200 protein-coding genes and 4 tRNA genes (1 of these 204 only partly in view) are annotated in these 230,686 nt (G+C 59.7%); 101 read left to right on the top strand and 103 right to left on the bottom strand.

The genetic code is table 11. The features are described 5' to 3' along the window. Positions 1–310, top strand: partial view of a DUF2489 domain-containing protein gene (locus tag LVD12_RS01600; RefSeq protein WP_237065137.1) — the 3' portion only. Its footprint begins 155 nt before the window's first position; the window shows 310 of its 465 coding nt (coding positions 156–465); its start codon lies off the left edge, out of view; the stop codon is at positions 308–310. A 57-nt stretch (positions 311–367) separates the two neighbouring features. Here the strand turns inward: LVD12_RS01600 and trmA are convergent, their stop codons facing one another. Beyond that, complete coding sequence (trmA, locus tag LVD12_RS01595; protein ID WP_237065135.1) at positions 368–1,456, bottom strand: tRNA (uridine(54)-C5)-methyltransferase TrmA; 1,089 nt, start codon at positions 1,454–1,456, stop codon at positions 368–370. A gap of 116 nt (positions 1,457–1,572) precedes the next feature. Between trmA and LVD12_RS01590 the strand changes: the two genes are divergently transcribed. After that, positions 1,573–1,980 carry a secondary thiamine-phosphate synthase enzyme YjbQ gene (locus LVD12_RS01590; protein ID WP_237065133.1) on the top strand — a complete coding sequence of 136 codons (408 nt, stop codon included), beginning with the start codon at positions 1,573–1,575 and terminating at the stop codon, positions 1,978–1,980. A gap of 9 nt (positions 1,981–1,989) precedes the next feature. On the opposite strand, the gene LVD12_RS01585 is transcribed toward LVD12_RS01590, so the two are convergent. The 11 genes from LVD12_RS01585 to rne all read right to left on the bottom strand — a co-directional run bounded on the left by LVD12_RS01585 (position 1,990) and on the right by rne (position 14,658). Beyond that, positions 1,990–2,328: a TusE/DsrC/DsvC family sulfur relay protein gene (locus tag LVD12_RS01585; protein ID WP_237065131.1), complete on the bottom strand. Its 339-nt coding sequence runs from the start codon at positions 2,326–2,328 to the stop codon at positions 1,990–1,992. 2 nt (positions 2,329–2,330) lie between these two features. Continuing rightward, positions 2,331–2,609, bottom strand: a complete 279-nt coding sequence (gene tusB / locus LVD12_RS01580) for a sulfurtransferase complex subunit TusB (protein WP_237065129.1) — start codon at positions 2,607–2,609, stop codon at positions 2,331–2,333. 2 nt (positions 2,610–2,611) lie between these two features. Then, positions 2,612–2,974: a sulfurtransferase complex subunit TusC gene (gene tusC / locus LVD12_RS01575; RefSeq protein ID WP_237065127.1), complete on the bottom strand. Its 363-nt coding sequence runs from the start codon at positions 2,972–2,974 to the stop codon at positions 2,612–2,614. Continuing rightward, positions 2,971–3,369, bottom strand: a complete 399-nt coding sequence (gene tusD, locus LVD12_RS01570) for a sulfurtransferase complex subunit TusD (RefSeq protein WP_237065124.1) — start codon at positions 3,367–3,369, stop codon at positions 2,971–2,973. Before tusD ends, tusC begins: the two co-directional genes overlap by 4 nt. A 64-nt stretch (positions 3,370–3,433) precedes the next feature. Then, complete coding sequence (locus LVD12_RS01565; RefSeq protein ID WP_237065122.1) at positions 3,434–4,114, bottom strand: Bax inhibitor-1/YccA family protein; 681 nt, start codon at positions 4,112–4,114, stop codon at positions 3,434–3,436. A 94-nt stretch (positions 4,115–4,208) separates the two neighbouring features. Beyond that, complete coding sequence (locus LVD12_RS01560; RefSeq protein ID WP_237065119.1) at positions 4,209–6,674, bottom strand: endonuclease/exonuclease/phosphatase family protein; 2,466 nt, start codon at positions 6,672–6,674, stop codon at positions 4,209–4,211. Between the two features lie 2 nt (positions 6,675–6,676). Beyond that, a complete protein-coding gene (locus tag LVD12_RS01555; protein ID WP_237065118.1) occupies positions 6,677–7,957 on the bottom strand; it encodes a glycosyltransferase in 1,281 nt (426 codons plus the stop codon). Beyond that, the gene (locus LVD12_RS01550) at positions 7,954–10,200 is read right to left on the bottom strand and encodes a hypothetical protein (protein WP_237065117.1); all 2,247 of its coding nucleotides are present in this window, start codon (positions 10,198–10,200) and stop codon (positions 7,954–7,956) included. Before LVD12_RS01550 ends, LVD12_RS01555 begins: the two co-directional genes overlap by 4 nt. Continuing rightward, a complete protein-coding gene (locus tag LVD12_RS01545) occupies positions 10,200–10,910 on the bottom strand; it encodes a TVP38/TMEM64 family protein (protein WP_237065116.1) in 711 nt (236 codons plus the stop codon). The genes LVD12_RS01550 and LVD12_RS01545 overlap by 1 nt, the downstream gene beginning before the upstream one ends. A 498-nt stretch (positions 10,911–11,408) precedes the next feature. Beyond that, positions 11,409–11,496: transfer RNA gene (locus LVD12_RS01540), tRNA-Ser, on the bottom strand. A gap of 117 nt (positions 11,497–11,613) precedes the next feature. After that, positions 11,614–14,658, bottom strand: coding sequence for a ribonuclease E (gene rne / locus LVD12_RS01535; RefSeq protein WP_237065115.1), 3,045 nt, complete (start codon positions 14,656–14,658; stop codon positions 11,614–11,616). Between the two features lie 751 nt (positions 14,659–15,409). On the opposite strand from rne, the gene rluC reads away from it, so the two are divergent. Both rluC and LVD12_RS01525 read left to right on the top strand, forming a co-directional pair. Next, entirely contained in the window at positions 15,410–16,432 is a 1,023-nt protein-coding gene (gene rluC, locus LVD12_RS01530) for a 23S rRNA pseudouridine(955/2504/2580) synthase RluC (RefSeq protein WP_237065114.1), read from the top strand. 29 nt (positions 16,433–16,461) lie between these two features. Continuing rightward, on the top strand, positions 16,462–17,106 hold the full coding sequence (locus LVD12_RS01525; protein ID WP_237065113.1) for an HAD-IA family hydrolase: 645 nt from the start codon (positions 16,462–16,464) through the stop codon (positions 17,104–17,106). Between the two features lie 19 nt (positions 17,107–17,125). On the opposite strand, the gene LVD12_RS01520 is transcribed toward LVD12_RS01525, so the two are convergent. Continuing rightward, the gene (locus tag LVD12_RS01520) at positions 17,126–17,716 is read right to left on the bottom strand and encodes a Maf family protein (protein ID WP_237065112.1); all 591 of its coding nucleotides are present in this window, start codon (positions 17,714–17,716) and stop codon (positions 17,126–17,128) included. A 201-nt stretch (positions 17,717–17,917) separates the two neighbouring features. Between LVD12_RS01520 and LVD12_RS01515 the strand changes: the two genes are divergently transcribed. From LVD12_RS01515 to LVD12_RS01415, 21 genes are all read left to right on the top strand, one after another. Continuing rightward, complete coding sequence (locus LVD12_RS01515; RefSeq protein ID WP_237065111.1) at positions 17,918–18,466, top strand: YceD family protein; 549 nt, start codon at positions 17,918–17,920, stop codon at positions 18,464–18,466. A 73-nt stretch (positions 18,467–18,539) separates the two neighbouring features. Further along, entirely contained in the window at positions 18,540–18,731 is a 192-nt protein-coding gene (gene rpmF / locus LVD12_RS01510) for a 50S ribosomal protein L32 (protein ID WP_237065110.1), read from the top strand. Positions 18,732–18,734: 3 nt separating this feature from the next. Further along, a complete protein-coding gene (gene plsX, locus LVD12_RS01505) occupies positions 18,735–19,745 on the top strand; it encodes a phosphate acyltransferase PlsX (protein WP_237065108.1) in 1,011 nt (336 codons plus the stop codon). Positions 19,746–19,789: 44 nt separating this feature from the next. Next, positions 19,790–20,734 (top strand): ACP S-malonyltransferase, encoded by a 945-nt coding sequence (fabD, locus tag LVD12_RS01500; RefSeq protein ID WP_237065107.1) that lies wholly within the window; start codon positions 19,790–19,792, stop codon positions 20,732–20,734. Between the two features lie 27 nt (positions 20,735–20,761). Further along, the gene (gene fabG / locus LVD12_RS01495) at positions 20,762–21,517 is read left to right on the top strand and encodes a 3-oxoacyl-ACP reductase FabG (protein WP_237065105.1); all 756 of its coding nucleotides are present in this window, start codon (positions 20,762–20,764) and stop codon (positions 21,515–21,517) included. Positions 21,518–21,741: 224 nt separating this feature from the next. Further along, positions 21,742–21,978 carry an acyl carrier protein gene (gene acpP / locus LVD12_RS01490; RefSeq protein WP_067080870.1) on the top strand — a complete coding sequence of 79 codons (237 nt, stop codon included), beginning with the start codon at positions 21,742–21,744 and terminating at the stop codon, positions 21,976–21,978. 192 nt (positions 21,979–22,170) lie between these two features. Next, entirely contained in the window at positions 22,171–23,412 is a 1,242-nt protein-coding gene (gene fabF / locus LVD12_RS01485; protein ID WP_237065104.1) for a beta-ketoacyl-ACP synthase II, read from the top strand. A 51-nt stretch (positions 23,413–23,463) separates the two neighbouring features. Further along, positions 23,464–24,231: an aminotransferase class IV gene (locus tag LVD12_RS01480; RefSeq protein ID WP_237065103.1), complete on the top strand. Its 768-nt coding sequence runs from the start codon at positions 23,464–23,466 to the stop codon at positions 24,229–24,231. Positions 24,232–24,263: 32 nt separating this feature from the next. Further along, positions 24,264–25,289 (top strand): endolytic transglycosylase MltG, encoded by a 1,026-nt coding sequence (mltG, locus tag LVD12_RS01475; protein WP_237065102.1) that lies wholly within the window; start codon positions 24,264–24,266, stop codon positions 25,287–25,289. 2 nt (positions 25,290–25,291) lie between these two features. Continuing rightward, complete coding sequence (gene tmk, locus LVD12_RS01470; protein ID WP_237065101.1) at positions 25,292–25,921, top strand: dTMP kinase; 630 nt, start codon at positions 25,292–25,294, stop codon at positions 25,919–25,921. A 26-nt stretch (positions 25,922–25,947) separates the two neighbouring features. Then, positions 25,948–26,973, top strand: coding sequence for a DNA polymerase III subunit delta' (locus LVD12_RS01465; RefSeq protein WP_237065100.1), 1,026 nt, complete (start codon positions 25,948–25,950; stop codon positions 26,971–26,973). Positions 26,974–27,053: 80 nt separating this feature from the next. After that, positions 27,054–27,407 (top strand): PilZ domain-containing protein, encoded by a 354-nt coding sequence (locus LVD12_RS01460; RefSeq protein WP_237065099.1) that lies wholly within the window; start codon positions 27,054–27,056, stop codon positions 27,405–27,407. Between the two features lie 89 nt (positions 27,408–27,496). After that, positions 27,497–28,273: a TatD family hydrolase gene (locus tag LVD12_RS01455; protein ID WP_237065879.1), complete on the top strand. Its 777-nt coding sequence runs from the start codon at positions 27,497–27,499 to the stop codon at positions 28,271–28,273. A gap of 19 nt (positions 28,274–28,292) precedes the next feature. Next, entirely contained in the window at positions 28,293–28,919 is a 627-nt protein-coding gene (locus tag LVD12_RS01450) for a dUTP diphosphatase (protein WP_237065097.1), read from the top strand. A 120-nt stretch (positions 28,920–29,039) separates the two neighbouring features. Then, positions 29,040–30,020: a malate dehydrogenase gene (locus LVD12_RS01445; RefSeq protein WP_237065095.1), complete on the top strand. Its 981-nt coding sequence runs from the start codon at positions 29,040–29,042 to the stop codon at positions 30,018–30,020. A gap of 228 nt (positions 30,021–30,248) precedes the next feature. Then, positions 30,249–30,770: a DUF2244 domain-containing protein gene (locus LVD12_RS01440; protein ID WP_237065092.1), complete on the top strand. Its 522-nt coding sequence runs from the start codon at positions 30,249–30,251 to the stop codon at positions 30,768–30,770. Positions 30,771–30,885: 115 nt separating this feature from the next. Continuing rightward, positions 30,886–31,362 (top strand): thioredoxin-dependent thiol peroxidase, encoded by a 477-nt coding sequence (gene bcp / locus LVD12_RS01435; protein ID WP_237065090.1) that lies wholly within the window; start codon positions 30,886–30,888, stop codon positions 31,360–31,362. Between the two features lie 394 nt (positions 31,363–31,756). Next, the gene (locus tag LVD12_RS01430) at positions 31,757–32,203 is read left to right on the top strand and encodes a helix-turn-helix domain-containing protein (protein ID WP_237065088.1); all 447 of its coding nucleotides are present in this window, start codon (positions 31,757–31,759) and stop codon (positions 32,201–32,203) included. Between the two features lie 106 nt (positions 32,204–32,309). Further along, positions 32,310–32,642 carry a preprotein translocase subunit YajC gene (yajC, locus tag LVD12_RS01425; protein ID WP_069947947.1) on the top strand — a complete coding sequence of 111 codons (333 nt, stop codon included), beginning with the start codon at positions 32,310–32,312 and terminating at the stop codon, positions 32,640–32,642. A gap of 92 nt (positions 32,643–32,734) precedes the next feature. Next, a complete protein-coding gene (locus tag LVD12_RS01420) occupies positions 32,735–33,760 on the top strand; it encodes a D-cysteine desulfhydrase family protein (protein WP_237065086.1) in 1,026 nt (341 codons plus the stop codon). A gap of 110 nt (positions 33,761–33,870) precedes the next feature. After that, complete coding sequence (locus LVD12_RS01415; protein WP_237065085.1) at positions 33,871–35,529, top strand: alanine/glycine:cation symporter family protein; 1,659 nt, start codon at positions 33,871–33,873, stop codon at positions 35,527–35,529. A gap of 114 nt (positions 35,530–35,643) precedes the next feature. Here LVD12_RS01415 and LVD12_RS01410 read toward each other — a convergent pair whose 3' ends face one another. Continuing rightward, positions 35,644–36,978 carry a glutamine synthetase family protein gene (locus LVD12_RS01410; protein WP_237065084.1) on the bottom strand — a complete coding sequence of 445 codons (1,335 nt, stop codon included), beginning with the start codon at positions 36,976–36,978 and terminating at the stop codon, positions 35,644–35,646. Positions 36,979–37,238: 260 nt separating this feature from the next. On the opposite strand from LVD12_RS01410, the gene LVD12_RS01405 reads away from it, so the two are divergent. The 5 genes from LVD12_RS01405 (at position 37,239) to cysB (ending at position 43,916) form a co-directional block, all read left to right on the top strand. Beyond that, entirely contained in the window at positions 37,239–38,546 is a 1,308-nt protein-coding gene (locus tag LVD12_RS01405; RefSeq protein WP_237065083.1) for an NAD(P)/FAD-dependent oxidoreductase, read from the top strand. A 188-nt stretch (positions 38,547–38,734) separates the two neighbouring features. Continuing rightward, positions 38,735–41,074: a TonB-dependent receptor gene (locus tag LVD12_RS01400; RefSeq protein WP_237065082.1), complete on the top strand. Its 2,340-nt coding sequence runs from the start codon at positions 38,735–38,737 to the stop codon at positions 41,072–41,074. A gap of 128 nt (positions 41,075–41,202) precedes the next feature. Next, complete coding sequence (locus LVD12_RS01395; protein WP_237065081.1) at positions 41,203–41,883, top strand: TetR/AcrR family transcriptional regulator; 681 nt, start codon at positions 41,203–41,205, stop codon at positions 41,881–41,883. Position 41,884: 1 nt separating this feature from the next. After that, positions 41,885–42,787: a 5'-nucleotidase gene (locus LVD12_RS01390; RefSeq protein ID WP_237065080.1), complete on the top strand. Its 903-nt coding sequence runs from the start codon at positions 41,885–41,887 to the stop codon at positions 42,785–42,787. Between the two features lie 157 nt (positions 42,788–42,944). Then, complete coding sequence (gene cysB / locus LVD12_RS01385) at positions 42,945–43,916, top strand: HTH-type transcriptional regulator CysB (protein WP_237065079.1); 972 nt, start codon at positions 42,945–42,947, stop codon at positions 43,914–43,916. A 59-nt stretch (positions 43,917–43,975) separates the two neighbouring features. On the opposite strand, the gene LVD12_RS01380 is transcribed toward cysB, so the two are convergent. From LVD12_RS01380 to ppsR, 3 genes are all read right to left on the bottom strand, one after another. After that, on the bottom strand, positions 43,976–44,257 hold the full coding sequence (locus LVD12_RS01380; protein WP_237065077.1) for a hypothetical protein: 282 nt from the start codon (positions 44,255–44,257) through the stop codon (positions 43,976–43,978). A gap of 170 nt (positions 44,258–44,427) precedes the next feature. Beyond that, the gene (gene pabB, locus LVD12_RS01375) at positions 44,428–45,768 is read right to left on the bottom strand and encodes an aminodeoxychorismate synthase component I (protein WP_237065075.1); all 1,341 of its coding nucleotides are present in this window, start codon (positions 45,766–45,768) and stop codon (positions 44,428–44,430) included. Between the two features lie 75 nt (positions 45,769–45,843). Next, positions 45,844–46,671, bottom strand: a complete 828-nt coding sequence (ppsR, locus tag LVD12_RS01370) for a posphoenolpyruvate synthetase regulatory kinase/phosphorylase PpsR (protein WP_237065074.1) — start codon at positions 46,669–46,671, stop codon at positions 45,844–45,846. A 162-nt stretch (positions 46,672–46,833) separates the two neighbouring features. On the opposite strand from ppsR, the gene ppsA (LVD12_RS01365) reads away from it, so the two are divergent. The 5 genes from ppsA (LVD12_RS01365) (at position 46,834) to LVD12_RS01345 (ending at position 55,522) form a co-directional block, all read left to right on the top strand. After that, on the top strand, positions 46,834–49,197 hold the full coding sequence (ppsA, locus tag LVD12_RS01365) for a phosphoenolpyruvate synthase (protein ID WP_237065073.1): 2,364 nt from the start codon (positions 46,834–46,836) through the stop codon (positions 49,195–49,197). 367 nt (positions 49,198–49,564) lie between these two features. Next, positions 49,565–50,137: a L,D-transpeptidase family protein gene (locus LVD12_RS01360; RefSeq protein ID WP_237065072.1), complete on the top strand. Its 573-nt coding sequence runs from the start codon at positions 49,565–49,567 to the stop codon at positions 50,135–50,137. A gap of 193 nt (positions 50,138–50,330) precedes the next feature. Next, positions 50,331–50,807, top strand: a complete 477-nt coding sequence (gene rraA / locus LVD12_RS01355) for a ribonuclease E activity regulator RraA (RefSeq protein WP_237065071.1) — start codon at positions 50,331–50,333, stop codon at positions 50,805–50,807. Between the two features lie 261 nt (positions 50,808–51,068). Further along, on the top strand, positions 51,069–53,294 hold the full coding sequence (locus tag LVD12_RS01350; protein ID WP_237065070.1) for an acyl-CoA dehydrogenase: 2,226 nt from the start codon (positions 51,069–51,071) through the stop codon (positions 53,292–53,294). A 20-nt stretch (positions 53,295–53,314) separates the two neighbouring features. Beyond that, positions 53,315–55,522, top strand: a complete 2,208-nt coding sequence (locus tag LVD12_RS01345; RefSeq protein ID WP_237065069.1) for an acetyl-CoA hydrolase/transferase C-terminal domain-containing protein — start codon at positions 53,315–53,317, stop codon at positions 55,520–55,522. Between the two features lie 306 nt (positions 55,523–55,828). On the opposite strand, the gene LVD12_RS01340 is transcribed toward LVD12_RS01345, so the two are convergent. Next, positions 55,829–57,427 carry an isocitrate lyase gene (locus tag LVD12_RS01340; protein WP_237065068.1) on the bottom strand — a complete coding sequence of 533 codons (1,599 nt, stop codon included), beginning with the start codon at positions 57,425–57,427 and terminating at the stop codon, positions 55,829–55,831. Between the two features lie 110 nt (positions 57,428–57,537). Here LVD12_RS01340 and LVD12_RS01335 point away from each other — a divergent pair, with 110 nt between their 5' ends. After that, complete coding sequence (locus tag LVD12_RS01335; protein WP_237065067.1) at positions 57,538–58,473, top strand: LysR family transcriptional regulator; 936 nt, start codon at positions 57,538–57,540, stop codon at positions 58,471–58,473. Positions 58,474–58,590: 117 nt separating this feature from the next. Here LVD12_RS01335 and LVD12_RS01330 read toward each other — a convergent pair whose 3' ends face one another. Next, on the bottom strand, positions 58,591–59,709 hold the full coding sequence (locus tag LVD12_RS01330) for a cyanophycinase (RefSeq protein WP_237065066.1): 1,119 nt from the start codon (positions 59,707–59,709) through the stop codon (positions 58,591–58,593). Between the two features lie 357 nt (positions 59,710–60,066). Between LVD12_RS01330 and LVD12_RS01325 the strand changes: the two genes are divergently transcribed. Further along, positions 60,067–62,244, top strand: a complete 2,178-nt coding sequence (locus tag LVD12_RS01325) for a malate synthase G (RefSeq protein WP_237065065.1) — start codon at positions 60,067–60,069, stop codon at positions 62,242–62,244. A 3-nt stretch (positions 62,245–62,247) separates the two neighbouring features. Here the strand turns inward: LVD12_RS01325 and LVD12_RS01320 are convergent, their stop codons facing one another. The 7 genes from LVD12_RS01320 to LVD12_RS01290 form a co-directional block, all read right to left on the bottom strand. Then, positions 62,248–62,769, bottom strand: a complete 522-nt coding sequence (locus LVD12_RS01320) for a DUF7931 domain-containing protein (RefSeq protein ID WP_237065064.1) — start codon at positions 62,767–62,769, stop codon at positions 62,248–62,250. Beyond that, positions 62,766–63,188, bottom strand: a complete 423-nt coding sequence (locus LVD12_RS01315) for a GNAT family N-acetyltransferase (protein ID WP_237065063.1) — start codon at positions 63,186–63,188, stop codon at positions 62,766–62,768. Before LVD12_RS01315 ends, LVD12_RS01320 begins: the two co-directional genes overlap by 4 nt. Beyond that, on the bottom strand, positions 63,189–64,346 hold the full coding sequence (locus tag LVD12_RS01310; protein WP_237065062.1) for a cupin domain-containing protein: 1,158 nt from the start codon (positions 64,344–64,346) through the stop codon (positions 63,189–63,191). A 184-nt stretch (positions 64,347–64,530) separates the two neighbouring features. After that, positions 64,531–65,904 carry an adenylosuccinate lyase gene (purB, locus tag LVD12_RS01305; protein WP_237065061.1) on the bottom strand — a complete coding sequence of 458 codons (1,374 nt, stop codon included), beginning with the start codon at positions 65,902–65,904 and terminating at the stop codon, positions 64,531–64,533. A gap of 16 nt (positions 65,905–65,920) precedes the next feature. Further along, entirely contained in the window at positions 65,921–66,556 is a 636-nt protein-coding gene (gene hflD, locus LVD12_RS01300; RefSeq protein WP_237065059.1) for a high frequency lysogenization protein HflD, read from the bottom strand. A gap of 40 nt (positions 66,557–66,596) precedes the next feature. Further along, positions 66,597–67,727 carry a tRNA 2-thiouridine(34) synthase MnmA gene (gene mnmA, locus LVD12_RS01295; RefSeq protein ID WP_237065057.1) on the bottom strand — a complete coding sequence of 377 codons (1,131 nt, stop codon included), beginning with the start codon at positions 67,725–67,727 and terminating at the stop codon, positions 66,597–66,599. 117 nt (positions 67,728–67,844) lie between these two features. Continuing rightward, positions 67,845–68,441: a pseudouridine synthase gene (locus LVD12_RS01290; protein ID WP_237065055.1), complete on the bottom strand. Its 597-nt coding sequence runs from the start codon at positions 68,439–68,441 to the stop codon at positions 67,845–67,847. Between the two features lie 217 nt (positions 68,442–68,658). Here LVD12_RS01290 and icd point away from each other — a divergent pair, with 217 nt between their 5' ends. Continuing rightward, positions 68,659–69,909 carry an NADP-dependent isocitrate dehydrogenase gene (gene icd / locus LVD12_RS01285; protein ID WP_237065053.1) on the top strand — a complete coding sequence of 417 codons (1,251 nt, stop codon included), beginning with the start codon at positions 68,659–68,661 and terminating at the stop codon, positions 69,907–69,909. A gap of 272 nt (positions 69,910–70,181) precedes the next feature. Here the strand turns inward: icd and cspD are convergent, their stop codons facing one another. Next, on the bottom strand, positions 70,182–70,469 hold the full coding sequence (gene cspD, locus LVD12_RS01280; protein WP_305080500.1) for a cold shock domain-containing protein CspD: 288 nt from the start codon (positions 70,467–70,469) through the stop codon (positions 70,182–70,184). A 364-nt stretch (positions 70,470–70,833) separates the two neighbouring features. Between cspD and clpS the strand changes: the two genes are divergently transcribed. Further along, the gene (clpS, locus tag LVD12_RS01275) at positions 70,834–71,145 is read left to right on the top strand and encodes an ATP-dependent Clp protease adapter ClpS (RefSeq protein WP_305080499.1); all 312 of its coding nucleotides are present in this window, start codon (positions 70,834–70,836) and stop codon (positions 71,143–71,145) included. A 111-nt stretch (positions 71,146–71,256) separates the two neighbouring features. Continuing rightward, positions 71,257–73,542: an ATP-dependent Clp protease ATP-binding subunit ClpA gene (gene clpA, locus LVD12_RS01270; RefSeq protein WP_237065048.1), complete on the top strand. Its 2,286-nt coding sequence runs from the start codon at positions 71,257–71,259 to the stop codon at positions 73,540–73,542. Between the two features lie 109 nt (positions 73,543–73,651). Here the strand turns inward: clpA and infA are convergent, their stop codons facing one another. The 4 genes from infA to trxB form a co-directional block, all read right to left on the bottom strand. After that, positions 73,652–73,870, bottom strand: coding sequence for a translation initiation factor IF-1 (gene infA / locus LVD12_RS01265; RefSeq protein ID WP_067081888.1), 219 nt, complete (start codon positions 73,868–73,870; stop codon positions 73,652–73,654). 112 nt (positions 73,871–73,982) lie between these two features. After that, on the bottom strand, positions 73,983–74,702 hold the full coding sequence (locus LVD12_RS01260) for an arginyltransferase (protein ID WP_237065046.1): 720 nt from the start codon (positions 74,700–74,702) through the stop codon (positions 73,983–73,985). Beyond that, entirely contained in the window at positions 74,695–75,414 is a 720-nt protein-coding gene (gene aat / locus LVD12_RS01255) for a leucyl/phenylalanyl-tRNA--protein transferase (RefSeq protein ID WP_237065044.1), read from the bottom strand. The genes LVD12_RS01260 and aat overlap by 8 nt, the downstream gene beginning before the upstream one ends. Positions 75,415–75,509: 95 nt before the next feature. Then, positions 75,510–76,460 (bottom strand): thioredoxin-disulfide reductase, encoded by a 951-nt coding sequence (trxB, locus tag LVD12_RS01250; protein WP_237065042.1) that lies wholly within the window; start codon positions 76,458–76,460, stop codon positions 75,510–75,512. A 437-nt stretch (positions 76,461–76,897) separates the two neighbouring features. Here trxB and LVD12_RS01245 point away from each other — a divergent pair, with 437 nt between their 5' ends. From LVD12_RS01245 to LVD12_RS01215, 7 genes are all read left to right on the top strand, one after another. Beyond that, positions 76,898–79,258, top strand: coding sequence for a DNA translocase FtsK (locus LVD12_RS01245; protein WP_237065040.1), 2,361 nt, complete (start codon positions 76,898–76,900; stop codon positions 79,256–79,258). Positions 79,259–79,336: 78 nt separating this feature from the next. Then, positions 79,337–79,948 (top strand): outer membrane lipoprotein periplasmic chaperone LolA, encoded by a 612-nt coding sequence (lolA, locus tag LVD12_RS01240; protein WP_237065038.1) that lies wholly within the window; start codon positions 79,337–79,339, stop codon positions 79,946–79,948. Then, entirely contained in the window at positions 79,941–81,290 is a 1,350-nt protein-coding gene (locus LVD12_RS01235; protein WP_237065037.1) for a replication-associated recombination protein A, read from the top strand. Before lolA ends, LVD12_RS01235 begins: the two co-directional genes overlap by 8 nt. A gap of 52 nt (positions 81,291–81,342) precedes the next feature. After that, positions 81,343–81,717 (top strand): fluoride efflux transporter CrcB, encoded by a 375-nt coding sequence (gene crcB, locus LVD12_RS01230; RefSeq protein WP_237065036.1) that lies wholly within the window; start codon positions 81,343–81,345, stop codon positions 81,715–81,717. Between the two features lie 52 nt (positions 81,718–81,769). Then, positions 81,770–83,056: a serine--tRNA ligase gene (serS, locus tag LVD12_RS01225; protein ID WP_237065035.1), complete on the top strand. Its 1,287-nt coding sequence runs from the start codon at positions 81,770–81,772 to the stop codon at positions 83,054–83,056. Between the two features lie 101 nt (positions 83,057–83,157). Further along, positions 83,158–84,540: a siroheme synthase CysG gene (cysG, locus tag LVD12_RS01220; RefSeq protein ID WP_237065034.1), complete on the top strand. Its 1,383-nt coding sequence runs from the start codon at positions 83,158–83,160 to the stop codon at positions 84,538–84,540. A gap of 139 nt (positions 84,541–84,679) precedes the next feature. Next, entirely contained in the window at positions 84,680–84,868 is a 189-nt protein-coding gene (locus LVD12_RS01215; RefSeq protein ID WP_237065033.1) for a hypothetical protein, read from the top strand. Between the two features lie 46 nt (positions 84,869–84,914). Here the strand turns inward: LVD12_RS01215 and LVD12_RS01210 are convergent, their stop codons facing one another. Further along, on the bottom strand, positions 84,915–87,272 hold the full coding sequence (locus tag LVD12_RS01210) for a penicillin acylase family protein (RefSeq protein WP_237065032.1): 2,358 nt from the start codon (positions 87,270–87,272) through the stop codon (positions 84,915–84,917). Positions 87,273–87,581: 309 nt separating this feature from the next. Between LVD12_RS01210 and LVD12_RS01205 the strand changes: the two genes are divergently transcribed. The 16 genes from LVD12_RS01205 (at position 87,582) to LVD12_RS01130 (ending at position 105,005) form a co-directional block, all read left to right on the top strand. Beyond that, positions 87,582–90,182, top strand: a complete 2,601-nt coding sequence (locus LVD12_RS01205) for a TonB-dependent receptor (RefSeq protein WP_237065031.1) — start codon at positions 87,582–87,584, stop codon at positions 90,180–90,182. A 170-nt stretch (positions 90,183–90,352) separates the two neighbouring features. Continuing rightward, positions 90,353–91,639: an ergothioneine biosynthesis protein EgtB gene (egtB, locus tag LVD12_RS01200; protein ID WP_237065029.1), complete on the top strand. Its 1,287-nt coding sequence runs from the start codon at positions 90,353–90,355 to the stop codon at positions 91,637–91,639. A 2-nt stretch (positions 91,640–91,641) separates the two neighbouring features. Continuing rightward, positions 91,642–92,607: an L-histidine N(alpha)-methyltransferase gene (egtD, locus tag LVD12_RS01195; RefSeq protein ID WP_237065877.1), complete on the top strand. Its 966-nt coding sequence runs from the start codon at positions 91,642–91,644 to the stop codon at positions 92,605–92,607. After that, positions 92,579–93,154: a DUF411 domain-containing protein gene (locus LVD12_RS01190; protein WP_237065027.1), complete on the top strand. Its 576-nt coding sequence runs from the start codon at positions 92,579–92,581 to the stop codon at positions 93,152–93,154. Before egtD ends, LVD12_RS01190 begins: the two co-directional genes overlap by 29 nt. A 105-nt stretch (positions 93,155–93,259) precedes the next feature. Next, positions 93,260–94,237: a hydrolase gene (locus tag LVD12_RS01185; protein WP_237065026.1), complete on the top strand. Its 978-nt coding sequence runs from the start codon at positions 93,260–93,262 to the stop codon at positions 94,235–94,237. Positions 94,238–94,278: 41 nt separating this feature from the next. Continuing rightward, complete coding sequence (locus LVD12_RS01180; protein WP_237065025.1) at positions 94,279–95,202, top strand: pirin family protein; 924 nt, start codon at positions 94,279–94,281, stop codon at positions 95,200–95,202. A 10-nt stretch (positions 95,203–95,212) separates the two neighbouring features. After that, positions 95,213–96,646, top strand: coding sequence for a F0F1 ATP synthase subunit beta (gene atpD, locus LVD12_RS01175; RefSeq protein WP_237065024.1), 1,434 nt, complete (start codon positions 95,213–95,215; stop codon positions 96,644–96,646). 42 nt (positions 96,647–96,688) lie between these two features. Beyond that, positions 96,689–97,114, top strand: coding sequence for a F0F1 ATP synthase subunit delta/epsilon (locus LVD12_RS01170; RefSeq protein WP_237065023.1), 426 nt, complete (start codon positions 96,689–96,691; stop codon positions 97,112–97,114). After that, positions 97,111–97,386 carry an AtpZ/AtpI family protein gene (locus LVD12_RS01165; protein ID WP_237065022.1) on the top strand — a complete coding sequence of 92 codons (276 nt, stop codon included), beginning with the start codon at positions 97,111–97,113 and terminating at the stop codon, positions 97,384–97,386. The genes LVD12_RS01170 and LVD12_RS01165 overlap by 4 nt, the downstream gene beginning before the upstream one ends. A 3-nt stretch (positions 97,387–97,389) precedes the next feature. Then, positions 97,390–98,088, top strand: coding sequence for a F0F1 ATP synthase subunit A (locus LVD12_RS01160; RefSeq protein ID WP_237065020.1), 699 nt, complete (start codon positions 97,390–97,392; stop codon positions 98,086–98,088). Beyond that, complete coding sequence (gene atpE / locus LVD12_RS01155) at positions 98,081–98,350, top strand: ATP synthase F0 subunit C (protein ID WP_237065017.1); 270 nt, start codon at positions 98,081–98,083, stop codon at positions 98,348–98,350. The genes LVD12_RS01160 and atpE overlap by 8 nt, the downstream gene beginning before the upstream one ends. 16 nt (positions 98,351–98,366) lie before the next feature. Then, entirely contained in the window at positions 98,367–99,134 is a 768-nt protein-coding gene (locus LVD12_RS01150; protein ID WP_237065015.1) for a F0F1 ATP synthase subunit delta, read from the top strand. Continuing rightward, on the top strand, positions 99,082–100,599 hold the full coding sequence (locus LVD12_RS01145; protein WP_237065013.1) for a F0F1 ATP synthase subunit alpha: 1,518 nt from the start codon (positions 99,082–99,084) through the stop codon (positions 100,597–100,599). The genes LVD12_RS01150 and LVD12_RS01145 overlap by 53 nt, the downstream gene beginning before the upstream one ends. Continuing rightward, entirely contained in the window at positions 100,596–101,441 is an 846-nt protein-coding gene (locus LVD12_RS01140; RefSeq protein WP_237065011.1) for a F0F1 ATP synthase subunit gamma, read from the top strand. The genes LVD12_RS01145 and LVD12_RS01140 overlap by 4 nt, the downstream gene beginning before the upstream one ends. A 41-nt stretch (positions 101,442–101,482) precedes the next feature. Next, entirely contained in the window at positions 101,483–101,755 is a 273-nt protein-coding gene (locus LVD12_RS01135) for a ZIP family metal transporter (protein ID WP_237065009.1), read from the top strand. Between the two features lie 508 nt (positions 101,756–102,263). Then, positions 102,264–105,005, top strand: a complete 2,742-nt coding sequence (locus LVD12_RS01130) for a cation-translocating P-type ATPase (protein ID WP_237065007.1) — start codon at positions 102,264–102,266, stop codon at positions 105,003–105,005. Positions 105,006–105,042: 37 nt separating this feature from the next. Here the strand turns inward: LVD12_RS01130 and ppsA (LVD12_RS01125) are convergent, their stop codons facing one another. Together ppsA (LVD12_RS01125) and LVD12_RS01120 are read right to left on the bottom strand one after the other, a co-directional pair. Continuing rightward, positions 105,043–107,457 (bottom strand): phosphoenolpyruvate synthase, encoded by a 2,415-nt coding sequence (ppsA, locus tag LVD12_RS01125; protein ID WP_237065005.1) that lies wholly within the window; start codon positions 107,455–107,457, stop codon positions 105,043–105,045. Positions 107,458–107,642: 185 nt separating this feature from the next. Next, a complete protein-coding gene (locus LVD12_RS01120) occupies positions 107,643–108,191 on the bottom strand; it encodes a GNAT family N-acetyltransferase (protein WP_237065003.1) in 549 nt (182 codons plus the stop codon). 131 nt (positions 108,192–108,322) lie between these two features. Here LVD12_RS01120 and LVD12_RS01115 point away from each other — a divergent pair, with 131 nt between their 5' ends. From LVD12_RS01115 to hypE, 11 genes are read left to right on the top strand one after another with little or no spacing between them, the layout of a single operon-like run. After that, entirely contained in the window at positions 108,323–109,447 is a 1,125-nt protein-coding gene (locus LVD12_RS01115) for a 4Fe-4S dicluster domain-containing protein (protein ID WP_237065002.1), read from the top strand. Then, a complete protein-coding gene (locus LVD12_RS01110; protein WP_237065001.1) occupies positions 109,444–109,926 on the top strand; it encodes a cyclic nucleotide-binding domain-containing protein in 483 nt (160 codons plus the stop codon). Before LVD12_RS01115 ends, LVD12_RS01110 begins: the two co-directional genes overlap by 4 nt. Further along, positions 109,923–110,738 (top strand): FAD/NAD(P)-binding protein, encoded by an 816-nt coding sequence (locus tag LVD12_RS01105; protein ID WP_237065000.1) that lies wholly within the window; start codon positions 109,923–109,925, stop codon positions 110,736–110,738. Before LVD12_RS01110 ends, LVD12_RS01105 begins: the two co-directional genes overlap by 4 nt. Positions 110,739–110,764: 26 nt before the next feature. Next, positions 110,765–111,571 carry an NADH-quinone oxidoreductase subunit B family protein gene (locus LVD12_RS01100; protein WP_237064999.1) on the top strand — a complete coding sequence of 269 codons (807 nt, stop codon included), beginning with the start codon at positions 110,765–110,767 and terminating at the stop codon, positions 111,569–111,571. Continuing rightward, positions 111,558–112,877 carry a Ni/Fe hydrogenase subunit alpha gene (locus LVD12_RS01095; RefSeq protein ID WP_237064998.1) on the top strand — a complete coding sequence of 440 codons (1,320 nt, stop codon included), beginning with the start codon at positions 111,558–111,560 and terminating at the stop codon, positions 112,875–112,877. Before LVD12_RS01100 ends, LVD12_RS01095 begins: the two co-directional genes overlap by 14 nt. Then, positions 112,874–113,383, top strand: a complete 510-nt coding sequence (locus tag LVD12_RS01090; RefSeq protein WP_237064997.1) for a hydrogenase maturation protease — start codon at positions 112,874–112,876, stop codon at positions 113,381–113,383. The genes LVD12_RS01095 and LVD12_RS01090 overlap by 4 nt, the downstream gene beginning before the upstream one ends. After that, positions 113,337–113,609 carry a hydrogenase/urease maturation nickel metallochaperone HypA gene (locus LVD12_RS01085; RefSeq protein ID WP_237064995.1) on the top strand — a complete coding sequence of 91 codons (273 nt, stop codon included), beginning with the start codon at positions 113,337–113,339 and terminating at the stop codon, positions 113,607–113,609. Before LVD12_RS01090 ends, LVD12_RS01085 begins: the two co-directional genes overlap by 47 nt. After that, positions 113,596–115,932, top strand: coding sequence for a carbamoyltransferase HypF (gene hypF / locus LVD12_RS01080; RefSeq protein WP_237064993.1), 2,337 nt, complete (start codon positions 113,596–113,598; stop codon positions 115,930–115,932). Before LVD12_RS01085 ends, hypF begins: the two co-directional genes overlap by 14 nt. A gap of 2 nt (positions 115,933–115,934) precedes the next feature. Next, positions 115,935–116,177, top strand: a complete 243-nt coding sequence (locus tag LVD12_RS01075) for a HypC/HybG/HupF family hydrogenase formation chaperone (protein WP_237064991.1) — start codon at positions 115,935–115,937, stop codon at positions 116,175–116,177. After that, on the top strand, positions 116,174–117,277 hold the full coding sequence (gene hypD, locus LVD12_RS01070) for a hydrogenase formation protein HypD (RefSeq protein WP_237064989.1): 1,104 nt from the start codon (positions 116,174–116,176) through the stop codon (positions 117,275–117,277). The genes LVD12_RS01075 and hypD overlap by 4 nt, the downstream gene beginning before the upstream one ends. Continuing rightward, complete coding sequence (hypE, locus tag LVD12_RS01065; RefSeq protein WP_237064987.1) at positions 117,267–118,313, top strand: hydrogenase expression/formation protein HypE; 1,047 nt, start codon at positions 117,267–117,269, stop codon at positions 118,311–118,313. The genes hypD and hypE overlap by 11 nt, the downstream gene beginning before the upstream one ends. A gap of 58 nt (positions 118,314–118,371) precedes the next feature. On the opposite strand, the gene LVD12_RS01060 is transcribed toward hypE, so the two are convergent. Together LVD12_RS01060 and LVD12_RS01055 are read right to left on the bottom strand one after the other, a co-directional pair. Further along, the gene (locus LVD12_RS01060; RefSeq protein ID WP_237064984.1) at positions 118,372–118,692 is read right to left on the bottom strand and encodes a YidH family protein; all 321 of its coding nucleotides are present in this window, start codon (positions 118,690–118,692) and stop codon (positions 118,372–118,374) included. A 226-nt stretch (positions 118,693–118,918) separates the two neighbouring features. Continuing rightward, on the bottom strand, positions 118,919–119,221 hold the full coding sequence (locus LVD12_RS01055; protein ID WP_237064982.1) for a hypothetical protein: 303 nt from the start codon (positions 119,219–119,221) through the stop codon (positions 118,919–118,921). Positions 119,222–119,429: 208 nt separating this feature from the next. Here LVD12_RS01055 and LVD12_RS01050 point away from each other — a divergent pair, with 208 nt between their 5' ends. Continuing rightward, positions 119,430–120,443 (top strand): zinc-dependent alcohol dehydrogenase family protein, encoded by a 1,014-nt coding sequence (locus LVD12_RS01050; protein WP_237064980.1) that lies wholly within the window; start codon positions 119,430–119,432, stop codon positions 120,441–120,443. Positions 120,444–120,464: 21 nt separating this feature from the next. Here the strand turns inward: LVD12_RS01050 and LVD12_RS01045 are convergent, their stop codons facing one another. Further along, a complete protein-coding gene (locus tag LVD12_RS01045) occupies positions 120,465–122,105 on the bottom strand; it encodes an acetolactate synthase large subunit (RefSeq protein ID WP_237064979.1) in 1,641 nt (546 codons plus the stop codon). Between the two features lie 439 nt (positions 122,106–122,544). Here LVD12_RS01045 and LVD12_RS01040 point away from each other — a divergent pair, with 439 nt between their 5' ends. The 3 genes from LVD12_RS01040 (at position 122,545) to LVD12_RS01030 (ending at position 124,738) form a co-directional block, all read left to right on the top strand. Beyond that, positions 122,545–123,408, top strand: a complete 864-nt coding sequence (locus tag LVD12_RS01040) for a mechanosensitive ion channel family protein (RefSeq protein WP_237064977.1) — start codon at positions 122,545–122,547, stop codon at positions 123,406–123,408. A gap of 98 nt (positions 123,409–123,506) precedes the next feature. Next, the gene (locus tag LVD12_RS01035; protein WP_237064975.1) at positions 123,507–124,109 is read left to right on the top strand and encodes an FMN-dependent NADH-azoreductase; all 603 of its coding nucleotides are present in this window, start codon (positions 123,507–123,509) and stop codon (positions 124,107–124,109) included. 143 nt (positions 124,110–124,252) lie between these two features. After that, positions 124,253–124,738, top strand: a complete 486-nt coding sequence (locus LVD12_RS01030; protein ID WP_237065875.1) for a nucleoside deaminase — start codon at positions 124,253–124,255, stop codon at positions 124,736–124,738. 7 nt (positions 124,739–124,745) lie between these two features. Here LVD12_RS01030 and LVD12_RS01025 read toward each other — a convergent pair whose 3' ends face one another. The 4 genes from LVD12_RS01025 to LVD12_RS01010 all read right to left on the bottom strand — a co-directional run bounded on the left by LVD12_RS01025 (position 124,746) and on the right by LVD12_RS01010 (position 134,124). After that, on the bottom strand, positions 124,746–127,112 hold the full coding sequence (locus LVD12_RS01025; protein ID WP_237064973.1) for a TonB-dependent receptor: 2,367 nt from the start codon (positions 127,110–127,112) through the stop codon (positions 124,746–124,748). 415 nt (positions 127,113–127,527) lie between these two features. Then, positions 127,528–129,642, bottom strand: a complete 2,115-nt coding sequence (locus tag LVD12_RS01020) for a TonB-dependent receptor (RefSeq protein ID WP_237064971.1) — start codon at positions 129,640–129,642, stop codon at positions 127,528–127,530. 121 nt (positions 129,643–129,763) lie between these two features. Further along, entirely contained in the window at positions 129,764–132,943 is a 3,180-nt protein-coding gene (locus tag LVD12_RS01015; RefSeq protein ID WP_237064969.1) for an efflux RND transporter permease subunit, read from the bottom strand. A gap of 8 nt (positions 132,944–132,951) precedes the next feature. Next, entirely contained in the window at positions 132,952–134,124 is a 1,173-nt protein-coding gene (locus LVD12_RS01010; protein WP_305080498.1) for an efflux RND transporter periplasmic adaptor subunit, read from the bottom strand. Positions 134,125–134,352: 228 nt separating this feature from the next. Here LVD12_RS01010 and LVD12_RS01005 point away from each other — a divergent pair, with 228 nt between their 5' ends. Beyond that, positions 134,353–135,006: a TetR family transcriptional regulator gene (locus tag LVD12_RS01005; protein ID WP_237064967.1), complete on the top strand. Its 654-nt coding sequence runs from the start codon at positions 134,353–134,355 to the stop codon at positions 135,004–135,006. A gap of 1 nt (position 135,007) precedes the next feature. On the opposite strand, the gene LVD12_RS01000 is transcribed toward LVD12_RS01005, so the two are convergent. The 9 genes from LVD12_RS01000 to LVD12_RS00960 are packed head-to-tail and all read right to left on the bottom strand — an operon-like array spanning position 135,008 to position 142,485. After that, positions 135,008–136,702 carry a Na(+)/H(+) antiporter subunit D gene (locus LVD12_RS01000; RefSeq protein WP_237064965.1) on the bottom strand — a complete coding sequence of 565 codons (1,695 nt, stop codon included), beginning with the start codon at positions 136,700–136,702 and terminating at the stop codon, positions 135,008–135,010. Continuing rightward, positions 136,699–137,010, bottom strand: coding sequence for a hypothetical protein (locus LVD12_RS00995; RefSeq protein ID WP_237064963.1), 312 nt, complete (start codon positions 137,008–137,010; stop codon positions 136,699–136,701). Before LVD12_RS00995 ends, LVD12_RS01000 begins: the two co-directional genes overlap by 4 nt. Positions 137,011–137,017: 7 nt before the next feature. Then, positions 137,018–138,478 (bottom strand): proton-conducting transporter transmembrane domain-containing protein, encoded by a 1,461-nt coding sequence (locus LVD12_RS00990; RefSeq protein WP_237064961.1) that lies wholly within the window; start codon positions 138,476–138,478, stop codon positions 137,018–137,020. After that, the gene (locus tag LVD12_RS00985) at positions 138,478–139,962 is read right to left on the bottom strand and encodes a monovalent cation/H+ antiporter subunit D family protein (protein WP_237064959.1); all 1,485 of its coding nucleotides are present in this window, start codon (positions 139,960–139,962) and stop codon (positions 138,478–138,480) included. Before LVD12_RS00985 ends, LVD12_RS00990 begins: the two co-directional genes overlap by 1 nt. Beyond that, positions 139,956–140,309: a cation:proton antiporter subunit C gene (locus LVD12_RS00980; RefSeq protein ID WP_237064958.1), complete on the bottom strand. Its 354-nt coding sequence runs from the start codon at positions 140,307–140,309 to the stop codon at positions 139,956–139,958. Before LVD12_RS00980 ends, LVD12_RS00985 begins: the two co-directional genes overlap by 7 nt. Further along, positions 140,299–141,297, bottom strand: coding sequence for a DUF4040 domain-containing protein (locus LVD12_RS00975; RefSeq protein WP_237064957.1), 999 nt, complete (start codon positions 141,295–141,297; stop codon positions 140,299–140,301). The genes LVD12_RS00980 and LVD12_RS00975 overlap by 11 nt, the downstream gene beginning before the upstream one ends. A 17-nt stretch (positions 141,298–141,314) precedes the next feature. Beyond that, positions 141,315–141,707, bottom strand: a complete 393-nt coding sequence (gene mnhG / locus LVD12_RS00970; protein WP_237064956.1) for a monovalent cation/H(+) antiporter subunit G — start codon at positions 141,705–141,707, stop codon at positions 141,315–141,317. After that, a complete protein-coding gene (locus LVD12_RS00965; RefSeq protein ID WP_237064955.1) occupies positions 141,704–141,976 on the bottom strand; it encodes an MrpF/PhaF family protein in 273 nt (90 codons plus the stop codon). Before LVD12_RS00965 ends, mnhG begins: the two co-directional genes overlap by 4 nt. Beyond that, the gene (locus tag LVD12_RS00960; RefSeq protein ID WP_237064954.1) at positions 141,973–142,485 is read right to left on the bottom strand and encodes a Na+/H+ antiporter subunit E; all 513 of its coding nucleotides are present in this window, start codon (positions 142,483–142,485) and stop codon (positions 141,973–141,975) included. Before LVD12_RS00960 ends, LVD12_RS00965 begins: the two co-directional genes overlap by 4 nt. Before the next feature lie 711 nt (positions 142,486–143,196). Between LVD12_RS00960 and LVD12_RS00955 the strand changes: the two genes are divergently transcribed. The 6 genes from LVD12_RS00955 (at position 143,197) to arsJ (ending at position 150,244) form a co-directional block, all read left to right on the top strand. Next, positions 143,197–143,910: a winged helix-turn-helix domain-containing protein gene (locus LVD12_RS00955; protein ID WP_237064953.1), complete on the top strand. Its 714-nt coding sequence runs from the start codon at positions 143,197–143,199 to the stop codon at positions 143,908–143,910. A 350-nt stretch (positions 143,911–144,260) separates the two neighbouring features. Beyond that, positions 144,261–146,366: a carboxy terminal-processing peptidase gene (locus LVD12_RS00950; protein ID WP_237064952.1), complete on the top strand. Its 2,106-nt coding sequence runs from the start codon at positions 144,261–144,263 to the stop codon at positions 146,364–146,366. Between the two features lie 122 nt (positions 146,367–146,488). Then, on the top strand, positions 146,489–147,304 hold the full coding sequence (gene xthA, locus LVD12_RS00945) for an exodeoxyribonuclease III (RefSeq protein ID WP_237064950.1): 816 nt from the start codon (positions 146,489–146,491) through the stop codon (positions 147,302–147,304). A gap of 248 nt (positions 147,305–147,552) precedes the next feature. Further along, positions 147,553–147,900: a metalloregulator ArsR/SmtB family transcription factor gene (locus tag LVD12_RS00940; RefSeq protein WP_237064948.1), complete on the top strand. Its 348-nt coding sequence runs from the start codon at positions 147,553–147,555 to the stop codon at positions 147,898–147,900. 60 nt (positions 147,901–147,960) lie between these two features. After that, positions 147,961–148,962 (top strand): ArsJ-associated glyceraldehyde-3-phosphate dehydrogenase, encoded by a 1,002-nt coding sequence (locus tag LVD12_RS00935; RefSeq protein ID WP_237064946.1) that lies wholly within the window; start codon positions 147,961–147,963, stop codon positions 148,960–148,962. A gap of 64 nt (positions 148,963–149,026) precedes the next feature. Further along, the gene (arsJ, locus tag LVD12_RS00930) at positions 149,027–150,244 is read left to right on the top strand and encodes an organoarsenical effux MFS transporter ArsJ (protein WP_237064944.1); all 1,218 of its coding nucleotides are present in this window, start codon (positions 149,027–149,029) and stop codon (positions 150,242–150,244) included. A gap of 33 nt (positions 150,245–150,277) precedes the next feature. Here arsJ and LVD12_RS00925 read toward each other — a convergent pair whose 3' ends face one another. The 16 genes from LVD12_RS00925 to LVD12_RS00850 form a co-directional block, all read right to left on the bottom strand. Then, positions 150,278–152,488 carry a hybrid sensor histidine kinase/response regulator gene (locus LVD12_RS00925; protein ID WP_237064942.1) on the bottom strand — a complete coding sequence of 737 codons (2,211 nt, stop codon included), beginning with the start codon at positions 152,486–152,488 and terminating at the stop codon, positions 150,278–150,280. A 124-nt stretch (positions 152,489–152,612) separates the two neighbouring features. Continuing rightward, on the bottom strand, positions 152,613–152,816 hold the full coding sequence (locus LVD12_RS00920) for a DUF2788 domain-containing protein (RefSeq protein WP_237064940.1): 204 nt from the start codon (positions 152,814–152,816) through the stop codon (positions 152,613–152,615). A 241-nt stretch (positions 152,817–153,057) separates the two neighbouring features. Continuing rightward, positions 153,058–153,330 carry an acetyltransferase gene (locus LVD12_RS00915; RefSeq protein WP_237064939.1) on the bottom strand — a complete coding sequence of 91 codons (273 nt, stop codon included), beginning with the start codon at positions 153,328–153,330 and terminating at the stop codon, positions 153,058–153,060. Positions 153,331–153,535: 205 nt separating this feature from the next. Beyond that, on the bottom strand, positions 153,536–154,021 hold the full coding sequence (locus tag LVD12_RS00910) for a type II secretion system protein M (RefSeq protein WP_237064937.1): 486 nt from the start codon (positions 154,019–154,021) through the stop codon (positions 153,536–153,538). Between the two features lie 39 nt (positions 154,022–154,060). Then, positions 154,061–155,383 carry a type II secretion system protein GspL gene (gene gspL, locus LVD12_RS00905; RefSeq protein ID WP_237064935.1) on the bottom strand — a complete coding sequence of 441 codons (1,323 nt, stop codon included), beginning with the start codon at positions 155,381–155,383 and terminating at the stop codon, positions 154,061–154,063. Positions 155,384–155,394: 11 nt separating this feature from the next. After that, on the bottom strand, positions 155,395–156,408 hold the full coding sequence (gspK, locus tag LVD12_RS00900; RefSeq protein WP_237064933.1) for a type II secretion system minor pseudopilin GspK: 1,014 nt from the start codon (positions 156,406–156,408) through the stop codon (positions 155,395–155,397). After that, positions 156,405–157,184 carry a type II secretion system minor pseudopilin GspJ gene (gene gspJ / locus LVD12_RS00895; RefSeq protein WP_237064931.1) on the bottom strand — a complete coding sequence of 260 codons (780 nt, stop codon included), beginning with the start codon at positions 157,182–157,184 and terminating at the stop codon, positions 156,405–156,407. Before gspJ ends, gspK begins: the two co-directional genes overlap by 4 nt. Further along, positions 157,184–157,588 carry a type II secretion system minor pseudopilin GspI gene (gene gspI / locus LVD12_RS00890; protein ID WP_237064929.1) on the bottom strand — a complete coding sequence of 135 codons (405 nt, stop codon included), beginning with the start codon at positions 157,586–157,588 and terminating at the stop codon, positions 157,184–157,186. The genes gspJ and gspI overlap by 1 nt, the downstream gene beginning before the upstream one ends. Then, positions 157,581–158,153: a type II secretion system protein gene (locus tag LVD12_RS00885; RefSeq protein WP_237064927.1), complete on the bottom strand. Its 573-nt coding sequence runs from the start codon at positions 158,151–158,153 to the stop codon at positions 157,581–157,583. The genes gspI and LVD12_RS00885 overlap by 8 nt, the downstream gene beginning before the upstream one ends. Positions 158,154–158,173: 20 nt before the next feature. Next, positions 158,174–158,602: a type II secretion system major pseudopilin GspG gene (gene gspG, locus LVD12_RS00880; protein ID WP_237064926.1), complete on the bottom strand. Its 429-nt coding sequence runs from the start codon at positions 158,600–158,602 to the stop codon at positions 158,174–158,176. Positions 158,603–158,692: 90 nt separating this feature from the next. Continuing rightward, positions 158,693–159,910 (bottom strand): type II secretion system inner membrane protein GspF, encoded by a 1,218-nt coding sequence (gene gspF / locus LVD12_RS00875; protein WP_237064924.1) that lies wholly within the window; start codon positions 159,908–159,910, stop codon positions 158,693–158,695. 2 nt (positions 159,911–159,912) lie between these two features. Continuing rightward, the gene (gspE, locus tag LVD12_RS00870) at positions 159,913–161,409 is read right to left on the bottom strand and encodes a type II secretion system ATPase GspE (RefSeq protein ID WP_237064922.1); all 1,497 of its coding nucleotides are present in this window, start codon (positions 161,407–161,409) and stop codon (positions 159,913–159,915) included. After that, entirely contained in the window at positions 161,406–163,373 is a 1,968-nt protein-coding gene (gene gspD / locus LVD12_RS00865; protein WP_237064919.1) for a type II secretion system secretin GspD, read from the bottom strand. The genes gspE and gspD overlap by 4 nt, the downstream gene beginning before the upstream one ends. A gap of 64 nt (positions 163,374–163,437) precedes the next feature. Beyond that, a complete protein-coding gene (locus tag LVD12_RS00860) occupies positions 163,438–164,106 on the bottom strand; it encodes a type II secretion system protein N (RefSeq protein ID WP_237064917.1) in 669 nt (222 codons plus the stop codon). Positions 164,107–164,345: 239 nt separating this feature from the next. Next, on the bottom strand, positions 164,346–165,275 hold the full coding sequence (locus LVD12_RS00855; protein WP_237064915.1) for an electron transfer flavoprotein subunit alpha/FixB family protein: 930 nt from the start codon (positions 165,273–165,275) through the stop codon (positions 164,346–164,348). Further along, positions 165,275–166,024: an electron transfer flavoprotein subunit beta/FixA family protein gene (locus LVD12_RS00850; protein ID WP_237064913.1), complete on the bottom strand. Its 750-nt coding sequence runs from the start codon at positions 166,022–166,024 to the stop codon at positions 165,275–165,277. Before LVD12_RS00850 ends, LVD12_RS00855 begins: the two co-directional genes overlap by 1 nt. Before the next feature lie 352 nt (positions 166,025–166,376). Between LVD12_RS00850 and LVD12_RS00845 the strand changes: the two genes are divergently transcribed. Together LVD12_RS00845 and LVD12_RS00840 are read left to right on the top strand one after the other, a co-directional pair. Then, complete coding sequence (locus LVD12_RS00845; protein ID WP_439651310.1) at positions 166,377–168,014, top strand: electron transfer flavoprotein-ubiquinone oxidoreductase; 1,638 nt, start codon at positions 166,377–166,379, stop codon at positions 168,012–168,014. Between the two features lie 167 nt (positions 168,015–168,181). Then, positions 168,182–168,811 (top strand): cysteine hydrolase family protein, encoded by a 630-nt coding sequence (locus LVD12_RS00840; RefSeq protein WP_237064911.1) that lies wholly within the window; start codon positions 168,182–168,184, stop codon positions 168,809–168,811. 78 nt (positions 168,812–168,889) lie between these two features. Here LVD12_RS00840 and LVD12_RS00835 read toward each other — a convergent pair whose 3' ends face one another. From LVD12_RS00835 to LVD12_RS00820, 4 genes are all read right to left on the bottom strand, one after another. Further along, entirely contained in the window at positions 168,890–171,625 is a 2,736-nt protein-coding gene (locus LVD12_RS00835; RefSeq protein WP_237064909.1) for a TonB-dependent receptor domain-containing protein, read from the bottom strand. Between the two features lie 116 nt (positions 171,626–171,741). Continuing rightward, on the bottom strand, positions 171,742–173,400 hold the full coding sequence (locus LVD12_RS00830; RefSeq protein ID WP_237064907.1) for a beta-helix domain-containing protein: 1,659 nt from the start codon (positions 173,398–173,400) through the stop codon (positions 171,742–171,744). A 498-nt stretch (positions 173,401–173,898) separates the two neighbouring features. Continuing rightward, on the bottom strand, positions 173,899–174,468 hold the full coding sequence (locus LVD12_RS00825) for a DUF1285 domain-containing protein (protein ID WP_237064905.1): 570 nt from the start codon (positions 174,466–174,468) through the stop codon (positions 173,899–173,901). Beyond that, positions 174,461–175,141 (bottom strand): TetR/AcrR family transcriptional regulator, encoded by a 681-nt coding sequence (locus LVD12_RS00820; RefSeq protein WP_237064903.1) that lies wholly within the window; start codon positions 175,139–175,141, stop codon positions 174,461–174,463. The genes LVD12_RS00825 and LVD12_RS00820 overlap by 8 nt, the downstream gene beginning before the upstream one ends. Positions 175,142–175,350: 209 nt before the next feature. Here LVD12_RS00820 and LVD12_RS00815 point away from each other — a divergent pair, with 209 nt between their 5' ends. The 3 genes from LVD12_RS00815 to LVD12_RS00805 all read left to right on the top strand — a co-directional run bounded on the left by LVD12_RS00815 (position 175,351) and on the right by LVD12_RS00805 (position 177,419). Continuing rightward, complete coding sequence (locus LVD12_RS00815; RefSeq protein ID WP_237064901.1) at positions 175,351–176,280, top strand: peptidylprolyl isomerase; 930 nt, start codon at positions 175,351–175,353, stop codon at positions 176,278–176,280. Between the two features lie 128 nt (positions 176,281–176,408). After that, a complete protein-coding gene (locus LVD12_RS00810; protein ID WP_237064899.1) occupies positions 176,409–177,263 on the top strand; it encodes an acyl-CoA thioesterase in 855 nt (284 codons plus the stop codon). Between the two features lie 79 nt (positions 177,264–177,342). After that, a tRNA-Pro gene (locus tag LVD12_RS00805) sits at positions 177,343–177,419 on the top strand. A gap of 582 nt (positions 177,420–178,001) precedes the next feature. Here the strand turns inward: LVD12_RS00805 and LVD12_RS00800 are convergent. Together LVD12_RS00800 and LVD12_RS00795 are read right to left on the bottom strand one after the other, a co-directional pair. Continuing rightward, complete coding sequence (locus LVD12_RS00800) at positions 178,002–179,594, bottom strand: DUF1254 domain-containing protein (protein WP_237064897.1); 1,593 nt, start codon at positions 179,592–179,594, stop codon at positions 178,002–178,004. 39 nt (positions 179,595–179,633) lie between these two features. Beyond that, positions 179,634–181,004 carry a DUF1254 domain-containing protein gene (locus LVD12_RS00795; protein ID WP_237064895.1) on the bottom strand — a complete coding sequence of 457 codons (1,371 nt, stop codon included), beginning with the start codon at positions 181,002–181,004 and terminating at the stop codon, positions 179,634–179,636. Positions 181,005–181,188: 184 nt separating this feature from the next. Here LVD12_RS00795 and LVD12_RS00790 point away from each other — a divergent pair, with 184 nt between their 5' ends. The 4 genes from LVD12_RS00790 (at position 181,189) to LVD12_RS00775 (ending at position 184,724) form a co-directional block, all read left to right on the top strand. Further along, entirely contained in the window at positions 181,189–182,106 is a 918-nt protein-coding gene (locus LVD12_RS00790; protein ID WP_237064893.1) for an HAD family hydrolase, read from the top strand. 619 nt (positions 182,107–182,725) lie between these two features. After that, complete coding sequence (locus LVD12_RS00785) at positions 182,726–183,961, top strand: hypothetical protein (RefSeq protein WP_237064891.1); 1,236 nt, start codon at positions 182,726–182,728, stop codon at positions 183,959–183,961. A 512-nt stretch (positions 183,962–184,473) separates the two neighbouring features. Beyond that, positions 184,474–184,547: transfer RNA gene (locus tag LVD12_RS00780), tRNA-Cys, on the top strand. A gap of 90 nt (positions 184,548–184,637) precedes the next feature. Further along, positions 184,638–184,724: transfer RNA gene (locus LVD12_RS00775), tRNA-Leu, on the top strand. A gap of 147 nt (positions 184,725–184,871) precedes the next feature. Here LVD12_RS00775 and pgsA read toward each other — a convergent pair. From pgsA to LVD12_RS00710, 13 genes are all read right to left on the bottom strand, one after another. Further along, a complete protein-coding gene (pgsA, locus tag LVD12_RS00770; RefSeq protein WP_237064889.1) occupies positions 184,872–185,438 on the bottom strand; it encodes a CDP-diacylglycerol--glycerol-3-phosphate 3-phosphatidyltransferase in 567 nt (188 codons plus the stop codon). Positions 185,439–185,536: 98 nt separating this feature from the next. Continuing rightward, positions 185,537–187,384 (bottom strand): excinuclease ABC subunit UvrC, encoded by a 1,848-nt coding sequence (gene uvrC / locus LVD12_RS00765; RefSeq protein WP_237064887.1) that lies wholly within the window; start codon positions 187,382–187,384, stop codon positions 185,537–185,539. A 67-nt stretch (positions 187,385–187,451) separates the two neighbouring features. Continuing rightward, complete coding sequence (locus LVD12_RS00760; RefSeq protein ID WP_439651309.1) at positions 187,452–188,090, bottom strand: response regulator; 639 nt, start codon at positions 188,088–188,090, stop codon at positions 187,452–187,454. A 212-nt stretch (positions 188,091–188,302) separates the two neighbouring features. Then, entirely contained in the window at positions 188,303–188,941 is a 639-nt protein-coding gene (locus LVD12_RS00755; protein ID WP_237064884.1) for an alpha-ketoglutarate-dependent dioxygenase AlkB family protein, read from the bottom strand. A gap of 83 nt (positions 188,942–189,024) precedes the next feature. Next, on the bottom strand, positions 189,025–190,041 hold the full coding sequence (gene murB / locus LVD12_RS00750; RefSeq protein ID WP_237064883.1) for a UDP-N-acetylmuramate dehydrogenase: 1,017 nt from the start codon (positions 190,039–190,041) through the stop codon (positions 189,025–189,027). Further along, positions 190,038–190,808, bottom strand: a complete 771-nt coding sequence (gene kdsB / locus LVD12_RS00745) for a 3-deoxy-manno-octulosonate cytidylyltransferase (RefSeq protein WP_237064882.1) — start codon at positions 190,806–190,808, stop codon at positions 190,038–190,040. The genes murB and kdsB overlap by 4 nt, the downstream gene beginning before the upstream one ends. Beyond that, positions 190,801–191,835: a tetraacyldisaccharide 4'-kinase gene (gene lpxK / locus LVD12_RS00740; protein WP_237064881.1), complete on the bottom strand. Its 1,035-nt coding sequence runs from the start codon at positions 191,833–191,835 to the stop codon at positions 190,801–190,803. The genes kdsB and lpxK overlap by 8 nt, the downstream gene beginning before the upstream one ends. A 2-nt stretch (positions 191,836–191,837) precedes the next feature. Further along, positions 191,838–193,667, bottom strand: coding sequence for a lipid A export permease/ATP-binding protein MsbA (gene msbA, locus LVD12_RS00735; RefSeq protein WP_237064880.1), 1,830 nt, complete (start codon positions 193,665–193,667; stop codon positions 191,838–191,840). 131 nt (positions 193,668–193,798) lie between these two features. Continuing rightward, positions 193,799–194,218, bottom strand: a complete 420-nt coding sequence (locus tag LVD12_RS00730; RefSeq protein ID WP_237064878.1) for an ExbD/TolR family protein — start codon at positions 194,216–194,218, stop codon at positions 193,799–193,801. A gap of 14 nt (positions 194,219–194,232) precedes the next feature. Further along, the gene (locus LVD12_RS00725; protein ID WP_237064876.1) at positions 194,233–194,853 is read right to left on the bottom strand and encodes a MotA/TolQ/ExbB proton channel family protein; all 621 of its coding nucleotides are present in this window, start codon (positions 194,851–194,853) and stop codon (positions 194,233–194,235) included. A gap of 215 nt (positions 194,854–195,068) precedes the next feature. Next, the gene (locus LVD12_RS00720; protein ID WP_237064874.1) at positions 195,069–195,923 is read right to left on the bottom strand and encodes a hypothetical protein; all 855 of its coding nucleotides are present in this window, start codon (positions 195,921–195,923) and stop codon (positions 195,069–195,071) included. 25 nt (positions 195,924–195,948) lie between these two features. Further along, a complete protein-coding gene (locus LVD12_RS00715; protein WP_237064872.1) occupies positions 195,949–196,788 on the bottom strand; it encodes a hypothetical protein in 840 nt (279 codons plus the stop codon). Positions 196,789–196,958: 170 nt separating this feature from the next. Then, positions 196,959–199,304: a DNA internalization-related competence protein ComEC/Rec2 gene (locus LVD12_RS00710; protein ID WP_237064870.1), complete on the bottom strand. Its 2,346-nt coding sequence runs from the start codon at positions 199,302–199,304 to the stop codon at positions 196,959–196,961. 579 nt (positions 199,305–199,883) lie between these two features. Here LVD12_RS00710 and LVD12_RS00705 point away from each other — a divergent pair. Together LVD12_RS00705 and LVD12_RS00700 are read left to right on the top strand one after the other, a co-directional pair. Beyond that, positions 199,884–200,849, top strand: a complete 966-nt coding sequence (locus tag LVD12_RS00705) for a porin (RefSeq protein WP_237064868.1) — start codon at positions 199,884–199,886, stop codon at positions 200,847–200,849. Positions 200,850–201,109: 260 nt separating this feature from the next. Then, a complete protein-coding gene (locus tag LVD12_RS00700; protein WP_237064865.1) occupies positions 201,110–202,537 on the top strand; it encodes an amidohydrolase family protein in 1,428 nt (475 codons plus the stop codon). Between the two features lie 13 nt (positions 202,538–202,550). On the opposite strand, the gene LVD12_RS00695 is transcribed toward LVD12_RS00700, so the two are convergent. The 5 genes from LVD12_RS00695 to LVD12_RS00675 all read right to left on the bottom strand — a co-directional run bounded on the left by LVD12_RS00695 (position 202,551) and on the right by LVD12_RS00675 (position 209,053). Then, entirely contained in the window at positions 202,551–204,035 is a 1,485-nt protein-coding gene (locus tag LVD12_RS00695; RefSeq protein WP_237064863.1) for a bifunctional 2-methylcitrate dehydratase/aconitate hydratase, read from the bottom strand. A 267-nt stretch (positions 204,036–204,302) separates the two neighbouring features. Beyond that, positions 204,303–205,706, bottom strand: coding sequence for an ATP-dependent RNA helicase DbpA (dbpA, locus tag LVD12_RS00690; RefSeq protein ID WP_237064861.1), 1,404 nt, complete (start codon positions 205,704–205,706; stop codon positions 204,303–204,305). A 145-nt stretch (positions 205,707–205,851) separates the two neighbouring features. Then, a complete protein-coding gene (gene purT, locus LVD12_RS00685) occupies positions 205,852–207,048 on the bottom strand; it encodes a formate-dependent phosphoribosylglycinamide formyltransferase (RefSeq protein ID WP_237064859.1) in 1,197 nt (398 codons plus the stop codon). A gap of 55 nt (positions 207,049–207,103) precedes the next feature. Further along, on the bottom strand, positions 207,104–207,952 hold the full coding sequence (locus LVD12_RS00680) for a PA4780 family RIO1-like protein kinase (RefSeq protein WP_237064856.1): 849 nt from the start codon (positions 207,950–207,952) through the stop codon (positions 207,104–207,106). 273 nt (positions 207,953–208,225) lie between these two features. Further along, a complete protein-coding gene (locus tag LVD12_RS00675) occupies positions 208,226–209,053 on the bottom strand; it encodes a DUF2306 domain-containing protein (RefSeq protein ID WP_237064854.1) in 828 nt (275 codons plus the stop codon). A 234-nt stretch (positions 209,054–209,287) separates the two neighbouring features. Here LVD12_RS00675 and LVD12_RS00670 point away from each other — a divergent pair, with 234 nt between their 5' ends. From LVD12_RS00670 to LVD12_RS00655, 4 genes are all read left to right on the top strand, one after another. Then, complete coding sequence (locus tag LVD12_RS00670; RefSeq protein WP_237064852.1) at positions 209,288–210,550, top strand: sensor histidine kinase; 1,263 nt, start codon at positions 209,288–209,290, stop codon at positions 210,548–210,550. After that, complete coding sequence (locus tag LVD12_RS00665; RefSeq protein ID WP_237064850.1) at positions 210,547–211,239, top strand: response regulator; 693 nt, start codon at positions 210,547–210,549, stop codon at positions 211,237–211,239. Before LVD12_RS00670 ends, LVD12_RS00665 begins: the two co-directional genes overlap by 4 nt. Further along, the gene (locus tag LVD12_RS00660; protein ID WP_237064848.1) at positions 211,226–211,669 is read left to right on the top strand and encodes a hypothetical protein; all 444 of its coding nucleotides are present in this window, start codon (positions 211,226–211,228) and stop codon (positions 211,667–211,669) included. Before LVD12_RS00665 ends, LVD12_RS00660 begins: the two co-directional genes overlap by 14 nt. 195 nt (positions 211,670–211,864) lie before the next feature. After that, the gene (locus LVD12_RS00655; protein WP_237064846.1) at positions 211,865–212,578 is read left to right on the top strand and encodes a YrhK family protein; all 714 of its coding nucleotides are present in this window, start codon (positions 211,865–211,867) and stop codon (positions 212,576–212,578) included. A gap of 79 nt (positions 212,579–212,657) precedes the next feature. Here LVD12_RS00655 and LVD12_RS00650 read toward each other — a convergent pair whose 3' ends face one another. From LVD12_RS00650 to LVD12_RS00635, 4 genes are all read right to left on the bottom strand, one after another. Continuing rightward, a complete protein-coding gene (locus tag LVD12_RS00650) occupies positions 212,658–213,224 on the bottom strand; it encodes an SRPBCC family protein (protein ID WP_237064843.1) in 567 nt (188 codons plus the stop codon). Positions 213,225–213,331: 107 nt separating this feature from the next. Then, complete coding sequence (locus tag LVD12_RS00645) at positions 213,332–214,255, bottom strand: M14 family metallopeptidase (RefSeq protein ID WP_237064841.1); 924 nt, start codon at positions 214,253–214,255, stop codon at positions 213,332–213,334. 73 nt (positions 214,256–214,328) lie between these two features. Next, entirely contained in the window at positions 214,329–214,901 is a 573-nt protein-coding gene (locus LVD12_RS00640; RefSeq protein WP_237064839.1) for a cation efflux transmembrane domain-containing protein, read from the bottom strand. A 14-nt stretch (positions 214,902–214,915) separates the two neighbouring features. Continuing rightward, the gene (locus LVD12_RS00635; RefSeq protein ID WP_237064837.1) at positions 214,916–217,261 is read right to left on the bottom strand and encodes a DNA polymerase II; all 2,346 of its coding nucleotides are present in this window, start codon (positions 217,259–217,261) and stop codon (positions 214,916–214,918) included. A 358-nt stretch (positions 217,262–217,619) separates the two neighbouring features. Here LVD12_RS00635 and LVD12_RS00630 point away from each other — a divergent pair, with 358 nt between their 5' ends. Continuing rightward, the gene (locus LVD12_RS00630) at positions 217,620–218,429 is read left to right on the top strand and encodes an OmpW/AlkL family protein (RefSeq protein WP_237064835.1); all 810 of its coding nucleotides are present in this window, start codon (positions 217,620–217,622) and stop codon (positions 218,427–218,429) included. 530 nt (positions 218,430–218,959) lie between these two features. On the opposite strand, the gene LVD12_RS00625 is transcribed toward LVD12_RS00630, so the two are convergent. The 9 genes from LVD12_RS00625 to prpC form a co-directional block, all read right to left on the bottom strand. Continuing rightward, positions 218,960–219,958: a hypothetical protein gene (locus LVD12_RS00625; RefSeq protein ID WP_237064832.1), complete on the bottom strand. Its 999-nt coding sequence runs from the start codon at positions 219,956–219,958 to the stop codon at positions 218,960–218,962. A 228-nt stretch (positions 219,959–220,186) separates the two neighbouring features. Beyond that, positions 220,187–220,471, bottom strand: a complete 285-nt coding sequence (locus tag LVD12_RS00620) for a hypothetical protein (protein ID WP_237064830.1) — start codon at positions 220,469–220,471, stop codon at positions 220,187–220,189. Between the two features lie 80 nt (positions 220,472–220,551). Then, entirely contained in the window at positions 220,552–220,764 is a 213-nt protein-coding gene (locus LVD12_RS16155; RefSeq protein ID WP_305080503.1) for a GDCCVxC domain-containing (seleno)protein, read from the bottom strand. 268 nt (positions 220,765–221,032) lie between these two features. Next, positions 221,033–221,719 (bottom strand): hypothetical protein, encoded by a 687-nt coding sequence (locus LVD12_RS00615; protein WP_237064828.1) that lies wholly within the window; start codon positions 221,717–221,719, stop codon positions 221,033–221,035. A gap of 39 nt (positions 221,720–221,758) precedes the next feature. Further along, on the bottom strand, positions 221,759–222,283 hold the full coding sequence (locus LVD12_RS00610) for a hypothetical protein (RefSeq protein WP_237064827.1): 525 nt from the start codon (positions 222,281–222,283) through the stop codon (positions 221,759–221,761). Positions 222,284–222,427: 144 nt separating this feature from the next. Continuing rightward, positions 222,428–223,054, bottom strand: a complete 627-nt coding sequence (locus tag LVD12_RS00605; RefSeq protein ID WP_237064826.1) for a hypothetical protein — start codon at positions 223,052–223,054, stop codon at positions 222,428–222,430. 1,332 nt (positions 223,055–224,386) lie between these two features. Then, positions 224,387–225,565 carry a 2-methylaconitate cis-trans isomerase PrpF gene (gene prpF, locus LVD12_RS00600; protein ID WP_237064825.1) on the bottom strand — a complete coding sequence of 393 codons (1,179 nt, stop codon included), beginning with the start codon at positions 225,563–225,565 and terminating at the stop codon, positions 224,387–224,389. A gap of 204 nt (positions 225,566–225,769) precedes the next feature. After that, entirely contained in the window at positions 225,770–228,382 is a 2,613-nt protein-coding gene (gene acnD / locus LVD12_RS00595; RefSeq protein WP_237064824.1) for a Fe/S-dependent 2-methylisocitrate dehydratase AcnD, read from the bottom strand. 743 nt (positions 228,383–229,125) lie between these two features. Further along, positions 229,126–230,253 carry a bifunctional 2-methylcitrate synthase/citrate synthase gene (gene prpC / locus LVD12_RS00590; RefSeq protein WP_237064823.1) on the bottom strand — a complete coding sequence of 376 codons (1,128 nt, stop codon included), beginning with the start codon at positions 230,251–230,253 and terminating at the stop codon, positions 229,126–229,128. Between the last annotated feature and the right edge of the window lie 433 nt (positions 230,254–230,686).

The following is a 230,686-nucleotide window of genomic DNA, read 5'->3' as shown; positions in this document are numbered from 1 at the left end:
GCAGCGGGTCAACGACAGTATCCAGATTATCGCCCGCACCCTGCTGGACGAGGGCGTCGGCCTGACAGAGGCGTCCATCCGACTCCGGGTGCTGCTGGATGCGCTGCAGGTTGGGGACAGTGTGCGGGAGGAGTTTGTGGTGTTCTACACCGTGGCCGACAAGGCCAGTCACATTCCAATTCTGAAAGACTGGAAGGCCCTTTCACGTAAGGAGCAGTTTCAGTTTGAGAAGGAAATGGCGAACCTCGAGCGGGAGTATCGGGATTTCGCCCTGGACGCCGCGCGCCGCATTCTGGGCCGCAGTTTCTAGACGAAACCTGCTGGGGTCACGAGGCAGGCCGGGCGGCCTGCAGCGAAAGAGTCCGCGCTATTTTCTGACCAGCAGCAGCCCCGATTCGGTATGTTCCGTATAGGGGAACTGGTCAAACAGCGCAAAGCGTTCAATCCGATGCGTCTTACTGAGCTCGGCCAGGTTTTCCAGCTGGGTTTCCGGATTGCAGGAGATGTAGAGAATCCGCGGGAAACGGGCGACCATGGCGCAGGTGTCCGGATCCAGGCCCGCCCGGGGCGGGTCCACCAGTACGGTGGAAAACTCATAACTATCCAGGTCCACATCCCTGAGGCGGCGGAACGGCCGAACTTTGTCGATGGCCTGGGTGAATTCCTCGCTCGACAGCCGCACGATCTCCAGGTTGTCGATGTGGTTTGCGCGGATATTCTCCTGCGCCGAAGCCACAGAAACCTTGGAAATCTCCGTGGCGAGTACCTTGCGGAATAGTCCCGCGAGCGGAATGGTGAAATTGCCATTGCCGCAGTAGAGCTCCAACAGGTCACCCTGTGAGTTCCGGCACACGTCGCGGGCCCAACCGATCATGGCCCGGCAGATCTCGCCGTTAGGCTGGGTGAAACTGCCCTCTACCTGCTTGTACTGGTAGGTACTGCCGTCGATCTCCAGCTGCTCGGTCACATAATCCCGTTCCAGCACCACTTTCTGTTTCCGAGAGCGCCCGAGTATCGGGAAGCCGAGTTTCTCCTGTAGAGCCCGTGTCTCCGCCTGCCACTGATCATCGAGTTTTTTATGGTAAATCAGCGTGATCAGTGCGTCTCCGCTGAGGGTGGTGAGGAATTCTGCAGAAAACAGTCGCTTTTTCAGCGTTCCGCTCTCGTTGACAGCCGCCAGCACCTGCGGCATCAGCTGGTTGATCAGCTCTGAGCCGACAGTAAACTCATCGATGATAAAGGGTTTTTTGTATTCACCCTGGCGATACATGGCATAGTGGGCGCGACCCTGTTCGTGCCATATCTTGAACTCGGCACGCAGGCGATAGTGGATTGGTGGTGAGGGAAACACCTCCGGCTCGAGATCCGTATAAGGTTCGTAGGCCTCACGTAGTCGCTCTGCCTTTTCGGCGAGCTGTGCGCGGTAGTCGTCGGTGTTTACTTGGTGCAGGGCCATACAAGCGTCCAGTCTCGGTTAGCGGGCGGGCGCGGATTATAGCGACCCGCGCCGTTCCCGTATAACGCAGTTGCGAGCCGCTCAGCCTTGGTCGAGCGGGCGCGCAGGAGGAAGCGATGCCGGTCGGGCAAATCGAAATACTAGTGCGCGGGCAGGGCCTGCACGAATTCACCGAGGAAGCGGCCGGATGGCTGGCTACTCAGGGGGTCAGCGAGGGGCTCTGCACGCTTTTCATCCAGCATACCTCCGCCAGCCTGCTGGTGCAGGAAAATGCCGATCCATCGGCGCGGCATGACCTGGAGAACTGGCTCAACCGCCTGGTACCCGAAAACGATCCCTTCTATACCCACACCATGGAAGGTCCGGACGATATGCCGGCCCATATCAAGGCCGCACTGACCGCCACCAGTCTATCGATTCCGGTACAGAATGGGCGCATGCTCCTCGGGACCTGGCAGGGCCTTTACCTGTGGGAACACCGCCACCACGCCGGCAGGCGTCGCGTGGTCATGCACGTGGCATGAGCGACGCCGTTAAAGGCAGTTGGTAGGCTTGGGCAGGCCCGCAATCTTGCTGGCCACCCTGGCGGGACTCGGGGGAAACAGTTGCATCAGGTAGATACTGCGACCCTTGTCGGGGCCAAGCTGCTGGCCGACGTACTTCACCAGCGGCCGCATGGCGGGTGACAGTTCGAATTGCCGATAGAAGTCCTGCAACAGGTTCAGTACTTCCCAGTGGGCCTCGGTCAGGTCGATGCCCTCGGAGGCGGCCATGTACTCGGCTACCGCCGGGCTCCAGTCCTGCAAATGGCGGAGATAACCCTCCTTGTCCAGTGGGATCTCCCGGCCCTCGATGGTGACTGACTGACTCATCCCTAAAACCAGCTGACGATGGGTGTGTGCTCGACACAGAGCGCTATCCAGCGCTCATCGTCGATCAGGGTGATGGATTTCGCAGGTGTGATGCCGCGGGCTACGGCATCTGCCTGCAGGCAGTAGGTGCCGGCGGGAATTGGTGCGATGCCAGTGGGGGCGCCGGCTGCGTAGACCCCGTCCTCAATCAACAGCAGGGCATCGCCATCGGCCATGGCATCGAGACAATCCCGCAGAGCACTGGTGCGGTAGGGCGACTGGTTGACGATATGCAGTGTCATTCTCAGAAGCTCAGAACGTGCTGGTAGCGGGAGATCAGGCCGCCGGTGTCCTGGACCAAAACGAGGTTGATACCCGCAATGGCTAGACGGTTGCTGGATACCGCGCGTTCCTCGAGGCTGCGCTGGCAGACATAAATCTGTTCGACCCCGAACATGGGCAATGCCTGCAGATTGCGGTGCAGGCTTTTCTGATCGATTTCCCCTGCTGCCTGGTCAGGTAACAGCTGGAAGATACCGTCGCCGGTAAACAGGACATCGGGTGTCTGGTCCATTGCGGCCGCAGCGAGAACGGCCTCCAGGCCCTCGCGTGCCAAAGCGTTCCCGTAGGGAGCGTGGCGGCAAATGGCGAGAGTGATCTGGCTCATGCGCTGCCCCCGAAAGTGACGATCCGGTCAGAGTGCGCAGTGGCGTCTGCCAGTTGGCCCAGTCCGCCCAGCTCAAAGCCCTCGGCCAGATTGGCTGCCGGGCGCTCCAGCCGCTGCGCCTCACTCTGGCTCAGCACACCCCGCCGTTGGGCGGCGGCAATGCAGACCACCAGGTCCACGCCGTGCTCCCTGTACAGTGCCTGCCACTGGCCAAGGAGGTCCTGCTCGTCCTGCGGCGGGGCTGCCAGCGCGCTGCCACTGTGTACCCCGTCGCCATAGAAGAACACCCGGTAGAGCCGGTGTCCCTGATCCACCAGGGCGCGGGCGAAGCGCACCGCAGTGGCAGCAGATTCGCCGGCGTGGGGTGCTGAATACACGACGAGGGAAAAGATCATCGGGGCCTGCAAACTAAAATGCCCCGCAGTGCGGGGCATTGAGGGTTCAGGTCACTGCGGGCAATCAGTCATCGGAAGCAAAACCGAAGATGTGCAGCAGGGAGGTGAACAGGTTCAGGATGTTCAGGTACAGGGAAGTGGTTGCCATCAGGTAGTTCGTCTCGCCGCCGTTCACGATACGGCTGGTGTCATACAGGATGAAACCGGAGAACAGCAGGGCGATGACGCCACTCAGGGCCACCTGGGCGATGGGCATGTAAACGCCAAAGAAACCGGCGATCATCATGCCGATGGCGCACACCAGTACGGCGATCAGGCCGACGAACAGGAAGCCGCCCATGAAGCTGAAGTCCTTGCGCGTGGTCAGCACATAGGCGGACAGGGCGAAGAAGATCAGGGCAGTGGTGCCGAGGGCCTGCATCACGACCTGGCCGCCGCTGGCCATACCCAGGTAGTGGTTGAGCAGCGGGCCAATGGAGGCGCCGAGGAGGCCGGTAAAGGCGAAGACCACACCGACGCCAGCAGCGGAGTTTGCGGTGCGCGGCAGAACGAACCATACCAGCGCGATGGCGGCGATGGAGCAGATGATGCCCATGCCGCGGCCCATGCCCACAGCCATGGCGATGCCGGCGGTGAAAGCACTGAACAGCACTGTCATGGCCAACAGGGCGTAGGTGTTGCGCAGTACCTTCGCCGATTCCGAGCGATCCAGTGCACGGGTCTGGGTATAAACTTGCGGCTGCATTGTTAGCGACTCCTGCTATTTAACGATTGAGACGAATCATATAGCTGGTTGGTTGGACCATCAAGTCAGCGGAAGGTTCTCCCGACCGAAAAGGCTATGGAGCAGGGCTTTCCTTGCTTTCTCCCTGATTTTTCTGTGGTTTTTGCCGCGTGGGCAGCTCGATATCGGTGATGAGCGGCAGGTGATCAGACGCCAGCCGGGTCAGTTCGGTGCTCGGCACCTGGATCTTCTTGACCCGCAGGTGGCGGTCCACGAACACATAGTCAATCCGTGCCTTGGGCATGCGGCTGAAGTAGGTGCCCTGGGGCTTGTAGCGGGGTGAGTGGAGCTGGGCATCGCGTAGTTGGGTGCACAGTAGTCTGTGTTCTGCAGAGTTGGGCAGGGCATTGAAGTCGCCGACCAGAATCTTTGCACCGCGGCAGTCCGGGTGGCCCAGCCACTCAGGGCCGAGTAATGCCTCTACCTGCGCCAGTCGCTCAGCCTTCTGCAGTCCGAGATGGGTGTTGAGGAGCTGGACTTTTGCGCCGTTCAGCTCGATCTCGACCCACAGCGCACCTCGGGGTTCATCCACTGTTGGCAGGAACCGGTTGCCGGAGCCCTCTGGCGGCCCCGGCAGGATGTCCCGTTTTACCAGATGCATGGGCAGGCGGGAGAGGATGGCATCTCCGTAGCGCTCCTCCTCCAGGTGGATGGCCGGGTGGAAATGGAATTCCATTTCGAGGAAATGCGCGATCTGCTGGGCCTGATCGACACTGCCGCTGCGCGGCCGGCTGACGTCCAGCTCCTGCAGGGCAACCACGTCCGGCTGGTAACGTGCGATGACCCGGGCAATCCGCTCTGGCGCGTAGCGACCGTCTACGCCCCGGCAGCTGTGCACGTTGTAAGTCATGACGCGGATGGTCCGGTCCGCCACCGGGCGGGGGATGGGAGACGGGGGCTGGGCCCGCTCGAGGAACGCCTGGGCGGTCTGGCGGAGGTCCTCGGCCCGCCAGTGGCCCTTGCGGGGGGCGCGGATGTCAGCCGGCAGCAGGCAGAAACCATGGGTCTCGTTCGGGCCGGGCCCGCCATGGCTGCCGTTCTCCACCGCGAACGTCATCGGCTCCTCGCCAGCGCACCAGCCGGACATGAGAAAATCCCCGGCATCCGGGTGCCGACAGAGCTTTTCCAGGTCTGCGGCGGTTTCATCCGGGAAGGGGTGCGCATCACCCATCAGCCAGTGGCCGTCCCGCGGCAGCTCCACAGGACCGCTGCGATGCCAGCCGCGGACCGGGGCGTCAGCACCATCTCCATCCTGGTAAAGGACCAGAGGCACGGAGGCTTTTTCGACGATCAGCTGTGCCACCCTGGCGCGTTGGGCCGGTTCGACGGGCAGGTTGTAGAGCATGGCCATGGGGCCCAGGGCCGCCAGTGCCAGGGGGGATTTCCCCTCCGTTTCACCGCTATCCACATCGGGGATGAGTTTCTCGATCCATTCGCTGCCAAACAGCCGTGCGCGTTGCAGCTGGTGACCGTGCCTGCCGGTGCTGCGGTAGTCATCGGTATCCTTGTGAAGCTCAGCCAGCGCCTCAGTCAGGGCCTCACCAATGCCCCGGCCGTGGCGGCTCTCGTAGGGTTCGGCGTGTTCCTGTCCGTGGTCGGACATAACCCACACATCATACTGACGACGCTCGGAGCGGTGGGCAGCCCGCCAGATTCGGGCAATGGCATCATCGATACCCTTGAGGGTCCAGTGGGCAAAGGCGGAGCTGGGACCACGGCGGTGGGACTGTTCGTCATAACCCAGGAGATTGACGTAGATGATGGGAAGGCCGCGGGCGATATCGATTTTTACACCAAACGTGCAGAGCTCCCGCATCAGGATGGTCACCGCCACCCGCGTGGGGACAAACATCAGTTCGCGCCAGACGTCCTGTCCGCCGATCATGCCGCGAATGGAATCGATCAGCGCGAGGAATGTCTCGACCACCAGAAGGGCCCCGGTGCGCACCAGGCCCCACAAGTTGCTGAGCAACAGCAGCAGTACCGTCCATGGGCTGGCCTCGCGCAGTGCTGGCCCCCATCCGCGGGAAGCCGGGCAGAAGTGGGCCTCGCCGTCACTGGTCCCCGCCCGAAACAGGCTCAGATAGCAACTTCCGTCCCGCAGCAGGGGGCGTTCACCGGAGGCTTCCAGTTTCTCTTCGACCCTCGCGGCGGCAGCAGGCTCATACATCCGCACCAGCTGATTGGTGTCACGCATCATGAAACCGAACGCAGGCACAACGGCGCGGACACCGTAGAAAAGTTCGGCCTGAACAGCAGGGGTGGTAGAGGGCACGCCGGGAAAGAGATGATGCAGCGAATAGTGTTCCTTGCGAATCAATCGCCGCAGAAATGGCATCCTCCGCTTTGCCAATGCCTTTTCCAGTTGTGGATAGGCGAGGCCATCTACCTGGATGATGACCAGCCCATAGTCGTTGGGATGGCTGTCACTGGTCGGCAGCTTGAGCAGCTTTGCCATCCACTCACTGCGGCTGAACTTGCGGCGCCAGCGACGCAGTGCTGTTTCAATCCGCGTCATCATGGTCAGGAGGACCGCGGTTGCGTCGTAGTGAAGGCGGCACCGGCAGCACTGGTGACGCCCTCGAGGATGTCCCACTGGGCACCGATCAGATTGCGCAGGCGCATCCACTGGGCGTAGAGCGAGTCGTCGAAGGCCCATTCCTGCTTGAGCAGTGGCTGGTAGAGGGACAGGGCTCTTTCAGCGCAGTTCTCCATGGAAAAGCTCTCGGCAGTCTCGAGGGCAGCCTTGCGGATAGCCTCCCGCTCAGCGGGCGGTTGTAAGTAGAGCCAGTCAATGGCGCTGGCAAATTCACGGCTGTTTTCACTGGAAACCAGACAACCGTTGATGCCGTTTTTGACCACTTCCCTCGTGCCGTTGGCATCGAGCGCGATCACCGGGGTTCCTGCAGCCATGGCCTCGGTGAGTACCATGCCCTGGGTTTCGCTGGTGGAGGCGAAAATGAAAGCATCCATCGCCCGGTAAGCATTGCGCTGCGGGGCGCCCTGCAGCGTGCCGGGCATATGCAGGCGGTCGCCCAGGCCGCGGGACTGAAACAGGTTTTCAATGGTTCGCGCACTGGGCCCGCTGCCCACCAACAGGAAGTGACTGTCGCTGTGCGCCTGCATGAATTCAGCGGCTGCGGCGGCGAGGAATTCCAGGTTTTTCTCCGGTGCCAACCGGCCCAGATGGCCGAGCAGGAATGCACTCTCCGGTATTCCGTACTGCCGGCGCGCGGCAGCACCATCGGCTGGCTCAAACTGCTCGGCAGCCACGCCGGTAGGAACCTCGGCGATGGGTGTGGTGACACCGCGGCTGCGCAGCAGCTCGGCAATGCTCTGGCTCGGCGCGAACACCAGGCTGGAAAGGTTGGCGTAGCGGGTCGCCAGCTCGATTACAAAGCGCTTCAGTGCCTGGGAATCCGCAGGCACATAGTGGGTGTAGCGCTCATAGAGCGTATGGTGGGTAAAGACCAGCGGAATTTCCCGGGATCGCGCAATGCGGAGAGCGGTCATCCCCAGCAGGAACGGATGGTGGGAGTGCACGATATCCGGCCGGAATTCGTCGAGTCGCTCGGACAGATCTCCGGAGAAGGGCAGCGCCACGGAGAAGTCACTGCCGTTGAAGTTTTGCAGGGCGTGAATCCGCAGGACGTCTTTTTCTGCGGGGTCCGTATCGGCAAAAGTCGGCGCAACCACCAGTACCCGGTGGCCGCGCTTCCGGTATTCCGCGCTGAAGGCGGCAACAGAGCGTGCAACACCGCCGACATGTGGCAGGTAGGTGTTGGTGAGCATGACGATGTTCACTGGGCTGTGAGCTCCACGCTGTTCTGGCCGTGCTGGACTACCACAGGCCTGTAACCGAGGGGCCGCACCTGCATCAGGGGCTCCCCATGGTACCAGTCGGCCTCCCAGGAAACCCGCGGCGTGCTCCCCGGCTGGATCTCCAGCGTGATGACACCGAAGCGCGTCAGGGCCGGGCCGAATCGAATCGTTTGATCGGCACCCTCGTCCGCGAGCCATTCCGGCGGCAGGCCGCTGGCAAGGACAAGCAGGTCACCCTCCTCACGCACGAAACAGTTTCTCTGCATCGCCACCCACTCTGCGGCCGCCCAGGCGTGCTGTCCATCGCCCATGCAGCCGCCAAAGGAGTGGGGATGGATGGCCTCCGGCCACTGCCCGGTCGGGGAGGCCAGTCTTGCCACATTGCGCATCAATTCAACGCAACGTGCGTCCCCGGCCCTGAGGAATACCTGGGCAATGTGCAGGGTCAGGTAGGCATTGATGCCGGAATGGATCATGTCCTGGAAAAAGCCGCCACTGACGAAGCACTTTTCCATCAGGAACTCTGCCAGGTCCAGCAAGCGTGGATCTTTTTCCGGGTAGAGCTGTAGCGGGTAGCCCGCAGCGATGGAACCGATGGCGCCGGCATCGAGGCGCCGGTTGGGGGAGGCGGGCATTGCCGGTCGGCCCAGGCGCTGTTCGCATCCGGCGAGGCTGTCATCGATCGTTTTCTGGAAGTCGTCTGCCTGCCTGGAAAACTCTTTCCCCTCCTCGCTGAGTCCATCGCGATCGCACATGGCCGCGGCCGCGCGCTGCCCGGCAACTCCCCAGAAGTCATCCCAGTAATAGCAATCATTGGGACCAAGGTGTTCGGCACTGAAGCCTGCCGGTAGCAGTCCGCCACAGGGAGAGCCGTCTTTGGGCAGGCGTTTCTTGTCGATCCAACGGGCGCCCCGCAGTACCGGGTCGTGCCAGGCGGTTTTCAGGGGCTTGTTGGTCAGTTGGCAGAAGAGGTCGAAGATCCATAGCGCTTCGCCATTGGAGTCCCATTCCCCATCCTGGGAGTGGAAGAAACCATCGCGTTTCTGCCGTTTGGGGAACTGGTCCAGCGCGCGCTCGGCCCGCTCTACGAGCCCGGCATGCAGCAGCGACTGGATCATGAAGGCCGCGTCGCGAAACCAGAAGCGCTTGTATGTGTAGGGACCCGGATAGACATCGGTGGGAGAATGCAGGATGAGCGTACGGATGGCTGCGTCGTACATGAACTGCAATTGCTGATCGGGTACCTGGAGGCGGCAATGGTTCGCCAGGTTCTCTGGCCAGCTGGGGGATAATCGGGACTGGTGGCGGCCGGCATGCAGCGGGATCCTGACCGAGATATCCAGTGGCTTGTCCGGTTCTAACCTGAACATCGCCGCAGCGGTGGCCATACCCACCTCGCATTCCCCATGGGTGCTGCCGCCCTCCTTATTGAGGTCGAGGTAGACATCTCCATGCCGGTAATCCGAGGCCAGGTGGTGATCCACAGGCCGGTCGAATTCCACCGCAAACTTCTCTTCCACCAGCCACTGCCGGCGGTTATCCCCGAGCCGGACCTTGTGCAGGAAGCTGACCCCCTCGGGGTTATAGGGCCGCAGCGACACAACCAGCCAGCCACCGGACTCGCTCTGTCCCTGCAGATCGAGCCGGCAGACACTGTCACTGGATTCGCGCTCGACCAGGGCGGTATTGCGCAGCCTTAGCCCGCCGGTTTCGCTGTCTGTAATGACGGCGATGTTATCCTCGCTGATATCGAGACGCTGCTGGCAGTCCCTGATCTTGGCCGGTACGAGTATCTGCCCGTCCTCCCCGAGCACCCAGGCATCGACAGACCAACCGTCATAGTGGGGAGTAAGCAGGCCGCGGGGATCGATGATGGGCATCTCCTCACAATCTGGCACTCCAACCGCTGTCCAGTTCCGATGGCTGAGATTGCAGTGGGTAATGGAGAATGCCCGCGGGATGAAAGACTCATCGGCGGGATCAAACTGGCGTTCCACCCAGTAAGGCCATACCCAGTCCAGGTTGTGCTGAATGACCTTGCTGTTCATCAGGGCGCGCGCATGGAATATCACGCCGGCACGCAATAGCTCAATGGGTTCCGCCACTTCCGACGGTTGGGCAAATTGTTGCAACCGCGCCATGACCGAAAGTGGATCCAGGAAACCGTGTGAGGTGGCGAACTTGCGAACAAAGAAACGCCACGGCAGCCATTTCATCCAGGGCATCAGAGATCCTCTTCCTCAATCTTTTCCGCCAGGGCCCGGCGAGCCATCCGGGTAAGCCCGATCAGCGCAACCACCGCCAACACAAAGCCAAGACCATACAGGGCCCATTGCACCGGCGTGCGTTCAGAACCGGTCTGGCCGAGTGTGGCCAGATCGGCAGCAATGGATCCCACATACACATTGTTGACGGTCAACGGGATGATGCCAATGAAGTTACCGATAACGAAGTCTTTCAGGCGGACCGGGGTCAGGCCGAAAAAATAGTTCGATAACTTGAAGGGGAATAGCGGCACCAGCCGTGTGAGCATGATCATCCGCCAGCCCTCCCGGCGCATGACCTCCCCGAGATGCGGGGGGCGGACATGGGACATCAGCCAGCGGGAAGGGCGTTCACCAAACAGGTAGCGCGCGATCAGGAAAGCGATGGTTGCACCCAATACCGTACCGATGACAACAAAAATGGTGCCCTTGACGACACCGAAGACAAAACCCGCTCCCATGGTGAAAATGACGCCTGGTGCCAGCACCACGATGGCCAGGGCCATGATCAATATAAAGAGCAGGCTCGCCTGCCAGCCCCGGCTGTCCAGCCACTGAAGCAGTTCGATCAGCTGGTCATCCAGATCGAAATAGAGCAGCAGTCCAACCGCCCCGGTTACGACCAGCACGCAGCCCGCAAGAAACAGAAGGTATTTATGCTTGGCCTGCATAAGGTGACTCGGACCGGTTTGAGAGTTGCCAACTTATAGCCTAGACAAGTGGTCGGTATGGTGCTGCGATCGCCTGGCCGAGCTGTTTCGGCTCGAACGGGGGCTCATCCGGATCCGCCCCTCCGCCATACGAAAAAGCCCGGCATGTGCCGGGCTGCGGGAGGAGGCGTGATTAAGGCAGGGATTAGCTTCGCTGCGCTCGCTGGTCTCCGCTGGCTGCGCGGGGGACTCGCGAAACACGCTCGGGACTGCGTAAACTCCGGCGCCCTAATTTGCTATGCAAATTGGTCGGCTCGAACGGGGGTTCTTATCCGGATCCGCCCCTTCACCATACGAAAAAGCCCGGCATTTGCCGGGCTCAGTTGTGGGGCAGGGATGAGCTTCGCTGCGCTCGCTGGTCTCCGCTGGCTTTGCCAGCTCCGGCTCGAACGGGGGTTCTTATCCGGATCCGCCCCTTCACCATACGAAAAAGCCCGGCATTTGCCGGGCTTTTTCGTATGGCGGAGGGGCAGGGATTCGAACCCTGGGACCTGTTACAGTCAACGGTTTTCAAGACCGCCGCTTTCGACCACTCAGCCACCCCTCCGAATTGTCTGGCGCATTATACCGGTCGATTTGTTGGGTACAAGTGGGCTGACAATTTTTTTAGGAACTTCAATGGGTTAGCCGCTTTTTTATACAAAGAGCGGCTAACCCGGGCAGGTTAACCTGCCTCGGCGTCGCTGCCGCTGTCGTTGGCCTGTTCGGCCTGCCGGGCGACCCGGGGATCATTGGCCGGTCGCTTCAGGTCGCGTGGTGCGTGCTGGATACCTGCGGGTTGCGCAGTGTCCAGCGGACGCTGCTCGCCAAGGTCGTGGTGCTCGGTCACGATGGCGAGCTCCTGCAGCGGACGCGGGTTTACACGCGGGTCATTGCTGGCACGGCTTCCCGCTGGCCGGGTTTCGGCCGGAGCGGCGGTTTCCTCTCCGCTGGCCGGGAGCGATTCCTCGGCAGCGACTTCCAGGGCGAACTCCTCGGCTTCTGAGGATGCGAAATCCGGCTTTATGTCTGCTGCCTCTGCGGGCTCAGCAGCCAGCTGGGTCTCACCTGCGGTCTCAGGTACGGCTACCTCAGTGACGCGCTCCGCGCGTTTGCTGCTGGCCGGCTCCACCGCCTCGGGTTGCGCAAGGGCAGTTTCTGCCGGGGCAACCTCTGTCGCGCTTTCGCTGGTGACAGCCTTACCGGTCGGTGCACTAGTCTCTGCTTTGGCGGAAACGGGGGCCGGTTCAGAAGCTTCGGCCGGCTCGCCTCCGGTGCGCTCTGTCGGCTGCTTCTCTGCCTCCGGCTGTTCGTCCGCCTTCGGCTGGGCAGCGGGCTTCTCGGCCGGGCTGGCAGCGACGGGCTGTTCCTTCTCCGCCTCCTGGCCTTCATCGGCGCCGGACGGTTGGGGACGCTTGGCGGGCTTTTGTGCTTCAGGCTTTTCGGCGTCTGCCCGCTGCTTGTCAGCGGAGACCTTTGCCTCACCCTCTGCCTCGTCGATCGCTTCGTTCACCTCGCGGTTGAGCTCTTCCTGGCCCTGGGCAACTGCCGCTGCTGCGGCGTTACCGCCCCTGCGGCCACGGCGGCGCGGCTGGGGACGGCCGCGGACATTGCTCGGGCGTCGCGCAGGGCGCTGCTCGTCGCCGGTCTGAGCGGAATCCTGCTCTGCTTCTTCCGCCTTGGCTTCGGCTGCAGTGGCTCCAGCTTGCTGCTCGTCACGACGACGACCCTCGCCACCACGGCGACGGCGACGGCGACGCTGGGGACGTTCGGCGCTGGTTTCACGGGATTCATCACGTTTTTCATCGCGGCGCTCTTCACGCTTGTCCTGCTTGCGTTCCTCGCGCTTGTCGGCACGCTTTTCTTCGCGGGGCTGCTCGCGCTTGTCGCCCTCATCGCGGCGACGCTGGCCGCGGTTGCCACGACCGCCGCGACGCTGGCCGCGGTTGCGCTGCTGGTAGTTCTTACCGCCGCCCTTGGCTTTCTTGTGCTTCTTGGTGGTGTCTTCTTCACCTGAGAACAGGGCGGCGATTGCGGCAATCAGTCGCTTGATCAGACCGGTTTCCGTGCTCTCTTCCTCCTTCTGCTTCTGCTTCTGTTTTTGCTTGGGCTTGGCAGTAGGGGTAGGGGCCGGGGCTGTGTGGGTGATCTGCTGCACAGCGGGCTGGGCGATGGGGCGCAGGGGTTCTTCTTCCGCCCTGGAGGTGTCCTCGATGGTGCCGGAGATCTTGTAGGAAGTCTCCAGGGTGGACGTGTCGTCGTCGCGCAGACGCAGCACCTCGAAATGCGGGGTCTCAAGCTCTGCATTCGGCACTACGACAACGCGAGTCTTGTTGCGGGACTCGATGTTGGTGATCGCACTGCGCTTTTCATTCAGCAGGTAGGTGGCCACATTGACCGGGCAGATTGCACGGATCTCTGCACTGCGCTCCTTCTTGGCCTCCTCTTCAACCAGTCGCAGGATGGAGAGTGCGAGGGACTTGGTTCCGCGAATGGTGCCCTGGCCGCTGCAGCGGGGGCAGACGCGAAAGGTGGTCTCTCCCAGGGATGGGCGCAGGCGCTGGCGGGACATCTCCAGCAGGCCGAAGCGGGAGATGCGGCCGATCTGGACCCGGGCGCGGTCCATGCTGAGGGCCTTCTCCATGCGCTTCTCGACTTCACGCTGGTTGGACTTGTTCTGCATGTCGATGAAATCGATCACTACCAGGCCGCCCATGTCACGCAGGCGCAGCTGGCGGGCGATTTCGTCTGCCGCTTCCAGGTTGATGTTGCGGGCAGTCTCCTCGATATCTCCACCCTTGGTGGCCCGGGAAGAGTTGATGTCGATGGAAACCAGGGCTTCGGTCACATCGATCACGATGGAACCGCCGCTGGGTAACTTCACTTCGCGCTCGAAGGCGGTCTCGATCTGGCTCTCAATCTGGTAACGATTGAAGAGCGGGATCGCATCCTCGTAGTACTTCACCTTGCTGGCATACTGGGGCATGACCTGGCGCGCGAATTCCGCCGCCAGTTGGTAGGCACCCTTGTCATCAACGATGACTTCGCCAATGTCGTCCCGCATGTAATCGCGGATCGCGCGGATGATGACGTTGCTTTCCTGGAACAGGAAGTGGGGGGCCTTGGAGGTGTCCGCCTCAGTCTTGATGGCATCCCACAGTTGCAGCAGGTAGTTGAGGTCCCACTGCAGCTCTTCACCGCTGCGGCCTACGCCTGCGGTCCGCACGATAATGCCCATACCGGAGGGGACTTCCACATCGGAGAGTGCATCGCGAAGCTCGGAGCGCTCATCGCCTTCGATACGGCGTGAGATACCGCCGGCGCGGGGATTGTTCGGCATCAGTACCAGGTAGCGGCCTGCCAGGCTGATGAAAGTGGTCAGCGCCGCCCCCTTGTTGCCGCGCTCTTCCTTGTCCACCTGGACGATGACTTCCATGCCCTCTTTGACCACGTCCTTGATCTTGACGCGACCGTCGATGTCCTTGGGTTGTTTCAGGAAGTATTCGCGGGAAATCTCTTTAAGGGGCAGGAAGCCGTGGCGTTCTTCGCCGTAGTCGACGAAAGCGGCCTCGAGAGAAGGTTCTACACGGGTAATCTTGCCCTTGTAGATGTTCGCCTTTTTCTGCTGGCGAGTGCGGTTTTCGATATCCAGGTCGTAAAGCCACTGGCCGTCAACCAGGGCAACGCGCAACTCCTCGGGCTGAGTTGCATTGATCAGCATTCTCTTCATGCGTGTCGTTAGTCCTTGCATTGCGCAAAGGCATGACACTGAAGTTCGCAGGCTCTTTGTGCCCCCGCACAAGCGGGGCAGGCAGGAACCACCAACCCAATCCACGGCCTGAAATCCACAGGCGGTGGCAGGGGCAGTCTCACTGCTGAAACTCAGGGCATCGCACACTAACGTGATGCCCATCGGTACCTTTAGCACCAGTATGTCAGTACTACCCGGTTTCGCTCCGGCCTCTCTGAGGCGGTACTCCCGGGCGCCGCCCCGATATCTTGGTAACTCGGGCGGCGAGGTTCACGTCTTTTCTAGGCTCTGTCTCCGGCTGGCTTTTGGCCGGGCCCTCTGATCCTGTGTTTTGTGTCTCCGGAAGCCGGGTAACCGATGCTTTCCGGGCTGCCAGTGCGGTCGCTGGCACATTTCAACAGAGCGGGACGCAAGTAATTGAGTCTTCTACTTCAAGCGCTGCGGGCTTCAGCCCGTCTTACCTTCGCATAAACACCCGCCATCAGGCGGGACCTTGTGGCCGACGAGGTGCTCCGGAATTCTGACTTGAGAGCGACCTGGTCGGCGGAGTTTTGTTGATGACGTGCTGTTCACACGCACCGGCCGATTGGCGGTATTTTCTCTGGAACGGTGTCTGTGACTACTTCAAGGTGCCGCACACCGCCGAAAACCAGCCCAATTCAGGCCGGCCGAATATAGCACGGGGGCCGGGACGCTTCAATTGGCAGCCCGGGGTCGTTATCATTCGCCAATGCGAAGTAAACATCCTCCCGCCAGGGCCGCAGAGGCCGGCAACTCCACAACCCGTCAAGGGGCTGCCTCGCCCGGCGTTCAGTTCCTGACCGTCCCCGCTGATCTGGCCGGCCAGCGGATCGACAATTTCCTGCAGTCGCGCCTGAAGGGCGTGCCGCGCTCGCGGATCTACCGGATCCTGCGCAAGGGGGAGGTGCGCGTGAACAAGGGGCGGGTGAAGGCCGAATACAAGCTGCAGCCGGGGGACGTCGTGCGCGTGCCGCCCATACGCACAGCGGAGCAGGCGCCGGCACCGGTCGCCGGGGATCAGCTGCGCCAGCTGGTGGAGGCATCCATACTCTATGATGCAAACGGCCTGCTGGTGATCAACAAGCCTGCCGGATTGGCCGTTCATGGTGGTAGTGGGGTGCGGTTGGGGCTGATCGAGGTGCTGCGCCAGATGTTCCCGGAGAGTCAGTTTCTGGAGCTGGTGCACCGGCTGGACCGGGACACCAGTGGTGCGATCATGGTGGCCCGCAAGCGTGCCGTGTTGACGCACGTGCAGGGCGATTTGCGGGCGGGGCGTCTGGAAAAGTCCTATCTGGCCCTTGCGGTCGGTAAGTGGCCGCGGGGACGGCGCCTGGTCGAGGCGCCCCTGCGCAAGAATACACTCAAGAGTGGCGAGCGCATGGTGTCGGTTGATCCGGAGGGCAAGCCCAGTGAGACCCGCTTCCAGGTGCTCGAGCGCTTTCGCGGTGCTACGCTGCTCGCGGCGGAGCCAGTCACCGGTCGCACCCACCAGATTCGTGTTCACGCCCAGTTTGTGGGCTGCCCCCTGGCGGGAGACAGCAAGTACGCCACCGATGAGGCCAACCGGGCATTCCGCGAAGTCGGCCTGAAGCGACTATTCCTTCATTCCTCCGTGGTCGGTTGTTCGCTGCCCGGCGGGCAGGAAGTGAGGGTGGAGGCGCCCCTGTCCGAAGAGCTGGAGTCGGTGTTGGCCGAACTGCGCTCCGGGACTGGGGTTCCCCTGCAGCCTTGACCCCCTGATAGCTGAGACTGGACTCCAAGATGCTGGTAATTCTCGATTGGGACGGAACCGTATGTAACTCTGAGGCCCGGATCGTGTCCTGCATACAGCGTGCTGCCGACCGGGCAGGACTGCCGGTGCTGCACCCGGAGGCGATCGGAAACATCATCGGGCTTGGCCTGCCGGAGGCAATCAGCAGCCTTTTCCCGGAGGCTTCGATGGGGCAGAGGGACAGCATGCGCCTGTATTATGCCGACGAGTGGATGGCAGCCCGTTCCGAGCCGCTGCCGTTGTTCGACGGAGTCCTGGAGACCCTCGACCGGCTGCAGAGCGACGGCCACAGCCTGGCGGTCGCGACCGGCAAGAGCCGGCGTGGCCTGAATCGCGAATTCGAGGACCACGGCCTGGGCGGGCTCTTTGTGGCCAGTCGCTGTGCCGACGAAACCGCTTCAAAGCCACACCCGCGGATGTTGCAGGAGTTGCTGAAGGCAACCCGGAGCCCTGTTGGCGAGGCAGTCATGGTGGGAGACACCGTGTACGACCTGCAGATGGCGGCTGCCCTCGACATGGCGGCCATCGGTGTCAGTTACGGAGTGCACCACCCGGAGCGGCTGCAAGCCTGCAAGCCCAGGGCCATCATCGACCACTTTTCCGAACTGTTGCACTGGCCGCCACTGGTCCCCTGAGCAGGGGCTGGGCGAGCCTTCAGGGTTCACCTAGTGGGAACACCCCGAAAGTCTGCAACAGGTCGACCAGTCGAATTAATGGAAGTCCGATCAGTGAATTGTGGTCCGAACCTTCCATTTTTTCGAATAAGGCGATCCCCAACCCTTCCACTTTGAATGACCCGGCACAGTCGAAAGGCTGCTCGCGGTCAACATAATTGACGATCTGGCGCTCCGAGAGTTTGCGGAAGTAAACGGCGAAACGATCGACCTCATTGCGCAAGATCCCGCTACCCGTGTCCAGCACCGAGATCCCGGTGTGAAAGATTACCCGCCTGCCGCTGCTTTCCCGTAGCTGTGCCACGGCGGCTTCGCGGTTGCCGGGCTTGCCTAGCGGTTTCCCCTCCAGGTCGGCGACCTGGTCCGAACCGATGATCAGTGCATCACGGAAGGTTCCGGCCAGAGCCCGGGCCTTCTCTGCAGCCAGCCGGGCGGCGAGGGTGGCTGGCGTCTCGCCAGGCAATGCTGCTTCATTTATATGTGGTGAGACCGACTCGAACGGCAGGCCGAGCTGGCCCAGGAGCTGCCGGCGGTAAGGGGAGCTGGAGGCTAGAATCAGAGAGCGGGGCATGATTTCTCCGGAGCTGCTGGGGCCTGCAGGGGCGTTGTTGAGGTCCAATGTAGCGGCGGTTGAATTGTTTTGACAAGGGTATGGTGAGTCCATAGAATTGCGCGCTTATGTCGACCCCCTCCCTGTGTTCGCGGCGCTTTCGCAGCTGTTGAGGAACACCGAGAGGGGCACTTGGCACCAGAGTTCAGGGAGGTTCCGGGAATGGCTGGTGGTACGAAGCAGCACGCGGACGTGATCCCTAAAATTGTGGACGCGCGCAAGCTGGTACAGCGGGAGCAGGTGCTCTCGGGCACCGTGCCTGCTGAAGCCCTGGAGAGACTTCTGGCGGCAGTCGAGTCGGTGGATGGCGATGTGCGCGCCGAACTGAGTTTCAGTCGCGACCTCAACCGCCACCTCGTCGTCGAAGGCGGGGTGAGCTGCAATGTCCAGCTGCTGTGCCAGCGCTGTTTACAGCCCAAGCCCGAGACTGTCGATGCCCCGGTACGGTGGGGAATTGTCTGGTCCGAGGAACAGGGCAAATCATTGCCGAGGGATCTGGACCCGGTGATACAGGAGGGCGAGGAGCTCAACCTGTATCAGGTGTTGGAAGATGAGATTTTGCTCAACCTGCCAATGGTGGCTTACCACGAAGAGGAGTGTGTCGCTCGCGACAGATTCCAGTTCGGGGATGATTCACAGGAGGCGGAGGAGCAGCGGGAAAACCCCTTTAAAGTGCTGGAACAGTTGAAGGGTTCGTCGGGCAAATCCTAGTGGTTGCCGACGGGTTGGGCTCGCCGGTAGGCGCCCCGGTTCCAGTGTAATTTGGTTATTTTAGGAGCAAGCCATGGCTGTTCAGCAAAACAAAAAGACTCGTTCCCGTCGCGGTATGCGTCGTTCCCACGACGCCCTCGGCGCAGGTGCGGCTCTGTCTGTCGACCCGACTACCGGCGAAAAGCATCGTCGCCACCACGTGACCAAAGACGGTTTCTACCGCGGTCGCAAGGTGATCGAAGTCGGCGGCTCTGAAGAAGAGTAAAGCTTGTCCAGCCAATTACGATTGGCCGTGGATGCGATGGGCGGGGACTTAGGTCCCCGCTCTGTCGTTCCGGCCTGCATAAGATTCCTCCGCCGGTTCCCGCTGGCGAGTCTGAAGCTCTATGGTCCTCCCGCGCAGCTTCAGGACCTCCTCAACGAATTCAATTTCTCTCCTGTTGCTGATCGCCTGGAAGTCGTGCCCTGTGAGCAGGTCGTGACTCAGCAGTGCAATCCCGTTCACGCCCTGCGCAGAAAGCGCGAATCCTCCATGGCCTGCGCCCTCCAGGCGGTTGCTGACGGGGAAGCGGATGCGGTGGTGACTTCAGGCAACACCGGCGCCCTGCTGGCACTCAGTCGCAGCATCCTCGGGACTATCGAGGGCGTACGGCGCCCGGCGCTGGGCAAGTCGCTCCCGGCTGAATCCGGTTCCTGCTTCCTGCTCGACCTGGGCGCCAATATCGACTGTTCGGCGGAGGATCTGGTGCAATTTGCGCGCATGGGGATCGAAGCCCAGCGGGTTCATACCGGCAAGCGGGAAATGAAAGTCGCGCTGCTCAACATCGGGGCGGAGGCCCACAAGGGAACTGAAGAGATTCGACGGGCCGCTGAGCTCTTCCAGGCGGACCCGGGGATCGGCTATTTTGGTTTCGTCGAGGGGCACGATATTTTCACCGGTGTTGCTGATGTTGTTGTCTGCGATGGACTCATGGGTAACGTAGCGATGAAATCCGCTGAAGGCGTGATTCGACTCATGGGTCAAAAGGCGTTCACCTTTGAGCGAAAGGGGCCGATTCAGCGTTTTTTTGGCCAATTAGCCATAAAATTGTTGCGAAAATGGCGCACACAGGTGGAACCCGCCCGCTATAATGGCGCCAGCTTTTTGGGGGTAAAAGGCAACGTCATCAAGAGTCACGGTGGTGCCAGTAGTGAGGCGTTTTACCGGGCTATGATCACTGCCAAAGAGTGCGCCGAGGCAGACCTCGCCACCCGACTGAGTCGGGCACTGGCACCGTAAGCCCGCCGCGTCCCCCTACCGCCAACCAGGTTAAAGGATGTTCCATGACCAGTGCACGGCTCGCTTTCGTATTTCCCGGCCAGGGCTCCCAGCAGGTAGGCATGCTGGCCGAAGCTGCAGCGGAATTTCCCCAGGTAAAACAGACCTTTTCTGAGGCCTCCGGTGTGCTTGGCTATGATCTCTGGGATCTGAGCCAGAACGGCGAGCAGGCAGACCTCAACCTCACAGAGAGAACCCAGCCGCTCCTCCTCTCCGCCAGCGTGGCGTTATACCGGGTATGGGTTGCCCGCGGTGGAGCAGTTCCCGCACGCATGGCCGGGCACAGCCTGGGAGAGTGGTCCGCGCTGGTGTGCGCCGGAGTGCTCGACTTCAAGGATGCAGTGCGCCTTGTGCGTGAGCGTGGACGACTGATGCAGGAAGCGGTGCCGGCAGGCGAGGGGGCAATGGCTGCGGTGATTGGCCTCGAGGACAGTGCCGTCGAGGCCGCCTGTGTCGAAGCTGCGCAGGGCGATGTTGTTGCTGCCGTCAACTATAACTCACCGGGCCAGGTGGTAATTGCCGGCGGCAGTGATGCGGTTGCACGTGCGATCGAGGCATGCAAGGCCGCAGGCGCCAAACGCGCCATGCCGCTGCCGGTCAGCGCCCCGTTCCATACCGAGCTGATGCGCCCCGCTGCGGAAAAACTCGCGCCACAGATTGATGCGACAGAGTTCCGCTCACCCGAGGTGCCGGTCGTGCACAATGTGCATGCAAAAACTGAATCCGATCCGGCGCTGATCAAGCGCCTGATGGTAGAGCAGATATACAGCCCGGTGCGCTGGACCTCCTGCGTGCAGGCGATGGCCGCGGATGGTATCGACACTCTGGTAGAGTGCGGGCCCGGTAAAGTTCTGGCGGGCCTGGCCAAGCGAATAGACCGACAGCTCGGCAGCCACAACATTGAGGCGCCGGCTCAGCTGCAGGAAGTACTGCAGGCGACTGCACAGTAATCCCGCTCGGCGGGAACGGGAGAAAGAATGACTTTGAATACCTCTTTGAAAGATCGCGTGGCCCTGGTCACCGGTGCCAGTCGTGGCATTGGTGCAGCGATTGCCGATATGCTCGGGGAGCAGGGTGCAACGGTTATCGGTACCGCGACCAGTGAGGGTGGGGCGGCAAAAATCGCCCAGCGCTTCGCCGAAAAAGGCATTGCCGGCAGCGGCCTGGTGCTGGATGTCACCAGCGCCGACAGTGTTGCGGCCCTGCTCGAAAAGGTAAAGGCAGACTTCGGCGCGCCGACCATTCTGGTCAACAATGCAGGCATCACTAAAGACAACCTGCTGATGCGCATGAAGGATGATGAGTGGGCCTCGGTCCTGGAGACCAACCTGACTGCAGTCTACCGCGTCACCAAGGCATGCCTGCGGGACATGACCAAGGCGCGCTGGGGGCGCATCATCAATATCAGCTCCGTCGTGGGTAGCATGGGTAACGCCGGTCAGGCCAACTATGCCGCTACAAAGGCCGGGGTTGCAGGGTTCGGCCGCTCTCTCGCGGCTGAGGTAGGCTCGCGCGGCATTACCGTCAACACTGTTGCGCCGGGCTTTATCGACACTGATATGACCAAAGTGCTTCCCGAAGCCCAGCGCGAGGTGCTGATGAGCAAGATTCCGCTTGGGCGTCTGGGCGCCCCGGAAGAGATAGCTTCCGTTGTCGCTTTTTTAGCCAGCGAAGCGGGTGGCTATGTGACCGGCGAGACCATTCATGTGAATGGCGGTATGTATATGGCTTGAGTCAGCCTCTAGAAAGCTGATCTAAGTCATTGATCGTAAAAGAGTTTATAGAATTGCAGATGGCCGTGTGAGGCGGTGCATTACATCCCGAAAAAATCAGGGTACAATGCCGCCTCGCATTATCCGGAAGCTGTGTGAGCCGGTCGTTTACTTTTTTGTTAAAAACAGTAAGAAAGCAGTAGCGACCAAAACAGATTTTTATCCACTAGGAGTTAAATTGAATCATGAGCAGCATTGAAGAGCGCGTAAAAAAGATCGTTGCTGAACAGCTGGGCGTTAAGGAAGAAGACGTAAAACCTGAAGCCTCTTTTGTTGAAGATCTGGGCGCTGACTCCCTCGACACAGTTGAGTTGGTAATGGCTCTCGAGGAGGAATTCGAAACCGAGATTCCCGACGAAGAAGCTGAAAAAATTACAACTGTCCAGCTGGCTATCGATTACATCAAGGAAAACCTTGGTTAATCCCAGCTGGGAAGTTTAGGTTACGGGTCGACGCACTGTGCCCGAAACCATGTGTACTGCGAGAGCCGTCCTATGTTGCATAGAACGGCTTTCGTTTTATTAGCGCCAAGGAAAAGTGACTGCACTTCGGCGCAAGGTCCGGCAGTGCTGGGCCAAAGGTGCAGCGCACAGTAGATATTCGGGGGAAGACGAGTGTCGCGTAGAAGAGTAGTCGTTACCGGAATGGGAATGGTGAGCCCGCTGGGGAACACCGTTGATGAAACCTGGTCCGGAATCCTCGCGGGCACCAGCGGTGCCGGACCGATTGACAAGTTTGATGTCTCTGCCTTTTCCACCCGCTTTGCGGCGATGGTAAAAGACTTTGACCCGACGCCGTATATGGCAGCCAAAGACGCACGCAAGATGGATATGTTCCTGCAGTATGGAATGGTCGCGGCCATTCAGGCGGTAGAGAACAGCGGTCTTGACGTGACCGAAGACAATGCGCCCCGTGTCGGAGCCTGCATCGGTTCCGGTATGGGCGGGATTGCGGCGATCGAGGACAATGCGATGCTGATCGCAGAGAAGGGCCCGCGTCGGGTTTCCCCCTTCTTTGTTCCCGGGGCCATCATCAATATGGTTGCCGGCAATATCTCCATCAAATACGGCATGAAAGGCCCGAACCTTTCCACCACCACTGCGTGTACCACCGGTACCCACGCTGTTGGTCTCGGTTTGCGTGCAATCCAATATGGCGATGCCGATGTCATGGTGTGCGGTGGTGCCGAAATGGTCACGACCCCTGTTGGACTCGGCGGTTTCTGTGCTGCACGTGCACTCTCTACCCGCAATGACGACCCGAAGACTGCCAGCCGACCCTGGGATCAGGACCGGGATGGCTTTGTTCTCGGTGAGGGTGCGGGTGTCCTCGTGCTGGAAGAGTATGAACACGCCAAGGCCCGGGGTGCGACGATTCTCGCAGAGCTCGCCGGCTTTGGCATGAGTGGTGACGCCCACCACATGACTTCTCCGCCCGAAGATGGGGCTGGCGCGGCACTGTCCATGCGCAATGCGCTGAATGATGCCCAGCTTGGCCCCGAAGGTGTCCAGTACATCAATGCCCACGGCACCTCGACTCCCCTTGGGGACAAGGCGGAGATTCAGGCTGTGCGAGCCGTATTTGGCGAAATCGCAGGAGGCCTTGCGGTAAGCTCCACCAAGTCGATGACCGGCCACCTGCTCGGTGCTGCAGGCGCGATCGAGGCGATTTTCTCGGTGCTTGCCATCCGTGACCAGGTCGCACCGCCAACGATCAACCTGGAGAATCCGGACGCAGCCTGTGAGGGTATTAATCTGGTGCCCGGAGAGGCCCAGAAAATGCCTATCGATGCGGTGTTGTCGAATTCATTCGGGTTCGGTGGCACCAACGGATCCCTGATCTTCAAGCGCGTCTGATGCGCCCGGGGGCCCGCCATTCCGGGCGGGCGCCCCCTCAGGCACTTCTCAATGCACCTTCCCCTGCGATTCATCAGTGGTCACCCATCTGACATCCTGCCCGATGATGTGCAGATTGAGCGTGGCCTGCTCGAAACCATGCGTGGCAACCGCCGTGGCGTGCCACTCTGGCCCTATCATCGGGCTCGTCTCATGCGCAGTCATCAGGTGTCAAACGCCGTACTGGACGATATCAGCCACTTTCTCACCAGGGTTTCCAGATTCGCTGATGGGGATCTGCGGCTGCGCCTTCGCATCGGGTTTTTCTGTGGCGAACCCCACTGGGACCTTCAGATAGAACCTTTGGTGACACCTCCCGGTCTAGATGATGGCGTGACGCTGCAACTTTGCGAGACCAGGCTCCTGTGTCGAGAAACTGCCAACCCGGGCTGCAAAGAGCTGGCTCGCTCGCGATATAATCGCGCCATGGCCGAACTGCCCCGCCGGGATCTGCTCCACGATGGGTTGATGCTGGATGAACGGGGGCGACTGGTGGAGACACTTCGCTGTAACCTTCTGCTCTGGCTGGGTGACGGCTGGGTTACGCCAGATCTCACAAATTGTGGTGTCCGCGGGGTCATGCGCGACTGGCTCAGCGAGCGAGTGCCGATTCGGGAGGCTGCCCTTGACCGGGCAGATCTGGGGTCTGCAGAGGAGGTTGCGGTCTGTAACAGTGTCCGGGGCGTTCTTCCCGTTCGGGCGCTGGATTGCATGCACAAGTGGGCAGCAGGTCGGCAGACAGCGTATTTACAGAATCTGGTGGTTGAACAGCTGTGGTAGATAAGAAAAAAACCAAAGAGAAAAAGCGTCCTTTGCGTCTGTTGCTAGCGGGCCTGCTCCTGTTCCTGGTCACTGCCGGCATTGCCGCACTGGGGCTCCAGAAGAGCCTGGTGCAGCCGCTGGCAGTGGAAGAGGGCGGACTGCGGTTTCAGGTCGAGTCAGGCAGCAACCTGTCCAGGGTGTTGCGGGACCTGCAGTCGAAGGGAGTGGTGAAGTGGCCCCGACTCGTGTTGCTCTACGCCTACTGGCAGGAAAAAACCGGCATCCACGCAGGCGAGTACCTGCTGCCCAAGGGGACCAACGCCATGGATCTGGTGGAGCGGCTGCATCGCGGTGATGTGACCCGCTACCGTCTGACCCTGGTTGAGGGCTGGACTGCAAGGCAGGCGCTGGAGCAAATCCGCGCTGGCCGTAACGTCGTCAAGACTGAAGCCGGGCGCTCCACAGAGAGTGCCGCTGAAGCACTGCAGCTGGAAGCACCCAGCCTGGAGGGGTGGATCTTTCCTGATACCTACATCTATCGCTCCGGTACCACGGATATCGAGCTGCTGAAGCAGGCCCATGAGCGCATGCGCAGGGTGCTCGCAGATGAGTGGCAGCAGCGGAGCGATGCCCTGCCGTTTGATACGCCGGAAGAAGCGCTGATCCTTGCCTCGCTGATTGAGAAGGAGACCGGGCAACCGTCCGAGCGGGACGAAATTGCCGGTGTCTTTGTTCGCAGGTTGAAGCGGGGGATGCGCCTGCAGACGGATCCCACGGTCATCTACGGTCTGGGAGAAGACTTCGATGGCGACCTGCGTCGCTCCCACCTGCGTGAAGCCACTCCGTATAACACCTATGTGATCAAGGGGCTGCCACCCACTCCCATTGCGCTGCCCGGGCGTGAGGCCATTCGTGCGGCACTGAACCCGAAGGAGGGTGACAGCCTGTTTTTTGTCGCCAAGGGCGATGGCTATCATCACTTCTCCGTAACCCTGGACGAACACAACCGCGCAGTCCGCGAGTACCAGCTGAAGCGACGTGCGGATTACCGCTCGAGCCCGGGAAAAGAGAACTGATTATGCCGCGCGGAAAGTTCATTACTCTCGAGGGCGGGGAAGGGGTCGGGAAATCCACCAATCTACGCTTTATTACCGATTGGATGCGCAGCAGGGATGTCGAGTTCATCCAGACCCGTGAGCCGGGCGGGACTCCTCTCGCCGAACAGCTGCGGGCCCTGCTGCTGGAAAACCGCGATGAAACCGTCGACCCCACGGCAGAGCTGCTGATGGTATTTGCGGCCAGGGCGCAGCATCTTGCTGAAGTGATCAAACCAGCCCTGGAGCGAGGTGCCTGGGTTATCTGTGACCGATTCACGGACGCGACTTACGCTTACCAGGGCGGCGGCCGCGGACTCAACCGTGCGCTGATCGCGCAGCTGGAGCAGACCGTCCAGGGTGAGCTGAGGCCGGACCGGGTACTGCTGCTCGACCTGGATCCCGAGGTCGGCCTGTCACGGGCCGCTGCGACCGGCGCGGCGGACCGGTTCGAGAGCGAGAAGCTGGAATTCTTTCACAAGGTTCGCGATGCCTACCTGGCCCGGGCGAGCGCTGTCCCGGAACGTTACGCCGTGGTGAATGCGGCTTTACCCATCGAAGAGGTTCAGCGACAACTGGCTGCTGAACTGGAAAGGCTGCTCGACCAGCCCTGACCTCATCCCACCAAGGAACAGAGCCCTTGTCCCAAGCAGATGCCCAGAATGCCCCGATACCGTCGCCGCTGCCCTGGCAGAGGGATGCCTGGTCGCGTCTCGGCGGCCAGTGGCACGCCGGACGCTGCCCCCATGCGCTGTTGTTGAGTGGCCAGGCAGGGCTGGGCAAACGCCGTTTCGCCGAGGCGTTCGCAGCCATGGTGCTTTGTGACTCCCCCAGACAGGGCCTTGCCTGTGGCGACTGCCGCGGTTGCCGGCTCTGGCGGGCGGGTTCCCACCCGGATTTCCTGCGCGTTGAACCCGAGAAGGAAGGCGGTCCCATCAAGGTCGAGCAGGTTCGCCAGCTTGGCGGCTTCGTCGGGCAAACCAGCGGCAGGGAGGGGGCGAGGGTTGTTCTGCTGGCCCCGGCCGAGGCGATGAACGTGAATGCGGCAAACGCCTTGCTCAAGAATCTCGAGGAGCCTGCCTCCTCGGTGATCTTGCTGTTGATCAGCGATGCCCCCGCCGGGCTACTTCCCACAATCCGCAGTCGCTGCCAGACGGTCCCTTTCCCGGCCCCCACTGCCGAGTCGGCGTTGCAGTGGCTCAGGGATGGGGGGCTTGAGGGGGCTGCCGCGCGCAGCGCCCTTGCTGTGGCCGGGGGTGCTCCTCTGCGGGCGCTGGCCCTGGCCGAGCCGGAATCGCTGGAATTGCGCGAGCAGTTTCTCACCGACCTTGTCGAATTGTCTGAGGGGCGCAGCTCCCCCGTCAGCCTGGCAGGCCGTTGGGAGTCACCCGGTGAGGGCTGTGAATTGACGGAGCTGCTGCTTTTCTGGCAACAGTGGGTCGTGCAGATGCTGCGGGCCCGCAGTAGCGATAGCGGCGTGGACGAGCAAATCGGGCGTTTTCTGCAAAGTCTGCCGGGAAGCGGTGCCGGGGCGCTGCGGCCGCTATTCTCCTTCTATGATCAGTTGCTCAAGGCGCGACAGGCGTTGGCAGGCGGCTCGAACCCTAATCGACGCCTGCTGATGGAGGAACTGCTGATCCGCTGGGCGCGTCTGTATGGGGTGTAAATCGGACTCTGGGCCGCTGTCTGGACACAGCCGGCACGCTCAGATAAGTTAGCGGCAATAACGAACAACGAGGTCTGGCCATGAAAGGCATGGGGGGCGGTGCCCGCAACGGTATCCTTTCACTGAAGATTCAGGACAAGTCAGTGCTTTACGCGGCCTACATGCCGTTCGTCAAGAATGGCGGCCTGTTTATCAGTACCGACAAGTCCTACAACCTGGGTGACGAGGTGTTTCTGCTGCTCAGCCTGATGGAGGAGCCGGAAAAGGTGCCGGTAGCCGGAAAGGTGGTGTGGATCACACCCGCCGGAGCCCAGGGCAACCGGACTCCGGGTATCGGTGTGCAGTTCAGTGACAAGGACAATATCGCCCAGGGCAAGATCGAGACCTATCTGGCCGGTTCCCTCGAATCCAGCCGCCCAACGCACACACTGTAAACTTCTCCGGAAACCGAGGTGCCCAAGTGTCTTCTGAATCCAGCCACCCGCAAGCTGAAGGCGGTTCCACAGCGGGCGGAGAGACACCGCTGCTGGTGGATTCCCATTGCCACCTGGACCGACTAAAACTCGATCAGTTCGATGGTGATCTCAATGCGGCGCTGGATCTCGCCCGAAGCCGCGGGGTCAGTAAATTTCTCTGCGTCGGTATCAGTCTCGACAACGTTGAAAGGGTGGTTGCCATCGCCGGGGCCCATCCCGATGTTGTCTGCTCCGTCGGTATACATCCGTTGGATGTGGACTCCGGTACAGCGGGTGTCGAGAGGCTGCTCGAGCTGGCAGAAAAGCCCGGGGTAGTGGCCCTGGGGGAGACCGGACTGGATTATTACTACAGCACTGATACCCGTGAAAGCCAGCAGGAGAGCTTTACTGCGCACCTGCAGGCAGCAGGGAAGGCTGGGTTGCCGGTAATCGTCCATACCCGGGATGCCCGCGAAGACACGATTGACCTGATCCGGCAGCATGGCAACCCCGAACATGCGGGCGTCCTGCATTGCTTCACCGAGAGCTGGGAAATGGCCCGCGCAGCTCTCGACTTGAACTACTACATCTCGCTGTCAGGTATCGTGACTTTCCGCAATGCGGAGGAGCTGCGGGATGTAGCGCGAAAGCTACCGCTCGATCGGCTGCTGGTGGAGACCGACTCCCCCTATCTGGCTCCGGTTCCGTACCGCGGCAAACCGAACATCCCCGCCTACGTTCGCGAGGTGGCGGAATTCATTGCCGAGTTGCGCGGGATTCCGTATGCGCAACTCGCAGAGATTACAACCGAAAATTTCTATCGACTTTTCCCCCGTGCGGTCTGAGCACGCAAAAGGTTTCCCCATGATGAAAGAACAATTGCAGGTGATGTTGCGCCTGCAGGACGAGATCAATTCCGTGGTCAACGTAGACTGGCGGGGGCAGAAATTCCCCTGGTATCGCGCGATCTGGGTGGAGAGCGCCGAGCTGCTGGATCACTACGGCTGGAAATGGTGGAAAAAACAGACCCCGGAGATGGATCAGGTGAAGCTGGAGCTGGTTGACATCTGGCATTTTGGGCTGAGCCTCGAGCTACAGCACGGCAGCCCGGAGGTTGTCGCTGAGCGGATGCTTACCGAGCTCAATAGTGCGAAGCCGGCGGCTGGGGACTTTCGTGAACATCTCGAGTCCTTCACTCTGAATACCCTGGCTAGCCGCAGCTTTGACCTGGTTGGCTTTGCCCAGCTGATGGCAGATGTTGACCTGGAGTTCGCCGACCTCTACCGCCGTTATGTCGGCAAGAATGTGCTTAACCGGTTCCGCCAGGACAATGGCTACAAGGATGGCAGCTATGTGAAAACCTGGCAGGGCCGTGAGGATAACGAGCACCTCGCCGAGCTCGCAGCATTGCTGGATACGGCCGCTCCGGATTACAGCGAACAGCTGTATCTGGCGCTGGAGTCCCGCTACCAGGCTGCTGCAGTCGCCTGAACAATCGATCAGCCCTCGGTGCTGTCACCTACGACTTTGGTCTAGGGGAGTCGGTGCCGAGGTGAAATTTGGCCGTAAGTCTCTATAATGCGGGCCGCTCACAAACGAGGGAGAACTAACGTGAAAGCACCTGTACGAGTTGCTGTTACCGGCGCCGCCGGCCAGATCAGCTATTCTCTGCTGTTTAGAATTGCATCCGGCGAGATGCTGGGCAAGGATCAACCGGTGATCCTGCAGTTGCTGGAGATCACTCCGGCCCTGGAAGCCCTGAAAGGCGTAGCGATGGAGCTGGAAGACTGTGCCTTCCCGCTGCTCGCCGGCATTGTCCAGAGTGATGACGCCACCGTGGCGTTCAAGGATGCAGACTACGCGCTGCTCGTCGGTGCGCGCCCCCGCGGCCCGGGTATGGAGCGCAAGGACCTGCTGGAGGCCAACGCGGCCATTTTCTCCGCACAGGGCAAGGCGCTCAATGATGCGGCTTCCCGCAATGTGAAGGTGCTGGTTGTCGGCAACCCGGCCAACACCAATGCGCTGATCGCCCAGCGCAACGCGCCGGATCTCGATCCGCGCAACTTCACTGCCATGACCCGCCTGGATCACAACCGTGCGCTGTCCCAGCTGGCGAACAAAACCGACTCCTCCGTCAATGACATTACCCACATGACCATCTGGGGTAACCACTCCTCCACCCAGTACCCGGACCTTCACCAGGTCAAGGTGGGCGGTGAGGCAGCCATGGATAAAGTCGAGCAGGATTGGTACGAGAGCGACTTCATCCCCACCGTGCAGCAGCGTGGTGCCGCCATCATCAAGGCCCGCGGTGCGTCCTCAGCGGCCTCTGCGGCCAACGCCGCGATCGACCATATGCGCGACTGGGCGCTTGGCACCGCTGAAGGGGACTGGACCAGCATGGCAGTCTTCAGCGACGGTTCCTACGGCATTCAGGAAGGCCTGATCTACTCCTTCCCCTGCACCTGCAAGGATGGTGACTGGACTATCGTTCAGGGCGTGGAGATCAATGATTTCTCCCGTGAGAAGATGTCTGCAACCGAGCAGGAGCTGGCAGAAGAGCGCGATGCAGTAGCCCACCTGCTGCCGTAAGCATCTCTGCTAGTGTGAGAAACCCGCGGCCTCCGCGGGTTTTTTTTGTCCTGCTGGAGGGCGCTGGCACCCGGCTGTCGCAGGACTCCAGGGGATAGGAAATGAGGTAGAGTCAGACAAACCCGGTGGGGTGGGATCGCGCTGCGCCGGGCACCATGAATGGCGCAATTTTTAACTGCGTTCGCCCGTGTCTACACTGAAGGGACTATTGCAACGGGTTCTGTCGCCATGGTCACTGAAGTCGGCCGCGTATCACGCAAGAACGCCTGTATCCTTCTCGCGCCCAACCAGTCACTGTCCCTTTCCGGTAACCTCTGGGTGTTCGTATCCCTTGTGGCGGTCTCCCTGGGGATCAGTCTCGCCTTTGCCCTCGCAGGAGCCTGGATGATCTTGCCGTTCGCCGGCCTGGAGGTCCTGTTGCTGGGTGCGTTGTTTGCCTATGTATACATGGAGGGTACCCGGCGCGAGGTAATCCGTATCAGTGGTGAGCGCGTAGTGCTTGACTGCTGTCGTGGCCACCGCCAGGAAAGTTTTTACCACCGCGAGTTCAATCGGGACAGCCTTTCAGTTCTGGTGCGGATGGGCTGTAGTGCTTCTGAACCTGCTTCAGTGAGCTTCTCCGGACCAGAGGGTTGCCTTGAAATCGGGGAGTTTCTCACTGATGGTGAGAGGGCCGCCCTGGTAGAAAAACTGAGCGATTGTGGCATTTTCGCCCGCAAGGAGTCCCATTACGGTGTAAAGGACTTTTGACCGGGGAGGTGTTCGCGTACTTCGGCCTTTATAATCTGGCAAAGCTTTCCAGTAGAACAACGATGCGGCCGGCATCTTGCCGGCCGTGGTAATCCATTTTTGAATAGGGGTCATCATGTCTTTTCCCAAGATTGGTAATATTGCACCCGCATTTACGCTGAAAAACCAGAATGGTGAAAAAGTCGCCCTCAAGGATTTCCGCGGGAAAAAGAATGTGGTGCTTTATTTTTACCCCAAGGCACTGACCCCTGGGTGTACCACCCAGGCCTGTGGCATCCGTGATGCTGCAAAGGAGTTTTCAGGCCAGGATACGGTCGTGCTCGGGGTGAGCCCGGACCCAGAAGCGAAGCTGCAGAAGTTCATCGACAAACACGAGCTTAACTTTGACCTGCTTTCCGATGAGGATCACAAGATCGCCGACAAGTACGGCTGCTGGGGCCTGAAGAAGTTCATGGGCAAGGAGTACATGGGGCTACTGCGGACGACTTTCATCATCGACAAGGAAGGGCGCCTCCGCCACATCATCGATAAGGTGAAGACCAAGACCCATCATGACGACGTCCTCACCTGGATTCGCGATAATCTCTCCTGATCGCGTTTTCGCCGTCACTCCAGTCCTCCGGCGGCCCGTTCGGGCTGCCATATGACACCCCTTGTGGTCATTTGGCGCAAAACTCCCTCTCCTGACATTAGCCAAAAAAATTCGCTGTCGTCCCTTGCATTCTCAAATCTTGGTCTATACTCGGTGGTGTGAAGGAAAGGTGCGCCGATACAGAGTTGTATCCCTCGGGACTTGGTCGGCGTGGTTTGTTCGAAAAATGTACAGCTCTGTAGCAATGATTCTATGTCGGTCTCAGGTGCATCCCGGCACCCGGGTAGTAGCCCGCTCTAACAAGAAGTAAACGGGGCAGGTTGAGGAAAAGGGGTTCGCAGGAAGCGGACACAGAATAACAACTGCGGCTCACGGAACATAAAAGGAGCAGCTCATGAACCAGATTCAGCCAGATCAGGATTCCCTCTCGGAAGACAAGCCTCTCCAGGAGGCCCGGTTGTCGGGGGATCCCAATATCCTTGATCAACTTCTCGCGCCGCCGGAGGCGACCAGTTTTGGTATTGCAGCGCGGGTAATCGATGTCCTCGAGCAGCGCATCGGTAAAGCATCGCTTGCGATCAGGCCGGTGGCGTCCGACCTCAGCATGTCCACCCGTACCCTGCAGCGCCGGTTGCAGGAGCACAACCTGAGTTTCGCGGCCCTGCGTGACCATGTGCGCTTCCGTCATGCAGTGCATTTCCTCAAGGACACGGCACTCAGTGTGGACGGTATCTCGCGTATCCTCGACTTCTCAGACCGCACCAGCTTTACCAGTGCTTTCAAGCGCTGGACCGGTATGTCACCAACCGGCTACCGCCGCCAGGTGCGCCAGCGGTTTTAAGCTTGATGGGGCCGGTCCTGCTGTTCGCCGGCCCCACAGATTGCCTACGCCCGGCAAACCCGTTAGAGTTGGCTGCAATTTATTGGCTGACTCTTTGAGGTTTTGCATGAGCTTTTTTATCCCCGCCGCAGTAGCACAGGAAGCCGCGCCGGCCCCGCAGGGTAACCCGATGGTTACGCTGATTATGTTTGCCGGTCTGTTTGCCTTCATGTGGTTTTTCATCATTCGCCCGCAGCGCAAGCGCCAGAAAGAGCACCAGGAGCTCGTGGGCGCGCTGAAGAAGGGTGATGAAGTGGTAATGACCAGTGGCATGCTGGGCCGGATTGAAAAGGTCGATGACGACTACATCGTTCTGGAGGTGGCTGACAATACGCAGCTGCGTTTCCAGAAGGTCGCGGTGCACGCGATTCTCCCCAAGGGAACCATCAAGAAGATCTGAAGGTCATCGATGCTGCCGGTTGGTCCGGAAGCTGAAAAACCCGGCGAAAGCCGGGTTTTTTGTTTGGCGATAATGTAAGCAGGAGTTCACGCGTGCAGGGAAGGACAATACCGATCGACTATCCCACCAAAATTGATTTGGCTCGACTGCCAACGCCCCTCCAGCCCCTCAATCGGCTGACCGAGAAATATTCTACCCCCCATGGTGGGCCGCGAATCTGGATCAAGCGGGATGATCTCACCGAGTCCGGCATGTCCGGCAACAAGTTGCGCAAGCTCGAGTTCATCGCCGGTGCCGCCCGTGAGCGCGGCTGCGACACCCTGATTACCTGCGGCGGCATCCAGTCCAATCACTGTCGTACTACGGCGCTGGTTGGGGCCCGGCTGGGCCTGCGGGTGCAATTGATTCTCCGTGGCGAGCACAGCGGTTCGGCAGACGGTAACCTGCTGGTGGACCAGCTGGCAGGTGCCTCCTGTGCTTTCTATCCACCGCGGGAATACTTCTCCCGCCAGGCAGAACTTTTTGAGCACTGGCGGGAGTTCTACGCGCAGCGTGGCCACAAGGCCCTGTGTATTCCTACAGGAGCCAGTGACGGACTGGGTATCTGGGGCTATATCGCCGGTAGCGAAGAGCTCTTGGGTGACTGCCGGCGCGAGGGGTTCGAGCCGGACCAGATCATCTGTGCGTCGGGCAGTGGTGGTACACAGGCCGGCCTGACGCTTGGCTGTCACCTGCTGGGTGCCGATACACGGGTCACCGGCTTTGCTGTCTGTGACAGCGCCGAATACTTTCAGGACAAGGTCCGTGAAGACGTGGCCGAGTGGGCGGCCGAGCACAGTAAGGGCTTCGCTGTCGATGCACTGGATGTTTCCGTCAATGCGGATTACATCGGCCCCGGCTATGCCATGGCCGATGAACCTGTCTACCGAACAATTGCTGAAGTGGCGCAGCTGGAAGGGGTGCTGCTGGATCCGGTCTATACGGGTAAAGCGTTTCACGGGCTTCTGCAGGAGCTTCATCGTGGCCGGTACCAGCACTGTGACAACCTGGTTTTCGTGCACACTGGCGGTCACTTCGGACTGTTTCCCCATCGGGAACACTTCGGATTCCTCCAGTAGTCACTGCCTTACTGTTATAAACAACGTTAAACTGCTAATCTGCGCCGCAAAATCAGCAGATTGATCTGTATATAAAACAAGCAAAATGAAAAAGAGTAGTGGGGGTCAGCTTGGAATCCTTTAACAATATCCTCTTGTCCCTGGACGGGTTGCTCGGCTCTGCGCCCTGGTTTCCCTACGTCCTGCTGGGCGTTGGTGTCTTCTTCACCTTGTTCCTGGGGTTCCCCCAGCTTCGATATTTCGGCCATGCCATCAAGATCGTACGGGGCAAGTACGACAAGCCCGGTGACCCCGGTGATACCTCCCACTTCCAGGCACTTTCCACTGCACTCTCCGGCACAGTGGGCACCGGTAACATTGGCGGTGTAGGACTGGCCATTTTCCTCGGTGGCCCCGCGGCACTGTTCTGGATGTGGGTTACTGCATTCCTCGGCATGACCACCAAATTCGTCGAGGTAACACTCTCCCATAAATATCGGATCAAGGCTGCTGACGGCTATTATGCCGGTGGCCCGATGTTTTATATGGAGAGACGCCTCAATATGAAGTGGCTGGCGGTGCTCTTCGCAATCGCCACTGTCATCAGTTCATTTGGTACCGGCAGCCTGCCGCAGGTGAACAACATTGCCCAGGCTATGTACGATACCTTCGGCCTCAATAAGGCCCTGACCGGCGGTGTGCTGGCCGTGCTGCTCGGTATGGTGATCATCGGCGGTATCACCCGTATCGCCAAGGTGACCTCCACCATCGTACCCGTTATGGCTGTGCTCTATATCATCGGTGCGCTCGCGGTGATCCTGTACAACATCGAGAATATCGTGCCGTCCTTCCTGGCAGTGTTCCGCGATGCGTTCAACGGCTCGGCGGCCGCCGGCGGTTTCCTCGGTGCCAGCTTTGCCTATGCCTTCAACCGCGGCGTCAACCGCGGCCTGTTCTCCAACGAGGCGGGGCAGGGTTCGGCCCCGATTGCGCACGCCTCGGCCCGAGCCGACGAGCCCGTTTCGGAAGGTATGGTCTCGCTGCTGGAACCGTTCATCGACACCATCATCATCTGTACGCTCACCGGTCTGGTGATCCTGTCATCCGGTGTATGGACCGAGAAGCACATGAACCGCTTCGAGCGCGCAGACATGATTGCCGTCGCCGGTAACTACACCGAGGAGAACGCCGGGCATGTCAACGATCTGTTCCACTTCCTGAGTAACGGCGACAGCAAGGTGAAACCATTCAGCGGCTCCGTCGTTGTGGCCGATGGTCGGGCCCTCAACGAGGGAGAATTCACGCTGATTCATGCCCGTTCCATCGCTGAGGATGTGGAGTATCGCGTTGCGGATGACACCTTCAGTGGGGTGCTGACTGTTCGTGAGGGCCGGTTTATCAACGAGAATGTCGACATCTGGGGTAACTCGCTGGTGCACTCGGTTGCACTGACCAATGAGGCGTTCCAGCGCGGTTTCTTTGGTGAATACGGCAAATTCATTGTGACGCTGGGCATTCTCCTGTTCGCGTTCTCCACCGCTATTGCCTGGTCGTACTACGGCGACCGCTCGATGATCTACCTCTTCGGGCCCAAGGCGGTTATGCCTTACCGGCTGGTCTACGTGTTGGCCTTCTTCTGGGCGGCGATCGAGGACACCACCATTATCTGGAACCTGTCCGCGGTAGCGATCGTGATCATGACGTTGCCGAACCTGTTTGGCATTACGATCCTTGCACGTGAAATGAAGGACACCGTGAAGGATTACTGGAAGGATCCCAGCCACAAGTGATAACAGGGAAGGGGGCTGGCGTGACACCGCCGGCCCACCTGCCGGTGCATCGAATGCAAAAAAGAAGGCGGCCATTTGGCCGCCTTTTTTTCTGGTTTTCAGGATGAGAGGTAATCAGACGTTCAGCAGCAGGTACTCACGCTCCCAGGAGCTGATTACCCGGTTGAATTCCTCATACTCGTCACGCTTGATGGCACTCCAGGCGCGTACGAATTTCTCACCGAACATCTCCGCCGCCTCGTCACACTCCAGCAGCAGGCTGAGGGCATGCTCCTGTGTGCGGGGCAGGGTGATTGGCTCTCTCGAGCAGTCACCCTTGTAGGGAGGCGTGGGCTCAATCTCGTTCACCATCCCCAGGTAACCGCAGGCCAGCGAAGTGGCAATTGCCAGGTAGGGGTTACAGTCAGCACCCGGGAAGCGGTTTTCGAGCCGCTTGGCCTGCGGGGAGCTGTCTGGCACCCGCAGCCCGGTGGTGCGGTTGTCATAGCCCCAGTGCAGGCTGGTCGGTGCCGCAATTTCCGGCGTGAAACGGCGGTAGGAGTTCACGTTCGGGGCGAAGAAGCTGATGAAGCCCGGGGTGTACTTCTGCATGCCACCAATAAAGTGCAGGAAGCGCTTGTTCTCGCGGCCCTCTTCATCGACAAAGATGTTCTTGCCGGTTTCCAGGTCGACGATGCTCTGGTGAATGTGCAGGGCACTGCCGGGCTCATGTTCCATGGGCTTTGCCATGAAAGTGGCATAGATGCCATGGCGCAGGGCGGTCTCGCGCACCGTTCGCTTGAACGTGAAAACCTGGTCTGCCAGCCTCAGCGCATCGCCGTGCAGGAAGTTAATCTCCATCTGTGCGGTGCCGGACTCGTGAATCAGCGTGTCCACATCGAGACCCTGGGCCTCCGAGAAGTCATACATGTCCTCAATAATCGGCTCGTATTCATTCGCCGCGTCGATGCTGTAGGACTGACGTGTCTTCTCGGTGCGACCGGATCGGCCTACCGGGGCGGACAGTTTCTCATCAGGGTCCAGGTTGCGCTTGACCAGATAGAACTCTACTTCCGGGGCGATCACAGGCTTCCAGCCCCTGGCTTCATATTTGGCCAGCACGAACTTGAGGATGTTGCGGGTGCTGATCGGGTGCGGTTGGCCATCCCGCGTATAGCAGTCGTGGATGATCTGGGCCGTGGGCTCGTTTGCCCAGGGGTTCAGGCGCACGGAATCCGGGTCGGGCACCAGGAGCATATCGGTATCGGCGGGGTCGACAAGCTCGTTATGCTCATCGACATAGTCGCCGGTGACGGTTTGCACCAGGATACTTTCCGGCAGCCGGCTGTCCTCGGTGAGGAACTTGTCCGTCGGGGTAAATTTGCCCCTGGCATTGCCGGACATGTCGGGCACCAGGCACTCCACCTCAGAGATGTTGTGCTCCGCGAGCCACTTTGTAATTTTGTCCATGTTACACCTTGGTCGAAGGATTCCCCCTGAAGGGGTGGCTTTTAGTATACGCCCGGATCGGCGTGGATCGGTGTGCCCAGATTGGGCCGCGCCGTCTGATCGCAAGAGCGCGCGACAGCCGATTCGGGGGGCGACCCGGCATTCAGCCGGATAGCAGTCTTTGATTATGACAAGAAACCGAATTATTATTCAATTATAAATTGAATTATTGTTCGGTTTTTGGGGTGCCCCGGGAACCATTCTGAGCTGGAGAAGAATGTATGAAAAACGAGGGTACCGTCAGCAAGCTTGTCGGGCACACTGACTCCTACTATGCCGCCAGTGCAAACCCGGCGCCTTTACATCCTTCACTGGAGGGGGCGGTAGAGGCTGATGTCTGTGTTATCGGTGCCGGCTATACCGGTCTTTCATCCGCTCTGCATCTCGCGGAGCGAGGTTACAAAGTCGTGGTTCTGGAAGCCGAGCGTGTTGGCTGGGGGGCATCAGGTCGCAATGGTGGCCATGTGGGCGTTGGACAGCGCAAGGGGCAGGAAGACCTGGAGAAAATGCTGGGCTTCGACACGGCGAAGCAGCTGTGGGATATGGGTATCGAGGCCGTGCAACTGGTGGAATCCCTGATCCAGAAGCACGGTATCCAGTGCGACATGAAGCGCGGGATTATGCACCTCGCGGCGAAGCGCAGCCACAACAGTGACCTGGAGCAGGAGGTGGAAATGCTGCGGGAGCGCTACGGCTATGAGCAGATGCGGTATGTGGGAGAGGAAGAGGCCCGCAGCCTGGTCGGTTCCGAGCGCTACTTTGGGGCTCAGATCGACAGTGGTTCCCTGCACCTGCACCCACTCAACTATGCACTTGGCCTGGCAGAGGCGGCGGCTGCTGCCGGGGTCCAGTTCTTTGAGCACAGCCGGGTAACCAGTTACCGGGGAGGCTCCCCCTGCATCGTAGAGACCGCGAAAGGGGAGGTCAGGGCGAAGAATGTGGTACTGGCCTGTAATGGCTACCTGGGCAATCTGGAGCCGCGCATGGCGGGCAAGATCATGCCCATCAACAATTTCGTGCTGGCTACTGAGCCCCTGTCGGACGACCTGGCCCGGGAACTCATTGCGAACGACCACGCCCTGCAGGACACCCTTTTTGTCATCGACTACTGGAAGCTGTCCGGCGACAACCGGCTGATCTTCGGTGGCGGCGAGAATTATACCTCCCGCTTCCCCCAGGACATCCGCAGCTTCGTGCGGAATTACATGCTGCGGGTCTACCCCCAGCTGGCCGATACCCGCATCGACTATGGCTGGGGCGGGACCCTCGCCATCACACTGAACCGGATGCCCCACCTGGGCCGGCTGGAGCCCAATATCTATTACAGCCAGGGCTATTCCGGTCACGGTGTGCCGACGGCAACCTTCGCTGGCAAGCTGATTGCAGAAGTAATAGCTGGCACCGAGGAACGTTTTGATATACTGGCGCAAATTCCAACACCGAGCTTCCCGGGCGGCACGCTGCTCCGGTGGCCTGGCCTGGTGGCGGGGATGCTCTACTACAGCCTGAAGGACAAGCTGGGCAGCTGAAATCTGCGCCAGACGAGTGCCAAAGACAAAGAATTCGTCATCTCGACTACAAAATTTGAATAATCATTCGGTTTGTGGGATAACGACAATTCAAGTTTTATCACTTGGGTACTGTCATCAGCGGTATCAGATGAGCAGCCCTGCATAAAAACAACACGGGGACGACCATGCCTGTAAATGAGAAGTACTTGTTCACAAGAAAACACGCCCTGGCCTCGGCCGTGGGTGCGGTAGTCATTGCTGTCAGCTCCGGCGCCACAGCCGCCCAGATCGAAGAGGTGACCGTCACCGCGCAGATGCGCGCAGAGTCCCTCAAGGATGTACCCATGGCGGTCAGTGCCTTCACCGGCGAGACCGTCAAGAACAGCAACCTGAGTGACTTCAAGGACCTGTTCGCGCTGACTCCCGGTGTCTCCGGTGAGACGACCGACTCCTACTTTGATTCCGTGTCTGTGCGCGGCGTCAACAACAATAGTTTCGGTAGCGGCAGTGACCCGGCGCTGGGTATCTTCCTGGACGGCGTCTATCAGAGCCGCACCGGTGCCACTCCGAGCATGTATGACCTGGAGCGGGTCGAAGTGGTGAAAGGGCCGCAGGGCACACTGTTCGGTCGCAACACCGCCTCCGGGGCCATCTCCATGGTCTCCCGCAAGCCCGGCGACACCGTCGCGGGTGAGGTTTCCGTCGGCGCCGGCCAGTATGGTCGCACCGAGTTTGAGGGTGGCCTGGATATGCCCCTGGGTGATGACCTCTCCGTGCGTTTCGCTGGCAAGCATGCCAAGGAAGACGGTCACGTTGAAAATCTCGCCGGTGGCCGCGATCTGGGCGCCAGCGAACTGAACGCCATGCGCGTCACTACCGTGTATGACGGCTTCGATAACACCACGGTGACCCTGCTGGCGCAGTACGAAGACCGCATCAGCGACGGCACCATCTACCGCGCCTTCGATAACGGTGCCGGCTACAACTACCCGATCCCGGAAGGGGACTACGACCAGGTCTACAACGACCAGATCGGCAAGGACGAGGCTGAAATCGCCGACGTGATCCTGACTGTGGAACACGAGCTGGCCAGCGGCACCACCCTGTCGTCCATTACCGGTTACAAGACCCACAACTACACCTACATCGAGGACTTCGATGGCACTGCACAGCCCATCGATACTTACGTACGTGACCAGACCGGTGACTTCTTCAGCCAGGAGTTCCGCCTGACCTCCAACAACGCCGGTCCGTTCAACTATGTGCTCGGTGCTTCCTACTACCAGGAAGAGGTCAATGCGTACTTTGCCGGTATCGATAACGAAGACTTCATCTGTGACGGCATTTATGCCGATGAGTGGGAAGAGGGCCTCGACAGCTTCGTGACCTGTGATGCGCTACCCCAGGACGTCCTGGATGAGGCTTTTGGTTTCGAGGGGGAGCCCTGGGAGTATGCCCCGGATAACCTGTCCATCGAGGCGGCGGACACCGTCGGTGAGTACAGTGGCTGGGGTGTGTTTGCCAACACTACCTATGACCTGACTGACTCCACCACCCTGGGTCTGGGTGTTCGCTACACCGAGGACGAGAAGCGTTACAGCGTCGACTCTCCGTGGCCGGATACCTGGACCGGTGGCTGGAACTACCAGGCCATGTACACCAACGCAGCCATCGTTGGCGACAACACCTGGGACAACGTCTCCGGTCGTGTAACCCTGACCCAGGTTCTGAGCGATGAACTGACTGCGTACGCCAGCGTGGCAACCGGTTACAAGTCCGGTGGTTTCGACTACCTGTCTTACAACATCACCGATCCCGCATATGGCACCACCGAGGACAGCCAGTACGAGTGGCTGGATGAGCAGGGCTACGAGGTCGACAGCTCCAACGCTGAGCCGAGCAAGTTTGACGAAGAAAATGTGCTCTCTTACGAGCTCGGCCTGAAAGCGCGCCTGCTGGACAATCGCCTGGCACTGAACGCCGCAGCTTTCCAGTACACCTATGACGACCTGCAGCAGGCCTTCTTTGTGGGCGCGGCCGCAATCACCCGCAATGTGGGTGAGTCCCAGGGCCAGGGTCTGGAACTGGACGCGCGCTGGTTGCTGACCGACAACCTCGACCTGTACCTGGGTATGGCGTGGCTGGATACTGAGTTCACCGGCGCCCCGGCGGAATTCTGTGATTCCTGTGATGGTAACCAGATGGCGTTTTCTCCGGAGTTCTCCTCTGCCGCAGTGCTGACCTACACACGCACTACCGGTCTGGGCGAGTTCTCGGTATCCGGTGAGTACACCTACACCGGCGAGCAGTGGTCCGATCTGGAGAACACTGACGACGTCAGGCTGGATGCCCGCAACGTGGTCAATCTGCGTGTTGCACTGACCGCACCGAGCGACAGCTGGACAGCCGGCATCTACGCCGAAAACCTGACTGGCGAGGAGTACTACCACTGGGGCTATGCAGATGCCCTGTACAACCTGCCGGCAACCAAGACTGACCCGTCCCGCGGACGACTGGTCGGCGTCAACCTGGATTACCGCTTCTAAACAGTGGTATCCGAAGAAAAAAAACCGGCGCTCTGCGCCGGTTTTTTTTGCCACCACGCGCGGGTATATGCCGCCGGCAAACTCAGAAAAAGGTGGTAGACTGGTCCAAATCAGATGGGGGGAGAGCGTTGACAGATACCGAGCAGAAGAGACGCAAGAGCCAGCTGAGCCCGCGCCGCGAGCCGGTGCAGGCCCGCGCCCGTGAGCGCACCCGGCAGATTCTCGACGCCACCGGCCGCTTGCTGGAAGAAGTTGGTCTGGACGATCTCACCACGATTCTTATCGCCAAGGAAATCGGTGTTTCCGTAGGCTCGTTGTATCACTATTTTCCCAACAAGCACGCCATCCTGTACGCCATGGGTGAACAATGGCTGGCCGGTATGACCTCGGCCCTGGAAGAGCTCGCCGAGGCGGAACTTGAAGAAATGTCCCTAGAGGTTTTCACCGGGGAGTTACTGGATCGCTTGCTGGCCGTGTACCGGGAGCAGCGAGGACTGTTACCGCTGGTCCAGGCCATGTGGGGAATACCCGAGCTGCACGAACTGGATGCCCGTCACGATGAACTGCTTATCCGGCACCTTACCGGGATGTTCCGGCGACTGAATTTTCGCTGCCCACCGAACGAGATGAACCGGCTCGCCCGCCTGACACTGGAAACTTTCCACGCAGTGTTCCTGGTCATCGTCAACCAGGAGGGGACAAGGGCGCAACGGACGCGAGATGACCTGCAGCAGATGTTGCTGACCATCCTCGAGCGCAATCGCGACGCGGCACGGCCCGGCGGCCTGGATGACGTGGAGGCTCCCTGACATGCAGCTTGCCAGCAAACTGGTGATTGCCATTTCTTCCCGCGCTCTGTTTGACCTGAGGGAGAGCCACCGGGTTTTCGAAGAGCAGGGCCTCGAGGCTTTTTCCTCACACCAGATCGAACGGGAAAATGAGGTGTTGCCCAAGGGTGATGCCTTCCCGCTGGTGGAGAAATTCCTGCAGATTAATCAGCGTCTCGAGGGAGAGCCCAGGGTCGAGGTGATCCTCCTTTCCCGCAACAGCGCTGATACAGGCCTGCGTGTATTCAACTCCATTGAGCATTACGGACTGAACATCACCCGGGCAGCTTTCTGCAATGGGGAGAGCCCCTACCGCTATATCGCCCCTTTCGGCTGCGACCTGTTTCTGTCCAGTGATGGCCGCGATGTGCGCCACGCCCTCGAGCAGGGGGTGGCAGCGGCCACTCTCATTGCCGGCGGTTCACGCCAGCGGGCGGACGACACGCTGCGCTTTGCCTTCGATGGTGACGCCGTGCTGTTTTCGGACGAGGCGGAGCAGATATTCAAGCGCCAGGGGCTGGAGGCCTTCGCCGCCTCAGAGCGCGCTTCTGCACAGATGCCCCTGGGCGGCGGACCGTTCAAGGGCTTCCTTGAGGCGCTGCAGCGGCTGCAGGCGGAGTTTGATGCCGACAGTTGCCCGATTCGTACCGCACTGGTGACAGCCCGATCAGCCCCTGCCCACGAACGGGTGATCAGGACCCTCAGGGCGTGGAATATCCGCCTGGACGAATCGGTATTCCTCGGCGGGCTGCCGAAAGGAGAGTTCCTGAGGGCTTTCGGGGCGGATGTTTTCTTTGACGACCAGCCCAACCACTGTGCCTCCGCGGCAGAACATGTGGCTACCGGCCACGTTCCCCACGGGATTGCCAACGAAGAGCACACCTGAGGGGGAGTGGGGCGCGAAATTTTCCCTTCACCGGTGTTTCGGTACTTGGCTGCCGGAACCCACCACTGCTATTCTCTTCTCGAATAACCTCATAGTGTTTTTATAACTCAGTGGCCAGCACACACGGGATGCGTGCACGGCGAGACAGGGAGAAGCCATGAAGCTGCAGCAGCTGCGATACATCTGGGAAGTGGCCCACCACGACCTCAATGTCTCCGCTACCGCACAGAGTCTGTTCACCTCCCAGCCCGGTATCAGCAAGCAGATACGCCTGCTTGAGGATGAGCTCGGGGTTGAGATCTTCGCCCGCAGCGGCAAGCACCTGACCCGTGTGACACCCGCCGGGGAGGCCATCCTGAAAACCGCCGGCGAGATCCTGCGCAAGGTCGAGAACATCAAACAGGTGGCGCAGGAGTTCAGCAACGACCAGAAGGGCAGCCTGTCCATCGCCACCACCCACACCCAGGCACGTTATGCGTTGCCGCCGGTGATCAAATCCTTTATCAGCCGCTATCCCGAGGTATCCCTGCACATGCACCAGGGCACCCCGATGCAGATCTCGGAAATGGCGGCCGATGGTACCGCGGATTTTGCCATCGCCACCGAGGCGCTCGAGTTGTTCAGTGATCTGGTCATGATGCCTGTCTACCGCTGGAACCGCTGCCTGCTGGTGCCAAGGAACCACCCCCTGTGCCAGACCAGCAAACTGACCCTGGAGGATGTGGCCCAGTATCCCATCGTCACCTATGTGTTCGGGTTTACCGGCCGCTCGAAACTCGATGAGGCCTTTCTCGAGAAGGGGCTTTCGCCGAAAGTGGTATTTACCGCTGCGGATGCGGACGTCATCAAGACCTATGTGCGCCTGGGCCTGGGAATCGGTATTGTCGCGGATATGGCGGTGGACGAGGAGGATGAGGATCTGGTGGCCCTGGACGCGAGCAGCCTGTTTGAATCGAGCGTGACCAGGATCGGCTTCCGCAAGGGTATTTTCCTGCGTGGCTTTATGTATGAATTCATCCAGCAGTTTGCGCCACACCTGACCCGCGAACTGGTGGATCAGGCAGCTCATGCCTCGTCGCGGGCTGAACTCGAGGAACTCTTTGCCGGTCTTGAGTTGCCGGTTTACTGACCCCACAGAACGAGCCTGGAGGGGAGGTCTGCAGGAGGGCGTAGCTGGGGCTGCGCGGTTCAGGTTGTGAGGGGGCGCAAAACCTCCTTCACGAACTTGAAATACACAGTGTAAATCCTGGGGATCTGCCCCTCCTCCTCCACCAGGAAGAAAGGAGCCCGTGTCACCTGGTGCTCCCGGGCCAGACTCATGCCTGGGCTGTCGGCATCGCGCTCATCGGCTACCACGGTCTCATTGATCAGGTGAAGCTGATCGTTCTCCCGCAGTTTTTCCTCCACGTCCCGGCATTTGGAACAGGGAGTACCGTCCGCCAGTACTTTCTTAACAAAGGTAATGCGCATTGTCCGTATCCTTTCGTGCACTGCCGGGCGGAGGCCGACGCAAGACATTCCGCCATCCTGGCGCACAATCTATCAAGTCGTCCGGGTCCGGTGAAATACCGAAGAGGGATAGACCTATAACCAAATGCGACGCACCGAAAAGCCCGTAACCGGCCCGCGCAATGCAGGCACTAGCAAAACGCTTCCAGGGTGGCGAGCAGCAGGCCCACTTTGTCCAGGCATTCCCGATGTTCTGCGGCGGGATCGGAATCCGCGACAATACCGCCCCCGGCGGCGCAAGTCAGCCGGTGTTGATCTGCAGAGAAGGTGCGGATCGCGATATTGGTATCCGCACGGCCACAACTACTGAGGTAGCCGATACTCCCGCAATAGACGCCGCGCGGACTCGACTCCAGCTCACGGATGATTTCCATGGCCCGCCGCTTCGGTGCACCGGTGATGGAGCCGCCGGGGAAGCAGGCCTGCAGGAGATCAGCAAAGCTGTACTCTTCGGGCAGCTCGCCGGTGACCGTGCTGACGAGGTGATGCACATTGGCAAAGCTGGCCAGTTCAAACAGGTTCGGTACCCGTACACTGCCACGCTGGCAGCACTTGCCGAAATCGTTGCGCAGCAGATCCACGATCATGAGGTTTTCCGCCCGGTCTTTCTCGCTGCGCTGTAGTGCTGCTGCTATCTGTGCGTCCTGTTGCGGGTCACTGTGACGCCGCGCCGTCCCTTTGATCGGTTGGGTCTGGACGCGGGGGCCGTCGGCGGAGATAAACCGTTCCGGCGAAAGGCTCAGGATACTGCCGCGGTCCGGGATCTCCAGAAAAGCGGAAAAGGGACCTGCCACCCTAGCTCGTAAGGCGAGGTATGCCTGGAACAGGTCGCCCTCATACGCGGCTTCGAAGCGCTGGGTAAAGTTGGCCTGATAAATGTCACCGGCCCGGATGTATTCGAGCACCCGCTCGACGCGCTGCTGGTATTCCGCTGGCGCAAGTTCATGCTCAAAGGGGGCGAGCAGACGGAATTTGCCTGCCCTCGGCTCGGTCTGCCAGCGCACCGCAGTGAAGCGCGCGACCAGGTCCGCCACCTGCACCGGTGGGGAAGCCGGATGGAATACCAGGTGACTGGCCTGCAGCTGGTGATCCACGATCAGGGCCCAGGTATAGAGACCAAAAAAACCGGCAGGCAACGGGGTTGGGCGCTGATCTGCGCCAAGGAAATTTCCGGCCATGCCCAGCTCATAGCCTGCGTAGCCGATGACTCCGCCACAGAAAGGCAGCTGGGCATCACTGTCGGCCTGGCTCAGCTCACACCAGAGATCGTCCACTTCAGCGAACGGCGCGAGGCTGCCAGCGGCGAGCTCGAGGGTATTGATCGGGTCTGCACTGATAATGTCGTAGCGTCCACCGGGGGCCAGCGGACGGCCACTGTCCAGCCACACGGGTGCGGGCAGATCGGCAATGGCCTGAAAGGCAGCCGCCGTGTTCAGTGAGTAGGGCAGGGATACGATCTGTAGCGATTTCATTCCAGCTTCTTTTACGCCAGCCGCCGGCGTCGGTTCACCGGCGGTACTCCTGACGGGGGCCAAAAGGCGGCTACTTTAACCGATACGACGCTCAATACCAGCCTGGGACATGAGCCGGGTGGCCAGTTCTTCAACGGAGAGCTGGGTGGCATTGAGGTAGGGAACCTGGGCCCGACGCAGCATCTGCTCCACCTGACGCACCTCGAACTCACATTGCTCAAGAGAAGCGTAGCGGCTGTTGGCGCGCCGCTCCTGGCGAATGCTCATCAGCCGCTCCGGATCGATGGTCAGGCCGAACAGCTTGTGCCGGTAGGGACGCAGAATCTTGGGCAGTGACGTGGAGTCCATGTCCTCTTCGGTAATGGGGTAATTCGCTGCCCGGAGTCCGAACTGCAGTGCCAGATACAGGCACGTGGGTGTTTTGCCGGATCGGGAAACTCCCACGAGGATGATGTCGGCGCGATCAAACTCGCGCACCCGACGCCCGTCATCATTATCCATGGCAAAGTGCACCGCCTCGATCCGCTCACTGTAACGCCGGTCGTCGGCGATGCCATGGGAGACATTGACGCTCTGGGCCGGGTCGCGCCCAAACAGAGCGGCCAGCGGCGTCAGGTAGCTTTCGAAGACATCCAGCATCAGCGCAGAACTCTGGTGCAGCTGCTGGCGAATCTTGTCCGAAACGATGCTGGTAATGATCACCGGCCGCAGGCCAGACTCATTGGCTGATTGTTCGATCCTCCTCAGGACCAGTTGCACTTTTTCCGGGGAGTCGACGTACGGAATCGTCACCTGTTCCACCTGCTGGTCGCGAAACTGTGCCAGCAGGCTGTGGCCGATAGCCTCCACTGTCAGGCCCGTGCCGTCGGAAATGAAATACGCTGTCCGCTTGTCTTTTGCCATGATTACACTGGTCCGCTCTGTTTGTGGCCGGCGTGGGCCCGCTGGTGGAGTTGTAGTCAACTGTTGTAGAAAAACTACATTTTCAGCGATTTTTGCCGGGTATTTTTTACAAAATGCATCCTTATAATCAGCGCCAGATTTCCAGCAGCTGAGGGCAACTGCGTGACGAACTTCACTATCGAATTCGCTCATCTGGGCATGGGCGATCTCGACAAAGTCGGCGGCAAGAACGCATCACTGGGTGAGATGATCTCCTCGCTCGCCGGTGCAGGCGTCCATGTGCCAGGTGGTTTTGCCACCACCGCGGAGGCGTTTCGCGCCTTCCTCACACACGAAGGCCTGGAGCAGCGCATCGCTGATCGCCTGCAGACGCTCGATGTGGATGATGTTACCGCATTGGCTGCTGCCGGACAGGAAATCCGTCAGTGGATTCTCGATACCCCGTTTCCCGAGGCCCTCGAAGCAGAAATTCGCGCTGGTTACGAGGCCTTGGGGGGCGGCCAGACTGCTGTGGCGGTGCGTTCTTCCGCGACCGCGGAAGATTTGCCCGACGCCTCTTTCGCCGGCCAGCAGGAGACCTTCCTGAATATCCGCGGTATCGATGCCGTACTGAAAGCGGTGCACGAGGTGTTCGCTTCACTGTATAACGACCGCGCCATTGCCTACCGCGTCCACACCGGCTATGCCCATGCGGGTGTGGCGCTTTCCGCTGGCATCCAGCATATGGTCCGCAGTGAAACCGGTGCCTCCGGGGTCATGTTCACGCTGGATACCGAGAGTGGCTTCCGGGATGTCGTGTTCATCACCTCCTCCTACGGTCTCGGCGAGACCGTCGTTCAGGGCGCCGTGAACCCGGATGAGTTCTACCTCTACAAACCGGCGTTGAAGGCCGGGCGGCCTGCCATCCTGCGGCGCAACAGGGGCAGCAAGGCCATCAAGATGGTTTACGACAGCAGCGGTGATTGTGGTCGCTCGGTGAAGACCGTATCCGTGCCGGAAGAAGATCGCCAGCAATTCTCTCTCACCGATACCGAGCTCACCAGCCTGGCCGACCAGGCCCTCAAGATCGAGGCACACTATGGGCGCCCGATGGATATCGAGTGGGCCAAGGACGGCGACACCGGTGAACTGTTCATCGTGCAGGCCCGTCCGGAAACCGTCCGTTCCAGGGACCAGGGTACTCATCTGGAGCGCTTCCACCTCCGCGAGCGGGGCGAGGTTCTCTGCGAGGGCCGCGCGATCGGTCAGCGCATCGGTGCCGGCAAGGTGCGGGTACTGGAATCCGTCGAGGATATGGCAGCCATGCAGGACGGGGAGGTGCTGGTCACCGATATGACCGATCCGGACTGGGAACCCGTGCTGAAAAAGGCCAGCGCCATTGTCACCAATCGCGGTGGGCGCACCTGCCATGCCGCGATTATCGCCCGGGAGCTGGGCATTCCTGCGGTGGTGGGCTGCGGTGATGCTACGGACAAACTCGAGAGTGGTACCCCGGTCACTGTGTCCTGTGCGGAAGGGGATACCGGCTTCGTGATGGCTGGCGAGCTCAATTACGAGCGCGAGGAAACCGAAGTCAGCGATATGCCCGAGTTGCCGTTCAAGATCATGCTTAACGTCGGCAATCCGGATCGCGCCTTTGCCTTCAGCCACCTGCCGAACCAGGGGGTTGGTCTGGCACGCCTCGAGTTCATCCTCAATCGCATGATTGGTATTCACCCGAAGGCGTTGCTTGAGCTCGATACACTGCCCGATGACCTGCAGAAAAGCATTCGCAAGCGCATCGGTGGCTATGCATCGCCGGAGGATTTTATTGTCGAAAAGCTGGTGGAAGGCATCTCAACCCTGGCTGCGGCGTTCGCGCCCAACCGGGTGATCGTGCGGCTGTCAGATTTCAAGTCCAATGAATATGCACACCTGCTGGGTGGTCAGTTGTATGAGCCCAGCGAGGAAAACCCGATGCTGGGTTTCCGCGGTGCCGCCCGTTACCGATCCAAGGACTTCCGCCAGTGCTTTGCGCTGGAATGCAAGGCATTGAAGAAAGTCCGGGACGAGATGGGCCTCACCAATGTGGAAATCATGGTGCCTTTCGTGCGCACACCGGAGGAAGCGGCAGAAGTCGTCGGTCTGCTGGCTGACAATGGACTCAGGCGCGGGGAAGGGGGGCTCAAAGTCATCATGATGTGCGAGCTGCCCTCCAATGCGCTGCTGGCGGAGGAGTTCCTCCAGCACTTCGATGGATTCTCCATCGGTTCTAACGACCTGACCCAGTTGACCCTGGGGCTGGACCGGGACTCCGGCCTGGTTGCCGACCTGTTCGACGAGCGCAATCCGGCGGTCAAGGTTCTGCTTTCAAGGGCGATCCAGGCTTGCAGAAAAGCGGGCAAATATGTGGGAATCTGCGGGCAGGGGCCCTCAGATCACAAGGACTTCGCCCGCTGGTTGATGGATGAAGGGATCGACAGTGTCTCCCTGAACCCGGACACCGCTGTGGATACCTGGTTGTTCCTCGCCAACGAGGAAGCCTGATTCCGGTGACAAAGTGACCCTTCGGGGTCGCTTTCATTATTTGGGCAGACGCTGTTTGATAACAATAAAGTTGCTGCCCGGGGCAAAAATCAGAGCGACTTTCCCACCTTTTTTCTTGCACGCGCTCCCTTTACAGATTAAGTGCTTTTTTCTGCTGATTAACTCTACTTCCTGAAAGAACGATTCGGTCTAAACACGCTTTTTTATGGCAATAGAATCGAAATAGTTCTACTGCCGACGTTTCATTTGAAACATTCTGCTGCAGTAGAGGTTTAGCCGGGGCATGCCGGCCAGCGCAGTGCAGTATGTAATGCGCCCACCGAAGAGCTACCCGGCTTGACTTCCTTCGAAGTAAGCGAGGTGCCCCATGCAAGTAACCAGACTGACTTTGCAGCAATTGTATCTGGCGGGATTGGCAGTCTGTCTACTGGCTGCTCTCGCATCACCCAACGCAGTCGCCAATTCACGAGGGGTAAACTGGTTCGACGAGCATGCAGCGGCCAATTTCTCGGGCTCCGCCTCGATACACATCGATCTGAGTGAGCAGTTGGCCTACTTCTACAAGGGGGGGCGCCTGGTAGGAGTGTCCCGCGTCTCCTCGGGTAAGCCCGGCTATCAGACGAGTCCCGGGCACTTCCGTGTGCTTTCCAAGCACCCGAATCACCGCTCGTCTATCTACGGCAGCTATGTTGACAAGCGCACTGGTCGCGTCGTGAAAGCTGATGTTAATACCCGGGAAGACCGTCGCCCTCCTGGCACCTTTTATCGTGGAGCCAAAATGAACTATTACATCCGTTTCAATGGCGGGGTTGGGCTCCATGCCTCGGGTCACGTGCCCGATTACCCGGCATCGCATGGATGTGTCCGCATGCCCCCGCACATGGCGCAAAAATTCTACCGGTATGCCCGTGTAGGAACTCCAGTGAAGGTGACCTGGTAATTGTGGGCTGATATCGCTCGTGCGTGATTAGCAGTGATCGGGCATCATCCATTGGATGAATGCCCGATATTTTTTTACCCCGCAAGCTCCCCTCGTTAAACTCCTCCAGTACCTGCATTGATTCTGCGTACTCCAGTCTTACCGGATTCCACGCACATCGACTGTATCGCCAGCATCTATCCAAGGAGCAGCAATGATCAGCACCCCCGACCTCTGTGACGCCCATGCCAGCAAAGTGCAAGTGCTTGAACCCATGATGATCAATTTCGGTGGGCGGGAATCTTTTGGAGGGAAAATTTCCACCATTAAATGCTTCGAGGACAACTCGCTTGTCCGGGAGCTGGTTGCAGAGACCGGAAACGGGCGTGTGCTAATAGTCGATGCCGGTGGTTCGATGCGGCGGGCCTGCCTTGGCGACATGCTCGCTGAAATAGCCAGTTCGAATGGCTGGGAAGGAATCATCATGTACGGCTGTATCCGTGACGTCGACGAGATTGCAGGGCTGGACATCGGCGTACAGGCACTCGGCAGCCATCCGATGAAGACCGATAAGAAGGGCGTTGGCGAGCGGGATATCCCGGTTAGCTTCGGCGGTGTCACGTTTGCCCCTGGCGCTTACGTTTATGCCGACAATAATGGCGTGATCGTGGCTCAAGAGTCTCTTCTTTAAGATCTTTTCCAGGTTTCCCGTCGCCATCACCTGAAATATTTGGCCCACACAGGCTGCGGGAAGTCGCCGTGGGGCACCAGTCTGGACTGCTCTGCCGGCACTCCTGACGACGAAGTCGAATATTGCGCCAATCCCCTCAGGCTGTGACCAGCGCGACGACCATAGACCATCCTTCTCGCCTATCATGTGAGCTGAATGGCATCTCGGCACGTAGCCATTCCTGAACCGGATCAAATTTACGCAACATCAGGATCTCTGAACATGAGCGACCTGCGCAAGAAGTGGTTGACCCGCCCCCTGTTAAATCTGATCAAAAAGGTTTTGCCCCCCATTTCCGAAACCGAGAGGGAGGCGATGGAGGCCGGTGAGGTCTGGTGGGATGCACAACTGCTGTCGGGCAAGCCGGACTGGGATCAGTTGCTGAATATGGGCCCACCGCAGCTCACTGAGGAGGAGCAGGCGTTCATCGACGGTCCCGTCGAGAAGCTGTGCGAGATGATCGATGACTGGGAGATCAGCTTTGAAAAACGCTGTATCCCGGAGAAGGTCTGGGATTTCCTAAAGAAGGAGCGCTTCTTCGGCATCATTATTCCCAAGGAGTATGGCGGGCTTGGTTTTTCCCCCACTGCCCATGCCGATATCGTCACCAAGATTTCGACACGCAGTACCAGCGTCGGTGTGACAGTGATGGTGCCCAACTCACTCGGGCCCGGGGAATTGCTGATGGCCCACGGCACCGACGAACAAAAGGATTATTACCTGCCACGCCTGGCCGACGGTCGCGAGATCCCCTGTTTCGGCCTGACCGGAGTCGAGGCCGGTTCCGATGCCGCCTCGATGACCGATACCGGTGTGGTCTGCTACGGAGACTATAAAGGCGAGAAGACTTTGGGTATGCGGGTGAATTGGCACAAGCGCTATATCACCCTTGGTCCCGTGGCCACCATCCTCGGGCTCGCCTTCAAGCTTTACGACCCCGATCACATTCTCGGTGATCAGGAAGAGCTCGGGTTCACCGTCGCGCTGGTGCCCACGGACACCGAAGGAGTAACCATCGGGCAGCGCCACCTGCCGGCCATGCAGGCTTTCCAGAATGGTCCCAACTGGGGCAAAGACGTCTTTATCCCGATGGAGTGGATCATCGGAGGACAGGAAAACGTCGGTCGGGGCTGGCACATGCTCATGAGCGCCCTCGCGGCAGGCCGGGGTATTTCACTGCCTTCGCTTTCCACCGGCGGCGCAAAAATGGCGGCCCGTATGACAGGGGCCTATGCGCGGGTCCGGGAGCAGTTCAGCATTCCCATCGGAAAATTCGAGGGGGTCCAGCGCCGCCTGGCAGAAATTGCCGGCATTGCCTACGTACTCGACAGTGCCCATAAAACCACCACCCGCGCCCTCGACAAGGGGCGCAAGCCCGCGGTGGTCTCGGCGATCATGAAGGCCCATGCCACTTACGGCCTTCGTGATGCCATCAATGACGCCATGGACATCCATGCCGGCAAGGCCATCATGGATGGTCCGCTGAACTATGTGGGCAACGTCTACCGTGCCGTTCCCGTGGCAATCACCGTGGAGGGTGCCAATATCCTCACCCGCAGCCTGATGATCTTCGGGCAGGGGGCGATTCGCTGCCACCCCTACCTGCTGGACGAGATGCTGGCCGCCGAGAATCCGGATACCGAGGCCGGAGTCACCGAGCTGGACAAGCTGCTGCCCAAGCACATCCTGTTCCAGGTCAAGACCCTGTTGCGGGGAATTTTCCACGGTTGGACCGTGGGCATCTTCGCCAGCAGCCCCAAGGGGGTAGGGTATGCGGCCAAGTACTATCGCCAGCTGAACCGCTATTCTGCAATCCTGACCCTGGCGACAGAGATCTCCCTCATGTCTCTCGGCGGTGAACTGAAACGCAAGGAGTTGATCTCCGCGCGACTCGGTGATGTTCTGAGCCAGCTTTATTTGCTCAGTTGTACCCTGAAACGTTTCAAGGATGATGGCTCGCCAAAGGAGGATCGGCCGCTACTGGAATTCGCCATGCGCGCCGGGCTCCACAAAATCGAGCAGAGCCTGCTGGAGGTCTACCAGAATTTCCCCCGTCGTTTCCTTGGACACCTGATGCACTTCCTCACCATGCCCTGGGGGCACAGCATCCACACTGCATCAGACCGGCAGGCCCGAGTGTGTGCGGAGCTCCTGATGGTGCCTTCTGAGACCCGGGACCGTCTCACCAGGGGAGTATTCCTGGGCAACCCAGGTGATGGTGTCGACATCGTAGAGCAGGCATTCCAGAAGGTCTGCGCCAACGAGGAAGCCCGTGACAAGCTGAAGAAGGGCGGTATCCGCATGCTCAACCACGACACCATCAAGGAGGGCCTCGAGCGCAACCTCATCAGTGAGGAAGAGGCGGAGAAACTCCGCGAGGTTGCCGATGCTGTGTACAAGGCTATCCAGGTGGATCACTTCGACGACCTTGGCCAGCAGTCCGCCTGACCCCGGGAGGGACGTCATCGATGGAAGAGGGCAGTAGCACACAGCCCCAGCGATTTGACACCGCTGAAGCCTGTGTGGAGGCCGTGTTAGAAGCGGTCGGCAAAAATATCGTGCTGGGAGTGCCGCTGGGTATCGGCAAGGCAAACCACTTTGTTAACGCTCTCTATGCGCGTGCGGCCGCCGACCCATCCATCTCCCTGACGATATTCACTGCCCTGACACTGGAGCGTCCCAGCGGGAGCAGTGAGATTGAGCGAAGATTCATTCAGCCGCTGCTGGATCGTGTCTACAGTGAAACGATCGATCTCGCCTACACGCCTGCAAGGCGCAAGCGGATGTTGCCGACCAACATCCAGGTCTGTGAGTTTTTTCTCCTGACCGGCGCATTCCTCAATAATCCGGCCGTGCAGCAGGATTATATGAGTGCCAATTATACGCACGTGCCCCGAGACCTGCTCGACCGCGGTATCAATGTGCTTGCGCAGATGGTCTCACCCGCTCCGACCGGTGACCGATTCAGCCTCAGTAGCAACCCGGATCTCACCTTGCCGGTTCTGCGCATGGCAGGAGAGCTGGACGATCACGACATCGTATTGGTAGGGGAGTGCAATCCCCAGTTGCCCTACATGCCCGGTGATTCCGAGCTGGAGGCAGGGAAGTTTGATTTCCTGCTGGAAGGCGATGCCTTTGATACGCCATTGTTCGCCGCCCCCTCGCCCCCCGTGGGTTTTGTAGAGTACGGTCTGGCCTTCCATATTGCCGGCCTGATCAGGGATGGAGGCACTCTCCAGGTCGGCATTGGCGCGCTGGGCGATGCCATCTGCCATGTGCTGGGTCTGCGGCAGAGGGACAATACCGCCTATCGGGAGATACTGCGGGATCTGACATGCACAGACACCCTCCAGTTCCGGCACCGATTGCCATTAGAGGAGGAGCCGTTCGAACGCGGGCTTTATGGCGCCAGCGAAATGGTGCCCCCCGGTTTTCTGCATCTTCGACGACTGGGTATCCTTTCCCGGGCAGTCTATCCGGATGCAACGCTGCAGCAGTTGATTGACGACGAGGTCATTACCACGACGGTCACGGAAAAGACTTTGCTGGCGCTGCAGCAGGCCGGCCGCATCAGCAGCCCGCTGACACCGGAAGACACGGACTTTCTGCAGCGGCTCGGGGTCGTGGACCCCAGCTACAGCTGGCGGGGGCACCGTCTCCTCAGCCCGGACGGGGATGAAGAGGAGTTCGACCTGCACAGTGAGCTGGGGCGGCAGCGTCTGCTGGGAAGCTGCGCCGGCCAGAAGCTGCGTGGCGGCGTCTGGCTGCACGGTGGCTTCTATCTGGGGCCTGCCATGATGTACCAGCAGTTGCGTGAGATGGCCCCGGAGGAACTGGCCGGCATCAACATGACGGCTATCGATTACATCAACGACCTGCAGGATCAGCGCTCCCTCAAAGTATCACAGCGACGTGAGGCGCGGTTTGTGAACTCGGCCATGATGGTCACCCTGAACGGGGCTGTCGTTTCCGACGGACTGGCGGACAGTCAGGTGGTGAGTGGCGTTGGGGGCCAGTACAACTTTGTCGCCCAGGCCCACGAACTTGCGGACGGTCGCTCCATTATCGCGGTACCGAGTACCCGTATCAGTGGCGGTGAAACCAAAAGCAATATCGTCTGGGAGTTTTCCCATACCACGATTCCCCGGCACCTGCGGGACATTGTGGTCACTGAGTACGGCGTTGCGGATCTGCGCGGTAAGACGGACCGGGATGTCATGGTCTCGATGCTCGCTATCTGCGATTCCCGCTTTCAGTCTGAGCTACTGGAAAAAGCCAAGTCGGCGGGAAAGGTTGAGAAAGACTATGACATTCCACTGGAATTCACTGCTAATACCCCCGACAGGCTGCGAGCGGCATTCAATGATTCGGACCGGCTCTCACTTCTTCCGTATTACCCCCTGGGAACGGACTTCACCGATGAGGAAGCGCTGCTGGCAATCGCACTCAAGCAGCTGAAAGTGAGCAGCCGCAAGTGGTGGAAGATGTTGCCGCTGATCCTCGCCGGCCGCGCCGCGCACCGGGAACATTCCGACAGCACAGTACATATCCACCGTTGTCTCGAACGCATGGCCTTCGAAGAGACCGATACTTTTGAGCATCGATTGGAAGCTTACGCCGTCGCAGGTGCGCTGAAGGAGTTTGTCGATTTGAACCGTCCGTTACGGGGAGAATAAAGCCGTTGCGGAAGATCCCCGGGCGACCCCGGGTTTTCAGTATTTAAAGGGCTTTCCCCGATGTTTTTTGTATCCCTGAAGGCCGCGCGACGTCCCTGTCTGGCGAGTGAATCAAAAAAAATGGGGCCGCGTCTGCGGCCCCCAAAGTGCGTGAAATCATCGTCAGCAGGGTGAAATTTTTGGCAATCCGATTATTCCCCCGATCCGAAACAGGCAATGCTCCGGTCTTGGCTGTCACTTCATCCCAACTCGAGAAAAAAGAAGGCGGCATGAGCCGCCTTCCCGAAAGGTCTGATCTGAAGAGGATCAACCGAACTGGTTCATGGTGTTGTCCTTGCCAGCCGCTTTGAGTGCGGCCTCACCGGCGAAGTACTCCTTGTGGTCGTCACCCATGTCGGAACCAGCCATGTTCTGATGCTTCACGCAGGCGATACCCTGGCGGATTTCCTTGCGCTGTACCCCTTCCACGTAGCCCAGCATACCTTTCTCACCGAAGTACTCTTTGGCCAGGTTGTCGGTGGACAGGGCCGCGGTGTGGTAGGTCGGCAGGGTAATGAGGTGGTGGAAAATACCGGCTTCACGGGAAGCATCCTGCTGGAAGGTACGGATCTTCGCATCTGCAGCTTTCGACAGCTCGGAATCGTCGTACTCTGCACTCATCAGGTCGTCGCGGTCGTAAGCAGACACGTCCTTGCCTTCTTCCTTCCAGGCGTCGAACACCTGCTGACGGAAGTTCAGCGTCCAGTTGAATGACGGGCTGTTGTTGTAGACCAGCTTGGCGTTCGGCACCTGCTTGCGGATCTCGTCCATCATGCCGCCAATCTGGCCGACATGGGGCTTCTCGGTCTCGATCCAGATCAGGTCGGCACCATTCTGCAGGGAGGTAACACTGTCGAGGACGCAGCGAGCCTCACCGGTGCCCTTGCGGAACTGGAACAGGTTGGAGGCCAGGCGCTTCGGGCGCAGCAGCTTGCCGTCACGATTGAGAATCACATCGCCGTTGGCCAGATCACCCGGTGCTACTTCCTCGCAGTCCAGGAAGGAGTTGTACTGGTCACCAAGGTCGCCCGGCTCTTTAGTCACCGCGATCTGCTTGGTCAGGCCAGCACCCAGGGAGTCGGTTCGGGCAACGATAACCCCATTGTTGACCCCAAGCTCGAGGAAGGCGTAGCGAACGGCACGGATCTTGGCCAGGAAGTCCTCGTGGGGAACGGTGACTTTACCGTCCTGGTGGCCGCACTGCTTCTCATCAGAGACCTGGTTTTCAATCTGGATACAGCAGGCACCGGCCTCAATCATTCTCTTGGCCAGCAGGTAGGTGGCCTCAGCGTTGCCGAAACCCGCATCAATATCCGCGATGATGGGCACAATGTGGGTTACATGGTTATCGATCTTGTCGATCACCGCCTTTTCCGCACTCTTGTCACCGGCCTCACGGGCTGCATCCAGCTCCCGGAACAGGCCGCCCAGTTCACGGGCGTCGGCCTGGCGGAGGAAGGTGTAAAGTTCTTCGATCAGGCCAGAGACCGCGGTCTTCTCATGCATTGACTGGTCGGGCAGGGGGCCGAATTCACTGCGCAGGGCGGCCACCATCCAGCCGGACAGGTACAGGTAGCGTCGATCAGTCTTGCCCTCGAAATGCTTCTTGATGGAAATCATCTTCTGCTGGCCGATAAAACCATGCCAGCAACCCAGGGACTGGGTGTACTTGCTGGTGTCCTCGTCATAGGCCGCCATGTCTTTGCGCATGATGTCAGCGGTATAGCGGGCGATGTCGAGACCGTTCTTGAATTTGTTCTGCAGGCGCATGCGGGCCACGGACTCCGGGTTGATCGCATCCCAGGAGCTGCCATTGGCTTTACACAGCTCAGCGGCTTTTTCGATTTCTTGGGCGTAAGTGGACATGGACTCTCTCCTCCAGGTGACTGCATTTATTTGTTGAGTATCCTAGTGCTGGTGGCATAATTTGGCTAATTTATTGCCATTATTTTCACTATCAGTCAGACGAATAACATATGAATCTGGAAAGAGCCGACCTCAACCTTCTCGTGTATCTGGATGTCCTGCTGCGAGAGCGGAATGTGACAAGGGCCGCGAACTACCTCGGACTGTCCCAGCCCGCCATGAGCAACGGCCTCAAACGCCTGCGGGAACTGTTCGATGATCCACTGCTGGTGCGGACCCGCGAGGGAATGATGCCCACCGAGCGGGCGCTGGAGCTACAGCCGATGGTCCGGGAGGCGCTGGCATCTATCGATCGTGTGATCCAGCCAAACCGGGATTTCAAACCGGCTGATACCCGTCGCACCTTCCGGATCATGGCCAGCGACTACGCGGAATCCACCCTGATTCCGCCACTACTGAAGCAGCTCCGTGAACAGGCCCCTGGAATCAGCCTCGACATCATGACGCCCAGTGATGTGAGTTTCGTGGATGTCGAGCAGGGCAAGGTGGATATGGTGATCAACCGCTTTGACAGCATGCCCCAGAGCTTCCATCAGGCTACCGTGTGGCGCGACAGCTTTTCCTGCGTCATGCGCGCCGACAACCCGATCCTGGACGATTACAGCCTGGCCAGCTATCTGCGCGCCCAGCACATCTGGGTCAGCAAGACCGGGATGGGCGTCGGCGTGGGGGTAAACCCGGAGGATGTGCAGCGACTCGGCTGGGTCGATGAAGCCATCGGCCGGCTTGGGGAAAAGCGGGATATTTCCGTCTTCACCCGGCATTACCAGGTAGCCATGCTGCTGGCGGAGCAGAGCGACCTGATCGTGACAGTACCAACGCGGCTGGCCCAGCTGGCAGAGGGGAATGCCCGTATCGTGCGGCGCAACCCCCCTCTTGAGATTCCGCCGCTTGAGCTGAAAATGGCCTGGAGCCCGCTACTCCAGCAGAGCGCGCCCCACCGCTGGTTGCGCCGGCTGATCCTGGATATCGGGCGCCAGTTGTAAGCGCTGGCGTGGTAGGCAATGGTTTAGGCAGGGGCTGCGACAGCGCTTCTGCTCGCTAGTGGGATTTGGCCCCAGGCACTCTTCGGCGCCCGGAGCCAATCAACTCACGGCAAAAAGTCAGCAACCGCTCTGGCAGTTGAAACCATCGTAACCTGACGTGGTATACCAATCGCTGCTGCTTCCACCCGAACCGCTCCAGTTATTCAGGTCAAAGCTCCCGTGGCCATTACTGTCACCCTGGATCCGGTAGACAGATACCGCTTTACCGCTGTTGCTCCAGACAAGGGGCGAACCTTCGGTGATCTGCTCCGGCAGGCTGTTGGGCTGCATGAAAAATGCGGAACCCTCTCCATAGACCGTAGCAACCCCGCTGGCAGGGATCGCGAGAAACGTGCCTTCCTCCAGACCGATTGCACGGACTGTCAGGCTGACCTGATCCTGTGCGGTGCGGGCCAGGAAACCAAAGGTTCGACCGTGACGGGTTTCTGCAGCTCTCCCCTTGCCGGTTACGCGATCCAGATGGCTGTCGGTAATCAGGCCAGATAGCTGCGGATGCAACAGAAAGTCACCGTGGTTGATATCCTGCGTATTCGAGTGATAGGGATTATCGAGGATTTCCCGGGACAACACGCCCAGATTAGCCGGCGCATAATAGGATTGACCGAGTATGGCCAGTCCTGCGCTGGTGCCCGCGATCGGCGCACGCTTCACATTCATGTGGGCGTTCAGTGCGTCTTCCACTGCGGTGTTTTTCCAGAAGTCCTCATATTCATTTTGATCGCCGCCGGCAATGAAAATGATCTCGGCACTCTCGATATAACCGGCGACAGCCGGGTCACTGGCCGCAGCGCGGTCGTCGATGGATAGTTCCGCCGCGGAACCCAGCTGGGAGCCGAATGTACCGCACATCCAGTCGGCCTGGCCGCCGGTGCCGCCGGAGCGCAACACCAGGTAGTCACCTCCCTGGGCGTGGCTGATAAGCCACTCAGTAGCCGCCTGTTCGCCCTGTGCGTTTGCTTCTGCACCTCCAATCAGGAGTGTGGCCTGGGACAGGCTCGCGCTGTTGTCGGCGGTGCCGCAGGCCAGGTAGTAGTCGTAACCGCCTCCGCCATTGCCACCGCCACCATTTCCACCTCCGTTGCCACCCCCGACGCCTTGGGGCGGCTTGGCAAGGGCACTGCTGGCCAGCAGTGCGGTCAGCAAAGCTGTTGTCAGTCGGCGATAAGTCGTTTTCATTGGGTTGTCCTTTTATTCGAATTGATTGAGCGGTATCCCATCGGGTGCGATGGCAGTCCCGCATACCCGAGGCCCCGACAAACCCATTGCTATAGCCACCACCTTGGTACGACAGCAGGACCTGCGAGCGAAGCTAGCACAGCGTTTAGGCGAGATCGCTTGATGTGGGGATAACAGTGGATATTGCGGCAGGCTGAGGTCCGGGCCGAATTTTGCGCACCAGTTACTGTCGGTTTTCGTCAATATTTGCGCGACAAATGATGGAAATTCCGGCTATAAATTGGTGTTATGAGGATGAGGCTGTTTACAATGCGGCAACCCAAGATCTGATCACCCCAATCACCGAGAGGCCAGGATATGACGGAGCGAGTCAAAATCGGAAAACTGCAGGTAGCGAAGGTACTGCGTGATCTGGTGAACGAGGAAATCATCCCTGGAACCGACATCAGCTCTGAACATTTCTGGTCACAACTGGAACAGATCATCACTGACCTCGGCCCCATCAATCGCCATCTGCTGGAAAAGCGCGATCAGATCCAGACCCAGATCGACCAGTGGCATCGTGAAAATCCCGGAGCCTACCGGGACCTCGACCGCTACAAATCCTTCCTCAGTGAGATCGGCTATCTCGCTCCGGAGCCTGCAGACTTCACCGTGTCGACGGAAAATGTCGACGAGGAGGTCGCGACGATGGCTGGCCCACAGCTGGTCGTGCCGGTGATGAATGCCCGCTATGCATTGAATGCGGCGAACGCGCGCTGGGGCAGCCTTTATGACGCCCTCTATGGTACAGATGTGATCAGTGAGCAGGATGGAGGGGAAAAAGGCACCGGCTACAATCCGACCCGCGGTGCCCGCGTCATTGCCTTTGCACGTGATTTCCTCGACCAGGCGGCGCCGCTGACCAAGGGCAGTCATAGCGACGCGGTGGAATACCGGATCAATGGCCACCTGGTGGAAGTGCAGCTTAGCAGCGGCAAGATTGCCACACTGAAACAACGGGGCCAGTTCCTGGGTTTCCGCGGCGATAACTGTAACCCGGGAGCAATTCTTCTGCAGAACAACGGCTTGCGCTTCGAAATCCAGATCGATCGCGAAAGCCCCATCGGCAAGACGGACAAGGCAGGTATCAAGGACATCCTGATGGAGGCGGCACTGACCACCATCATGGACTGTGAGGATTCCGTGGCTGCTGTCGATGCCGAGGACAAGGTTGTGGTCTACCGTAACTGGCTGGGCCTGATGAAAGGGGACCTGCAGGAAACCCTGGAAAAAGGCGGCAAGTCGGTGGTGCGGAAGCTCAACCCCGATCGGACTTACGTCGGCCGCGATGGTGAGTCCCTGACCCTGCCGGGGCGCAGCCTCATGTTCGTACGCAACGTCGGGCACCTGATGACCAACGAGGCAATCCTCGATGCCGACGGTAACGAAGTACCCGAGGGTATCCTCGATGGCATGATCACCAGCCTGATCGCGCTGCACGACCTGCGTAGCGAGGGAGCGATCAGCAACTCTCGCAGGGGCAGTGTCTACATCGTCAAACCGAAGATGCATGGCCCCGAAGAGGTGGCCTTCGCCAACACCCTGTTCTCACGAATCGAAGATGCCCTGGGCATGGAGCGTAACACGCTGAAAATGGGCATCATGGATGAGGAGAGGCGCACGACGGTAAACCTCAAAGGCTGCATCGAAGCGGCCAGGGAGCGGGTGGTGTTTATCAACACCGGCTTCCTCGATCGCACAGGCGATGAAATTCACACCTCGATGCTCGCGGGCCCGATGATCCGCAAAGGGGAAATGAAGCAATCCCGGTGGATCGGTGCCTACGAGGACTGGAATGTCGATGTGGGGCTCGCCGCCGGGCTCAAGGGGTGTGCCCAGATCGGCAAGGGCATGTGGCCCATGCCTGACCGTATGGCAGACATGATGGAGGCGAAGATCGGGCACCCGATGGCTGGCGCCAACACCGCATGGGTGCCTTCGCCCACTGCCGCCACCCTGCACGCGCTCCACTACCACAGGGTCAACGTTGCCGAACGCCAGGAGGAACTGAAGGGCAGCAGCAGGGCAAAACTCGATGACCTGCTCACACTGCCTGTCGCAGAGTCCCCCAATTGGAGTGCAGAGGAGATCCAGCGGGAGCTGGATAACAATGCACAGGGGATTCTCGGCTATGTCGTACGCTGGGTAGAGCAGGGGGTGGGCTGCTCAAAAGTGCCGGATATCAACGATGTGGGCCTGATGGAGGATCGCGCCACCCTGCGTATCTCCTCTCAGCATATGGCCAACTGGCTGCAGCACGAGGTCGTTTCCCGCGACCAGGTGATGGAAACCATGCAACGCATGGCAGCTGTCGTGGACCGGCAGAACGCCGGGGATCCTGCCTACCGGAATATGGCACCGGATTTTGACGACAGTGTCGCGTTCCAGGCGGCCTGTGAACTGGTCTTCGAGGGGGCGGTCCAGCCCAATGGCTATACGGAGCCGGTACTCCACCGACGCCGGCGCGAATTCAAGGCGAAGCAGGGAGCCTGAAGCTCAGACCAGCAGCCGACGCAGGCCGGGTTCCTGCACTGCAAGGGGCCAGTCCTGCTCGAACAGGGCCAACAGCTTCTGGGCGCGAACGCGGTCAGCCGGACAGTAGACACCCAGCCACTGGTCGCGATCCTCCTTCAACAATGAAATGCACCCGTCACCGACGACAAATTCGGTGTCGGGCGTATCCACGGTTGGCTGCAGTTTTTTCAGCTCGATGCGGGAGGTCAGGCGCTGGATGAGGGGCAGCAGCCGGTGGTGGCGCTGCGAGATGGGGTCGCTGTCACGGATCAGGATACGAATCCTCGCGTAACGGCTCCGCCTCGCAAATGCGGAAAGGGCCTCCACCACCGCTTCCTCGTGAAAGAGGGAGCGCTCCAGGTGATTGGAAAAAATGCTGACTTCCCGCTTTGCGCGCTGGCACAGATCAATCAGCGCCTGCTGGAACGCCTCGACATCCGCCAGTGGAAACCGCTCCCGGGGTTCAGAGGCGTCCCAATCTTTGCCTGTCTCGAAGTCAGTCAAAGCTCCCTCTCCATTTTGATGTGGGGAATCCCCGCCTCCTCAAACTCTCCACCAACCGCCCGGAAGCCCGCATTGGCATAGAAATGCCGGGCGTGGCACTGGGCATGGAGGAAAACGTGCTGCAGCCCGGTTGCCCGCGCATGCTCGCAGATGATTTCGAGAAGGCGGGAGCCAAGGCCCTGCTTGCGATACCGGGGCAGCACGGCCATGCGGCCGATTTTCCCCGTCTGGGTCAGGCGACCCGTCGCTACCGGCTCGCCCTCCAGGAAGGCAAGAAAATGCGTGGCGGCGGCCTCCTGATCGTCCCACTCGATAGCTGGATCCACCCTCTGCTCGCGGATGAAAACGGTTTCCCGCACCAAGCGGATTTGCTCGAGGTCACGATCCCAGTCCGCCACCCGAATCTCTGAGTTGTCCATCTAGAAATCCTCCGGAGGGTAGATCAGGGTTCCCTGGGCCACCAGGGTATCAATCAGCCCGCCCTCTGTGGCTATTTCCGGGTGGTCATCCACCGCCTGTGCCGTGATCACCCGTGCAGAGCAAAAGTGGACGGCAAATTCCTCGCTTGTCGCCATTGCCTCGCCATCGACGAACAGTGTGACGGGATCCCGCGAGAAAGCACAGCGGGACGCAGGGTTGAGCACCAGTGTAGCCCCACCTGATAGCTGCTCCCGCCAGTCTGCTGCGTCACCGGCATCCAGCGCTACGGTATCGGGGTATTTTGCCTCCGTCATGACCGCGCCCAGCCACTGCGCAATCTGCCGGGGCTGCTCAATCCATTCACGAAGCTGTGCCTGCAGGCGCTGGACAGCTGCGGGATCGATCTCGTCCGGGTTGCCGGTCTGTTTCATTCCAGCATCGCTGTAGCGCAGGTGATCCGGCAACTGTAATGCCAGCTCCGCTGCCAGGTCTTCCAGTATGTGCCTGGCAGACGGCGCCCTGAAACCGATGGAAATCGTGGTGCAGGCTCCCTCGGCAATACCCCAGTGACTGTACTGGGGGGGCAGATAGAGCATGTCACCCGGCTCCAGCAACCAGCTGTTTTCCGGTTCGAATTCCTGCAGGATATTCAGCGCTGTGCCTTCGAGACGTGGCGTGGCGTCATCGGCCTTTCGGCCCTGCTGCCAGAGTCGTTTCCCCTCTGCCTGAAGCAGGAAGACATCGTAGTAATCGAAATGGGGGCCGACGCTTCCCTTGTCGGACGCATAGCTGATCATCACATCATCCAGGCGCCACTCTGGCAGGAAGCGGAAAAGACGCTTGAGATCGGCGATCTCCGAGACCCACTGGTCCACCGCCTGCACCAGCAGTGTCCAGTGACTGCGGGGCAGGGCGAGGAAGTCCTCTTCGGAAAAGGGCCCCTGCCGAAGCTCCCAGGGGCCCTCCGCGCCCTGTTCGAGCACAATCCGGGACTCCACCGCCTCCTCCAGTGCCATGCCCGCCAGCTCCTCTCCGGAGAGGGGGGAGACAAAGCCGGGAAAAGCATTGCGAATCAGCAGGGGTTTCTGTTGCCAGTATTCCCTGAGGAATTCCTCGACCGGCATATCGCCCAGGTGGGTAAGTGGTGTATCCGTCATCAGTGAAATACCGGGGTCGCTGTGTGGGTTCGTTGCGGACTGGCTGGCCCGATTCGGGTCCGGCGCCCGGGCGGCGGGCAACGTTCGCGGGCAGCATAAAAAGGCAGTAAAGCACTGGCCGGGCCGCGGGGAAATACCGGGAAAACAGTGGCGACGCCCTCTTGGGCGCCGCCGTATAACGAGATCAGATGCGCTTGGCCTGCTCCTCGGCGTTGCCGACGTAGGACGCAGGAGTCAGCTGATGCAGGGCGTTTTTGGCCTCTGCAGGGATGTCGAGGCCTTCAATAAAGACCTTGAGTGTCTCCTGGGTGATACCCTGTCCCCGAGTCAGTGCCTTCAGCTTCTCGTAGGGTTCCTCGATGTTGTAGCGGCGCATCACTGTCTGGATGGGCTCGGCCAACACCTCCCAGGCGTTGTCCAGATCCTCGGCCAGACGTGCGCGGTTGATCTCCAGCTTGCCCAGGCCCTTGAGGGTTGCCGCATACGCGATCACGGCATAACCGGCACCGACGCCCATGTTGCGCAGCACGGTGGAGTCGGTGAGGTCGCGCTGCCAGCGGGAAACCGGCAGCTTCGCGGCGAGGTGCTGGAACACGGCGTTGGCTAGGCCCAGATTGCCCTCGGAGTTCTCAAAGTCAATCGGGTTCACTTTGTGTGGCATGGTGGACGAGCCCACTTCGCCGGCCACCACTTTCTGCTTGAAGTACCCAAGGGAGATGTAACCCCAGATATCCCGATCGAAGTCGATCAGGATGGTGTTGAAGCGGGCGATGGCATCGAACAGTTCGGCGATATAGTCGTGTGGCTCGATCTGGGTCGTGTAGGGGTTCCAGGTCAGGCCCAGGGAAGTGACAAATTCCTCGGCGTTCGCTGCCCAGTCCACTTCCGGATAAGCGGAAAGGTGGGCGTTGTAGTTGCCGACCGCGCCATTGATCTTGCCGAGCAGCTCCACATCATGGATCTGCTTGACCTGGCGACGCAGGCGAGCGACTACGTTGGCCAACTCTTTGCCCACTGTGGTCGGGCTGGCTGTCTGGCCATGGGTGCGTGAGAGCATCGGAACATCCGAGAACTTGCGTGCCAGCTCAGCGATCTCATTGATGATCTGGTTCATTGCCGGCAGCAGTACCTGATCCCGGCCAGCCCGCAACATCAGGGCGTGGGACAGGTTGTTGATGTCCTCGGATGTGCAGGCAAAGTGGATGAACTCGTTGACCGCAGACAGTTGCGCGTTCGTGCTCACCTTTTCCTTGAGGAAATACTCGACCGCCTTTACGTCGTGGTTGGTGGTGCGCTCGATTTCCTTGATACGCGCGGCATCCTCGACCGAAAACTTGGCGACGATATCGTCGAGCAACCGGTTGGCTTCATCTTCGAAAGCGGGAACCTCGTTGATTTCCGGGTGTTTGGAGAGCTTCTGCAGCCAGCGGACTTCCACCTCGACACGCGCCCGGATCAGACCGTACTCGCTGAAGATTTCGCGCAGCGGAGCTGTTTTGCTCTCGTAACGCCCATCGATGGGGGAAACCGCGGTCAGTGCGGATAACTCGACTGTCATGGATGTTCTCCGAAAATCAGGTATTGGATGATTCTAGTTGCGCGATGAGGTCCTCAGTCGCGGCCAGTAATTTCTTGCGCTGGAAGATCAGGTGCAGGCGGCTGCCGCCCAGCTGGCGCCAGAGAGTGGCGGCCCGCACACCGGCAAAGAGCATGGTGCGGATCTGATTGGCGATCCGCTGCTGCTGCAAGTAATTGAAGTCCCCAAGCACCTGAATCCGGAAACGGAAAGTGCTGAGGGTGTCGCTGTAGATGCTGGCGAGATTAGAGAAGACATTCTCGTGCGTGGATGAGAAATGTTCCGCCTGCACTTTGGCCTTTTCCAGCCTGGAGCCAATGATTGCGAGCAGGTCATTTTTCTTGCTCAGCTGTCGCTGCAGGTACAGGACCGACAATACATAGCGCAGACAGTCGGTATACTCCGGGTGCCTGCGTGTCCTGAGCAGTTGGCGGGCCACTTTCAGCCCCGGCAGTACCTTATCGGCCCCACCGAAAACGTCTTCGGTCCGCTCAGGGTTCAGCTGAAAGAGGCTGTAAACAGCCGTTTCCAACTCCTCCTGGGGTGCGGTGCCGGTTTTCGCCAGCCGCTCGACCAGAACGGCAGACTGGAAAACGCCCGCCAGCGCCAAGGCCTGCTCCCGCCACTTGCTCAAGTTCGCTCCTTAATCTTTCAGCAGTTGATTGCGTTACTTATCAGCGTTCCACTTCGACGCCGATACCGGTGGCCCGCTCGATCACCGCACCGCCCAGGCACACTTCGCCATCGTAAAGGACCAGGGACTGCCCAGGGGTGATGGCGCGCTGTGGCTGGTCGAAATGCACTGACAGGCTGCCATCGGCAGTTACAGCAACCTCACAATCCTGGTCGGGCTGCCGGTAGCGGGTCTTGGCCCGCGCCCGGAATTGTTGCCCCGGGGCATGCCCGTTGATCCAGTGGGTCTGGCTCGCTTCGAGTCCGGTTGCGTACAGCAGGGGGTGGTGGGCTCCCTGTACGACGATCAGGACGTTGCGCTCCAGATCCTTGCCTGCCACGTACCAGGGTGCATCACCCGCACCCTTGACCCCGCCGATACCAAGGCCCTGGCGCTGTCCGATGGTGTGGTACATCAATCCGGCATGGCGCCCCATGACCTCGCCCTCGGGCGTCTCGATGTCGCCGGGCTGGGCCGGCAGGTACTGCTCGAGGAAGTCCTTGAACCGACGCTCGCCGATAAAGCAGATGCCGGTGCTGTCTTTCTTGTCGTGGGTGATGAAGCCGTGTTCCTCGGCGATGGCGCGCACTTCCGGCTTTTCCAGCTCGCCGAGAGGGAAGAGGGACCGGGCAAACTCAGCCTCACCGACCGCGTGCAGGAAATAGCTCTGGTCCTTGTTGTTATCGAGGCCCTTCAATAGATAGGTCCGGCCATCAATATCCCGGCGGCGCGCGTAATGGCCGGTAGCGATCAGGTCAGCGCCGAGCATCTCCGCGTACTCCAGGAACACCTTGAACTTGATCTCACGGTTACACAGGATGTCCGGATTCGGTGTACGGCCAGCCTTGTACTCCGCCAGAAAGTACTCGAACACGTGGTCCCAGTATTCCGCGGCAAAGTTGGCGGTATGCAGTTTTATGCCGAGCCGCTCGCAGACCGCCTGGGCATCGGCCAGGTCGGCTTTGGCTGTGCAGTATTCAGTGCCGTCATCCTCATCCCAGTTCTTCATGAACAGCCCCTCCACCTGATACCCCTGCTGCATCAACAGCAGGGCGGCGACCGAGGAGTCTACACCGCCGGACATACCGACGATGACACGCTTGTTCTGGATGGGTGCACTGGTTACGGACATAAAGGGAGTCAATCGGGGTCGGGACAACTATAAAAATGGGGCGCAATTTTACCTGTGAATGCGGCATTGCACCAATTTCGTGGTCACTGAGGCCGCAGACTTCACTTTTCAGCCTAGCTAGCGACGATGGCGGCGTCGCCCGGTACCGCCATGGCTCACTTTGCGGGCCGGCACGTGGACCTCAGAGACCGAGAACTCACCGGGCTTCAGGGTGCCGAGTCGCCAATTCCCGATCGCCGCACGAATCAGGCGCAGCGTGGGGAAGCCCACGGCAGCCGTCATTCGCCGCACCTGGCGGTTGCGTCCCTCGGTGATGGTCAGCTGGATCCAGGAGGTGGGGATATTCCTGCGCTCGCGGACTGGTGGGTTCCGCGGCCAGACAGCCGGGGAGGCAAGCCGTCCTGCCCTGGCAGGGGCTGTCACTCCGTCTTTCAGGGGCACTCCCCGGCGTAACCTGGCCAGGGCCTCTTCACTGATGGCACCTTCGACCTGCACCCAGTAGGTCTTGGGCAGCTTATGACTGGGGTGGCTGATCTGCTGCTGGAGAAGGCCGTCATCGGTGAGGACAAGAAGCCCTTCCGAATCGAAGTCCAGCCTCCCCGCAGGGTAAACCCCGGGCACATCGACGAAATCGGCAAGCGTGGGGCGATCACCGGCATCGGTAAATTGGCTTAACACGCCATAGGGCTTGTTGAGGAGGATGATCTTGCTCAAATACTGTTCCAGCTTGTGACATCAATTGGCATAAATTGCGCACATCAGGCCGCATTTAGCGGCTTGCCCGGCAGCGGGGCATTGTAATTCAACTACAAAATGAGGTGGATGCTGTTATAATCCGGCCGTTTTTTCGATCCCGTCCCGCTGGGTCAGGGGGATAGGGGTAAGCAACACGCGACCTGAAAAGTCACAGAGTTTTGGGAGTTTAAGCAATATGGGTCATATCCAGGTGCCGGCAGACGGCCAGAAAGTCACAGTCAATTCCGACGGTTCGCTGACCGTTCCGAACCGCCCCATCGTACCGTTCATCGAAGGTGACGGTATTGGCGTGGATATCACCCCCGTAATGCGCAAGGTGATCGATGCCGCAGTCGAAAAGGCCTTCGGCGGTGAAAAAGCCATCTCCTGGATGGAAGTCTACTGTGGCGAGAAAGCCGCTGAGACCTACGCCGGCGACTGGTTCCCGGCCGAAACCCTGGAAGCGCTGAAAGAATACTCTGTGGGCATCAAGGGCCCGCTGACCACTCCGGTGGGCGGTGGCTTCCGCTCCCTGAACGTCGCCCTGCGCCAGGAGCTGGACCTGTACGTGTGCCAGCGCCCGGTTCGCTGGTTCACCGGCGTTCCGTCTCCGGTCAAGGAGCCGAACAAGGTTGACATGGTGATCTTCCGCGAAAACTCCGAAGACATCTATGCCGGCATCGAATGGAAGGCTGGCACCGATGAAGCGACCAAGGTCATCAAGTTCCTGCAGGAAGAGATGGGCGTCAAGAAAATCCGCTTCCCGGAGAACTGCGGTATCGGCGTGAAGCCGGTTTCCGAGGAGGGCACCAAACGCCTGGTGCGCAAGGCCATCCAGTATGCTGTGGATCAGGACCGCGATTCCGTGACCCTGGTACACAAAGGCAACATCATGAAGTTCACCGAGGGCGCCTTTGCAGACTGGGGCTACGAGCTGGCCCGCGATGAGTTTGGCGCGCAGCCGCTGGACGGCGGCCCCTGGCACAGCTTCAAGAACCCGAATACCGGCAAGGAAATCGTGATCAAGGACGTCATCGCCGACGCCATGCTGCAGCAGGTACTGCTGCGTCCGGCCGAGTACGATGTCATTGCCACCCTGAACCTGAACGGTGACTACCTGTCTGACGCGCTTGCGGCCCAGGTTGGTGGTATCGGTATCGCACCGGGTGCCAACATCTCCGACGAAGTTGCCCTGTTCGAAGCGACCCACGGCACTGCGCCGAAGTATGCGGGCCAGGACAAGGTCAACCCGGGCTCCCTGATCCTGTCTGCTGAAATGATGCTCCGCCACCTGGGCTGGAACGAAGCAGCGGACCTGGTAATCAAGGGCATGGAAGGCGCCATCGCCGCGAAGACCGTGACCTACGACTTCGAGCGCCTGATGGACGGTGCAGACCTGAAGTCCTGCTCCGAGTTTGGCGAAGAAGTCATCAAGCACATGGCATGATGACGGCAGTGGAGCGGCTCGAGCCTCTCCACAGTCACAAAAAAGGCCCCGCACATGCGGGGCCTTTTTTTGCCTGATTCCTCTCTTGCGAGGATTGGTTGCGAGGATTCGGGGCTGACCAGAGAGGCCGACCTGAGTCACATTACTGACAGCAACGCCACGCAGGCTGGTGGCTGGAGACCTGCAGCGCAGGGATCAGCACTGAGCTCATGGGGCCAGAGAGGGGAGGCGCCTCAGGTTTCAGGTTCTTAGACCCGTGTCCCTTGATTCCGCTAACCCAGCGCCTCTGCCTCGCGTTCGCGCTGGGTCTGCGCCTGATCCGAGTCTGAGGCACTTGCCTCGGGGCCGGCTTCCGACGTGCCGACGCTGATGTTGGCTGCGTGATAACCTTTGTCGCCCTTGATGATATCGAAGGAGACCTGCTGGCCAGCCTTCAGAGTGCGGTAACCTTCCATCTGGATTGCCGAGTAATGGGCAAAAAGATCTTCTCCCCCCTCGTCGGCAAGGATGAACCCATATCCCTTGGCATTATTGAACCACTTGACGGTACCGGTAGGCATGGCGAATTCCCTCTAATTGCCGGGGCGACTGCAGGCCGCCTTACAGAGTCTGCTTTTATAGTTATCGGTTCAGGCTCCTCGACTGCGTTCCTGCCCACGAGGACACCCGACTGGATGCTTACATTCCTCTTGTAGCCAAGAGCCATACGAATGTCAAGCTACGCGCCGCCAGCCTGTGCTGGGGATCAAATGAGGTTACAATGTGCGCCCCGCGGCGCAGCGGTCCCTGCGAGGACATGGAACCCGGTGCGACGCGACTCAACTACAGCAATTTGGTATTTCTCGATTGAGTTTCACTATGGGTATAACTCTGGCCATTAAACTACACTCAGGCGGATCCGATGAGGACTCCTACTCGTATGAGATGGACGGCGACCTGGCCCTCGAGGAAGCGGCTCCCAAGCTCAAGCCGCCACCCATGTATAAGGTTGTCATGCTGAATGACGACTACACGCCGATGGATTTTGTCGTGGAAACGCTGGAGACCTTTTTCAGTGTGACCCGCGAGCGCGCGACTCAACTAATGTTGCAGGTGCATACGCAGGGAAAAGCCATCTGTGGTGTCTATACTCGAGATATAGCGGAAACGAAGGCCGCGCAGGTCAATCAATTCGCCAGAGAGCACCAGCACCCCTTGCTGTGTGAGATCGAAGCGGACAACAGTGAGGACGATTGACTCCAAGGGTCCCGTCGCCTGAAGGGAATCAGGCACACTCAAGACGCCGTCATCCGGCGCGCGCCCAGTGGAACAGACGGGTGATTTTGGCGAATACGGTTTGAGGTTCAGATGCTCAGCAAGGATTTAGAGGTAACGCTCAATCTGGCGTTCAAGGGTGCGCGAGCAAAGCGACACGAGTTCATGACCGTGGAGCACCTGTTGCTGGCTCTTCTGGATAATGAATCCGCGGCAGATGTCCTGCACGCCTGCGGGGCAGACCTCAGCGCCCTTAGGCGCGAGCTGCTCGAGTTCGTCGATTCCACCACCCCCCTGATACCTGAAGCCGATACCGAACGGGAAACCCAGCCGACCCTGGGTTTCCAGCGTGTGCTGCAGCGCGCGGTATTCCATGTCCAGTCCTCGGGCAAGAAGGAAGTGACCGGAGCCAATGTTCTGGTCGCCATCTTTTGTGAACAGGAAAGCCAGGCGGTTTACTACCTAAAGCAACAGAGTGTCGCGCGTATCGATGTGGTGAATTACATCACCCATGGCATTTCCCGTGTTGGCTCCAGCGGCAACAATCACCATCACAATCCGGAACCCTCTCCCGAGCAGACCGAAGAGGAGATCGGCCCCGGAGCGGAACCCGGTGGCTCCGATCCGCTGGAGAGTTACGCCACCAATCTCAACCAGGAGGCCATCCTTGGCCGAATCGACCCCCTGGTAGGCCGGGCCCCGGAAGTGGAGCGCGTGACCCAGGTCCTGGCCCGTCGCCGCAAGAACAACCCGCTGCTCGTTGGTGAATCCGGTGTGGGCAAGACGGCGATTGCCGAGGGCCTTGCCCGCCGCATCGTCGATGAGGATGTGCCCGAGCCACTCAAGCAGAGCACCATCTACTCCCTGGATCTGGGCTCCCTGCTGGCAGGCACCAAGTATCGCGGGGATTTTGAAAAGCGCTTCAAGGCACTGCTCGCAGAGCTCAAGAAGCGCGAGCATGCTGTCCTCTTTATTGACGAGATTCACACCATCATTGGTGCCGGCGCTGCATCCGGAGGCGTGATGGATGCCTCCAACCTGCTCAAGCCGCTGCTGTCCAGCGGCCAGCTGCGTTGCATTGGCTCGACCACATTCAGCGAGTACCGCGGTATCTTCGAGAAGGATCGGGCCCTGTCGCGGCGATTCCAGAAGATCGATGTCAACGAGCCGAGCATTGAAGAAACCGTACTGATCCTGCAGGGTCTCAAGACCTGCTTTGAAGATCACCACAAGGTGCGTTACACCGATGCGGCCCTGGAGGCAGCAGCACAGCTATCCAGCCGCCACATTACCGAGCGGTTCCTGCCCGACAAGGCCATCGATGTGATCGATGAGGCCGGCGCCTACCAGGCGCTGCTTCCGCCAGAGGAGCGGAATGATGTAATCGGGGTGCACGAAATCGAAACCGTGATTGCGAAGATGGCCCGGATTCCCGCCAAGAGCGTGTCTGCCTCCGACAAGGAGCAGCTGGCAAAGCTTGAAGAGAACCTGCGGATGGTGGTTTTTGGTCAGGACAACGCAATCGGCGCCCTCAGCACTGCAATCAAATTGAGCCGGGCAGGGCTGGGATCCGAGGAAAAACCCATCGGGTCTTTCCTCTTTGCAGGCCCGACCGGTGTCGGCAAGACCGAGCTCTGTCGCCAGCTTGCCAAAGTCATGGGGATCGAACTGATCCGCTTCGACATGTCCGAGTACATGGAGCGTCACACCGTCTCCAGGCTGATCGGTGCTCCTCCCGGTTACGTTGGCTTCGACCAAGGCGGCCTGCTGACTGACGCGGTCACCAAGCACCCGCACAGCGTCGTGCTGCTCGACGAGATCGAAAAGGCGCACCCGGAGGTCTTCAACCTGCTGCTGCAGGTGATGGATCACGGTACGCTGACAGATAACAATGGCCGTAAGGCGGATTTCCGTAATGTCATCCTGATCATGACCACCAATGCGGGAGCGGAGCTGATGAGCCGGCGCTCAATCGGCTTCACCAGCCAGGACCATTCCTCCGACGGCATGGAGGAGATCAAGAAGATGTTCACTCCGGAGTTCCGCAACCGCCTGGACAGCATCATCCAGTTTGGCGCGCTGAGCCTGGATGTGGTGAAGACGGTGGTCGACAAGTTCGTCGTCGAGCTCCAGTCGCAGCTGGATGACTCGCGTGTCACCCTCGATGTCGACGACGAGGCTCGGGAGTGGCTTGCCGTGCACGGATACGATGAAAAGATGGGCGCGCGACCCATGGCGCGCCTGATTCGCGACAGGTTGCGCAAACCGCTCGCGGAGGCGGTGCTGTTCGGCGAGCTCGCCGAGGAGGGTGGTCGAGTCGAGGTGTCAGTGGAGAACGACGATCTCGTCATCCGTACGGCAGTCACGGCCAGCGCCTGACAGCATCCAGTATCAGTCGGGCCAAACGAAAGAAGCCACCCTCGAGGTGGCTTCTTTTTGCTTTGCATTCGCCACAGCCCCGCGAAATCAGGGGCGGCGAAGAAGCCGGTCAGCGGGCCCGGTAGGTGATGCGACCCTTGGTCAGATCATAGGGCGTCAGCTCAACCTTCACCTTATCACCGGTCAGGATGCGGATATAGTTCTTGCGCATCTTGCCAGAGATGTGGGCGATAACCACGTGGCCGTTTTCCAGTTTTACACGGAACGTGGTGTTTGGCAGGGTGTCGATAACCTCGCCTTCCATTTCAATATAATCGTCTTTTGCCATGCGGCAGTAACCTTTACCAATGCTTAGTTCATGCTTCCGCGCCGGCACGGCCGCGGTACGACGGGCGTGCATTTTGCACGAAAAGACACTCTAGGGCAAAGCCCCGGGAGTCCTAGGGGTTTCGCAACGACCAGCGGTTGTCCCGCAGCAGCTCGGTGGGCTGGAACTGGCGCTTGTAGGCCATTTTCTGGCACTCCTCGATCCAGTACCCGAGGTACAGGCTGGGCAGCCCGAGTCTGCGGGCCCATTCAATCTGGTAGAGAATGCAGTACCCACCAAGACTTCGGCGGGTCTCGTCGGGGTCGTAAAAAGTATAGATTGCCGACACTCCTGCGGTGAGGACGTCCGCTACTGCTGTGGCCACCAGCCTGCCGCGGGCCCTGAATTCGATATACCGCGTACTCCCCCAGGCCGGGGTAAGGAAATTGCGGAACTGGTCGCGGCTCGGGGGATACATTTCACCATCGCTGTGGCGCTGCTCGATATACCGGGCATAGAGCTCGTAATGTTCGTCGGTATCGATATTGTCTACGTGGAATACATCCAGGTCCCGGTTTCGCTTCCAGCAGCGCCGCTGGCTCCGGTTCGGCACGAACAGCCCCACCGGCACCCGCGCAGGCACACAGGCCCGACAGGTAGCGCATTGCGGACGATAGAGGTAGGCGCCACTGCGGCGGAAGCCCAGCTCCGACAGGCGGCTGTAGAGTCGCTGATCGATGGGCGTCTGGGGATCCACGAACACCGTGGTCGCCTCCTGGTCGGGCAGGTAGCCGCAGGGGTGGGGCAGGGTGGCCAGCAGGCGGACTGAGTCCAGCTGGGAGTATTTACTCATAGGTCCACGTCAGGCTCCATGGCTGGGGAAAGGGTGGCATGTCGACCCCGGCACGCAATTCTTGCTCAAAAGTCTCCCGGGTCACTTCCACCGCACCGAGACTGAGCAGGTGGGGATTGCTCACCTGGCAGTCAATCATCGGGCAGCCCCACAAGTCTAATTGCCTCACCAGGTGAGCAAAAGCCACTTTTGAGGCATCGGTAACCCGGTGAAACATGGATTCACCGAAGAAGATTCGGCCCAGGGCCACCCCATAGAGGCCGCCAATTAGCTCGCGCCGCTGCCAGACCTCCACCGAGTGGGCGTGGCCGAGCCGGTGCAGGGCGGTATAACCCTCAGCAATGTCATCGGTGATCCAGGTCTCATCCGCATAGGAGCGCGGGGCGCGGCAAGCCCGGACCACGTCCGTGAACGCTCGGTCGAAAGTCACTAAAAAATGGTCCTTGCGCAAGACTTTGCGCAGGCTCCGGCCAATCTGGTACTGCGCGGGGAAAACCACACAGCGGGGGGACGGGCTCCACCAGAGAATTGGCTGATCCTCGGAGAACCAGGGAAAGATACCGCGGCGATAAGCGGCCAGCAGCCACTCGGGCGTCAGTCGCCCGCCAACAGCCAGCAGGCCATTCGGCTCCTGCAAGGCGTTCGTCGTGTCCGGGAAGCCGATGCATTGCTCATCGAGCAGGGTGAGCCGCCCGCCGGAATTACTGCTCAAAATCCATCTCCGGAGCAGTCACCCGGACCGGGTGGGGCAGGGGACAGCCACCGCCCGCACGGAGGGTGGCTGTGGGCACCGGCTTTTCAGTCGGCTCAGTCGGACAGGGAATCGAGATAACGCTCGGCATCCAGGGCCGCCATACAGCCGGTACCTGCGGAGGTCACCGCCTGACGATAGATGTGATCGGACACATCACCGGCGGCAAAGACCCCGGGGATCGAGGTCTGGGTGGCGTTTCCGTCAAGACCACTCTGCACAATGATGTAGCCGCCGTTCATCTCCAGCTGATCCTTGAAGATATCGGTGTTTGGCTTGTGGCCAATGGCAATGAAGACACCGGAAACATCCAGCTCTCTGGTGCTGTCGTCCTGGGTGCTGCGCAGGCGCACACCGGTCACACCATTGTCATCGCCGAGCACCTCATCGAGTGTGTGATGCCAGCAGACGTTGATGTTGCCGTTCTCCACTTTATCCATCAGGCGGTCCTGCAGGATCTTCTCTGCGCGGAGTTCGTCGCGGCGATGGATCAGGGTCACTTCGCTGGCGATATTGGAAAGGTACAGCGCCTCCTCTACCGCAGTGTTGCCACCGCCGACCACGGCGACTTTCTGGTCGCGGTAGAAGAAGCCGTCACAAGTGGCGCAGGCACTGACACCGCGGCCCTGGAACGCTTCCTCGGACGGCAGACCCAGGTACTGCGCGGAGGCGCCCGTGGCGATAATCAGTGCATCACACGTGTAGGTTTGATTCCCCTTGAGTACAAAAGGGCGCTGGTTCAGATCTACAGCATCGATGTGGTCGAAAATGATCTGCGTCTCGAAGCGCTCGGCGTGCTGCTGCATTTGCACCATCAGATCCGGGCCCTGCAGATCCGCGACACCGCCCGGCCAGTTCTCAACCTCGGTGGTCGTGGTCAGCTGACCACCCTGTTGCATGCCGGTGATCACGACCGGCTTGAGATTCGCGCGCGCTGCGTAGATCGCAGCAGTGTAGCCGGCGGGGCCTGAGCCCAGGATGACGAGACGGTGGTGGTTATTGCTCATGAAACACTCTTCAACAAACTGGTGAACACTGTGTATGCGCTTTGAGCGCACCTGCCCCGGGGCACGATGGCAAGACGGGGACTATCAGATCAGCGCGTATCATAGGGGATTGGAGGGGGCGGGCGAAATAGTTTGGCTCTATATCACCGATTGCAGCCGATTATCCGCTCCACCAGGCGCGCCCAGCTGGATACAAAAACACTCTGACGCAGAATTCTACAAAGCCGATGCCAGTTCACAGACAGCATCACAAGATCATCCTAACCTATTGATACTCATTGATTTTACAATTCCTGAAGTCGATTCCAGCTTTGTTCCGCTGTAGCATTTGGTGAAGCGCTGTAGTACACAGTCGGCTGGAACCATGAAACCAGACCGAGCTGGCGGGCGACCACCCGTGGGGAGAGTGCCGCTGGAGGTAGTGGCGCGCGGAAATAATGATTAGAGGTAAGCCATTGAAGGCCGATAGCGCAAGCGCACAGAGTAGCCGGGATGAAGCCGGCGAACCCGAATCCCTGATTGCCAGGTTTCTTCGCGAGGGGGCACTGATCTCACTGCTCGCCGGTGCACTCCTGCTCGCCATCAGCCTGCTCAGCTATGACCCTCTGGATCCGGGCTGGTCACACACCGGTGCCGGCGGAGACATTCACAACGCCATCGGCCCCACTGGCGCCTGGCTGGCAGATATCTGCCTGTCGCTCCTCGGATGGATGGCCTACCTGTTCCCGATTCTGATTGGCTGGCGGGCTGTGGGCATCCTTCGGGATCGCAATGCCCGCTTCCACGGCCCCCTGTTTGCTCTCCGGGTGGCGGGGCTCATTGTCCTGCTGGTAACCGGCGCCGGCCTGGCCACACTCTGCTTTGCCGAGATGGACCAGCCACTGCCGTTCTCCAATGGCGGAATCGTGGGTGCCGGCCTGGCACAGGCCTGCGAGAGCAGCCTCGGCTATGTCGGTGCCACTATTCTGTTGCTGGCGCTGTTTGCCATCGGCATTACCGTTTTCACCGGCCTGTCGTGGTTGCGCCTGGCAGACGCCATCGGCCAGAACCTGCTCGGCTTCATCGGCTGGCTGGGCAACCGGATCCAGCGCGCACGTCAGCAGCGCGCCGAGGATCGGGCCGCGCGCGAAGCCATTGTGGTGCGGAAGGCAGCAGTACTTGAAGAGAAACAACGTACCGCCAAGCGCATTCCCCCCAAGATTGAACCGGTGGCGCCCGCTCCCAAGCCCAGCCCACGTGCGGCCAAGGAGAAGCAGGGCGAACTCTTCTCCAATGGCCCGGTCACCGGCGCACTGCCGCCTCTGGAACTGCTGGATCCCGCCGACAAGAACAAGAAGGCCGGTTTCTCGCGGGAGTCTCTCGAGGCTCTGTCGAGGCTGTTGGAGCTCAAGCTGAAGGATTTCGGCGTGGTGGCCGAAGTGGTCTCTGTTCTGCCCGGCCCGGTGGTCACCCGGTTCGAAATCCAGCCGGCCCCCGGGGTCAAGGTGAGCAAGATCAGTAACCTGGCCAAAGACCTGGCGCGCTCCCTCGCCGTGATCAGCGTGCGAGTGGTGGAGGTCATCCCGGGCAAGTCAGTGGTCGGCATCGAGATCCCCAACGAAAACCGGCAGATGGTGCGCCTGACCGAGGTGCTGTCTGCGGATGTCTACGAGAACAGCAAGTCCCGCCTGACCCTGGCCCTGGGGCACGATATCTCCGGCCAGCCTGTTGTGGCAGACCTCGCCAAGATGCCGCACCTGCTGGTCGCGGGTACCACAGGCTCAGGTAAGTCGGTGGGCATCAACGTGATGCTGTTGAGCCTGCTGTACAAGTCCACACCCGAGGAGGTCCGCCTCATACTGGTGGACCCGAAGATGCTGGAGCTATCAGTCTACGAGGGCATTCCACACCTGCTGACCCCCGTCATCACCGATATGAACGACGCCGCCAATGGACTGCGCTGGTGCGTCGGTGAGATGGAGCGCCGTTACAAGCTCATGGCGGCGATGGGTGTGCGAAACCTGGCCGGCTTCAATCGCAAGGTGCGCGAGGCAATTCAGGCAGGTGAGCCCCTGACCGATCCCACCTGGCAGCCGGATCCCATGTCCAGCGTGCCGGAATCCGAACAGACGCGCCCCGAACTCAAGCCGCTGCCGGCCATCGTGGTGGTGATCGACGAGTTTGCCGACATGATGATGATCGTCGGCAAGAAAGTGGAGCAGCTGATCGCCCGCATCGCCCAGAAGGCGCGGGCTGCCGGCATTCACCTGCTGCTCGCCACCCAGCGCCCCTCGGTGGATGTGATTACCGGCCTGATCAAGGCCAATGTCCCCACCCGCATTGCATTTCAGGTGTCCTCAAAGGTGGACTCCAGGACCATCCTTGACCAGGGCGGCGCGGAGCAGCTGCTTGGGCACGGGGACATGCTCTACCTGCCACCGGGCAGCGGTGTACCGGTGCGGGTACATGGAGCCTTTGTCGATGACCACGAAGTACACAAGGTGGTGGCCGACTGGTGTCGCCGCGGTGAGCCCGACTACATCGACGGCATCGTCGATGACAGCAACAACTCCATCCCCGTGCCGGGAATGCAGACCGAGGGCGGGGAGGGCGACGATCCGGAGTCCGACGCCCTGTACGACGAGGCGGTCGCTTTTGTCACCAAGTCCCGCAAGGCTTCCATTTCCTCGGTACAGCGGCAGTTGCGGATTGGTTACAACCGCGCAGCCAGGATTATCGATGCCATGGAGGCGGCCGGGGTCGTATCGCCGGCAGGACACAATGGCAACCGCGAGGTGCTGGCACCACCTCCGGCCTGATACCGGCACAGTGCCATTCAGGCGGAGTTCACCCTCCGCCAACTAGTCTGAAAAGACAGCCCCGAAATGGATATCAGCATGAAAAAGTTCCTGTCTAACACCCTGTTGGCCCTTGGCCTGGTCTCCACCGGTGCGCTGGCCGATGCCACCGATGACCTCAGTCGGCTGCTGCAACCGCTGGGCGCTATTTCCGGAAAATTCCAGCAGACCCTGATGGATGAGCGTGGCGAAGTGTTGCAAAAGAGCAGCGGCACTTTCTCGGTGCAGCGTCCCGGTAAGCTGCGCTGGGAGACCGGCGAGCCCTTTCCCCAGCTGCTGGTAACCAACAACCGCAAGCTGTGGCTCTACGACCCGGACCTGGAGCAGGTGACGATCCGGCCAGTAGATAACCGACTCAAGGAAACCCCGGCGTTGCTGCTCGGCGGCAAGGTCGAGGAAATCCGCAGCTCTTTCGAGGTCAGCGGCAAGGGGGGCAGTTTCCAGTTGAGCCCCAAGCGTGCAGATGCGCCGTTCAAGGCCATGGAGATTCGATTCAGTGACCAGGGACTGCCCTCCGCCATGACCGTCCGCGATGGCATGGGGCAGACGACAAAGATTCAGTTCAACCGGGTGCAGGCAAATCCGAAGCTCGCGGACTCCCTGTTCAACTTCAAGCCACCGGCGGGGACGGACATCATTCGCGATGAGTGACCTGTTTGCGAGCCAATCGCGACACCAACCCCTCGCTGCGCGTATGCGCCCCGAATCACTGGCCCAATATGTGGGCCAGACGCATTTGTTGGGGGCGGGAAAACCCCTGCGCGAAGCTGTTGAGCGCGGACAGCTCCACTCGATGATCCTCTGGGGGCCACCGGGTGTCGGCAAGACGACCTTTGCCCGTTTACTGGCCAGAGAGTGTGATGCGCGCTTTGCAACGCTTTCCGCCGTGCTGGCCGGGGTCAAGGAGATCCGCCAGGCAGTGGCCGAAGCCCAGCAACACAGCGCCCAGTATGGCCGTGGCACCATCCTGTTTGTGGATGAGGTCCACCGGTTCAACAAGGCCCAGCAGGACGCCTTCCTGCCATATGTGGAAGAGGGCACCGTCACCTTTGTCGGCGCCACCACGGAGAACCCGTCGTTCGAACTCAACAACGCGCTGCTTTCCCGTTGCCGCGTATACCTGCTGCGCAACCTCTCCGAAGAAGAGCTTCTGACACTGCTCCACCGGGCCCTGAGCGAGGATGAAATCCTCTCTACGAGAAACATCCGGGTTGAGGGCGATACCCTGGAGAAACTCGCCCGGGCGGCCGACGGCGATGCCCGCAGCGCGCTGAACCTGCTGGAAATTGCCTGCGACCTTGCGACCGAGGCCGACGGGCAGTGGCGCATTGACGAGTCCGTGCTGGCCGAAGTCCTCAGCGCCGATGTGCGCCGCTTCGACAAGGGTGGGGATTATTTCTACGATCAGATCTCCGCCCTGCACAAAGCGGTGCGGGGCTCGGACCCGGATGCCGCGCTGTACTGGTTTGCGCGCATGGTCGACGGCGGTTGCGATCCGCTCTATATCGCCCGGCGCGCCGTGCGGATGGCCAGTGAAGATATCGGCAATGCCGACCCCCGCGCCCTGCAGATCGCATTGAGCGCCTGGGATGTGCAGGAGCGCCTTGGTAGCCCCGAGGGGGAACTGGCCATCGCCCAGGCCATCGCCTACCTGGCGGTGGCCCCGAAAAGCAACGCCGTCTACAGCGCCTATAAGCGCGTGCTGGCAGACGTGCGCCGTGACCCCAGTTACGAGGTGCCCGTTCACCTGCGCAATGCACCGACCAAGCTGGCCAAGAGCCTGGCTCACGGTGCCGAATACCGTTACGCCCACGACGAGCCCGATGCGTTCGCTGCCGGGGAGAATTATCTTCCGGAGGCAATCGCCGAGCGCCATTATTACGAGCCGGTTCCCCGGGGGCTGGAGCTCAAGATCTCGGAAAAGCTGGACAGGCTGCGTCAGCTGAACCGCGAGAGCCCCCAGCAGCGCTATCCATCCGAAGAAAACCGATAACACAGGTACTCAGGGCCACCTTGTTGCTGGAGGTGGAAGAGGGGGAGAAGAGATGCAGTGGCTGGCAATTGCCGTGGGGGGCGCTATTGGCGCTATCCTGCGTCACCTGATTACGGTATGGAGCTACCCCGTACTCAACGGCAAGTTCCCCCTGGGCACACTGATCGTCAATATCAGCGGTTCATTCCTGATCGGCATCGCCTACGTGATGATCGTTGAACGGGGACTGCTCTCGCCGGAGTGGCGCCTGCTCCTGATGACCGGTCTGTTCGGCGCACTGACCACCTTCTCCACCTTCTCGCTGGAAACCCTGATGTTGTGGCACAATGGCCAGCCTTTGACGGCACTGGCCTATGTTCTCACCAGCCTGGTTCTGTGCCTCGGTGCCACTGCAGCAGCAGTGGCACTGACCATGAAATATTTTTAACCCACAAGATTAACGAAGTAGTAGGCGCCTGCCCGCAGGCGAACGGATTACGATGCTGGACCCCAAACTGATTCGCACCCAAATGGCACAGGTCGCTGAGGCCCTGAAGAAACGCGGCGTTGAGCTTGACACCGCCCGGCTCGAAAGCCTCGAGGAGCGCCGCAAGGAACTCCAGGTGCGCACCGAAAGCCTGCAGAACGAGCGCAACAGCAAATCCAAGAACATTGGCCGTGCCAAGGCTGCCGGAGAGGATATCGCCCCGCTCCTCAAGGAAGTCGAATCCCTTGGCGGTGAACTGAACGATGCCAAGCAGGCCCTGACCGAACTGCAGGGGGAGCTGGACAGCATCCTCTCCGCCATCCCTAACCTCCTCGATCCGGCGGTGCCGGAAGGCGAGAGCGAGGACGACAATGTCGAAGTCCGTCGCTGGGGCCAGCCACGCAGCTTTGATTTCCCGGTCAGGGATCACGTGGACCTTGGCGCTGAACTCGGCGGCCTGGACTTCGAGGTGGCGACCAAGCTGACCGGCTCCCGCTTTGCGGTGATGACCGGCCAGGTGGCCAAGCTGCACAGGGCTCTGGCGCAGTTCATGCTCGATATACACATCGAGGAACACGGCTATCGTGAAGCCAACGTGCCGGTCATCGTTAATGCCGATTCCCTCTACGGTACCTCCCAGCTGCCCAAGTTCGCTGAGGATCTGTTCAAGCTGGAAGATGAGCGCGATTTCTACCTGATCCCGACGGCCGAAGTGCCCCTGACCAACCTGTACCGCGACGAGATCGTTGAGGACGCGGCGAGCCTGCCGCACAAGTTTGTCGCCCACACCACCTGCTTCCGTTCCGAGGCCGGCTCGCACGGCCGCGACACTCGCGGCATGATCCGACAGCATCAGTTCGAGAAAGTGGAGCTGGTATGGTTCGCCCGGCCGGATCAGTCGGAGGAAGCACTGGAAACCCTGACCGCCAACGCCGAAACCATTCTGCAGAAGCTGGAGCTGCCATACCGGACCGTCATTCTCTGCGGTGGTGACATCGGCTTTTCCGCCCGAAAGACCTACGATCTCGAAGTCTGGCTGCCGTCCCAGGACAAGTACCGGGAAATTTCCTCCTGCTCCCTCGTAGGGGATTTCCAGGCCCGCCGTATGAAATCGCGCTGGCGGAACCCTGAAACCGGTAAGCCTGAACTGTTGCACACCCTGAACGGTTCCGGGCTCGCTGTCGGCCGGACCCTGATCGCCGTGCTGGAGAACTACCAGCGTGAAGATGGCAGCATCGAGATTCCACAGGCCTTGCGCCCGTATATGGGTGGCAAAGAGTCGATCTCCCCCGAGAAATAGTGACAGCAGCGGGTCCGATAGGTATTTCACTCCCCCCGGCCCGCTCAACGGATCAATCGGCCAGCCCTTAGCGGTTGGCCGCATTACAGGGATCTTCCTAAGTGCGCTATCTGCCACTCGCTTTTGACCTGCGTGGTCGCCCCTGCGTCATTGTCGGGGGCGGGGCAATCGCCACTCGCAAAGCCCGCTTGCTGAGCAAGGCCCGGGCACGCCTGATCGTTGTAGCCCCCGAAGTGGGCGAGGAGCTCAAGGGGCTCGTCAGGGACAGTGGCGGACAGGTGTTTCAGGCCAGTTACCGGGCCGGGTGCCTGGACAGCGCCGAGCTTGTCATCGCCGCCACCTCTGATGCCGGAGTCAACGCCGAAGTATCCCGCGATGCCCAGGCGCGCCGGCTGCCGGTCAACGTGGTCGATGCCCCGGCCCTGTGCACGTTTACTTTTCCTTCGATTGTCGAGCGCGGTCCGGTCTCCATCGGCATCAGCAGCGGTGGCGCCGCACCGGTACTGGCCCGGGGAATCCGCGCTCAGCTGGAAGCGCTCCTGTCCCCGCGACTCGGTACACTGGCGGAGCTCGCTGCCGGGATGCGCGATGCGGTCAAGCAGGCGCTGCCGGAGTCGGCGCGGAGGGATTTCTGGGAGTGGGTCTTCTCCGGGCCGGTCGCTGCCGAGGTCGAGGCAGGCAGGACGGGAGAAGGGCAGCGGCTGCTGGAGGCGGCACTGGCGGACCCGGACATGAACGCAATGAATCGTGGAGAGGTCTACCTGGTTGGCGGGGGGCCCGGCGATCCCGACCTGCTGACATTCCGTGCACTGCGCCTCATGCAGCGTGCCGATGTGGTGCTCTACGACCGACTGGTATCCGATCAGGTATTGGAGCTGGTGCGACGGGATGCCGAGCGTATTTACGTCGGTAAGAAGAAGCAGTTCCACTCGGTTCCCCAGGATGACATCAACCAGCGTCTGGTGGACCTGGCCCTTGAAGGGAAGAAGGTTCTGCGCCTCAAGGGGGGAGACCCGTTCATTTTCGGGCGTGGTGGCGAGGAGATCGACAGGCTTGCGGATGCCGGGATCCCGTTCCAGGTAGTGCCAGGAATTACGGCAGCCGCCGGTTGTGCCAGCTACGCCGGGATACCACTGACGCACCGGGACTTTGCCCAATCCGTCCGATTTATTACCGGTCACCTGCAGCAGGGCGAGCTGCACCTGCCCTGGCAGGAGCTGGCCAGCCCCGGTCAGACCCTGGTCTTTTACATGGGCCTGACGGGCCTGGATACCATCTGCCGGCAGCTCGTGAGGCACGGCCTGGCGGAATCGACCCCCGCCGCCCTGGTCGAGAAAGGCACGACGCGGGAGCAACGGGTCGTAGTCGGTGATCTCGCATCACTGCCCCGGCTGGCCACAGAAGAATCCATCGAGGCGCCAGCGCTCACCATCGTTGGCGGTGTTGTCAGCCTGCACAGGAAGCTGCGCTGGTTCGATCCCTGAATCGGCCCTGTCTGATGCGGCAGCACATCTATACTGCTAGGGAAGCGGAATGGCGGTGTGGATTATGTGGCTGGCGTGGATCCGGTTTTACTGCTCTCTTTTAGTGCGCAGCTTTCTTCCGAGAGAAGGGGAAATCTGTGTGCCGGATCCCGGGGATGCCCATACCCGCCGTTATACCAGGCGCTACCGTCACAAGCGCAGCTGGGTAAAGAACCTCTGGATTGCAGCCGGGGTGTTGATGTTCTGCTTCCCGTTGCTGCCTTTCGTCCTTCCCCTCGGCCTGCTGACTTCGTTTATCTCCTTCGCGATCCTCGACGAAACTGCATAAGCCGTCAGGCATAAACAGCGGGGCGTTCTTCACGCCCCGATACTGATCAATGTAGTGTCAGCTCGTAAACCGCATCTTGCTCTTTCAGGGGAGAAGGCCGGCCCTCCACCCAGTCCCGGTGTCCGTTGCCAAAGAAAGGAGACAGCGGGTGGGCACTCTGGCCGGTGGCCATATGGAAGATGGCGTTATCTGTACGCCCGGGTGAAACCACCAGCCGCTGCGAGGCCCCGTGGGTCGGGGACTGGAATCGCGGCATATGGGTGTCACCGGGCAGGGGGTCTGCCGGCATCGCAGTGAACCAGTTCACCAGCTCGACGGCTTTGCCGAGGGGGTGCTGGATACGAGCCGTGTTTTCAATGCCCCATGTCTGCTGAGCCAATGGCAGGCCATCCCCGGCCATCTCGGCGAGCACCCGGTCCAGGGCGGCCAGTTTCAGTGACCGCCATGACTCGAAATCCGGGTTCAGCAGGTGTACCGGCTCTCGCGTCGCCATTTCCCACAGGCTGTATTCGAACTGGCGCTTGGTCGGCCCGAAGGAGAACTCGGGCTGGAAGCGGCGCATGTAGGTCAGGATCGGGGCTGTGGTCAGCTCCATAAACTCCAGCCGGTAATTGCGTACGATGCGGTAGCCCACCGAGTCCTCACTGGCGCGCCCACCCCAATTGGCAACGTGTCCGGACACGTCTGCGTAATCCTCCATGCCTTCCAGGGTCTGCAGCAGCTGATCCCGCCAGCGGGCGAGGAATACCGCGCGGTCATCCAGCTGGATATCCAGCAGGTCCTGCTCGGTAAAGCTGTCGCGGGCCATCAATCCGTCGCGGATCTGCTGCTGGCGGGCACCGAGGGCATAACCGTGATCGCCCATCACCCGCAGGTATTCACCGTCCATGGTGCGCGCGTTGGCGGTCCAGATCCGGTGGGAGGGCGGGTTATAGATACGCGGGTGCTCCTCCGGGGGTAAATAGCCATCCCAGTAGGCGGTGCCGTCTGCCCAGGAAACAGAGCGGTCGCCAGCCAGCCCGACACGTCGCGGCACCGGCCCACCGACGGTCCAGCCAATATTGCCGGCACGGTCACCGACCACGAGGTTCTGGTGCGGGATCCCCAGCTGCGGACCGATGTCCAGGGCCTCCGCCGCTGAAGTCACGCTTTCCATCTGCAGCAGTTTGAGGTTGGCGCCGCGAATGTCGTGAGCAACCCAACGGTAGGCGAGGGCTGTACCGCGGTGGTCCTCGGCAACCACTGGGCCCCAGATGGTCTTGCGGACCTGCAGCACTTCCGGCGCGGCGCCTTTGACGGCAATTTCTTCTGCCGTGACTTGGAACTCCTGCCAACCGTCCGGGGTGCGGTAGCGACTGCCATCCTCACTGACTTCCAGCCGAATCAGGTCTCCCCAGTCGGCGGTGGTATTGGTAAAGCCCCAGGCCACCAGACCATTGCTGCCCACCACAGCGATCGGGCCGCCGGGCAGGGTGGCTCCACGCATGACGCGATCAGTTCCCGGAATGGTCCAGCCCGCCCGATACCAGATATTCGGCACATTCAGGCCCAGGTGCATGTCGTCGGCGAGAATGGCTCCGCCATGATCTGTCAGGGCACCGCCGACCACCCAGTTGTTGCTGCCGTAAATCTTGTCATCGCTTTCCATCGGCTGGTACACCAGCGACTCACCCTCTTTCAGCAATGAGGCAAGGCTGGTTGAAGGCAGGTTGACGGGACCACGGGCTTCGCCGATCAGCGGGGCGTCCCACTGGCCGCCATCGGGAAAATAAAAAGCATAGAGGTCCTCGGGGAGGAGCTCCGCCAGTGCGGTATCCCGCCATTCAAACTTGCCGACGGGACTCTGTAGTGTCAGGTACATGCTGAAAATGGTCAGAAGGCTGTCCGCCTCTGTCCATGGTTTCGGGTCCGTGCCCAGCAGCAGGTATTCCCACGGCGCTGCACCAAGCTGGTCCAGGCCCAGATTCACCCCCTGAACGTAGCGACGCAGCACCTCCCGGTCTTCCTCCGGCATCGCCGCAACGTTGCGCTCCGCCCGTGCCCGGAACTGATGCAGGCGTACCTCGCGGTCGTGCTTCAGGGCTGCGGGGCCCACCAGCTCCGACAATTCACCCGCGGAATTGCGGCGCAACAGGTCCATCTGAAAGAAGCGCTCCTGGGCATGCAGAAACCCGAGGGCAAAGGCGATGTCAGGGCGGCTGTCACTGCTGATCAGGGCAATCCCCTGTGTGTCCCGCTCGATCTTTACCGGTGCGCTCAGCATTCCCGTCTCCACTTTGCCATCCAGCAGTGGAAGGCTCTGTCTTAGCCAGAGCCACGCAGCAAGCAGGGCCACACCGACCAGAGCCAGCAGGCCTACAAGAATTCGCACCGGGGTGCGACTGGGGAGCAGGGAGGTTGCCATGGCAGTTTCCAACGCTAAGTTATTGGTTTTTGTACAGTTCAGAGGCTCAGAATGGCGCATATTAACAAGTAGGTTTGCGCCGAAATAGTTACTCTGGGACATATGACAGTCACAGAAAATCGTTTAAAGAGGAATCTAATGCCAGTAAAGTGCACCCAAATCCTCGGGATATGAATAGAACTGACCAGTCATGAGAAAAAAGTCATAACAGGCTTTTAAAACGGAATTCGGCGCCGTAATATGGCGCGGAATAACAAAAACCCGAGAACATCACGCTTTTCTGATAACAACAAACGCGAGGACGCGATGATGCGCAACGCCGATCAGACCGGTAAAAGCCGGCAATTCAGCCTGTCTTCACTCTCCGGAGCCATTGCCATTGCCACCGCGATCAGCAGTACCGCCTATGCCGCGGAGATCGAGGAAGTAGTGGTAACCGCGCAGAAGCGCGCGGAAAACCTGCAGGATGTACCCATTGCCATTTCCGCCTTTACCGGTGAGAACATGGAAGCCATGGGCGTGGAAAACCTCACCGACCTGGGCAAGTTTACCCCGGGCGTTGAGATGAACAACGATACTCCGCTGCAGCCGACCTACAGCATTCGCGGCATCCAGACCGGTGACTTCACCGTGGGCTCCGACCCTGCGGTAGCTGTCTACGTGGACGGTGTCTATACCGGCCGTGGCGCCGGCGCAGAAGTGCCGCTGGCCGATATCGAGCGCGTGGAAGTGCTGAAGGGCCCGCAGGGCACCCTGTTCGGCCGCAACGCTACCGGTGGTGCCATTCACATCATCACCAAGAAACCGCAGGCCGATGACACCACCGAGATCAGCCTGACCGCGGGTAACTACGGTCGCCAGTCTGCCGACCTGCTGCTGAACAAGCAGCTGGCGGACAACGTCTATGGCCGTATGACTGTATCCAACAACCGTCGTGATGCCTGGGCGGACAACCTGGCCGGTGATTTCAGTGCCGGAAACCAGGACACCCAGACCTACCGCGTGTCCCTGCTGTGGGAGCCGAGCGCCAACACTGAAGTGCTGTGGCGCGCCAATTACGGCATCATGGACCAGGGCAGCGCTCTGCGCTCCTCCATCGTGCCGAGCCTGCAGGCACTGGATGGCGGCACCAGCGTATTCGGTGACTACGCGCTGGACACCCCGACCATCGAGGATCGCGACGCGTTCGGTACTTCCCTGACCGTAACCAGCGATTTCGACGACTTCACCTTCACCTCCATCACTGCCTACAGCGGCTTCGACGCCCATCTGCAGCAGGATGAGGACGGCACCTCTCTGGCCGACTACAAGTTTGGTTCCGCCAACTTTGACGACCAGACGCAGTTCTCCCAGGAATTCCGCCTGAACGGCGCTTCCGACACCTTCAAGTGGACTGTCGGCGCCTCCTACTCCCAGGAGAAGCTGGAGCACCTGACCGAGGCCTACTTTACTTCTGGCTCCCTGGAGTCCTTCGCGGTTTATGAAGGCCTGAAGGGTAACTCTGCTGCCTTCGGTATTCCCCAGGAAGTCTTTGATTCCCTGACTCAGACCGAGCAGGAAGACATGGCGGTACAGGTCCGCCAGGCCATGATCATGGGCGGCCAGGAAGGTCTGGCAGTCTCCAACTTCGTCTACCAGCTGCTGGCCGGCTCCGGACAACTGGACCAGGCCCTGAACCTCGGTGCCTTCGGCCTGACCGGACTGACTGCGTCCCAGAACCTGAACCCGCAGGACATGGTTGCCCAGCTGATGCGCGGTATTCAGCCATGGGTCATGGCAGACGCCGCCTGGAATGAAAACGTGCTCAACACCGGCGATTACCGCTCTGCGGCCATCTACGGTGACTTCACCTGGAGCCTGACCGATCGCATGGACCTGACCGTTGGTGCGCGTTACACCGCCGACGAGAAGGACTTCACCATCGAGACTGCGTACCAGAACATCCTGCCGCTGACCCTGGGCGGCCCGGTAGAGCTGGTCAACCTGCCCGCGGGTTATCCGGTGCAGGGCACCATCATGCTGCCGACCGTTGATACCGGCATCCCGATGGGTCTCGCGTTCTTCAACAACGGCCAGCCCCTGCTGGACTCCGAGCTGAGCGATAGCTGGAGCGATATCTCCGGCCGCATCGTGCTGGATTACCGCTGGAACGACGACGTCATGACCTTCGTGTCCCTGGCGGACGGCTTCAAGGCCGGTGGTTTCAACTCCCTGAACTTCGGTCCGGGTGTAGAAGCCTCCTTCGACCAGGAAGACGTGGTCAACCTCGAAATCGGTATGAAGAGCAGCCTGTTCGACAACCGTGTGCGCCTGAATACTTCTGTATTCGCCTACGAGTACAACAACCTGCAGGAGCTGGACCTGGTCGGCACCCCGATCCCCAGCTACAACCTGCGTAACTCTGATGCCGAGGGCCGCGGTGCCGAGGTTGAAGTCCAGTGGGCTGCAACCGACAACCTGTTCATCGCCGGTAACTACTCCTACCTGGATACCGAGTTCACCCGCTTCGGCTACATCGAGGCAATCGGTGAGACTGCAGCAGACGCCGCTGAACGCGTTGGCCAGCCGCGTGTATCCACCCCGGAGAGCAAGTTCAACGTGATGGCCGAGTACACCGTACCCATGGCTTCTGGCGCTGACCTGGTCTTCCGTGGAGACTATAACTGGACCGACGAGCGCATCGGCTCCATCTCCGACCCCACGCGTATCATCGAGGACTACCAGCTGCTGAACCTGCGTGCAGCCTGGAACAGCGCCTCTGACCGCTACGCTGCTGCCCTGTGGGTGCAGAATGCGACTGACGAGGAGATTGCCGGTGGTTACGGCGGTACCGGTGCGGCCATTGGTGCCAGCCCGGGCTGGCGCTACATGCCGCGCATGTACGGTGCGGACTTCACCGTGCGCTTCTGATTGTCGCCACGACAACCAGATTGGAAAAGGCCGGCTCTGCCGGCCTTTTTTGTGCCTGTCGCAAACACAGGAAATCAGGCGCCAGATCACTCTCCACCCATGGCAAATTCATGGGATTGCCGCCAAAACTGCGTATGATGAAATGAAGTCTGACGCGGAATGTATACGGAATGACACTCCCTGCGCCTGAGGTACCCAGCGAAGTACAATTTGAACTCCTCAGCCGCTATCAACGGATTCGCGGCGAAACAGAATTGCTGGCGGACCCGCTCTCTGCTGAGGACATGCAGATACAGTCGATGCCCGATGCCAGTCCGACGAAATGGCACCTCGCGCATACGAGCTGGTTTTTCGAGACGTTCATCCTGCGCCCCCGGCTTGCCGGTTACCGGGTGTTTGACCCGGCCTTTCACACGCTCTTCAACTCCTATTACAACTCCCTGGGCCAGCCGTTCAACCGGCCACAGCGCGGACTGATTTCGCGTCCCTGCCTGGACGAGGTCTACGACTACCGGCGCCATGTGGACAGCGCCATGACACGCCTGCTGGGGGAGTCCGAGCCAGATACAGAACTACGCGATTTCGTCGTGCTGGGCCTCAATCATGAGCAGCAGCACCAGGAACTGCTGCTGACCGACATCAAGCATGCGTTCTCTATCAACCCGGTACACCCGACTTATCTGGAACCTGGCGGGGAGGATGAACTGCCGCAAGGAGTCGAACCGCTGAAGTGGATTGAAATTGCGGGCGGGACCTACCGCATTGGGAGTGACGGGCAGGACTTCTGCTTCGACAATGAGGGCCCACCTCACAGCCAGCTGCTGCAGGATTTTAAAATCGCTTCAAGGCTGGTGACCAACGGAGAGTACCGCGCGTTTATCGAGGATGGTGGCTATCGGGAACCGCGTCTATGGCTGTCTGATGGCTGGGCCTGGCTGCAGCAAAACCGGGCGCATCACCCGGCTTACTGGCTTCAACGGGACGGGGACTGGTTTCAATTCACTCTCCACGGCCTCGCACCGGTGTTGGATAACGAGCCAGTATGCCACCTGAATTTTTATGAGGCCGACGCCTACGCCACCTGGGCGGGGGAGCGACTCCCCACAGAGTTCGAATGGGAGGCCGCGGCCTGCCAGTTGCGTCTACCGGACCAGCTGGCGGCAGCCAATTTGCTCGAGAAACGGAACTGGCGGCCACTGGCAGCAGCGGGTCAGCGACAGTTCCTCGGTGATGTCTGGGAATGGACCTCCAGTGCCTACCTTCCGTACCCGGGATTTCGCGCCAGTGCCGATGCTGTGGGCGAATACAACGGCAAATTCATGTGTAACCAGAAAGTCCTGCGTGGCGGCTCCTGCGTGACCCCCGCAGACCATGTGCGCATCAGCTACCGAAACTTCTTTTACCCCCATCAGACCTGGCAATTTTCCGGCATACGCCTGGCAGGAGAGATTGAGTGAACATGGCCATCAACCCGCCGGGCAAGCAACGGGATCACGAGCTGCAGGTTTTTTTTCAGGACGTGATCACAGGGCTGAGTCGCAAGCAGAAAACGCTGCCCTGCAAGTATCTATACGACGAGCGGGGCTCACAGCTGTTCGAGCAGATCTGTGAACTGCAGGATTATTACGTAACCCGGACCGAAGCCGATATTTTTGCCCATGACCTGTTGGAAATGGCCGGCGCAATCGGGGCCGATGCGCTGCTGATTGAGCCGGGTGCCGGCAACTGTGAAAAAGCCGAACCCCTGCTGGCAGCACTGGAATCGCCAGCCGGCTACCTGCCGATGGATATTTCGCCAGAGATTCTGCTAGCGGCCAAGCACCGGATTCAGGCGCGCCTGCCAGATCTCCCCGTTCATGCGGCCGTGGGCGACTTCACCACAGATACCGCCTGGGAATTGCTGCCGAGTGTGAATGCCAGGCGTCGCGTGATTTTCTTTCCAGGCTCCACCATCGGTAATTTCGACCCGGATCAGGCCAGTGCATTGCTTGCCGGCTTCGTCTCGAGGCTCTCTCCCGGCGACGGGCTGCTGATCGGTACCGACCTGGACAAGGATCCGGTGGTGCTGGAGCGGGCCTACAACGACAGCGATCAGGTTACGGCCCGCTTCAACAAGAACCTGCTGCACAGGATAAACACCGAGCTTGGTGCAGACTTCAACCCGGCACTCTTTGCCCACCGCTCCTTCTACCATCCGCTCCGGCGAAGAGTAGAGATGCATCTTGTGAGCCTGACAGAGCAGATGGTCCACATCGACGGTGAATGCTTCCACTTTCAGGAGGGAGAGACCATCCACACCGAAAACAGCCACAAATACACCCTTGAGGGATTCCGGCAGCTCCTGCAGCAAGCCGGCTTCACTCCAATTCGTCACTGGGCTGACACGAGCAATCACTATGCGATTCACTTTGCTGAAGTTCACTGACTTTTGCCGGCGTGGGCCGCTGTTGCCCCCGGGGCTGCTCCTGGCCGCGGTGATGTGCCTGCCCATCGAGGTAACGGCTGCAGAGGAAATTACCGGGGCGGAAGCCACAACCGCCATCACCTTCGACGCAAAGGACATGACGGTTTTCAAGCACCGTTTCTGCTTCTGCTGCAAGGACTGGATCGAGCACCTGCAGCACTCTGGCATGAGCCCGACGATCGTCAATCGCGGGGACATGGGCTCGATCAAATCCCGCTGGGCGATTCCCGAGGGCTTTGGCAGCTGTCACACTGCGGTCTGGCGGGACCGCTATGTGTTCGAGGGTCATATCCCGGCGCGTCTGATTCGCCGGTTCCTGAGCGACCCGCCGGAGGGGGCCATCGGGTTATCGGTACCCGGCATGCCGGAGAGCAGCCCGGGCATGTACGAGGGCGGCGAGTTCGAACCCTACAACGTTTACGTCCTGCTCCTCGGGGGCGACTATCAACTGTACGCACGGGTCACTGAGCTCGAAGAGGAGCAGGGCGGCACCGCCGCCACCCCGTAAGCCACAGAGGCCAGTGGGGAGTCGATCAGGGGCAAATACACCGGGGGCTTTTCATCGGTTTCCACCGGGGCTAAGGTGTCGGCCTCCTTAACCAGATCCGTCGCCATGTCAGAGAAGTTCGTTCCCGCCATTGGTCTTGGCAACTGCCACCTGCAGACACTGTTCCCGAGAATCAACCGCCCAGCCCCATGGATAGCCACCCGGGAACACTGGTTCGAAACTGACGATGGCGACAGGCTGGCGATGCACACGCCACGCGCACTGTTTGACTCACCGCGCCACCCGCTTGTGCTTCTCCTGCATGGCCTGGAGGGATCCGTTACATCCTCCTACATCCAGGGCATGATGCAACAACTGCTGGAACGCGGCCTGCAGGTGGCGGTGATGCATTTCCGCGGGTGCGGCGAGACACCAAACCGGCTGCCCCGCGCCTACCACAGTGGTGACAGTGACGACCCGCGCTGGCTTGCCGCAAAACTCACCCGCCTATATCCCAATACGCCGCTCGCCGCGGTTGGCTATTCCCTTGGTGGCAATGTTCTACTCAAGTGGCTCGCTGAGGATGGTGACTCCAGCCCGCTGGTGGCGGGAGTCGCGGTATCTGCACCGATGGACCTGCACGCCTGCAGCCACCGGATCAACAGAGGCTTTTCCCGTGTCTACCAGCGGCACCTGCTGGAGAGCCTGCGCAAAAGCCTGAATCGCAAGGCACAGGATCCGCAGCTGAGGGCGGCACTGCCCGACATCACCGACAAAAACCTGTTTGCCGATTTTCGCCGCTTCGACGATGCCTTCACAGCGCCGTTACACGGATTCAGGAATGTCGACGACTACTATACGCGTGCCTCCAGCAAGCCGTTGCTGGGCCATGTACGGCGGCCGACATTGATTATCCACGCTATCGACGATCCTTTTATCTGTCCGTCGGCCATCCCGGGGCCCGGGGAAGTCAGCGACACAGTGGAACTGGCAATCAGCGCTAATGGCGGGCACGTGGGGTTTGTTGCTGGCAGCCTGTGGAGACCGCGCTACTGGCTGGAAAGCCGCATCCCGGCGTTTCTGGCAGAACAACTCGGGGGTTGACCCGGCGGGATTTTCGAGCAATCAGGCAGGGAGAAAGTCTGTTGAGTAACCTGAGCAGTGAACTGGAACAGGGATGCGATACCGTCCGCGGTTGTGAGGCGGTAAAAATGATCATCGAGCCGAGGACAAGGGATCTCGCCGGCATCCCCGTCAGGCGCCTGTTACCCACCCGCCAGCACAGAACGGTCGGCCCCTGGATATTCTTTGATCACATGGGGCCTGCAGATTTTTGCGCGGGGCAGGGTATCAATGTTCCCCCGCACCCGCATATCAACATTGCCACCGTGACCTACCTGTTCGAGGGTGAGATCCTGCACCGCGATTCCCTCGGCAGCCTGCAGCCGATCCGGCCTGGCGAGGTCAACCTGATGGTGGCCGGCGCCGGCATTGTGCATTCTGAACGGGAGCGGGATGAAGTGCGAAGCCTCCCACACCGGCTGCACGGACTTCAGCTGTGGCTTGCTTTGCCAGAGCGGGCGGAAGAATGCCGGCCAGAGTTCCATCACTACGACCATGCAGAAATTCCCTCAGTGGAAATCCATGGCGTCAGCGTTCGCGTCATCATGGGTAGCGCCTTCGGTAAGACCTCACCGGTCAAGACCTTCGCTGAGACACTCTACGTGGAGGCGGCGCTGGCAGCCGGCCAGAAACTCTTAATCCCACCGGCACCAGAGCGGGCCATCTATGTCGCCGCTGGTGAGCTTCAGGCTCGGGCAGACATCATCCCCGAGCACGGCATGGCGATATTGCAGGGTGCTGAGGGAATAGAAGTAGAAGTAGAGGCAATGAAAGCCAGCCGGATTGCTATTATCGGAGGTGAGTCCATCGGCAAGCGTCACATGGACTGGAATTTCGCCTCCAGCCGCCGTGAAAGGGTCGAACAGGCAGTCCGGGACTGGCAGGACGGACGCTTTGCCAGGGTGCCCGGCGACGAGCAGGAGTTCGTCCCCTATCCGGGCAGCTGAGGGACACTGGGTGTCAACCAAGGGCCAGAGCGACGTAACCAACGAGCAGCCAATCGGCGTGATTGCCGAGGTGCATGGCCCGGTCGTCACCATTCTCTGTGATTCCCTTCCGCCTCTCCGCCAGGCCCTTCGCACTCCGCTGGACGGCGACTCCTGCCTGTTTGAAGTGCATCAACATGTCGACCAGAGCCATGCCCGCGCCATCACCCTGCATCGGACCAGTGGCCTGCACCGAGGTATGCCGGTCTATGACACCGGGGCACCGCTGCACGTCCCCGTGAGCGCGGACTGCCTTGGCAGGTTACTGAATATTTTTGGCGAACCACTCGATGGTGGTCCACCGCTGGTTCCCGATACCTATCGGAATGTACACGCCCCCCCTGCGGCTTTGCGCGACTCCATCGGTACAGGTGATCTGTTGCAGACTGGAATCAAAGTCATAGACCTTCTGTGTCCATTCGTCCGCGGCGGCAAGACCGGCCTTTTTGGTGGTGCGGGGGTGGGCAAGACCGTACTCATCATGGAGTTCATGCATGCCGTGGCCTCACTCCATCGCGGCGTCTCGGTCTTTGCCGGCGTCGGGGAGCGGATCCGTGAGGGCCACGAGCTCTGGCACGAAATGCGGGAAGCCGGCGTGATGGAGCAAACACTGATGACTTTCGGGCAGATGGACGAGTCGCCGGGTGTCCGCTTTCGCGTCGGCCTGTCTGCGCTCAGCTATGCCGAATACCTGCGCGACACCATGCACCGCGAAGTGCTGTTTGTAATGGACAACATTTTCCGCTTCGTTCAGGCCGGCAGCGAGATTTCCAGCCTGCTGGGACGCATGCCCGCCACCGTCGGTTACCAGCCGACCCTCATCAGTGAAGTCGCGGAGATGCAGGAACGTATTCTGTCCACCCGCAGCGGCGCCATCACGTCCGTGCAGGCCGTCTATGTGCCGGCTGATGATATGACCGATCCAGCCGTGGATGCGATCCTGGGGCACCTCGACTCGTCGGTGGTGCTGTCCCGTGAACAGGCGGGCAAGGGAATCTATCCTGCCGTTGAGCCGCTGCAGTCCAGTAGTCGGGCAATGGATCGCCACACGCTCGGCGATCGCCACTATGCCGTCGCCGAGGGGGTGCGTGAACACCTGGCACGCTACCGCGAACTGGAAGACATTATTGCCATGCTGGGTATTGAAGAGCTCTCGGAACAGGACCGGCGGATCGTTCTACGCGCACGAAAACTTCAGCGCTACCTGACGCAGCCATTCAATGTCATTGCCTCCCAGACCAACATTCCCGGTGTCAGCGTGAGCCTCGATGACACCCTGACGGATTGTGAAGCCTTCCTCCGTGGCGAGCACGACGATTTACCTGAGGAGCAGTGCTATATGAAGGGCAACCTCAGTATGGAAGTAAACGACCCGCCCGAGACCGGGCCCGACTCTCAGCAATAATAAGGAAACTGGATTCGGCCAGACGTGGAGTCCCACCAGAATATGCCGGACAAGACTTTCACGCTACAGCTCTACTCGGCCACGGAGCAGCAGTCCTTTGACAGTGCCATCTCTTTTGTGGGAGAGGACGCCTCAGGCAGTTTTGGAATACAGGCCTACCACGGGCGGATGATCACATCGCTGGTTTTCGGTCTGAGCCGCTTTCGGGTCGAGGGAGGGGATTGGCAATATCTGGCACTCCCCGGTGGGGTACTCTACTTTCACGATAACCGATTACAGATTTTTACCCGTCGCTTTCTTCTGGACGAAGATTACGAGCGCGTCGCGGAACGCCTGCGCCAACAGTTGCTCGCAGAGGAAGAGGCACTTCGTGAGATGAAGGAGAGTATGCGAAAAATGGAAGAATCGGTATTGCGCAAGCTCTGGGAGGCCGAGCACAGAGATTCTTCCGCCAGCAGACTGCAATGAACCAGAACCACGAAAGCAAACTGCGAGAGACTGTCGAAAAACAGGCCCGACGCATGAAACAGGCCGAGCGCGACCGACCGACGCTCATAGCACAGACGATCTACCTCGGGACGCTGGGCCTGGTATTCGTTTTACCTGTCGTGGCAGGCGCATACCTGGGCCACTGGATTGATGGACAGTCGCAGGGATATTCCACGCGCTGGACCCTCAGCCTCATTTTCGTGGGCCTGGTAGTAGGTGCCATGAACGTCTATTTCCTGCTCAGGGAGTAACCCGTGGAAGACGGTGGGCTCTTCCCGCAAGTCCTGTTTCAACTCGGTCCGGTCACTATCACTAGCACCGTACTCACGACGTGGGCAATCATGATTGTCCTTGGCGTGGCCGCCTGGCTGGTATCACACCGGCTGCGAGAGCTGCCGGGCCAGATCCAGGCCGCGGCAGAGGGCATCGTCGTCACCATCGAGGATGCGATCCGGGCCGTAGCGCCACAGCATGTCTCATTGCTGCTGCCGTTTATCGGCACACTATGGATCTTTCTTGTCGTGGCCAACCTGAGCGGTTTGCTGCCGGGAATTCACTCGCCCACACGCGACCTCTCAGCCACTGCGGCCCTGGCCATTCTGGTATTCCTTTCAGTGCACTGGTTCGGAATCAGAAGCCAGGGTCTGCGTAGCTACCTTCGACACTATCTGACGCCGAGCCCGATCCTTCTCCCATTCCATATCATCAGCGAGATCACCCGTACAGTCGCCCTGGCGGTACGTCTTTTTGGCAATATCATGAGCCTGGAGGTAGCTGCTTTGCTGGTATTACTGGTTGCCGGTTTCCTGGCTCCGATACCTATACTGATGCTGCATATCATCGAGGCACTGGTCCAGGCCTACATCTTTGGCATGCTGGCGCTGATTTATGTCGCCGGGGGTCTGCAGTCGCAGCAATTGCGGGAACAACGCCACGAGGAAAGGGATGAATGACATCAGCTGGTTTACCCTGGGATCGACGGTTGTCGTAGCGCTCGCAATTGCGATTGGCGTACTGGGCCCCGCTTTTGCAATGGGACGTGCGATCAGCAGTGCGCTGGATGCGCTCGCCCGCCAGCCGGAAGCTGAGCGCTCGATCATGCGGACGCTGTTTATTGGTCTGGCCATGATCGAGTCGCTGGCAATCTATGTGCTGGTGATTGCCCTGATCATTCTGTTCCGTAATCCACTGCTGGAATACCTGCTGAAGCCCTGATGGGCGGGAGACACCCTTGGAGCTCAGCTGGTCCACTTTCCTGCTGGAACTCTTCAACTTCCTGATTCTGGTCTGGATCCTCAAGCATTTTCTCTACCGCCCCGTACGCGAGGTGATTGCCCGCCGGCAACAGGCAATCAATGAGCGCCTTGCGGATGCCAAAACAGCGCAGAAAAAAGCGGAAGAAATACAACAGCAATATACCTCGCGCCTGGAAGAGTGGCGTCGAGAACAACAGAAAGCCCGTGACATAATGGAGCAGGAACTGCAGGCAGAGAGGCAGCACAAGATGAAGGCGCTGCACGAACACCTCGAAGCGGAGCGGCAGAGGGTAGAAAGTCTTCAGCGTCAGCAACAGCAGGAGGAGCAAAAGAAGTTGCAAAGGCGCGCCCTGGAGCAGGGCAGCAGTTTTGCCGCTCGGATTTTGACCCTGGCAGCCGGAGATGAGGTGGAACAGCGCCTCGGAGAAATTCTGCAGCGGGCCCTGGCGGATATTCCGAAAGACCAGGCAGAGAAAATTCGAACGCAACTGGCAGGTGCTGACACCGAGCCCGAGATTGCCAGCGCCTACCCGCTGGACGAGCAGCAGCGTGCGGCGATCAGTGATGCACTGTCCGGGGTGCTGCAGAGACCGGTAACAGGCCATTTTGTCGAAGACCCTGAACTGCTGGCCGGTTACCGGATAACGCTGGGGGCCTGGGAACTTGCCGCCAATCTTCGCGACGAATTACGTGGCTTCGCCCACGTGGCAGGAGAGCCTGCAGGGGCAGACGGTGAGCGGTGACCTGCTGGACCAGCGTGAGAAATGGCTGCAAAGCTACCACCCCGGACTGCGTATCCGGGAGCAGGGCCGAGTGGTGTCTGTGGGAGATGGGATTGCCTGGGTAGCCGGGCTACCGAGCGTTGCCATCGACGACATACTGGATTTCGATGACGGCAGCCGCGGCCTGGTGTTCGACCTTGCGCCGTCACTGGTCGGGGCGGTTTTGCTGGAGGAAACCCGAGCCCTCACCGCAGGCACCGTGGCGAGACGAAATCCGAGACCGTTGGGAATTGCCCTTGGAGAGGCTCTGCTCGGGCGCGTCATCGATCCTCTCGGGTACCCGCTGGATGAGGGGGATATGCCCCAGTGCGACGGCTGGGCGCGTCTCGAAAAGAGCTCTCCGCCAATCATTGAACGTGATTTTGTGCAAAAGCCCCTCTACACGGGGAGCAAGATCCTGGACACCATGATACCGGTTGGCCGGGGGCAACGGCAGCTGATCATCGGCGATGAGGGGCTTGGACGCAGCGCCCTGGCGCTGGACGCTGTGGTCAACCAGAAGGACCAGGATGTGCGCTGCGTGTATGTCCTCATCGGCCAGAAGCGTTCGACCGTAGTCGCCACCATCGACCTGCTCAGGCAAACCGGTGCATTGGCCTACACCACCGTCGTTGTTGCCGAGGCCAGTGCACTGCCTGGGCTGCAACACCTGGCGCCGTTCAGCGGCTGTGCGATCGCGGAGTACTGGATGCGGCGGGGCATGCACAGCCTCGTGGTTTACGACGATTTGTCCACCCATGCCAAGACCTATCGGGAGCTCTCGTTGCTTCTGAGACGGCCACCGGGGCGGGAAGCCTATCCCGGAGACATATTTTCCGTTCATGCCGGGCTCCTGGAGCGCTCAACCTGCCTGAACCCCGACAGTGGGGCAGGGAGCATCACTGCGCTGCCGATCGTGGAGACCAAGCTCGGTGAGATCGCGGCCTATATCCCTACCAATCTGATCTCAATCACTGACGGGCAGGTTTACCTGGACCGGGAGCTCTTTTCCGGCGGGTTTCGGCCGGCTATCGACATCGGTAAATCAGTCTCCCGCATCGGTGGCCGTGCCCAGCACCCCGCTATCAAGCGCGAGGCCGGCCGGATGAAGCTGGACTACCTGCAATTCCTCGAAGTCGAGATGTTCACCCGTTTCGGGGCCAAGCTGGAAGCAGGCATGGAAAAAGCCATTCGCCGCGGCAGGGTACTGCGGGAAATCCTGAAGCAGGACCGCCTGTCTCCGTTGCCAATCGAATTTCAGCTGGGATGGATGGTCGCCTTCAATGATGGCCTGCTCGATGACGCAGAGAGAGCTCAGTTACCCGAACTTCTGGCTGAGTTACTCGAGCATGTCAAAAGCAGCCGACTCACACTGGATGATGACCGGGACCAATGGCGGAAGTTGGCGAAATCCTGGCTGGAAACATCCGTGGGACAGGAAAATTGAGTCAGCGACATCAGCTTGAGCGCCACAAACACCGCCTGGGCGAAGCGCGTCAGATCATGAGTGCCATGCAGTCCCTCGCATTCATGGAGTCGCGAAAGCTCCGGGGTTTTGTCGAGATCCAGCAGCAGGTGGTTAAAGGTATTGATCGTTGTGCAGCAGATCTGCTGGCTTTTTTTCCAGGCATGCAGCCCGCGCCACCGGAGCGAAGGCTGCTCCTTGTCGTCGGCTCTGAACGAGGATTTTGTGGAAACTTCAACGAATCGCTGATCCAGCGCCTGGAAAGGACGCTCTCTCCAATCTACGAGGGATTCGTGGCCTGCGGACACAAACTCTGCACCCGTCTCGAGGACCATCGGCAGCTAATCGGGGCAGTGGCGGGTGCCGCATTGATGGAGGAGGTCGAGGGCGTTCTCAAGCGCCTGACCGCTGTGCTCGCAGATCAGGGTAAAGGCCCACACGCATTGGCGCTGGAGGTGATTTACCAGGATCCCGACGCTCAGGAGCCGGTTACCCGAACCTTATTGCCGCCTTTCCGGAACCCCCCGGTTGCGGCACCGCGCAGCGGTCACGCTCCGGAGATTCTTCTTCCCCCAGAGCAGCTGCTGGCAGAACTTACCCACCACTCACTGTTCGCGACCCTGCACGAGATTCTTTACCGGTCCATGATGGCAGAAAACCAGCGCCGTACGAAACACCTCGACGGAGCCGTCCGGCACCTTGACCAGTCGTTGGAACGGCTCGCCTATCGCGACAACCAGCTTCGTCAGGAAGAGATTATCGAAGAGATCGAAGTCATTCTCCTGAACGCCGATGCCACCGACCTTTCTCAGAAGGAGGAGTAGGGTTGGGAGAGCTTGGGTGGGTGATTCTTGGCGGCCTCCTGATGAGCGCCATTGCCATGATCGGCAGCATCACGGCCCTGTTGAAGGATCAAACCCTTGAGCGTCTGCTGCTGCCCCTGATCTCACTGGCGGCGGCGTCACTACTGGGGGGTGCCTTCTTCCCTATGCTGCCGGAAGGCGTACGGTCGATGTCACCTCTCACAGCGGCTGCATGGGTAGTGACCGGCTTCAGCGCCTTTCTGCTCATGGAGCAACATTTACACTATCGCTGCTTCGGACTTGATCCCAGAAATCAAGCAACAGGATCGCTTTGACAGGGTCGCAGTCCACTTTGGTATTTTGCCGCGGGCCTGGCACTGATGTATATGCTCGCCTGTTGCTTTTTGCGGTATGAATCACAACGGTTTGCTGTTGCACAGTGCAGGCATCCCTCGGGACCGAAGACTTCCAGCACCAGGGGCCTCGGCCTGTTCGGCAACAGACACTTGAGGAAGACTGAACGCAGCGAGAAGCAGAAACATCATCAGTGCATGAAGACTGAAATGCGACTGCGCTCGTGAGTACGGTGGTCGAGGCGGCAATGACAGTGACGACGGGCTACTGGCTTCTCTGGGTTTCATCAGGGTAGGGCCGGAATAAGCCGCGGGCCGGTGTAGACCGCCCATGTCGTAATTCAACGGTCTCCCAATCCCTGCGACGCAGTCATCTTTTCAGACATGATGATCATCCCGGCCATCAGCCAACCGGGATGCTAATGTTGCAGTGAGCTTTTCGCGAGCGAGTATCTCTTGGTGGGTTGAACCCTATAAAGCCAAAAAGTTGATGACTGAAATCCATGACCATCCCCCCTGGCACACGTTAAGTCCTGAGGAAACCACTGCCGCACTCAAAACGGATCCACAGGGGCTTTCGAGTGCGGAAGTCGATAGGCGCCTTGCCAGTTATGGTATCAACCGTCTGCCTGCGCCACGACTCCCCGGGTTTCCGCGCCTGTTCCTGCGCCAGTTCATCAGCCCACTGATCTACGTACTACTCGCAGCAATGGTGGTTTCCATCCTGGTCGGCAAACTGGCTGACGCCTCCTTTATCGGCGCGATCCTGCTGGTCAATGCGCTCATCGGGGCACTACAGGAATACCACGCCCACCGGAATGCCCAGGCCTTGCGCAAACTGATGGTGAGCCAGGCGCAGGTGATACGCGATGGTGAATCCCGTGAGCTTGATGCCGAAAACCTCGTACCCGGTGACCTGGTCGTGCTCGCCTCGGGCGATCGCGTGCCCGCAGACCTGCGCCTGTTGACAGCCGAGGGGTTGGAAATCGATGAATCGGTACTGACCGGGGAATCGTTACCGGTCGATAAAGATGCACAGGCCATCTGCTCGCTGGAAGCGCCGGTCGCGGACCGAAACAACCAGTGTTTCGCTGGCAGTCTCGTCGCCAGCGGGAGAGCTCGCGGATTGGTAACGGCCACAGGCCTGCAGACGGAAATGGGTCGGTTGAGCTTGAGTCTTCAGACAGCAGAGGAGGTCAAACCACCGCTCGTTCAACGGATTGAACGTTTCAGTAAAAAACTCACGATTGTGTTGCTCTTCGTTGTCGCCATGCTGGCCGGCATTGAACTTCTGCGCGATACGCCACCGTTGCTTATTTTTATGACGGTGGTTGCGCTCGCCGTATCGGCAATCCCTGAGGGGCTGCCGATGGCTTTGACCATCGTGCTGTCGGTGGCCACACGACGGATGGTCCGGCGCCATGTGATCGTCCGCAAGCTGGTAGCCGTTGAGAGTCTCGGTTCATGTACAGTCATCGCGGCAGACAAGACTGGCACCCTCACCAGGAACCAACTCACCGTCTCTGAGGTGGCCTTTCTGGATGAAGAGACAGTGCGGATTGACGACACTGGCGGGCCCGTAAATGAGGGCGCGCAGCGCCATAAGCGGCGACAACACGTGGACCTGCATTCAAGGCTCGGGCGACTGGTACGCGCATCAGCGCTCTGTAACGAAGCCGAGATGTATCCACTGGAAAATGGCGAGCTGCAGGCCACAGGAGACACTGTGGATCAGGCGCTGCTGATGATGGCTTACGTCAGCGGGCACACCCGCCTCGAGCTGCTGGAACGGTACCCACTCGATACCCAGGTGCACTATGAACCGGCTCTAGGCTATGCCGCGACAATGCACCGGGAGGAAAAGGGACAGCTGATCTGTGTCAAAGGCGCACTCGAAAAGCTGCTGCCAATGTGTAGCCTGATGGCCGGCGCAGACGGTGATATTCCCCTGGATGAAAACAAAGCCGTTGCCATGATGCAGGAACTGGCACAGCGTGGGGCACGGGTACTGGCCATTGCGGAGGGGCGACCAGCGGGCCTGAAAACGCGCTCAGCGGAGGACCTGAAAAACCATTTACATGACTTGTGCCTGCTCGGACTAGTAGCCATGGTCGACCCCCTGCGGCCCGAGGCAACCCAGGCAGTGAGCGCATGCAAGGACGCCGGCATCCGGGTGAGTATGCTCACCGGTGATCATCCCCACACGGCGCTGAGCATCGCCCGCGAGCTCGGCATGGCTGATGAGAACTCGAAGCCAGTCACCGGGCCGGAACTGGACAGGGCAGAACAGCAAGGCAAAAGCACGGTCGACGCGCTCACAGCAGGGGCGAACGTTTACGCCCGGGTCTCACCCCAGCAGAAGCTGACGATCGTGCAGTCCCTGCAACGCCAGGGGGAGTTCGTCGCTGTGACCGGTGATGGTGTCAATGACGCCCCTGCGCTGCGTAGCGCCCATGTGGGTGTGGCGATGAGTCAGCGCGGCACCGAGGTTGCCAAAGCTTCTGCGGACCTGTTACTCACGGATGACAATTTTGCCTCGGTGGTTTCTGGCGTCGAAGAAGGACGCATCGCCTATCGCAACATCCGCAAGGTGATTTTTTTCCTGCTCTCCACCGGCGCTGCGGAGGTGGTGCTGTTTATCCTGTCCACGGCACTGGGGCTCCCTTTACCACTCACGCCGGTACAGCTGCTCTGGCTCAACCTTGTCACCAACAGCGTACAGAGCATTGGACTGGCGCTGGAGCCGGGGGAGGGCGATGAGATGAAAATGCCTCCCCGGCCACCGCGGGAATCCCTCTTTGACCCGCTCATGCTTCGGCGGGTCATCCTCTCCGGCCTGGTGATGGGAGGGCTCGCATTCCTGACTTTTGTCTGGCTCCTCGAACGGGGCTGGAGTGTGGAGTCGGCTCGCAATAGCGTCCTTTTACTGATGGTGCTGTTCGAAAATGTGCAGGTATTCAACAGTCGCTCCGAGACCCGCTCGGTCTTCCGCCACCCCCTGTTCAGCAACCCGCTCCTGCTGCTGGGCACGCTTGCGGCTCAGGGACTGCATATCGCGGCTATGTACTCACCGCTGATGCAGACTGTTCTCGGTGTGCAACCAGTCAGTGCAGGACATTGGCTAACACTGCTGATGATCGCCCTGTTACAGCTCGCTGCCATGGAGCTGCTCCTGCTCGTTTCAGGACGGCAAAGCCGACTTCAGGTCAATCCAGGCCAGTCACCGCCCTGAAACCCACCTGTCTGGGCAGGTGGGGCAGCACGAATCGTCACAGCCCCCGCTCCAGAGCCGACACCCGCTCAAGGGTCTTCAGGAGCGCATCCGGACTGAGGCTGATGGAGTCGATCCCCTGTCGCACCAGGAACTCCGCCACTTCCGGATAATTGGATGGAGCTTCGCCGCAGATACCAGCGGGAATGCCGTTGCGGTGAGCACCTTCAATTGCCTGCTTCATCATTTCCATGACCCCGGCATCCCGCTCATCAAAATCAAAAGCCACAATGTCCGAATCCCGGTCTACGCCGAGAACCAGCTGGGTCAAATCATTGGAGCCAATGGAAATGCCATCAAAAACCTGGCTGAAGGCATCGATCTGCACGACGTTATTGGGAATTTCACACATCACGTAGATCTCAAGCTCATTTTCACCCGCTGCGAGTCCATGTGCCCTCATCGTCTGCACGACCTGTTTCCCTTCAGAAACCCTGCGGCAGAAGGGAATCATCACCTTGATGTTACTGAGCCCCATCTCCTCCCGGGCCCGTTTCAGGGCCATGCATTCCAGCGCAAAGCCATCGGCGTAGGCTTCATGGGCGTAGCGGGACGCCCCGCGGAAACCCAGCATCGGATTCTCCTCGTGGGGCTCGAAGCCGCTGCCGCCAATCAGGCGCGCGTATTCGTTGGTCTTGAAATCCGAGGTTCGCACAATCACCGGGTGCGGGTAGAAGGCAGCAGCGATGGTACCGATACCCTCGGAGAGCTTTTCGATAAAGAAGTCGGCGCCAGATTTGTGGTGGCTGGTGAGTGTGGCGAGTGCCGCCTGCGCATCCGGGTCGTCGACCTGCTCGGGGTGCGCGAGTGCCATCGGGTGGGCTTTGATGTACTCGTTGACGATAAACTCCATCCGCGCCAATCCCACGCCATCGCAGGGCAGGGCACTCAGCCGAAAGGCCTGGTCCGGGCTGCCGAGGTTGATCATCATTCTGGTCCTGGTCCGCGGCACATCATCGAGCGCGATGGTGCTGGCTTCAAAAGGAATCTCACCCCCGAATACCCTGCCGATATCCCCTTCAGCACAGGTGACGGTCACAAACTCGCCGTTCTGCAATGCTCCTCCAGCATTACCGATACCCACTACCGCCGGGATGCCGAATTCCCGCGCCACAATCGCCGCGTGGCAGGTACGCCCACCCCGTTCCGTAACCAGAGCACTTGCACGCCGCATCGCCGGCCCCCAATCAGGACTGGTGCTCTCTGCGTACAGCACTTCGCCATCACGGAAGTCCGTCAGGCCGGCAGCATTATCGACTCGCCGAACCTTCCCACTGGCGATACCGGTGCCGATTGCGCGCCCGGAGGCGAGAAGAGCGGTTTTATCCGGCTTTTCTGTAAAGTGGTACCGCTTCAGCTGATTGCGTGGCTTCTGGGAAGCAACCGTCTCCGGACGCGCCTGTAATACGTAGAGCTGGTTGTCCTCGCCATCCTTGGCCCACTCAATATCCATAGGGCACTCTTGGCCGCGAAGGCGGCGGAAGTGGGCTTCAGTCTTCAACGCGTAATCCGCCAAAAGCAGCACCTCATCATCGCTGAGGCTGAATCGCTGACTGCGCTCCACGGGGGTGTCCAGGTTCTGCAATTCCTGGCTGTTAGGGTTTTCGTCACAGGTGAGTGTCTGTTGTTTTGCTCCCAGATGGCGGCGCAACACACACCGATGCCCTTCTGCGAACGTGGGCTTGTGGACATAGAACTCGTCTGGATCAACGGTCCCCTGGACAATATTCTCTCCAAGGCCATAGGCCGAGTTGATAAACACCACATCGCGAAAGCCGGTGTCCGTATCCAGCGTAAACATGACTCCACTCGAGGCTCGATCCGCCCGCACCATCTTCATCACCACCACCGCCAGGTACACGCTGAAGTGGTCGAAACCGTTGCGCTCCCGGTAGCTGATGGCCCGCTCTGTGAAGAGCGAGGCAAAGCAATGGCGACAAGCATCGAGCAGACCATCCAGGTCGCCAATATTCAGAAAGCTTTCGTGCTGGCCGGCAAAACTGGCCGAGGGTAGATCCTCCGCGGTGGCAGAGCTGCGAACCGCGACCCGCAGTCCATCACCATATTCACCACAGAGTTGCTGATAGGCCTGCGTAATCTGCTCTTCAACGGCAGTCGGGAGTCCCGCCCCGTAGACCAGCGCCCGGGCCTGTGCGGCGACTTCTGCTGCCACCGGGGCGTCTTTGGGGGGATCATTCGATAGCAGGGTCCTGAGCTTTTCCCACAGCTTTGCCTCATCAAGGACTGCCCGATAGGCATCGGCGGTTACACAGAAACCGTTGGGGATCCGGATGCCCTGCGGGGTCAGCGCCTGGTATATCTCGCCGAGCGAGGCAGCCTTGCCTCCCACAGCAGCGATATCCTGCAGGGTCGTTTCTTCAAACCATCGTATGTAGTGTCGTTGTTCGGACATCTTGCTCACTGCCTGGGATCAGACGGGGGAGACGGACTGGCAGGCGAATGGCGGCTTGCCAAAATGGGCTGTCGCTGACGTCCGAGGGACTGTAGACCGGCCGCCCTCTGGGGACAGGGGGTTTCCGGAGGGGAAATCCAGACTGCTACACAATGGCTTGCGAGCGGCTATTCCACCGGTGGGTCTCAGGCGCCGTTCAACTGCAGGGTGTAAATGACCTGGGTATGGTCATCGGGATTGGTCTTGCAGTCCCAGCCCATGTTGCGGGCAACTTCCTGTAATTTGTGATTTTCCGCCGAGTCGATGGAGTAAAGCCGCTGGAGCCCCCTTGCCCTGGCCGATTCGACCAGGCGATTGATCAACAGGGTTCCCAGCCCAGCCTTCTGCCAGTCGTCGGCCACCACCACTGCGCATTCGGCAGCTGTGCCGTCGGCATCCACCGCATAACGGGATACGCCAACCTGCTTTTCACGGGAATCATCCCCGGCAAGTGCGATGAAGGCCTCCCGCTGATCGTGGTCTATGTCCGTCAGTGCATCGAGCAGCTTTTCACTGGGCTTGCCGACACCACCAAGAAAGCGGAAGTGGCGGGATTCTGGCGACAGATGGGTAATAAAGTCGCTCTCGAGCTCCCGATCTTCACGCTCCATGGGCCGAATCGTCACTACTCTGTCATTGCTGAGCTTTTCGGTGACGGTGCGGGTCAGTGCTTCCTGTGGTTCCTGTTTGGACATTGTCGCCAGTCTCCTCTCACAGCGGCCAGCCGCTTTCTACAATCTGCCTCAATAATAGAAGGCTCTGCTTGCAACCACCCAACCAGGCCTGTTCATTGACGCGTAAAACTCAGCCGGCAGGGCGTCCAATCATGTACAACTTCGTACTACAGGCAGACGACCTGGATTCGCTGATACAGGCGATCCGGGCGCAGGGCTACGAGGTTCTCGGTCCGGTAGTACAGGACCAGGCCATTACCTACGGTCCTGTCGCCTGCGCCAGTGACTTACCCCGCGGCTGGACTGACGAGCAGGACAGGGGACACTATCGACTGAAACGCCGTACCGACGGGGCCTATTTCGGCTACGCGGCCGGGCCACACTCCTGGAAACAATTTCTTCAACTGCCTACCCGGCCGGTCTGGAAGGCGCAACGAACCGATCACGGTATCCGCATGACGGAGATCGTGGACGAAGCCCCCGCAGTGGCCTTCCTCGGCGTGCGCAGCTGTGAGCTTCACGCAATCGCAATCCAGGACCGCATCTTCATCGATGATCACTATCGCAACGACAGTTACCTGAACCGGCGGGCAAACATCCTGACCGTAGCCGTCAATTGTACCGCGCCAGCGGAAACCTGCTTCTGTACCTCCATGCAGACAGGCCCCAGGGTTACGCTGGAGAGTGACCTGGCGCTGACGGAAGTCATCGACGGCCAGGAACATTATTTCCTGATTGGCAGTGATTCCTATCGGGGGGGACAGATTCTCAACAGCCTACCGGTCAAGCCCGCAACAGCCCGGCAGCTACAGTTAGCCGAGGCCGCGGTCGACCGGGCAGCAAAGGAGATGGAATCGGGAAGCCGCCAATTCGACAGTGGCGACCTGAAGGAACTGCTGTACCGCAATCTGGACAGCCCAGCCTGGGATGAAGTCGCGGAGCGCTGCCTCTCCTGCGCCAATTGCACCATGGTGTGCCCGACCTGCTTCTGCTCAACCGTCGAAGACAGCACGGACTTGAGTGGTGAGACCGCTGAAAGGCGTGAACGTTGGGACTCCTGCTTTACCAGGGACTTCAGTTATATCAGCGGCGGCCCGGTGCGCGCCGACACGCGCTCACGTTATCGTCAGTGGATGACACACAAGCTGGCTTCATGGTTCGACCAGTTCGACTCATCTGGATGTGTCGGTTGCGGCCGGTGCATCAGCTGGTGCCCGGTAGGGATCGACCTGACCGAGCAGGTCGCGCGTATCCGTGAGCTCGAAGAGCCGTCATGAAGACGATCGCGGAGCTCTTGCAACAACATCCGTTCTTCCAGGACCTGCCCCGGGAGCATCAGGAGTTCATTGCCGGCTGCGGGGAGAACTGCATCTACCAGCCGGGAGACTACCTTGCTCGCGAAGGGGCACCTGCAGATGACTTCTTCCTGATCCGGGCCGGCAGGGTTGCCGTCGAGACCTTTGTCCCCAATCACGGCGCTCTCTGCCTGCAAACCATCAGCGGGGGCGAAATCTTCGGCTGGTCCTGGCTGTTTCCACCTTACCGGTGGACTTTCGATGCGCGAGCGCTGGAGAAGGTGCACGGCATTCGCCTGAACGGCAAATGCCTGCGGGAAAAGTGTGAGACGGAGCCTGCCCTTGGCTTTGAGCTGATGAAACGTTTTGCGCGCATCACCACCGAGCGGCTGCGGGAGGCGCGCATACAACTGCTCGACCTATACGGCGACAAGCCTTCGGCGGGGACGGCAGCTCCGTGACGCCCCGGCCTTTTCGCGTGGACCGCCGCACCGAGGAGTATCCCGGCGCTTTCACCCTGCACCTCACTGCCATTGAGCAGCCCGCACCGGCATTCAGTCCGGGGCAGTTCAACATGCTCTACGCCTTCGGTGCCGGCGAAGTGGCCATTTCCATGAGCGGCCGCCCCCAACAGCTGGAGGGCACCACCGTCCATACCATCAGAACCCGGGGACTGGTGACCGCGGCCCTCGCGCGCTTGCAGGAAGGCGAGCAGCTCGGCGTGCGCGGCCCCTTCGGCAATGGCTGGCCCCTGCCTGAAGCGAAGGGCAGGGAGCTGTTGCTGATTGCCGGAGGGCTGGGGTTGGCGCCGCTTCGGCCGGTTATTTACCACCTGTTGCACCAACCCCGGCCGCGGGCGATCCCCAACTTCCGCCTGTTCTATGGTGCCCGCCGCCCCGGTGAGATGCTATACGGCACAGAACTGCAGGCCTGGAGTCACGAGATGCCGGTGATAACGACGGTGGATCACGGCGATTCTGCATGGAGCGGGGAGGTAGGCGTCATCACCACACCACTCAAGAGGGCCGACTTCGATGCCCACAACGCCGTGGCATTTCTCTGCGGTCCCGAAGCCATGATGCGCTTCTCCATCCAGATGCTATTGGAGAGGGGTATGCCGGCGAGCGCAATCTATATCTCTATGGAGCGCAATATGAAGTGTGGCACCGGGCTGTGCGGCCACTGCCAGTGGGGTCCGAATTTCGTCTGCAAAAATGGCCCGGTGTTCTGCTTTGCAGACGTCCAAAACTGGCTCGGGATTCACGCACTTTAGAAGAGGGCAATCAGGGAGAAGCGTGCATGGACAGGGCAAAATTGGCAGTGTGGAAATTTGCTTCCTGCGATGGCTGCCAACTGAGCCTGCTGGACTGCGAAGATGAATTGCTGGAGCTGGCCGACATCGTAGACATCGCCTACTTCAAAGAGGCATCCAGCCGTGAAGTGGAGGGACCCTACGACCTGTCGCTGGTTGAGGGCTCCATTACCACTGCGCATGACAGGGACCGTATCGTAGAGGTTCGACGTCAGTCCCGGGCCCTGATCACCATCGGCGCCTGCGCCACGGCTGGCGGGGTCCAGGCGCTGCGTAATTTTTCCGATGTGGAGGATTTTGCCGCGATCGTCTATGCCGAGCCGCAATACATCGCCACTCTGGCGACTTCCACCCCGATCAGTGCCCATGTGACAGTGGACTTCGAGCTGCAGGGATGCCCGATCAACAAACATCAACTGCTGGAGGTCATCAGTTCCTTTCTCCATCGACGTCCCCCACAGGTGCCGGCGCACTCTGTCTGCATCGAGTGCAAGTTGCGCGGCAATGTCTGTGTCTGGGTGGCTCACGGCACCCCCTGCATGGGCCCCATCACCCACGCCGGTTGCGGAGCAATCTGCCCGAGTTATGACCGGGGGTGTTACGGCTGCTACGGGCCAAAGGAAAACCCCAACACCGGCTCGCTCGTGCACTGGTGGCAGGAAGAGCTGGGGGCAGAACAAGCGACGGTGATCGAGAACCTGCGCAACTTCAATGCAGAGGCCCCTGCCTTTGCACATGAGAGCCGACGCCTGGCAGGCGAGGCAGGGCAGGAGAGCGGCGATGACCAGAAGTAAAACCATCAAGGTCGACTACCTGGCCCGGGTGGAAGGTGAGGGCGCCCTCTATGTCCGTTATGACGATGGTGGTGTACATGATGTCAAACTGAAGATTTTCGAGCCGCCCAGGTTCTTCGAGGCCTTCCTGCGTGGCAGGGACTTCACTGAGGCGCCTGACATCACGGCGAGAATCTGTGGCATCTGTCCCGTGGCTTACCAGATGAGCGCCCTGCATGCGATGGAGGACGCGCTCGGCCTGCAGCCGAGTCCGCAACTACGCGCCCTTCGGCGGCTCATGTATTGCGGCGAATGGATTGAAAGCCATGTCCTGCATATCTACATGCTGCACGCACCGGACTTTCTTGGTTATCACAGTGCGGTGGAAATGGCCCGCGACCACCCCCAGGTGGTGAAGGCTGGACTCGAAATCAAGAAAGCCGGCAATACCATCGTCGCGCTTCTGGGTGGTCGCGAAGTCCATCCGATCAATGTTCGCATCGGTGGGTTTTACCGTGTTCCGACCTACAAGCAATTGCTGAGCCTGCGGGATCAGTTATTGAAGGGGAGGGCGCAGGCTGAGGACATGGTGCGCTGGGCAGCGTCTCTCCCGCACCCGAAATTCGAACGGGATGACTGTGAACGATACGAATTCGTAGCCCTGACGCATCCCGACGAATACCCAATGAACGAGGGGCGCATCACCTCCACTCACGGACTGGACATCTCCGCCCGGGAATATGATTGCCACTTCCAGGAGGAACAGGTTCCTTACACCAATGCCCTGCAAAGCAGGATCCGGGAGCGTGGCGCCTACCTGGTGGGTCCGATGGCGCGCTACAACCTCAATTACTCCAGGCTTTCACCACTGGCACGGCAGGTTGCTGAGGAGGTTGGCTTCCCCCCGTTCTGCGCCAACCCGTTCCAGAGCATCGTTGTACGCAGCATCGAAGTCCTGCACGCGTTCGATGAAGCGATCGGAATCATCGACCGCTATCGCGCACCGGATGCTCCCTATCTCACGACAACACCCAGGGCAGCAACCGGATTTGCCGCCACAGAAGCGCCCCGGGGCCTGCTCTACCATCGCTACAGCCTGGATGAGCAGGGCAAGATTAGCGATGCCAGGATCGTCCCCCCAACCTCCCAGAACCAGAAAACCATCGAGGACGATCTTCGGCTGATGCTGCCGAAGTTGCTGCACTTGCCGCCGGAACAGCTGCAGGCCCGGTGCGAACAGGCCATTCGCAACTATGACCCCTGTATTTCCTGCGCCACGCACTTCCTGAAAGTCGACCTGCAGAGAAGCGGGAGGGCTTTGCCATGACAGACTGGACCATTATCAGTCTCGGCAACCGCTTTCGCGGCGATGACGCTGTCGGCCCCTATGTGGTCGACCGCCTGAGGGCAAAACCCGGAGAACCGCCTGCCTGCATTGAAAACGGCGGCGACATGCCACAGCTGGTGGAAGACTGGCGGCACCGACAGGTCATCCTGGTCGATGCACTGCAGAGCGACCGGCACGAACCCGGATCCCTGCTGTGCCTGGATGGGCTGAAGGAAACGATCCCGCCCAGCCTCTGCATGACATCGAGTCATGGCCTCAACCTCGGAGAGGCCCTAGAACTGTCCCGGCTTCTCGACGCCCTGCCGGAGAAACTCACTGTCTATGCTGTCTGTGGCCGAGAGTTCAGTACTGGCGCTCCAATCAGCCCGGCGGTCCGGGCGGCGGCAGAAAAGCTGGTTCAGAAAATACTGATTCAAATTGCAACGGAGGCCGGCCCCCATGCACGAGCAATCCCTGATCAACGATCTGGTCACAAAAATCCATGAACTCGCGGCCAGGGAAACTGGCCGCCTGACCACGGCCAAACTCCGGCTCGGTGCGCTCGCCCATATTTCTGCAGAGCACCTGCAGGAGCACTTCGACCACGCTACCGCAGGCACTCCCCTGGAAGGGTTACGACTGGAGATTCAGGAGCTGGCGGACATCAATCACCCGTTCGCCCAGGACATCATTCTCGAGAGCCTGGTATTCGACCGCAATGACCCAGCCTGAACGGTGGGGATTCGAGGTCACAGGGCTGGTGCAGGGCGTGGGCTTTCGCCCGTTCGTCCTGCGCCTGGCCCACCAGTGCGAACTCAGTGGCTGGGTCGCCAACCACAGCCGGGGTGTCCGGATCGAGGCGCAGGGGGCGCGTTCATCACTGCGCCGCTTTCTGCGCCGGCTTGATGACGAGAAGCCTGGACTGGCACAGATCACTTCCCTGCAGGTACAGCCCCTCGAGTACAGCAAGGCAGGAAAAGACACCGGTTTCACGATTCGCGAAAGCGAGCGAAACGGTCCCAACACCGCGACCCTGCTGCCAGATCTTGCGCCCTGCGCACAGTGCCTGCGGGAAATCTTCGACCCGGGCAACCGCCGCTATGGTTACCCGTTCACCAATTGCACCAGCTGTGGCCCGAGATACAGCATTGTCGAAAGACTGCCCTACGATCGCATTCATACCGCTATGCGGGGGTTCCCGCTGTGCCCGGAGTGCGAGCGGGAATACGGGGATCCGCAGAATCGTCGCTTTCACGCCGAACCCAATGCCTGCCCAACCTGTGGCCCGCAGCTTCAGCTCATGGACAGCGACGGAAATGTCCAGGACGCTGGCCAGAGCGCACTGATGACAGCATCAGACGCGCTCGCCGGCGGCGCCATCGTGGCCATGAAAAGCGTCGGCGGTTTCCAGCTTCTCTGCCGTGCCGGGGATGCCAACACAGTGGCCAGATTGCGGCAGCGCAAACAGCGGCCTGATAAGCCATTTGCGCTGCTGTACGCGGATCTGTCCGGGGTGCGGAAGGATTGCCACCTTTCCGAGCCGGAGCGGCAACTTCTCGCCAGCCAAGCCCGCCCCATCGTCCTGTTGCAGGCGCGGGCACATGCAAGCCGCCAAATTGCCGCGCAAGTGGCGCCGGGCAACCCCAACCTCGGCGTGATGCTGCCCTGTTCGCCTCTTCATTACCTGTTGATGGACAGGCTAGGAGTTCCCGTTGTTGCCACCAGCGGCAATCGGGCCGGCGAGCCCATCTGCATCGATAACGACGAGGCTCTGGCTCGCCTTGGCGCTATCGCCGACCTGTTCCTGGTGCACGACAGGCCGGTCCTGCGCCCACTCGATGACTCGGTTGCCCGGATCATGCGTGGGCAGATGGTACTGCTGCGGCGTGCGCGGGGATTTGCGCCGCTGCCCCTGGAGCTGGCCCTGCCAGGAAGCGCGCAAGAGAACGGTGACCTGCTGGCGGTGGGGGCGGACCTGAAAAATGCCGTCGCCGTCTGTCGGGGCAACACGGTCTACTGCAGCCAGCATATCGGCGACCTCGGTGAGCGCCGGTCCAGATCCCTGTTCGAGAGCACGATTCGAGACATCAGCAGGTTCAATGACCTGGACATCAAGCACATCCTCACAGATCGACACCCGGGCTATGCGTCTACCCGCTGGGCCACCGCACAGGGGCTACCGCAAACGCCTGTGCAGCACCATGTAGCCCATTTCTTCTCGGCCATGGCAGAGCATGGGTTTCGGGGCAGGGCGCTGGGCATCTGCTGGGATGGCAGTGGCTATGGAGAGGGAGGCATACTGCGCGGCAGCGAGTTCATGACCTGGGATGGCGGCAACGGGCTCAGACGGCTCGGCGGATTCCGGCCGTTCCCTCTGCCCGGCGCAGAGCAGGCAATCAGGGAGCCACGGCGCAGCGCCGCAGGCTTGCTCTACACAGCAATGCGGCAGCAGGCGTTCTCTCAACCGGCTCTGCGGGCACTGTTTACGCAACAGCAGATTCCGGTACTGACACGCATGCTGGAACGCGGGATCAACAGCCCGGAATGCTCCAGTGCCGGCCGGCTTTTCGATGCAGTTGCAGGCCTGCTTGGCCTCGCAAAAGAAAACTCCTTCGAGGGGCAGGCCGCCATGGCCGTGGAGTTTGCTGCCCAGTGCTCCGGCAGGTCGTCGCGCTATTCCTACCGGCTTACTCTGGAAAATGAGGAGTGGATACTGGACTGGGAGCCAATGCTGGCGGCATTGCTGACGGACATCAGGCACCAGACCTCCACCAATGACATCGCCCGCACTTTCCATAATACCCTGGTGCAGATGATCCTGAGCCTGGCGAAGCGCAGTCATTGCAAACATGTATTCCTGTCCGGCGGGGTATTTCAGAACCGCATCCTGGCTGAGTCCGCCGCTACGGCACTCGAAGCCGATGGGTTTACCGTTTACCTGCAGAGCCGGGTGCCCCCCAATGATGGCGGTATCGCGCTGGGCCAGATTTACTACGCCCGCATCATGTCTATTGCAACAAGCCGGTCGGAGGAGGGCAACGCGCAGTGTGTCTAGGCGTGCCCGGGCAGATCGAAGAGCTGCTCAACGAGTTGCCGCTGGAACGAAGCGGTATCGTCAGCTTTGGCGGCATCCGCCGCGAGGTGAACCTGGCCTATGTGCCAGATGCGGAGGTGGGGGATTACGTCATCGTGCATGTCGGCTTTGCGATCAGCAAGCTTCACGAGCAGGAGGCGCAGCGGGTATTCCTCGAACTCGAACGGCTGGCAAGCAACGGGAATCCGGCGGAGGAGGAAGGGTGAGGTACATCGACGAATACCGGCAGAAACAGAGCATCCGCCAGCTCGCCGGCGAGATTCAGAGAACCGCCACAAAACCCTGGCGGATTATGGAAATATGCGGCGGCCAGACACACGCGATCATGAAATACGGCCTGCAGCAACTGCTACCGGAAAGCCTGGAACTGATCCACGGCCCGGGCTGCCCGGTGTGTGTTACCTCGCTGGAAACCATGGATCTCGCGATCTCACTGGCTTCACGGAAGGACGTCATTTTCTGTTCTTTCGGCGATATGCTGCGGGTGCCAGGCTCCAGTCAGGACCTGCTGGCAGTGAAGGCAGCAGGTGGGGATATCCGCACACTCTATTCCCCACTGCATGCGCTGGACGTCGCCGAACAAAACCCGGACCGCGAGGTCGTATTGTTCGCCATCGGCTTCGAAACCACCGCGCCGGCCCATGCGCTCACCGCATGCCTGGCGAGGGAGCGTGGACTGGCCAACTTTTCGATACTGGTATCTCACTTTTTGGTACCACCGGCCATCGAGGCCATCTGCGCCTCTCCTAAATCACGCATCCAGGCTTTTCTGGCTGCAGGGCACGTCTGCAGCATTACCGGTTACGACAATTATCATGAGCTTTCCAGGAGCCACTGCGTGCCGATCGTCGTCACCGGGTTCGAGCCCCTGGACATCCTTGACGGGATACTCGCGTGTGTTCGCCAGCTGGAGCAGGGCGAGCACCGGGTTGAAAACCGGTATGCCCGCGCCGTCAAAGCGGAGGGCAATCCGCAAGCCCGCGCCAGGCTCGAAGAGGTATTCGAGATCAGCGCCCAGACCTGGCGCGGAGTAGGGCCCATCCCCTTCAGCGGACTGACGCTGCGCCCGGCCTTTTCCGCACTTGATGCCCGCAAGAGATTCTCCATAGAGTCGCGCCCCGAAAGTGACAATTCCGGATGCCTCAGCGGCGCCATCATGCAGGGACTGAAAAAACCGCACGACTGTCCACACTTTGGCAAACGCTGTCGCCCGGAACACCCGCTGGGAGCACCAATGGTGTCATCCGAGGGTGCCTGCGCCGCCTATTACCGCTACCGCAAACGGAGTACGGCCGATGAATACTGACTGTCCTTTGCCGATTGCCACGGAGCAAACGATTCGCTTGGGTCACGGTAGTGGCGGGGAGCTGACCCAGCGACTGCTGCGACAATTTGTCCTGCCCCATATCGACAATGCCTGGCTACAGCAGGGACACGACAGCGCTGCCCTGCCAATTGGTAACACGCAGATCGCCTTCACCACCGACTCCTTTGTGATAACCCCTCTGTTTTTTCCCGGCGGTGATATTGGCGAACTGGCCGTGTTTGGCACCGTCAATGATCTCGCCATGAGCGGCGCCAGGCCGCTTTACCTCAGTTGCAGCCTGATACTCGAGGAAGGCCTGGAAATGGACATCCTGCAGCAGGTCATGGCTTCCATGGGCCGGGCGGCGACTGCAACTGGTGTGCAGCTGGTTACCGGCGATACGAAAGTCGTCGAGCGAGGGAAGGGGGATGGTCTCTACATCAATACCGCCGGTATTGGTCTCGTGGAAAGCCTGCAGACCATCACACCGCAGGCGATCGAGGTCGGCGACGCCATCCTGCTGTCTGGGGACATTGGCAGACACGGGATCGCCGTCATGGCGCAACGCGAGGGACTCGAATTCGGGTTTCCCCTTGCCAGTGATTGCGCGCCACTGCATCAGCCCGTACAGGCACTGTTGAACAACGGGATCGATGTCCACTGCCTGCGGGACCTGACCCGGGGCGGACTGGCGACGGCAATGGTTGAACTCGCGGAAACTGCCGGGCTTGAGTTCTGGATAAGCGAGGACCACATCCCCATCAGTGAATCGGTCCAGGGCGCCTGCGAATTACTGGGGCTCGACGCCCTATACGCGGCAAATGAAGGGCGGTTTATCGCGTTCGTTCCCGCCGCGGAGGTGGATTCGGCCCTGAATCTGCTGGCAGCGCACCCTGTTTCCAGGGAGGCCTGTGTCATTGGCAGGGTGAATGCTGTCGCCCCCAGGGACAGAGGCAGGGTCATCATTGAAAATACGCTGGGCTGCGAACGCCTCCTGGAGCGGCTCCCCGGTGAACAGCTTCCACGGATCTGCTAATCCACCGCAGCCGTCCCGGACTCCGAGTGCCAGAGAGCGCCTGCGGCGCAGATGGTTGTCAGGCCAGGTACTGGCCAAAGAACAGGATCAGGGCAAACAGGCTGAACAACAGCCCGACCAGAAGGAGGTCAACCGGATTCGCCTCGTCAACCAGGCCCGCATCCCGGTCAATCCTTTTTCGCTGTCGCTGCATACGGACATAGGAAAGAAGCACGACGAGTGCGCCGCTGATGACCAACGCAATCTCGGACCAAATCGCAGGGGGCTCATTGCCGATGCGCCCGACAACCAGTCTAAAGCCAACGACGGCAATGGCCGTCCGCACCCAGGCGAGAAACGTTCGCTCATTGGCCGCGTGCTCAGTGAAATGCGTGGACATGGACGTCTCCAGAGCGGGATTGGCGCACGGGAAGAGTCCAGGCCAACAGGAACGGCCGGGGGTCCGGCCAGCAGCCATTCGGAACGCAAATACCATATTTAACATAATCTATATTATGCGCAATGCGGGCTGGGCCGGGAGGCACAGCCAATCCAGCCCCGACCCCCATCCCCAACGTCGTTTCCCCAGCACAGCAATGAAGCTCCGGGGCTTATCAATCAGTCATTCATAACTCATCGATATCCATCTGGCCTTCAAGGCCTTGGACGCGTCGGATCAGTGACGGCTTGACGATGCGATGCAGACAGTGATCACGGACGATCGCAGTCAGTCCTTTGGTGGTGTGCAGCGTCGAGATGTACTCACGGATCCAGCCCCGGGCTGCAGCCTCAGACTGAAAGTCCGCAGCCACCAGCCGCCACAAGAATTCATCCAGGCTGATCGAAACCCGCTTCGAGTCTGCATTTCTACCATCGATGATGACTGACGCCATGCCGCCTCCGCGCAATAATTCGCGAGCAGTGTACATAAACAACATACCCGCCACACATAATTATTTATGATGCGACCGCTGATGCGGAACATAAATAATTATGATCACGGCAACATAACTGTTTATGTGTCGCCCACATAACTATTTATGCGACAAGCTACCAACTCGGAGCGGTCACCAAAGCTTCTACAATTCGGATCGCAAGCAAAGCCTGGATGCGGCCAAATTACAGTGAGCAGAGAGCATGAGAGCATTTACAGTAGGAACGCCCGGGGGACTCGATCAGCTTGAAATCCGCGAGTTACCGGATCCCGGCGATCCCGGACCGGGACAGGTTCGGGTGGCTATCCACGCCACCTCACTGAATTTCCACGATTTTCTAGTCGCCTCAGGGCAGATCCCCTCGGAGGATGGCAGGGTGCTGATGTCTGATGGCGCGGGCGTAATCGAGACCGTAGGAGATGGGGTGACAGAGTTAAGGCCGGGAGATCATGTCGTCTCGACTTTCTTCCCCCAGTGGACCGATGGGCTGCCCTTCCCTGCCGTCAGCAACTTCTCTGCCACCCCGGGCGATGGCATTGGCGGATTTGCGCTGACTCACGCGGTCCGGGATGCAGCTGCATTCACCCGGGCGCCCCGGGGCTGGAGTCACGCTGAGGCCGCCACCATCACCACCGCTGGCCTCACGGCCTGGCGCGCCCTGGTCGTCGACGGCAGTCTCAAGGCTGGCGACACCGTGCTCGCGCTCGGCACTGGCGGCGTGTCCATTGCTGCATTGCAGATCGCCAAAGCCATGGGCGCGTCGGTAATCATCACCTCATCATCCGACGAAAAGCTCGAGCGAGCCCGGGCCCTGGGCGCTGACCACACCATCAATTACCGCCAAGAGGAAAACTGGGGCGAAAGGGTCCTGTCTCTCACCGGTGGCCGCGGTGTGGATCAGGTGATTGAGGTCGGCGGCCCGGGGACTCTGAGCCAGTCTATTCAGGCAGTTCGGGTCGGCGGACATATCGCCCTGATCGGCGTCCTCACCGGCATGAGCGGCGAAGTACCCACAGCTACGCTGATGGCGAAGCAGGCCCGCTTGCAGGGCCTGATCGTCGGCAGCCGCCGCAACCAGCTTGACTATATCGCTGCATTGAATGCCACCGGGATCCGGCCGGTAGTGGATCGCACGTTTGACTTTGAGGACCTGCCAGACGCCTTCCGCTTCGAACAGAGCGGCGGCCACTTCGGTAAAATCTGCGTGGAGTGGTAGCCGTGAGACTTCTTCATATCCTTACAGTTTGCGCGCCAGCTCCCGGATTTCCCGGTTAAGGATCCGGTCGTTGTCACTGTAATTCACCGGCACATCGATCAGGTGCACGCCACCTTCGGTAAAGCAGTGTTCCAGCAATGGCTTGAACTCGGCGGTGGCGCCTACCCGATGCCCGTGGGCACCATAGGATTCGGCGTAGGCGACGAAGTCCGGATTGCCGAAATCCAGGCCAAACTCGTGAAACTCCATCTGTGCCTGCTTCCATTTGATCATCCCATAGGCATCGTCCCTTAACAGGAGGATGACCAGATCCTGCTTGAGGCGCACTGCCGTTTCCAGCTCCTGCGAATTCATCATGAAACCACCATCGCCACAGATGGCGAGCACACGCCGATCCGGATAGACCAGTTTGGCGGCCATGGCCGATGGCAGGCCGGCCCCCATGGTCGCCAGGGCATTGTCCAGCAACACGGAATTGGGTGAATGAGCCGGGTAGTTGCGGGCAAACCAGATCTTGTACATGCCGTTGTCCAGGGCCAGGATGCCATTTTCCGGCATGACATCGCGGACTTGCTGGACGAGGCACTGTGGCCGCATCGGGAAACTGTCGTCACCACAGCCATCAACGATATGTTTCTGCAGGGCGTCACGAATCCTGTGTGCGTCCGCGAAACTCCAGTGCTGCTGGGGCTCGAGGCGCTCTTTCAGCTGCCACAGACTGTTGGCGATATCACCGACCACCTCGATCTGGGGAAAGTAAACCGGGTCTACTTTGGCCGAGTTGAAGTTGATATGGACGACCTCGGCACCGCCGGGCCGCATAAAGAAAGGGGGTTTCTCCACCACGTCGTGGCCGACATTGATGATGAGGTCCGCCTGATCGATGGCCCTGTGGACAAAATCCCCGTCCGACAGGGCGGTATTGCCGATAAAGTGCGGGCCGGATTCGTCGATAACCCCCTTACCCATCTGCGTGGTGATCGTGGGGATGCCCAGCTTGGCGACGAATTCCCGCAACATCTTGGCGGTCAGCTTGCGGTTTGCCCCGGCGCCGATGAGTAACAATGGCTTCCGGGCCGCGGCAATGGCCTCGGCCGCCTGGCGAATGGCCTTTTCCTCGGCAATGGGTCGGCGGGTGTAACTGGGCTCGAGCACCGGCATGGTGGAGTGCTCGCGGGCAATATCTTCGGGAAACTCCAGGTGCGTCGCCCCCGGCCGCTCTTCTTCCGCCAGGCGAAAGGCCTCGCGAACGTGGGCAGGCACATTGTCACCACTGACGATGGTCTTGGTGAACTTCGTCAGGGGCTGCATCATGTCGACCACATCGATGATCTGGAACTGGCCCTGCTTGGAACTCTTGATCGGCTTCTGGCCCGTCACCATCACCATTGGCATGGCGCCGAGCTGGGCATAGGCGGCCGCAGTCACCAGGTTGGTAGCGCCGGGACCGAGTGTGGACAGGCAGACTCCCGAATGGCCTGTCAGGCGGCCATAGGTAGCCGCCATAAAGCCGGCAGCCTGTTCGTGGCGAGTCACGATCAGTTTGACTTTCGACCCGCGCAGGGACTCCAGCAGGTCCAGGTTCTCCTCGCCGGGGATGGCAAACACATATTCGGCGCCCTCTGCTTCCAGAGCCCGTACAAACAAGTCAGATGCTTTCATTAACGATTACCCCGTCCTCTGCTGTTTTTCTTCCCTGCGACGTTTTCATTGTCGCCTCGCCGGCATGAAACGCAAGCCGCATGGTAGCCAACCACCGCACCTGGTTTGGGTGGCCTGCCCGGTTCCAGCGAAAGATCTGAGCCGCCTGCCACTGGAAAGTTGGTAAAAAGCCGGCGAGGGCCCCGCCATTCTTTCGACCAGGACGAAGTGTCGAGAGCCACAGGTGTCCATGCAGGGCCCCGGGCCTGGCACCCCGTTTACCAGGGCCCTGTCACGACATCGTCCGCATGCCCTGCGCCGCGCCGCGCCGGGGAAACATGAACAGCTGAGCGGGGTCTCCGGTCTATTCTTTCTGGGTGGTGCGTTTCAGCCCGGAGAGGCCCTATAATTGGCGCCTTTTTTCTCTGGCAGACCGCGCGGCGGACACGGTAGTCACTCCATGTTGGAACAGATTTTCGAAAACAAGCTTCTCCTCTCGGGCCTGGTGATCGCTACGATCATTCTCCTGAGAGTGCTCCTGTCCTTGCTCTTTTCCCGCATTACCCGCTGGTCCAAGCAGGATCGCCGGCGCCGGATCAACACAGTCCACAACTTTTCCAACCTGGTGATCGTCATCGGACTGGTCGCAGTCTGGGTGTCGGAGCTACGGGAGTTCGCCCTCTCCATTGCCGCCTTCTCCGTTGCCATCGTTCTGGCATTGCGTGAGCTGGTGCAGAGCCTGGTCGGCAAGCTCTACCAGGCCAATATGCGCTCTTTCCAGGTGGGCGACTGGATCATGGTGGGTGAGCATTTTGGCGAGGTCATCGACAGTGACTGGCTGAGCACCACCCTGCTCGAAATCGACCCCCACGGGCTTGGCAGCGGCTACACCGGGATCACCCTGTATATCCCGAATAACGTCTTCTTCACCAAACCGGTGAAGAACCTCAATTTCATGCGCCGCTATATCGAGCACACATTTTCCATTACGCGTGAGAACAAAGGTGGCAATCCATTTGCCGCCAAGGCATTCCTGCAGGAGCGTATCCGCGAGCACAGCGAGGCCTTCCATGACGTGGCCGTGCGCTACTGCCAGATGATCGAGCACCGCACCGGGGTCGAGTTGGTCGGCACGGACGCGAAGATCAGCTTCACCACCAATGAGCTCGGCCACGATGTGGTGACCATCACCCTGTTCTGTCCCCGTGAGGAGGCCCATGAGATCGAGCAGCGGGTGACTGAGGATTTCTATAACTTCTGGCACAGCGGGCCGCAGGAGGTAACCACTGAGGCAGCCGCCACCAATACTGGCAATGAATCCTAAATTTTCGACAGGTACCTACAGAAATTTGCGATTTTCTATCGAGTTAGTCAGTGATTGAATAGCACCATCATTACCAGATCCTGTTTAGGAGGTGTTCGATGGCAAACCTACTGAAAATCCAGACCAGCCTGTTCCAACAGGATGGCCAGTCTTCCCGGCTCGCCGATTCATTTGCGAGCCAGTGGCTGGAAAAGAATCCCGGTGGCACCGTCACCAGCCGCGATCTCGCCGCGCAGCCGGTTCCACACCTCGACATGGAGCGCTTTCAGGCATTCACCACCCCGGAAGAGGAGCGCACTCCTGCCCAGCGGGCAGTTGCCGACTTTTCCCAGGCATTGATTGACGAAATCAGCGCGGCAGACGTGCTGGTTCTCGGCGTGCCCATGTACAATTTCAGCGTCCCCTCCACGCTCAGCACCTACTTTGACCATATCGCCCGCGCTGGCATCACCTTCCGCTATACGCCGGATGGGCCGCAGGGGCTGTTGACTGGCAAGAAGGCGGTGGTCTTCATCACCCGTGGTGGAATTTACGGAGAGGATCACGCCCAGACGGCCTACATTCGTCAGATGCTCGGCTTCATCGGCATCACGGACGTAGAGCTCATCCATGCCGAGGGACTGGCTGTCGGCGAAGACAGCAGGCAGCAGGCACTGGAGTCAGCGCAGCAAAAAATGGCCCTGGCTGCGCAGGCCGCTTGACGACCTGCTCCCCCCTCAATAGCACCTGCTCTCAATCTTCCTGAGGGCGGCCGGTCGCCGCCCTCAGACGTTACCAGTCCCTCTACCCCAACTACGCTATTGCTGCTTGCAACCGGAACGCACAGGGGAGCAAAACAGTGGGGATGACAACTGAGGCGCAGGATGTCGCGGCACATCGCCATTTTCTTGCAAGGGCTGTCAGCCTCGCGCTGAGCAATGTCAGCGAGGAAGGCGGGCGGCCCTTCGGCGCCGTACTGGTGAGGGACGGGCAGATACTGGCCGAGGGCGTCAACACCATCCATCGCAGCGGAGACGTGACCGCCCATGCAGAGATGGAAGCGCTGCGCGCGGCCACGACTGCCGCCGGCAATCACCGACTCGACGGGACTGTGATGTATGCCAGTGGGCATCCCTGCCCCATGTGCCTGTCAGCCATGTACCTGAGCGGTGTCAGTGCCGTGTACTACGCACTGAGCCAGGCTGATGCCGAACCCCACGGGCTTTCCACCGAGGACATTTATCGCGAGCTGGCCAGGGCGCCTGCCGACCGGCAACTTCCAATGTGGCACCTGCCCGTACCGGATGGTGAGAAGCTGTATCCCGCATGGACCGGACGTGCCGCCCGGTAGCCAAGTGTCACAGCTGATAAACCAGGCTCAGGTCCCAGTATCTCGGTAACTCCGGGAAGACCAGCGTCGACCCAAAGTATCCCCCCTCAAACACTGGCGCCCAGTTTTCTTCATCCGTCAGGTTGAATACATTCAGGCGCAGACTGGTGCGCTGGTCCGCGAACTGGTAGCGCAGATTCGTGTTGAGGGTGAACTGAGCCGGGATCTCGACCGTCTGCAGGTAGTCCAGCGGATAGCTGCCGCTGGCGGCAAGGCTGGCCCCTGCGGACCAATGGTCATTGATGCGATAGCCCATGGCCGCCGACGCGCTTAATTTCGGAATCCCCTGCAGCCGGGCGTCAGAGGGCGGGAAGGCAGTGAAGTTCGGCGCCCCGATACCGGTACCGGCGATGATGTCGGGCCGGGAATCGTCAAAAGCATCGGCAACCTGGCGGGCATCCTGGAAGGCCGCGGAATCATCGAACCGCGCATCGAGATAACTGGCGCCGGCATTGGCCCACAGGCGCTCGCCGCGATACTGGGCCTGCACCTCTACACCACGGGTGCGAATGCCGGAATTGCTGCCATCGCGATTACGCAGGCTGCGCGTCTGGTCGAACACGGCCGCATCCCAGTACCAGGCGGCGCCAGCGGGGGCATACTTGTAACCGAGCTCCAACAGCTGGTTTTCCGTGGCGAAATTCAGCGGACTGATCGTATTGTCTCCGCCCAGGCTGTTACCGCCACCGAGACTGTTGGACGTGGATTCCTGATAGGCCGCCGTGGCGTAAGCCATGCCTGCTTCGCCCGGCTCGAAGTGCAGGGTCAGGTTGCCGGATTTGAGGAAATCCCGATGCCGGTCTTCCGCCGCGCGGACCCCCTCTGGCGCCAGCGGATCCCGTGCCTCTACCCGATACCAGTCCCCCCGCACACCGGCAGTGAAAGACCATCGCTCCGACAGTGCCTGGCGGTGCTCGAGAAACACACCAGTCTGCAGGCTCGTCGAGTCAGTGGTATCCGACAGGTTGAAATCCCCTGCCCCATCCCCGTCCAGGTCGTACTGGCCGCCCGGCGAAACAAACAGCCCGGGCCGCAATTCCACCAGGCGCGCTTTCTGGGCGTTAGTCAGGGGTATACGGCGGTTGTCCAGCGGCCCGGTCAGGTCGATGGGCAGGTCCGCCTCAGTGGTGAACTGACTGTAACCGAGCACGTCGTTGTAACGCAGGCCGATGCCGGCCACAGTGTTGTCGAAGTGCCACTCGGTGCGGTTCTCGAAGGTGCTGGCTCCATCGATGATTTCAACGAAGCTATTCTGGGCAATTTCTTCGCGGTTCAGGTACTCGAAGTAAGAGCGGTTCACGAAGCGCAGTGATTCGCTGAGCACCGCCTCATAGGTAGAATGCAGCAGCAGGGTATCCGCGCCGTTGATATCGCGCGGATCAGTGAGGACGCGACTGCGGTCGATCTCGACCACATCGGTGGGACTGATCACAGCCCCGGCACCCGGCACGGTCGAGCCGTCGGGACCCACACCCTGCCCCTGGATATAGAGGCCGTCGTCGATCAGGGCCTGGGTGGGACGGTTGATGCCGGCGTTGTCCGTCCAGCTGATATCGTAATATTCCAGCGAAATATTCCACTCCGCCGCGTCCGAGGGCTTCATGCGGTAGGCGGCAAACAGGTTATTGCTGTCCAGGCCACTGAAGTCGTAGAAGCTGCCTTCATTGCGGTGCTCAAGACTGAACCGCACGGCACTATGCGAGGGCTCAAGCACATAGGAATAATCCAGCTGGGTGCGGTAGCGGTCCCACTGCCCGGCGCGAAAGTCCGCACTGCCAGCGTTGCTCTCCAGTCCCGGTTGCTTGGGGGCCAGGTTTACGAAGCCACCTGTGCGCTGGGTGGAACCGAGCATCACCGAAGGGACGCCCCGCACCACATCCACCTGGCCCACAGCATTGAAGGACAAGGGAATACCCAGGCCGTTGTTGCCCACCTGGCGACGCATCCCCGCCTCGAACACCTCCCCGAGCTGACCCCGGATGGTTGGCAAGCTGGGAGCACCGAAGCCGGTGGCGCCATAGGTATTGGGGGCGACCCGCTGCAGGTCGCGCAGGTTCTCCACCGCGGCCTCATCAAGCAGCCACTCCCCCACCGGCGTGATCGAACGGCCGATCTCCGCTGCGGTCAGGTCGCCAGCAAAAGCGCCACCAGCAGCGCCACTGCGTGGACCCACACTGGATTGCTCGAGGCGATCCCCCAGAACTTCGACAAACTCAGTCGTACCATCCACACGGGATGCCTCGACCGATTCGTCAGCAGCCATGACCTCAACACAGGTGAAAGCGCTGAGGGCAGCAGCCAGCGGACATAGCAGAAAGCGTTGTTTGGTGTTCATTCAAGGGGCTCTTTTTTAATTCCCAATGTATTTGTCGGAGGCGCCATCCATATCTTGAGGCACCGGTCATCGTCGCGATAACGAATTGCTGGCCATCCGTGACCACTAACCTTGACCACTAGATCCAGCGTCAAAACAGAGGCCACGCGCTGTAACCCAATCTGCCCGTCATTGCAGGCCGATGGATAAGGAACTGCAGCAGCGCTAATCCGCACAGGATGCACTTCCCTGTCTGACGACATTACTGCGCTCGATTCCCATTCCGATCACGCCCCGGAGTGAGTCGCGCAAACGCCCGGATCTATTACACCCCATCCGTTCGAATCTCCCCACTCCATGCCGGGAAGCGGCCAGAACATTCCCGCTAAATGGAGCCTGGGGAACTGCCACACGGGGGACACTCGGCACGCACTCGTCAGAAAAGCAGTGCCACTTCTCCATAGAGCGCACGGGGCTCTCCGGGGAAATACCGATCACCGGCAAAACTGCTGTAGTCTGCCCGTTCCGCATAGTGTTCATCGGTGAGATTGAGCAGCCGCAGGGCGACAGACCAGCCTGCTCCCAGTCGCCTCTCGGCACGCAGGTTGAGCAGGTCATGCCCCGGATAGCCATGCAGGTTGAGCGGATCGGTGTAATAGCGCCCCTGGTGCTGCCATTCCAGCTCGAGCCTGCTGCTCTCATCCGGGACCCAGGAAAGACGGGTGCTGCCAAAGACACGGGGCGCCGAATCCACCAGTTTTCCGTCGACGGGCAGTCCATCGAGCAGCCGGTCATCGCGGTATCGGTGTTCTGCATAGCTGGCGCTCAGATCCAGCGACCAGCGCGGTGCCAGCTGTAGACCGAGCGCGAGTTCGACGCCCTGGTGGCTGGTGGACGCGCCGGAGCGATTGAAGAAATCCGCATCCCTGAAGATGACATTGCGTTTCTCCATCGCGAAACCCACCAGCTCATAGCGCCATCGGGGCGCCCTGCCACGCAAGCCGAACTCAATACTGCGCAATGCCTCTGAGTCCAGTTCGGCAACAGACTGGTCCCGTTGGAGGCGGTAGAGCTCGGTGGCTTGCGGTGCCCTGTATCCATGGGCCAGATTGACGAACAGCTGCTGCTCCGGCATCCACTCATAGGTCACTCCTGCATGGGGCGACCAGTTGGCGAAATCGTCGGTGCGATCGGCCGGGCGATTGTAGCGGCAACCGCCAAAGCCGCAGGCGCTGCCGTCTTCACGGGTGCGTCCCGACAGCATCCGGTTGTCGTAGTCGTACCGAAGCCCTTCGAGGCGAAGGCCCAGCTCCAGCGACAGTTGTTCACTGGGGCTTAAGGCCGCCAGCACAAACGGAGACAGCTGTGCAGCGTCCACCCGGTAATCGTAATGAAGGCCAACCGGGAGGGTCTCGCGCAGAAAGTCGGAACCGCTGGCCGGTTCTGACTGGGACTGGCGCAGGGAGGCGTGCGTTACCTCCGCGTCGAGACCCCCGATCACCCGGGTGGTCGCGCTGAGATCCGACTGGATATCCGCACGAAAACCAGCGCTCCGGTAGCCGGTCTGCTCAAGGGGCTGGCCGGGCAGGAAGTGTTGCAGAAACGCCATCTCACCCCAGCGTACATAGGGAGTAATGTCCAGTTCGAAGCCGGATCCGAGGGCTCGTGTCAGACTATGGGATAAACGGGCGGTGCGGACGTTGCGGAAGGCATCCGGATCCGGGTTAGAGCGGCGCAGGGCGTCATCCCGGTAAGCGTCTTCCCCGACCACATACCCTGCCGTTTCCTGTTCCAGGTTGGTCCCGGTAAAACGGGTGACGTCGCCGGATACGGCGGAACGGAATACGAGGCTGAGCTTTTGCTGGTCGAATCCGGATTGGGCCCGGTAACCACCATCCTGGCCAAGAGACAGTGCCGAGGAAAGGATGGAACCCTTCTGCGTGTCAGCACTGCTGCGCAAGCCCAGTTTCCACCGATCCTCGGGACCGGCCTCAGCCCGCAGACGCGTTTCCTCCTCCGATCTGGCGGAGGGCCCGACCACATTGATCACGCCATGCATGGCCCCGGCACCATGCAGCGTCCCGGCAGGTCCGCGGATGACTTCCACCCGTTCCGCAGCCTCACTGTGTGCCGCGAACAGTTCATTGATATTGCAGAAGCCGGCCGGAAACAGAGGCAGGTTATCCTGCATGGAGAGAACACTGCCGCAGGCACCGGCGCCGGTCAGCACCGGCGAGCGTAGTGCCGGCAGGTACTCCTGGCCGTTGCCGCGACTGATGTTGGCACCGGGCACCCGAACCAGCGCCTGCTGGATATGGCTGTGGTTCAGCAGAGAGAGATCGCTGCCATCCACCACCGACAGGCTGCCGGGAAACTCACCCCCGGCCGCTGCCAGCGGACTGGCGGTGACGACAATTGCCTCGATCCGATCGGGCACGGGGATGGGACTGGGGTGTGCTGCCCGCTGCGCTTCTCCACTCGTTTTAACCGTCTCACCTGCCGCGACGACCGAAGCCGATAGCAACACCAGAATTGCAGTGATCCCCCGCATGCTGTCTGCTCCAACACTATTGTTCTGTCCCCGATTGCCGGCCAATTCTACGGAATCACGCCCACAAAAAAAGAACGCCGGCGTATGCCGGCGTCAAAGTATTACGTCGGGATCGGCGCCATCAGACCACTGCGCCCTCTTCCCTCTCCTCTCGTTCTTCATTCATAACCCCGGGTCGGGGCATTGACTCGTTGGCTACCGGCCGCTTTCCGAAAAGGCGCTGGACCACCACAAAGAACAGCGGTATGAAAAACAGTCCCAGCAGGGTACCCACCAGCATGCCGCCAAGCACACCGGTACCGATAGCGCGCTGGGCGCCAGAGCCTGCCCCGGTGGCTATCGCCAGTGGCAGCACACCCAGGCCAAACGCCAGCGACGTCATCAGGATCGGGCGCAGCCGATCGCGCACCGCCCGCATGGTCGCATGGACCAGTTCCATGCCCTCCTCGAGATTCTGTTTGGCAAACTCCACGATCAGAATGGCGTTCTTGCTGGTCAGCCCCACCGTGGTGAGCATGGCCACCTGAAAATAGATGTCACGCTCCATACCGCGCAGGGTGTTGGCCAGCACTGCACCCAGGATGCCCAGCGGGGCTACCAACAGCACGGCAGTTGGCACCGTCCAGCTCTCATAGAGAGCCGCCAGGCACAGGAACACGATGAGAAGCGACAGGGTATACAGCAGCGGGGTCTGGGCGCCCGCCTGGCGCTCCTGGTAGGACAGGCCGGTCCACTCGAGACCAAAGCCGGCCGGCAGCTGCGCCACCAGCCGCTCCACTTCAGCCATCGCTTCACCCGAGCTCACGCCCGGTGCGGCAGAGCCGTTGATCTGCATCGCGGGGACACCGTTGTAACGCTCCAGCCGGGGCGATCCGTATTCCCATGAGAAGCTGGCAAACGTCGACAGCGGCACCATCTCCCCGTCGCGGTTGCGTACGGACCACAGCCTGAAGTCCTCTGGCACCATGCGGTACGGCGCGTCCGACTGCACGTACACCTTCTTGACCCGCCCGCGATCGATGAAGTCATCGATATAACGGCCGCCCCAGGCAGTGCCAATCGTGCTGTTGATCTCGTCGATCGACAGGCCCAGTGCGGCCGCCTTCTCGGTATCAATATTGAGGCGGAACTGGGGCGTGTCGTCCTGGCCGTTGGGACGCACATTCACCAGCAATGGGCTCTGTGCCGCCGCGCCCAGCAGCTGGTTGCGCGCTTCGGTCAGCGCCGCGTGCCCCTGGTTGGCGTTGTCCTTCAGGTAGAAATCGAACCCACCCGAGGTGCCGAGCCCCGGCAATGCAGGCGGTGAGAATGCGAACGCCATGGCATCCTTGATCTGCATCAGGGCCCCCATGGCCCGCATGGCCACGGAGCCCGCATCCTGGCCCTGCGCCTCGCGCTCGCCCCAGTCGTGCATGTTGACGAACGCAATGCCATTGTTCTGGCCGCTACCGGCAAAGCTGAAGCCCTGTACGCTGAATACGGAGGCGACGGTGTCCTGCTCCTGGTCGAGGTAGTAGTCCTCCACCTTTTTGATCGACTCCATGGTGCGCTGCTGCGTCGCCCCTACCGGCGTCTGCACCATGGAGAGCAGTACACCCTGGTCTTCTTCCGGCAGGAATGAACTGGGCAGGCGCTGGAACAGCACCAGCATAATGCCGGTGAGCACGGCAAACAGGAGCAGGAACCGGCCGCTGCGGGCCACAATACCGCGCACTCCTCGCTGGTAGCGGGCACTGCCGCGCTCGAAGTTGCGGTTGAACCAGCCGAAAAAGCCCTTCTGCACATGGCCCTGGCCACGCGCGACAGGCTTCAGCATGGTGGCGCAGAGCGCCGGTGTAAGCACGATCGCCACCAGCACTGACAGCGCCATTGCGGCAACGATGGTCGCCGAGAACTGCCGGTAAATCACACCGGTGGCCCCTTCCAGAAAGGCCATGGGTACGAATACCGCCGACAGCACCACCCCGATGCCCACCAGTGCGCCCGTGATCTGCTTCATCGACTTGCGTGTGGCTTCCCTGGGCGAGAGTCCCTCTTCGTTCATCACACGCTCGACGTTCTCGACCACCACAATGGCGTCATCCACCAGCAGGCCGATGGCCAGCACCATGGCAAACATCGTGAGCATGTTGATGGAGAAGCCCAGCGCCGCCAGTATCCCGAAGGTTCCCAGCAGCACCACCGGCACGGCGATGGTCGGAATAATCGTGGCGCGGATGTTCTGCAGGAACAGGTACATCACCAGGAACACCAGGATCACCGCCTCAATCAGCGTCTGGATCACGCCCTTGATGGAAACCTCCACAAACGGCGTCGAGTCAAACGGCACCACGGACTTGATCCCGGCTGGGAAATACGGCTCCAGCTCCTTGAGCTTTTCCCGCACGCCATCGGCGGTCTCCAGCGCGTTGGCGCCGGTGGCCAGGGTCACCGCCAGGCCTGTTGCCGGCTGACGGTTGAAGCGGCTGATAAAGTCATAGTTTTCAGCGCCGATCTCCACCCGCGCGATATCCCCCAGCTTCAGTACCGAGCCATCAGGGTTGGAACGGATAACGATCTCGCGAAATTGTTCCGGGGTTTCCAGGCGCCCCTGGGACACCACATTGGCATTCAGCTGCTGTCCATCAATGGCCGGCGTGCCGCCGAGGCTGCCGACAGCCACCTGCTGGTTCTGCGAGCGCACGGCTGCGATGACATCGCTGGGCACCAGCCTGTAGGTCTCGAGCTTGTTCGGGTCCAGCCAGATACGCATGGCGTACTGGGAACCAAACACCTGGATACCGCCCACGCCGGGAACGCGGCTGATCGGATCAACGATGCTGGCGTTGACGAAATCGGCGATATCCGAGCGGTTCATGCGCCCGTCTTCCGAAACAAAACCGACCACCATCAGGAAGCCACTGCGCCCCTTGCCGACATTCACGCCCTGGCGCTGTACCGCCTCCGGCAGCAACGGCATCGCCAGTTGCAGCTTGTTCTGCACCTGCACCTGGGCGATATCCGGGTCGGTGCCATTGGCAAAGGTCAGAGTGATGTTCACCTGGCCGATGGATTCGCTGGTGGCCGACATATAAAGCAGGCCGTCGAGCCCGGTCATGTTCTGCTCGATGACCTGGGTAACGGAGTCCTCCACGACTTTGGCAGAGGCACCGGGGTAGCTGGCGCTGATACTGACCGTCGGCGGGGCAATATCCGGGTAGCGCTCGATCGCCAGCTTGCTGATCGCAAGGCCGCCACCGAGCATGACGATAATGGCGATAACCCAGGCAAAGATGGGTCGGTCAATAAAGAAAGCTGCCATGGTTTACCTCAGGAGTCCGCTGCGTCGGTGGCATCCGCTGCGGCGTTTGCCACGCCGGCCGCCTCTTCGGACTCAACGGCGCGGACCGCAACGCCCGGGCGCACTTTCTGCAGACCCTCGACAATCACCCGGTCGCCCGCCGCAAGTCCCTCTTCGACAAGCCACCCATCACCGATGGTCTGGCTCACGGTAACCGGGCGCCGCTCAACCTGGTTCTCTGCGTTCACCACCAGGGCGTTGGTGTTGCCCTTCGGGTCCCGCATTACCGCCTGCTGCGGCACCACCACAGCATTTTCTTTCACACCACGTCCGATGACGGCGCGCACATACATGCCAGGCAGCAGCATGTGATCGGGGTTGGGCACCACCACCCGCAGCAGTACGCTGCCAGTGGTCGGGTCGACACGGGCTTCCGCAAACTCGAGCTCTCCGCGGTGCTCGTAGGTGCTGCCATCATCCAGCAGGATGGTCACCGGCAGATCGCGGGCATCCGCCACTTTGCCGGCTTCCACGGCACGGCGCAGGCTAAGCAGCTCGCTGGTGGACTGGTTGAGGTCCACGTAAATGGGGTCCAGCTGCTGAACAGTGGCCAGCGCCTGCGGCTGGTTGGCTGTCACCAGCGCCCCCTGGGTCACGGAAGACTTGCCGATGCGGCCAGCAATGGGCGTACTGATGCGGGCGTAATCGAGGTTCACCTCAGCACGCCGGACTGCAGCTCTTGCCCTGGCCACGGCAGCATCTGCCTTCTGCAGTGCCGCCTGGGCGCTGTCATGGTCCTGGGCACTCACCGCACCGCTCTTGACCAGGTTCGCCACCCGCCCTGCCTTCAAACGCGCCACGTTGTGTTCCGCGCGGGCACTCTGCAGCACGGCCCGGGCACTCTCGTAATCGGCCCGGTAAGTGGCGTCATCCAGTTGATACAACGGCTGGTTGGCTTCAACGATGCCACCCTCGCGGAACAGCTGTTCCTGCACCAGACCATTCACCTGCGGGCGTACTTCGGCGACTTTGTAGGGATTGGTCCGGCCCGGGAGTTCGCGGGTAAGGGTTACCGCCTGAGTCGCCAGTGTAACCACAGCCACTTCAGGCACCATCTCCGGGCGACTGCCCTGCTCCTCGCTGCAGGCCACCAGTAGCGACATTGCGGCCAGCACGCCGACGATCAGATTCCGTTTCCGCATGATTACCTCTCTGTGACCGGGAGCCCGGCGAGCGCTGCCAAGACACTTTTGGCGCCAATGACAGGAATGAATGGTTCTCGAAGCGGCGCATTCTACGTCGAGCCCCGATTCAACAGCAAGTATTCATTCATGCATGAATATGAATTACACTGCGCGCCGCATCAGTGCGGTGCCTGCCAGGTAAAGTGGCGCACTGCCCTGCAATCATGCCTGTCGAGGAAGTAAAAATTGGCCAAGCGGCGTAAAGAAGACGCACTGGAGACCCGCGAGCGCATCCTGGATGCGGCGGTGACCGTGTTCCACCAACAGGGACTGGCACGGCCGTCTCTGACAGAGGTTGCGGAACTGGCGGGGGTCACCCGTGGCGCGGTTTACGGGCATTTCCGCAACAAGGCGGATCTGTTCAATGAGCTGGCAGAGCGCGTCCAGCTGCCCGGGGAAAAACTCTGTGAGGGAGCCAGCGACGACCCGCAACACAACCCCCTGGGCATCCTGCGCACCCGCTGGCTGTGGCTGTTTCAGGAAGTAGCCTGCAACCGGCAGTGGCAGCAGATCCTCGATATCATCCTGCACCGCTGTGAACTGGTGACGGAGAGCGGCGAAATCCGCCAGCGTATGCTCGACTGTCGCGAGGAAGGCCTGGAACGGTTGCGGGAACTGCTTCGCGCGGCCGTGGCGCGGGCGCAGCTCCCCACAGACCTCGACGTGGAGCTCGCGGCCCCCATGCTACACGGCGCACTGGTCGGCCTGCTGGGAGACTGGCTGCTACGGCCGGACGGGCGGGACCTCGCCCAGTTGGGGGAGCGCTATCTCGACACCCTGATCGAGATGCTGCACCACGCCCCGAGCCTGCGCCGGGAACCGATCGCTGCGGCCCCCTGACTCAGAGAGCGAAACCCAGCAACAGATAAAACCCCAGTAACAGGACAACCCCTGCCACCATACTCCCGGTCAGCCAGTTCCGGGCCAGGATTCCCTCCGGCTTGTGATGGCTGGTGATGGTATCCAGCAGGCTCCCGACGCGGGCGCGGGCCGCCGCGCGCACCTGCTGATCCAGCCGGAAAGCCCCGTTTCCAATCCGCTGAACCGCCACTGGCAGCAACCGGCGGTACACCCAATCCACATCCAGATTTACCGACGGCAACTCCGGCGGATAAAGGCGCTGCAGGTTCAGCCACACAAAGGCCAGCGCGGAGAAGAACAGCAACTGTAGCTGGGTCAGCACGTGGGTCATGTCATAGGGCGAATAGGCCACCTCGTGCGGCAGCAACCGGTATAGGGCCTGCGGATAGATCCCCACCACCAGGCACAGGGCGGCGGCGATGCTCATTGCAATCAGCATATTCAGCGGCGGCTCCTTGGCACGGATGCCACTGTCGTGGGCGAAGAAGGCAAAATACGGAATCTTGATACCGGCGTGGTGAAATACCCCCGCCGACGCGAACAGCAGTACCAGCCACACCCAGTCATAGCCATTCTTTATTGCTGCGGTCATCACCATCGACTTGCTGACAAATCCGCTGAACAACGGGAATGCAGAGATCGAGGCGGCGCCCACAATGCAGAGCACGGTGGTCTTGGGCATGGTCTTGTAGAGTCCGCCAAGTTCAGATCCGTTGATCTTGCCGGTCACATGCAGCACTGCCCCCATCGACATAAACAGCAGCCCCTTGAAAATGACGTCGTTGAAGGCGTGCGCCACGGCACCATTAATGGCCAGTGCCGTACCGATACCGATACCTACCACCATGAAGCCGAGCTGGTTGATCAGGCTGTACGCCAGTACCCGACGCAGATCATTTTCAATCACCGCATAAAAAATCGGGAAGCAGGCCATGGCGGCACCGATGTAGATCAGCAACTCGGTGCCGGGGAAAGTGCGCGCCAGCGCGTAGACGGCGACCTTGGTGGTGAAGGCACTGAGGAAAACGGTTCCGGTGGGGGTGGACTCAGGGTAGGCATCCGTGAGCCAGCCATGGAAGAACGGAAAGGCGCATTTGATTCCGAAGGCGAGAAACATCAACCACCCGGCGGCACCCTGCTCGAGCCCGATCTGCCCCAGAGCAAGTGATGGTTCCGTGCGGCTGTAAATCACAATACCGACCAGCAGCAACAAGCCCGAGAGGATATGCATGACCAGGTAACGCAGCCCCGCCCCGTATGAAGCCTGACTGCGACGCGCCCACACCAGAAACACCGATGTCAGCGCCAGCAGCTCCCAGAACAGGAACAGCGTCATCAGGTCGCCGGCAAACACTGCCCCCAGTGCACTGCCCGCATACAGCAGGCTCACAGTCTGTTGCAACGTATCCCTAACATGCAGGGAGTAGATCACAGCAATGAGCGCAGCGACGTGGAACAGGTAACCGAACAACAGGCTGAGCCTGTCCACGGAAAAGAACACAAGCTCAAACTGCATCAGGCCGACAGTGGCGTACTCGCCGGCGGGAGTCCCCCACAAGTTGGCGAGGCTCAGTGCCGGTATCACAATGGCGACAAGACCGCGGGCCCAACCCCGCAAGACCAGCGCCAGTGCCGCGGCGATAAAAAAAGCGATGAACGGGGGAATCAGGATCAATGCTCTACCTCCGCCGGGCTGTGGTCGGCACCGGAATCCGGCTGCTTGTCGGCTGAGTCCAGGGTCTCATAGTAGTTCTCAGGTCTCATCAGCAAACCCCGCATCCACTTTGCAATCAGCACGAGCAGCACACATCCCACAAAACCATAAAGCGGATAGAAGCCAGGCAGTTGCTCCCAGGCACGCTCGGTGTGGCGGTGGACCAGAAACTCGAGAATAAACAACACCAGGCAGCAGGCGTAAAACCCTCGCAGCAGCCAGCGTACATTTCTCGGGTTATCAAAAAGATATTCAGCTTTCTTGCGCATGAGTTGATTAGATCCCCGCGTGAATCAACCGGGAAAAAATTGTCGGATAAGCGAGCAACAGCACGCAGCCGATCGCCGTCACCGCAATCGCGACCATCGACGGCCACGGGGCTTCCCGGACCATCACTTTACCCGGCACAGTGGTGCCGTTACGGGGGAAGAAAGCCCGCAGTGGAATCGGCAGCAGATAAGCGATGCTGAGCAGTGAGCTCAGCATCAGCAGGACGACCAGAGACCACTGCTCAGCCTCCACTGTGCCCAGCAACAGGAACCATTTGCTCCAGGTACCACCGGTCGGGGGGACACCGATGATGCACAGACTGGCAACAAAGAAAGCAGACATGGTCACAGGCATCTGCCTTCCGAGGCCATCGAGCTGGCTGATCTCGGTTTTGTGCGCAGCGACGAGAATGGCTCCGGCACAGAAAAACAGGGTGATCTTGCCGAAGGCATGCATCACGATATGCATTGCACCGCCGGCAATACCGGCCGACGTGGCCAGCAGTGCGCCCAGGGTAATGTACCCGAGCTGACTGATGGTGGAATAGGCGAGCCTCGCCTTCAGGTTGTCCTGACGCAGGGCGACCAGCGAGGCCAGCAAAATGGAAATTGCCGCGAGGTACAGGAGCCAGGTGGTTGCGGGGATGGCCTTCAGGGTTTCAAGACCAAAGATCATCAGACAAACCTTCAGGATCACAAACACACCGGCCTTCACCACGGCAACAGCATGGAGAAGCGCACTGACCGGTGTTGGGGCCACCATCGCCGCCGGCAACCAGCGGTGAAAAGGCATGATCGCTGCCTTACCGACACCAAATACATAGAGGACCAGCAACAGTGACAACACCGCCGGGGCTGTCTCTGTGGGGAAGACGCCACCAGGGGTAAATGACAGGGTGCCAGCCAACAGCCAGGTTCCGGCAATCGCCACCAGGAAGAAGCCCACCGACGTGCCGAGCAGGATCATCAGATAGGTTCGCCCCCCTGCCCTGGCCTTTTCGGTACCCGCATGCGTTACCAGTGGATAAGTAGCGAGTGTCAGCACCTCGTAAAAGACAAAAAGGGTGAACAGATTCTCCGCAAACGCGATCCCCATGACACAGCCAATGGACAAGGCGAACAGGGCAAAGAAGCGGGTCTGGTTGGCCTCGTTATGGCCACGCATGTAACCGATGGCATACAGGGTGGTCACTATCCACAGAAAACTCGCCACCAGGGCAAACAGCAACCCCAGCGGCTCAACCCGGAATGCCAGTTCAATCCCCGGCATCACCTGCAGCCACGCAAGGCTCACCGACTCGCCCTGTAATGCCGGCTGGTACAGGTTGGCGACCGTCCAGAGCAGAAGGCCGCCGCAAAGCAGGGAGATGGCCTCCCGAAGGTTTTGCCGCTGGTCAGCCATCAAGACCCCGGCAAACGCCAGGACCGGAAGACCCAGGGCGAGCCCCAACAGCGCGGAAGTCTCCATCAGGGTGCACCTCCGAGCAGATAAGTTGCTGCCATTTCCGTGACAGAGACCGGCAGACTGGTCTCAACACCGAAGTAGAGATTGGCCAGAACCAGTATCCAGGTCGGGATCAGCAGGCCCAGGGGGGCTTCGCCCGGTTCTGCTGCCAACTGTCCGGATTGTGGCTCACGAAGATAGCCCGCTTCGACCAGGCGCCAGACATAGACCGCCGACAACAGTGAACCTGCGACGATGAGCAGAGCCAGCGGCCAGAAGCCACTGTCGATAGACGCAGCGATCAGGTACCACTTGCTGATAAAGCCCGCTGTCAGCGGCATGCCCACCAGGCTGGCGCCACCGATGGCAATCGCTCCCATGGTCCAGGGCATGCTGCGACCAAGGCCCCGAATCTGCTCCAGGCTGCAACCACCGATCCGGTAGGCGACGCCGGCGAGCGCCAGAAACAGTGCTGCCTTCATCAGGGCGTGGTTGAACAGGTGCAGCAGCGTAGCCTGCAGTCCTACCACAGTACTGATGCCGATGCCGATGATCATGTAGCCGATCTGGGCCACGGAGGAATAGGCAAGCATCCGCTTGATATTGGACTGGTAAATTGCCACCGCGGAACCAACGAAGACGCCGGCCAGCCCCAACAGGATGAAAAGTGACTGCAGTGGCAGTGCAGACAGCGAGAAGTCGATCCCGAAGACGGTGACGGTAAACCGGACCAGCAAATACAGCGCGACCTTGGTAGCTGTGGCGGCCAGGAATGCCGTCACGATGGAGGGGGCATTACTGTAGGCGTTCGGCAGCCACAGATGCAGGGGGAATAGCGCAAGCTTCAGGCAAATACCCACCAGAATGAAGGCAAACGCCGCGAGAACCGCCGTCGAACTCTCCACTGCCGGCAGTCGTTCTGCCAGGTCTAGCATGTTGAGGGTGCCGGTCATCATGTACAGGAACCCAATCCCGATCAGGATAAAGGTGGCCCCGATGGTGCCCAGCACCAGGTACTGGAAGGCCGACCACAACGCTCTCCGGTCACGCCCCATGGCAATCAGCGCATAGGTCGACAGCGAAGAAATTTCCAGGAAGACAAAAACGTTGAAAACATCACCGGTGGCAACGATGCCGAGCAACCCGGCAAAGCACAACAGATAGAGCGTATAGAAGACCGTCTGCCGCGACGCACCCAGCTCGGCCTCAATGCTTGTCCGCGCCGCAGCAATGACGGCAGTGCTGACAGCAGTGACGATAAACAGTACCCAGGCATTCAGGGCATCGATCCGATATTCAATCCCCCAGGGTGCATCCCATCCACCGAGACTGTAGCGGATCACGCCCTCGGCCATGACCTGCTGGAGCAGCAGTGCGCTGACGACAAAGGCCGCCAGGCTGACCAGTACAGTAAACAGCCAGGAGAGCCTCGACCGCTGCAGGATCATGCATGAGGGGGCCGCCACCAGCGGCAGGATGACCTGCAGGATGGGGAGATGCGTCAGCACTGGCCATCTCCCGCAAGAATGTCCTGTTCCTCCACCGAGCCATAGGCCTGGCGGATCCGCAGGATCAGGGCCAGCGCCAGCGCCGTGGTGGCGATTCCCACCACAATGGCTGTCAGGATGAGCACATGAGGCAACGGGTTCGAATACACCGTAGTGAGTTGGCTCAGGATCGGGGCACTTCCACCGGCCACCTTGCCCACGCTGATGTAGAAGATAAACACCGAAGTCTGGAAAATATTCAGCCCGATGACCTTTTTGATCAGGTTACCCTGGGCGATCACCATGTAGAGACCAGTCATCATCAGCAGGATGACGACCCAGTAGTTATAGAGCGCACTAAGAAGCATGCGGGACTGCCCTCCCCCTGGCGAGTTGCGCAGAGAACACGAAGAACACGATCATCATCACGGAGGCAACGGTGATCCCGACCCCGAGCTCAATGGCGATGATGCCGAGATGCTGGCCAGCGACGGAATCTCCCGCCAGCCCGCTGTAATCGAGATAATTGCGGCCACTGACGATACCCAGCAGGCCCACCGTACCGTAAATCAACACCCCGACCGCCGCGAGGGCCTGGACCAGAGCCCTGTTGACGATCTTCTCAACGGCTTCCAGGCCAAACACCAGGGAATAGAGAATAAAGCCAACGGCAAAGATCACTCCGGCCTGGAAACCGCCCCCGGGGCCGTACTCACCGTGAAACTGCACATAGAGAGCGAAGAGCAGTATTGGCGGAATCAGTACCTTGCCCACGACACGCAACACCAGGTGCGAGGGTTCCGCCATGGGAGAATGGATCGGCTCTTCCCGCACGTCGCCACGCAAGCCCAGCAGGGAGAGCACACCCAGCCCCGCCGTGAAAATCACCACCACCTCACCGAGGGTGTCAAAGGCGCGATAGCTGGCCAGCACCGAGGTGACGACATTGGGGATACCGATCTCGCGCATGGAGTCCGCGATGTAGCGCGGTGCCACATGCAGGTGAGCCGGCGCATCGGGAGATCCGAAGGCCGGCATTTCCAGCGTGGCAGTAATCAGCAGTGCGCCGACGACACCCACGGTGAGGAGCGCCAGTAACGCCCGCTGAGGATTTGCCCGCTGCGCCCGTCCGCAGATGGCCAGCGTCGACAACATCAACAGCGGCGAGATGCCTGCACCGACTGCTGCCTCGGTAAACGCAACGTCAACCGCCCCCATGCTCATGAAAAAACTGGCAGAGAGCAGGCCATAGATGCCTGCCAGTATCACCGCTGCGAAGAGATCGCGCGTCCAGGCGATGTAGACTGCAGTCACCAGCAGCAGTGACAGCAGTGCGATATCCAGTATCAGCTCCAAAGGTTCAACCCCCGAATTCAAACACGATCAGCACTGACGACGTCCCGGGAGTCCGGGCCTTGTGCGGAGCCGGAGATCTCGTTATCGGCTTTCTTTGTGCTGGCTCCCCCACCGGGGAGACGCAAGTCACAGTGTTGCGCCGACTTGGCGAGTGCGTGTCCAGCCGTCGGGCTGGTAAAGAAAATAAAGACCAGAATCAAAGCGAGCTTGAACAGCGGCAGCCCCCAGCCAGCCGTCAGCATCAATCCACCGACAACCAGGTAGCTCCCCAAGGTGTCGGTCATGCTGGCAGCGTGCATGCGCGAATAAAAATCCGGGAAGCGCAGCAACCCAATAGCACCGGACACCATAAAAAAACCGCCCAACCCCAGCATTACGGCAGAGAGGATGGCAAGCACTGAATCAATCACTGCATCCCCTCCCTCTCATCGCGCCCCTGATACTCGAAGTACTTGAGAACCCCGATGATGCTGACAAAGTTGATCAGTGCATAAACCAGCGCAATATCAAGAAACTCCGGTCGGCCACTGATAAAACAGATTACCGAGATCAGCAGCACAGTCTTCGTTCCAAATACATTCACGGCCAGGATACGGTCGTGAATAGTCGGGCCCAGCAGGGCCCTCACCAGGGCAAGCACCATCACTACCAGCAGGGCAATTGCGGTAGCAATGATCATGGCTGCTCCAACCGCGCGACGCGGCCCTCCATTTCTCCCTCACGGAGCTCTGCCAGCCCGGACTCCGTCAGCGCATGCACAAGCACTTCGCCGTCATCGAGGGACACTGTCACCGTACCGGGTGTGAGCGTAATGGAATTGGCGTAGATGACACGGGAAAGATCGGACTCCAACCTGCACGGAACACGGCCACTCACCGGGCTGATCGCCCTGGGGCCCTTCCAGGCACAGGCCGCTACCTTGATGTTACTTTCCACGATCTTCCTCAACAGCCAGCCGTAATAAGCCAACAACCGGAGGGAAAGATGGAACGGTTGGGATTCACCATCAACCACCTGCATGCGCCGGCCAATCCAGACCACCAGCGCCACAGAAACCACTCCGAAGGTCAGCAGCAGCGGCGAATAATGGCCGGAATTGCCCAGCCAGATGACGCTCAGCACCACAACCAGATAGAGTGAGTAGTGCGCATCAGCCCTGTCGGCCCGGCCGCGGTTGTCGGTCTTCAAGACATTCTCTCCATTGCACGCTGACCTCTACCACAGTGGAAGTGCTGCTCGAGAACCTGCTCCACCAGCTCGCCGGCGGATGATGGCAGGCCGGTTCGGGAGTTCGCCGCGACACCTGCAGCCAAATCCATCAACGAGTTCGCTACCGGCAAACGATCACTGCCAGCCAGCTCACCCTCAGCAGCCCCGGGCTGCCGGTTTCCGCTCGTCTTGACTGCGCGAACGCGAAGGTCCGAGGGCCGTTCTCCCGCGACGACCACCGCACCTCTGGCAGCAAAATAGCCCTTCATGCAGGCCCCGCGGGTCTGCAGGGGAGCGCCGGAAACAGGTTCTGTCCCGGTGACTGAGTTGCTACAGGAAGTTCTGAGGCTGGCGGCCCCGAGATCTTCGAGGGCCGATGCGGGCAGGCTGCAGAGGGCTGGCCGGGTAAAAGCCAGAGCGTGAATGAGTTGCCGGATCGATTGCCGTGGGCAGGACCGCTGCTTCGCCATAAATGCCTGTTTATTGGCCAGTTTTTATTGGTTATGCGATTACTTTGGCATTAATAGTGTGGTAAAAATTGGCACAAATGTGAATAAGTGTGGCAGCGTTTGAACAAGTGCACCTGCCTCAAGCGCAAAACCTGCCTATCCATCCGCCCGCCCCCTGCCACATGAAAGGCTTTGCCAGCGAGCACAAATGGATGGACCCCATACACTTCAAGGCCAGCCAATGAGTATCGGTACAGCATCTATCGTGTTACTGGACGCCAGCGCAGATGACCGTGCAGCATTGGCGAGTCACCTGCGGCAAGCCGGACATACAGTATTCGAGGAGGACGGCACAGACCTCACACCCGGCAGCCTGATGTCGCACCAGGCTGACCTGATTATCCTGGATGTGGAAGTCCCGGGCGCAGATGGCTTTCAGTTATGTCGGGAGCTTTGCAGTCACGACAATGCAGTCCCGGTCATCGTCGTAACGGCGCGTAACGACGAAATCGACCGGGTGCTGGGTTTGGAGCTGGGTGCGGATGACTTTGTCGGCAAACCCTATTCAAGCCGCGAATTACTGGCCCGGGTTAAAGCTGTGTTGCGCCGGGTCCGCCGGGACCCGCTACGGGAGCAACCGCGGATCTTCTCGTTCAACAGCTGGCGCTTTCATCCGGCCCGGATGGAGCTCCACGCCCCCAGTGGTGAACTGGTGGCGCTGTCGACCAGTGAGACTGCACTGTTACTGGCCTTTGTACAGAACCCCCAGACTCCCCTGAGCCGCGACAGGCTTCTCGACCTCACCAAAGGGCGCGACAGCTTCCCTTTCGACCGCAGCATTGACTCCCATGTCAGCCGTTTGCGGCGCAAGCTGGGGGACAACGCCCGCGCACCGGATACCATCAAAACCGCCTGGGGATCGGGCTATATCTTCACCCATCCGGTAGATTCCTGATCCCACAAGGCCATCTGATGACCGAGAGGCCTGATCCGGCCACCCGGTATGTGACCCGCGAGACACACACTCCTGGCGGTCAAATTTCAGGCAGCGCACTCGCCTCTCGACCCTGTAGCCCGTACTTCCCCCCATCCAATATGGGAAGTTCGTGCATAATTTGTTCTTATTGTGCAAGTTTGTTTTCCGCAACCCGGTCGCCCGACACCATTCATCCTGTATTGGAGGCGTTCCATGCCTTTTGGAGCTTTCAGCCTTTATACTTGTCCTAAGCTATAAGTCGCCATGACCACGCCCCTCGGGTTATGGTCGTGGGGCGCCTTGAAGTAGGACGTATAAAGAGACTCCTTATGCTGACCAATCGGATCGCCACGCTTTTCTCAGGATTGCTGCTCACAACCCTGGTTGCCCTGCCCTGCGCCACTCTGGCCGAGGTCGATGCACTGCTACCGAAAGAGGGCCATGGCGGCACTGCCGGGGAGATCGTCGACAAACTCGAGCTGCTGCACTACAACAAGCTCAAAGTGGGCGATGAAATGTCTGGTGAGCTGTGGGACGAGTACATCGATGCGCTGGACCCCACGCGAAGCTACTTCCTCGCCTCTGACATCGCTGAATTTCGCCAGCTGCGCAACCAGCTGGATGACCAGTTGCGCGCCGGAAAAGTAGAGGCTGGTTTCGATATCTATAACCGGTATCGCCTGCGCCTGAACGACCGCCTGGAAAACATTGTTTCCCAGCTGGAGAAGGGCCTGCCACAGTTTGATTTCACTCGTGACGAGAACCTGTTACTGGACCGGGAAGACAGCGCCTGGCCTTCTTCCATCAGCGAGGCAGATGAGCTCTGGCGCAAGCGCCTCAAGTCCAGCATCCTCAACCTGCGCCTGACCGGTAAGACCGATGAGGAGATCCAGGACCTGCTGACCCGGCGCTACCAGGGGCAGCTGAAGCGCATCAAGCAGCAGAATAGTGACGATGTCTTCGAGCTGTACATGAACTCACTCACCCGCCTGTACGACCCGCACAGCAACTACCTGTCACCGCGGTCGCTGGAAAACTTCAACATGAGCATGTCCCTCTCCCTCGAGGGCATCGGCGCCGTGTTGCAGATGGAAGACGAGTACACCAAGGTCGCCCGCCTCGTGGCCGGTGGGCCCGCGGACCGCACCGGAAAGATCAAACCCAACGACAAGATCGTGGCCGTTGGACAGGATGAAGACGGTGAAATGGTCGATGTGGTGGGCTGGCGCCTCGATGATGTCGTCGACCTGATTCGCGGTGCCGCGGGCACCTACGTGCGTCTGGAGACCATCCCCTCAGGTAGCGATGGCACCCACCGCACCATCCTGATCAAGCGCAGCAAGGTGAAGCTTGAGGACCAGGCCGCCAAGAAGGCCACTTTCGAGTTCTCTGACGGTAATGAAACCTTCAAGATCGGTGTGATCAACCTGCCGACTTTTTACATCGACTTCGAGGCCTATCGCCGTCGCGACCCCAATTACAAGAGCACCACCCGCGATGTAGCCCGGCTGCTGAGTGAACTCAAAGAGGAAGGTGTCGACGGCATTATCCTCGACCTGCGCAATAATGGTGGCGGCTCCCTGCAGGAAGCCACCATGCTGACCGACCTGTTCATCGACCAGGGCCCGGTGGTGCAGATCCGCCATGCAAATGAGCAGATATCCCGACACAACCGCTCCCGCTCACGGGCCATGTATCGCGGCCCGCTAATGGTGCTGATCAACCGCCTGTCTGCGTCCGCGTCCGAAATCTTTGCCGGCGCGATCCAGGACTACAACCGCGGCCTGGTGGTGGGCAACCAGTCTTTCGGCAAAGGCACGGTGCAGACAATGGCACCGCTCAAGGAGGGTCAGCTCAAGATCACCCAGTCCAAGTTCTACCGGGTTTCCGGCGACAGTACCCAGCATGCTGGTGTGGTGCCAGACATCCCCATGCCACAGCTGATCGATGCCGAAAGCGTGGGGGAAAGCGCGTATGACACTGCCCTGCCCTGGGATCGCATCCATGCGGTGAAGCATGCGAAGTATTTCAACCTGAAAGAGCTGTTGCCGGATCTGGTGACCAAGCACAACCAGAGGACGGCTTCCGATCCGGACTTCGTCTTCCTGCGCGACCAGTTCCGTCTTGAACGCGAACAGTCCGATCGCAAGTTCGTATCGCTGAACGAGCTCGCCCGCAAACAGGAACGGGAGGAGCTGAACCAAGAGATGCTCGCGATGGAAAACCAGCGCCGTACCGCCAAGGGTCTCGAGCCCTATGAGAACTTCGAGGCCTATGAGAAGAGCGAATCAGAGGAAGTTGCCACCATTGGTGGCCCGGTGGAGATCAAGCTGGAGAATGATCCGATACTGAACGAGGCCGGTTTCATCATGGCCGACTTTATCGGCCTGGCAGGAAAACGAGCCAAAACACCGCCTCAGGTCGCCAACTTCTGACAACTGACCTGGGCGGCAGGGAGATTTCCTGTCGCCCGGGAATCAGTTTCCATAACGTGAAAAAAACTTGAACGACTAACAGGTTGGGTGCGCCCGGCCTTTTTTATTTTTGGGGGAGAGAAGTGAAAGTCGTTTCCTTTAACGTCAACAGCATTCGTGCACGCCTGCATCAGCTGGAAGCGCTCGTGGATCGCCATGCGCCGGACATCATCGGCCTGCAGGAAACCAAGGTTACCGACGAGGAGTTTCCCGTCGACGTAATCCGGGATCTCGGCTACGAAGTGATCTTCTTCGGGCAGAAGACCCACTACGGTGTAGCGATGCTCTCGAAGTTGCCATTTATCGATCAGCAATTCGGTTTTCCCGACGACGGGACTGAGGCCCAACGCCGGTTGGTAACCGGAAAATTCGATATCGGCACTCCCGAACCACTGACTGTGATCAATGGGTACTTCCCTCAGGGGGAGAACCGCGAGCACCCGGTCAAGTTCCCGGCCAAACGCAAGTACTACTCGGACCTGAGCAACTACCTGGACAAGCACTGTAAGGCTGATGCACCGGTACTGGTCATCGGTGACATGAATATCTCCCCAACCGATCTCGATATCGGCATCGGCGAGCCCAACCGCAAGCGCTGGCTGAGAGACGGCAAATGCAGCTTCCTCCCCGAAGAACGGGAGTGGCTGCAGAAAGTCGAGGACTGGGGGCTGGCCGACACCTACCGTCAGCTACACCCAGAAACCGATGACGTCTTCAGCTGGTTTGACTACCGCAGCCGTGGTTTCGACCGGGATCCCAAGCGGGGGCTGCGCATCGACCTGATCCTCGCCACCCGCTTTCTCGCCGAGCGCTGCACCGGCGCCGGAGTGGACTATGACATTCGCGGGATGGAGCGTCCCAGCGATCACGCGCCGGTGTGGGCAGAATTCCAGCTCTGACTGAATACTGGGGTGCCCTCGCGGCACCCCTGCCCCCCTTTCCGCTTCACCAGACATCGGATCGCTCGCCAATCCCTCAATCCGGACAAAGGGTCCCCTCTGTCGCGAATTCGCAGCGGTAACGATCAGGCCAGCCGCTCCAGCCGCGCTTTAGCTCTCATGCACCTAGCAAACATATTCGGCTTCCCATATATCTGGTTATCCATATATGATGCACAGACAGATCACCGCCAGTCAGGTCACGCGCGATGGAACCACTGCATTTATACCGGCATCTGGGCGAGGAGACCCGCCTGAGGATCCTGTTGTTACTGGCAGCTGAAAGTGAACTCTGCGTCTGCGAACTGACCGAAGCCCTGCATGCAGGGCAGCCCAAAATTTCCCGCCACCTGGCGCTCCTCCGGGAGGCCGGGCTTCTCGACGATCAGCGCCGCGGGCGGTGGATTTTCTATCGACTTGCCGGCTCACTGGATTCCTGGGCGAGGGAGGTGATCGAACTTACCCGCAAACAAGCACCTTCACCGCACCTGCAGGATCTGGCAAGGCTCGCGCGCATGGGCAACCGGCCCGAGCGAATGCAGTGCTGCGCAGGCTGACTGTTCCGGGAAACTCCCACTAGGCTGAAATCAGGGACCCTTCAACAAGGAGAGGAAGACATGGCGATCAAAATCGGGATCAATGGCTTTGGACGTATTGGCCGCCTGGCACTGCGGGCCGGGCTGGATAATCCGGCGCTGAAGTTCTGCCACATCAATGATCCCGCCGCCGATGCAGCCACCCTCGCCCACCTGCTCAACTTCGATTCCGTACACGGGCGCTGCAGGCACGAGGCATCGGCCGACGGGGATTCCATCGCCGTCGGCGGGCATCGTATTCGCTGTACCCGCAACACTGCCATCAATGATACCGACTGGTCCGGCTGCGACCTGGTCATCGAGGCTTCCGGCAGGATGCGGGACAGAGAGTTGCTTGAGGCCTACCTGCAGCAGGGTGTAAAACGGGTAGTGGTTACGGCGCCGGTGAAGGATCCCGATGTATTGAACATTGTTCTCGGGGTTAACGATCATCTTTACGAGCCGGGCAGGCACAAGGTGGTGACTGCCGCCTCCTGCACCACCAATTGCCTGGCACCGGTCGTGAAAGTGCTTCACGAGCAACTGGGGATCCGCCACGGCTCCATGACCACGATCCACGACATCACCAATACCCAGGTGATCCTGGATGCACCACACAAGGACCTGCGCCGGGCCCGGGCCTGCGGCATGAGCCTGATTCCAACGACCACCGGCAGCGCCAGCGCCATTACCGAAATTTTCCCTGAACTCAAAGGCAAGCTGAACGGCCATGCGGTCAGGGTACCGCTGGCGAACGCCTCACTCACCGATTGTGTTTTCGAGGTGGAGAAGAAAACCACCGCCGAGGCGGTAAACGCGATGTTTCGCAGTGCTGCGGAAGGTGAACTCAGGGGGATCCTCGGCTACGAGGAACGCCCGCTGGTCAGTATCGATTACCGAACCGACCCCCGCTCCAGCATCATCGATGCCCTGTCGACGATGGTGGTCAACGACACCCAGGTCAAGCTCTATGCCTGGTATGACAATGAATGGGGTTATGCCAATCGCACCATCGAGCTGGCAGCACGTATCGGGGCAAATTGACCAAGCCGCCCCGCGGCACGGATCTGAACGGCAACCACCAAATTTACGAAAACCATAACAAGCTATGTTGGCATCACTCTCCCCGGAACTACGCCAATACATGGTGGTTACCGGGAATTACTGGGCATTCACCCTGACCGATGGCGCACTGCGCATGCTGGTGGTGCTGTACTTCCACCAGATCGGCTACAGCCCACTCGAGATCGCCCTGCTGTTCGTCTTCTATGAGGCATTTGGGGTAGTCACCAACCTGGTTGGTGGCTGGCTCGGCGCCCTGATTGGACTGAACCGGACGATGAATATCGGGCTCGGTCTGCAGGTCATCGCGCTGGCCATGCTGCTGGTACCGGAGAGCCGCCTTACAGTGCCCTGGGTCATGTCCGCGCAGGCCCTGTCCGGGATCGCCAAGGATCTCAACAAAATGAGTGCCAAGAGTGCGATCAAGTTGCTGGTTTCGAATCGCGAACCAGGCCGCCTTTACCACTGGGTGGCACTCCTGACCGGTTCCAAGAATGCGCTCAAGGGGGTTGGCTTTTTCCTCGGCGGCCTGATGCTTGCCACGTGGGGATTCCGGGGTGCCGTGCTGGCGATGGTCACCGCACTGGCCCTGGTGTGGATGGCCAGCCTCCTGCTGCTGAAGCAGGATCTTGGCAAGGCCAGCGCTAAGCGCAAATTCCGCGATATCTTCTCCAAGAGCCGGGGCGTCAACCTGCTCGCGGCAGCCCGGGTATTCCTGTTCGCTGCCCGTGATGTCTGGTTCGTGGTGGCCCTGCCCGTCTACCTGAGCAGCACCTTTGGGTGGGATCACTGGCAGGTTGGCGGCTTTCTCGCCCTATGGGTCATTGGCTACGGCGTGGTCCAGTCCCAGGCCCCTCGCATCACCGGAGGCAGTCCCGGGGGACGCTCGGCATTTCTGTGGGCACTGTGCCTGGGTATCGTCCCCGCCGCCATCGCCCTGCTGCTCAGCTCGTCGATACCAGCTCAGGTCACCATCATTGCCGGGCTACTGTTGTTCGGTGGAGTGTTTGCGGTCAATTCGGGCCTGCACAGCTACCTGATCGTGCAATTCGCGCGGGAGGACGGCGTGTCGATGGATGTGGGCTTCTACTACATGGCCAACGCCGCCGGGCGCCTGGCGGGAACCCTACTGTCGGGCTGGCTTTTCCAGGCGAGCGGCCTGACCGGTTGCCTCTGGGCTTCGGCGCTCTTTTTGGGAGTATCGGCGCTGATCGTGTTGCGCCTGCCGGACTGGGCGGGCGAGCACCGGCAGGCACCCCGCTGAGCCCGGTTACCTGCCAACGGCTCCGCTGCGTTTTCAGTCGTTTCCCAGCCAGCGCTCCAGCGTCTCCCGGAGCGGCTCCTTGGCCAGCGGTTTGGTCAGGAAGTCGTCCATGCCTGCCGCCAGGCAACGACCCTCGAATTGCTCCTCAGTCGTGCTGGTCAGGGCAACGATCGGCAGCCGATCGTCCGGAGAGTGCTCAGACTCCCAGTGTCGCAGACTCTCGATGATCTCCGCACTGTGCTCGGTATTCTGCTGGCAATCCACCAGAATCATGTCGTATTGCCCTTCCGGCAGGCGCTCCAGGGCGTTCTCCACGGACGAGGCCACATCGACCCGGTAACCCAGGGCCTGCAGCATTTCTTCTGTCACCCCCTGGTGCTGACGGGACTCCTCGATCAACAGCAGGTTGCGTTGACGTGGTGATACACCACTGCTGGAGACAATCCGCCGGCTCGGCTTGCGGCTGCCGCCGAACAGGCGGCTGATCAGCGCGTCGTGCAGCTCTTTGCGAGTGACCGGTCGCCCGAGGTACATGGCGCCGGGAACCGCCTGCATCAGCGGCGCAAACGCCGGTTTCTGCCCATAACCACCGAGACAGATCAGCGGGCAGCCCTCGGGATCGACACCCTCACCGGCGAAGATCCCGGCAGCTTCCGCAAGCAACGTTTCGTCGCCCATGGCCGGAGCGAGCAATACCAGTTGGCGGCGCTCGATCGAGCGAAGCAGGGTCGCTTTCTGCTCATCATCACCCTCGGCCTGCCACTTCAGGCAGGTGACCTCCATGCCGAAGGAACGCAGTACCTGAACCAGGCCCGCCACGAAAAGCCCTTTCTGGTGCAGGACCAGTACTTCACAGTCCTGCAGCCTGCGGTCGGGAGTCAGGTACACACGCTGGTTGGGCTCTATCTCGAGCTTGATCTCGACGTGATAACGGTTGCCGTCCGGGGACGAGTGGAGCTGAAGGTACCCACCCATGGCCTCTGCAAGGCCCTTGGCAATGGAAAGTCCCAGTCCGGTGGTGACCTGGGTGGTATCGAGGCGCGAAAAGGCTCCGAAGAGCTCGCTTTCATCGGGCAGGATTTCCCCGCGGCCGTCATCGACGAGACTGATCGTCAACTGCCCTTCACCCTGGTTGCTGGGGCGAAAGGTCACCTGTCCCCACAGTTCACCGACCTGGGCGATGGCCGTGGCGGAATCCACCAAGTTGCGGATCAGCTGCGAGGTCTTGCGGTTGTCACCGATGGCCATCACCGGCAGGTTGTCATCGATCTGGAAGTTGAATTCAAGACGCTGGCGATGGGCAGCCCTGGCGGCGAACTTGAACGACTTCTCGATGGTCTTGACCAGGTTGAAGGGACCATGGCGCAGGCGGATATCCTTGCGGGCAACCCGGGTGAAAAGCCCCACGTTATCCACCAGCTTGAGCTGCTGACTGCCGGCGTTCTTGGCCAGCTGCACCCACTCGCGCTGTCGCTCGGACAGCGGCTCGGCCTCCAGTAGCGCCAGCGCGCCAAGGGAGTCGGACAACTGGCTGCGGAACTCCTGGCCGATATTCGCCACGAACTCGTTGGTGAGCTCAACCGCCGCCTCGGAGTGTTTGCGCGCAGCGGCAAGGTTGCTGGCCCGTGTCTGCAGGTCCTGCATCGCCGACAACCTGTCCCAGTAATTTTCCGAGTCCCGGCGCCCCTGATGGGCCGTCAACCAGACGAAAGCGATGGTGAGAAAACCATAAATGCCGCCGAGCACATCCCCTGAGAGAAAAGCCTTGAATGCCGCCGGTAATAGCGAACCGGCAATAAACCAGGCCAGGAAGCGGTGGTACGGGGAAAACACCGAAGTGACGCTGGAGCAGAAGATGACGGTGTAAAGCCACAGGAAATGGGTCTCGGGCGCAAAACCCAGTAGCCAGACGTGGCAGAGGAGGATGACGCCCCACCAGGCGGCGCCGACCGTTGATGCGAGAAAATAGCGTCGGCGCCATCGGTTGGGACCAGTGGCATAGAGCGCAGAAAACCGGAATACATAGTAGCCGCGCCAGAGGGTAAACAGCACCAGGCCGATCCCCAGGACCAGCGCCATTTTTGGCGCAACGATACGCAGGTCACCAATCCCGATCGCGATGGCAAATGCCAGCAGGGACAGCAGCATTCCCCGACGACTGTACTTGGCAATGCGGTTGTCGGTTACCCGGCAGACACGGCGGTCTTTCTGGACCTTCAGCTCCGGACGATCAAATATGGGCATGAATCCCTTCCCAGAATACGGTGCGCCACCATCCGGCGGCATGGACTCTTCGCTGCGAAAGCCCGGGAGCCACAGCCGCGCCATGGTGAACCATCGGGCACGGACGCGACCACACTCCCCGGCACTAACCGATCCCCATGACCTCGACGAGAACCGTCTTGATGACAAACCCGAGCAGGCCAAGGCCCAGGGCGAGAAACAGGATGAAGGTACCGAACCGACCCGCTTCAGACTCTTTTGCCAGATTCCAAACGATGAAGACCATGAAAAGAATCAGGCCCCCTACTCCCAGCCACAGGGAGTATTCTTCAAACTGTTCAAACGTCATGTAACAGCCCGCTTAAAAATTGGCGCGCATTTTACAGGGTTAGCAAAGTGGTGAACAGCGTCACCAATTGCCCACACCGGCCCGCGCATAGCGGGCTTCACGTGCACCTGGACTGCAGCGGGGCATGGGAAGCAGCCCCGGCAGTCGCGCCTCCAGCCAGCAAACACCTCACCGTGATCCCCCGACCGCGAGGAGGCGGCGGCACCGGGTTTCCGCACAGGCCCACTCGGCGGGATACGGATCACGCGCCCTGGTAGTAGTCGCTGTCCTCTGCGGCGCGAGTACCACAGCGCAAGCGGCGCACTTCGCGATCCCGGTAGCGGCTGTCATGCCAGCAACGTGGCAGTGATTCCCCGGACAGGAAGCTGAGCTGTGTCTTATCGAATACTTCGGGATCCTGAACCTCCTCTCCCCACAGGTACCGGCCGACCACGGTCAACTCATAGGGATTGGAGAGAGTAACGATATCGGCGACCTCGACGAGATGGTTGGTTGCGGTATCTTTAAAGAGCATGGTGGCACCTATTTCTTCAAGTTACCTTCAGTATAGGGCCCTCTGAGGCATTTTCTGCCAGTATCAGCTTTGCTGCTGACCGCTCTCACATGACGCCCTCAGTCGATTAAACAGCAAGGATTACCCCCAAAAAGGAACAAACCCACGATTTATTCGAAGATTAAAGCCAAAATACCGTGCGAACATTCCGAAGAGCCGGACATCATCAACCCTCAAGAGTCAGACGCGCAGACACCATGCCCTCTTCTCCAAGGCCATCCATGTTTACCGTGTGGATTGTGATGCCCTGCTGCAGCAGGCTGTTAAGCCAGGGCTGCAGATCCTGGTAGCGGGCGCGTTCGATCCACAGGCGGACACGCCCGTCGCCCTCCGGCTCGAAGCGCTTGATGGCTATCTTCCTCTGCTCTGCGGCGGCGGTGACTCGCTGCAGCAGCGTGCCACTGGCACTCGATGGCTTGTGGCTACTGCCGATCTGCTCCAGCACCGGTCGCTGCTGCTGCATCCAGGCCAGCAGCTCACGGGCCTCGACCGTGCGCGCCTGTGCCGCCTCGAAATAATTCTTGGCAGGCAGGAACAGGCCGAAAACGACAAAGAGACTGCCAAGGAAGAGCCCGAGGATACCGAGCGCCCGCCGGTCACCGGGGGGTAACGTCTTCCACTTTTGCCGTAATTGCTCTATCTGCTCTTTCATAGTTCGACTACTTCGTTATGTTCAGCGGAACTGACGCCGTCAGCGGAGACGGATTCGGCCGGAAACACCATCTTCCAATTCATTCGCCGCTAGCAGTTCCGCGCGGATCTGCCCAGCGGAGAGCTGGCCCACCACGCTGTCCAGGTCAGAGAGATTCTTGGCCTGCAATTGCAGCACCATGTCACCACGGGTGCCGTCGAAACGCAGGGACTGAAGTTTCAGGCCCTGGCTGCGGCTCTGCGCCCAGACACGACTGAGATGCTGGAGCATGTTTTCAAAGCCGCCTCCGGTTCCGGAGGACTGCCGCAGATAACCCTCCACCTGGCGCCGGATGTCAGCCCGCGGGGTATCGTTGGGGAAAAGGCGGCTGAACATGGCTTCAGCCTCGGCCTCCACGGCAGCGGCACGCCAGTTGAAATAGCTCCCCGCACCCACAAAGAACACGAGCTGAAGCACAAAGCAGGCGGCGGCCACCTTGACCGGCAGCGCCCACCAGTGCCGCTGGGCGGCGGGCTCCACGGGCTTGAACTCCCCGCTGAGCAGATTGGCCAGTTGTGCCGGCCTGAGGCGCGACAGAAGCTCAGACTCCGGAAATCCATCAGTGAGCGTCAAATTGTCACCGAACAGGGTTCTCAGCTCAGCCGCAAACATGTCATCGACCGGCCCGAGAACCTCGAGCCCTCGGCTTTCGGGGGCATTGTCAGGCGCCTGCGGATCCTCCGTGCCGCCTTGGGCCAGGCTCTCGATGACCGGCTGCAGGTGTTGCCGCCGCATCGAAAGCCCATGGCCCTCACCCTGCCAGAGGTGGACACGTTCACCGTCGACCCAAAGGAGGTTGGCATCGCCTCCGCGGTCGAGTAACTGGTATTCCGGGATCACTGCAAGTACCGGTAATTCCATCACGGTCACGGCTTCGAGCACTGCCGCCATCCGCTCGCGATCGACGGCATAGACAGAGCAGCGCTCGCCCTGGCGGGGCTGGGAAACGAAGTGCAGGTCCTCCACATCACCGGCGAGGCGCTCCTCCACCATGTAGCCCACCGCCTGCGGCTGCCGTCGCGCAGCCCTGGGAATGTCTTCGGTTCCGCTCCAGACCCAGTGACCGGGCAGCAGCAGGAGCACTTTGTCCCCTTCTTCCAACGTTGGTGGCGTCGAGTGTTCAGAGTCGGCATGAACGTCAGCGCCCTCCGCCAGGGCAAATGCGGCCCTGGCGGCATCGGGCAAGGCACAGGTGCGCCAGCCCTCCCCGGCCCACTGCTGCAGGGCGAGGCCGCTATCCGCCGGTGCATCGACAATGCGCAGCAAACGAATCTGTCCCGAAGTGTTTGGACGCCCCTCGGCGGGGCTTGACTTTTTAATCATAACTAGTTGTTTTAATTCGATATTTTCGAGACTTCAGACGCTGTCTCATCCAGCAATTGAGCCATTTGTCCAACCGCAAAGGGACGACGCTGGCGCTGAACCACCCGCACCTCGCCGCGGCGCTCATCCAGCTGCAATAGCGACTCCCAGTATTGCCGGTGGTCTCCCTGCTCTCCAAGCTGCACCGCGATCCTGGCCAGGAAGTAGCGACTGTGAAATACCAGGCCGGGGGCTGCGTTCAGGCCATAGGCCTCCAGCTGGCTGCGCTCGGTGAAGACCCCGTCGGCATCGCGGAAACTTTCCACCTCGTTGGCGCGGGACTGCGGGGCAATCGCTGACAGCAGTTCCGGCGAAGCGAAATTGACGTTGATCGCGGTACCGGTCTCCGGCAGCGCACACAAGTGCGGTCTCAGGGCCTCCCAATCCTCGGCCTCCATGCCCGTCACCGCCGCAAGCTCCGAGATATCGGTAATCGGTGCATCAGGCGTCCGATGCGCCAATTCCCGGCCCAGATACCCGTCGTCCTCGGTACCCGGCGCCAGCGGAGTATCCCCGGCATCGACCCAATCCTGAATTGCCCGGGCCAGGTCAGACTTGCCTGTAACGTTGCGTACCAGTCGCTCGAAGATCTGGCCCTGCTCGGATTGCCCGGCCGTTTCAGTCAGATTATTTACATTAAAACAAGAATTTAACTCCTTGATATTAATGCGTATTTTCCCATTATCCGGGTTGAATGAAAGCGCCGGAACTGCCCAGGCTTCCAGAGCGGTGTCCGCTGAGTCGGGCTGCTCCTTGTCCTGCTCGTAGTCACGCTGCAGGGCAATCCGCGCCCAGGCCTCTGCGCCACCGACAAACTCAGCCAGCTGCGCGTTGGCGAGCAAGGCTGCGGTGCGGGTCACTGCAATACGATTGCGGGTAATGGTGTGGGTCAGGGCGGCGACCGCAACAACCAGCAGCAGCAACACCGTCACCAGTGCCACGCCCCTTTGATGGCCCAGTCGCCTGGGGGCATGCCGTGCACTCATCGTTGCCCCCCCGACTGTTCACTATCGGACCCGCCGGCGCCGTCGTCCTGCCCGGCATCATCCTGCAAACTGTCGCCCGGATCGGGTGACGGGCCTGTGTTGTCATCGCCACCGTCGGCACCGGTCGCCCCGAGCATCTCGTAGCGGTTCAGCGGAAATACCCGGCGGATTTCTCCGACACTGGTTTCCATCGTCAGCTCCACTGCGTCCGGTAGCCTGATCTCGACCGCATCCACCGGGCCGCGGCTATCCAACGGGGGCCACTCCGCCAACCAGACCTTGCTGTCGGCGTCGTAGTAGCGAAAACCGAGTGTCTGTATACCGAGCAGTAACGGCTCGGACACGGGTTCGGTGTCAGGGGCGCGGTCCAGCACCCGCCAGCGGCTGCGCAGGAGCAGCCCGCCGCCCTCCTCGAAACCTGCACCCTGTTCTGCAAAGCCCAGGCTGTAGCTCAGCCGCTGTAGCTCTCCACGGGGCTCACCCGTGAGATTGGCGGCACCCAGCCGGGTGAATTCCAGCTCATCCACATCGCCCCTGAGTGCCGGCTCGTAACCGCTATAGGGGTTCTTTACCGGTCTGGCGGTGAGTTGGCGCAGGTCATCTTCGATCCGGTACATGGCCATCGACATCCGGCGCATTTCCTCTGCCCGCTCGGAAAGCATCCGGTCAGTACCATTGAGGGTGTCCATCAGGGCGTAGGAGCCAATGCTGATCACGGCGACAATGGTGAGGACCACCATCATCTCGATCAGGGTAAAACCTCGATATCGCCTCACTACCGCGACTCCTCTGCCGCCCAGGCATCCAGTGTCACGGCGGGATTCTCGGCATCGGGGCGCATCACCTCGATGGTGATATGGCGCAACCGGGGCTCACTGGTATCTTCGACATTGGCGGTCACCAGCCACTCGCCGTGCCCCTGCGGGATACGCTCGGACTTCTTGCCCAGTGGTGGCCAGGGCGCCTGCAGGCGAATCTCTGCCAGAGCCTGCTGGGCAACCCAGCTGGCTGCCAGACGCTCCTCAAGGTAGGCCTGGGTGCGCACGCTGTCGTGCATGGTTCTGAGCACGCTGGCAGCAATCACACCAAAAATGGTCAGTGCCACCAGCACCTCGATCAGGGTGAAGCCCTGATGCCTATTGAGGTTCTGATGCCAATTGCGGCCGCGCTGCCTAGTCATCCGCGGCGCCCCATTCGAGCTCGAGCCCATGCAGGCTGCTGTAATTCAGGCGTGCCTCCCGCAGGACCCTGCCGCTCTCCAGCAATTGAACGCCAATTTCTGCGGGGAGGACCTCACCACTGGACAGAGAGACAAACTGCGGAACCGGCTCATCATCCTCTCGACGGTCGGCAGCAAATTCTGTCGGGGTGGAAACCGGCATCTCGGCTTCGCTCAGAACCTCGAGACGAATATCTCCGGGTAGCTGGTGACTGGCAAAGCGGGCAGCAGCAGTGCCCTGCACCGCTTCGGCAAGGGGTTCCCAGGTCAGGGTGACCGCATCGAAGCGGACAACGCTGTAGCTGTCCTCTTCAAACACGACACCGTAGTGGGCCTTGTCAATCAGGGCCCGGTCAGCCACCAACTGCAGCAGGTTTGCCAGCCGCTGAACCTCCGCACTCCAGGCACGGGCACCGGCTCCACCCAGGGAAACCATCGCCATACCGGCGAGCACGGCAATGATGACAATTACCACCAGCAGCTCGATCAGCGTGAAGCCGCGATGGCGGCCCGGCATCGGGTTCATGCTAGGAGAGCAATCTACGATCAGAGCTCGGAAGCGAACAGGTCGGCCGCCTCGCCTTCCCCACCGGGCTTGCCGTCGGCGCCCAGGCTGAAGAGGTCATAGGGGCCCTCGCTCCCAGGGCTGACATACTGGTACTCATTACCCCACGGATCCTTGGGCTCGCGCTTCAGGTATGGCTGGGTCCAGTTTTTTGCCTCAGGAAAACCGTTAGGCTTGGCGACCAGTGCCTGAAGGCCCTGCTCCGTGCTGGGATAAACAAAGTTGTCCATCCGGTACAGGTCCAGCTGGGTTTCAATGGCCCGGAGGTCGGCCACTGCCGCCTTCATCCGCGCCTCGCCGGTACGGCCCATGATATTGGGCACTACCAGGGCACCAAGCACCCCGAGGATCACGATCACCACCATGATCTCGATCAGCGTAAAGCCGCCGTTTTTTTTCAGATTTCTCATAACATCACTCTCTGTCACAGTTCTCTTGTTAGCGTCTAGCGTCTTCGCGCTATTACGCCCGAACAGGCCAACTGCCCCGGCCGACGCCGGTCAGATGACCATCTGATTCATGCTCATGATCGGCATCATGATCGCCATCACGATAAAGAGCACGATGGCGGCCATCAGCAGCAGCATCGCCGGCTCGAACAGGCTGACAAACGCCGTCACTGCACCCTGGAGATCCTGCTCCTGGGACTCGGCGGCCCTGGCGAGCATCTCGTCGAGGGAGCCTGACGACTCACCGCTCGCGATCATGTAAATCATCATTGGCGGGAAGTACTCCACATCCTCCAGCGCCCTGCGCAGGCTGCCCCCTTCCCGCACGAATTTCTGCGCAACCTGCAGCCGCGCCTTCAGGAATTCATTACTCATCACGCCACTGGCAATACCCATTGCCTGGACCAACGGCACGCTGCTGCCGGTGAGGATGGCCAGGGTGCCCACATAACGCGCACTCTGCGCGCCGCGCACAAGCCAGCCGATCAGCGGCAACTCCAGCAGCCGGTGGTGAAAGCGGTAACGGATCGCCGGCTGGCGCAACAGCATCGCAATGCCGATCCCAGACGCGATCAGTGCCGGCGGTACCAGCCAGCCCCAGGCGGCAATGAAGTCACTGATGGCCACCAGGATGCGGGTCGGCAGTGGCAGCACCTGTCCAGTACCGGTGAACACCTCGATCACGTCCGGCACCACGTAAACCATGAGGCCGGTCACAACCAGGATGCAGACAAACACCAGAACCAGCGGGTAGATCAGCGCCAGCTGTACTTTCTGGCGAAACTTCTGCTGGTTTTCTACGTATTCGCTCAGGCGCTCGAGAACGCCATCGAGGTGGCCGGAATGCTCACCGGCTTCCACCGTCGCCCGGTAGAGCTTTGGAAATGCGCGGGGGAAATTGCCCAGTGCCTGGGCGAAGCTGTGGCCTTCTAGAATCTTTCCGCGAACCGCCATCACGATGCGGCGTATCTTCGCATTGCGTGTCTGGTTGGCGATGGCGCTCAGCGATTCTTCCAGGGGAATGCCCGCCCGCAGCAGTGTCGCAATCTGGCGGGTCAGCAGCGCCAGGTTTTTGACGCTAAGCCCGGGGGTGCCGGACAACAGGGAGGAACCACCTGAGCTAGATGTCTCCGTCGCCGGCCCCAACTCGAGGGGCACCAGGCCACGGGCCCGCAACTGCTGGCGCGCGGCCTTGGCGCTGTCGGCCTCCAGCGTGCCGCGGTTCTTGCGACCGGAGTCAGTGAGTGCGATGTACTCGAAGGCAGCCACGATCAGGACTCCTGGGTGACCCGCAGCACTTCCTCCAGGGAAGTGATACCGGCCAGCACCTTGGCGATGCCATCCTCACGGATGCTCTTGGCCACTTTGCGGGCTTCCAGCACCAGCGCACTCTCCGAGGCGCGATCGTGGATCAGCTGGCGCATGGTCTCATTGACCGGGACCAGCTCATAGATGCCGACCCGACCCACATAGCCACTGTGATTGCAGTGTTCGCAGCCGGAGGGCCGGTAAATGATGGTGTCACCGGCGCCATCCGTACCCAGCAGGCGACGCTCGCCGGGATCAGCCGAATGGGGCTGTTTGCACTCCGGACACAGTACCCGTACCAGCCGCTGGGCAAGCACACCGATCAGGCTCGAGGACAGCAGGAAGGGTTCGATGCCCATGTCCACCAGTCGGGTGACCGCCCCGAGCGCAGTGTTGGTGTGCAGGGTCGAGAGCACCAGGTGGCCGGTCAGTGACGCCTGAATAGCAATCTGCATGGTTTCCAGGTCGCGGATCTCACCGACCATCACTACATCCGGGTCCTGACGCAGGATCGCGCGCAGCCCGCGGGCAAAGGTCATATCAGCCTTGGTATTGACCTGCGTCTGCCCCACACCCTCGAGGTTGTACTCAACCGGGTCCTCGACCGTGAGGATGTTCTTCTCGCGATTGTTGATACTGCCGAGGCCGGCGTAAAGCGTGGTGGTCTTACCGGAGCCGGTCGGGCCGGTGACCAGCAGGATACCGTGCGGGCGCCCGAGCAGCTCGTTCATGATCTTGAGATCGTGGCCCGACATGCCCAGCTTGGTCAGGTCCATCTTGCCCGCCTGTTTGTCCAGCAGGCGCATGACCACCCGCTCACCGGCACTGGACGGCATGGTGGAAACCCGTACATCCACTTCGCGCCCGCCCATCAGCAGGGAGATGCGGCCATCCTGGGGCACGCGCTTCTCGGCGATATCCAGTTTGGCCATCACCTTGATACGGGATACCAGCAACGGTGCCAACGCCCGACGCGGCTGCAGAACCTCACGCAATACGCCGTCGACGCGGAAACGCACCACCAGCCGCTTTTCAAACGTCTCGATATGAATATCCGAGGCACCCTGCTTGAGCGACTCGGCGAAAATCGCATTGATCAGGCGGACGATCGGTGCATCATCCTCCTGCTCCAGCAGGTCCTCGGTTTCCGGCAGTGAATCGGCGACGGCGGCCAGGTCCAGGTCATCCCCCAGCCCCTCCACATCGGAGAGATTGCCGCCTTCGCGGTTTTCATACTCCCGCTGCAGAGCAGCCTGGAACCCCTCTTCCTGAACGGCCTCGATATCCACCGGGAATCCGCACAGCCGCTGGACCTCCGCCAATACGCTGGGATTCAGCGGCGCCACATACTGACAGCGCAATTCTCCGTCGGCGGCAGTCAGGAGCACGCGATGGCGCTTGGCGAAGGCGTAGGGCAGGCGCTTGGATGCCAGCTCCCGCGGGGCCGCTGCTAGAGTCATTTTTCTACCTCAATTACCTCGACCGGTTCGCCTTCCCCCTCGTAGCTTCCGGTAGGGGGCAGCAGGTCCGGCAACACATCGCCGCGATGCCAGTCCCAGATCACACTGGTCTTGTCGCGGATGCGGAACTGCTTCTCCTGCAGGTCCAGATAGCGCTGGCGGGTCTCTTCATAGCCAGCAATCTGGGTGCTGAGAATCTTGGGTCGCAGGAACACCATCAGGTTGGTCTTGCTGACGTCCTTGCTGCTGGAACGGAACAGTCGGCCGATCCCCGGCAGATCACCCAGCAGGGGCACCTTGGAGGCAGTTTCACTCACCTGGTCCTCGATCAGGCCACCGAGCACCAGAATGGCACCGTCGTCGATCAGTACCCGCGTGCGAATCTCCCGCTTGCTGGTAACGATATCGGAAGCGCCGCTCGCTCCTTCAGCGAACGGCAGGACATTTTCCACCTTCTGCTCAATATCCAGAGTCACGGAATTGTTGTTGTTCACGCGCGGAACCACTTTCAGGGTGGTGCCGATATCCTGACGCTGGATCGTGGTAAACGGGTCGTTGTTGCTGCCGGACAGCAGCTGTTCGCCGGTAATGAAGGGCACGTTCTGGCCAACCAGAATCTCCGCCTCTTCATTGTCCAGCGCCATGATGGTCGGCGTGGAGAGGATGTTGGCGTTGTTGGTTGTCGCAACCGCATTGACCACGGCACGAACATCAGTTCCGGTGAGATAACCCAGGTTGAGGCCTGTTCCCAGCAGGTTGAGAGGGTTCAGCGACCCGGGATTGAACTCCGACAGCACATTGCCGTCGCTATCCACGATGGGGTTGGGAGAGGCGTCGTTGTTAAAGCCCGCCGCCACATCATCGTTGGCACCGGCAATCCACTTGATACCGAGATCGCTGCCCGCCCCTTCGGTGACCTCTACGATGATGGCCTCGATCAGCACCTGGGCGCGACGCACGTCCAGCTTGGCGATCACGCCCTTCATGGTCTCCAGCAATGCAGGCGGGGCGGTCAGAACCAGGGAATTGAGGGATTCATTGACCTGGATGCTGACCTCGACGTCCGCGGCCTGCTGGTCCTTCTCGGTCTTCTGGATGCTGCCGCTCATCCCTTCCAGAATCGGCTTCAGGTCCGCGGCATTCGCGTATTGCACATACACCACAGCCGTATTGCCCTCGCCGTCGAGCGGCTGGTCGAGGCGGCGAATCACGTTCTTGAGCTGGGTGCGGGTCACCGGATCCCCGGTGAGCAGGACAGAGTTGGAGCGCTCATCTACCGCGATCCGCAAAGGCTGAACATCATTGCCCGCCTGCTTGCCCCCGCCCTGCAGCAACTCCCCGAGTACCTGCTTGACCTCTTTGGCAGAGGCGAACTGCAGGGGGACCAGCTCGATATCGATGGCTCCTGCGCGATCCAGTTGTTTTACCAGGCGCACAATCTGCTCAATATTGGCAGCTCGATCGGCGATGATCAGGGTATTGGTGTCGGCATAGGCAGCCAGGTGACCGGCAGTCGGAACCAGCGGTCGCAGCATGGCGATCAGCTGTGTCGCGGAAATATTCTCCACGCGGATGGTCCGAACCAGCATGGTCTCGCCGGGAACCCGAACGCTGCCCTCAACCACCGGAATGGCCTGCGCCTTGGCCTGCGAGTCCGGCACCACCTTCCAGGCCCCGCCCTGCTCAACGAGCGTAAAGCCATTTACGTCCAGCACAGACATGAAGACTTCGAAAGCCTCGTCGTGCGTCATCGGGTCACCGGCCACCACGGTGACCTTTCCCTTCACATTGGGGTGGACGATGATGTTCTTGCCGGTGAAATCCGCTGCCCAGTTGATGAGGTCTCGGATATCCGCATTATCGAGAGAGAGCGTGACCCGCTCCGGGGGCTGGGCGAGCACCACTGTGGATAACAGCAACCCCAGCCCGACTGCGAGCAGTCGACGAATATACATCCTCTTCATTATTGTTCTGGCTCTTTCTCAAATGGTCTTGGTCAAAAAATTAAAGGGGCCATCCGCCGGTTCTCTACCGCTCGGAACGCCGCTCTCGCGCGATACTGCGAAGCTGCTCGAGGCGCTCCCGGATCGACTGTTGTTTTTCTGAACGGCTCTGATCGTTTTGCGCACTGACTTCGGCCGCCTGTCGGGCGAACCCGCCATTGGCAAAATTATTCGTCGGCACCGTCGGACGCCCATCCTCATCCGGATAGGTCAGTTTTTCCATCTTGCCATTGCGCCGCAGGATGATGTGATCGGTATCCACAGAATAAAGCTCTGCGCCACCTGGCAGCCGGTCCCCCACAAACAGGCGCTGGGCCGGCTTGCCCCGCTCTGCCACCAGTGCACTGGCCTTCTGCTCATCGCTATTGTCGAGGACCCCGGAAAGCACCAGGTTCAATTGGGTGATGGGGATATTGGCAAGATCCAGCTGCGGCTCGGCGGCCGGTTCCCTGGCTGCAACGCCAAAGAACGGGGTGCTGGGTAGGGAGACACCATTGTGAGGGGCCGCAGAGGTGTGACGTGCAGCGAGAAAAGATTCATCTTCCGATGCGGGTAACAAATTGGCACCATAAGCCAAAACGTTGACCATCAACCAGGCCCCAGCGACGCCGACAGAGGCGAGCAAACTGCGTCGATTGGCGCTGTTCGCCGCGGATACTGGCAAAGCCCAGGAAAATCGCTGTAAAGCCGACATGTACAACCCTAGTGGCCAAGTGCAAAACTGACCTGAATTATTGATCTAAGCCGCCTATTCTCATTCGTCATTACCAGAAAGGCAATGTTCCTTCATTGGCGGAGATCCCATCCCTAGAATCGCGATAGGGGGTGACGCCCTGTGCTGGCACTGCCTGTACCGGTTTCCGTGTTCCAGACAGGTAGCAAAAGGGCGGCCATCGCCGCCCTTTCTGTGCTCGCCAGTATATAAAGCGAAAATTACAATTTTGTTTCCAGCTCCGGGACTGCATCGAAGAGATCCGCGACCAGGCCATAGTCCGCGACGGAGAAGATCGGCGCCTCCTCGTCCTTGTTGATGGCCACGATCACTTTGGAATCCTTCATGCCCGCCAGGTGCTGGATGGCACCGGAGATGCCCACCGCAATATACAGGTCCGGCGCGACAATCTTGCCGGTCTGGCCAACCTGCATGTCATTCGGGACAAAGCCTGCATCCACTGCCGCGCGGGAAGCACCGACAGCGGCGCCCAGCTTGTCGGCCAGCTTGTACAGCATCTCGAAGTTGTCACCGTTCTGCATGCCGCGACCACCGGAGATCACCACCTTGGCAGCGGTCAGCTCGGGGCGGTCGGACTCGGCCAGTTCTTCGCCCACGAAGGACGAGACAGCGGCGTCATCAGCGATATCCACACTTTCCACTGCCGCGCTGCCACCTTCTGCTGCCACGGCATCGAAAGCCGTCGAGCGGACAGAAACCACCTTGATTGCATCGGAGCTCTGCACGGTGGCAATCACGTTACCAGCGTAAATCGGGCGCTTGAAGGTATCGGCGCTCTCGACGGCGACGATGTCGGAAATCGGTTGCACATCCAGCAGGGCCGCCGCACGAGGCAGCATGTTCTTGCCGGTAGTCGTCGCCGGCGCCAGGATATGACTGAAATTCTTGCCCAGGTCGGCAACCAGCTTGGCAACGTTTTCCGCCAGCTGATGCTCGTAAGCCACGTTGTCGGCAAGAATCACCTTGGCCACACCGTCAACCTTGGCCGCGGCTTCCGCAACCGCGCCGCAACCAGCACCCGCAACCAGCACATGTATATCGTCGCCAATTGCCTTGGCGGCAGCGATGGTGTTGAGGGTGGCGCCCTTCAGCTCGGCGTTGTCGTGTTCTGCAATAACGAGAATGCTCATCAGATTACTTTCGCCTCGTTCTTCAGTTTTTCTACCAGTTCCGCCACGTCGGCGACCTTGACGCCGGCCTGGCGCTCGGCCGGCGGCTCGACCTTCAGGGTCTTGGTGCGCGGCGTGATGTCGACGCCCAGGTCCGCCGGGGTGGTGGTGTCGAGGGGCTTTTTCTTCGCCTTCATGATGTTTGGCAGGGAAGCGTAGCGCGGCTCGTTGAGGCGCAGGTCTGTAGTGACTACCGCCGGCAGCTTCAGCTCCACGGTCTGCAGGCCGCCATCGATCTCGCGAGTCACTTTGACAGCACCGTCCTCTACGACAACCTCGGAGGCAAAGGTGCCCTGGGCCATACCGGTGAGGGCGCCCAGCATCTGGCCGGTCTGGTTGTTATCGCCATCGATGGACTGCTTGCCCATGATGACCATCTGCGGTTCTTCTTTCTCTACGATCGCCTTGAGACACTTGGCCACCGCCAGCGGCTGCAGCTCTTCAGCGGTCTCTACCAGGATGCCGCGGTCCGCGCCCAGTGCCAGTGCGGTGCGAATCTGCTCCTGACACTGCTTGGGGCCCATGGAAACGGCGACTATCTCGCTGACAACGCCTTTTTCTTTCAAACGCACGGCCTCTTCCACGGCAATTTCGCAGAAGGGGTTGATAGACATTTTTACGTTGGCAGTGTCGACGTCACTGCCGTCCGCCTTCGGGCGAACCTTGACGTTGTAGTCGACAACGCGTTTCACAGCTACAAGAACTTTCATGGAAATCCCGTCTCGGTAATCTGTTTACAAGCCGCGACTGACAGGTCAAATCGCGAACGAATCGGATCGTGGAGTCAAACAGTTGTTTGAACGCGGTGTATGTTGAGCCTTCTATACGGCAAAATCAATAGGCTGCCCCGCCCTGCCCGACCATTCCCCAGATATGCCAGGGAGAACAGGAGCGTCAAATCCGGTCACCCTAACCTGTTGAAATATGGCGTATTTGCCACGGGAAATGGATACTCCTGCAATTGGTAGGGTTGAATAAACACCGATATAATCCGCGACCAATATAAAAGCCAAAGGCCCCGTGGCCGGCAATAATACCGTGAAACTAGCTGAGGAGAGCGCCGTGGAACGCGAATCAATGGAATACGATGTAGTGATCGTGGGAGCCGGCCCCGCAGGCCTGGCAGCGGCCTGCCGTATTCGCCAGCTGAACGAAGACATCTCCGTTTGTGTCGTGGAAAAAGGCTCCGAGGTAGGCGCCCATATCCTCTCGGGCGCAGTGTTCGAACCCACTGCCCTGAACGAGCTCTTCCCGGACTGGAAGGATCGCGGTGCCCCACTCAACACCCCGGTAAAAGGCGACGACATCTACGTCATGGGTGGCGCCGAAAAGGCCACCCGTATTCCCAACCTCTTTGTGCCCAGTACCATGCACAACGAGGGCAACTACATCATCAGCCTGGGCAACCTGTGCCGCTGGCTGGCCGAGCAGGCTGAGAACCTCGGGGTAGAAATCTTCCCGGGTTTTGCCGCCGCTGAGGTGCTCTACAACGAGGACGGCTCCGTCAAGGGAATCGCCACCGGTGATATGGGTGTGTCTGCCAACGGTGAACAGAAAGACTCTTATATGCCGGGCATGGAACTGCACGCCAAGTACACCCTGTTTGCCGAGGGATGCCGCGGGCACCTGGGCAAGCAGCTGATTTCCCGCTTCAAGCTGGATGAAGGCAAGGACCCGCAGCACTATGGCATCGGCATCAAGGAAATCTGGAAGGTTGCCGACGACAAGCACCAGCCGGGCCTCGTGGTCCACACCGCAGGCTGGCCCCTGGATGAGAGCGGCTCCCACGGCGGTGGCTTCCTCTATCACCTGGAGGACAACCAGGTCGTGGTCGGCCTGATTACCGACCTGGCCTACAGCAACCCCCATGTCAGCCCGTTCGACGAGTTCCAGCGCTACAAGCATCACCCGGTCATCAGGCAGTACCTTGAAGGCGGACAACGCGTAGCGTACGGCGCCCGCGCCATTACCAAGGGCGGCCTGCAATCCCAGCCCAAGATGACTTTCCCGGGCGGCCTGCTGGTCGGCGATAATGCCGGCACCCTGAACTTTGCCAAGATCAAGGGTAACCACACTGCCATGAAGTCCGGCATGATCGCCGCAGAGACCGTGGTCGAAGCCCTGGGCGCGGAGCGCGGCGGTGACGAGCTGAGCGCATTCGCCGACAAATACCGGGATAGCTGGGCGTGGAAGGAGCTGCACAAGCAGCGCAACTTCGGCCCGGCCCAGCACAAGTTCGGCAATATCCTCGGCTCTGCCTACGCCTTTATCGATATCAACATCTTCCAGGGCAAGCTCCCGTGGACCCTGCGTGACACCAGACCAGACCACGCCCAGCTGAAGCCTGCTGCGGACTGCAAGAAGATCGCCTACCCGAAGCCTGATGGCGTGCTCAGCTTTGACAAGCTGTCCTCGGTGTTCATCTCCAACACCAACCACGAGGAAGACCAGCCCTGTCACCTGACCCTGAAGGACGATGAGATTCCGCTCAACCACAACCTGCCCATCTACGATGAGCCGGCCCAGCGCTACTGTCCGGCCGGCGTCTACGAGGTGGTGGAAGATGCCGGTGGCAAGCGGTTCCAGATCAACGCCCAGAACTGCGTGCACTGTAAAACCTGTGACATCAAGGATCCCACGCAGAACATTGTCTGGGTCTCACCCGAAGGTGGCGGGGGTCCCAACTACCCGAATATGTAAGACCAACGGGTCACCATATTTCCTTGTCCGGGCGCTCCTTGAGCGCCCTTTTTTGTGCCGCCAATCCCACCCCCTGCCATCCAGCCCGGCCTGAAACGCAACCACAGGCATTGGCTACACTGAGAGAAGCTTCCCGCGCCATCCTGTAGCCATTGAAGAGAAACGCGATGAAATCCGCCCTGCTCTGTATCGATCTCCAGCATCTCTGCGCCGTTCGCGGTGAGGGGATTTTCAGGCAAAGCGACCGCTGCCCGTTCAGTACTGCAGATCAGGACTACTTTTTCGATCGACTGGAACAGCAGGTCCTGCCCAATGTTCAGAAACTGCAGGCAATCTTCCGCGACAAGGGCATCGAGGTCCTGCATATTCGCACCCGAAGCAAGACCAAAGACGGACGCGAGCGCACCTTCTGGCAGAAGCGGGCCGGGCTGCTGGCCACCCCGGGTTCCCGGGAGTCAGAATTCATCGACTCTGTGAGTCCGCATGACGACGAGCTGATCGTCAACAAGACCGGCTCGGGACCATTCGGCAACACCAATATCCACGCCCTGCTCGTCCAGCTGGATGTCCAGCAGCTCTATTGCTGCGGTGTACATACCAATACCAGTGTCGAATCCACGATCCGGGCCGCAGCGGACTATGGCTATTGCCCGGTTCTCGTCGCGGATGCCACCGCTGCGGTCAGCCAGGCACTGCAGGACAGCTGTGTCGAGCGGTTGCAGGGGCAATGCTGTGAAACCATCGAAACCGCCAAGCTGGTGGAGGACTTCAAGCACCACCTGCGTTCCGTGGGCTGACAGTCCCGTCGATAAAAAAGCCGGGGGCTGCAGCAGCCCCCTCAATGTCATCCCTTCTTGTTTTGTCGATTCCTTTGATCAGAACTGATACTGGGCACTCAGAGAGAAAGAGGAGCCCGGCTCCTCTTCATACACTGTGACGCCACTGCGCTCGATCTCCACAGACTCATCCAGCAGGTTCTGCAGTTTGGCCTTCAGGGTCATCTGCTCAGTGGGATACCAGGAGTAAGTCAGATCCAGAGAGTGGAACGGCTGCTCGAAGGCATCCGGGGCACCATTGCGACCCGCAAGGTAAAGGCGCTCACCAAACACGTTGTAACCCAGCGTCGCCGCGTGGTTCCCGTCAGGTGAGTCGAAGCCCAACAGCATGTTCACCACGTACTCGGATGCACCGGTCATTTCCCGTACCGGGTTTGTCGGCGCGTCGGCCTCAGCACCGGCAACCAGCTCAGAGTCCTGGACAGTGATATTGCCCTGCAGGAAGAAGCTGGCCATGACTTCTCCGAGGAAGTCCATGGTCTTCAGGCCCTCAAGCTCGATGCCGGTAATCTCACCGGATTCCGCATTGATGATCTCACGAGCCACGTTGGTGTCACTGGAACCCAGCTCGAAAAATTCAATCGGGGCCGCAATGTCCTTGTAGTAAGCGGACAGTGTCAGATTGTCGCCATGATCAAAGAACCACTCAGCACGGATATCGTAGTTGCTGATCTCAGACGGGCGGGCGTTGGGATTACCCTTGATCTGCTCATCCGTGATCGGATCGATGTAGATTGCATCGGTGATCTCACGCAAATCCGGGCGAACAGCCGTCTTGCTGGCGCCAAAGCGGAGCTGGAATGTCTCCGCCCAAAGAGACCCCATGTACGTCAGGGAGAGCGAGGGATAAATGGCGTCCTCGGAAAAGACGGCATTCTCCAGCTCTTCCCGATCCATGGTGATCTGCGGATCCCCTGGGGTAAAACCATAGGGGTTCCAGTCCAGTGCCACCTGGTTATATTCTTCCCAGCGGGCACCGGCGGAGACGCGCCAGGTTTCATTCAGAGTCCAGTCGAACTTACCGAATGCGGCATCGGTCAGGGTTGCTGCAATGTAGCTCTGGCTGTTGGCGCCAGCCCGGTCGAAGACAAAGTTGTTTTCCGGGTTGGTGATACTCTCATCGCCGAAGACCTCGTCAAGACCGCCCTGCAGTGAGGCCGGGTTGGCAACGCTCAGCGCACCGAGCCGGAACTCGGTCTGCTCATACGTGCGGCCTTTCTCAGTGCGGGCAAAGCCACCGGCCAGCTCCAGCCTTGAGGTAGAGAACGTCAGCGGCAATGTCACCAGCCAGCCATAACTCCTGACTTCATCCTCCAGTTTGGTGAACCGGAAGCCGGCACCGTTGACACCAACACTAACGGCGGAGCTCACAACCTCACCGGTGGCATCGGTAGACGTATCGGCGTTGACGTTAACCTCATTGGGGATATCGGTAGCCGCTGTGGACTCCGAATAATGCCAGTCCAGAACTGCATCTTCCGGCACCCAGTTCAGCACGCCTCCGGGGACCATTGCCTTGGTAGCCATGCCGATTGAGTGAGAGCCTTTGGCCTGGTTTACGAACAGGTCGCGCTCTTCATACTTGATGCTGTATTCGCGGAAACCACGACCATCGGATACTTCGCGGTTTTCATTGAAGTAATCGCGGATTGCGGTCTCGTCGTCGGTGTTGCGCAGGTACAGGCTGGTCGTGGTGATCTCATGCTCATCACCGTAACGCAGGCCCAGGTTCAGGTTGCCACTCAGATCCACTGAATAGGTGGACTTCTCCTGGGTATCAATACGCGCTTCCGGGAAACCATAGCTGCGCTTCAGGCGCTGCTCTTCACGCCACTTGCTCTTGTAGGAAGCGCCAGCCAGAAAACCCAGCTCCCAGTTGTCACCAAAGTAGAAACGGTTACCAACACTGCCCTTTATATCGCTGTCCGGGTTACTGGAGTCTTCCTCGATCGCGATGTCACGGTTCAGGTAGGTGGCGATTTCGCGGTTCAGCGCCTGGGCCGCCTGGTTCGCCTCCTGGGCTGATCCGAACTGCACACCCTCACGTTCCAGCGTATTGCGAATGTCCTGCACACCGAGGCGCCCCTGGAAACGCTCCAGGTACCAGTCCAGCTCGCTGGCCATGCCACGGGTACCGTCATCGGTGCCAAAGGCATCATCGTCACCACCGCGGTAGCTCAACACATCGCCATCGGTTTCAGTATTCATGCCAGTGCCGACTTCAACCGCGAAAGTCAGGTCATCCGGGATGCTCTTGGTGCGGATATCCACATTACCGCCGCCGAAGGTCGCAGGCTGGTCTGCTGAGTAGGACTTCTGTACCGCCAGGGAATCTACAACCGAGGTGGGGAAGATATCCAGCGGGATTACGTTGCGGGTGAGATCCGGAGAGGGAACCGTGGCGCCGTTCAGGGTGGTGCTGGAATAGCGCTCACCGAGGCCGCGCACATACACAAACTTGTCATTGACCAGAGACAGGCCCGATACACGGCGCAGTGCCGCTGCAACCGTGGAGTCCCCCACCCGGCCGATGATCTCGGAGCCCAGCACGTCGGTCACGACCTCTTCTTCCAGGCGCTCATTGATCAGCATCTCGGCAGAGTCGCGCAGACGCCCCTGGACCATCACTTCTTCGAATTGGGGAGCGCTCAATTGCGGCGCAGTACCCTTTTCGACCAGTTCTGCATCCTGTGCCATGACACCGGATGCCAGGGAGAAGGCCGTGGCGATAGCCAGTACCAACGGCGCTCTCTGAAATTTTTCTTTCTTAACCATTTCCAGGCCTCTTATCGTTCCTGTATACCACTGCGGTAGAATCAAACAGGGCGCCGACTCCCTTTGAGAAAGTGGCGCCCCAAGGGATCAGGCACTCGGTCCCCAACCATTACTTCTTATTGTTCGAACCACAGCGCCTGGGCACGGCTGCCCTCATGCAGGCCATAGGTCCAGCCTAGGGTCCAATCAGTGCCGTTCAGGTCCAGGGCACCCAGGTAGGCGCGCTCAATCGGGCTAATACCCACAGCGGCACCGTCTACCAGCATGGTGTCAACCGGCAGGGACTGAAGCCCAAGGTCACCGCCCAGAATTTGCAGACCGGTATCGGCTGCTGCAGTCGGGTCGACAGCACCAGCGATGGTGGCAAAGACGTTGCCATTGGCCACAGCCCAGGCTTCCAGGCTGTCAGCGCCAACCGGGCCACCCTTGGTCTTTTCTTCACAGGCGAAGATGTTGGAGGTGATCGCCACTTCAGTGCCAGTCGCCGCCTCGGCCAGGGTCTCATCACTCTCTACACGCAGGCAGTAGTTGTTGCCGTCAGCCGGGGTTTCGTCGGCACTGTAGGAAGCGATAACCATAGAGTTGGTGATCATCGGGAAGATGCCCTCACGGAAACGCCAGCCAGCGCCCGGATCATGGGTTCCTCCAGCCTGAGCAGAGATGATGCAGGTCAGGCCATCGATAACCGGGCGGCTGTTCAGGCCCGCGGCAATCAATGTGGCGTAGTCCTGGTCACCGTCGTAGCTGCCGATACCGTCAGATTCGATGCAGTGGTTACCATCGGTTGCACTCTGGACAACCAGGGCGTTGGTGACGGAACCGCTCCAGCCCTCGTCGATGTCGATGGAGTCGTCACGTACGTACAGGGCAACGTAGTTCTCAAAGCTCACCGCTCCGCCAAACATCTCGATGCCATCATCGTAAGTGGAGTACACCTGCAGGTTCTTGACGATAGTGCCGCTGCCTACGCCGCCGAAGGAGATACCGTTCAGCTCGTCACCACTGTTGACTTCAGCACCGGTGTGCTTGACGCGAACGTATTCCAGCTGACCCGAGCTGTCTGCGTTGTTGGCACCACCGTAGTTGGACTGGTCCCTACCAACAGAACCTTCAGCCAGCAGGTGACACTCGGAAGTAGCCAGGTCACCGCCAGACAGGGTGCCGCTGTAGGCACACTTGTTGGTGATACCGAAACCGTTGATCACCATCCCACCCCACTGCTGGACTTCTTCCGGACCTACGGTACCGTCGATGTCACTGACAGAAGTAAAGGTGATCGGGGCTTGCGCTGTGCCCACTGCGAAAACCTGGGAGCCGCGATTGACCACCATGAACTTGGTGGAATCCGGGAAAGCGATGGTGGCGCCGGCCTGAATATTCAGCCTGGCACCGTCACCGCCCTCAGTGATACCGGCAGCAGCCATGGAAGCGTCGTCGTCATAGTTGTTGCCGACAAACAGACTGCCTTCAAATATGTGTGCACCACCGTTTTCAAGGGCGGGGATGTTCAGGTCGACGGTCAGCGGGTTGCCAGAGTCAACGAAGCTGGCAGCGTAGGTACAGTTGGTACCGTCAAAAGAGCCCTGCCGTACCTGACCAGCCTTCTCGTAGGAGGCGCAGGGATTACTGGTGTCGGAGTTGCCACCACCGCTCACAGAATTATCGACTGAGTTATCAACGGTCTGCGGCTCAATGTTGATACCACCGCTGTCACAACCGGCCAGCAGAGCGGCGATTGCGGCGGAGAGCAGCAGCTTGCGGTTTATGTGCTTCATGGTTTCCCCCTAACAGGAAGTGTTGCAAAATTCGGCAACCAAAAACTCGGTTTTGTTGTTTCAGCTGTGCGTCCTGAATCTCAGAAAACCGGATCCCTGGTAACCTCGAAATCGTGATTTTTTTATCGCCTGAGCGATTCGGGCGAAGGGGAGTCTAGAAAGGGAACATTGCGGAAATGTTACTTTGCAGCGTCAATCCGGTGACATTTGCCAGGAAATTTCACCGGGAGACCTTTTGTGAAACTATTGTTGCAAACAGGTTTCACCCAATGCTTACTTGGTAAGCAACAGACCGGAATTCAATGGAGCGATCTTCACTGGCAATCGGGTTGATTAAAGCCAACATGCGACGGAAAAGTCGGGCGGAGTCCGAGAATGCCCCTGACTGGAACGGGGAAGGAAAAATGGAAAGGGCTCGAGTGAAATTGATGTAACGGTGGGGATGATGAAAAAGGGGAAAACTACACAGTCCGGACGGGCGAACTGTCACAACGGCGATCAATAACTGCCCAGAGGAAAATTCGCTCCGTCACTGACAATGTCGATCTCGGCGGACCCAGCAGTAGCACCACCCGTGCCGGTACCCTCCGTGGCCCAGCCCACCAGTTGGTAATACACTTCGCGGGACACCCTGGCCCAGAGATCATCGCGGATTTCAATATAGGGCACCGGCTGTGGAGGTTCGCCAAAGGGCCTCAGGCTCCAGCCTGTATCCCGGGTCAGGGAAACGACATCACCGGTGTTGGTGGTGAAGAGCAATAAAGAGGCACCATCGCGGTCGCCCTTGGCGACCTGAGTGACAAGAAAAGGCGCATCCTCCACGTGAATCCGCCACTTCTCCACCGGTGTTACCAGGAAGTAGTCGTCACCCTCCCGACGCAGGATACTGGCAAACAGGCGAACCAGTGCCTGTCGCTGTATTTCAGTGCCCTCGTGCACCCAGCGACCATCCCGGCAGATAACCAGGTCCATGTCACCGCACAGCTCCGGGTTCCACTTATGCACCGGCGGGTGACCGGTAAACTCATCCCGGAGCTTCTGCAGTTGCTCGAATAGCGGCTCAGCCAAAGGAGGACCCCGGCATGCCGCCAGGCTGCTGGGGCTGGTCCGGCGGCCGGCGGCCGGAGACGTCGCCAATATGGACGCCGACATCCATGATGAACTCCATCAATCCCTCACGATCCTCGATGACATCCGCAAAGGAGCGGGAGTGGTAGAGTTCCACCGCCCCCTGTACCAGCGCCCAGTAGGTGGAGTAATAAAAATAGGCCGGCACCCGCTTCAGCTTGCCCTCCTCCATACGACGCTCAAAGACCCGGTTCAGGGCCTCGGCATTGGAATTGCGGATGGCATGAAGGTCGGCGATCATTTCCGGCGCCAAATTGAGCGCGATGATTTTCTCTTCGAGGCGCTGGAACAACCGGTCTTTGGCCGGATCTGCCATTCGGGACTCGAAGTACGCGCGCGCGGGAGCGGTAATGTCGCCCTTTTCCGCCGAGGCGACTGCGGCCTTGATCCGTTCGGTCAGCGCCTTTTCATAGTCCATCAACAGGCGCATATAGATCTCTGTCTTGGAGATGAAGTGCTTGTAGATGGTGCCCTTACCAATATCTACCCGCTCGGCAATCTGCTCCACCGTGACCTTTTCCTCACCGTGCTCGAGCAGAAGCTCCAGGGCGGCATCCAGAATTCGCTGCTCCCGTGCGCGGAAGCGCTGCACCTTCTCTTTTGCCTTATCCATACCTGCAACCTTACCTGTCCTTGCATTTCCAGACTGAAATTGACTGTTCATTCATGAATGATAGGCAATTCATGCAACTTGGAAAAGCGGATTGGAGAACTAATTCGCCAGGGATCGCAAGTTGTGACTGAGCGCGCAGCTGCAAGCGGTTAACATAGCTTCAGGCGCCACTTTGGCCTTCAAAATAACCAACCAATAAGGAGCCGCACTTGCCCTCCCCCAAAATAATCCGTCAGTTGATGGCGACTTTTCTTGTTGCCCTCTGTGGCGCAACTGGCGCGAAAGTTGTCATTGCAGCGCCGAATCCGGAAGAGACCTCGCCAGTCCGCGCCCCCAGCCTGATCATCGCCGGCGCGCCCGATACTGATTGGCGGGCTGTCCGACCAGAAAACCTCCTCATACTGGAGCTGCCGTCAGGTCCTGTCACGATCGAGCTGGCCGAACAGTTTGCCCCGGGCCATGTCGCCAATGTACGCAAACTGGTTACCCAGGGTTTTTACGACAACCTGGCCATGTACCGTGTCATCGACGGTTTTGTAGCGCAGGGTGGAGACCAGTCCGGTCAGCGGGAGACAGGCAAAGCCAAACGCACTATCCCGGCCGAATTCACCACTGGGGCAATAGCCGCCGACAAGTTCAACCCTATCCCCGGCCCCGACGGTTACGCCGAGGAGACCGGGTTCAGCGGCGGTTTCCCTGCCGCCCGCGATCCCGCCAGTGGCAAGACCTGGATGGTCCACTGTTACGGATCTGTGGCCATGGCCCGCGAAGAGGGCGCTGACAGTGGCGGCACGGATTTCTATATCGTCATCGGCTCGGCTCAGCGCTATCTCGATCGCAACACCACGGTCTTCGGCCGTGTGATCAGCGGTATGGAGGCCGTGCAGCAGTTGGCCCGGGGCAACGGGCCCGGCGGCCTTCTGGCCGAGCCGGCAGTCAACCGCATCGCCAGTGCCCGGCTGGCCAGCCAGCTGCCGGCAGCAGAACGACCGGCAGCACAGGTAATGCGCACCGATTCCGCCAGCTTCGCCGAGCTGGTCAGGTCCCGCCGTAACCGCCCGGAATCCTGGTTCCGCTACCGCCCTGACCACACCGATGTGTGCGCCATCGGCGTGCCGGTGCGCTTCAGCGGCAACTGAAAGCCGGTCCGCACTGCGAGATGGCCACCAGTGCCCCAACTGGTATCATCCGCGGCGACGGCAGGATGCTACGTCCCTGCCCCATACTGATTACCATGGATTTACTCAGCGAAAGGCCCCACGTCCCTATGGAGAAACTCAGCCACTTACTGGATGTCGAGGAACTCGATCTCAACCTGTTCCGCAGCCGACACCACGTGGAAAACTATCGCAAGATATTGTTTGGCGGGCAGGTCCTCGGCCAGGCCCTGATGGCCGCCACCCGGACCGTGGAGGACCGCCTGCCCCATTCCCTGCACGCCTACTTCCTGCGCCCCGGCAGCAGTGAAATGCCCGTCATCTATGACGTCGACCCGATCCGCGACGGCGGCAGTTTCACCACCCGCCGCGTGGTGGCCCGCCAGAAAGGCCGCGCCATCTTCAATATGTCCGCCTCTTTCCAGATCCGCGAAGAGGGCTTCGACCACCAGGCATCCATGCCCACCGGCGATGTGCCGGATCCGGAGTCCCTGAAGAACACGCAACAGCTCGCGAAAGAGGCCGGGCTGACCAGCGCAGCGCATGACCAGAGCCGCTACATGATCGATTTCCGCCCCGTGGACCCACAGAGCTACTTCAGCGCCTCCGTGCGGGAGCCCAAATGCATGTTCTGGTTCCGGGTAGAGGGCGAAATGTCCGATGACCCCGTGGAACACCGCTGTGCACTTTGCTACGCCTCGGACCTGGCCCTGCTCGGCACCAGCCTGCAGCCGCATCCCATTTCGCTGTTCGATCCACACCTGATGCCGGCCAGCCTCGACCACGCCATGTGGTTCCACCGGGACTTCCGCGCAGACGAGTGGTTGCTGTACGTCACCGACAGCCCCTCCGCCAGTGGCGCCCGTGGCTACTGCCGGGGCCAGCTGTTCACCCGCGACGGCGTCCTGGCAGCGTCCACCTGCCAGGAGGGCCTGATCCGCCAGATCGAGGATAAAAAAGATTAATTTCTCTTAAATCAGTGGTTTACAGACAGCGAGCGGCTGTTATAATGCCGCCCGCTTCACTGATGAAGCACACCAAAACCGGTGAGTAGCGCAGCCTGGTAGCGCACTTCCTTCGGGAGGAAGGGGTCGGAGGTTCGAATCCTCTCTCACCGACCAAATTTGAAAAAACCCGCTCATTGAGCGGGTTTTTTTATGCCTATGTTGCGCAATTATCCCAAGAGCAGGATAAATTTTCTCTCTCTTTGATTCGCACACAAAAACTAGCCTGGGACACTCGGGACACTTATTATCCGGCAAACCTAGTGCCGACTAGGTGCTGCTTCCTCCGGCCCCTTCCCACCTGGGGAAGTGGTGGGAGGTAGCATCTATAATGGTCTACTGATCCCGGACACCAATTTAGGTGTGTCACTAAAACCGGGATATTTACACAGAGAGATGTGAAACTGCTCCAGTCGGTGTTCTCCTTGGATGTGGACTCTCACCACATCACGACAAGCGCTCGTCGGCCGGGAGTGGCAGAGGGCGTCCATGACGCGATCAGCGGCCACTCGGCAACTTATACCGGTCGTGGGGTTGGCGGCATCGACACACGGACGGCCAACGAAATGATCCAGAAGATAGGACGGCCTGTTTGCCAGTAGCCCGCTAGCGGGAATTGCATTGCGAACCGTGTAAGTGGAGTCAGGCATGCGAGTAAATCATGCCTTCCTCCACCTATCACATGCGATTTCTACTGTTTTACCAGCTGGCCTTCTCTATATCAGGCAGAAGCCACGACTTGTCGAAATATGCTTCCGTGGGTGAGTAGAAACGGAAATAGGTAAACCAGGCCCGCCCGGGCACAGTGGGAATCCAGTTCTTTTCTTTGCCCGGCGGCGGGGTCGGCCCGAAGTAGATATCAATTGAACCATCATCATTTTTGATCAGGTCCATGCGCGAGGACTTGTCCGCGAGTCTCTGCTTGTTGTCGATCGGAGCGCGGGTGGACACATCGTAGACGGTGGTGGACCAGAATTCGGCGGCCGGGGCATTCGGGGGGATATGCAATTTGTACTGATTGGCACCATCCAGCCAGTCGTTGTCACTATCCTTATAGGCAGCCAGGTATATCTGGTCTTTACCGGGGGTTTTCGACTGCATGGCCGGGTCATTGGTGACCGCCTCGTAAAACCACGCAGCGCGGCCATCCAGGGAATCGTAGTGTTCCCAGCGCTGGTCAGGCGGGGAAACGGTGGCAATTTCCCAGTGACTGCCCTTTTTGTAAATGGACTGCTCCAGACGGGGATTTTCAAAGTCATTGGCCTTGGCCATCGCCTCCCCGACCAGCGCCGCCTCGGTCAATATTTCCTTCTGACGGGCATCAGGCTTGAACGGTTTGCCCTTCTCAATGCCCAGCGGCTTTAGCATGGCATGGAAAAAGCGATCCCGCTCATCCACGGGTTCACGATTGAGGATATCTGCCAACCGTTCAAAGTAGGTAATACCACGCGGCTGCCAGCCCGCCCAACGCTTGTCCCCTGCTTCAATGACCTTGGTATCCGGTGCCGAACCCTCATTTGCCAGCGGGTAGATCTCGATTTTTGACAGGGCATCTCGGCGCTCCTCCTCGTCCTTGCTCATCAGCCGAATGCCAAAGAAGACGCTGTTGGTGGGTGACTCGAACACTTTATAACTAGCGGGCACGTCGGGCGCATCAGTGCCGGGAGCGTGAAAGACATACTTCCCGGGCTCTGTCATCGGCGCGATCGCAATTTGCCACATACTGTGCATAGCACCGCGTACCTTCGCCTCCGGCATTTCCACGACGATAGGGCCAGTTTCGTTCAGCCGGATAAAGCTGAGCGCATAGGGCGTTGTCGTGTTGGCGGTCAAAAGCCCCAGCTTGGATACGTAGTCGGGATAGTGGACGATGTCCCCAGACTTGGCTTTGAACACGTTCTCGTGCTCGTGTTGCCACTGGGCGAAGGAGACAATCGGTATCGCCCAGATGTAGGCCTGGGTGGCACGCTGAAAGTCCATTTCGTCGAAAAGTTTTTCCTTGGTCTCATCCGTGGGGTAACCGTTGGCAAAATCGTGAGTGAACGAGAGCTTGCCGATCCGGGTTTCGATGGTCACGCCACCTTCCGGGGCCTCGCCTTCACCCGTCATGGCGCCCTGCGAACCTGCACCAACACTTTCACCGCCGCTGCCGGCCGCTTGCCCTGTATCAGTGGCCGGTGCCTGCGGATCGGCCGCCGCCTGTTGCTCTGCCCGCTGCTCCTTACCGCCGCCACAGCCGGCGGTGAGCAGGAGAGCCAGGATTACTACTGTCCAGTTGCTGTAGCGCATCATCGCTATACCTCATTGAAACTTTTGCAATCAGTTTCGGCGCTATTCGAGCGGCTGCGGCATATAGTCGGGCTGCTTGTAGGTGCCGTCGATGATTGCCTTGCTCGGCCCGTAGGTGCGTAGCACCAGCCAGAAAGGACCGTCGGGGGCAGGAAGCCAGTTACTCTCCTTGTCCTTACCCGGTGACTTGTGGGAGAAATACAGCGTCAAGGAGCCGTCGGGGTTGCGCTTGAGGCCCTTGGTGCTGGAACCAATGGAATAGCGGTCGATCGGGTTGTCCACCAGATAGCGCTCCGGCAGGCGGTACATGGTGTAGGACCAGAAGTAGTCCACCGGGGGCTCCTCCCCCTTGGGGAAAGTCACGGTGTAGCTGGCCTTGCTGCCATCGGTTTCCTCGCCGTTTACGTCGTTCGGGTTGGTCAGGTAGATCGACTGCTCCGGTACATTGCCGAAGATGCCGAGGTATACGCCCTGGGCACGGTTGGCGTAATCGGTGCCGATCCGTTCGCGGGGACCGAAGAAGTCCGCCGGATCGTACTTACCCCGACCGACGCGATCGAGATGTTCACGGGCGTCCTTCGCACCCGCGCGCAGGGCCTTCTGGGTTTCTGCGGGCAGCTCACTGAACTTCCACCCACCCTTGGCATCGAGGCCGAGCTTATCCAGCTTGGCGTACATGGCGCTATCGGCGTCATTACGCGCGGTTAACGGCAACATGAAGCTGACGTAATCCCAGTATTTGTCAGTGGTCTCCGCACCCTCTTCCCAGGTTGGCCAGTCGATCTTCGGTGCAGCTGCCGGCGCCTTGGTGCCGAGGTAAGCACTCAGCGGCTCCAGCTTGTACCCTTGCTGGATTTCCTTGACCCGTGGCAAGTCATCCTTGCCCCCGATCAGCTGCGTGCGCGTCAGTGAGCCGAGGAAGTCACTCTCACCGCGAATAATGCGGTCGATGCCCTTGGGCTTCTCACCCTGCCAGTCTGGTGCCGCCAACAATACCTTGATGCCGTCATTGCCGTCGTTTACTGAGCCGGGATTATCCAGCACATAGCCCCACAGGTCGTCCCACTGGCTGGTATAGAACCGCTCTTTCTCGATTTTCGGCAACGTCAGCACCCACGGCTCAGCCCGCAGGTCTACCCACGCATACGAATAAGGTGTGTCGTTGTTGGGCGTGACAATATCGGTATCCTCTGGAGCGGAAACACCGAGGTGCACCCACTTGCCGAAGGCCCGGTCACCCTCAATCGCCTGTCTGTACATAGTGCGGTAGTTCATAACCAACGGGTAGGTAAAGAAGTAAGCTTCCTTCGCCATCTCCTTTGCCGCCTTTGCATCTGGCTGAGACTGGGCCAGAGCGTAAACCGCCAGCCCGGCGAGCAGCACGCTAGCCGCTGCAGTGTGAAACCACTTCATTGATCATCTCCTAGCTTTGCCATCTGTGACCGGAAGGTCATCAATGTGCGCCCGCCCGATCTGCAACCAATTCATCAGAATAAGAGTAGCTGAAGGAAAATATCTGTGAGTAAGTGATCTGCAAGCCACGAAGTCACCACGATCTACACTTTTTTACTACAGGCTATTTCGAAGGGTAATGAAGATGAAGTGGAGAATGGCGTTGGCGCTGGCAATTTGCATGCCTGTGTTTTATCAAAGCGCAAGTGCAGAGGAGGCCCATGCTGATCATGTGATTTCGCACATCCTGGAGGCCAGGCTTGCCATAATCGACAACGCGGAGAAATCCGAATCTGACCAATTCGTCTTTTTGGCTTTCTGGGATTTTGACGACACGATCCTGAAGGGGGATTGCGCAGGTGGCTTGCGTATCGACGATAAGACGATTTACAGAGGTTTGACTGAGCTGGCCATCGAGTCCGGCTACTCACAAATTTACGATCGCGAGGAGGGTCTACCTCGTTTCTGGAAAGATTACGTCGTTTTGGAAGAAAACATCGGACCGTGGATTTCCTACCCCTTCCTGCCTCAGATGCTGCGAGGCAGCCGGGAGAAGGACGTTTCATCGCTGGCACGCAACCACTTTGAAGATGTCTTGCAAAACTATTTCTTCAAGTCCTCGATCAAAATACTGAATGCCCTTGAGAAGAACGGCATCCAGAACCATGTGATATCCGCCAGCCCTGATATTTTCGTCGATGCCGCGGCTTCGACCCTTGGCTTGCCGAAAGAGCGGTTCAACGGGGTTGAGGTGAAGATAGAAGACGGCCGCCTGACGGAAGAAATCGTCTACCCCGTTACCTGGGCTAATGGCAAGGTCGAGAAGCTGACCTCTATCGTTGCGGCGACCAAACGGCAACATCCCGGCAAACAGGTGGTCGTGCTCGCTGCTTTCGGAAACAGCTATGGCAGTGACGGCCCCTTCATGAAACACGTTGCCACCCAGGCATTGCCGGCAGGGAAGCCTGTCGGGGTAATGATCAACGGTGGAGCCCCCCTGGAGCCCTACCAAGATCTTTTTCTCAAAGTGGAACAATCTGAAGTTCAGTCTTCCGGGCAGTGAACCTCGGGATTCTGCATGAAAGAGCCTCAAGATTCCGAACGCGGAGCACAGGGTGACGCGGGAAATCGCGCACCCTTTGCCTGACTTTTATGAGAAAAATCTAGCGTATACCCCCACTTTCCTTTTTATGCTGTCTGTAGTGGTCTACTGATACCGGATACCGGATACCGGATACCGGATACCGGATACCGATTTAGATTATGCAGTCGCCGCCGGAGAAAGAGGTGTTCAATGAGTAGACAACATCGCCCCTCCTCCCCTAATTCAACCTGGGTGTCGCCTGGCGGTCTTGGACCAGGGGTATTCAGGCCCGCTCTCTTGATGTCTGACGAAATGAATTGTGCGCGATGGTAGTCCGACTAGTCGATGGTCGAGAGATCGTCGGTCAACAAGTGCTTTGAACGTTCACTGAAGGCTAAGGGCAAGGCAGCAGACCGTGCCCCGAGCCTTGAAGCCGAACTCGACAAGCTGGTGTCTGAAGCCCGACTGAAGCTGGCAACAGTGACCTGCCCCACTTGGAACGACCAGTCAGAGATTCCCACAAACTGTCGTACACTGCACGGCACTAGTCGGCTTATTCCCTGTCCAATCTCGAAATCAATAAAGCACCGGGAGCAAGATGGTTTTACACAGGCTCAACTCCGTCATCCTTTTCCTGACCGTGTGGTTGGTGATCTCCAGCAGCGTATCCCGCGCCGCCGAGCGATTCGACATCGACTATATCGCCGAGATCAAGCCCGGGCAGGGTGTGGCCGAGGTTCGCATCCAGCTGAGGGGTGCGGAGCTGCCCCGCAAGCTGGTCCTGCACCTGGATGAGGATCGCCACAGCGATCTTCAAACGACCGATCCCCTTGAGATCAAGGGTGATAAGGCCACCTGGCGGCCCAGCGGAGACAAGGCCACTCTCAACTACCAGTTTCGCATTGACGAGCAGAAGGCTTCGGGCAGCTATGACTCCCGCATTACCCCGGACTGGGCAATTCTGCGGACCGACAAGTTGATCCCGCCGATTTCCGCCACACTTCCGGCCGGGCTTCGCTCTCGTGCTTATTTGCAGCTGGAGATGCCCAAGGCCTGGTCTGCCGCCCTGCCTTACGAGGAGGTCTCCGGGGACCGGTTCCGGATCAAGGATCCCGGGCGCCGCTTCAAGCGCCCGAAGGGCTGGATGATTATTGGCAAGATCGGCAGTCGACAGGACATCATTGCCGGGGTCAGCACTCGTGTTGCCGCCCCTCTCGGCGACAATATCCGCCGCCAGGATGCCCTCGCCTTCCTGAACTGGAACCTGCCCGAGGTAGTGAAAGTCTTCCCTGAGTTCCCGGAACGCCTTTTGGTTGTAATGGCGGGGGATCCCATGTGGCTGGGTGGACTCTCGGGAACCCGGTCGCTGTTTATGCATGCCGACCGTCCCCTGATCAGTGGCAACCGGACCAGCAGCCTGATCCACGAACTGGTCCACGTTGCCACAGGTATCCGTGGGGACGGCCAGAGCGACTGGATCGTTGAGGGACTGGCCGAATTCTATGCCCTGGAAATTCTCCGGCGGTCTGGCGGTATCAGTGACGACCGTTATCAGGAGGCACTGGAGGGGCTTGAGGAGTGGGGCCAGAAATCCCGCTCACTGTTCAGGAAACGATCGAGCGGAGCTACAACGGCGCGGGCCGCGGTTATCATGGCGGCAGTGGACCGGGAGATCAGATCGGCCAGCGACAACCGGGCGAGCATCGATGATGTAGCCCGCGGGTTGGCGAAAGAGCGCGGTAAGGTAACCCTTGCCCAGTTCCGCCGCCTGGCTGAGAAGGCCGCAGGGAAACCGGTTGAAGCACTCTCAGAGGAAAGCCTCGCGGACCGGTAGCCGTAAATTACAGGCAAAAAAAAGCCCTGACGACGGGGGGGGGGGGGAGAGCGTCAGGGCCAAGACCATTAGGAGTGAAACTTGGAGGATTTCATCCTGAACAAATTCAGCGGGCAAGGCTCCGGGGAGCGCCCTACCGGCCTTACCGAGCGCGTTGGGGGTCGCGCAGGCCAGTTATCAAAAAGTATCGAACAATATTCGCGAATAGCCAGCCAACAGATCCCTCCGCCCAAGATCGAATCGCAATAACAGACCAGCCAAGTATTACGAATCACAAGTTCCCGGGGCTCTAACCTGTCAGGCCGAACTCCCCGTCCAGTTGGGCAGATTCCGGGCACGATTGTGACCGGTATGACTCCCTGCCCCCAGAGTGCTTGACTAATCTCACCGACCCCCTAGAATAGCGCGCTCTTGCTCGCCTTGAGGCGCGTAAGTATCAGAAAACGCTAGGATTTTTCGGCTCAATCCGCTAGAATCCTCGCGCTTTTACCGCTCCAGGCGGTATCCCCTAAGGCTAGGTGGCAGAGTGGTCATGCAGCGGACTGCAACTCCGTGTACGCCGGTTCGATTCCGACCCTAGCCTCCATTTTCCCTCCCGCTCAAGTCTATTGAGTGGGCGCACAGCGAGAAAACCCGCGGCAAGCCGACCCGGCAAAGCCTCTCGCCCAGCTACCCCGCCCGGGTGGTGAAATTGGTATACACAAGGGATTTAAAATCCCTCGCCTCTATAGGCTTGCGGGTTCAAGTCCCGCCCCGGGCACCAATCATCCCCCAATCAATACAGTAAAAGTTCGAAAGAATGCGTCTGGACGCGCACCCAAAGTGCCCGCTGGCCGGGTGAAACTGTCTTGTGAAGAGGAAGAAGGCCGGGACCCCTTGGCTTTCGCAGGCCCCCGGCAGGAGTCAACGGTCAGCTGCCGCTGTTGTCGTCTGCGGTGAGGTCGGGCCAGGCTGCCCGCAGGTACATCACCATGGTGTACAGCGTCAGGGTCGCGGCTAAGTAGAGGAGAATGTAACCGATGGTCTCCATTATCGGGTAATCGCGCACATCAAACGCCAGCAGCACGATGATCGCAGCCATTTGCGCCGTGGTCTTTATCTTGCCAACGAAAGACACTGCGACGCTGCTGCGCTTGCCCAGCTCTGCCATCCACTCCCGCAAACCTGACACCGCAATTTCCCGGCCGATGATGATTGCCGCTGCGATGGTAAACCAGGCATTCTGATGCAGGCCCACCAGCAGGACGAGCGCAGTCGCAACCATCAGCTTGTCGGCAACCGGATCGAGGAACGCTCCAAAGGGGGTGCTCTGGTCGAGCTTGCGCGCCAGATAGCCATCGAGCCAGTCGGTGATGGCGGCGGCGGAGAAAATTATCGCAGAAGCGAAATAACTCCATTTATAGGGAAGATAAAAAACCAGCACGAACACCGGTATTAACGCGACACGTAGCAATGTGAGTTTGTTGGCGAGAGTCATGCTTTTCCCTGTGCTTGCGGTGCGCGTAAGTTACCAAGTCGACGCCCAAAAGGGAACTTTACGCGCCGCCCCGCAGATTCCTGGCAGTCTACTCAGTATTAATGGCTGTGCAGTGCGGAGTATATATCCTGCGCCAGTTTACGGCTGACTCCATCAACCGAGGAGAGCTCCTCAACAGTGGCGCGCTTGATCTCGCGCAGGCCACCAAAGTGTCGCAGTAGCGCCCTACGGCGCGCAGGACCAATGCCCGGAATCCCTTCCAGCGGCGACTCGCGGCGCTTTTTGTCGCGACGCTGTCGATGACCGGTGATCGCAAAACGATGGGCCTCATCCCTGACCTGCTGGATCAGGTGGAGCGCAGGCGAATCTGCAGACAGCACCAGTTCCCGCCCCTCAGCGACGATGTGCAGGGTCTCAAACCCGGCCTTGCGGGTGGTTCCCTTGGCTACGCCGATGATTTGCACCCCGACCACGCCCAGCTCATCCAGGGTTTCCACCGCCTGCCGCACCTGCCCCTTGCCACCATCGATCAGCAGAATATTGGGAAACTTGCCCTCTCCACTGGCCAGCCGCGTGTAGCGGCGCTTGAGCGCCTGGGCCATGGCCGCATAATCATCACCCGCAGTGATGCCTTCAATGTTGAAGCGGCGGTAATCTGACTTCACGGGTCCGCCGGTATCGAACACGACGCAGGAAGCCACCGTCGCCTCCCCCGAGGAATGGCTGATATCGAAGCACTCCAGCCTCTCTGGCACCTGCTCCAGGTTCAGGGCCTCCTGGAGGGACTCAAAACGTCCCTGCAGCTTCTGCTGCGCCGCCGTACGGCTGGTCAGGTTCTGTGCTGCCGCTTCCTGGGCCATGGTGACCCAGGTCGCCCGGGCTCCCCGTAGCCGGTGAAGAATCGACACCTCCCTGCCACTTTGCTGGCGCAACGCCTCCTGGATGGGCTCAACATCTTCGATTGGCTCGGAGGTGAATATCTCCCTCGGCACTTCGCGCTGGCTGCCGATATAGAACTGGGGCATGAATTCAGAGAGAAGCTCTGAAGGCGAGAGCCCCAGGCGCTCATCCGGGAAGTAACTGCGGCTGCCCAGAATACGCCCCTGGCGAATAAACAGGATATGCACGCAGCACGCGCCACCCTGGCTGGCGACGCCGAGCACATCCACATCGCCACGGTCCCGCTCCGCAACCTGGTCCGCATGCAATTGGCGCAGTGCCCCGATCTGGTCCCGCAAGCGAGCCGCTTTCTCGAACTCCAGGGCCTTCGAAGCCTGATCCATTTCATCTGCCAGCTCGCGGATGATGCTGTCGCTCTTGCCAGTCAGAAACATCTCAGCGTGGCGTACATCGGCCTGGTAATCCTCCTCACTGATATAACCGACACAAGGAGCGGTACAGCGCTCGATCTGGTACTGCAGGCAAGGGCGTGAGCGATTGCGGAACACGCTGTCCTCGCAGGAGCGGATGCGGAAGGTCTTCTGCAGAAAGTTCAGGCTGTCGCGCACGGAATGAGCGTTGGGATAGGGACCGAAATACTGACCTTTTTTGCGCTTGGCGCCCCGGTGCAGGGCAATACGGGGATAAGTGTCCCGACTGGAAAGAAAGATGTAAGGGTAACCCTTGTCATCCCTGAGCATGACGTTGTACGGCGGATGCTGAGACTTGATGAGGCTCTGCTCCAGAACGAGCGCCTCGGTCTCGCTGCGGGTCACCGTGACCTCGATACTGGCAATGCGCTGCACCAGCGCCATGGTCTTGACGGTCAGCCCGGTGGCTCGGAAATAACTGGAAAGGCGATTGCGAAGATTCTTGGCCTTGCCCACGTAGAGGATGCGGCCTTCGCTGTCGAACATCTGGTAGACGCCCGGCTGACGGGTTACCGTCTGCAGGAAACGCTTGCTGTCAAAAGGAGACGTCCCTTCCGGGACCTTGATTTCCGTCATTGAACTGCCTGGAACGGGTCAAACTTCGCACCGGAAACCAGCGTAGACGGACATCACGAAAGTGATTTCAGAACACTGCTTCCGGATCCAGCAGGTGATATTTTACCGCCAGCAGGGTCAGTTCGACATCACTGTGAATGCCGAGTTTGTCGAAGATCCGGTAGCGGTAGCTGTTGACGGTCTTGGGGCTGACAGCGAGAGTATCGGCGATCTCAGCCACCTTGCTGCCATTGACGATCAAAACCGCGGTCTGCAACTCGCGTTCGGAAAGGTCGTCGAAAGGAGAGGCATGTTCGGTCTTTCCGGAAACATTGCGCATGGCCATCTTGGTCGCCATGGAACTGCTGATGAAGACCTCACCAGCCTGGACTGTGCGAATGGCCCGCACCATTTCTTCCAGATCCGCCCCCTTGGTCACGTAACCGCGGGCCCCTGCCTGCAGGAGCCGCCCGGGGAACACATCATCATCGAGAGCGCTGACAGCGATCACCTTGATGTCGGGAAAACGAGTCAGCAACTTCCTGGTTGCCTCGAGGCCACCCATGCCGGGCATTTTAACGTCCATCAGGATGACGTCGAACTCTTCTTGACGGGCAAAGGCGAGCGCCTCCTCCCCGGATTTCGCTTCGCCCACCACCTGGATATCGTCGACATCACCCAGCATGCGTGTGATTCCCATACGCACGAGGTCGTGATCGTCAACCACTAAGACTCTTATCAAAATAGCCCCAACTGCGGATCTCATAGCGACCGCGACGCGCGTCTCCCAGACCGCAAGCGCCTTCATTACTTCGCTGTTTTCTTGTTATTGCTCTGCGCGGTCATGCCGCGCAAAGTTCCTTTTACAGAGCCCTAAGGCAACATACCAGACAAAGCAGCGGGCGCAAAGCGCAGCCAGCACCCTGAAATGAAATGCTCTTACCCGATAGAATGGATATAACGGAAAGTAAGGCTGATACGCGCCCCCAGCTGCCGGCGGCTCTTGGCGATCTGGTGCTGCCAGTGGTGCTGCACGGCGCCGGAGGTGAGCAGTAAAGAACCGGATGGCAGGTCGAACGCCTCACGCCCTTCCCCTCCCCGCTCCCGGAAAGACAGGCGGCGGACTTCACCAAGGCTGACGGTCGCTACTACCGGGGCCTCCCCCAACTCACGCTCGTTGTCCGCATGCCAGCCCATGCCATCAGCGCCATTGCGGTAGTGATTGACGAGGATCGAGTTGAAGGCAAATCCGGCCGCCTGCAGGCGCTCCCGCAGAGCCGCCAGCGGTGGGGTCCAGGCTTCAGGACGCTGTTCCAGGCCGGACCAGCGGTACCGCACCGTGGCATCGCCAACGAACGCGTGCCGGCGGGGAATCCGGTATTCCCGGCCGAACAGGCGAACATGAGGACGCTCCCACTGCAGCGACTCCAGGCAGTGGCCCATCAGGGCATCGGCTTCATCCGGGGGGAGCCAATCGTCTACCAGCAGGCCACAACCCGGTGGCAACTGGACCAGCCGACTGCGGGAATGCCGGGCCAGCAGGTCCTTTGCCCGCTCGCGAAAAGTGCGCTCGTCCACTGTCTCCTCGTCGTGGGATCACCTTCGAGCGCCCCCTTCCCCGCCGACAGATCGAAGAACCAGGAAGCACCCGAAGGGCTGATTCAAGGGTAGTAGCGGGGCTCCGGCTCCAGATCCACGCCAAACCGGTCATGGATATCCGCGGCGATACGGCGGGCCAGGCCGGTGATTTCGGCACCGGTACCGCGGCCCGGGTTGACCAGCACCAGGGCCTGGCGGTCGTGGACACCGACATTGTCGATTCTGCGACCGCGCCAGCCAGCCCGGTCGATCAGCCAGCCCGCAGCGAGCTTCCAGCGCTCCCCGGCAGGGTAGGCAACCAGGTCAGGATGCTCGCTTTTCAGACGCTGGTAGAGTGCATCCTCCACCAGGGGATTCTTGAAAAAACTGCCGGCATTGGGAATGTCCTGCGGGTCGGGCAGCTTCGAGCGACGCACGGCGGTGACTGCCTCAGCAATCCTTGCCGGGGTAAGCGCGCCGACATCGACGGCATGTGACTCGAGATATTCCTGCAGGGCCGGATAGTCCACCCTGGGCTGCCACTGGCTGGGCAGGCGCATGCGCACCCGGGTGATGATGTACTGATCCCGTGCCGCCCCTTTGAAGACACTGTCGCGATAGGCGAAATGACAATCCGCGCGGCTAAAGTCGTGCAGCTCACCCGAGGCAATATGCACCGCGGTCAGGTCCTCGAAGGTATCCCGAAGCTCCACGCCATAGGCACCGATATTCTGGATCGGCGCCGCCCCAACACGACCGGGTATCAAAGCCAGGTTTTCCAGCCCGCCCAGTTTGCGCGATACGGTGTGCATCACCAGCCGATGCCAGTTCTCCCCCGCCGCCGCCGTCACCAGGGCGCCACGGGAGTCCTCCTCTACCGTGAGCCCCTGCAGGTCCACATGCAGCACCAGGCCCGGGTAATCCCCGGTGAGCACGATGTTGCTGCCCCCGCCCAGCGGCAGGATCGGCAGGCGCTGGCGGCGGGCAAACTCCAGGGCCTCCTGCAGCTCATCCTGGTCACCTACCCGCGCGTAGTGCGCGGCACGGGCGCGGATGGCCATGGTGTTGAAGGGCTGGAGGTCGACATCCCGCCGGATCATTGCGCCAGCAACCTCCGCATGCGCTCCAGATCCGCCTCGGTATCCACCCCACCCGGGACCTGTTCAAGGGCATCGTCCACGTGGATCTGCTCGTCGTGGTAGAGGAAACGGAGTTGCTCCAGGCACTCGAACTGCTCCAGCGGTGCCATGGGCCAGCCGACGAAGCGATTCAGCAATGCGACGCGGTAGGCGTAGATACCAATATGTCGGCGGGCGATCAGCCCCTCGGGCAACTCCTGCCGCTCGATGGCAAACGCATCCCGTGGCCAGGGGATGGGTGCACGGGAAAAGTAGCGTGCCAGCCCGCTCTCGGAGGCGACAACCTTGACGATGTTTGGATTGCGGAAGTCCTCCAGGGACTCGATTGGCTCCGCCAGGGTCGCGACACCAGCGGAAGTATTACGGGCGAGATTCCCAGCAACCTGATCAATGACCGCTGCAGGAATCAGGGGCTCGTCGCCCTGCACATTGACGATGATGCGGTCCCCGGCCAACCCCAGGTTCGCTGCGACTTCCTGCAGTCTGTCAGTGCCGGAGGCGTGGTCCGCGGAGGTCATGCAGACCTCGCCGCCAAAGGCCTGCACAGCCTCGGCCACACGCATATCGTCGGTCGCCACGACGACCCGCTGCGCCGAGCTCTCGCCGGCGCGCTCGTAGACATGCTGGATCATCGGCTTGCCGCCGATGTCCGCCAGTGGCTTGCCGGGAAGGCGGCTGGAGCCAAAGCGGGCCGGGATTACAACATCAAAAGAAACGGGATCAGTCATGCCTGGCAAAGCCCTGAATATGCTGGTGAATCTTCTGGTAAAACAAATCCGGCAACCGCGCCCGCACTTCCAGTGCCCACCAGAAGGTCTGCCAGAAGTCGCGACATTTCACGGCGTCCTTCATGGTCATCATCACCGGTGTGACTCCGTCAAACTGCAGCTCCTGCAGTGAGAACTCGTGGTGGTCAGTGAAGGCCGCCTCCATGACTTCGTACCCGAGTTTTTTCAAAGTACGGAAGAACCGCTGGGGATTACCAATCGCCGCCACGCCGTGGACCGGGCCGGGCTCAGGGCCGGATTCCAGTTTCAGGGTGGAGGTCTGGTCCAGGTTGAACTGGTGCCAGCACGCCGGCTCAAGCTCCATGGTGAAGTCCAGGCGGTCGCCGCACTGCTCACGCACCCTCTCGGCGGGCTCCCCATTACTGATGACCAGATCCACGTGATCTAGGCGGGATACCGGCTCGCGCAAGGGCCCACGAGGCAGCAGGCGGCCGTTACCGAAACCGCGCTGACCGTCGATGACGCAAATCTCCAGGCTGCGCCAGAGACCGTAGTGCTGCAGCCCATCATCGGACAGGATCACGTCACACTGGTGATAATCGATCAGCGCCTGCGCGGCCTCCGCCCGGTTCGGCGACACCATCACCGGCAGGCCGGTCACCAGGCGCAGCATCAACGGCTCGTCACCGGACTCCAGCGGGTGGGACTGCTCTGTCACCTGGTAGGGATAGCTCTTCGCCCGGCCACCGTAGCCGCGGCTGACAATACCCGGATTCATACCCCGCTCATGCAACCAGCGGGCGAGCTCTGCAACGAGGGGCGTCTTGCCGGCGCCGCCGGCGGTGATGTTGCCGACCACGATCACCGGCACCGACAGCGGCTCCGGTTCGTGGGACCTGGCCCAGCTCTTGCGGCCTTTCAGGGCCAGGCGGTACAGGCCCTCTACCGGGGCCAGCAGCGGCAGGCCGCTGGCGGCCCTCCCCTCGGATGGGTACCAGCGATTGTTGAACCAGTCTTCCAGTGACATCCTTACCCCGCCGTCTGCTGCTGCAGTAAGGTCGCGTAGCGACCGCCACTTGCCAATAGTGTTTCGTGATTACCGCTCTCGATGATACGGCCCTGCTCCATCACCAGGATACGGTCCGCATTTTCAATCGTGCTGAGCCGGTGCGCGATAACGAAAGTGGTGCGATTTTTCATGACCTCAGCCAGTGCCGCCTGGATATGGCGCTCGGATTCATTGTCGAGCGCCGAGGTGGCCTCGTCCAGGATCAGAATCGGCGCATCCTTCAGCAGCGCCCTGGCAATGGCGAGGCGCTGGCGCTGGCCTCCGGACAGCATCTGTGCGTTGTCGCCAAGAACCGTATCCATTCCATCCGGAAGATCTTCCACGAAGTCCGAGGCGTGCGCCAGCTCCACTGCGCGCCTGACCGCATCCGGCGACGCATCGGCCAGCTCGCCGTAGGCGATGTTGTTGTAGACCGTGTCATTGAACAGCACGATGCTCTGGGAAACCATACTGATCTGCCGTCGCACTTCCGTCAGCGGCACCTCGGCAATGTCCACGCCGTCGATCAAGATCCGGCCCTGGGTCGGCTCATAGAAACGCGCCAGCAGGCTCACCAGGGTGGACTTGCCCGATCCGGACGCGCCTACCAGCGCCACGGTCTGGCCGGGCTCCACGGCAAAGTCGATGTCGCTCAGTACCGGCGCCGACGCCGGGTCGTAGCTAAAGCCCAGGTGTTCGAATGTCACGGCACCGCGGACCGGGTCCGGCAGTGCCAGGGCTCCGCCCGCGGGTTCTTTGGGTGCATCGAAGACTTCGAAAATGCTTTCCGCCGCGGCAATGCCGCGCTGAATATCCGCAAATACCTCGGAGAGGCTGCGCACTGGCTTGGCCAGTGAGGCGGCCGCACCGATATAGGCGGCGAAAACGCCGGCGGTCATGGATTCCACCATCCCGGGTGCCAATGCCAGCCACACGATAGTCGCCGTAGAGAGCCCGACGAGAATCTGGATCACCGACACGCTGGTGTTATCCGCCACCACCAGCTTCATGAACTGTTGCCGGTTATTGTCACTGGCCTGGGCAAAGCGCTTGTTTTCATAGGCCTGCCCACCATACATCCGCACGACGTGATAACCGTTGATGGCCTCCTGGGTAACGTGGGTCACGTCGCCCATGGTGTTCTGGATGCGGTGGCTCAGCTTGCGGAAACGCTTGCCCACGACACGCACGATCAGCGCGATGATGGGCGCAAAAAGAAAGAAGGTCAGGGTGAGTTTCCAGTTCACCAGCAGCAGGTAAGTCAGCAGGCCCAGGGTGGTGAACGACTCGCGGATCATCACCTTCACCGCCTTGGTGATGGAGTTGGTGACCTGCTCGACGTTGTAGGAAACCTTGGAAATCAGGTAGGCGCCGGTGTAGCGGTCGAAATAGGCACTGGGCAATTCACCGATTTTTACGAACAGCTCGCTGCGCAACTGATGAATGACCGCGCGCGCCACGTAAGCGAGGCCATAACTGCCGATGAAGTTGCCACAGGCCCTGAGCACGATAATCAGCAGCATGCCGAGGGGAATCAGCCAGCGGGCCGTTTCCTGCGGCATGATACCGCCGGGAAAATAACCGGCGACAATCTTGGCGAGGAAACCGCGGCTTTCCTGAATACCGGCACCCACGGCATCGAGCAGAAGCTCGGTGACCGCGATCAGGCTGACACCCATGACGGAGAAAAGCAGGAAGCCGAATACGGCCAGGGCAAATATCGGCCAGTATGGCAGGGCGTAGGTAAGCAGGCGGCGGTAGGTTTCCGCACCGCGTTGAGGCTTGCGCGGCGGCGTTTTAACTCTGTCCATACAAACTCTTGGCCGGGCTCCCTGCGAGCAAACCATACGGCGCCCGGGCCGCTGATTCGCCCGACGGGGCCTGACAGCAAGCCCCTGATGATGGCAGGGACGGATTGCGCTGCAGGCCCTCTCGCGAGGCGTTAGTTTTCGTCAGGTTGCCGCGTGGTGATACTGAGGTGGACAAACCCAAGCTGGCCGGCGGCATCCATGGCGCGAACCACCGCCTGGTGCTCCGCGGTGGCGTCAGCAGTAATGACAAGCGGGCGATTGTACTCGCCTGCGGAAACTTCCGACAGCGCCGATTTCAGGGTAGCCAGTTTTTTGTTGATCAGGGCGCGACCGTCGACGGCATAGGAGCCGTCCGCATTGATAAGCACCTCAATGGTCAGGGGCTGAGCCTCCGCCTGGGGCCCCGCTGCCTCCGGCAGGTTGAGCTTCAGGTGGCTTTCCTTGGTGAAGGTGGTGGAGACCATGAAAAAGATCAGCAGCAGGAATACCACGTCAATCAGTGGTGTCAGGTTGACCCCGTCCTGCTCCCGCTTCTGGCGGCGAAACTGCATGTGACTTACCCCGCTCAGACGGCTTCGATACGGCGGTCACTGTGCAGGGCATCCACCAGCTTTACCGCTTCCTGCTCCATGGTCACCACGATGTCGTCGACCTTGCGCTGGAAGTAGCGATGCGCCATCAGCGCGGGGATGGCCACGGTGAGGCCGGCAGCAGTGGTGATCAGGGCCTGGCTGATACCACCCGCGAGTACGCCCGCGTTGCCAGTGCCCTGAAGCATGATCGCCGTAAACACCTGGATCATGCCCACGACCGTGCCCAACAGGCCGATCAGTGGCGCAACCGCAGCGATGGTACCCAGCGCACCGAGGAACCGCTCCAGCTCGTGGACGACCTGGCTGGCGGCTTCTTCAATGCTGTCTTTCATCACCTCGCGGCCATGCCGGGAGTTGGACAGGCCCGCAGCAAAAATACGACCCAGATGGCTGGAGTCCCGCAGGGACTTGAGCTTTTCCCCGTTCATCTGGTTGTTCTTCAACCAGCCCCAGACCTCGCCGAGCAGGCTCCGCGGCGCAATACGACGGGGGTTGAGCGTCCACAGCCGCTCGATACAGATGGCGATCACCGCAACGGAACAGAGGAGAATGGGCAGCATCAGCCAGCCGCCGGATTTTATTATTTCGAGCACTTTATCAGACCCCAAAACTGCCAAAGGGAATAGCGGCCTCAGACTCTACCACAGCTGGTGCCGGCGTCTAAGTCCCCATTGCGGCAACTTCCTCCGGCTGTGAAGCAGGCAACAAACCACTGACTGAAAGCGCCCCGTCCCTAAACGCAAAAAACCGCCCCCGCTTCCGGGGACGGTTTTCATCATGCCAGGCCGACAGGTACCGGCCGGCCGTTTTATTTCCAGGGATGCTCGGGTTTAGCCGGCTTCTCAGGGCGCTCGGGCTTCTCGGGGCGCTCAGGCTTGTCCGGACGGTCGATTTTCGCCGGTCGATCGGAAAGCTCCATACTGGCTACTTTCTCGGCCTTCTGTGCGTGATCCGGACGCCCGCCTTTGGACATCTCAGCCACCTTGTCCGGGCGACCGCCCTTCTCCATCTTCGCGGTTTCAGCGGTGCCTTCAACCTCGGTAGTCTTTTCCGGGCGGTTGGAGCGGATGCCGCTGATGACCTGTCCCAGATTCAGGCCCAGATCCTTGGCGATCTGGCCCCAACCCATGCCTTCAACTTCACGCATGTACAGAATGTCGTTGATGGCCAATTGCTGGGCGGTCGGGGTTGAGGTTTCGCCCCCTAATTCCGCAGTGTCAGTTTCAGTGGTGGGGGTTTCTGCCTCGGCTGCCTCAGCCTCGGCAGCTTCGGCCAGCTGCTGAGCCAGCTGTTCGGCCAGCGCCAGGGTGATAAAGACGTTGCCGTAGCCCATGCCGGTATTTCCGACATCCTCACCGTCAGGCATACCACCGTCTGGCGTTGCGACCTCAGCAGCGCCCTCAGTGTCGCTCTCACCGGACAGGTCTTCCCAAACGATGGTGCCGTTGCGGAGCCCCTCTACGGTTGCATCGGCATCATCTCCGAGAAAATCGGCAAAGAAGCCCGAGATCTTGGTTGAAGGCACATCGGAAACCGACTCCACCACTTCAACTTCTGCAGTATTAGTGTCAGGCATGTCTTCATCGGCCCAGGCCGTCAGGCCACCGGCCAGCAGGCCGGCCATCACGGCGGGCAGGACGCGTGCTTTGAACGGAATTCTCATGTTCATTCTCCTGTTTGTTTATTCATTAATTTCCTGGGCGGTAGCTCAGCTGAAAGCCGAAGCCCTGGTCCGGGCTGCCGTCAGCCAGGCCCATATAGGCGTAAGCCATCGCGCTCCACTGGCTGTTGAGCTTGTGGTTGAAATAGCCGAACAGCTCGGCGGAGGGATCACTGGTTTCGGTGGTCGCCTGCTGGTAATCGAGCGACATGCCGACACTGCTGGCTTCAGTCAGCGTATAGCCGCTACCGAGGGAGGTGTACCACACATCATTGAGTTCAGTTTCCGGCAGGTCGCCCTTGAATTTCCGCGCGACGGTGGCAAACGGCGTGAAATTGCCGGCCACGGTGAATACCTCGGCCTGCAGGGTGTAATCCGCCTCGCCGGTACCGAGCCCCTTCTCTGCATCGGCAGTCGGGACCTTGTACTTGGCAGACAGGTCAAAAAACCAGCGTTCTGCCACCGGTTCCAGGCTGTAGGTGCCGGTCAGCCACAGGTCACCGAGGCCGGACTCGGAAACCATTTCAATCTCTTCCGACTGCTGGCCACCGCCATTACCGGGCCCCAGGGGGCCGCCGCCACCATTGCCGTTGCCACGCCCGACGATCACACCGCCGTCGCCACCGGGTACGACGCCGCCCGGGCCCTCGATCTGGACGAAGGGCATGGACGCCTTGAAGGTCCATTTGTCGGAGGGTGCATAGCTGACTGTGAACGGGGTGCTGACAATCTCGGTGTCCGCGCTGTCACCGTAGTCACCGCTGCTGATGTCGGTCCCCAGGGTGTACTTCCACTCGGATGCTAGCGCACTGGTGCTGGCAGCGAGGCCCGCCACCGCGATGGCGCTGAAGAGTGCAGTTTTTCTCATGTTGGATATCCGGTACTTCTTATCTCATCGGGATTGGTGGGAACTTAGCACAGCTCCCGCAGGGGGATGGGACCTACATCTCACCACCGAGTTCCGGTGACGGAGCAATTTGCTCGGAATTTGATACAGGCCGCAAGGTCTGTTGGAACGGGTACTCAGCGAGGGAGTCCTCAGGGCCGATGCCAGAACCGGCCTTCGTCGCGGGCCAGGGTGACCCGGGGTTCCTCTGCAGTTCTGGAATCCCAGCGGATCGTCACTGCCCCGCTCTCAGCGGTGGAGAAAAGCCGGGTGTCGTGCCGGCTATAGCGCTCCACCACCTCGGGGTGGGGATGTCCGAAGTGGTGCCGATAGCCCGCGCTGAACACCACCATTGCCGGCCGACTCCAGGCCAGCAATGCGTCAGAGGACGAACTGCGGGATCCGTGGTGGGGAGCCACAAGCAAATCCACCGCCGGCAAGTCCGGGTACCGGCTCGCCAGCTGGCGTTCCACGGAGCTGGAAATATCCCCAGCCAGCAGCACGCGCCGCCCGTGCCACTCGATCAGGGCGACACAACTATGGTCGTTCTCCTCCCCGCTGAGATCCGACCGATCCGGCCACAACCAACTGATGCGCATGTCACCGAGCCTGTTGGACTCGCCGGCAATACAGCGGGAGCCGGAGGCTGGGGAATAGCCTCCCAGCTTCTCAGCGAGCGCCCCGGGGGCTTTCACGCCCGTCACCGACATTGACTCTGTCAATCCATGAAAGCCTCCGGCGTGATCGCTGTCACCATGGCTCAGCACCAGCAAATCCACACTCCGGGTGCCCTCCCCGAGCAGGAATGGCGCCAGTATCTGGCTGCCGGTGTTCCAGCCCTCCGCCGTACCCGGACCAGCGTCGTAGACCAGCGCATGCGCCGGTGTCCGCAGGACGACGGAAAGCCCCTGCCCCACATCCAGCACCGTCGCTTCCAGGGTTGGCGGTGCCTGGTCCCGCGGTACCCAGGGTACAAAAAGGTCGACAATCAGCAGGATTGGTACTGCCCAACCCAGGTTCCTCCCCGGGATCCCTGCGGGTAACACTAGCCACAGCAGACCTGCAGCATAGAGGGCCAATAGCCAGGGACTGCCGGGGGGCCCGCCGCTTAGCCATGTTTCTCCGGCCAGTCCCGCACCACCCAGCACCGCCATCAGTGCTTCCAGTTGCATGCTGGCCAGCGACAGGCACCACCACCCTGCCCCGGTTCCCACCAGCAGAGTCCCGGTTAAAAGCAGAGGGAGGATACCGATGGCTAGCCACGGAATGGCGATCAGGTTGAACAGGAACCCGGAGAGGCCGAGACCATGGAAAAACACCAGCGATGGCAGGGCAAGCGTGAGCCCGATCAGCCACTGGCTGCGCAGGAGTTCCCGCAACCACTGACCGCCGCGGCTGAACGCGGCAACCGGCACCCCGCCGGACGGGGCGCCTGTCGTGCTCCCCGACAGCCGGTAGCGGCCCCGGAAACCAACCAACAGCGCAGCCACGGCAAGAAAAGACAACCAGAACCCGGGGCCATAAAAAGCGAAGGGCTGCAGCGTCAGTACCAGTGCCAGGGCAACCGCAAAAGCAAAACCACTGTGAAACCTGCGGCGCCAGTACCAGGCAACAAAGAAAACCAGCAGCATGACCAACGCCCGCCGGGCGGAGAGCGGCGCACCGGCCAGCAGCACATAGGCACCCGCCGCCAGCAGGGAAAAGCCCGGCACCAGAATCCTTGGGCTCCGCCCGAACCATAGCCCCAGCAGCCTCGCCAGCAAACCGGCGAGCAGGGCCACAGCCCCGGCAACCATGCCGACATGGAGCCCCGAAATAGCAATCAGGTGTGCGGTACCGGACTCCCGCAGGCGCCGCTGATCCTCCACAGAGAGTCCACTGCGATCACCGAGCACCAGTGCCAGCATCAGGTCGAGCTGGTTTAGCTCACTGGCGACCAGCTGCTCACGAAACCACTGCCGGATCGCTGTGAGCCCGGGCTCGCGGCCGATCAGGCGAGGCTCCGCATCCCGGGGCCGGACATATCCGGTGGCATACACGCCCTGACGCAGCATCCAGCCCTCAGCATCGAATCCATGCGGATTCACGCTACCACGGGGTCGCTTGAGACGGACGGGCAGCGACCAGACAGTGCCGCCCTGAAGCTGCCGGACGATTTCCGGGGCGGCCCGATACCAGGTGAGCCGGATCCGCTTGCCCCGGTATTGCGGTTGCGCTGCAGTGGGAAGGACCTCGGCGCTGAAACGGATGTCCATACCGGAGGTTCGGCCAAAGTGCCCCGACGATTCGCGGGTCGCCGGCAGGGACACGATACGCAGCGGGAGTGTCAGGTCACTGCCATGGGCACTCTCGGGCAACCGGTTGTCCAGCAACCGATGCCCCTGAAAGCTCACGAGCAGCGCTCCCAGTATGCCGGCGAGGACGACCGGGATCAGGACCCGCCGCCAGGGAAGCATTGCCGCGAGCGCCAATACCATGAGCCCCACTGCAGCAACCATTAGAGGCTCTGGCAGCGCGGGCAAGCTGCCACAGGCAAGGATGCCCAGGACATAGGCCACCAACGGCCCGGGGCCAACCCCCAAAGCTGCTGGCACCCTTCGCCCACTGCTGGCAGTTTGCGCGGCCTGTCCCGGCCCGATCAGTGTCTCCACTCGAATCCCTTCCCCGCTTCCCTTCCACCTGTTCCCTTCCACCAGCTCCATTACCGATCACACCCCGGCGCCCCGCTCTTCGCCCAGCCCTCGCAAAGGCCCGAGGCTGGCGGGCTTGGCCGCTGGCCGGAACCGCCGTTGAAACGGCGGTTCCGGCCAGCTCGACTGATGAGGATCCCTTTGTGCCAGATCCCGGGCTGGGGCGCAAAAGGCTGAACGCCCGTGGGTCGGGAAGGCCCGAAAGGTGCTCAAACAGCCACCATCCGGTTCACTTTTCGAACCGGCAAGTCACAAAAACTTAAAAAAAATGTCTTCTTTAACCTTTTTGTCACATTCGATGCGCAGAATCCGCACCAACTCGAGGGATGGCAGACATTCGGACAACCGGCCGGCCCTCAACCACAACCATAACTGTGCGAGACGACCATGAAGAAGACTGCTATTTCCCTGGCGATTGCTGCTGCGGTTCCGGCCCTGGCAACTGCGCAAGACGAATCCAAAGCACTGGAGCTGTACGGCAAGGCCAACGTGGCTTTCCAGTCCGCTGACGAAGGCGATGGCGACATCACCGACATCAAGAGCAATGCTTCGCGCCTGGGCGTCAAGGGCGAACTGCCCTTCGACAATATTGATATCGCGGGGGGGCTCAAGGGCATCTATAAGATGGAATACCAGGTGGATGTGGACGGCGATGCCGAGGAGACTTTCTCCCAGCGCAATATCTACGCTGGTCTGGAAGGCGGCTTTGGTCAGGTGATCGGTGGTAAGTTCGACACCCCGCTGAAAGTGGCCCAGAAGAAGGTCGACCTGTTCAACGACCTGGAAGGCGATATCAAGAGCCTGATCACCAAGAGCGACAACCGCGAATCCAACAACCTGCAGTACACCACCCCGTCCTTCTTTGGTGGCTTCAAGGTTTCTACCGCGTTCATCAGCAACCGCGATGAAGTGATTGGTGTTGACGAGTTCGAGAACGAGATTACCCGTGACAACGGCACTTCTGTCTCATTCGCCTACGACAACGCCGGTGTCTACGTCGCTTATGCCTATGACCAGGACGTAGAGGCCAATGGCTGGGACACCTCCCGCTTCGTAACCCAGTACAACATCGGCCCGGTTCAGGTCGGTGCCCTGTACGAAGAGCAGGAAAAAGAAGACGGCAGCACCCAGGATGGCTGGATGACCTCCGCTGCCTACAAAATCAATGCCTGGACCATGAAGGCCCAGTATGGCCAGTCTGACATCGTGCAGGCGGATGGCGAAACCTACAGCCTGGGCCTGGACTACAAACTGTCCAGCGCAGCCAAAGTCTTCGGCTTCTTCACCGACGAGACTGCTGCTGAAGATTACGCTCGCAGCTATTTCGGTATCGGTACTGAGCTGAAGTTCTGATCCGGACCCCAGACGTCTGAAACACCCCGGCCTCAGCGCCGGGGTTTTTCGTTGGCCAACTTAAATCTGCGTCATCTGTGGGCATCGCACCGCCCCGCTTCCCCCCCTCCGACTTTCATCGTTTGTCCGTAATGTCTTTAAGGGCAATCCTGCACCCTGGTAATACCGTGAAATCGCATTAGACGAATTTCTTTGACAAACTGGGCCAGCTGTAAGGAAACCCACAAACGGAATATGGAGAGACCTGTATGCGACTTGCGATGAGCATATTTGCAATCAGCCTCAGCGGCTGGTGTGCCGCCGCCCCGACATCACTCATCAACGCCACCCTGTACGATGGTACCGGAGCACCGGCCATTGAAAATGCCGTGGTCATTATCGACCAGGGGAAACTTCAGTGTGTCGGCACTGATTGCCGTGTCCCCGAGAAGTCAGAAGTAATCGACCTGAAGGGCCAGTACATCACCCCCGGGCTTGTCGACGCCCATGTGCACTACGCCGCCAATGGTTCCTTTGGCACCAGGGCGCTCACAAGCCCTGATCCGGAAAAATACGACCTCGATAAAATCCAGCGGGACCTGAAGAGCAACTACTGGCGCTGGGACCGGGCCTACCTCTGCTCCGGTGTGACCGCTGTGCTGGATGCTGGAGGGTTTCCCTGGACCCTGGACTTGCAGTCCTCCTCCATCACTAGCCCCGATCGTCCGCACTATGTCAGCGCCGGTCCGTTGATTACCCATACCCGCAGCGAAATGAGCACCAGCGTACTCGAGAAACAGAAAGCACTTGGCACCAGTGAATTTCTGCCAATGCATTCTGACAAGGCCGCCGTTGATGCCGTGAAACAATTGGCAGAGTCGGGAGCGTTTGCTGTAAAGGTCTGGTACATCAAGCCAGAGGAGAAGTTCAGGGCAGATTTACAGAAGCGCATGAAACTCATCGGCGATGAGGCAACAGCCCATGGCTTGCCGCTGATTGTGCATGCCACCCATCTGGAAGGGGCGAAAGCGGCAATGAAAGCGGGAGCCAAAGTGCTTGTACATAGTATCAACCATGAGGAAGTGGACGAGGAGTTCCTCCGCCTCGCAAAAGACAACGAGGTCATCTACGAGCCGACTATGGCAGGTGGAGAGCTATGGGCTGCCGGTGACGCCCGACTGTTCTTTGGGGAAAAGCCGGAATTTGACGACCCCAATGCCAGCATCGACGAGAGAACCCGCAATCTGATGGAAAGTGAGTTCCAGGAGTTGCACCCCATTGCAAGGAAAGAGCAATCATTCGAATGGATCACCGGCGGCCTGATCCATATGGGTGAACATGCATCGATCATGGAGAGAAACTTGAGGAAAGTCCATGAGTATGGAATCCCGGTAGCCACCTCCACCGATGCTGGCAACCCCTTCGCCTTTCACGGACCCACCATCTATACCGAAATGGAAAGGATGGAGCGCGCAGGCATTACTCCTGCGGACATTATCGTCATGTCTACACAGAACGGCGCTCGCGCAATGGGGCAGCTTGACCGGTTTGGCACTCTCGAGAAAGGCAAGAACGCCGACCTGGTGATCCTGAAAGAAGACCCGGGCAAGTCCACCAAAGCCTTCCGCAGCATTACCCACGTGATGCGTCTCGGCAAATTGCATGATGTCGCAGAGCTGGGAGGCGGTGACCGGGCATCAGGGTCATGACACACCGCAGCCCTTAAATCACAAACCGGTCCATGAATTCATGGACCGGTAATTGCTTCAGAAGCTCGCTGTCATCAAATAGTGCTTGAATCTCCTCGCACCGCTGGCGAGGGAAGCAGGTTGCGAGATTTCTGTGGAACTTTTTTTCCAGCAGCGGAATCCCCTCTGCCCGCCGGCGGCGATGACCCACAGGATATTCCACGACCACCTGCTCGGTGGCCGTGCCATTGGTAAAAAATACCTGTAACGCATTGGCGATCGAACGCTTGTCCGGATCCAGGTAATCCGCGGAATAATTCGGATCCTCGATAACCTCCATTTTCTCCCGAAGCCTGTCGATCTCCGGATGTGCACAATGGAAAGCATCTTCATAGTGCTCAGCCCGTAATTCACCAAAAATGAGCGGCACCGCAGTCATGTACTGCAGGCAGTGATCGCGGTCAGCGGGGTTCGCCAGTGGCCCCTCCTTGGAGATAATGCGAATGGCAGATTCATGCGTGGTAATTACAACCCGGTCGATCTCTTCGAGGCGATTCCTGACCTGGGGATGCAGGGCGACCGCAGCCTCACAGGCCGTCTGGCTGTGAAACTCGGCAGGAAAGGAGATCTTGAAGAGAATGTTCTCCATCACATAGTTGCCGAACGGACGGGAGAAACTGAAGCTGCGCCCGGATTCTGGCTTGATCCGCTGGTCCGTGTTCGTCTTGCTGAACAGCACATCGTAAAAACCCCATTGGGCGGCCGTCAGCGCCCCCGGAATGCCCATCTCCCCGCGCATGGCGATATCCGCCAGTTGCACCCCGCGGGCAGTGGCATCGCCCGCAGCCCAGGACTTTCGGGAGCCCGTGTTGGGCGCGTGCCGGTAGGCGCGCAGCGGGTGCCCATCGACCCAGGCGTGAGAAATGGCCGATAGCAGCTGCTCACGGTCTGCGCCCATAAGCCGGACCGCCACCGCTGTCGAGGCCACCTTCACCATGATTACATGGTCTAGCCCGACACGGTTGAAACTATTCTCCAGAGCAAGCACACCCTGGATTTCATGGGCCCGGATCATTGCATCCAGAACATCGCGCATCACCAGTGGCTGTTTACCGGTTGACAGGTTTTTCTGTGACAGGTGGTCGGCCACCGCAAGAATGGCACCGAGATTGTCCGAGGGATGCCCCCACTCCGCGGCCAGCCAGGTATCGTTGTAATCGAGCCAGCGCACGGTACAGCCAATATTCCACGCACCCCTGACCGGGTCCAACCGGAGCCGGGTCCCGGGGACGCGGACGCCATTCGGGACCACCGTTCCCTCAACCAGCGGCCCTAACAGCTTGGTGCATTCGGGAAAACCCAGTGCCAGCAGGCCGCAGCCGAGCGTGTCCATCAGGCAATAGCGCGCAGTCTCCCACGCTTCCCCGGAGTCAATCCGGTAATCCAGGACATAGTCCGCGATATCCTGGATGACCCGATCGTACTCTGGGCGGATATTCTCATCGACATTGGCGCTCATCTCAGCTCCCGGTCGGTCACCTGATCAATTCCCCATCAGCACGGCTGCCCCTGCGGCGAGCGCATGCCATTTCAAACCAGTTGGCAGGTAGTCCGGCGATAGGGAGTCTGATGCAATGAGGATAGATTGGTCCGACGGAGCGTGCTTTTCAGTGCCCTTGCCGCCTCTGCGGCAGGGGCTTGAAGCGATAAGCTCGGCCGAAAGAGCACCCAGGAAATGCTGAGAGGCTGGGTTGCTGGTAGACACAGACAACCGGGGAAAGAAGGTTCAGACGCCGACAATCCGCGCGCGGAACTTGCGCCCTTTCAGCTTCCCGTTGGCAAGCTTCTGCAGCGCCTTTTTGGCGACGGGGCGCTCTACCGCGACAAAGGTGGAGAAGTCGAATAGCTGGATTTTGCCAATCTGTGTCCCATCGATACCGCCCTCACCAGTCAGGGCGCCGACCACATCACCCGCGCGCACTTTCTGCTTCTTGCCCCCATCGATCTGTAGGGTAGACATCACTGGTCGAGTCGGCGTAAAGGCTCTGGGAAGCTCCGGGACTTCCTGCAGGGTGATTTTCTGCTGCAGCAGTTCTTCCAGCCGCTCCAGCTTGTAGATCTCTTTTTTGCTCACCAGCGACAGGGCCACGCCCTTCTGCCCTGCCCGCCCGGTGCGACCGACCCGGTGCACGTGCACTTCCGGGTCACGGGCCAGATGGTAGTTCACCACCACCGGCAGCTCTTCGATATCGAGACCACGCGCGGCCACATCCGTTGCCACCAGAATGGAGGCGCTACCGTTGGCAAACAGCGCCAGTGTACGATCCCGATCTTTCTGCTCCATATCACCGTGGAGCGCAAGCGCGGCAAAGCCGGCGCGCTTCAACGCCTCAGCGGCCTCGTCGGTTTCCTTCTTGGTATTGCAGAACACCAGGGCAGACGATGTATCGTAATTCGCCAGCAACTGGTATAGAGCCCCGGGCCGCGCCTCGTTGTTTTCCACCCGGTAGTAATTCTGCTCGATGGTGCTCTGGGTGTGGGCTGCCGCCACCTCCACTTTCACCGGATCGCGCAGCACCCGGCTAGCGAGTGCATCGATGGTTTTGGGATAAGTGGCGGAAAACAGCAGCGTCTGCCGCTGCTGCGGAAGCTCTGCCAGAATCTGGTCCAGTACCGCCTGGAAGCCCATGTCGAGCATCCGGTCCGCCTCGTCCAGGACCAAGGTGTCCACATTGCTCAGGTCGAGGTTGCCCTTGCGCAGGTGATCTTCGATCCGGCCGGGTGTACCCACGACGATATGAGCCCCGTGCTTGAGCGAGCCGATCTGCGGCCCGAACGGCATACCACCGCACAGGGTCAGGATCTTGATGTTGTGAATGGCCCGCGCCAGCTTGCGCAGCTCCCGCGCCACCTGGTCCGCCAGCTCCCGGGTGGGACAAAGCACCAGCGACTGCACCCGGAACCGCTCTACCTGCAGTTTGTGCAGCAGGCCCAGACCAAAGGCCACGGTCTTGCCGGAGCCGGTCTTGGCCTGGCCGATGACATCCCTACCCTCCACGATCGCCGGCAGCGCCGCGGCCTGGATTTCCGTCAGGCGCTCATAACCGAGGTCCTCCAGGTTCTTGAGGAGAGCCGGCTCTAGCGGCAGTGACTGGAAATCGCGGGGGTGGTCAGTATCGGGGCTGGTCAAGACAATGACTCGCGTCGGGAAATGGCCGCGTATTGTAGGTAAGCAGCGGCCAATTTCCTATTGATAACGGCTCGGGGCTAACCAGCCTGAGTGTAGGACCAGCACCCGGGAAGAGCCTGGGAGGGACTTGTGGTGCAGATTATCGCTACAGCTTGACCTCGATATCGGCAATCACATCATTGGCAACCTTCCGAGCGGTTTCGACGTCGTCGGCCCGCGCCAGGGCGACACCCAGGCGGCGCTTTCCGGCCACTTCCGGTTTGCCGAACAGGCGCAGCTGGGTATCGGGACGGGAGAGCGCGGCGGCGAGGTTGCCGAACTGCATCCGGGTGGAGCTGCCCTCCACCAACAACACGGACGAGGCCGAGGCGCGGTGCAGCTGGATATTGGGGATGGGCAGGCCGAGAATGGCGCGGGCATGCAGCGCAAACTCTGACAGATCCTGCGAGATCAGGGTCACCAGGCCGGTGTCGTGTGGCCGCGGCGAAACTTCACTGAAAATCACCTCATCGCCTTTGACGAACAACTCCACACCAAACAGGCCGCGGCCGCCGAGATTATCGGTCACCGCTTTGGCAACCTCCTGGGCGCGGCTCAACGCCGCTGCGGACATTGCCTGCGGCTGCCACGACTCCTGGTAGTCCCCATCCGCCTGGCGGTGACCAATGGGCGCACAGAAACTGGTGACAATGCTGCCGCTGCCGTCGTAGTGGCGGATGGTGAGCAGGGTGATTTCGTAATCGAAGTCGACAAACCCCTCGACGATCACCTTGCCCTTGCCGGCGCGGCCGCCCTCCTGCGCATAGGCCCAGGCCTGTTCAACCTGTGCGGCATCGCGCACCAGGCTCTGGCCCTTGCCCGACGAGCTCATGATCGGTTTCACCAGGCAGGGAATCCCGATCTCGTCGATCGCGGCTTTGAATTCCGCCTCGCTGGCCGCAAACCGGTAGCTGGAGGTGGGCAACCCCAGGGTTTCCGCCGCCAGGCGCCGGATCCCCTCCCGGTTCATGGTGAGCTGGGCTGCCCTCGCGGTAGGGACGATGTTGACTCCCTCCTGTTCCAGCTCGGCCAGGGTATCGGTGGCAATCGCCTCGATTTCCGGCACCACCAGGTGGGGCTGCTCCTGTTCAATCACCCCGCGCAGGGCCTCACCATCGAGCATATTGATCACGTGGCTACGATCTGCCACCTGCATCGCCGGAGCGTTGGCATAGCGGTCCACGGCAATGACTTCACAGCCGAGACGCTGCAACTCGATCACAACTTCCTTGCCCAATTCACCGGCGCCACAGAGCATGACGCGGGTAGCGGTCGAAGAGAACGGAGTGCCCAGGGTAGCCATAGAAATTCTGCCTTATTGTGAATGTTGTGCGAGGGGCAGCATGAGCGTCAGCAGCCTACGATTCTTCCCAGGCCGGTGCCCGGCGCTCGGCTTCCTCCTCGAGCACATCATCGATGACGTCCATCAGGTCCCCGACGTCGACGCTGCTCGTGTCGTACTCGAACCGTCCGGTCAGGCGGCTTTCCGGGTGCAGTTCACCAGCTTCATACAGCGCCCAGATTTCCTTGCCGTAATCGGTGGTCAGTAGTTCCGGGGCAAAGCGGCCGAAATAGGCGCGCATATTGTCGACATCGCGTTCCAGCATCATGGCGGCGTTGTTGTTGCCGGCGGCATCCACCGCCTGGGGCAAATCGATGATGACCGGGCCGTCGGGGTCCAGCAGCACGTTGAACTCGGAAAGGTCGCCATGCACCAGGCCGGCACACAGCATGCGCACCACGTCGGCTATCACCTGGCCGTGGTAATCGCGGGCCTGCTCCGGGGTCAGCGTGACGTCATCCAGCCGCGGGGCGGCATAGCCCTCGTCGTCGGCGACCAGTTCCATCAGCAGCACACCGTCGACAAAGCCATATGGCTGGGGGACGCGCACACCCGCCGACGCCAACCGGTACAGGGCATCGACCTCGGCGCTCAGCCAGGCCTGCTCCTGCTCTTTCTGGCCATAGCGGGTCTTCTTCGACATCGCCCGGGCACGGCGGCTGTTGCGCATCTTGCGCCCTTCCTGGTACTGCACCGCCTGCTTGAAGCTACGCTGCTTGGCCTCCTTGAAGACCTTGGCGCAGCGCAGCTCGTCGCCACAGCGCACCACATACACCTGTGCTTCCTTGCCGCTCATCAACTGCACGACGACCTCGTCGATCATGCCGTCGTCGACCAGCGGTTGTAATCTCTTGGGTACTTTCATGGTTCTGTTCTGATCGTTGGCGGAGGCGGTCCGCCGGCCGGGCCGTATAGCCGCCAACTCTCAGCCATGTTACTGGTGCGCCAGCGCGTAGTCGATCGCTGCAGACACTGCGACGGACTGGGCGGTATTGCATTGTTCGGGCACGGCGCAGGGGCTGGAATCCCCCAGGCACCAATGGCGTTCTATGGCCGGCCGCCAGCGCATTGATCGACACCGCTCAGGTTTATCCGCCAGATCTATGGGAACCATTCTGTAGCAGTCTGAGGGCCAAACTTAGATCCGCGGCAACCACATACCCATGGTGGCGGCGAAGATACCAATGGCCATAAAGACGGTCAGTGGCACCAGGGTGCTGACAAAGACGAGCTGTGCACCCTGCCCGGCTTCGCGCTTCTGGCAATGGAAATACCATTGCAGCATGGCCAGGGGGAGGAGGTATTGCCCAACACCCAGGGCGTACAGGAAGGGCCCAGTGAAGGACTTCCAATCGATTCCCCAGCCACCGGTCAGCATCGCCCAGCCCATCAGGGCCACACGAAAGAACCATACTGCGCTAGCGGCCATGAACAGACGAAGGGCCCAGCGGCGGTGCTCTGCAAAGCGGCCGGCCATGGCGGTACGCAGCGCTAGGAAGGCAAACACCAGAATCAATACGCCGTCGATGGAGATTGTGACCTGAGACACCAGGTTGCCAATGCTGTGGCGGGTCCAGGTCATATAAAGCCCGCCAACGCTGCTGATGACTGCAGCCAGCAAGTAGCTGCGGCCCAACCAGCGGTGGAAAGTGGGCGCATGGCGGCGCACGGCGGGAATCAGCTGCAGGGGGCCACCGCCGATCACGATTGCCGCCAGCAGAACATGAGCCACCGCTGCCAGGTTGCCCAGTGTATCGCCCTCGCGAAACCCAGCCGGCAGGTGCAGACCCTGCAGGCCGTACAGTCCGGACTGGGCAATGGGTGGGTAGAAAACGGCAAGAATGTAGGCGAAGAAGATCGCGTGACCGATCGCCGCGATGCTAAACCAGGTTTTAACGGCCAGATTGACGGCCCGCCGCGTATCGAATGGGCGAAGTGTTGTTGTGCTGATTACAGCGTCGTTCATCGTTTTTCTCCAGGCGTGTGTAGAGCGGGAATCACGCCGTACCGGTTCACCCTGTTGGCGTGGCCCTCACGGGCTTGGGCTGAATGTGCCTGGCGAGCATGGTCGACTTTTTCCTATCTCCACACATCCGCCACAGGCAGGAATCTGGCCTCCCCCAAAAGGGGGAGGCGGCCCTGTTGGCCGCTCCCCCGTAAGGCTCATGACAGCTGGCCGGGCCTGGTTTAGCATGCCGAAATGAAATCGCCGTCCCCCTCCAAGCGCGCATCGGATGCAGCTGACTCCGACCCCGGACCCGAGTTACCCAGGCTTCCGGTCTGGCAGCCCTTCCGCGGGCCATTCGAGCGCTGGCCACAGCTGACCGACCTGCTCATCGCCACCCTCGCCTTTTTGCTGACGATGCTGATGTGGTCGCGCCAGGACGGAAACGACGTCCTGGCCCTGCAGAACCTGTGGGACGTCGCCGCTTATCAGTGTGCCTTCGTTGGCTGCTTCGCCTTGTTATGGCGTCGTAGCCACCCCTGGCAGGTGCATGCCGTTATTCTGGGAGCCAGCCTGACACTGGAGTTTGGCTTGCCGGCCAATGGCATCGTTGCCCTGGCGTTTTCGCTCTATAGCCTTGGACGCTACGAACCCAATGCCCGGTTCAGTTTGATTGGGGTGCTGGCGACACTGGTTTACGTTGCACTGGATATGAGGGTGCTGGTTCAGCCCACGGCCGGAGGTACCGTGACTGTGATGCTGGCGTGGGCGCTGTGGCACATTGGCCGGCGGCTGCGGTTTCGCGGTGAATACCTGCGCTTGCTGGAGGAGAGAGCCGAGTATCTGGAACGGGAGCGCAATGCCGAATCCGAGCGCGCAGTGGCGGCAGAGCGCACCCGGATCGCGCGCGAGATGCATGATGTGGTGGCACATCAGGTCAGCCTGATGACGGTGCAGGCCGGCGCCGCCAGAACCATCTGCCGCAATAACCCGGAGGCGGCCAGTGAGGCCATGGCTGAGGTGGAGGCCGCCGGCCGCCACGCCCTGTCAGAGATGCGGCATTTACTGGGCGTGCTGCGCCCGGCCAGTGACAAAGCGGCTCTCGCCCCGCAGCCGGATCTGAGTGATCTGCCGACCCTCATTGAGAAAGTCCGGCAAGTCGTCGCCAGGGTGGACTACGAAGCCCTGGGCGAACTCGGCAATGTACCGGCCAGAACGGCGCTCGCCGCCTATCGCATCGTTCAGGAGTCATTGACCAACGTCATCAAACACGTTGGAGCCGAAGCCAGCGTGCACGTTAGCGTAAGCGCAGAGCCTGGTCACTTAGCCATTCGCGTTCGTGATGATGGACGCGGTGCAGCTGAACAACCCATTGGACGACAAACCGGCAGCGGGCATGGCATCGCGGGTATGCGCGAACGGGCGGAGCTGCTCGGCGGCCATTTGCGCACCCGTGTGATTGATGGCGGTGGCTTTGAGGTGACTGCAGAACTGCCCACTACGGAAGGGGGAGTATGATGATACGAGTCATGGTGGTGGATGATCAGGCGCTGGTGCGGCGCGGTTTTTCCCTGGTCCTGGATAACGAGCCGGATATCGAGGTGGTGGCCGAGGCCGGCAACGGCCTCGAGGCAATAGAGGCAGCGCGCGAGTACCAGCCGGACATCATCCTGATGGATATCCGCATGCCGGAGATGGACGGGCTGGAAGCCACCGCCCGCCTGTTACAGGAGAAAAGAACGGAAGCTGGCGACACCGCCTGCCGGGTCATCATCCTCACCACCTTCGATCCCGACGAATACGTGTTTCGCGCCCTGCAGGCGGGGGCAAGTGGTTTTGTGCTCAAGGACATTCCGCCCGAGGCACTGGTGGAGGCCGTACGCACCGTTGCCGATGGCGGTGCCATGCTCTCACCGGGCATCACCCAGCGCCTGATCAGCCAGTTCGCGCAAAAGTTGGGGACTGGGCGCAACCTGGCCGAGCGTCTGGAGCGCCTGACAACGCGGGAGCGCGAAGTGCTGGCGGCGATTGCCGATGGCAAGAGTAATGCCGAAATCGCCGAGGCCCTGTTTATTGGCCCGGCCACCGTAAAAACCCACGTTTCCAGTGTGCTGTCCAAACTGGGATTACGCGACCGCGCCCAGGCTGTCGTGTTCGCCTACGAATGCGGGCTGGCCACCGCCGGAGGGCGCGATGTCGGCTTCTAGTGCATCTCAGGATTTGCAGCGCAACGCCCTGTATAACCTGGCCGCAGTCGGCGCCCTACTCCTGGGCATTCTGCTTACCCTGGGGGCCTACGGTCATTTTGTCGCTATCTGGGCAAAGATGATGAGCGAGGATACTGCCCTGCTCCATCGCCTATTGCTGATGCTGCCCGGCGCGGTGCTCGCCGGTACCGCCGCGTTGAATCTCCTGTTCAGCAAGCCGCTCTGGCAAGCGCGTACCTACGCGCTCACCGTCATCCTGGCAGGCAACCTGCTTGCCATGCTCTATTTGATCTATCTGATCATACAAGGTGTACCAGACCACCCCATTGGTGTCTTCCTTGCACTGGAAATGTCGTTTGTCATCCTGCTGGTATCACTACGAGCTGGTCTGAAGTGGCCAGCAGCAGGCTACTTAACAGAAACTCGTTAGGGTCAGATCAACCTCCCGTCATTACATAGCCCCAATCAAACTAACACCATCAAGTTGATGGGCCCCATCTTTTTCCCCTCTTTATTACAGAGCGGCCAGCAGCTCGACCTTGTGCTATTGTCGGTCGTAACGATCTTCAAAGGCTCAAACTGTTCCATTCAGCGGGAAAGGCCATATTGTCGGGCCGAAGTCCTTATGCCACACCTTTTTGTCAACCGACCACGCCTTTACGACTTAACCCGTGGTTCGACTGAACTTAAGGCGCAATTTCGCTGGGAGACAATCAACGCAGTCCTCTACAAAATCGGCGGTATTGTATTCATCGTTGGCAGTGTATTGTTTTTCCCTCGCTTCGAGGCCTATGCTGATATCGGTGTCTGGACATTCTTTTTTGGTTCCCTTCTCTACCTTGTCGTGACCGGGCACGATATGGCTGAGGCCATGCGGTACCATCGCAGCTTGGGGCAACGGACACTAGCCTCAGACCTCGAGCTTATCGCGGCAGCGGCTTACCTCGTTGGTACCATCCTGTTCACATTCGGCAGTATCTTTTTCTTATCTCGTGTTGGCTGGATCATCCCTGGCGCCTGGTGCTTTGTGATAGGCAGTCTTTTATTCGTCCTCGGCGCATGTATCAATGTGCTCCAGATCGTCAGGGCCCAATCTCGGATCACACTCCAGCTTATGAACCTCACAGCGGTATCTTTTGTCGTAGGTTCCGTTTTATTCACCGTTGCATCTGTGCCGTATCTCTGGTCGGTCGCCCCCGAGGACCGTGAAATTCTTTACAGCTTTCTGGCCTGGCAATACCTGATCGGGAGCAGCCTTTTCCTGCTGGGTGGGATTTTCAATTACTTGCGTGCCTATCTCGTCATTAAAAAACAAATCAACGAGTCAAAGGCCGGGTGAGAGAGCCGGCGTGGCGTGGGGGTATGGGTGAGCGTCTCTACCGCGCTGATCACCGTCTTCCGGCATACTGGATTCTCCATCAACCCTCCACGTGGTCCTTCAGCTTCTCGAAAAGACCCTCATTGGCCGAAATGAAGAACTGCATCAGGTTGTCGTACTCAGGGAGGTCGCGATAGCCAACGCCATAGGACTGCAGACGGGTGCGTGATTCGCCCTGGGCTTCAAACACCACCACATTCATCAGCTTCCCGTCGTCTTCCTGCATGACCGCCGGCCAACGTTCCGATAGCTCTGCACGCAGCGTCAGGATGCGTTCCGGCACATAGTTAACGATGTGCAGGGTAATGGTACCCGGATCCCCTATTTTGGCATCCTTACCGTAGTGCGTGCGGATGGTCCCTCCCGCGCGGAGATCGACTTCGGCGAGTGGCGCAGCCCATGCCATCCATCCGGCACTGGTCGTATAGGCCCGCCATACCTCACTAACTGGGGCCTCAATGCTGACTTCCTGCACGAGGACCATCTCCTTCCTATCGGTCTTGAGGATCTGGCTGTTGATCGGTGTGGCCACATCCTCTGCCAGTGCGAAAGCACCCGCCAGGAAAAGGCCAAGTACAAATACGGTTATCTTGCTCCCTGCTCGCATCTGCTCTCCTTATCTATTCCGCGACTAATCAAGAGGGTTAGAGCCCATGATATTGACGCTTAAGCAGTCAAAAGCAAAGCAATCAATGGCTCTGACGCCATTGAAGCTCAAAGGTGAGCCAGCGCGTAGTCGATCGCCGCACACACTGCGACGGCCTGCGCTTCATTACATTGCTCGGGCGTCGCGCGGGGGCTGTCGGGATAGACCTCGGTGGTGGTTTTATAGGTAGCGTTGGTGACACTAGCGCAGAGGCCCAGCTGCTTGAGCGGGTACTGGATAACGCCACGTGCGACCGCCGGCGAGCCAATAAGATTGCCGTCGGCATCCGCCGGGGCGATATGGGTGACCTTCTCCACCGCCGCGATTACCGCCTGCTGGAATTCGGGCTGCGGGTTCTCGCTGTCGTCGACCAGATAGAAACCGTCGGGAATGCCGCCGGGCGTGAACGGCTTGCCGTCGCGGGCGGCCAGTGCGGGGCGGAATTCGGTTTCGTCGGTATCGGTGGTTTCGTGCAGGTCAATATGCATCACTGCGCGATCGCGGATCGGCGCCACCAGTCGCATCAGCGCTGCCGACTCTTCTGCCGGGCTGTTATCGTAGAACGAGCGGTTCGGGTCGATAGCGTTCGGGTTCCAGCGATGGATACGCTCATACCCCCAGGGGCTGATGCAGGGCGCCACCAGCAGATTGACGCGGCCAGCGTAATCTGCGGCATGCTGATTCACGAACTGCAATGCACCGTGTACGCCGCTGGTTTCGTAGCCGTGCACCCCGCCCGTCACCAGCACCACCGGCAGATCGTCATTCCAGTCCCGGCTGCGGATCGCCAGCAGCGGGAAGCTCTCTTCGCCGTATTCCAGACGGCCATACTCTTCCACGTCGAAGCGATCACGCAGGCGTTCAATCTTGCTGACCACCTCAGACTCGTAGCTGCGCTGGCGGGTCTGTCGCGACAACCACTCGGCGCGTTCCACGTCGTCCCAGGGCTTGCCGGGGGTACCGATTGGATAGAATGGATTGGCCGTGTTCATTGCGCTTGTTCTCCAGTGAAGTGCCAGACAGGCCGGAATTCTAACACCCTACAGGGGTGTCCAAGCCTGTATATCAGAGGTTTTGAGCAGGCTTCTCTGCCTCCCTGGCTTCACGCACGATTTGGAGTCCGCCTCGGACAACGAGCGCAGCAATGATCATACCGATCAACAAATCCGGATATCTGCTGCCGGTTATCGCAACCAGGCAGCCGGACAGAATAACACCCAGATTGGCGAAAACATCATTAACGGAGAAAATCCATGAAGCGCGCATATGTACACCGCCAGCACGGTGCTTTGAGATAAGCGCAACACAAGCGACATTGGCCAGCAATGCAACGATGCCCACCACAACAATCAACGTGCTTTGCGGCTCGCTGCCAAAAACGAGGCGCCTGATCACTTCCAATAGCACGCCCACGCCTAACAGAATCTGCAGATAGCCACTGACTCTCGCTGCACTGGCCTTTTTCGTCACCGCTTTGCCAACCGCGTAGAGCGACAACCCGTAAACGAAAGCGTCCGCAAGCATATCCAGAGAATCCGCGAGCAAACCGGTTGACTGCGCGATCAAACCCAACACCAGCTCGAGGAAAAACATGAATGCATTGATGGATAAAAGTGCGACAAGGGTGTTCCTTTCCATACGCCCTTCCTGCATCACTCCGCTCCTCCGAACAGACCCAGCTGGCCATCCACCAGGCTATCAAAATCCAGATCGATGAAGGGCAATATGGCATCGGCCACCGGTTTGAGTTGCCTGTCGATATAGTGCTGATAATCGATCGGTGACTGGCGGTAATCCACCGGCTCCGGCCCATTCAGGGTGTTCACGTAACGAATCCAGCCCTTGTTCTGGTAGCGGGGTGAAAGCCCCTGCTGGCGGCGGTGCTCATCGGCCAGTCTTGCCGCGCGCACCTGGGGGGGCACGTTTTTGACGTATTGCTCCAGCTTGCGCCTGAGTCGCTTGCGATACACCAGTTGTTCGTCCATCTCCCCTGCCCGGGTTTTCTCCACCATCTCGCGGATATAGTCGGACGGGTCTTCACCGTGAAACACCATCCCGTAGAGTTGGGTCTGGAACTGCTTGGCCAGGGCCGTCCAGTCGCTGCGTACCGTTTCCAGGCCCTTGAATACCAGCTTTTCCTCATCCCCGCTCACCACCAGGCCCGCATAGCGCTTCTTGGAGCCGGCCTCCGAGCCGCGAATGGTGGGCATCAAGAAGCGCTGATAGTGGGTTTCGAATTCCAGCTCCAGTTCGCACTCCAGCGCCAGCTCGTCTTTGAGCTTGTTCTGCCAGCGCGTGTTGACCTCGTGGGCGAGACTCTTGCCGATCGCGTCGGCCTCTTCCAGGCTCGGTCGGCCGCTCAGCCACACAAAGGTGGAATCGGTATCGCCGTAGATTACCTGGTGACCCAGCTCCTCGATCCAGCGGGCTGTTTGCTGCATGATCTCGTGGCCGCGCAGGGTGATGGAGCTGGCCAGGCGCGTATCGTAAAAACGGCAGCCCCCACTTCCGAGTACCCCGTAGAAAGAGTTCATGATGATCTTGATGGCCTGGGAGCGTGCGGCATCCTGCTCCTGCTTGGCTATGTCCCGCTGGGCCCAGAGGTTGGTAATGATGTCCGGCAGGAAATGCTTGTCACGGGAAAAGCGCGCGCCGCGAAAACCGGGAATGGCATCGTCCTCCGACAAGCCCTCAACCAGCCCCATAGGATCGATTTTGAAGGTACGGATGATGCTGGGGTACAGGCTCTTGAAGTCCAGCACCAGCACGTTGTCGTACAGGCCCGGCCGGGAGTCCATCACATAGCCGCCCGGGCTGGCCAGGCCGCCGTCGGCCGGTACGTTGGGCGCCACATAGCGGCTGCGGTGTAGCCTGGGCAGGTAGAGGTTGGTAAAGGCTGCCACCGAGCCGCCGCTGCGGTCGAGCTCCAGCCCCGTGAGCTGGGCCCGCAGGCGCAGGTAATCCAGCAAACGGGTGTGCTGGAATATATCCCAGACCAGGCGGCAGTCTTCCAGGTTGTAGGCGGCCAGTTTGGGTTTGTTATGGCGAAAGTCGTGTTCAATCGCCGCCAGGCGGTTGTCCACGTCTTCGGTGTCCTTGCCCCGGCCCAGCAGCGTCTGGGCCACGAACTCCAGGCTGAAGCTTTCAAAGTTGTAAGTGGCGTTCTTCAGTCCGTCGATGCCATCCAGTACCACCCTCCCCGGCAGCGTCACGAAGCCCTGGCTGCCTTCCCGGCCATCCCGCCAGCGGGCATCGGTACCACCGCGCCCCAACTTCAGGCGCAGGCCATGGCGCCCGGCCCGTTTCAGCAGCAGTCGAAAATCAAAGTCCACCACAGCCCAGCCGATGATGATGTCCGGGTCCAGGCTTTGGATCCTGGCCTCCAGAGCCTCGAGCAGTGCACGTTCGTCATCCACCCAGTGGATGGTGGTGTCAGCACTTTCAGGCTGGCCCACCATCAGCACCTCTTCCACGCCATGCCCGTAGAGACCGATGGAATACAGCTCACCCTGCCCGGAGCACTCCACATCCAGGGAAACCACCTTGAAATCCGGCTGCACCTCGGCGCCCTTGAGGCGCACCTGCCGATATTCCGTATAGCCCCCTCTGGCCAGGGCCACACCTTCAAAGTAGAGGCCACCCCGGGCAAAGCGCTCCATCAGGTAACGGTCGTGGAGACGAAAGTCCGCTTCAAACACCTCGATGCCGCGAGTTTGCAACAGGGCCTGGGCCCGGCGGTGGGCGTCGATAGTGGGAAAATACAGCATGGCCGCTTCCTCGCGGCAAAAGGTCTGAAAGCCCAGCTGCTGCCAATCACAGGGCACACCGACCAAGGCCTGGGCTACCTGAGGGCGGTCAGCCACCCTCACCATAAAGACCGGGCGCTCGCCCTCAATGACCAGCTTGACCGGCCCCTCGGGTGTGGCCAGCCAGTAGTGGATGCAGGTGCTGCCGCGCTGGTCAAAGCTGTGGCGGCTGAGGAGGAATCCTTGAGGCAAGAGACTGTACTGGTTTAAGGCTTGGGTTGGGGCTTTTGTAGATGACGGGGGCCATTCTACTGGATAAATGCACAGATATCAGCAGCAGCTGGGGCTGGATAATAGGGCTTTGGCGCCTGCACAAGCCGAAATACAAAGATCGGGAAATCCATCGAAAGCAGCTCAACTTATTCCCAGAATCCAGGAGGCAACAGTCAGGTGAATACCTCATGGGGAGATTAGCTGCCAAATTAGTGTGAAAAAACGTCAACAGGCGTAGATTTAGCCCTCTTCTCCACAGGCGTGAAATTACGTTATTACACTTTTAGAGGGCTTCCTGAGCCTCATTTTTGCCCAAGGTATAAAAGGAGTTACCTTAATGAAAGGGATACGTTTTATTGCACCCGTTTTGGCACCGCTGGCACTGGCGGTTTCCAGCGTGGCGTTGGCAGGTGGTTCCGGTTACGAGCCCCCCAGATCCGGTTACGTGCCATCCATGAAGCAGGATTTTATCGTCCGCGCCGGTGGATACTACATTTCCGCAGGAGATGACAAGGTTAGCTTTGTCGATGACACCTTCCAGAATTTCGATGCATTTCGCTCTACCGTTGATCCAGGTTCCGAGTGGGGTTGGTATTTCAACTTCGAGTGGAAACCAGTAGAGCATTTGGGCTTCGAGCTTGGCTATATGGACGGTGACCCGCATACCAGCAGTCACGCTGACCGCCTTTTCTCATTGGGTTTCGAAGAGTTCGAATATCGTGATGTAGTAAGCTTTGATGCCGATATCAGCACCGCAAGCCTGAAATTCTACCCCCTGGATGAGACCTGCCTGATTCAGCCCTATATAGGTGGCGGAATCAGCTATACCGACTTCAGTACAAGTGGACCTGGTCGTAGAGTGCAGGACGACCTGGCTGAATTTGATTTACGCGGCGACTTCGATATGGGGTCATCCTGGGGTTATACCTGGCAAGCAGGTATGGATTTCAATTTCGGACGCGATAGCGCCTGGCTGGTAAATGTCGCCGCGGTTTACGCGCGATCCACGACAGATATTCGGTTACGGCTTCTGGATGATGTTCCGCCGCCCCCGGATGTAGAGCCGTTTATCGAGTCCTATTCCGGGGACTACATCTATGACCCATGGACGCTCAACCTCTCAGTGGGCTATAAGTTCTCCTTCTGATGCTCCAAATTCGGCAGATTATCTTGGGCGCTTCGGCGCCCTTTTTTATTGATGTGAAAGACCGGTCGATTCTTTGTGCCCTCCGAACTGCCCTCCGGCTACACCTCGGCGCCCTTAAGACTCACATGCCTATATTCCGTATAGCGGATTCATACCTGTGGCACACTCCGCACTCACTCTGTGATCAGCCGCACTTCGGAAGGATTGCAGTGAGAAACGGCCCTCAAATTTGGGCAAAAACCCGGGAGATAAATAGACCTCAAGCAACGCAGACTTTAGCATGGCGGCAAAACCCACCCAGCAAAGTATTCTTATGAAACTAAAAATCGCTCTGGTCCTGTGCGCTACGGCTTTTCTTAACGGCTGCGCAGTTGTTGGCCCCAGCCTGGAGATGAAGCCTGCCAAGGTACTAGTCCCTGGCGTCATTGTTGGCGGGAACCAGAAGCACTGCCCGCCGGGACAGGCCAAGAAAGGTAATTGCTAAACCCCTAGATTAGGCGTGCTTCGTTGGACCGGCGGGTAAGCGGCTCTCACACCCGGCGTACCTGATCACGCTTATCCGTTTTCTTTTTGGACTTCTTTTCCTTTTCCTTTTTCTTTGGCTGCTCGTTCTTTGGTTGCTCGCGCTTCTGGTGCGGAGCTGGTTTCGCGGCAGTATTGCGCCGATCAGTTGGCGCATTGTGCTGGGGCTGGGGCTGGCCGCGCTGGGCTTGTGGCTTCAGCCTGTCGCGCACCGTGCGGCGATCGTGCGCCGTACGTTCTGATACAGGAACAACTCGAGGGCCGCGACTGCCGGTGGGCTTGTCGCCAAGTTTAACTGTGCCCTCGTCCCGATGCGGGTTCCGGCGGTCATTACGGCGTTCATTGCGGCGATCCCCTCCCCGGTTGTCCATCTGAGGCGCCCGCCGTTTTTGCTCGGCTATACCAGCAAACCCATGTTTACCGCCTAGACCACGATCTTGGTCCCTCTCACGACGATCCCGAACCTTCTCACGACGATCCTGAACTATCTCGCGACGATCCCGAACCTTCTCACGATGATCCTGGCCCTTCTCACGACGATCATGTCGATACGCGCTGCTGTCGTGCCAGTCCCGCCGATTGTAGCCATCGTCATGACCGTGCCGGCGCGGGGGTCTGTAGTGGTGTCCTCCGGCGTAGTGATGGCCATGGCGGCGCAAGCGCGAATGCCAGCGGTCATTGAAGCTTCCCGAGATAGTCAGATTCGGGGCTGGATACCAAGGGCCAGCCCAGTGATTGGCACTGATCCAATGGTCCTGATACCAACGATAGTAACGCCCCTGTCGATAGAAAACGTCACTGCGGTCGTAGAACACGTAAACGCCGAGGGTATCGTCGTAGTAGCGATAGCCGGGATCTGTGATCACTGAATAGGAGTAAACTGGAGGAGCCTTCCGGACATAGGTGCTCCCGCCGACCACCGGCGGGCCTGCTGGGTAGGTGACACAGCCACTGAGCGTCAAAGTGATCGTGAGAGCGGCGAGTAATCGGTATGGGACCTGGCGCATGGTGCGTATTCCTTGGATTCACACCTGCTTTTTAACCCGGCACAACTGAATCGTTGCTGAATTTACTCGCAAAGAGAACGCCCGCAGCAGGGGCGACCAATACTGTACACATATTGTGCTATGAAGGGAGCGCAGCGAGCAGCACGATATGTGTACAGCGCTGGGCGTCCCGCAGTGGCCCCGCCAGGGGCCGTAGCAAACTGCATAGGTTTGTTATGAATGAAAACTCTAATGCTCTTGCTTGAATACTGCGTCAAAAATACCATCAAAGAAATCAGAAATTGGGGTTTTCTTTAACTCCCTTGCCGCAGCCCTTTCATTTCTTGCCTGTTTTCTGGCCCTCTCAATCCCTTCGATGTTCTCTGGTGTACCGGGAAGAGTTCCATGTACTTGCGCCCTTCTTTCAGCCGCCTTAGCCGCCTCTTCATGCACTTTGATTGCCGCTTGCTTCTCTTCGGAAACGGCACATGCACAAAGTCCAGCTAAAAGAATCAAAGGGAATATGTACTTCATAAAGAAATTTACCAAGATGAATCAAGTGGCATAACGCTTTCTGCAGACACGCACCCTAGTGCGTCGACTGCCTAAATTTGTTATTGGTCAGCGGCACAGCACCCGGTCCCCTTCTGAAGGGGTGGACACGGTACTGTACCGTATGAACAGAAGACACAGCAGTCACCCTGTTTCGGTTCTAGCAACCTACCGCAAGACTCACACTCATAGAAATACTGGCAAAAGTCGGTAGGCATAGTTTCCGATTTCTTGTGGCCACAGTTTGGACATTTGATCTTCGACTCCAGAACCATATCGACCACAACTATTCCCCGCTCTATAAAAGGCGTTTTTTGCACAAAATTCCAAGGATCAACTTGGATAAAGACGCCGTTCAGACCAATAACGCCCGGCTTTGGGGCGGACTTGTAGCCGCGAAGTGGCGGAAAGGCCGTTCCAGCCCCGCAGGGGCGATAACAGCCGTTTGTTATGTGTGCTCCAAGCTGAGATAGGCCCGCAGTAATGAGTTCAAACTCTCAGTGGAAAATTTCCTAAAGCTCTTACGCAAACTTTCTACGGCTGTCATTTTCCTTCCCTAAGTTTCTTACGTCGCTTCCTAAATTCTTCCAAATTATCAAAACTAGGATCACTCTCTTCTAGGCGTCGAGGCAGGGATTCACCAGGGCTGTACAAATCGGGGCCATAAGCTGGAAACTCGAAATCGATTGCTCTGTACCCAACAAGCCAATCAGAGTGCGTCTTCCCGATATAAATCGCTTGTTTTTTAACTTTAGTACTTCGACGGAGAATTTTTATTGAGTAGAGTAATTTTGGACTTTTTCGATCTATATCAATCTGAAAAAAACTAAACCGAGCTCCATACATATCCTCCCAGCTAAGTTTTCCTTTGACAGAGATTTTTTTAGAATTAATTTTCTCATCTAAAACTGCGAAGTAGCCGATAGGTTCACCATGACAGTGCTTCATTTGTTGGCAAGAATTCAAAACCAACTCAAACACTCTCCAGAAAGATCTAACGACTGCTTGGGAAATAACGACCGAATTAACATCAGATTTCGTATGTACATAAGCTTTGATTTCCCTCTCATATTCAGATGCATTGACTTCTTCAAAAGGCACGCTATACATCATGCTATTTCCACCTCCTTTGTGGGTAAGTCTTACGCCTAACGCCGCCAGCAGGGGCAGCTTACCTTGTGCGCATTTTGCGCGAAACTGGGAGCGCAGCGACCCGCGCAAAATGTGCACAAGGTAAGCTGTCCCACGGAGGGCCGGAGGCCCGGAGTTTTACTGCCTGGCATTGTTAAGTGTAAATTCGTTGATAACTGGGTGAGTCAATAGCTTTTTAAGTATCCATGCAAAAACGCTAGCTACAACAATCGTCTTTAAAAAGTTAAACCAACGAAGAATCGAATTAATACGCTCAATTTCCTCAAGCCCTTCTTCTGGTAAATATGGAGAAACCTGCGTGAACATGTAAACTTTCATAATTAAATTACTTATCTGCCAAAGTACACCAAAAGCCATGACAACGATCAGGGCGAACCTCGCCCAGTTTTTTCGCCTTAAAAGTGCAATGGAAGCAAAGAAAGAGAACGCAGTAATAACACAGAATCCATACGTGAAAACATACATATACTCGAGCATGAATTGGATGACGAACGGGCGACCTTCGGCTGCAGAAAAGAGCTCATCTCCACCGGGTATGGATGATAACAATAGAACCTTAACAACCGAAAGAAAGAATAAATAGGCAGATCCGATTATGAGTATCCAAGCTAAAACGGTTACAAAGTTCGATCTAGATTCCATGTTTGAACTTTCCTTTACACTTAACGCCACAATCAGCCGCGGCTTACTTTGGGTGCTTTTTGCACGAAAATGGGAGCGCAGCGACCGTGCAAAAAGTGCACAAAGTAAGACGTCGGCTGCATTGCATTGTTATACGCTGCGGAACTAGCAGTTAAGCACAGGGGCATATGTACTCTCACTAACTTTAAACTGGATTGATGGAACTACGAACTCTTCTCCATCTATTATTAACGATGGGAATTTGACAGTAAATTCTTTGAGTTTTTCTGGTGCAATTACAGCTTCAGGTCCCCAGTTTCCGTAGTGTTTTCCTGATGGATACCTATAGGGTTTTTGAAAAAATGGTAGCTCTACAAAAGATTGCCTACCATCTAAAAACGTAACAATTGCCTCAGAGCTTGAAAACGAAATTTCAATGTTCTGGGACTTACGCTCTGAGATCAGCCTTTCTTTCAAAGCTCTTTCTTCTTCCGATGGAAAAAGTGACCAGTTCTCATTTGAATCGGGATGCTTGTATAACTTAGGCATTACATAGGCGATTAGCCTCGTGCCCTTTGGCTGATATTTTGTAGATTCCTTTGCTAGAACTCTAAAAATAAGCCAGTCATATCTCGGTAGATCTATTTCAAGGACATTTTCCGCTCCCGGGCACGCAGGGTTTTCCGTGCTATACGTACCAATTGGACCGTATGGCTTTAAAAATGGTCCGGTACTACAACCAGACAGCACTAACGCAATACACAAAAGTGACATTAGTCGTATGATGTTCAATTTCACTCCTGCGTATAACGCCCACGGCAGGGGCGGCTTACCTTATGCGCGTTTTGCGCAAAAATGGGAGCGTAGCGACCCGCGTAAAACGTGCATACGGTAAGCCGTCCCGCGGAGGCCCGAAGGGCCGGAGCTTCACTGCCCGTGATTGTTATGTGATTTCGCACTGGACCTGGAAATTACACCCTGGAACGTTTGGTTCCCAGCCCTCGGATAGAGCCTTTCCTATACAATCTGCGATTTTTTGTGGTGTAGCACTTACCTGCTCAATCGAAACCCAGCTATCACTTCTTAGCTTATTGAAAGTGATCAGCAACGTAGATTTAGGCGAATCTCTAAGTTCTACAGCAGCTGTTAAATTCGATTCACCAATACCTTCTGCGTAAGTAGGCTTCTTTCGGATAGCCCACCTATACCCTACACCATCAACACTTATGAGCCTCGATCCCTTTTGAGGTAGTGTCATTAGGTTACCTTCACATAACGCCCTGCGCAGGCGCAGCCAACGCGGAGCGCCATTTGTGTTAATGTTTGAGCGACAGCGAGTAACACAAAAGGCGCGTAGTGTTGGCTGTCGCTCTGCCGCAGCTTGTTAGTGTTTCGGGCCTCTGCCTGACTATATTTTGTACGCCCTAGTTCGATGCAACCACTGACAGGAACGAACGGTTTAGGCCCTACGATACCTGAAAATACCCCGGTGCGGTGCCGCCAACTTGGCACACACTTTCCAGCTCTGCCAAAATCGTGGGCGAAGCCGACGATTAGCCTTTTGCGGCACGGCACAAATAGAGTTGCCCGCAAATGCTCAGAAGCCGACTCTCCGGTGCTTAATAGTGGAGCCACGATTTCACGCTGCCAATTCTGGCCACACTGCGTATCGGAACCACGATTTAATACACCGGACTTTCCGAAAACCAAAAACCAAATGCCGCCGCGCTAAAAAACACTAACAGTTTATTCAAAAGACGCGTCTATATAACGCAGTTCTTTGTAACCCGGAACGGCTTTTCCAGTGATCCACAGTAAATCCCAACAAAATCAGTAACTTGTCGCCTACTCGATGATATTCCATCAGAATTAAGCTGCAGAGCGTCTTTATAATTCTGGATAGATCTGCACTTGATAGTATTTCAATTGCCTTTTAAGTCAATGACTTGGCCTCATCCCAACGAATTAAGTGACGAGTGCTGCTGAAAAGAGCTTCCGGCCTGTCTAACTTTTGTACAGCATTTCGTAAGCACAAAAAAACGAGCCCGGTTGAGGCTCGCTTTTATGGACATCCGGATGTCAGAGTCACGAATCCCTCCTCTTGGAAGGTACCGACGCTATAGGCTAGAGGTAGTCGCCGGGTACTCTCACCCAGCCTTCCATCAGAACCCGCGCACTGCGGCTCATAATGGCCTTGGTGGCAGTCCACTGCCCGTCAACCACTTCCGCTTCCGCGCCGACCCGCAAGGTGCCGGACGGATGGCCAAAGGTGACCGCACCGCGCTCCCCTCCCCCGGCGGCCAGATTAACCAGGGTGCCGGGAATGGCGGCCGCGGTGCCGATAGCGACGGCGGCGGTGCCCATCATGGCGTGGTGCAGTTTGCCCATGGAGAGCGCGCGCACCAGCAGGTCGATATCGCCCGCTGCCACCTTCTTGCCGCTGGAAGCCACATAGTCCTTGGGTGCCGCGACGAACGCGACCTTGGGGGTATGCTGGCGAGCGGCTGCCTCTTCCACCTTGTCGATCAGGCCCATGGCCTTCGCTCCATATGCACGAATAGTCTCGAACATGGCCAGCGCCTTGTCGGCACCGTTGATGGCTTCCTGCAGTTCGGTGCCGGTATAACCGATATCCGCCGCATTGACGAAGATGGTCGGGATGCCGGCGTTGATCATGGTGGCTTTCAGGGTGCCGACGCCCGGCACCTCTAAATCGTCCACCAGGTTGCCGGTGGGGAACATCGCCCCGTCCCCGTCCGCTGGGTCCATAAACTCGATCTGTACTTCGGCCGCGGGGAAGGTGACGCCGTCCAGCTCGAAATCACCGGTCTCCTGCACTTCCCTATTGGTGATGGGTACGTGGGCGATGATGGTCTTCTTGATGTTAGCCTGCCAGATGCGCACGGTGCAGATGCCGTTCTCTGGCACACGATCCGCATCCACAAAACCGCTGTTGATGGCGAAGGCACCCACGGCGGCGGTGAGGTTGCCACAGTTGCCGGACCAGTCCACGAACGGTTTGTCGATGGAGACCTGGCCGAACAAGTAATCCACATCGTGATCGGGCTGGTCGCTCTTGGAGAGGATGACGGTTTTGCTGGTGCTGGAGGTGGCTCCGCCCATGCCGTCGGTCTGCTTGCCGTAGGGATCGGGGCTGCCGATCACCCGCAGCAGCAGGTTGTCGCGCGCCGCGCCCGGAACCTGTGCAGCTTCCGGGAGGTCTTGCAGACGGAAGAACACGCCTTTGCTGGTGCCGCCGCGCATGTAGGTGGCGGGGACTTTGATTTGGGGGGCATGAGTCATTGGGTTTCTCACACTGTCGTCGTCCCGGACTTGATCCGGGACCCAGTGCCTCGATGCTGGATCCCGGATCATGTCCGGGATGACGGGGCCAGCTGGATGCAGGATCGATTCCGGCATGACGAGGGTTTGACTGGATCCCGGACCGGGTCCGGGATGACGGGGTTTTCTGGATACCGGCCTGCGCCGGTATGACGAGTCCTGTACTTAGACCGCGCCCTCGGCCTCCAGGAAGTCGTTGGCAAAGCGCTGCAATACACCGCCGGCACTGTAGATGGAGACTTCTTCCTGGGTGTCCAGGCGACATTTCACCGGGACTTCCACCGTTTCACCGTCTTTGCGGTGGATCAGCAGTGTTAGGGTGGTGCCCGGGTTGTGCTCTCCGATCACATCAAAGGTCTCGGTACCGTCGATGCCCAGGGTTTCACGGGTGGTACCCGGCTGGAATTCCAGCGGCAGCACGCCCATGCCGATCAGGTTGGTGCGGTGAATGCGCTCGAAGCCTTCCGCCACAATCGCTTCCACACCCGCAAGACGCACACCTTTGGCGGCCCAGTCTCGCGAGGAACCCTGGCCGTAGTCGGCACCGGCGATGATGATCAGCGGCTGCTTGCGGTCCATGTAGGTTTCAATGGCTTCCCACATGCGGGTGACCTTGCCTTCCGGTTCAATGCGGGCAAGGGAGCCCTGCTTCACTGCACCGTTGTCGTCGCGCACCATTTCGTTCAACAGTTTCGGGTTGGCAAAGGTGGCGCGCTGGGCGGTGAGGTGGTCGCCGCGATGGGTGGCGTAAGAGTTGAAGTCCTCTTCCGGCAGGCCCATTTTCGCCAGATATTCACCGGCGGCACTGCTGGCCAGAATAGCGTTGGACGGCGACAGGTGGTCGGTGGTGATGTTGTCACCCAGCACCGCCAGCGGGCGCATGCCTTTCAGGCTGCGCTCACCTGCGAGTGCGCCTTCCCAGTATGGCGGGCGGCGGATGTAGGTGCTCTGCGGGCGCCAGTTGTACAGCGGCTCGCCCTTCTCTTCTTCCGCCTTGCTCAGGTCGAACATCGGGATGTAGACCTCGCGGAACTGCTCGGGCTTCACGCTCTGTTTGACGATCGCGTCGATCTCTTCGTCGCTCGGCCAGATATCTTTCAGGGTCACCGGGTTGCCGTCTTTGTCGTGACCCAGCACATCTTTTTCGATATCGAAGCGGATGGTGCCGGCAATGGCGTAAGCGACGACCAAGGGCGGCGAGGCCAGGAAGGCCTGCTTGGCGTACGGATGGATACGGCCGTCGAAGTTGCGGTTGCCGGACAGCACGGCGGTGGCGTAGAGGTCGCGGTCAATGACTTCCTGTTGGATTTTGGGATCCAGCGCGCCGCTCATGCCGTTACAGGTAGTGCAGGCAAAGGCGACCACGTCGAAGCCCTGTTGCTGCAGTTCCGGCAGTAGCTTGGCTTCTTCCAGGTACATTTTCACGGTCTTGGAACCCGGCGCCAGGGAGGTTTTCACCCAGGGCTTACGGGTCAGGCCAAGCTTGTTGGCGTTGCGCGCGATCAGGCCTGCGGCAATCATGTTCCGCGGGTTGCTGGTGTTGGTACAGCTGGTGATCGCGGCAATGATCACCGCGCCGTCGGGCATTTGGCCTTCTTTTTCCTCCCACTTCTCTCTCCAACCTTCTTGGGCAATGCCACGGTTGGCCAGTTCGGACACCGGCAGCAGTGCGTGCGGGTTGGACGGGCCGGCCAGGTTGCGGCCTACGGAGGAGAGGTCGAACTTGAGTACGCGCTCGTATTCGGCGTTCTTCAGGCTGTCTGCCCAGAGGCCGGTTTCTTTCGCGAACTTTTCTACCAGGGCTACTTGCTCATCGTCGCGGCCGGTGAGCTTGAGGTAGTCGATAGTCTGCTCGTCGATGGCGAACATGCCGGCGGTGGCGCCGTATTCCGGCGTCATGTTGGCGATGGTGGCGCGGTCGCCCAGGCTCAGGCTGGAGGCTCCTTCGCCGAAGAATTCGAGATACGCACCCACTACGCGCTCGCGGCGCAGGAATTCGGTCAGGGCCAGCACCATGTCGGTACCGGTGATACCGGGCTGCAGTTTGCCGGTCAGCTCGACGCCGACGATGTCGGGCAGGCGCATGTAGGAAGCGCGGCCGAGCATGACGCTCTCGGCTTCGAGGCCGCCCACGCCTACTGAAATGACGCCCAGCGCATCCACCATCGGGGTGTGGCTGTCGGTGCCGACGCAGGTATCCGGGAAGGCGACCCCATCTTTGACCTGTACCACCGGAGACATTTTCTCCAGGTTGATCTGGTGCATGATGCCGTTGCCGGGCGGGATCACATCGACGTTCTCGAACGCAGTCTTGGTCCAGTTGATGAAGTGGAAGCGGTCCTCGTTGCGGCGCTCTTCCACTGCGCGGTTCTTTTCGAACGCGTCTTTTTCAAAACCGGGGTGTTCGACGGCCAGGGAGTGGTCGACGATCAGCTGGGTCGGCACCACCGGGTTTACTTTGGCCGGGTCGCCACCCTTCTCTGCAATAGCATCGCGCAGGCCGGCGAGATCCACCAGTGCAGTCTGACCGAGAATATCGTGGCAGACAACGCGGGCCGGGAACCAGGGGAAGTCCAGTTCGCGCTTGCGCCCGATAATCTGTTTCAGGGCATCGGTGAGCTGCTCGGGCTCACAGCGGCGCACCAGGTTTTCGGCCAGGATACGGGAGGTGTAAGGGAGTTTTTCGTAGGCACCCGGCTTGATTTTTTCGACCGCCTCACGGGTGTCAAAAAAGTCGAGGTCTGTGCCGGGGAGTTTTTTGCGGTATTCGGTATTCATGAAAAATCAGACTCGAATAAAACTTGGAGTATTTAGCCGTCATCCCGGCGCAGGCCGGGATCCAGGGCGGAGGTAATCAAGACCTCGGCACTGGATACCGGATCAGGTCCGGCATGACGAAGAGAAAACATATTTGTATCCATCGTCATCCCGGCGCAGGCCAGGATCCAGAGCGGAGGTAATCAAGACCTCGGCACTGGATACCGGATCAGGTCCGGCATGACGAAGAGAAAACATATTTGTCTCCATCGTCATCCCGGCGCAAGCCGGGATCCAGAGCGGAGCTAATCAAAGCCTCAGCACTGGATACCGGATTAGGTCCGGCATGACGAAGGGCAAGCATATTTATATCCATCGTCATCCCGGCGCAGGCCCGGATCCAGAGCGGAGGTGATCAAGACCTCGGCACTGGATACCGGATCAGGTCCGGCATGACGAAGGGCAAACATATTTATATCCATCGTCATCCCGGCGCAGGCCGGGATCCAGAGCGGAGGTAATCAAGACCTCGGCACTGGATACCGGATCAAGTCCGGCATGACGAGGGGAAAACATATCTGTATCCATCGTCATCCCGACGCAGGCCGGGATCCAGAGCGGAGGTAATCAAGACCTCGGCGCTGGATACCGGATCAGGTCCGGCATGACGAAGGGAAAACATATTTGTATCCATCGTCATCCCGGGAAGGGTCTGTGCCGCTCAGGGTCCGACACGGGGATCCGGTCTGTGACTACCGTGCCTATCAGCCTCGCTCGGCGATCGGCGTAACTTTGCGCAGCTCCGGTCCGATGTACTCGGCGCTCGGGCGAATGATGCGGTTGTCGGCGCGCTGCTCGAACACATGGGCGGCCCAGCCGGTTACGCGGGACATCACGAAGATCGGCGTAAACAGCTTGGTGGGGATGCCCATGAAGTGATACGCGGAAGCGTGGAAGAAATCAGCGTTACAGAACAGCTTCTTCTCGCGCCACATCACCTCTTCGCAGCGTACGGAAACCGGGTACAGCACCTCGTCACCGACGTCGGCGGCCAGCTTCTCAGACCATTGCTTGATGATAGCGTTGCGCGGGTCGGACTCGGTGTAGACCGCGTGGCCGAAGCCCATAATCTTTTCCTTGCGCTCCAGCATGCCGAGCAGCTCTTTTTCTGCTTGGTCGGCAGAAGAGAAACGCTCGATCAGTTCCATGGCCGCTTCATTGGCGCCGCCGTGCAGCGGGCCGCGCAGGGAGCCGATGGCACCAGTGATGCAGCTGAACAGGTCAGACAGGGTGGAGGCACAAACGCGCGCGGTGAAGGTAGACGCGTTGAACTCGTGCTCGGCGTACAGAATCAGGGACACGTTCATGACCTGCTCGTGCAGCGCATTCGGCTTCTCGCCGCGCAGCATGTGCAGGAAGTGCCCGCCGATGGAGTCATCCTCGGTTTCGGTTTCGATGCGCACGCCATCGTGGCTGTAGCGGTACCAGTAGCAGATGATCGACGGGAACGCGGCCAGCAGGCGGTTGGCGCGATCCTGCTGCTGGTCGAAGGACTCTTCGCCTTCCAGGTTGCCCAGCATGGAGCAGCCGGTGCGCATTACGTCCATCGGGTGGGCGTCGGCAGGGATACGCTCCAGCACTTCTTTCAGTGCCTGCGGCAGGCCGCGCATGCCCTTGAGGACGCCTTTGTAGTCAGCCAGCTGCGCCTTGGTCGGCAGCTCGCCGTAGAAAATCAGGTATGCGACTTCTTCAAACTCGCAGTTTTCCGCCAGATCCTTGACGTCGTAACCGCGGTAGGTCAGACCGGAGCCGGATTTACCCACGGTGGACAGTGCAGTCTTGCCAGCGACCTGACCACGCAGGCCAGCGCCACCCAGTTTTTTCTCAGCCATCGTTAATTCCCCTTTCAATTTAAGTTTCTACTTCGTCGTACCGGACCTGATCCGGTATCCAGTGCAGAGGCCTGATCTGCCTCCTTAACTGGATCCCGGCCTACGCCGGGATGACGGTTGGGTACATTTACGTTACTACGTCGTCATGCCGGACTTGATCCGGCATCCAGTGCTGAGGTTCTGATCACCTCCGCGCTGGATCCCGGCCTGCGCCGGGATGACGATTGGGTTCAAACACATTTTCACTTCGTCATGCCGGACCTGATCCGGTATCCAGTGCTGAGGCTTTGATTACCTCCACTCTGGATCCCGGCCTGCGCCGGGATGACGGTCTGTACAAATACGTTTCCCTTCGCCATGCCGGACTTGATCCGGCATCCAGTGCTGAGGTTCTGATCACCTCCGCGCTGGATCCCGGCCTGCGCCGGGATGA

Source organism: Microbulbifer guangxiensis, from assembly GCF_021729075.1.
GTDB lineage: Bacteria > Pseudomonadota > Gammaproteobacteria > Pseudomonadales > Cellvibrionaceae > Microbulbifer > Microbulbifer guangxiensis.
The sequence above is the reverse complement of the archived record's forward strand: the minus strand, read 5'-3'. Positions and strand labels throughout refer to the sequence as shown.

What these genes read in the sequence shown, in the direction of transcription:
- trmA (WP_237065135.1), bottom strand. Translation starts at nt 1,456, where the DNA reads ATGGCCCTGCACCAAGTAAACACCGACGACTACCGCGCACAGCTCGCC.
- LVD12_RS01590 (WP_237065133.1), top strand. Translation starts at nt 1,573, where the DNA reads ATGCCGGTCGGGCAAATCGAAATACTAGTGCGCGGGCAGGGCCTGCAC.
- LVD12_RS01585 (WP_237065131.1), bottom strand. Translation starts at nt 2,328, where the DNA reads ATGAGTCAGTCAGTCACCATCGAGGGCCGGGAGATCCCACTGGACAAG.
- tusB (WP_237065129.1), bottom strand. Translation starts at nt 2,609, where the DNA reads ATGACACTGCATATCGTCAACCAGTCGCCCTACCGCACCAGTGCTCTG.
- tusC (WP_237065127.1), bottom strand. Translation starts at nt 2,974, where the DNA reads ATGAGCCAGATCACTCTCGCCATTTGCCGCCACGCTCCCTACGGGAAC.
- tusD (WP_237065124.1), bottom strand. Translation starts at nt 3,369, where the DNA reads ATGATCTTTTCCCTCGTCGTGTATTCAGCACCCCACGCCGGCGAATCT.
- LVD12_RS01565 (WP_237065122.1), bottom strand. Translation starts at nt 4,114, where the DNA reads ATGCAGCCGCAAGTTTATACCCAGACCCGTGCACTGGATCGCTCGGAA.
- LVD12_RS01560 (WP_237065119.1), bottom strand. Translation starts at nt 6,674, where the DNA reads ATGATGACGCGGATTGAAACAGCACTGCGTCGCTGGCGCCGCAAGTTC.
- LVD12_RS01550 (WP_237065117.1), bottom strand. Translation starts at nt 10,200, where the DNA reads ATGCCCTGGATGAAATGGCTGCCGTGGCGTTTCTTTGTTCGCAAGTTC.
- LVD12_RS01545 (WP_237065116.1), bottom strand. Translation starts at nt 10,910, where the DNA reads ATGCAGGCCAAGCATAAATACCTTCTGTTTCTTGCGGGCTGCGTGCTG.
- rne (WP_237065115.1), bottom strand. Translation starts at nt 14,658, where the DNA reads ATGAAGAGAATGCTGATCAATGCAACTCAGCCCGAGGAGTTGCGCGTT.
- rluC (WP_237065114.1), top strand. Translation starts at nt 15,410, where the DNA reads ATGCGAAGTAAACATCCTCCCGCCAGGGCCGCAGAGGCCGGCAACTCC.
- LVD12_RS01525 (WP_237065113.1), top strand. Translation starts at nt 16,462, where the DNA reads ATGCTGGTAATTCTCGATTGGGACGGAACCGTATGTAACTCTGAGGCC.
- LVD12_RS01520 (WP_237065112.1), bottom strand. Translation starts at nt 17,716, where the DNA reads ATGCCCCGCTCTCTGATTCTAGCCTCCAGCTCCCCTTACCGCCGGCAG.
- LVD12_RS01515 (WP_237065111.1), top strand. Translation starts at nt 17,918, where the DNA reads ATGGCTGGTGGTACGAAGCAGCACGCGGACGTGATCCCTAAAATTGTG.
- rpmF (WP_237065110.1), top strand. Translation starts at nt 18,540, where the DNA reads ATGGCTGTTCAGCAAAACAAAAAGACTCGTTCCCGTCGCGGTATGCGT.
- fabD (WP_237065107.1), top strand. Translation starts at nt 19,790, where the DNA reads ATGACCAGTGCACGGCTCGCTTTCGTATTTCCCGGCCAGGGCTCCCAG.
- fabG (WP_237065105.1), top strand. Translation starts at nt 20,762, where the DNA reads ATGACTTTGAATACCTCTTTGAAAGATCGCGTGGCCCTGGTCACCGGT.
- acpP (WP_067080870.1), top strand. Translation starts at nt 21,742, where the DNA reads ATGAGCAGCATTGAAGAGCGCGTAAAAAAGATCGTTGCTGAACAGCTG.
- LVD12_RS01480 (WP_237065103.1), top strand. Translation starts at nt 23,464, where the DNA reads ATGCACCTTCCCCTGCGATTCATCAGTGGTCACCCATCTGACATCCTG.
- tmk (WP_237065101.1), top strand. Translation starts at nt 25,292, where the DNA reads ATGCCGCGCGGAAAGTTCATTACTCTCGAGGGCGGGGAAGGGGTCGGG.
- LVD12_RS01460 (WP_237065099.1), top strand. Translation starts at nt 27,054, where the DNA reads ATGAAAGGCATGGGGGGCGGTGCCCGCAACGGTATCCTTTCACTGAAG.
- LVD12_RS01450 (WP_237065097.1), top strand. Translation starts at nt 28,293, where the DNA reads ATGATGAAAGAACAATTGCAGGTGATGTTGCGCCTGCAGGACGAGATC.
- LVD12_RS01440 (WP_237065092.1), top strand. Translation starts at nt 30,249, where the DNA reads ATGGTCACTGAAGTCGGCCGCGTATCACGCAAGAACGCCTGTATCCTT.
- bcp (WP_237065090.1), top strand. Translation starts at nt 30,886, where the DNA reads ATGTCTTTTCCCAAGATTGGTAATATTGCACCCGCATTTACGCTGAAA.
- LVD12_RS01430 (WP_237065088.1), top strand. Translation starts at nt 31,757, where the DNA reads ATGAACCAGATTCAGCCAGATCAGGATTCCCTCTCGGAAGACAAGCCT.
- yajC (WP_069947947.1), top strand. Translation starts at nt 32,310, where the DNA reads ATGAGCTTTTTTATCCCCGCCGCAGTAGCACAGGAAGCCGCGCCGGCC.
- LVD12_RS01410 (WP_237065084.1), bottom strand. Translation starts at nt 36,978, where the DNA reads ATGGACAAAATTACAAAGTGGCTCGCGGAGCACAACATCTCTGAGGTG.
- LVD12_RS01405 (WP_237065083.1), top strand. Translation starts at nt 37,239, where the DNA reads ATGAAAAACGAGGGTACCGTCAGCAAGCTTGTCGGGCACACTGACTCC.
- LVD12_RS01390 (WP_237065080.1), top strand. Translation starts at nt 41,885, where the DNA reads ATGCAGCTTGCCAGCAAACTGGTGATTGCCATTTCTTCCCGCGCTCTG.
- cysB (WP_237065079.1), top strand. Translation starts at nt 42,945, where the DNA reads ATGAAGCTGCAGCAGCTGCGATACATCTGGGAAGTGGCCCACCACGAC.
- LVD12_RS01380 (WP_237065077.1), bottom strand. Translation starts at nt 44,257, where the DNA reads ATGCGCATTACCTTTGTTAAGAAAGTACTGGCGGACGGTACTCCCTGT.
- pabB (WP_237065075.1), bottom strand. Translation starts at nt 45,768, where the DNA reads ATGAAATCGCTACAGATCGTATCCCTGCCCTACTCACTGAACACGGCG.
- ppsR (WP_237065074.1), bottom strand. Translation starts at nt 46,671, where the DNA reads ATGGCAAAAGACAAGCGGACAGCGTATTTCATTTCCGACGGCACGGGC.
- LVD12_RS01360 (WP_237065072.1), top strand. Translation starts at nt 49,565, where the DNA reads ATGCAAGTAACCAGACTGACTTTGCAGCAATTGTATCTGGCGGGATTG.
- rraA (WP_237065071.1), top strand. Translation starts at nt 50,331, where the DNA reads ATGATCAGCACCCCCGACCTCTGTGACGCCCATGCCAGCAAAGTGCAA.
- LVD12_RS01350 (WP_237065070.1), top strand. Translation starts at nt 51,069, where the DNA reads ATGAGCGACCTGCGCAAGAAGTGGTTGACCCGCCCCCTGTTAAATCTG.
- LVD12_RS01345 (WP_237065069.1), top strand. Translation starts at nt 53,315, where the DNA reads ATGGAAGAGGGCAGTAGCACACAGCCCCAGCGATTTGACACCGCTGAA.
- LVD12_RS01340 (WP_237065068.1), bottom strand. Translation starts at nt 57,427, where the DNA reads ATGTCCACTTACGCCCAAGAAATCGAAAAAGCCGCTGAGCTGTGTAAA.
- LVD12_RS01335 (WP_237065067.1), top strand. Translation starts at nt 57,538, where the DNA reads ATGAATCTGGAAAGAGCCGACCTCAACCTTCTCGTGTATCTGGATGTC.
- LVD12_RS01330 (WP_237065066.1), bottom strand. Translation starts at nt 59,709, where the DNA reads ATGAAAACGACTTATCGCCGACTGACAACAGCTTTGCTGACCGCACTG.
- LVD12_RS01325 (WP_237065065.1), top strand. Translation starts at nt 60,067, where the DNA reads ATGACGGAGCGAGTCAAAATCGGAAAACTGCAGGTAGCGAAGGTACTG.
- LVD12_RS01315 (WP_237065063.1), bottom strand. Translation starts at nt 63,188, where the DNA reads ATGGACAACTCAGAGATTCGGGTGGCGGACTGGGATCGTGACCTCGAG.
- LVD12_RS01310 (WP_237065062.1), bottom strand. Translation starts at nt 64,346, where the DNA reads ATGACGGATACACCACTTACCCACCTGGGCGATATGCCGGTCGAGGAA.
- purB (WP_237065061.1), bottom strand. Translation starts at nt 65,904, where the DNA reads ATGACAGTCGAGTTATCCGCACTGACCGCGGTTTCCCCCATCGATGGG.
- mnmA (WP_237065057.1), bottom strand. Translation starts at nt 67,727, where the DNA reads ATGTCCGTAACCAGTGCACCCATCCAGAACAAGCGTGTCATCGTCGGT.
- icd (WP_237065053.1), top strand. Translation starts at nt 68,659, where the DNA reads ATGGGTCATATCCAGGTGCCGGCAGACGGCCAGAAAGTCACAGTCAAT.
- cspD (WP_305080500.1), bottom strand. Translation starts at nt 70,469, where the DNA reads ATGCCTACCGGTACCGTCAAGTGGTTCAATAATGCCAAGGGATATGGG.
- clpS (WP_305080499.1), top strand. Translation starts at nt 70,834, where the DNA reads ATGGACGGCGACCTGGCCCTCGAGGAAGCGGCTCCCAAGCTCAAGCCG.
- clpA (WP_237065048.1), top strand. Translation starts at nt 71,257, where the DNA reads ATGCTCAGCAAGGATTTAGAGGTAACGCTCAATCTGGCGTTCAAGGGT.
- infA (WP_067081888.1), bottom strand. Translation starts at nt 73,870, where the DNA reads ATGGCAAAAGACGATTATATTGAAATGGAAGGCGAGGTTATCGACACC.
- LVD12_RS01260 (WP_237065046.1), bottom strand. Translation starts at nt 74,702, where the DNA reads ATGAGTAAATACTCCCAGCTGGACTCAGTCCGCCTGCTGGCCACCCTG.
- trxB (WP_237065042.1), bottom strand. Translation starts at nt 76,460, where the DNA reads ATGAGCAATAACCACCACCGTCTCGTCATCCTGGGCTCAGGCCCCGCC.
- LVD12_RS01245 (WP_237065040.1), top strand. Translation starts at nt 76,898, where the DNA reads ATGATTAGAGGTAAGCCATTGAAGGCCGATAGCGCAAGCGCACAGAGT.
- lolA (WP_237065038.1), top strand. Translation starts at nt 79,337, where the DNA reads ATGAAAAAGTTCCTGTCTAACACCCTGTTGGCCCTTGGCCTGGTCTCC.
- LVD12_RS01235 (WP_237065037.1), top strand. Translation starts at nt 79,941, where the DNA reads ATGAGTGACCTGTTTGCGAGCCAATCGCGACACCAACCCCTCGCTGCG.
- crcB (WP_237065036.1), top strand. Translation starts at nt 81,343, where the DNA reads ATGCAGTGGCTGGCAATTGCCGTGGGGGGCGCTATTGGCGCTATCCTG.
- serS (WP_237065035.1), top strand. Translation starts at nt 81,770, where the DNA reads ATGCTGGACCCCAAACTGATTCGCACCCAAATGGCACAGGTCGCTGAG.
- LVD12_RS01210 (WP_237065032.1), bottom strand. Translation starts at nt 87,272, where the DNA reads ATGGCAACCTCCCTGCTCCCCAGTCGCACCCCGGTGCGAATTCTTGTA.
- LVD12_RS01205 (WP_237065031.1), top strand. Translation starts at nt 87,582, where the DNA reads ATGCGCAACGCCGATCAGACCGGTAAAAGCCGGCAATTCAGCCTGTCT.
- egtB (WP_237065029.1), top strand. Translation starts at nt 90,353, where the DNA reads ATGACACTCCCTGCGCCTGAGGTACCCAGCGAAGTACAATTTGAACTC.
- egtD (WP_237065877.1), top strand. Translation starts at nt 91,642, where the DNA reads ATGGCCATCAACCCGCCGGGCAAGCAACGGGATCACGAGCTGCAGGTT.
- LVD12_RS01190 (WP_237065027.1), top strand. Translation starts at nt 92,579, where the DNA reads ATGCGATTCACTTTGCTGAAGTTCACTGACTTTTGCCGGCGTGGGCCG.
- LVD12_RS01185 (WP_237065026.1), top strand. Translation starts at nt 93,260, where the DNA reads ATGTCAGAGAAGTTCGTTCCCGCCATTGGTCTTGGCAACTGCCACCTG.
- LVD12_RS01170 (WP_237065023.1), top strand. Translation starts at nt 96,689, where the DNA reads ATGCCGGACAAGACTTTCACGCTACAGCTCTACTCGGCCACGGAGCAG.
- LVD12_RS01165 (WP_237065022.1), top strand. Translation starts at nt 97,111, where the DNA reads ATGAACCAGAACCACGAAAGCAAACTGCGAGAGACTGTCGAAAAACAG.
- atpE (WP_237065017.1), top strand. Translation starts at nt 98,081, where the DNA reads ATGAATGACATCAGCTGGTTTACCCTGGGATCGACGGTTGTCGTAGCG.
- LVD12_RS01135 (WP_237065009.1), top strand. Translation starts at nt 101,483, where the DNA reads ATGAGCGCCATTGCCATGATCGGCAGCATCACGGCCCTGTTGAAGGAT.
- LVD12_RS01130 (WP_237065007.1), top strand. Translation starts at nt 102,264, where the DNA reads ATGACTGAAATCCATGACCATCCCCCCTGGCACACGTTAAGTCCTGAG.
- ppsA (WP_237065005.1), bottom strand. Translation starts at nt 107,457, where the DNA reads ATGTCCGAACAACGACACTACATACGATGGTTTGAAGAAACGACCCTG.
- LVD12_RS01120 (WP_237065003.1), bottom strand. Translation starts at nt 108,191, where the DNA reads ATGTCCAAACAGGAACCACAGGAAGCACTGACCCGCACCGTCACCGAA.
- LVD12_RS01115 (WP_237065002.1), top strand. Translation starts at nt 108,323, where the DNA reads ATGTACAACTTCGTACTACAGGCAGACGACCTGGATTCGCTGATACAG.
- LVD12_RS01110 (WP_237065001.1), top strand. Translation starts at nt 109,444, where the DNA reads ATGAAGACGATCGCGGAGCTCTTGCAACAACATCCGTTCTTCCAGGAC.
- LVD12_RS01100 (WP_237064999.1), top strand. Translation starts at nt 110,765, where the DNA reads ATGGACAGGGCAAAATTGGCAGTGTGGAAATTTGCTTCCTGCGATGGC.
- LVD12_RS01095 (WP_237064998.1), top strand. Translation starts at nt 111,558, where the DNA reads ATGACCAGAAGTAAAACCATCAAGGTCGACTACCTGGCCCGGGTGGAA.
- LVD12_RS01090 (WP_237064997.1), top strand. Translation starts at nt 112,874, where the DNA reads ATGACAGACTGGACCATTATCAGTCTCGGCAACCGCTTTCGCGGCGAT.
- LVD12_RS01085 (WP_237064995.1), top strand. Translation starts at nt 113,337, where the DNA reads ATGCACGAGCAATCCCTGATCAACGATCTGGTCACAAAAATCCATGAA.
- hypF (WP_237064993.1), top strand. Translation starts at nt 113,596, where the DNA reads ATGACCCAGCCTGAACGGTGGGGATTCGAGGTCACAGGGCTGGTGCAG.
- hypE (WP_237064987.1), top strand. Translation starts at nt 117,267, where the DNA reads ATGAATACTGACTGTCCTTTGCCGATTGCCACGGAGCAAACGATTCGC.
- LVD12_RS01060 (WP_237064984.1), bottom strand. Translation starts at nt 118,692, where the DNA reads ATGTCCACGCATTTCACTGAGCACGCGGCCAATGAGCGAACGTTTCTC.
- LVD12_RS01055 (WP_237064982.1), bottom strand. Translation starts at nt 119,221, where the DNA reads ATGTACACTGCTCGCGAATTATTGCGCGGAGGCGGCATGGCGTCAGTC.
- LVD12_RS01050 (WP_237064980.1), top strand. Translation starts at nt 119,430, where the DNA reads ATGAGAGCATTTACAGTAGGAACGCCCGGGGGACTCGATCAGCTTGAA.
- LVD12_RS01045 (WP_237064979.1), bottom strand. Translation starts at nt 122,105, where the DNA reads ATGAAAGCATCTGACTTGTTTGTACGGGCTCTGGAAGCAGAGGGCGCC.
- LVD12_RS01040 (WP_237064977.1), top strand. Translation starts at nt 122,545, where the DNA reads ATGTTGGAACAGATTTTCGAAAACAAGCTTCTCCTCTCGGGCCTGGTG.
- LVD12_RS01035 (WP_237064975.1), top strand. Translation starts at nt 123,507, where the DNA reads ATGGCAAACCTACTGAAAATCCAGACCAGCCTGTTCCAACAGGATGGC.
- LVD12_RS01030 (WP_237065875.1), top strand. Translation starts at nt 124,253, where the DNA reads ATGACAACTGAGGCGCAGGATGTCGCGGCACATCGCCATTTTCTTGCA.
- LVD12_RS01025 (WP_237064973.1), bottom strand. Translation starts at nt 127,112, where the DNA reads ATGAACACCAAACAACGCTTTCTGCTATGTCCGCTGGCTGCTGCCCTC.
- LVD12_RS01020 (WP_237064971.1), bottom strand. Translation starts at nt 129,642, where the DNA reads ATGCGGGGGATCACTGCAATTCTGGTGTTGCTATCGGCTTCGGTCGTC.
- LVD12_RS01015 (WP_237064969.1), bottom strand. Translation starts at nt 132,943, where the DNA reads ATGGCAGCTTTCTTTATTGACCGACCCATCTTTGCCTGGGTTATCGCC.
- LVD12_RS01010 (WP_305080498.1), bottom strand. Translation starts at nt 134,124, where the DNA reads ATGCGGAAACGGAATCTGATCGTCGGCGTGCTGGCCGCAATGTCGCTA.
- LVD12_RS00995 (WP_237064963.1), bottom strand. Translation starts at nt 137,010, where the DNA reads ATGCGCAAGAAAGCTGAATATCTTTTTGATAACCCGAGAAATGTACGC.
- LVD12_RS00990 (WP_237064961.1), bottom strand. Translation starts at nt 138,478, where the DNA reads ATGGAGACTTCCGCGCTGTTGGGGCTCGCCCTGGGTCTTCCGGTCCTG.
- LVD12_RS00980 (WP_237064958.1), bottom strand. Translation starts at nt 140,309, where the DNA reads ATGCTTCTTAGTGCGCTCTATAACTACTGGGTCGTCATCCTGCTGATG.
- LVD12_RS00965 (WP_237064955.1), bottom strand. Translation starts at nt 141,976, where the DNA reads ATGATCATTGCTACCGCAATTGCCCTGCTGGTAGTGATGGTGCTTGCC.
- LVD12_RS00955 (WP_237064953.1), top strand. Translation starts at nt 143,197, where the DNA reads ATGAGTATCGGTACAGCATCTATCGTGTTACTGGACGCCAGCGCAGAT.
- LVD12_RS00950 (WP_237064952.1), top strand. Translation starts at nt 144,261, where the DNA reads ATGCTGACCAATCGGATCGCCACGCTTTTCTCAGGATTGCTGCTCACA.
- LVD12_RS00940 (WP_237064948.1), top strand. Translation starts at nt 147,553, where the DNA reads ATGGAACCACTGCATTTATACCGGCATCTGGGCGAGGAGACCCGCCTG.
- LVD12_RS00935 (WP_237064946.1), top strand. Translation starts at nt 147,961, where the DNA reads ATGGCGATCAAAATCGGGATCAATGGCTTTGGACGTATTGGCCGCCTG.
- arsJ (WP_237064944.1), top strand. Translation starts at nt 149,027, where the DNA reads ATGTTGGCATCACTCTCCCCGGAACTACGCCAATACATGGTGGTTACC.
- LVD12_RS00925 (WP_237064942.1), bottom strand. Translation starts at nt 152,488, where the DNA reads ATGCCCATATTTGATCGTCCGGAGCTGAAGGTCCAGAAAGACCGCCGT.
- LVD12_RS00920 (WP_237064940.1), bottom strand. Translation starts at nt 152,816, where the DNA reads ATGACGTTTGAACAGTTTGAAGAATACTCCCTGTGGCTGGGAGTAGGG.
- LVD12_RS00915 (WP_237064939.1), bottom strand. Translation starts at nt 153,330, where the DNA reads ATGCTCTTTAAAGATACCGCAACCAACCATCTCGTCGAGGTCGCCGAT.
- LVD12_RS00910 (WP_237064937.1), bottom strand. Translation starts at nt 154,021, where the DNA reads ATGAAAGAGCAGATAGAGCAATTACGGCAAAAGTGGAAGACGTTACCC.
- gspL (WP_237064935.1), bottom strand. Translation starts at nt 155,383, where the DNA reads ATGATTAAAAAGTCAAGCCCCGCCGAGGGGCGTCCAAACACTTCGGGA.
- gspK (WP_237064933.1), bottom strand. Translation starts at nt 156,408, where the DNA reads ATGAGTGCACGGCATGCCCCCAGGCGACTGGGCCATCAAAGGGGCGTG.
- gspI (WP_237064929.1), bottom strand. Translation starts at nt 157,588, where the DNA reads ATGACTAGGCAGCGCGGCCGCAATTGGCATCAGAACCTCAATAGGCAT.
- LVD12_RS00885 (WP_237064927.1), bottom strand. Translation starts at nt 158,153, where the DNA reads ATGAACCCGATGCCGGGCCGCCATCGCGGCTTCACGCTGATCGAGCTG.
- gspG (WP_237064926.1), bottom strand. Translation starts at nt 158,602, where the DNA reads ATGAGAAATCTGAAAAAAAACGGCGGCTTTACGCTGATCGAGATCATG.
- gspE (WP_237064922.1), bottom strand. Translation starts at nt 161,409, where the DNA reads ATGACTCTAGCAGCGGCCCCGCGGGAGCTGGCATCCAAGCGCCTGCCC.
- gspD (WP_237064919.1), bottom strand. Translation starts at nt 163,373, where the DNA reads ATGAAGAGGATGTATATTCGTCGACTGCTCGCAGTCGGGCTGGGGTTG.
- LVD12_RS00860 (WP_237064917.1), bottom strand. Translation starts at nt 164,106, where the DNA reads ATGTCGGCTTTACAGCGATTTTCCTGGGCTTTGCCAGTATCCGCGGCG.
- LVD12_RS00855 (WP_237064915.1), bottom strand. Translation starts at nt 165,275, where the DNA reads ATGAGCATTCTCGTTATTGCAGAACACGACAACGCCGAGCTGAAGGGC.
- LVD12_RS00850 (WP_237064913.1), bottom strand. Translation starts at nt 166,024, where the DNA reads ATGAAAGTTCTTGTAGCTGTGAAACGCGTTGTCGACTACAACGTCAAG.
- LVD12_RS00840 (WP_237064911.1), top strand. Translation starts at nt 168,182, where the DNA reads ATGAAATCCGCCCTGCTCTGTATCGATCTCCAGCATCTCTGCGCCGTT.
- LVD12_RS00835 (WP_237064909.1), bottom strand. Translation starts at nt 171,625, where the DNA reads ATGGTTAAGAAAGAAAAATTTCAGAGAGCGCCGTTGGTACTGGCTATC.
- LVD12_RS00830 (WP_237064907.1), bottom strand. Translation starts at nt 173,400, where the DNA reads ATGAAGCACATAAACCGCAAGCTGCTGCTCTCCGCCGCAATCGCCGCT.
- LVD12_RS00820 (WP_237064903.1), bottom strand. Translation starts at nt 175,141, where the DNA reads ATGGATAAGGCAAAAGAGAAGGTGCAGCGCTTCCGCGCACGGGAGCAG.
- LVD12_RS00810 (WP_237064899.1), top strand. Translation starts at nt 176,409, where the DNA reads ATGGAGAAACTCAGCCACTTACTGGATGTCGAGGAACTCGATCTCAAC.
- LVD12_RS00800 (WP_237064897.1), bottom strand. Translation starts at nt 179,594, where the DNA reads ATGATGCGCTACAGCAACTGGACAGTAGTAATCCTGGCTCTCCTGCTC.
- LVD12_RS00795 (WP_237064895.1), bottom strand. Translation starts at nt 181,004, where the DNA reads ATGAAGTGGTTTCACACTGCAGCGGCTAGCGTGCTGCTCGCCGGGCTG.
- LVD12_RS00790 (WP_237064893.1), top strand. Translation starts at nt 181,189, where the DNA reads ATGAAGTGGAGAATGGCGTTGGCGCTGGCAATTTGCATGCCTGTGTTT.
- LVD12_RS00785 (WP_237064891.1), top strand. Translation starts at nt 182,726, where the DNA reads ATGGTTTTACACAGGCTCAACTCCGTCATCCTTTTCCTGACCGTGTGG.
- pgsA (WP_237064889.1), bottom strand. Translation starts at nt 185,438, where the DNA reads ATGACTCTCGCCAACAAACTCACATTGCTACGTGTCGCGTTAATACCG.
- uvrC (WP_237064887.1), bottom strand. Translation starts at nt 187,384, where the DNA reads ATGACGGAAATCAAGGTCCCGGAAGGGACGTCTCCTTTTGACAGCAAG.
- murB (WP_237064883.1), bottom strand. Translation starts at nt 190,041, where the DNA reads ATGATCCGGCGGGATGTCGACCTCCAGCCCTTCAACACCATGGCCATC.
- kdsB (WP_237064882.1), bottom strand. Translation starts at nt 190,808, where the DNA reads ATGACTGATCCCGTTTCTTTTGATGTTGTAATCCCGGCCCGCTTTGGC.
- lpxK (WP_237064881.1), bottom strand. Translation starts at nt 191,835, where the DNA reads ATGTCACTGGAAGACTGGTTCAACAATCGCTGGTACCCATCCGAGGGG.
- msbA (WP_237064880.1), bottom strand. Translation starts at nt 193,667, where the DNA reads ATGGACAGAGTTAAAACGCCGCCGCGCAAGCCTCAACGCGGTGCGGAA.
- LVD12_RS00730 (WP_237064878.1), bottom strand. Translation starts at nt 194,218, where the DNA reads ATGCAGTTTCGCCGCCAGAAGCGGGAGCAGGACGGGGTCAACCTGACA.
- LVD12_RS00720 (WP_237064874.1), bottom strand. Translation starts at nt 195,923, where the DNA reads ATGAGAATTCCGTTCAAAGCACGCGTCCTGCCCGCCGTGATGGCCGGC.
- LVD12_RS00715 (WP_237064872.1), bottom strand. Translation starts at nt 196,788, where the DNA reads ATGAGAAAAACTGCACTCTTCAGCGCCATCGCGGTGGCGGGCCTCGCT.
- LVD12_RS00710 (WP_237064870.1), bottom strand. Translation starts at nt 199,304, where the DNA reads ATGGTTGCTGCAGTGGGGCTCATGGTATTGGCGCTCGCGGCAATGCTT.
- LVD12_RS00705 (WP_237064868.1), top strand. Translation starts at nt 199,884, where the DNA reads ATGAAGAAGACTGCTATTTCCCTGGCGATTGCTGCTGCGGTTCCGGCC.
- LVD12_RS00700 (WP_237064865.1), top strand. Translation starts at nt 201,110, where the DNA reads ATGAGCATATTTGCAATCAGCCTCAGCGGCTGGTGTGCCGCCGCCCCG.
- LVD12_RS00695 (WP_237064863.1), bottom strand. Translation starts at nt 204,035, where the DNA reads ATGAGCGCCAATGTCGATGAGAATATCCGCCCAGAGTACGATCGGGTC.
- purT (WP_237064859.1), bottom strand. Translation starts at nt 207,048, where the DNA reads ATGGCTACCCTGGGCACTCCGTTCTCTTCGACCGCTACCCGCGTCATG.
- LVD12_RS00680 (WP_237064856.1), bottom strand. Translation starts at nt 207,952, where the DNA reads ATGAAAGTACCCAAGAGATTACAACCGCTGGTCGACGACGGCATGATC.
- LVD12_RS00675 (WP_237064854.1), bottom strand. Translation starts at nt 209,053, where the DNA reads ATGAACGACGCTGTAATCAGCACAACAACACTTCGCCCATTCGATACG.
- LVD12_RS00670 (WP_237064852.1), top strand. Translation starts at nt 209,288, where the DNA reads ATGAAATCGCCGTCCCCCTCCAAGCGCGCATCGGATGCAGCTGACTCC.
- LVD12_RS00665 (WP_237064850.1), top strand. Translation starts at nt 210,547, where the DNA reads ATGATGATACGAGTCATGGTGGTGGATGATCAGGCGCTGGTGCGGCGC.
- LVD12_RS00660 (WP_237064848.1), top strand. Translation starts at nt 211,226, where the DNA reads ATGTCGGCTTCTAGTGCATCTCAGGATTTGCAGCGCAACGCCCTGTAT.
- LVD12_RS00655 (WP_237064846.1), top strand. Translation starts at nt 211,865, where the DNA reads ATGCCACACCTTTTTGTCAACCGACCACGCCTTTACGACTTAACCCGT.
- LVD12_RS00650 (WP_237064843.1), bottom strand. Translation starts at nt 213,224, where the DNA reads ATGCGAGCAGGGAGCAAGATAACCGTATTTGTACTTGGCCTTTTCCTG.
- LVD12_RS00645 (WP_237064841.1), bottom strand. Translation starts at nt 214,255, where the DNA reads ATGAACACGGCCAATCCATTCTATCCAATCGGTACCCCCGGCAAGCCC.
- LVD12_RS00640 (WP_237064839.1), bottom strand. Translation starts at nt 214,901, where the DNA reads ATGGAAAGGAACACCCTTGTCGCACTTTTATCCATCAATGCATTCATG.
- LVD12_RS00630 (WP_237064835.1), top strand. Translation starts at nt 217,620, where the DNA reads ATGAAAGGGATACGTTTTATTGCACCCGTTTTGGCACCGCTGGCACTG.
- LVD12_RS00625 (WP_237064832.1), bottom strand. Translation starts at nt 219,958, where the DNA reads ATGCGCCAGGTCCCATACCGATTACTCGCCGCTCTCACGATCACTTTG.
- LVD12_RS00620 (WP_237064830.1), bottom strand. Translation starts at nt 220,471, where the DNA reads ATGAAGTACATATTCCCTTTGATTCTTTTAGCTGGACTTTGTGCATGT.
- LVD12_RS16155 (WP_305080503.1), bottom strand. Translation starts at nt 220,764, where the DNA reads ATGGTTCTGGAGTCGAAGATCAAATGTCCAAACTGTGGCCACAAGAAA.
- LVD12_RS00610 (WP_237064827.1), bottom strand. Translation starts at nt 222,283, where the DNA reads ATGGAATCTAGATCGAACTTTGTAACCGTTTTAGCTTGGATACTCATA.
- prpF (WP_237064825.1), bottom strand. Translation starts at nt 225,565, where the DNA reads ATGACTCATGCCCCCCAAATCAAAGTCCCCGCCACCTACATGCGCGGC.
- acnD (WP_237064824.1), bottom strand. Translation starts at nt 228,382, where the DNA reads ATGAATACCGAATACCGCAAAAAACTCCCCGGCACAGACCTCGACTTT.
- prpC (WP_237064823.1), bottom strand. Translation starts at nt 230,253, where the DNA reads ATGGCTGAGAAAAAACTGGGTGGCGCTGGCCTGCGTGGTCAGGTCGCT.